Consider the following 230,686-nt stretch of genomic DNA (forward strand, 5'->3'; position numbering starts at 1 on the left):
CTTTATCGTGCCCGGTACCCAGACAGCCCCCATGTTGTTCCCAGAGCGTAAAGCGCTGCTTTTCGGTAAGATGTTCCCCCATTGCTTCCATAAACCTGTTATCGCACTCGTTTCCGCTGTATGTTTGCACAATGCTTTTAAATATAGGCAATATATCCTCGGAAATACCGTTTTTTCGCTTTTTCATAATGCTTAACATCGTTTTCAATTGATTAAGCCTCCAAATCTATCTTTTCTTCCTTTAGTTTTATAGGTACATATCTTTGTAGCTGTTCATAGCCGAGGCCTTTTTTTATTTCATCGTCATTATAGGTCATGTTCCCCATGATGTCCCGTTCTTCGTCAAGCATAAAATTCGTTTTTTTCAACCAATTTAAGATTTTGCTTTCAACTTTCATAATGCTGTCATCATCACCGTCAATGCATACGGCAGAAGCATACAAACCGCCTTTTAACTCAGTGACTTCTTACGGAGCGGTATCAAGTTCGTTGACACACTCATGTACACTATATAGCCATCTGAATTTTCCGTCGTTTCTTCTGCACAAAAAATCGGCGCAATCAAAAATAGCATTTTTTTCAAATTTTTATGCTTACCAATCCAAAACATTAAACAGTCTTCATTAAACAATTCATCAAAATTTTGATACTGTGATGTCAGTGCCAAAAATTTCGGTATTCTCATAATCATTACATCCGGGATTTTCTTATTGAGTTTTTCGGTTATTTCCATCAAACGATTCACATTCGCCGGCTTGCCGTTGTAATCAACATTTACAAGATGTCCTTAAATCTCTTGAGCCTTTTCGTAAAGCAGCTTCACATCCGCATCCTTCGCAAAATCGGATTTTTTGATTTGCTTTATAAATTCCAACACAATAGACTTCAACTCGTGCAGAAGCGATACCTCTTCGTCAATGACATCAACTTTGTTCCCCATAACCTCCAGTACTACCTCAGAATCCGGTGCGTCAAATATACGCCGGATATCTTTTATGCTTATGTTCAGTTTTCGCAACGTCAATATCTGCTCCAACCGTTTTACGGCAGCCTCATCATACATTCTATAGGCATAATCTTCACTTCGGGTGCTGGATATCAGCCCCATATCTTCATAATACTTCAATGCACGTGCAGAAATATCATATTTTATTGACATTTCACGTATTTTTATAAGTTCGCTCATATTTTGCCTCCGTAACCATTTTCTATAACCATTATAAAGTACGACGCAACGATGGAGTCAACAGAAAATGAAAGTTATGTAAATCTTCTAAGCTTTCAATTAAACAAAAATCGCATGAGGAAATGTGAAAATTCAGAATAAGGGTAAAATATGGGTAAAAAATAAAGACAGACGTTTTCTAATAAAATCTGAAAACGTCTATCTTACCTGAATTAACAGTGGAAAAAAGATTTATAAACAGAACGGATTTTCTTGAGTTCAAGCACTTGAAATTTTTAGAGTTAATCATTCATGATTATATTACAGAATTTTTCTATTTGGTTTTTTCTGTTTTCAATATCACCTTTATACTCGATAGAACAGAGTCCCAAACTATTCTTTGGTACTATTTCTAAGTGTCCATAAAAGTGTTCTATGCTTTCTATTATTCTATTACACTCCTTTATACTCGGTCCCGTTCTCAATGCAATACTATATCCCTTTTTCCCATGACCAATTATTGCATGTGGCTCGTGTGTATTACACCAAGGGGTGCATCTGTCTATAAATGATTTAAATTGTCCCGGGATATCGGCCCAATAAGAAGGTGCTACTGAAATAATAATATCAGCCCAACAAAATTCTTTGACGACATTTAGAGCATCATCATTTTGTATGCATTCTGCTGTTTTATGACATACCCGGCATCCTTTACAAAACTTTATTTCATAGTCATCAATACAAATGTTTCTAATATCAAATTTTGCTTCCAATAATGAGTTGACTACGTTTATTATTTCGGCTGTGGCACCATTTTTTACAGGGCTACAGTTTATCAATAAAACATTCATCAATAGACCTCCTCAAATTGCTGTTTGCCTATATGGTATTGTAAATTTATAATACCATATTTAGATATAAAAAGCAGCCTTCAACCGCTTGCAAATAGCATATTCCAGAAAAAAATATGTAAAGCACAGTTTACCTATTCTTATTTTGTGTACCTTTTGGTGGTGATTATTTTGAGTGAATCTGTAAATGATGCTCTATCTAATAAAGACAAAATACTTTCAGAATATTCAAATACTGGAACCCGACTAAGAAATCAAGGGATAGACATGTCCGGGGTTTATTTTGGAATCAACGATAAGTTAAGAACAGGAGAAGATAAATCAAAGAGACAATCAAAATTCGAAGTTATCAATACATCATCCCCAAATTATCAAGAAGAATCTGAGGATGAAGATGTTGATACTACCCCGGAAGGTCATTTTCTTTGGAAACCAGAGAATGATTTTATTAAGGTCTATCCCGAAGCTTTGAACAAGATCTCGTTTCGACTTACGGGTGCTGAAACACTATCATTGATACGACTTATCCCTTTTATTGATTATCAAAGTGGAATGCTCAAGAAAGATAAGAAGCCACTCATAACCAAAGATATTGTTGAACTCATGAAGTTTTCAAAGGTCACGGTTATTAATAATGCGAATAAATCAGCTCCGCATATGAAAATATTTTATAGGCAAGCCCGTTTTATTGCTTATCAGAAATTTATAGATAGACGTCCAAATTTAAAATAATTTGCATATTATTGCAGGAATATAATTCCTTTTATAGAATTAGCTTGATAAAAGGAGGAATAATTTATGGAAAAAGATTTGAAATTAGCCTTGATATCAGAAGTTAGAGAAGATTTAAGAACTATAGAGCAAATACAAATAACCTTGGTATTGTCTTATTATGGATTTTTTACTTTAATTGTTTCTGTTATGCTTTCAAATAACATAAATGTATTTAAGGCAAGCTTAATAAATACAATCGTATTTACTTTATTGTTTGTTCTAGGCATTGTTTTGCAAATGATTCAAATAAGTTATAAATATTGGCAATCACATTATCTTAAACTTTTAAAAACTTGGATTAGTGAATTTAAGATAGATGATTCTGAATTACCAGTTTGGTTAGCAAGTGAATATAAAAAGATGACTCCTTGGAGCATAAATTTAATTTTGAGAATTTCAACTATATCACTTACGGTTATATCTTTTATAGTATTAATATTTTATATATCCAGATTAGTTATTAAAATATAGTTTTTTACTTAAGGCACCTATAAAGGTGCTTTTTTCTTGCCCGAAAGAAGGTGGTGTTATTATGGTAGCAAAACAATCTCGCAAAATTATAAAATCACCTGCAAAAACAGAGGAGATTTCTATAGATATCTTTGAACCCAGTCCGCTCGAAACGGAACTTTTGCCTGTTAATCCCCTGCTTCAATCACCGGTTATAACAGTAAATGATGAAACTGAGCAAAAAGTCCAAATAATAACTGAAATTGAATCTCTTGCCCAAATAAATAAGCAGCAACTAGCAGTCAAGCGGCAGCAAATTGAACTTGAGGTTGAGAAAATAATAGATTCTGTACTTTCGGAAGAGACTTTGAAACGTGTATCCAAGAGTATTAACACACCTATGGACATGAAGTTTATGGCCGAAGCTGCTGAACGATTAACCGGCACTCTCAAGAACCTGATGAACAGGAACTCCATGGATGAATTCGGCACAAAGAAAAAACAGAAGATTAACTTCATTTTCAAGAGCTCTGGTACAATTACAGGACAGAGTATAAACCACATTTGTACACATGAGTAAAGGCAGGGTGAATCTCAAAGAACTTCAGGAGGCTCTTGGACATGACGAATCAACGACCACATTAGATATATATGGGACTATGTTAAGTGATACAAAAACGACTGCGATCAAAATTGATGATGTATTTAAAGGTCTAGATGATGAAATGGAAAAAATCAAGGTGAAATCAGTAGAAAGAGAAAAATCAAAAGTCATACAAATCAATAAATTTAGAAAAATTAAATAAGCCGAAAGGCTTATTTTTTTGCGATAAATAAATAATCTTCGTAAAACTTTCGTAATTTTTATAAAAAATAAGCGGCTTTCAATTTCTGAAAGCCGCTTATTTACTATGGTCGGAATGACGTGACTTGAACACGCGACCTCTTGCACCCCAAGCAAGCACTCTAGCCAAACTGAGCTACATCCCGATAACGCGAAATTAATTATAGCATACTAAATTTAGAATGTAAATACTAAAAAATATTAATTTATATCCTAATAAAAAAAACCGGAATGCATATTTGCAATCCGGTTTTTTTTATTCTTCTTTTGGTTGTAATTCACTTATATGATACGTAATACACTTGGAAGCTTTTGGTACTTTGCTAACCTTTGGCGTTGTACTCATTACAGCAGCAGTTGCTGTGGCTTTAGCACGCCCTGCTTTTTTGGCCTTTGCTTGTAAAAGCTTACCCAAATTTGTACTACAATGTTTGTTACTGCAACTTCCATTAATAATCATTGACCCACACTTGCAGAATTCTACCATAATATTCATCCCTTCAAGTCTTGTATGAAATACTAGTATACCACAAGAAAGGCCACAATTGTCACTGGAAATAAATGTATTCTAATGTTGTTCAACTTCTTATTAACTAATTTTAATGTAATTTTGAAATTTGCATTACTCTTTCGCTTTGTTTTAACGTTAGTAGTTGTCCTGTTTTTATTTATGCGAACCCTAGTAACCGGATGAATTCTCAAAACTTTTTGTATCATTTTAAGACCGCCTTATCCTGAATACTCCAGTTAATATATCGGCATTTTATAGCAAAAAAAATAGCCTTTAGTTAAAACCAAGGCTAAAGTTTGAGTAGTACCTTAATTAAAATACACAAGGTTAATAATGTTTACCCTTCTTAGCAACTAATCTATATACTATATATCCAGCAATAACAAGAATTGCTAATGGTATTAATTGTTTTAGTATGAATCCGACTATACTAACCGCCGTTATCAGCAAAAATATTGCTACTATTATGGTTATAATCCTTTTAGTTTTATCATCCATATACTTTATCCCTCCGTCTTTATTATAGGTAAATTATACACCTATATATATACTTTTGTCTATAAAAATTTAATTATTTTGATTCAATTATTAATTTTTTTAATATTTGAATCAATTTCATTAATTTCGATAACCTTTTGCAATCAAATTTATTGATTGTATTACAAAGTCAACTTCATCATTTGTATTAAAACAGCCTACACTTAATCTGACAATTCCGGAATTTACTGTCTTAAAATGTGAATGTGCCAACGGAGCACAGTGGAGACCTGCTCTGCATTCAATTTTATACTGCTTGTCAAGCAGATAACTGACTTCTGAAGAATCCACTCCCTCAAAGTTAAATGCCACTATCCCACTGTTTTCTTCAGCACTTTCTGGACTGAATATCTTTATATTATTAATACGACTTATGCCATTAAAAAGTCTGACAGTTAGTTCATCCTTTTTTTTACGAATTTTATCAATACCATTTTTTTGAATAAACTCCACTCCTGCCCCAAGCCCTGCTATACCCGGTGTGTTTAAAGTTCCGCTTTCAAGTTTGTCGGGCATTATTTCAGGCTGATACAGCAGTTCTGAACTACTGCCTGTACCGCCTCTCATTAACGGCCTCATCCTTATTTTAGGTGACACATATAAGCCGCCAGTTCCCTGAGGACCCAGAAGACCTTTATGTCCGGGAAATGCAATCATATCCGCATGAATCCGGTTTATGTCAAACTCTATACTTCCCAATCCCTGCGATGCATCCAGCAAATAATTTATGCCATTATTCCGTGCTATTTTTCCAATCTCTTCAACGGGCATGATTATACCGTTAACGTTTGATGAAAGCGTACACACAATCAATTTTGTTCTCTTATTTATACTTTTTCTTATATCCTGCGGATCAACACGTCCAAGACTGTCAGCACCAACAATAGTCAGCTTAACTCCACCGTATTTTTCAAGGGTTTTTAAGGGTCGTATCACCGAATTATGCTCCATACAAGTTGTAATAACATGGTCCCCCGATGAAAGGCTTCCGCAAATTGCTATGTTTAAAGCCTCTGTTGCATTTTTGGTAAAACTAATGTTCAGACTATCCTCTATTTTCAGCAGCTTTGCTATACGTTCACGAGTAGTATTCACAGTTGTAGCACTGGCAATAGACATTGTATGACTCCCTCTGCCCGGATTGGCACAATAAGTTCTCAGACATTTATCCATTTCGCTATATACAGCATCAGGTTTTGGAAAGGAAGTAGCAGCATTATCCATATAAATCATAATATACCTCAACTATTTTGATGGTTTATTATAATGTATGAAACTATTATTTCTTTAGTTCCTCCGTAAGAAGCTCTCCCAATATTTTAACTCCCTTAGTAATTTTCTCCTCTGTAAGACCCGAAAAGTTGAGTCTCATTGTATTTTCGTGTCCCCCTCCCGGATAAAAAGCACTCCCCTGTACAAATGCCACTCCTCTTTTCATTGCATTAACCAGAAGCTCTCTGCTCGATATCATTTGAGGTAAAGTCACCCACAAAAACATTCCCCCCTGGGGGTCTGTGTAGGATATTCCCTCCGGAAAATATCTCTTTATAGAATCTAGCATTGTATCTTTTCTCTTTTTATAAATTAATATATTATCTTTTATATGAGCTTTAATATCGTATTTTTCTATATAACGTGCAATAAGCATTTGCGTAAAGAAGTTAGTATGCAGGTCTGTCCCCTGTTTTAGAAGAATATATTTTTTTAATATTTCTTTCGATGCACTCACCCACCCAACCCTGAAGCCGGGACAAACTGTTTTTGAGAAAGTACTCAGGTATATTACTCTTCCCTCAGTATCAAAGCTTTTTAAAGGAGGAAAGTTATTTCCGTCAAAGCAAAGTTCACTATAGGGATTGTCTTCAACTATAATCAGGTCATAATTACTGGCAACATCCATAAGAGCTTTACGACGCTCCAGACTCATTCGCCTTCCCGTTGGGTTTTGGTAGTCAGGTATAGTGTACAAAATTTTTATGTTTTTGTTTTTGTTCAGCTTCTTCTTTAAATCCTCAATAATTAAACCTTCTTCATCCATTTCAATTTCCATATATTCGGGGTAGCATGGATTAAATGCATTTATGGCAGATAAATAAGTAGGACTTTCACAGAGAACAACATCTCCCTCATCCAGAAAAACCTTAGCAGTAAGATCTAAACCCTGCTGTGAGCCTGATGTTATCAGAATATCGCAAGGCTCCACAGTAATTCCCTTTTCGCCCATCAGCTCTGCAATAATTTTATGCAGTTCGTCATATCCTTCTGATACTGCATATTGCATTGTTTTTGCCCCATTTTCTGATAATACCTCATTACATAGTATTTTCATTTCTTCAACAGGAAATGTCTCCTCCGCCGGGAGACCACCCCCAAAGGATATAATATCCTCCGAATCCGTTAATTTCAGAAGCTCTCTTACTTCAGATGATTTAAGTGTAAGAGCTCTCCTTGCAAATGTATCTTTTAGCATGAAATTCCCTCCTTCATAGCAAGAATTTTATATAAATGGATTAATCTCTGCTTTAAATTCATATTTCTTTTTTAAACTGGCTGTGGAGTACTGCTTTATGCAGTTCTTTAAAATAGAAACACCCTCTTTTATGTACTTTTCACTGGGATAGGAAAAATTAAGCCTTATATAGTTGCCATTAATACTATAACCCGGATAAAATATATCCCCCAGCATTACCACAACCCCTTTGTCGGCTAAGCCTTTGACAAACTCATTCATGCGTATATAATCAGGAAGCCTGAGCCAAATAAAATATCCTCCATTCGGGACGGTTATTTCCATACCGTCCAAGTTACCTTTGTTTAGTTCATTTAGCATCAAATCCCTTTTGTTTTTATATATTTTTCTTAAATAATCTAAATGAGGCCCCATATGTCCACCATTTAAAAATTCATTAATTGTAAGCTGCGAAAGTGTACTTGTCTGTATATCAGTAATCTGTTTAAACTGAATAAACCGACTTATAATATTCTCACTTGCCACAACAAAACCTACTCTTAGACTGAATGAAATTGTTTTTGAAAATGAGCTAAGGTAAACTACATAGTCGTTATTGTCCAAGCTTTTCAGAGATGGTAACGGATTGCCACTGTAATATAGCTCACCATATGGATCATCCTCAAGAATTGGCAAATTATAATAATATGCTAGTTTCAGAAGCCCTTTTCTTCTTTCTAAGCTCATGGATACTCCCGTTGGGTTATGAAAATTGGGCTGAGTATATAGAAATTTCGGTCTGTACTTTATAAGACAGGATTCCAGAATATCCAGCCGTATTCCCTCATCATCCATTGGTATTCCTATAATCTTTGCATCATAACTTTCAAACGCTTGTATGGCACCTATATAAGTAGGTTCCTCCACCAGAACTACGTCTCCCGAATCTATAATCGTACGTGCAAAGAACTCTATAGATTGCTGTGAGCCTGATGTAACCATTATTTGTTTTGTTCCTGCATTAATACCATTTCCCTGAATATATGCCTTAATTGCGGTTTTCAGCTCAGTGCTTCCATCAACGGGAGTGGGCATAAACAGCTTTTCTCTATATTTTTCTATTATCTGAAGGTTCAAATTTTTCATGAGATTAATATCACAAGCGTCTTCTGAAGAAATACCTGATGCAAAAGATATAATTCTTTCTTTTTCAAATACTGATAATATATTATTTATTGTTTGCTCCCCTGCTCTTGCAGCTCTTTTGCTTTCAAACTGTCCCCACCTCACTGGCGGTATGTACATTTTCTCTTGAGTAACATCCTTTGTCAGTGACGCCAGAACTACTGTTCCACTACCTATTCGTGATTCGACCAGACCGTCAGCTTTAAGCTCCATATACGCTTTAACAACTGTACTTCTGTTTACACCAAGTTTCATGCTCAGTGTCCTTTCAGCAGGTAATATAAAATTTGAAGGCAGCTTGCCAACTACAATTTGATGCTCTATCTGTTTTTTTATCTGCAAGTATATAGGAGTTTTTGATTCTCTGTTTATTGTAATATCCATTTTTCCTTCTCCCTTTAAACTAACAATATGTTTTATGTAAATAACTGGTAATAAGTAATTTTAAAATTGGTACCATCCAATTTTATTATAAGGCATAATTTATTATAGAAAAACATCCAATTTGCACATTTTACACCAAGCCAATTTATACATGTAAAGAAAAAGCTGTACCCTTGAAATCGTCTCTCTTCAAAGGTACAGCCCAATAATTTCTTTATACTAATTAATTTTTGCCTTCCTCAAGCTGGTAATTACCGGTATTGCAATGAATCCTCCTATCAAGGCTGTTACAAGCTGCGGCCAACTGAACATACCCAAAAGTTTTTGAGCAAACTTAGGAAATTCAAATATACCAAGGAATAAATTAATAGAACCGTACAAAAATCCAAACTTCAAAATAGAAGCTAGAATAACACCTGCATATTTGTTTTTGTTATATAGAAAGTAAAATACTATTACCAATATAAGGTTTGCTACCGATATTACGGGAGCATACAAAAGTAGTGCGGCTGCCAGTGGAGCATGGTTGTTTATAAGTGATGTAAAGGGAGATAACACGGCAATTGCTATCCCACCTCCAATCCCTGCTGTCATTGCAGCTACTAATATACACATATTGACCAATGGGCCAACTATAAAATTATTATATGCCGGAAGGCTTCTTCCGGCCATCTGCACCGCCACTACAACAGCAAGAAGAACCGCAGTTCTTGTAATCATACCAATTTTATTATTTTTCATATATGTCCCCCTCTTGTAAATTATATAATGATATAGAATGAATAATACATTGAATTATTGTATAAATATACCACAAAATTCTGCTTATTAACATCATTTTAGCAATGTGCTTAACTAAATTCCCATTTCCTATGGACTTTTTAATTGAAAAGTAGCATAATAAATCTAGAATTTTCACATAAATTGATTGATACTTTCTTATAAAATATCAAATTTTGCTTAATAATTATAGAGAAGGGAGTAATACGAAAATGAATATTTCTATTACCAAAACTACAAATCCTAAACAAAAACCCGATATGAACAATTTAGGATTTGGGACATATTTTACTGACCATATGTTCATTATGGATTATACTGAAGGAAAAGGCTGGCATGACCCGAGAATAGTGCCATACGCTCCTTTAGAAATGGACCCGGCATCAATGGTTCTTCATTATGGTCAAGCTATATTTGAAGGCTTAAAAGCATATAAAGCTAAAAACGGCCATATTCTTCTTTTCAGACCTGATAAAAATATGGCAAGAGTAAACAGTTCTAACGAACGACTTGTAATACCCAGCATCGACGAGGGCTTTGGTGTACAAGCTATTAAAGAACTGGTTAACGTTGATTCAGACTGGATTCCTGACGCTCCGGGTACATCTTTGTACATACGTCCGTTTATAATTGCAACAGATCCGTATCTGGGTGTAAGACCATCTGATACTTACAAGTTTATAATCATTCTTTCACCGGTTGGAGCTTATTACAAGGAAGGAATGAATCCTGTAAAAATATATGTTGAAAGCAACTACGTACGTGCGGTAAAAGGCGGATTGGGCTTTGCAAAAACAGTTGCAAACTATGCATCAAGTCTTAAAGCACAGGTTGAAGCTAAACATTCAGGATATACTCAGGTTCTCTGGCTGGATGGTATTGAAAAGAAATATATTGAAGAAGTAGGAACAATGAATGTATTCTTTAAGATAGACGGAGAAGTTATAACTCCATCCCTTGAAGGCTCAATTCTTCCGGGTATAACTCGTATGTCAACTATTGAAATGCTGAGAAAATCAGGTATAAAAGTTACTGAACGCAGAATAACAATTCAGGAACTATATGATGCACACGCAGCAGGAAAATTGGATGAGGCATTCGGTACCGGTACCGCAGCAGTTATTTCACCTATAGGTGAATTTAACTGGGATGGAAACGTTATTTCTGTAAACGGTGGAAAAATTGGACCTGTAGCCCAAAATGTATATGATACAATCACTGGAATTCAAAGTGGTGAACTTGAAGATACTTTTGGCTGGACACAGATAGTTAAATAATAATTATATTATAAAAGCTCTTGTTTTCGATCATGATTACAAGGGCTTTTTAATTTGAAGTTATAATGTAAATGGTACAGGTATATATTAGAGAAGGATATTCTAATAAGTGCGGTATCAATCTGAAATGAATTATTTTATATTTTCATCATTTATTGCTTTTGCATTAACTTTTTATTTGTGTAATAAAAGTAAAATTTTTCAATATATTAAAAAAAGTTTTTTACCTCTTTGTGCTGCATTATTCATTATAGCTCTGATAGTTTTTCCTAAGACGGCTGTTTCTTCAGCTTCAAAGGGTATCCACCTGTGGTTGGAAGTGGTTTTTCCTTCTCTTTTCCCATTTTTTGTCGCTTCTCAATTACTAAACCGCTCAGGTTTTATTGGGTTTGCAGGTATTATAATGGAGCCGGTAATGCGGCCTATTTTCAATATACCCGGGTGTGGCTCTTTTGCTCTTGCTATGGGTATTGTAAGTGGCTATCCAATAGGTGCCTCCATCACAAGCGATTTGAAGCGGCAGGAACTTATAACTAAAACTGAGGCCGAGAGACTTCTGACTTTTACAAATAATTCAGGTCCCCTTTTTATTATGGGAGCTGTAGCCGTGGGAATGTTTAATATGCCCGCAGCCGGTTACCTTCTATATATTAGCCATGTTGCCGCTTGTCTTACAGTAGGGTTTATTTTCAGATATTATAAGAGTTCTGAGAAAAGTACCCAAAAACCTTATTTAAAGATGTCCCAAAAAATCAGATTTGAGCTCAAAAAGTTAAAGAATTCTGATATAAGCCCATACACTCTTTTTGGTGAATGTGTAAAAAGCTCTATATCCACTATCTTCGCCATTGGAGGATTTATTATATTTTTTTCTGTTTTAATAAATATTCTGATTTCAAGCGGATTTAGCGGATGGGTCTGCAGTACAGCCCCAACTTTTCTTAGCAAATTGGGTATAGGACCGCAACTATTGGAAGGAATTTTTTGCGGTTTCTTTGAAATAACTACCGGCGCAAACCTTATCAACTTAGCAAATGCAGACTTGGTTATAAAACTATGTACGGTAAGCCTTATAATAGGTTGGGCAGGCCTGTCGGTACATGCTCAGGTTTTAAGCGTAATAAACGGCTCCGATATAAGTGCAAAGCCTTATATTCTTGGCAAAGCCCTTCAAGGAGTTATTTCATGTGTATATACTTTTATAGGTTATAATTTATTCAGCAGCCTCATTCATAAAACATCTTCTGTATTTGCAAATTCAGAAAAGCTATTTCCAGATAACTGGAAAAGCATATTACAATCTTCTTTTAATTCTGTCTTAATAATATCAGTAATAATGCTGCTGATTTCTGTTATTTATATATGTACAACTGCTTTTATGTCAAGGAAAAACTTATTTTAATTCTTCCCTGTTGGTTCTGATAACCTCGGCAGCTTCTGACAGTATATCCTCGACTTTATTTAGAACACCGTCGGCATACTCTCTGGCACCCAACCTGACTTCTCTTGCATTTTTCTGTGCAGCTGCAATGATTTCGTTGGACTGTTCATAAGCTTTTTTGGTTATTTCATGCTCGTCAACAAGAGATGCAATTTTATTTTCAGCATCCTTCATTATATTGTTGGCTTCCCTCTGTGCTTCCAGCAAAATCCTCTGGCGTTCTTCCTTAACCCATTTTGCCTGCTTTATATCGTCTGGCAGCTTGAGCCTCATCTCTTTAATTATTTCAAGTATTTCTTCCCTATCCAGAAGACATTTTCCTGAGAACGGTACACTTGGACTTTTCTCAACAAGTTCCTCCAATGTTTCCAGTATAGTTAAAATTTCCATATCATAAACCTCCCCGGGTTATTTGAGTTTAAATTTATCAATAATGTCTTTTTCTATGCATTCAGGTACCAGGCCATTTATATTTCCCCCATGTCTCGCAAGCTCTTTTACCATACTTGAGCTTAAAAAAGAATAGTTTATACTTGACATCATAAAAAGTGTTTCAATGTCAGGCGCCTGATTTTTATTCAACAATGCCATCTGCAGCTCATACTCAAAATCCGATACAGCCCGCAAGCCTTTAATTATTACATTTGCGTTTTTTTCCTTTACAAAGTCAACCAGCAGTCCTGAAAAGCATTCAATTTGAACATTGGTATTATCCTTAACTACCTTTTTTAATAAGTTAACTCGTTCATCAATAGAAAAGAGAGGATTTTTGCTATGATTAATTAATACTGCAACAATAAGTCTGTCACAAATTTTTGATGCTCTCTCAATTATATCTAAATGTCCGTTTGTAACAGGATCAAAACTTCCGGGATATATAAATGTGTTCATTCTTTTATCATCCTTGAAATTTATTTTCTTTTGTAAAAAGTTAATTTGGTTTTTCCATAAACCTGCTGTCTGGAAACACACAGTGTACCTATTTCCTGAGGCAGCTGATCCTCTATATCTGTTTCGACAGATATTAAAACCTTTTCATCCAACACTCCAGAATTTTCAAGATTTTGTAAAATACCCGGTACAATTTCCTTTTTATATGGAGGGTCTAAAAAAATTATATCAAACTTTTTACTCAGTTGGGAGAGTTTTTTCAGTATTATTTGTGCTTCACCTAAAAAAATCTCTGATTTATCCATTAATTTTGTATGCTCCAGATTTCTGGTTATAATTTCTGTACTTTGCTCACTCTGATCGCAAAATACAGCACTTTCAGCACCTCTGCTCAACGCCTCAATACCAAGGCTTCCGCTACCCGCAAACAAATCCAGTATGTTTGAGCCGGGTATATACGATGCTATTATATTAAATAAATTCTCTTTTACCCTGTCTGTAGTGGGCCTTGTGTTCATTCCTTCCAAAGTACTCAACTTTAAACCTTTGGCACTTCCTGAAATTACTCTCAGCATACTAATCACACCTGACTTCTTTTATGATAATGTAACCTTGTCCCCAAAATAAGCGGCAAGGTGTTTCTTTAATTCGTTATGTTTCATAAGCCCCGGGTCAGCCTGAATAATCTCCATTGCACTCTCCTGAGCCTGCTTTAATATTTCCATGTCCTTGTACAAATTTGCTATTTTTAGTTCGGGTAGCCCGTGCTGTCTGGTACCAAAAAATTCACCGGGACCCCTTATTTCCAAGTCCTTCTCTGATATTACAAAACCGTCGTTGGAGTGAGTCATAATTTTCATTCTTTCTTTTGCAACCTTTGAGTTTGACTGGTTAAACAAAATACAGAAGGATTGTTCATCTCCTCTGCCTACTCTCCCCCTCAACTGATGCAACTGCGCCAGACCAAATCTTTCAGCATTTTCTATTATCATGACTGTTGCATTAGGTACATTTACACCAACCTCTATTATAGTTGTAGATACAAGTATACTTATTTCACCGGAAACAAAGCTCTTCATTATTGCTTCTTTTTCAGAAGACTTCATTTTTCCATGAATAATTCCTACGTTTAAATCACGAAATACACTTTTGCTTATATCTTCTGCCGTAACTACTGCTGATTTTGCCTCTATCTCCTCAGATTCTTCTACAAGCGGGCAAACAATATATACCTGTCTGCCTTCATTTACTTTTTCCCTCACAAAGTTATTAATTCTCTCCCTCATAGCTTCATTTACAGAGTATGTTTTAATCGGTTTTCTGCCTGGCGGAAGCTCATCAATTATTGATATATCCAAATCACCGTATAAAATCAGCGCCAGAGTTCTGGGAATCGGAGTTGCAGTCATAACCAAAACATCAGGATTCTGACCTTTTTCCGTCAATATTGTTCTTTGGCGAACTCCAAATCTGTGCTGTTCATCAGTAATAACAAGCCCCAGCTGTTTAAATTCTACATAATCCTCTATAAGTGCATGAGTTCCAATAACTACATCAGTTTTTCCTTCTTTTAATTCTTCTACTATCAACTGCTTCTGCTTTTTTGTCAGACTGCTGGAGAGTAATTCAACTGAAACACCAAAGCAGTCAAACAAGCTTTTTATGGATTTGAAATGCTGTTCAGCCAATATTTCCGTTGGTACCATTAAAGCTCCCTGGTAACCACATTTAACAGCTTTAAACAATGCCAGAACTGCAATCATTGTCTTTCCTGAGCCAACATCCCCCTGCACAAGTCGGTTCATTACACGAGAACTTTCCATGTCCTTTTCAACTTCCACAAAAACCTTTTTCTGTGCATTTGTGAGCTCAAAGGGAAAAGATTTAATAAAATCTTCCATTTGGTCTATGTGAGTATATTTTATACCCACTCTTGTATCTGTTGCAAGGCTCTTGTATGATAAAAGCCCCAGCTGCAGCATAAACAGTTCTTCAAAAACCAGTCTGAACCTTGCACTTTCAATATCCCGGACAGAAGCCGGAAAATGTATTTGCTTTATAGAATAGGTTCTGTCAGGGAGCTTGAACTTATCTCTGACAGATAAAGGTATCATGTCTTCAAGCTCAATATCATTTATTATCTTTATTGCCTCATACACAACCGACCTGATAATATTCTGTCCCAAATCTTTGGTAGAAGAATAAACAGGAAGTATTTTAAGGCTTTTCTTCATGTCTTTAGAACTTGCTTTTTCAAAAACCGGATTTACTATTTGCAGTTTATTTAATTTTCTTTCTGCTTTTCCGAAAAATATATAGTTATCTCCAAGTTTTAAAGAATTTTTAACATATGGCTGATTAAACCAAATTGCCGTAATCTTTCCGGTACTGTCCTCAATTGAAACTCTTGATACCGTCATACCTCTTTTTGGTCTTGTTATGCTTACATTTGACACTATAGTTCCTTCAAAGGAACACGGAACACCATTCTGAAGATCAGCTATATTCTTTATGCTGCTTCTGTCTTCATATTCTCTTGGGTAATAAGTTAAGACATCAAATAAGTTATGGATTTCAAGTTTTTTAAATAGTGATTCCCGTGACTCGCCAACACCCTTTATATATCTGATTGATTTTTGCTTCAAATCGTTAATAGTTATTTTTTTCATACAACCTCTTTTGTAAGTACACTAGCAATATTTCTTTAAGTTTCCGGCTATGTAAAGTAAATTGTACCATATTTTTCGACATTGAAAAAGGGTACATGGTCCTGTATCCTTTAGTCATCTATAATTGATATGATTTTAATTTAAAAAGACTTGCAGTATATGGCTTTTGTGTGTTAAAATAGTTATTGCTTGATGCCGAATTTTGAGAAATTAAATTCTCCAATAATTAAAGGAGGTGTAATATATGGCAAAGTGTGAAGTATGCAGTAAAGCAACTACTTTTGGAAACAATCGAAGCCATGCATTAAATGCTACTAGCCGTACATGGAAACCTAATGTAAGAAAAATAAAGATAATTGATAATGGCACACCAAAGTCAATTAACATATGCACAAGGTGTCTTCGTTCAAACAAAGTTACCCGAGCTATATAATTTGATTACGTTAAATTTCTAAAAATAAAAAAGCGTTACGAGACGCTTTTTTATTTTTCCATTTTTTACTTCTTCTTATGTAAAATCAGCCTATTTTAAATACCTTCTTTAATATGTTTCCAAAAAACTTAGGCATTTTTAAAACTACTATCTTCATAATTACACTCCCCCTGAATAGCTCTTACTATATATCATATTCGGCAAAAAGTACTTTCGTGATAGTAAATGCAAATTCTTAACCTAAAAAGTTGTCTAAATTTTATTTATAGTGAATAGATATATACGGATAAGCTATTTTTTCAAAGGGAGTGGTCAGATGTTATCTTTAGTCCATACTAGTAAAAGAAATAAGCTTTTAGCTATAATATCATTTTTTATATTTCTTATTGGCATTATTATATTTGTTCGTAGTTTTTTTTATGGAAACTCTTATTATACTATAACAGTTAACAGCCAAATATCTTTTTCTTACCCCATAGATTTCTCAATAAAAAATGTATATGCCAGCGACCCTGCTTCTGCTCCATACGTTCAGGCAAGCAATAGTAAATATAAGAGTTTTATTGATTATAAGTCACCTGAAGATAAATTTCATTTTAGCTATCCTTCAAATTTCAAGTTGAATCAACAGGCTTTCCCGGGAAGTGAAATACTATATCATGTAGATTTTCAAAACAAAAGTGACAATACCTTTACAGGGTTTGTTCAAGTTTGGAACCTGCCCTATGACCTCAGTAAATTTCTCGAGGAATCAAAAGAAAACTCCCTTGCCGATTTTATTAATTTCAATTCCAAAGAGATTGAAGTCAATAAAATGAAGGGGTATTTTTGGGAGTACACCGTAAAAAGTTCTAATGAAAACTATAAAACACTTGAAGTATTTCTCTCAAAGGATTCCAGACTATATAGAATAAGTTTTTATATACCCGAAAGAAAATACACCAAAGAAGACTATGACATGTTTTGGAAAATGGTAATTTCTCTTAAAGTTAATTAACCGATTTTTTGAGAAATCATAATACAATTTCTTCCATTTTCCTTTGCCTTGTATAGTGCATTGTCTGCATCTCTGATTAATCCTACCTGATTGGAAGATGTTTCAGGGTAGCACGCTATTCCAAAACTTGCAGTAACAGAGGCTGATATAAGATTGTCTTTAATTACATTGCCTGCAATTTTTGTACGTAAAAACTCAACTTTTTCATGAGCCTGCTGTATTGATGTCCTAGGTAATATAAGTACAAATTCTTCTCCCCCGAACCTCGCAATGGTATCAGTCCCCCGCAGGTTATTTTTTACTGTTTGTGCTACTTCTTTCAGTACTACATCACCAAAGAGGTGTCCATATGTATCATTAAATATCTTGAAAAAGTCAATATCAAGAATTACAAGAGATAAATTATATCCTTTTTCTTCTGCCATCTTAAATTCAGCTTCAAATTTTTCATGGAAGTATACACGGTTGTAAACCCCTGTCAAACCATCAACTGTGGCCATTTCCTGTAGGTTTGCATAAAGCTCGGCATTTTCAATTGCCATACTTACCTGTTTTCCCAAGGTAGTAAGCAGCCTTAAATTTTCGGTATTGAAGGTATTGTTATTTCGGTGTTCAATGAGAGTGAGTCCGAATTTTCTGGATTTCAAGCTCAAAGGCACACACATAAAGGACCCTATTTGTCTTGTCTGAATAAAATCATATTTATCAGGATCAACCATGTTTTCTATCAATGGCTTTTCATTTTGTAATATATCAAGGAGAAGTTCACAATTAACATTGTCAGCTAAAATTGCAAGCTCTTCTTTGTTGGTAATATTTGTGAATTGCACCTTGAGTCTGTTTTTCTTCTGGTCAAACAATAATATAGAAGAAAAGTTTACGCCCATTACACCTATTATTACATCATTTACAAAATTAAGTAACTCGTTTATGTCTAGTATTGAGCCTATGGCCTCACTCACTTGTTGAAGAGTATAAAACTCTGCAATACTGGATGTAAGCCTCTTATTTGTATCTTCAAGCTTAAAGTTGGTTTCCTTGAGCGTTTCATACTGGTTCTTTATTTCATCCTTGGCCGAAGCAAGCTGCTCGTACTTCTCACCCAATTCATCAATTAACCTATCATTTTCCTGTTCATTTTTTAAGTTTTCAGAATAAATTTTAGCACTTATACTAAATATACAAAGTAGTAAAATATATATACAGAAAATCCTGAAAAGACTAAAAACTACTTTTGAAGCATCAAAGGGTTCTTGTATTCCATATAATACAAATATATTTGCTATCTTGATTACTGCACTGAACCCCAATAACAGATAAGTTAGCTTTTTACCCTTACGAATACTTATAAAAAATAAAGGCAAGACAAGAGAAAGGTACTCTATCCCATCAGAAAATGGCAATAAAAACACAGACGTCAAAAAAACTTCCATCGACCTAAAAACGTCAAATGCTTTGTCTGAATATAAATTTATATTATTTACAAATAAAATTTTAACAATATTCAAAACCACAATCGACACTATAAATACAGTGAGATAATTTTTTTTACTAAAATAAACATTAGCATTAGTATAAAGTTCCTGCTTGAAAAACAATGCAGAAAACAGTAATACAATAAATACCCAATAAAGGTTAATCATAACCTTTTCATATTTTTGTATTTTATTCATATATTTCCTTTCTAATTACAATTGCATATTCTCCCAAAAAATTTCTATATTGTCTCCCGGAGAAATTGTATCAGTAAAATTTGCCTGACTTCCATTTAGTTTTAATATAATGTTTCCTTTAGGTACTGATAAATCAAAATTAATATAGTTGAAAATATCTACAAAAATATACTGCTTGTTTTCTTTCAATTCAATTCTTTCACCGTTTACATAAATAACATACCCCTTTTCGGGTACATGAACACTGTTGTTTTCCAAATAATTCTGTTCAAATTTATTTACCAGTACATCATCAGTCTCATAAATCTCTTGTTCCTCCTCAAACCCCTGTTCAGGAACAGTTACCTCAACCGATTCCTCAAAAAGCTCTGAATCAGTTATACTGTCATTGTCCTTTAGTATGTATTCAGTACTGACGATTTCACCATTTACCTTCAACAAACTGTTTCCAAGACCGAGTTCAAATTTTAATATGAAATCCTTTAGTGTAACTATTTCCTCTATTTGAACCTTATCACCATTTTTTATAGTTGCATCCATACCGCATGTCTGGCCGTTAATTGAACAGTAAGGTACAAGCGCTATCCTGTCTTCGTTCAAATAGACAGTAAGTCCTCTCGTATGTTTTACATAATCAATTACACTTTTTTTAGCGTCCATACCATTGTATGAAGGTTTTATGTATATGGAATCATTATTATTAATTCTGGTATCAAGACTTGCCGGCTCATTGTTAACAAAAATTTCAGCCGCCATTCCATGTTCACCCTTAATATTCTTATCTTTACCGTTAAGTGTGAACTTCAACGACTTTCCTGTTCTGCCAATTAGCTTATCAGGATTATATCCTACCAATATTAAAGCATCCGCTACACTCAGCTTCTTGGAATTGAACAGCTTTACTTTATTTTCATTTACAGTGACAGACATAAAGTCCTGACCTCTTTGCATGTGAGCCATCATAGCTATGCCAAAAGGTGTAATGGATTCGGGCCCCGTTAGCTTTTTAATTTTAGTCTTTATGTTTTGTATTACATCCCTCCCTCTTACTGCAACTCTGTTATCAGGAAGCCCCAGTCCTTCAGCGATTCTGTTTGTAAGTCCCGGTATCTGGCTTCCGCCTCCTATCAAAAAAACGGCATTGGGAGCCTTTTGATTAAACTCCAGAATTTTATCGCATATGCTTCCTGCTAAAAAATCAATAGTAGGTTCTATTATTTCAATAGCCTTTTGATGTATAATCTCATACTTATTTCCTAGTATATCTGTATATTTTATAATTTCTGTACCAGATGAAATAGATATTTTAATTTTCTCCGCTGTATTGAAATCAACCAAAAACTCCTGAGCAATTTTTTCGGTTATCTCGTCTCCGGCAATAGGAACCATGCCATACGCCACCACAGAGCCGTCTCTGGTTAGTGCAATATCCGAGGTTCCGGCACCTATATCAACCAGAACAAGATTCAAAAGTCTTAAATCCTTTGGAATAGTTACATTTATCGCAGCTATAGGCTCAAGAGTCAGACTTATTACCTCCAATCCAACCTTTGACATAACGGTGTACAAGCTGTCTACTACAACGTGAGGCAGGAAGGTAGCCAGTACTTCCACCCCTATTTTCTTTCCCTTGTGTCCTACAAGCGAAGAAATAACATACCCATTGAGAAAGTAGTTTACCACACTATATCCCACACAATAAAAGGTCATTTTTTCTTCGTTTGATATTTCATTATCAAGCTTAAATTGCGCATTCTGAATAGCATCAACTTCCAGACTCCCTACAATCTCCGATGTAATTTCACGTCCCTGTTCTATATCGTATTCCAGTTTTGTCTGACTTGTTTTTAAAACCCTTCCTGCGGCTGCAATGGCTACTTTTGTCAATGTAACCCCTAGTATTTTCTCCAGCCTTTCTTTTACTTGCGTTATTACTTCCGCAACCTTCTCAATATCATGTATTTGTCCATCCAGCATTGCACGACTCTTATGTTCACATATCTCAGCCGCAACAACCCTGAAGCATTCCTTCTCATAAAGCCCTACTATACCTATAACCGTCCTTGTTCCAATGTCAAGAGCAAAAATCAAATCTTCTTCATTAAATGCTTCTGCTTTAGTTTTTGTTATCTTCTGTTTACCAGGCATACCTTACCCCCATGTATAAAAACAGTCGTGACCCCTATTTCTTAGTATAATAACTGCACAAATGATTTATCTCACACTTTTCACATTCAGGTTTTCTTGCGTTACACACAGCTCTTCCATGGAAAACTAATTTATGGCAAAAATCTGCCCATTTATCTTCAGGAATTATTTTCTGCAAATCGTATTCAATCTTTTCGGGGTCTTCATTCTTTGTTAAGCCCGTTCTGTTTGAAAGCCTTTTTGCATGTGTGTCAACAACTACTCCCTGCTTTCCATGTATCTCATATAAGTAAAGATTCGCTGTCTTTCGTCCTACACCGGGCAATTCAAGTAATTCCTCCATATTATCCGGAATTATTCCACTATATTTATCAGTAATAATCTTACAACACCCGATTATATTTTTTGCCTTATTTCTATAGAATCCCGTTGATTTAATATCTTCCTCAAGTTCTCTTATATTTGCATTTGCAAATGCCTCAACCGAAGGATACTTTTTATATAAATTCTTTGCAACTATATTTACTCTGGCATCAGTACACTGGGCTGCAAGCTGAGTAGAAATCAAAAGCTGAAGCGGATTCTCATACATTAAAGAACACTCCGCATCAGGATAAAGCTTATCAAGAACCTCTATCATTTGCAGAACCTTTTCCTTTTTAGTCATCGAATTATATACCTTCTTTGTATTATGTTATCTGTTTTTGTTATCTATAGCTATTTTATATAAATCTAAGTACTTAATACAAGGCTTCTTCCAAGAAAAATCACTTTTCAGCGCCCTTACAACCAGTTGCTCCCACTCTTTACTCTTTTTGCTATAAGTATGTATTGCTCTATTTAATGTATCTTGAAATTCAGTTTCATCAAATTCAGTAAAAGAGAACCCATTTCCGTTTTTTCTGTCCTTATCATAATCTATTACAGTTTCAGCAAGGCCTCCTGTAGCCCTTACTACCGGAATTGTACCATATCTGAAACTTATAATCTGTCCTAAGCCGCAGGGTTCAAAACGAGAAGGCATTAAGAACATATCTGCAGAGGCATAAATCTTTTTAGCAAGTTTTTGATTGAATTCCAAAAAAACTGCTACATTATCGGGGTACTTACTTTGAAGTTCCTTAAATGATTTATGATAAAACTCATCCCCGATTCCAAGAACAACCAACTGTATATCATTTTCTTTTATAAATCTGTCAATACAGCCAAAAATGAGTTCCAGCCCCTTCTGGTGTGTCAATCTCGTAACAATCGCCAGTAGAGGAGCATCACTGTTCCCTAAACCAAACTCTTTCTGGAATTGTCTTTTATTTTCCTTCTTATTCTCCGGGCATTTAGAGTCAAATACCTTATATAAATCTTCATTCTTACCGGGATCAAACTCTTCATAAGATATTCCATTTACAATGCCAAAAAGGTCTTTCTCTCTGTTATTGAGTATTCCTTCCATTTTTTCACCGTAGGCAGTTGACAGAATTTCCTGTGCATATTGCTTGCTTACGGTATTTATTTTATCTGAATACACAAGCCCGCACTTCATAAAACTGAACATCCCATAAAATTCAGCCTTGTCATATGTAAAGAAATCTTCCTCCACGTTCATATATTCGCATATATCTTCGCCGAAATTTCCCTGATACTCAAGATTGTGAATAGTATAAACCGTAGAAATATCCTTATAAAAATCCTGTTTTGCATATTTTTCTTTCAGCATCAGGCATAAAGGGCCTGTATGCCAGTCATTGCAATGAATAATGTCGGGTTTAAAATCGATATGGGGCAACATTTCAAGAGCTGCCTTGCACAGCATTATAAATCTCTGTGCATCATCCTGATAACAATAAATACCGTCTCTATAATAATAATGATAGTTTTCTATGAAATAGACCTTAACTTCCTGTGAGGCTGAAACAGGTATACTGCTCTCTTTTATTACACATGTTTCCTTTCTGTCCCCCATTTCAACAGGAAAGTCGGCAACATAAGCTAATTCTGTATCTATACTTTTATATCGGGGCATAAGTACTCTTACATCCTGTCCCAACAGGGTTAGTTCCTTTGGCAGAGAACCAGCAACATCAGCCAACCCCCCTGTTTTTGCGAAAGGGTCAACTTCTGCTGATACAAAAAGTACCTTTAACTTTTTATTAGATAAATTCACCACATTACCTCCAAAATATTAGTTGTTAATTAGCTCTTTAATCATGTTTATAAAAAGCTCAGATATTCTGGGATCAAACTGAATCCCCTTACATCTTTCAATTTCGTTAATTGCTAATTCCATAGTCATACCCCTTCGGTATGTTCTGTCACTGGTCATAGCATCAAAGGCGTCGGCAATACATAATATTCTTCCTAATAGACTGATTTCCTCACCCTTTAGCCCATTAGGATACCCTCCACCGTTATATTTTTCGTGATGTTCAAGAATTGCTTTTAAACCGTTTCTTAAGAATTCTACATTTTTAAGTATATTGTATGATATGAGAGGATGTTTTTTTATTTCTTCATATTCACAATCAGTTAATTTGTCAGGTTTATTAAGAATTGAAGCAGATACTCCTATTTTTCCTATATCGTGCAAAATAGCCGCATATCTTAAATCCTGTATAGTATCTTCATCCAGCCTCATACGGGCAGCAATCTCACATGAAATTTCCATCACTCGCTGGCAATGTCCGCTTGTATAGGCATCCTTTGCCTCGATTGCATTTACCAAAGACATAACCGTTTGTATATATCCTGTATTCAAACTATCCGAGTATCTTTGAAGCTCTTCGTTTTTTTGGCGAAGTTCATCCTTGGTTCTGTTGAGATTGTCAATATTATAATTCAAATCGTCGTTAACAGCCGCTGTCTCCTCATAGAGGGCTTCTATTTCCTGCTTCTGTATATAAACATCATTTATTAACTGAGACTTGTACATGGCGACAGCAGCATAATTGGCAAGACTTTGGAGAAATGTAAGGTTTACTCTTTTAAAAGAATATTTATTTCGCGTTTCAAGAAAGATGACACCTAACTGCTCATCTGATATGTTAAGTGGTATGACAAGCTTGTCTCCCAATGTACCTCTTCTTTTAATCTCAATTCCGCATTTAACTACAACAGAATTTGTATTAAAGCATTGTGTAACAACAGAATCTTCGTCAAAATATTTACCTACTTCTTCAAAGACTATTTCACCCAATTCATATTTACAATATATATCTTGAGAATTTACATCTTTGAAGCAAATAAGGCATCTGTCGCATCCTGTAAACTTTTTAAATACATCGTATACATATTTGATTATATTTTCAATCTCAATTGTGGAGTTAAATTTTTCGGACGTAATACTTAAAGCTTCCAACTGATTCTGTTTTTCCGCAAGAAGTTTTAAAGTCTTAAAATAGCTCTTTCCCGCTATTGTGTTGAGAAGATACTCATTTTTCCGGAGAATTCCGAATTTTTTAATATTCTTTCGATTTTTTCTATCTATAATAATATATTCACATATATCGAACGCTAAAAAAACAATACACAAGCCACAAGTTATAGCCAACAGTTTCTCAGAATTGATATAAATTCCGAAAATAAAGCATGGTAAGGCTATAACGCATATAATTATTTTAACTAGATGTAAATAGTATTTGCTTAAGTTCATATATGCCTCCAGCATTTTATAATTCCAGAAAAATCCTAAGATTATATACTAATTGTAAATTTTTTTTTACTTATTAGCAATACAATTTATTTATTCCCTTAATTTTTTTTACTTTTCAAAAAAGAAAGCTGCCCAATGAGCAATAAATTTGCTCACAAGGCAGCTCTCTTTTTTATATAATTTACTTTGTTTCCCCTAATCTCGCCTGAACAGTTTTTGTATTTCCATCTCTGAAGATATCAATCTTTACAATATCTCCGGGTTTCATCTTATTCTTAACTTCCTCAAGCTCATCATAGGACTTAACTGTTTTATTATTAAATTTAGTTATTACGTCGCCAGGCATTATACCTGCTTTAGCAGCGGCACCGAAAAGTTCAACATCTGCTACGTATACACCTGCAGGCATTTTATTAGCCTTTGCAATACTTTCTGTATACTGTTGATTTACTGAAATCCCCAGATAAGGTTTTGCAATATAGGTTTTTGTCATCAGTTCATCTGCTATTCTTTTTGCCTCATTTACAGGGATTGCAAAACCAAGTCCTTCAAATCCCGTTGCAACCATCTTAACTGTATTTACTCCAATAAGCTGTCCCTTAATATTCACCAATGCCCCGCCGCTGTTTCCGGGGTTTATAGCAGCATCTGTCTGAACAAGTCTAATTCTCTTGCCTCCATCTAACTGGACAGTTCTGTTTAATCCGCTAATAACACCGTATGTCAAAGAACCCATATATTCAAGTCCACCCGGATTACCTATGGCAATTGCCGGTTCTCCAACTTTGATACTATCTGAATTACCGAATTCTATAACAGGTAAATTTGTCTCACTTATTTTCAAAACAGCAAGATCTGTTTTAGAATCGTAACCTTTAACTGTCGCTGAATATGGCTTATCTATTTTGTTTGGCAGGAACACTTGAATTTTTGCGTCACTTCTGATACTTCTGGTTTTATCATTTAATGCCCCTTCAATAACGTGATGGTTTGTAAGTATATATCCATCGGAGCTTATGATTATCCCAGAACCTTCTCCGCCTTCAGACTGAACACCGAATAATTCATTGGTATTCTGATATGATGTTTTTATACCAACAACTGAAGGCCCAACTTTTTCAGCTACACTTGTAACTGCTGATTCTCCGTTCTGAACAATTTCAACTCTTTTTAATTCTCCGGTATTATTTGATTGTGCATTTTCGGTTTTAAGACCCGGGAAATTATTTCCTAGGTATTCTTTTATATGTGGCTGTACTAACGGAGCAACAAAAAGCATTAACAATGCAACAAGTGATGCACCCGAAAGACAGCTCACAGCTGATACAACTACATATTTCCATGTGTTTGACTTTTTAGTATTTGATTTTTTATAGCTCTCCTTGTAATAATTGTTATAAGCTGAACTCGCTACTCCTTGTATTTCCCCATTGCTATCCCCTGCACCGGAATCAGCCGTAATTGCTTCTTGTGGTAAGGTTTGTGCTTCTTGTGCGTTTAAACTGTAATCAGAAACAACGGTATCTTGATTTGTATTTTCTTCGGATGTATTATTAACAGGTTCCTTATTTTCAATTACAGGATTTATTATGTCATATTGACTACTGTTATTTGTGTTATCCTCCTGAGTTTCATTTACAGACCCTTGTGATTCTGAATTGCTGTTTACTTCATAAGTGCCGTTATCATTCTTCGGCTGTTCACTAACTGAACCACTTTCATTTATCTTATCGTCTCTATCGTCAATCATTATGAAGTCTCCCTTCCTTTTTCTATAGTTTTATTTTAAAGATGTATTTTTAAAAAAGTATGAACAAAGTGTTAATCTTCAACATAACTTTTGTAGTAATCAAGTGTAAACGTAAACTTTGTTCCTTTTCCTACCTCACTTTCCACCCATATGTCCTGTTTGTGCTCAGTTACTATATTTTTTACGATTGCTAAACCAAGACCGGTACCTGTTTTATCCTTTCCTCTTGATTTATCGGATTTATAGAATCTGTCCCATATTCTTTTCTTATCATCGCCATCTATTCCAATTCCGTTATCCTTAACTGAAACGTATATCTTGTCTTTATTCTTTGCAGTTTCAACTATTATCTTACCATTTTCATTCGAAAATTTTACGGCATTGTGTAATAGATTTATAATAACCCGTTCAATGGAATCTTTGTCGGCTGATACCATCATGTTGTCAATCTCAAAATTAGCTTCTATTTCCAGATTTTTGGAGGTAATGAGAGTTTCCAACTTGATTACGCAGATTCTTATTAATTCGTTTATGTCAAAAGGCTTCATTGTTAATGTTAACTCACCGGATTCCATTTTTGCCAAATCCAGAAGATCATTAACCAATCTGTTAAGCCTGTTGGTTTCATCCCGAACAATCGTTAAGTAGCCTTTTTGCCTTTCGGGAGGTATAGTACCGTCAAGGATACCTTCGATAAAACCTCTTATGGAAGTCATTGGCGTGCGCAGTTCATGGGAAACATTGGCAATGAACCCTCTTCTAAGTTCTTCCAGTCTTTGCAAATCTTCAACCATATGATTAAAACTGTCTGCAAGCTGTCCAATTTCATCTTGCGAACTGACTACAATCCTCTTTTGGAAATCTCCTCCAGCAATTATTTTTGCGGCATTATTAATCTGCTTTAGAGGGCGAGTAAATCTTATTGAAAATATATAAACAAGGATAATGGCAAGAAGAATGGCAACTCCACCCGAAATAAGAAACAGGCTGAATACTGAAGTTCTTACTTTTTGAATTGCAGGTACGGGAGTATGCAGGTAAACAGCCGCTATAGTCTCCTGTTTTCCGTTAATGGGAATCACCTCAAATGGAAGCTGAATAGTAAGCCATGAACTACCGTATTTGTTAAAAGCGTCATCACTAAAATATCCGAAAAAGTTACCTCGTTCAGTGTTATATTTTTCTCCATTATTCATAACCTTTAAATATTGTCTTTTATCCGGCAGCTTAGGATATCCCGTATCGTCCACATACTTCTTGAGTACATCATTTATCTGGTCATCGCTGGTTACGGTGATTAATACATGACCTGTATTATCAACAATCCAAATCATAGAATTACTTGAAACACTGTACATTTCCAATGTTTGCCTGAAAATTCCCTGTACCAGTTCCTTATACAGCTGATTATTTCTATTGGGCATATAATAATTGTCGAAGAAAACCTTAATATTTCTGGCACTCTCCAGAAGAGTTTCCGTCTCCTGTTTTGTAACAAAACCATTCAAAAAGTAGTACAAAAATCCACCTGTAACTACATAGCTTAAAACAAGCAGCCCTATAAAAACGGCTACGAGCTTCTGAAATATTGTCTTTTTTAACCTGACCATTATTTCACCTCAAACTTATAGCCAACACCCCATACGGTTTTTAGCTGCCATGGCTGACCGTCCAAATCTATTTTTTCACGAACTCTCTTTACGTGTACGTCAACAGTTCTGGAATCTCCATAAAAGTCAAAGCCCCATACATGTTCCAGTAGCTGCTCTCTTGTAAAAACCTTATTTGGATTTGAGGCCAGAAAAAACAAGAGCTCCAATTCTTTTGGAGGAAGTTCTATCAGATTCCCCTTTAGGCGGATTGTATAATTACTCTTATTAATAATAAGATTTGGGAATGCAACTTCCAGTGTATCAACTTCTTTATGCTCATATCTTCGCAATACTGCCTTAACCCTAGCAACAAGCTCTTTAGGCTCAAAGGGTTTAACCATGTAATCATCTGCCCCCAGCTCCAGTCCAAGAACCTTGTCAAAGGTTTCACCCTTTGCAGTCAACATAATGATAGGTATAGAACTTACCTTCCTTATCTCCCTGCAAACCTGCCAACCGTCAATTCCCGGAAGCATAATATCCAGAACTACCAGGCTGGGAGTCTGTATCTTAAAGGTATCAACAGCATTAAGCCCGTTATAAGCATAGAGGACTTCATAACCTTCTTTTTCAAGGTATAACCCTATCAACTCACATATATTTCTATCATCATCAACTATTAATACTTTGCTTTTACTACTCATAAGTACTCCTTGTCTTTGTACGTTAATTTTATTCCATAAAATTAATATAATTATATCAATTCCCTATGAAAAAAGTGAAGATTTTTAAATTGTTAACAAAAAATTAAAATCAGTATTGCTTTCTTTTTTACAAAACAAAAGGACAAGCTACCCCAGTTACTGATAACTTGCCTTTTATAAAGCTTGTCATTATTTAATATACCCAGTTAATACGTTTATTAACATTAGGTGTAAACAACTTTTTTCTACTTTATATATTTTTTCTTTACCTGTTCAGGTAATTCATCAAACTGTACCTCCTGCCAGTAGGTAACACCACGAAATGGTGCGACATACAATTCCAAATAAGCATCTTTTCTCAATTGCTTACTACTGGTGAAGGTAAGAGATTTTTTATCACCCTTCTTGTTGAAAGCATCTAATGTATATTCATAGCGTTTTTGACTGTTCAATTTTGTGTCATCGTTGACTATCATAGTGTAATAGCTGGCTTTCCCTTCCGGGTTTTCCGGGGTAAGCCGGTTCGGATTAAAAAAGAAAATAGAAAATGCAACTAAAATAATAATAATCAGACCGATAGTTAATAGTTTTGTCGTAGTTTTCACAAAGTACTCCTTTCTAAATTCAAGCTTCTACATCAGACTTACGCATCCGATGTATAGCTACGATACTAATAGCTGCAATATAACTTAAATTCGTTAACATAAATATGAGACGCTCTCCCGCTGAAAGACCTGTTTGACTTAGTACACCCATCCCAATGGTCAGCAAGGAATGGGGAAAAAGGAAACCCAAATGTACGACATACATGCCAAGACCAAGGAAAGCAGCACATAACCCAATACCAATAGGAGCGGCAAAACTGCGGATACGCATGGACAAAGCTAATTGCAGAGCACTGATTGTGAGGGCGGCAATCCATCCTCGAAACAACCATCCGAACAGTTCTTTCGGAAGCTCATCTGTTATACCTACCAACTTCCCCCCTAAAAAATACAATATAAAAATTAATATCTGAACAAATATCATCAACCCACCCACTACTATCAACTTAGCCAGAAAGATACCTGTCTTTGATACGGGTGCAGTCATAATCATATTCCAGTTTTTATTATGATGTTCCATTCTCCACATGTACGCACAGCAAATAGCAATAAGAATGGGGAAAAAGAATTCCCCGTAAAATAAACCTACTTGAGACCATAGGCTATACCACTTTTTTGTTAATACACCTTGGTTCATATAAAAATTGGCACTACCAATCAACACACTTACAACAGGAAGAATCATCAGTATCATCCATATATAAGAATGTCGCAATTTCATCCATTCAGCACAAACACATCTTCTTAGCATAATAACTCCTCCTTATACTTCTTGTCTTGCTACATGTATGCTACCAGCCAGATAAAAAGCTATTCCGGCCACTATCAGAGTCAGCATCACAGGCAATAATGAACCCATATCTCTTACAACAAAATGCATTTTTTCACTAGTATAGCTTTGTGTAACAGGACTTAACCCTGTGTAGTAAGACCATACAAAAATCCTTCTTATTCCTGATGGCAGTAAATCTGCCGTCATCCCAATGAACCCACCAAGCATACCCAGGGACAGAGCAAAGGCCTGATTTTTTACTGCCATAGATATCCATTGCTGCAATGCTATAATTACCATATTAGTTAACAAAGTCCCCATAATGAATCGAAACAAAAGAAACATCGGGACAGGTTGTTCAATACCATTAATAATACCAAATCCTGTAATAGCAAGCACTTGGAGTAGACATGCCCACAACATTACAGCAGATGCAGAAATATATTTCGCCATATAAAGCTTGCTGCGCCTTACTGAAACACTCAATAGTAATTTCCAGGTATTCCCTTTATGCTCCATATCGCAAATACGAGATACACATATAGCCGATAAAATTGGTAAGAACAAGCTATTCATAGAGGATAACGTTGCAACAAGCAACTCCCATCCGGCACTATCAGGATTACGAGAAAAGGACATACTAGCCGTCATAAAAGCCCAGCCGATTTCAACGAGTAAAAATAATGTTACCATTAAAAACAAACGTTTATGACGTAATTTATACAATTCAAGGCTAAAGACTTTCATTACAAGCTACTCTCCTTTCCTGTGATATCCAGAAAAATACTCTCCAGATTCTTGTTGTTTTCTTCAATACGTAACACATCAATATTAGCTTCGACTAAACTTCTATTTGCCTGTATTACCTGTTCGTCCGTCAGGTTTTCGAATACCAAGGAATCATCATGTTCCTCACAAGCCAATCCCTTGGAAAGAAGCAACTTCTGTGACAACTTATTGTTCTTTGTTTTTAACACAATAGTTGGACGGCTTTTATTTTTCAGTTCATCCATACTACCTTGAAACACCATCCTTCCATCGTTGATAATACCTACCGAAGTTGCCATCTGCTCAATTTCTGAAAGCAGATGACTGGAAATCAACACTGTCATATCATAGCGTTGTGGTAAAGATTTAATTAACTCTCTGATTTCACCAATTCCCGCAGGGTCAAGACCATTTGTAGGCTCATCCAGAATTAAAAGCTTTGGGAAAGATAAGATTGCCATTGCAATGCCTAAACGCTGCTTCATACCTAGCGAATACTGTCCGACTTTTTTATTTTTTTGATTTTCTAAACGAACAATTTTCAGAGCTTCAGTTACATTCTTATCCGGTACATCACGAAGCTTTTGAATAACACGCATGTTTTCAAGTCCTGTGAGATGACCATAATAGGATGGTGATTCTATCAGAGAGCCTGTTTGACTCAAAATAAGACGGCGATTTGCTTCAAAATCCTTTTGAAAGACTGTTACTTTGCCATCAGTAGGCCGAGATAGTCCTAAAATCATTTTTAATGTAGTTGATTTTCCTGCCCCGTTAGGACCAAGGAAACCATAAATATCCCCTTCACATACTGATAAATTAACATCTTTCACACGATAGGTATTACCATATCGTTTAGAGAGATTATAAGTAGCCACAATTTGATCCATATTTTTCGCTCCAATCTGTTTAGTAATGTTCCTTATGTGAGAAAGTATAACAAGGTGACCTTTCTTCAAACTAACATCAACCTTACGTCAACCTTAAATTTTAAATCAGGGTTGATATTAAAGGTGAAATACAAATGAAAGTAATATACAATTACTGTGGAGGGATTTTAAATGGATGATATAAAAAATAAAAAGCTTCTCATTATAGATGATGAATTTGAATTAAGGAATATGATAAACGGGTTTTTACGCAAAGAAGGATTCACCTCCATTTTTCAAGCCTCCAATTGTGCAGAGGCATTGGAAGTAATCAAATCTGTAAAGCCCGATATAGCTATTTTAGATGTGATGTTGCCTGATGGGGACGGTTTCTCCCTGTTGTCCGCCTTGCGTCAATTCTCAAATATGCCTGTACTTTTTTTATCAGCAAGAGGTGAGGATGAAGATCGTTTATTAGGGCTTGGTCTTGGCGCGGATGATTACATTGTAAAACCGTTTTTACCAAGGGAATTAATTCTTCGTCTGACAGCAATTCTGAGACGAGTTTATTCAACACCAAAACAGGAACAACGTCCTGTCTTCCAATTAAAAGAGCGCATTATTGATCTTGAAGGTGGTATTGTTCGCAATGGCAGTACTGAATACCCTTTGACAGCAAAAGAACATGCACTGCTATTTAAGCTTTATGAAAACAGGAATCGCATCGTAACCAGTGATGCCCTTTGTCAAGCTGCATGGGGGGATGATTATTATGGTTACGAGAATACACTTATGGTACATATCCGCCGTATTCGTGAAAAAATTGAAGATAATCCCTCCAGTCCGGAATATTTGCTGACTATCAGAGGGTTAGGCTACAAATTGATGGTGAAGGAGGTGTAAAATGGAAAGCACATTTAGAATCTTGAAGCGGTTTATTAGTGCAACCGTGATAATTTCCATCTTTCTGCTGATTTTCAACTTTATACTGTTAGGTGTCTGGGTATTCAAGGGTATGAATGCCGGTCATTCTCCTAATGATGTTGTTCAAAATGTGGCAAAAAGCTTGCGTATCTCGCCCAATGCTTCTTATTCCTTAGACTTCTCCACATCAGAATTATTGAGGCAGCATCATGCGTGGGCAATGCTGGTTGACGGAACAGGACACATAGCATGGAATTACATGCTGCCACATGAACTTACCAAAACCTATTCTTTAGCTGACGTAGCCAAATTTACCCGTAACTACTTGATGGATTATCCCGTTTTCGTGTGGGAACATGCTGAAGGCTTGGTAGTTGTGGGGTATCCAAAAGGAAGCTTGGCAAAATATCAGCATATACTTCCAACAAGTTGGGTTTCTTCTTCACCATTGAGGATAGCTTCTTTACTCATTGGTAATATTGCACTTGCAGTACTTTTATCACTTTTCATCGGCTCCAAGCTGATTCGCTCCATCCGTCCGCTAACTCAAGGAATACAAGGACTTGCTGAGGACATAGAAGTATATGTAGAGCCAAAAGGAGTCTTAGCCAATCTTGCACAAAGCGTGAACAGTGCTTCAGCTTTATTAAGACAAAGAAATGCCAGTTTGAAAAGCAGAGATGAAGCTCGTTCAAACTGGATTGCAGGTATTTCACACGACATACGAACCCCACTTTCCATAGTGCTTGGCTACTCAAGTAATCTGGAGGAAAGTAGTGATATCCCCGTCCAAAAAAGACAACAAGCAGGTATTATACGTCAACAGGCAGAGAAATTGGGTTCTCTTGTAAGTGACTTAAACCTTGTTTCTATGCTGGAATATGAAATGCAGCCCCTTGACAAAAAACCTATCCGCCTATCAGCATTAGTCAGACAAGCAGCCTCTGATTTCTTAAATAACGGATTAGATGAACATTTTATACTGGATGTAGAGATTAATGATGAAAATGCTCAAGTAAGTGGCGATGAACGGCTGCTGATGCGTTCCATTACTAACCTTATTCTAAATAGCATTAACCATAATCCGGATGGTTGCCATATACTCCTGCAAACATTCTATAATGAAGGAAGTAAGACCTGCAGCTTTGTCGTAATTGATGACGGTAAAGGGGTTTCCCAAAATGAGCTTCCTGATTTATTAGAGTTACCCTTTTCATCCAAGAGAAAACGTCCACGCCATAATGGACATGGCCTAGGGTTGCCAATGGTTGCAAGAATAGCAAAAGCACATAAGGGACATTTACTTTTATCAAGCGATATTGGAAAAGGGCTGAGAGCAGAAATTGTATTGCCATCCATAAAGGTAGAGTAAGTGATTAAACTTGTTGAGAATATATACCACGATATAATTACATAAGATTTACTACAGCCCCTTTAGTACAAGTTGAAGTTAATATCAGGTATTTGGGGTATTATCAAAAATAAATGCTATTTTAAAAAGTATATATTTAAAGATTAAAAACCCAATCATGCAACCTATAAAATTTAACGTTGCAATATCAACATTGACAAGCCCTACCGGAAAAATCGCCCTGATTAGTTGGACAGTTAATATGCAGGCGATATAACATTTAAAAATCAATGATTTATTAAAATATCTGTTAATTCCAAATGGTATTAAAGCACCTAGCGGAATAAATAACAAAATATAAAAAAACCAGAAAACATATGGAGAGTTTTTTGTAAACATAAGAGGTAATGTTTTTAAAGGTATCAATTTAATAGAATTAGTGTATCCAAAAGACCGAATAGTCCTTGCAGCATCCCCTTCATTTGTAGCGGGATTAAGTAAGCAAATAGCAATTAAGGCTATACTTAGAAATAAAAGTATCACCATTATTTTTCTAAAAGTGTTATTGATATATTCCTCTCTCAAATTATTCATTGTGTACACTCCCTTTTGTCTAAAAACTTTTTTATTAAAATGTTGATTACTTGAAAACTTAATATCAAAAAAAGTCAAGTGGTCAGTGGTAATTATACCTGAATTTTGAGATTATCTATTGATTCATACAAAAAACTCCTTCACTTTATTAGATTAAACATTACGTTTACCCTATAAAGCGAAGAAGTCAGTTGGTTTAGAATCACTTCTAACATAGTATACCTTACTTAGCTTACCTTCAATTCCAATCTCAGCTTATCGGCAATCATTGCAATAAATTCTGAATTGGTAGGTTTTCCCTTGCCTATGTTTACAGTATAGCCAAACAGTGCGTCGATAGCCTCTACCTGACCTCTGCTCCACGCAACTTCAATTGCATGGCGTATTGCCCTTTCAACTCTGCTTGGAGTTGTATTGTATTCCTTTGCAATACTTGGATACAGCAATTTGGTGATGGAATTTATTACGTCAAGATCCTTAACAACCATCATTATTGCATCTCTCAAATACTGATAGCCCTTAATATGTGCAGGCACTCCTATCTCATGCATGACATTTGTTACTTCAACTTCAAGGCTTCTTGAAGTATTATTGATATGAGCCGGCTTCTTTTCATTGATAAATGAATCACTCTTGTGTTGCGATATGGAAGAATTCATTGATGTGGAAGTGCTAGCTGAAGGCAAGTATGTATTATCCTTTAGTTGTCTGATTCGGCTTACCAGAACATCCATGTCAAATGGCTTCACTATGTAGTACTCCGCACCTAATGATAAAGCGCGTTGGGTAATCTTATCCTGTCCCACGGCAGAAAGAACAATAAATAATGGCTTTTTCTCAAGATTTGATGACGCTATTTTTTCCAAAACGCCCAAACCATCTAAATGAGGCATAATTATGTCTAGAATTGCTATATCAGGAGTATTTTGAAGGATTAAATCAACTGCTTCGAATCCATCTCTTGCAAGACCAACAACCTCTATGTCCTCCTGGTTGGATAAGTACTCGCATAAGATGTCTCCAAACTCTCGGTTATCATCTGCGATTAGGACTTCTATTTTTTTACTACTCAAACTGAAAACCCCCCATGTTTTTAATTTTTCCATTATATGTCATGAATCTATTATATTTTGAACTCGACATTATTTCAAGTTTTTTACACTAATTGCCTATGAATTATTTTTTCTGAAATAATAAAATACGCTGTATAAGTATATAGTAGCACATTTTCTAGCATTTTGAAATTTTTCTTTAAAATAAAAAACATTATATTATTGCCCAAAAAGAGAAATAAGTATAATGTTTTCTTTTATATTTATGTTACTTGCTGACATTTTATCTGTAGTTTATCCTGCTTCTTGCTTTACAGGGGCTTCGTTAATATTTTTTAACATCCATTCTACAAATATTCCGTAGCCTCTTGTAGGGTCATTAACCAAAACATGCGTGACAGCTCCAATTAATTTGCCATCTTGTATTATCGGACTGCCCGACATACCCTGCACAATTCCCCCCGTAGAATTTAATAGCTTCTTGTCAGTTACTCTTATGACCATTCCTTTTGGCCCGCTGAAAGACTGCCTAGAAACCTTTTCAATCATTATGTTGAACTCTTCAATTTTGTTTCCTTCTATATTTGACAAAATTGTTGCAGGTCCAACTTTTACTTGACCTCGCAAGCCTATTGGATATAATCGGTTTTTGTCAATATGAAAGGCCGAGAACATCTGCCCATATATTCCGCATTCTGCATTGGCAAATATATTTCCCATTGGAGGCTTGTTTTCCATAAATATTCCTTTCAGTTCTCCCGGGGTTCCTTGCTCACCTTTTCTTACCGAAATAATATTTGATTCCATTACTTCACCGCTGTTAACAGGCATCAAGGTTCCGGTGTCAGCATCCGTTATTCCATGCCCCAGAGCGCCAAATCCATGAGTTTCGGGATCATAAAATGTCATAGTTCCTATACCTGCCGTGCTGTCTCTTACCCATAATCCAATATGGTACTTTTTGTCATTTACACCCTCAATCGGACTAATGGTAGTACTTGCAAATTCATTTCCACGTTTGAATTTAATTGTCAGTTTGTCTCCTTTACAGTTATCAATCTGCTCAACGAGATCTTTAATTCCTGATAATTTTTTGTTATTTACTTCATAAATTACATCTCCTGTTTTTATACCTCCATCTTTTGCAGGCGCAGCTTTAGAACCGTCAGGCTTATCAACCTCACTAAGACCGATTACTAAAATACCGTCCATTTTAATTTTAACCCCTATAGTATTTCCGCATGCAGCAAGCTTTTTACTAGGAATTATGTCTACTTGCATAGTCTTTAATGGTATAACTCCAAATGCTTTGAAATTAAGCTTCACCGAGCCTCTCTTTTGTGTTTTAAAAGAAAGTGGTGATATTAATTCCAGATAATTCCCCTGAGCTTTTATATCAGTATTATTAAGTTTTAAAACTGCTCTGTTATCAGCCTTGATATTTACAAAATAGAAGCTTTTAAAATTGTAAATATACTCCTCTCCTTCCAGAAGAATAAGCTTTTCTGGAATTACGGAAAACGCTTGCAAGTAACTGAGTGTAATTACACAAAAACAAACAAATAATAATACAAACAGCTTTTTCTTATTTGATTTGATATAGTGCATTTATTTTCACTCTCCCGATATTTAAAATATCTTTACGGCTGCTTGCGGATAATAAAATCACGCCTATTAAAGCGTGATCTCAAAATCATAATCATAAGTTAACCTTTATGCATTTTTATTATTCAAGTAAAAAAAAACATGACAGGTAATTAAATATCATATCTGTCATGTTTAGCGACTTTTCGATTTTTGGAAACCATTTCTATATTTATTTTGCCTTAAAATTTTCAGCAGAGTGAAGTAATTCCTCCGCATGCTTGTAAGCAATGGAAGTTATGTCAGAACCTCCTATTATTCTCGCTATTTCCTGAATACGGCCTTTTTCATCCAAAATTCTTACTGTAGTGTATGTATTTTCACCGTTAGAATTTTTTTCAATATAGAGATGATTATCAGCCATACAAGCCAACTGGGACAAGTGAGTCACACAGATAACCTGATGGGTTCTCGATATGTAGGACAGCTTTTCTCCAACCTTTTGAGCTGCTTTCCCGCTGATTCCGGTATCAATTTCATCAAATATAAGTGTTGGGATTGCATCTACATTGGCAAGAATGGTTTTTATGGCTAACATTATCCTTGACATTTCACCGCCTGAAGCTATTCTGCTAAGAGGTTTCAAAGGTTCTCCCGCATTACTTGAAATGAGAAATTCCACATTGTCCAAACCATTTTTAGTAAAATTATTTTTTGTTTCCTCTATTACAATATTTACTTTGAAACGTGCATTTTTCATTTCAAGATTTTCAAGTTCGGCAGTTATGTTACTCTCGAGAATAAGAGCTGCCTTTTCCCTTTGAGAATGCAGCTTAGTAGCTGTTTCCCGCAACTTTTGAGTTATGGATACCAGCTGATTTTTTAAGTCTTCAGCAAGGCTTTCGCTCTGAAGTAATTCGTCGTATTCAATCTGGGATTTTTTGAGAAAATCCAAAGCTTCCTTAATACCTGCTCCATACTTTCTCTTGACTCTCGTAATAATATCAAGTCTTTCTTCTATTACGGACAGTTCATCAGGGTCAAAATCCCCTTCATCCCTTCTTGCCCTCAACTCCTCACAAATATCCTCCAGCTGGTAAACCACTGATTCCAGTTTTTCGGACAAAGGAATAAGCCCTTCATCATACTTCTGAACGGCTGCAAGCTCTAAAAGTGCCTTGTTAATATTATATGAAGCTGATTTACCGCTGTTTCCGCCTTCACTGAGGAATTCATAAGAGCTATGTATGGCATTCATTATCTTCTCGGAATTAGCGAGTAATTGTCTTCTTTTTAATAGCTCTTCGTCCTCGCCTTCCTTTAGTTTGGCATTTTTTATTTCGTCAATCTGAAATTTCAGCATATCCATTCTGCGTTCAATTTCACCTTTATCTCCAACAATGCCTTTAAGTTTTGATTTTACCGTTTTATATTCCTCAAAGAGACAGTGATATTCAGACTTAACTTTTTGAATGGTTTCTCCGCCAAAAGCATCCAACAAATCAATATGAGATTCTGTTTTAAGCAAGGACTGATTGTCATGTTGACCATGAATATCCAAAAGAAGCTGTCCTACCTGTTTGAGCACGGAAACATTAACCAATCTTCCGTTTATACGACATGTATTCTTTCCGCTCAAGCTTATTTCCCTTGAAAGGATTAAGCTGCCATCCTCATGTTCAATACCCAGTTCATTCAAAATGTCATTTATATAAGTACTGTCATATTCGAACACAGCTTCAATAAATGCCTTTTCTTTACCGTTTCTAATTATGTCCCTGTTTACACGTTCTCCGAGGACAGCATTTATTGAATCAATTAGAATGGACTTTCCCGCCCCGGTTTCACCTGTGAGGACATTTAACCCCGGTGCAATTTCAAGACTTATCTTATCAATAAGTGCAATATTCTGGATATCGAGCTGTAACAGCATACAAAACACCTGCCTGTTTAAAAAATAATTTATGATTTTATCATTTTATTAAATTTATTAACTATGTCCTCTGCAATTTTTTCAGCCCTGCAAACCATTATCAATGTATCATCTCCTGCTATTGTACCCAGTATTTCAGTCCATTTCAGAGAGTCTATAGCAGAGCCGGCAGCCTGAGCCATACCTGAGAGAGTCTTAACAACAACGATATTATTTGCATAATCACTGGAGACGTATGCTTCTGTAAGTATAGTAATCAATCTGTTTGAAACCTGATTTTCAGATTGAGCAAACGCAGAATACTTATATTTACCTTCTGCAGTCATAACCTTAATCAGCCTTAGCTCCTTAATATCACGGGAAACTGTGGCCTGAGTCACATCCATTCCTTGTTGCTTAAGCTTTTCTGCAAGTTCTTCCTGTGTTTCAATATCATTATTATCGATAATATCCAAAATTTTAGCATGTCTGTTATATTTCATATTTTACTCCTCTTTTCTCTCGTAAATTTTACTTCTGAGTACTGTAAAAAAGTTCTTGGAATTTACTCTGATTATTTTTACCGTACTCTCAGTTTTCTCTATTTCCAGGTAATCTCCGCCTGTTATTTCAAGATTTTTCTGCCCGTCCACAGTTACTATAGCTTTATGCTCAAAACCCTGTGATACACATATTTTTATTTTTCTCATATCCGATGTAATTAATGCCCTTGATGACAAAATATGCGGACAAATTGGAGTAATGATAATCAGATCCGATGTAGGCTCAACTATAGGCCCTCCTGCTGATAAAGAATACGCTGTGGAACCTGTTGGAGTAGCCACAACAATGCCGTCCCCCGGATACATCTCAACAAGGTTATTATCAATATAAGTACTGAGATGAAGTATTCTGGGAATACCCCCTCTCGAAATCACAATATCATTAATCGCCACGTCCTCGGCAACTAAATTCCCATCCTTGTATAATTTGGATGATAACATTATTCTATCTTCTAAACTGTACCTGTCATTTAATATATTTTCTACCGCTTTATCTATTTCACCTTTTTCCACATCAGTTAAAAACCCAAGAGAGCCAAGGTTAATACCCAACATGGGGAGTCCATACAAATATGCGGTTCTGGCTGTTCTCAGAAAAGTGCCGTCTCCACCGAGGCATATGATCATATCGCAATTATCACAAATTTCAACTACATGGTTATCAATATCATCCATCTCAAAAGTACCGTCATAAGTGGGTAAAATTGCTTGTCCACCATGTTTCTGAATACTTGCAACCAATTGTTTTGTATACTCTAAACCTTTATCTTTTTGTCTGTTGGTTATAATTCCGATTTTTTTCATAGTCAGCCTCCATGAGCCGTGCAATAACATAGTTGTTTATCTTTTTTAATCACTTTAACAGATTATTCAGCTTTTTACCAGTGTGTTGTGTGCTTCAGAAACAACACCTTCTACAAGTTCAATAATATCTTTTGAACCCTGATTTTCATTTTTCGTTGTATACAATAAATACTCTATATTGCCTTCCGGGCCTTTAATTGGTGAATACGATAACTCTTTTATAAATAAATTGCTGGCAAGAACAAAATTAATTATATTGAATATAACTTCCTTATGGACAGCGCTGTCCCTGACAACACCATGCTTACCAACCTTCTCACGCCCTGCCTCAAACTGCGGTTTTATAAGACATACCAGCTCAGCCTCGTCCTTTAAAAGTGCCAGAACTGCCGGTAACACCTTTGTAAGGGATATAAATGAAACATCTATTGATGCGAAATCAGATAAAAACCCGACATCTTCCGGCTTAACATATCTGACATTTGTACGTTCCATACATATTACTCTGGGGTCGTTTCTTAACTCCCAAGCCAGTTGACCATACCCAACGTCTACAGCAACTACCTTTGTTGCACCGTTTTTAAGCATACAATCCGTAAATCCTCCCGTAGATGCACCTATATCAAGACAGGTTTTATCTGCAAGATTTATATTAAAAGCACTCACGGCTTTAGCAAGCTTTAATCCTCCCCTGCTAACATAAGGATTGACATTTTCCTTTATTTCAATCTCACATTCAACAGGGACTTTTGTACCCGGCTTGTCCTCCCTGATTCCATTAATCCACACAAGTCCTGCCATAATAGCACTCTTGCATTTTTCACGGCTCTCAAACAAGCCTTTATTTACAAGTAGCACGTCAAGTCTTTCCTTTTCCAAAATATACCCTCCAAAGATTTATTATAACATGGTATTTTTTAACATTTCTATTATATCATTTGTTACAGCGTCTGTATCTAGTCTGAGTTTTTTCATTAGTTCATCTCTTGAGCCCTGAGATATAAACTGCTCCGGTAAACCTTTTATAAGTAAACGTGTTTTATAATTAAAAGTGTTAAGGGTATCAAGTACTCTTGTTCCGAACCCGCCCATTACACAATTGTCTTCCATGGTAACAAGGTATTTATATTTATCTGCACATGTCTTAATCAATTCTACATCCAAAGGCTTAATAAATCTGGCGTTAACAACTCCTGCATTAATACCGTGTTCTTTTAACTTTTGTGATACATGTAAAGCTGTTTCAACCATACTGCCAACAGCCAGTATACACACCTGTTGCCCTTCTTCCAGTACTGCTCCTTTGCCGGGCAATAGAGGAATTTCCTGTTTAATTAAGTCCTTTCCTCTGCCTCTGGGATATCTGATAGCTATAGGCCCGTTATGTTTATTTATGGCATAATCAACCATTGCTCTAAGCTCGTAATAGTCTGCAGGAGCCATTATAGTAAAATCAGGTATATGATTTAAAAAAGATAAATCAAATTCACCCTGATGAGTTTCTCCATCCTCGCCTACAATCCCTGCTCTGTCAACCCCTATAACCACATGCAGCTTTTGAAGTGCTATGTCATGTATCAACTGGTCATATGCTCTTTGCAAAAAAGATGAATAAACTGCAACTACGGGTACCATACCGTTAATGGCCATACCGGCAGCCGATGTAATTGCATGCTGTTCGGCTATCCCCACATCAAAAAACCTTTGAGGGTACGTTTCGCTGAATTTGAATAATCCCGTTCCCTTTGCCATAGCTGCTGATATTGCAACCACTCTGTCATTCATTCCGGCAGCTTTTAAAACTGCTTCTCCGAAAACTTCGGAATAGTCCGGCAGTTTCTTTCCATAGGTTTGTCCTGTTTCCACCTCAAAAGGTGCTATTCCATGAAACCTGTCCGGACTTTGTTCTGCATAAGAATAGCCCTTTCCCTTCTGAGTACATACATGAATCAGCACAGGCCCTTTAATTTTTTTAGCAGCCTGCAGCGATTTATTTAGCTCGTCCAAACTATGCCCGTCAACAGGTCCGTAATATTTATAACCTAACTGTTCAAAAAATACTCCCGGCGTAATGAGATATTTAACAGTACTTTTTAGTTTTCGTACTGCTTTTCTGGCTTTCTTACCTATATTTGGCAGTTTATCAAGAAAATTATCTATATCCTCTTTAGTCTTTGTGTAAACAGGGTCAGTACGAAGTTTACTTAGGTACCTTGACATTCCGCCAACATTTTGTGCTATGGACATCTCATTGTCATTAAGAATCACAATAAAGTTGCTGTTTAGTCTTCCAGCGTCATTTAAGGCTTCATAAGCCATTCCGCCTGTCATAGCCCCATCGCCTATGACAGCCATTACACTATAGTCTTCCTTCTTTATATCCCTCGCACGGGCAATACCCAGTGCTGCAGAGATTGACGTACTGCTGTGTCCCGTGTTAAAGCAATCATGTACACTTTCACAGGTTTTTGGAAATCCGGCTAACCCACCGAGTTTTCGTAATGTATCAAAATCTTCCTTTCGGCCTGTCAATACTTTGTGTACATATGTCTGATGTCCTACATCCCAAACAATCTTATCCTTATTTGTATTAAAGTTATTATGAATCGCAAGTGTCAATTCAACAACACCCAGATTGGAGGCTAAATGACCCCCTGTTTTTGAGACTTTATATATAAGAAATGTTCTTATTTCTTCTGCAAGAACCTTTAACTGCTCAATCTCCAATTTTTCTATATCTTCAGGAGAGTTTATACTATCCAAATACCCCACTTGTATTACTCCTTTATTTTACCTTGTTAATTCATTTTTTTTTATTATTCCATTTCTTTTTCTTTCTAAAATTTAACTTTCCGAAAAGAAATTTTATAACAACCGCTACTTTATATATAATGTAATTACTATTTTGCAATGCTATGGATTTTCCCAGTGCTTTTCCTCCAACAGTGAGAGATGCAACCATTGCAGTAATTGAAAGCCCAAAAATTGAATTTTGCGCTCCCGTACCGCCTCCCGAAAACTTGTATACTATAAAGGCAGCCGCCGTACCGCTTATTACACTGCAAATATCTCCGACAACATCGTTGCAGAAATTTGATACCTTGTCGGCATTTCTTATGAGCATAACTGCCTGTTTAGCACCATAAAGCTTTCTTGACGCCATGGAATGAAATGGTGCTTCATCCGCAGCTGTCGCCGCTGTACCTATTAAGTCAAATAATATACTTATGATTATTATAACAAAAACAATGAGAAATGAAACAACTGTGGTAGCATTACCTAATGTTTCATTCGAAAAAAAAGACATAAAAATAGAAATGAAAAAAGTTATTACCGTAATTAAAAGTGTCCAAACTCTTGTTTCTTTTTTAGAGCTAATTGCGTTAGCCCTGAATTTAACCTTCTTTTCATCGGCTGGATATTTATAATTATCTTCCACACCAATCCTCCAGATTTATTAGAAAAACAGGTGGCAGTTTATTGAGTAAATTTTGCGGCTTAGGTCAGGCAGGATTTCCCTGACATGTACTGGAATGTCGCCAAACCAGAGGTTTCCCTTTAAACACATCACCGTACGTCTCCGTTTACGGGGCCTGATTACCACTTAGTCCACACTTTAATCCTCAATAAACCACTTTGTAAGAACAGTCTAGGGGTTTTCCCCAGCAGTCAAAATGATTCCTAGCCTCTTTTGCAAAAAAGGTTTCAAACAGCAATAATGCTTATATATCGGCCAATACATGAAGCATCTGATCCGTTATCCACCGGATTTCACTCAAGGCAGGCTACACTGTTCACAGCCATCATATAGACACCGCATAACAGGTTTAATCCCTTTTCGTAGTTGAGGTGGCAAGCAAAAGCTTGACTTTTCTTCCACAAGTAAGGGTCTCCACGGAAAAGGGGTCAACGCCCGCATGCCATTGCGGATCGCCCCTAAGCCTTAACTCCCAGCATCAACCCACCACTGGGCGTAGCAAGCCGACACAAGGAACTTCATCGATGTGCCCTTAAACGGATTTTTAGGCCCGTCTTCAGAATCATCAGTACTGACTAGAATACTGCGCCACCCTGTTTTTTTGTCAATAGTAATTTTTTAATAACATAAATGCCATTGAGACAACATTATAACATAAAAACTTTGATAAACAAAGAGATTATTATTCCCCAAAATTCATCTTAGCGGTCCCTTACAACCAGTGATAATGCAAGTTCTTTTAAAAACTGCGCATTATTGCCGAATGCTTCAAGACAGGAAATACCTTCTTGAGTTACTGTTTCAAGAAGCTTTTTTGACTCTTCAAGTCCATACATGGTTACATAAGTTGATTTATTGCATGAAGAATCGTTCCCGGGGTTCTTTCCCATGTTTTCTACGGTTCCTTCTATGTCAAGAATATCATCCTTTATTTGAAAGGCTAACCCTAAATTTGCTGCATACCCTGACAGAAGCTCAAATTCCTTTTTATCGGCACCGCATATTACTGCCGCAGCTTCCACCGGCGCTTTTATCAACGCACCTGTTTTTAGTCTGTGCATTGTTTTTAGCCTATCACTTTCAATGGTTTTTCCTTCAGATTGAAGATCAATTACCTGACCTCCTACCATTCCCAATGACCCTGCATACTTGGCAACTATTCCGGCAGCCCGCATTTTATCAATACTCTTTGATTCAACTGCATCATTAATCATTATCTCATAAGCCATATTCAATAGTCCGTCTCCGGCCAGTATTGCCATAGCTTCACCAAACACTTTATGGTTTGTGGGTTTTCCCCTTCTATAATCATCATTATCCATAGCCGGCAAATCATCATGTATAAGTGAGTATGTATGAATCATTTCGATTGCACAGCCGAAATTAATTACCTCATCAAAAGGTTTATCTAACATTTCTGCTACAGCGAGTGCCAGTAAAGGCCTCAATCTCTTGCCTCCGGCTAAAAGGCTGTAGGACATTGCTTTCTTTATATCCAGACAGTATTCGTTTACTTCCGGAATAATATTTTGAAGCCTCTCTTCAATCATATTCACATATATATTGTTTTTTTCCTTAAAATTCATATTTCCTCCGAATTACAAGTTAAAATCTTTTTCTTCCAAATTACCCTCTTCATTCTGAATCAACATTGTAATTTTCTTTTCTGCTTCATCCAGCTTCGCCGCACAGTACCTTGAAAGTTCTATCCCCTGCTGAAAGCTGTTGATGGACTCTTCCAGTGTGGCTTCACCCTTTTCAAGCTTCACAACAATTTGTTCAAGCTCTGCAATAGCTTCTTCGAAGCTCTTTTCAATTTTAACGCTTTTACTCATATATCTTTCCCTCTCTTACCGATGTAACGTCACATTCTGCCAATCCGTCATTTATCAATATTTCCAACTTATCTCCGGCATTAACCTGCTTTACACTATTTACAACATGTCCTTGGGAATTTTTTACAACACCATAGCCACGTTCCATTATCTTCAAAGGACTCAAAGCATCCAGCTTTCCTGCTAGGATTCCAAACTGTGACTTCTTGTCTTTTATAATAGCTTGATTTTCCCTTACAAGGTTTTTTACTAGATTGTCTATTGCCTGCCTTTGCTGGTTTACTCTGTCATAGGGCTGTGTAAAAGAAGGTCTTGAATTTATTTTTTGCAGTTGATTCTGCAATGCAGTCACTTTTTTCACAAGGGAATTTTTCATTCTCATATTGTAGCTTTCCAGTTTATATAAAAGCACCTCAATATCAGGAACTGCAAGTTCGGCGGCAGCGGACGGGGTGGGTGCCCGCATATCCGAAACAAAATCACTTATTGTAAAGTCTGTTTCATGTCCAACAGCAGAGATAACGGGGATATTGGATGCATATATACTTCTGGCAACAATTTCTTCATTGAAGGCCCACAGCTCCTCCAGTGAGCCGCCGCCTCTGGCCACAATTATTACGTCAACCTTATTATGCTCATTTAGTCGCTTAATTGCCTCAGATATCTGTCCTGCTGCCTGAGGTCCCTGAACGGCTACAGGATACAAAACCAACTTCATTTTGCTGTTTCTTCTATAAGTAACATTAATAATATCTCTTATAACGGCACCTGTTGAAGATGTTACAATACCTATACTTCCCGGCAGCAATGGAATACTTTTCTTTTTTTCAAGGTCAAATAATCCCTCCTGCTGAAGCTTCTCCTTTAATTGTTCAAAGGCAACGTGCAGAGCACCCACTCCATCGGGCTGCATATTACTTGCATATAGCTGATACTGCCCGTCCCTTTCAAAAACGGAGATATAGCCGGACACTATCACCTTCATACCATTTTCGGGAGCAAATCTCAGCGCAATGGCCTGTGACTTGAACATAACGCATTTTAGAAGGCTGTTTTCGTCCTTAATGGTAAAATACATATGCCCGGTATAATGGTGCTTAAAGTTGGATATTTCACCCCTAATTGACACATCCGATAATATTAGGTCCCTTGATACCAACTGCTTTATATAATTATTTATGTCAGAAACCGAATAAACTCTATTCATTATTCATAAAACTCCTATATTTCAAAAAAGGATAATGTCAAATTTATCACATTACCCTTTAAAGCTTCTATTATTCAGAATCAGTTTCACCAGTTATTGTCTCTAAAGGTATATCACTCTTTGATACCTTGGCCAAAAGACCGTTAACAAACGCTCCTGCATCTTCATTGCTATATTTTTTAGCTAATTCTACAGCCTCATTTACAGAAACACTAAATGGTATATCGTCCCTATACAATATCTCGTAAATTCCTATTCTTAAAATTGACAAATCTATTTTAGATAAACGATTTATTTTCCAACCGGTGGCTTTTTTTTCTATTATACCATCTAAAACCGGCGTTTTATCGAATACCCCATCAACGATTCCTTTAATATATTCCCTATCGTTTTCAGTTAAACTTTCGTCTTCCAGGGCCATGTTAATTTGTTCGTCTCTGTCAGTTTTCTGTATTTCCAATTGATACAACAGTTTCATCGCAGATTCCCTGGATGCACGGCGTCCCATTGATATTCCTCCTTAAATTATGTTATTTCTGTCTATCTGTATGTACCAGGCGGCAGTATCCTGTCCAGAAGATTCTTAATATAGTCTTTGTCCTGGTACAATTTTTTCCCGACATAAAATCCAAAAACTACACACAAAACTATAAACAATGCTTTTAACAATCCAAGAATCAATACAATAACTGCAATCGAAAAACCGATTGCGGCCCCCAGTATTTCACCCTTGTGCTGATTGTAAAACTCGGTTAATACCTGTTTATCCATGGTAACACCTCCAATTGCTACTCAACTCTCGCAGATTTGTAACCAGTGAAAATGCTCTCCACCAAAACTCTGACACTATCTACCTGCACTCCCGTGCAATCTTCAACTGCAGATTTTACTTTCTGCTGCATATCTTCAGACAACAGAGGAATGTTTATGTCAGGAAGAACAATTGCTTTCACAGTAATACTGACACCTTCGCCTACTTTTGTAACAAATGCCTTGGAATCACGAATCCCGTTGAGCTTTCTCGATGTAGCCAATGCAATGTTCTCGATTGAGTTTAAAGTAATTCTGATATCGCCGTTTTTATTGTATTTGGTTATAGCTTTTTTATCTCCTTCCGGCTTAAAACCGGAAAGAAGGAATGTCAAACTCAAACAGAAAAATATTGAAGAAACAATGAACATTATAATGGATGGATTCCGATATCCCAACACATCGTTATATAAGTATGTATAAGCCTCCGACAATATGTCAGACTTGATTGTAACAAGCATTGCGAACATGGATGCAATTGTCAGGAAAAATGCATATACAGCTAATAGTACACGTAAAATTATGTTCATATAAACTTCACCTCTATTCTTTTATTATAAGCAAACAATACCCATAAATTCGGTAATTAATTTCATTATATTTCAATTATGTATAAAAATCAAACGTATATGAGAATGTTTGGATAATAATCATTCTCATATACTTTATTTAATTATTTCCAATAACACAGATATTGATACCCTTACTTGACTTCAGTATCCTTCTTTGCTTCTTTTTCAAAGTTAACTCCCTGAATATGAATGTTAACCTCAACGACATTGAGTCCTGTCATTTCCTGTACCGTATTTTTTACCTTATCCTGTATGTCCCATGCAACTTCAGGTATTCTTGAACCAAATTCTACTATTATATATAAATCTATAGCTGCTTCTTTTTCTCCGACCTCGACTTTTACTCCTTTAGAGAGGTTCTTCCTACCGAGAATCTCAGCTATTCCTCCCGCGATACCTCCGCTCATGCCCGCTACCCCGGGAACATCAGTCGCAGCAATTCCCGCAATAATGGCAACAACTTCCTCAGATATTTTTACAGAACCATAGTCATCAATTATATTATTTTCTTCCATAATATACCTCCATTATATCAGTCAGGCAATATTACCATTTTATCTGGATAACAGCTTGTAAAATTATATCACTTCAATCCTTATTTATCAATCTATACTAGTATTTTAAATATCATTGGTTTCTAATCATATGGAATAATGTTGCTGCTTGTCCAAAAAACTATTAAAAGCAAAAAGGCTATCTTTTTCAAGATAACCCCTTTTTGAGCTGCTTTATTTATAAAATTATAAGAAATCAGAACATATTCTTGATTATAATCTTATCAAAGGGAACATTTCCCTGTCTGGCAACAATGTCAAGTATTTTAGCCTGATCAGCTTTAGATATCGCAGGAGCCTTTACAACAACATCCACACTCCCGTCGTCAGAGAATAATGCGACTACATCATTAAAACCTTTTTCTTTGATAAGAGTTTCAATGTTTGCCTCTTTCTGAGAGGTTTCAACTATTTTCATCATTTTTGCATAAGCTTTGGATTTTGCATCCTTGCTAGCCATGTCGTCTCCATAAACACCTTTCATTGTTTCAATGTCCTTGTCTCTGGTAACATCCCTATCCATTTTTGCCTGAGCAAAAAAGTTGTTTGCTTCCTTTGATGCGGTAGCTGTTTTCTCTTCATTCCCGGCAGTGGCAGTGTTAACATTTCCCTTAGCAGATGCATCCTTATTATCTACATACACTGCATCGCCAAATTGAGCGGAGTCATCTTCGCTGTATTGTGCGCTTTTGTTGTAGGTGTACTGCAAATAGCCTGCTACTAACAGCATAAGTACAAGGGATAGTACAATTATTTGTTTTCTTTTTAAAAAATTCATTACATAGACCCTCCTAACAATCTTTTAGTTTATTGTTTCTCCTTGGCTTTTCACCTAAAGGATTTTTGCTCGTCTCACACATTATGTATATTCATATATATTAAAGTTTATTTCTATTTTTTAAAATTAGTTTTTATTTCTCTCAAATACCTGTATCTTGTGGGAAGCTACTTCAAAAAGTGCCTCCGTAGCATTTGCCAGACTACTTCTGACTTCAGCATCTCCGGCTCCGTCTGCAACTATTACAACTCCTTTTACTTTTGGGAGCATTTCCTTTGTGATGTACGGTTTTTTTACTCCGTCGCTTTCCTCAAAAATAATATTATTCTCTTTGTCAGACTGTTTAACTGACCGTGTCCCCCCTTCCTTATCTTTCTCCTGTGTGTCACTTGTACTGTTTTTCGTGTTATAGGCCGGTACAGATTCATTACCGGAATAAAAGGTAACCATAACACTAACCTTACCTGCTCCTTTTATTTGGGACAGTATAGATTCCAGACTTTTTTCCAGTTTATCTTTTGTTTCACCTTCCTTCTGACTCAATGTTTCCACAGCCTCTGTACCGTTTTTGGGCTGGGGAGTGACCTTCTCACTTTTCTTTGCTGTTTCTTGAAAAAATACACTGCCTGCAATAAGTAGGATTATTCCTATAATTGCAATTATTACAGTATTCTGAATTACTTTTTTACTCCCGTCGGCAGTTATTTTGTTTTTCAGCTCCGTTATAAGCTTACTAAATTTATACATTTATATTCCCTCCTACATCATTTATTCCGAAAATATATTGGTTATCCAAAAATAATTAATTTACTGTAACAATAATACTGTCTTTTTTTATTTCAAAGGATTTATTTATGGTCTGTTTTAATTGTTCTGTTATTTTTTTACTCTCATCATCCGTAACTGCTTCCTGTTTTTTGTTGTTTTTTCCCTTTACAAAGGGTAATGAAATATCAATTTTTTTAACAGGCATTACGGAATTAATTTTTACACTGTCCGACTGCTTTTTTCCCCGTTTTATCTGAAGATTTACTCTGGTTATTTCCCCGAATTTATTTGAAGAGTAGTCTTCATTGATTTCAATGTCAGCTTTTGCCTGAGAAACTCCATTAACCTTTAGAGCTTGCTCCTGTATACTGTTAATAACTTTGTCCTTGTAAACCTGGGATACCTGCTTCATCTGCTTGTCCTTTAACAGTTTGCTACTGGCTTCGAGCTCATTTTTATCAAGGTACATGCTATCTGATAACACATTCTGTCCAATATCAAAATTCTTATTTTTAAGAGTTAAAAAAGGGTTTATAACAGCAATCAGCAAAATAAATCCTGCTATAAGACTTATTATTTTCTTTATTTTTCCTGAAGGCATTATTATTTCAAATAAAACCAGAATGATTGTGATTGTTACAATATTGATAATCCAGCTTCTTAAAAATTCAAGCATTTGAAATCCCTCCCCTACCTTATTGCCGCAGACATATTAGTAGTACTTATTACAATTGTTATTGCTATTAGGAACATAACTGCTACAGCGGCGGTTACTCCTAATATATATGTCAATGAGCCTGACATATCGTTAAGGCAATTTGTAATCTTCTTATCTGCTATAGGCTCTACAAATGCACAGGCAAGCTTGTACAATATAACCACGGCAAGGATTTTCAAAAGCGGAGCAAGGCATATTACTAAGATACCAATCATGGCAATAAGCCCTGATGCGTTTTTTATTACAAGTGTACAACCAACAACGGTATCGGCTGCATCTGCCAGATATTTTCCTACTACCGGTATAAATGTTCCAAGTGCAAACTTTGCCGTCTTGCTTGTAACTCCGTCTACAACCGCACCCATGGACCCCTGTATTGATACAATTGCTATAAATATAGTAAGGATAAGTCCCAGCCCCCAAGTACAGATTTGCTTCATAAAACCGGCAAGTTTGGTTAATTGAATTTTATCTGAAATATTATTTACTATGTTAAGCATTGTAATTAGGAAAATCATGGGAATAAAAAAATTCTTAATTGCCGTGGCAGCTATTTCAATCAGCATAACCAGTACAGGCTGGAAAACACCTGCCGAAGATATACTTCCTGATGTAGCCAGCAATGTAATTAACAGTGGTATTATTGAATGCATAAACGACACCATACCATCAATAATATCCATACACATTTTCATTGCTGTACTGAAGCTGACCATCAATACTGAAACCAATACAATGTAGCAAACGAAAAATGCCATTTCACCTACGCTTTCACTAAGAAATGAATTTTGCAGGTTTTTCAGTATAGCGCAAATGATACAAAGTATTATTATCTTAATTAATATGTCTGCATTTAAAAAGACTTCTTTTAGTAGATACCTGATTACTCTGTTAATAACCCCTGTGAAACTGAATTTCAAGTCACCTCTTGCGGCATCGGAAGCAATTTTTCCGGGGTCAAAATCCGGAAAGAGATCTTGTGACTCTTCCCCGTAATACTTTCTTACATTGTCGCTTATATCAGAGTTATCCTTAAGTTGATCGCTAAGAATTTTTTCATTTTCATTACTGCTGTCAGTATTTTGCTGTAATGACTCTGCATGTACGCAAAGTGTGGAGAAAATAGTTATAAGCAGTAATATTGCAAATACAAGTTTTTTTAATTTCATTGGTAAAATTCCTCCAAGGCTAAAAGCAGCCGTTAACGTGATGTATTTCAGATACCTGCTAAGGCATCAGTTTTACTACCAGGTCCAGGAGTGATGTTATTATTGGTACTGCCAGAATTACTATGGTAACCTTACCGGCAAGCTCTATTTTTGATGCAATTGATGATTCTCCTGCATCTTTGCAAACCTCTGCTCCAAACTCCGCTATGTATGCAATTCCTACTATTTTAAGCAAAATAGCAATGTATGTTGAGTCTATATCAGCCTTCTGGCTGAAGGTTTTTATAAAATCTATGACTGCGGATAGCTTTACTGCTACAAGCATAAATATGAGAATCCCGGTAATAATGCTCACCTGCAAAGCAAGCTCCGGCTTCTGTACCTTTATCACTGATGAAAGTGCTACCGCAACTATACCAATACAAACAATCTGAAGTATGTCCATATCATATGTACCCTCGTATCCATAATGCTTTTGTTAAAATTGAAACATGGTTTTTACCGCCTCAAAAAGACCCGCAATCTGTTTCGACACCATCAAAAGTACAACTACTATTCCTGCAAGGGTTGTCATCATAGCCTGTTCTTCCCTTCCACACCTGGTTAAAACCTGATTCAGTACCGAAACTAATATGCCTATTGCTGCAATTTTAAATATGAGATCTACTTCCATAAAACTTCACTCCTTTGTATCTAAAATAATACGACTACTATTGCCAGTCCACTTAATACTCCAAGGCTTTTGTACATTTTTTCGTTTTTTTGTCTCATTTGTTCTGCTTTCATTTCCTGCAGTTTCAGTTGGGATGAGACAAGATTTATATTGTTAATCTGGCCTTCCAAATCTGAACTGCCAAGCATTTTACCAAAGGTAATCAAAATTGCCTTATCTTCCTTACTTAAACCCAGCTTTGCAGATGTGTTCTCCACAGCCTTTTCCCAAGCCATATCTGCAGTTATTCCGGGCAAGGACAGGTTTTCAGCCGCTTCCTTAAAAAGTAGTGAGGCATCAGTTTTAGAGCTTGTATATATTCTTTCAAAGGACTGTGCCAATAAATTTGACAGATAGCTTATCTCATTTTCAAACATTTGCATCAATACCTGAAGTTCTCTGAGTACTTTAGGTCTTTTTGAGCAGTCCGCTGCCAGAGAAAAGCCCATAAGGCTGGTTGCACATATGAGAAGTGCCGAGCCAATAATTTTTATTATCATTTTTATAAGCCCCCTTCTATGCTGATACCCTGTAAATCGGTGTCATCCCTTCATCTACAACCTCTTCAAGTGTACCGGGCCCGTTTCTGGAACTCAGCACTATATACCTTTCAAAAGCTGCGGATTTAATCAAAGAAAGGAGCTCCTCCCTCATTTTTAGCTCTGTTATGTTATAACCGTGTGCCGACGCTATTATTTTAATGCCTGAATTCAGTACTTTTAAAACGGCATCTCTGTCACCGTGGGTCCCTATCTCATCAGTAATTATTATACCGGGCGACATACTTCTCAAAAGCATTTCCATCCCCAATACCTTTGGACAACCATCCATAACATCCGTTCTATATCCTACATCATTCTGTGGCACACCTTTGCAGCATGCAGCGATTTCAGACCTTTCATCAACTATTCCTACCTTCATACCGTTAAAGTCATATTCCTGTTCACCGCTGCTGAGCATTCTGGACAAATCCCTGAGTATGGTAGTTTTTCCGCATTGAGGCGGCCCGACGATAAGTGTGTTATAAATATCAGAGCTGTTTTTTATTATGTATTTAATTATATTTTTTGCGCAGCCTCTTACCTCTTTTGCAATACGAATGTTAAGACCGTTAAAATCCTTTATGTTTCTGATTTTACCTTCCTGCAGTACAACCTTTCCGCTTAGGCCTATTCTATGTCCTCCCCGCAAAGTGATATAACCCGATTTTATTTCATCCTGATATGCGTAAATGGAATTCTCACTCATGAGTTCAAGAGTTTTGATTATCTCTCTTTGCTCAACTAAATAAGCCTCACTCAAAGAACGTGTTAAACGCCCGTTTCCGGTGACAAACCAATCATTTTTTTTATAAAACACCATTAGGGGTTTTCCTGCCCGCAACCGTATTTCTTCCAAATTGTTTAACTCATTAATATTAATTTTTTGAATAACTTCCCTGATACCGGGAATGAGGAAAGGAAATATTTCAAATTGTACGTTAGTCATGTGTTAATCACTCCTTGCTTTTCTTTAGTTAACACCCTCGTGTTAAGTAACTGCCTTAAATCTCATATAAGAAATTTATTTATTTATATATATTAGGCTTTGTCCAACATTATGACAAAAATAAATAAAGGTATAAAAAACACCCGACGATACCATTTTGGTTCATCGGGTGTCAAATTTACTTATATAATTCTCTTATTATCTCAAAGAAACTTTTTTATTCATAATACGGCCGGTAATATAGAAGAGGACAAATATCATAATTACATCAAATGTATATCCTCCCAAACCAATAACCATATTTGAAGGATTTGTGTTGTTAAAGTTATCTATTAAATATCCAACCATATTATGAGCAGTTAAAGAAATATCTACACTACCTGAAATGTTTACGAAAAGTGAAAAAGGAATAATTATGGTCAGTATAGTCTCTACTATCCTGAGTACTATATTTGTAACAAAAAACAATAGAATCGAAGCTCCTGCCGCCCCTATATTATGGAATTTAGGACTATTTGCCAGGGTTATGGAAAAGTAAATCTGACTCATAAGATACAGTATAGCTAAACAAATCATAGGTATAAATGCATACATATATTTGCCCATGCCATATCTTTCTATTTCATCCAAAGCCGACGCCCACATTTTCCCGTCTACTCCTAATCCATATAAGGCTACAAAGATAGCTCCCATACTGATTATAACACTCAGTAACATCCAACCAAATGATACGATTGCCTTTGAAACAAGATGAAGGTGAGGCTTTAAAGGCAGTGTAAAACTTAAATAACCCTCGTTTGAGTATAGGTTTTTGTAAAATCTCATACATATTACTACCAGTGTAACAACAAATACTGAAATTCCAACTAATAGCAGAAGCACTGATGATGTTGCCTTGAACCAACCTAACTCAAGTTTTCCTGAAAGCAGTGACAAACCTGCCATAACTGCTGTTATCAAATAAAAGAAAGGTATTAGCCTTGATGTATCTTTAATCTCGTACTTAAATAATTTTCCTAACATTTGAACACCTCCTCAAATAGCTCTTCAACAGATTTACCATTTTTCTCTCGAATATTGTCAACAGTATCATCTATCAGAATTCTGCTTTCTCCCACCATAATTACCCTATCAAATATTCTTTCAACATCGTTTATAAGGTGAGTTGAGAGAAGTACTACTGCATCCTCGGAATAATTGTTCAGTATAATATCCAGCATTGCTTTACGTGAAGCGGGGTCAAGTCCTCCCAAAGGTTCGTCCAGTAAATATACCTTTGCTTTTCTTGACATTACAAGAATGAGCTGAACTTTTTCCTGCATTCCTTTTGACATACTTTTTATCTTTTGATTTGGATCAAGCTTGAATTGAGAAAGCATTTTAGATGCCTTTTCACGGTCAAAGTCAGAGTAAAAATCTTCAAAGAAGTCCAAAGCGTCCTTAGCTTTTAAGTTTTCACCAAGATAGGTTTTTTCAGGTAAGTATGAAACAATAGATTTTGTGTACTCATCAGGAGATCTTCCATCAATCATTACCTTTCCTTCATAATCTTGAATAATACCTGCAATTATCTTGATTAATGATGTTTTGCCGCATCCGTTTGGTCCCAGCAGACCCACTATTGTCCCACTTTCTAATGTCAAAGATACATTATTCAGAACCTTTCTTGAGCCGTAGCTCTTATGCAATGCCTTTATTTCTATCATATTACTCATTTTTAAGACCTCCCTTTTCAAATTCAACCAATCTGTTAGATACTACATATATTATTTCTTCTTTCGTATAACCAAGTTTCTTCATCAGGTTGTAATAATTCCCGGTATATTCTTCAGCCATCTCATCTCGCGCTTTCTTAATTTTATCCTGGTCCTGAGAAACATATCGTCCCGAGGTTCTTTCTGCATACAGCAAGCCCTCTCTTTCCAGTTCGGATAAAGCCTTCTGCATGGTGTTGGGATTTACTGAAAACTCCACAGCCAGCTCTCTGACAGATTGAAGTCTCTGCCCTGCTTCCCATATTCCTGAAACAATCTTGAGCTTAACATTATTCATTATTTGAATGTATATGGGAACATTAGCTGAAAAATCATTAGCCATCAGACCACCTCCCTCTTGCAACTATTTTTCATTGTCTTCACTTGCCTTTCCCCATGTAATTTTGTAACTTCCGTAGTGTTTTTTACCTGAAACTTTAATTTTGTAGTCTCCTGACTCATGAATTTTTACTGTGAAAGAGGATGTAGGTATATCCTTACCCTCATAAATACTGTGACCCTTTTCATCAGTAATGGACATGTCCAGCTTTCCTTTTTTTGAAACAATATCCACATTTACATTCATGGGATTGCCTTCCTTTACTTTAATAGAAGTAGCTTTATATCCGTTAAATTTTTCATAACTCATAGACATCATGCTAAAAGTATTTTTTTCAACAGATTTTAAAGTACTAAAGCTTCCGTAGGTGCATCCGGATAATAAAAATATGGTTGAAACAATTATAAGTAAGATGTACTTCTTATTTATCATGGTGTACTCCCCTTTAAGTTGTATTATTGTATTAAGTGATTAATACAATAATACAACTATAGCAAATTTGTGTCAATACTTTATATAAAAAAATCCATGCCCTGAGATTATTCTCATGACATGGATTTCAGTATATTTATGTGGACATTATCCATTTATAATGATATCACTATGTATGCGGCAACAGTCCGTAAGTTTTATATTTTAAATGTTACTAATTTTAAAAAAGCTGCCAACATATTATGTTGACAGCTTCAAATAAAATACTATTAATTATTCTTCATCATGATCATGTCCGCAACCGCAGCCACAGTCATCCTCACAGTCGCAATCCCATTCCAATTCAATCTTCTCGTGGCAATGGGGACACTCAATAGAGTCGGTATCTTCGTCAATCATTTCAAGATCAACATCGATTTTTTCGCCACAGTTAGGGCACTCTATTTCTTCAACCTCAATCTCGTCCTCATCATAAATAAGCTTTTCAATCTCTGCGAGATCCTCATCTATGCTGTCTACTTGTTCACCAAGATCATCCTGAATTTCCTCAATATCTTCTATTGCAAGTGTGATATCATCCAGAACATCGATTATAGCGTTTAACAGCTTTCCTTCGTTGGTTGAATCATTAATTTTCATACCCTCTGCCAAACCTTTAATGAATGCTACACGTTCGCTTATATAGCTCATATTTACCTCCTCATTACCACTTTGGTATTTTATTATTTAACTCTTTCCATATATTCATTTGTTCTAGTGTCAATTCTTATTATATCTCCAGTGTTAACAAAAAGAGGCACTTTTATAACATAACCGGTTTCAACCGTAGCAGGTTTTGTTGCACCGGTAGCAGTATCTCCCTTAAACCCGGGGTCTGTCTCTGTTACCTCAAGCTCTACGAATGTAGGAGGCTCGATACCGAAAACGTTTCCTTTATGTGAAAGAATCTTTACAATGTCATTTTCCTTAACAAGATTGAGAGTATTTCCTATAGTTTCCTTGTTTATAGGAAGCTGTTCAAAGGATTCAACATCCATAAAGTAATATAAATCACCATCATTATATAAATACTGCATATCTTTTCTTTCGATATGAGCTTTTGGCATTTTATCTGTAGGATTGAAAGTTCTTTCAACTGTTGCACCTGTTATTATATTCTTTAACTTTGTTCTTACGAACGCAGCTCCTTTTCCCGGCTTAACATGTTGGAATTCTATTACTTGAAATATATTATTATCCAATTCGAATGTTACGCCATTTTTAAAATCACCAGCTACTATCATACCTTACCTCCATAATATAAAAATGCATAAAAATTTATTTTATCTTTAATACTACCCTAGTTTATATTAAATTAATTTTCTCTATTAGGCAAGAAAAATTTTCATTTTAATAATAAAAGTCAATAAATGCACCGAAAAAGTCTGTTTTTGGCTTATATTATAATCATGTCCTTTTTAGATTGGGTTAGAACAAGAGGGTTGTTATCCCTGATTATAATAGTATCCTCTATTCTTACTCCTCCAAGCCCCTCAACATAAATACCCGGTTCTACTGTAACTGCCATATTGTTTTTCAGTACTTTATCTCCGCTTGGTGACAGGCGTGGATTCTCGTGTATCTCAAGACCTAAGCCGTGACCAAGTCCATGTCCGAACTTACCTTCAAATCCTTTGTCATATATTATATCCCTTGCTATTTTATCAACTTCCCTTCCGGTTTTTCCAGAAACAGCACCTCTCTCTGAAGTTAACTGGGCTTCTAATACTATATTATAGATATCTATCATTTTTTTATCCGGCTGTCCAAGAAATACTGTTCTTGTTATATCTGAGCAATAATGGTTGTATAATGCGCCAAAATCCATTGTAATTGTATCACCGATTTCGAGCTTCTTTTCAGATGCTACTCCATGAGGCATGGATGATCTCAGCCCAGAAGCAACAATTGTTTCAAAGGAAGCACCGGATGCCCCTAATTTTTTCATTTGATATTCCAGTTCGGCAGCAACATCAAGCTCTGTAATTCCTGGCTTTATAATACCCAGAACATAACTGAATGCACCATCAGCAATTTCTACGGCTTTGGTTATTGTTTCTATTTCATAAGAGTCCTTTATACTCCTTAACCCTTCAATAACAGAGCCAATTCCCTCCAGTTCAGTACCCTGAAACTTGCCTTTAAATGATTTGTATTCCGCGTAAGTCAAGCTTTCATCTTCAAAGCCAAGTTTTTTAATTCCTTCGGCGTTTAGTATTTCAAGGATAGTATCTTTTATGTCAGTCTTATGTTGAATTACTTCAAACATAGGAGCCTGCTTTGCCGATTGTTCAACATATCTGAAGTCTGTCAGCAGATATGCTTTTTTATCAGTAATAACAAGGTTTGCGGAAGTGCCTGAAAAACCTGAAAGATACATATAATTTTCTCTTTTTGTAATTAATGCACCATCTTGTCCAAGGTTTTTCAGTTCCTTTCTGAAAGTGTCCAACCTATTTGATAGTATTTGCTTGTCAACCATTTAAACTACCTCCATAAATCCCTATTTTTGTCTATATATATTAACCTATTAACCTTTAAAAGTTTGCTGCAGCATGAAGTGCCAGTATGTAACTCATTTTGCCGAATCCGCATATCTGTCCTACACAAACGGGTGCTATCATTGATGTATGCCTGAATTCTTCTCTGCTATGTATATTTGAAAGGTGTATCTCTATTGTAGGTATTTCTATTGCCTTTATTGCATCTCTTATAGCTATACTGTAGTGAGTATATGCTCCCGCATTAATTATTACAACATCATAGACACCACGTGCTGCATGCAGTTTGTCTATGATTTCTCCTTCGTGGTTTGATTGTACAAAATCTGACTCCAAACCAAGCTCCTGAGATACGATATTAACCTCTTGGGCAATATCCAGCAGTGTTTCGCTTCCGTATACGGCTTTTTCCCTGATGCCTAGCATATTCAGATTAGGCCCGTTTAAAACAAGTATTTTTTTCATTTTAACCTCCATTTTTTATCTAATGAGCTGTTGCAAAACAGAAGTTTTTCTGTTTTAACAAAGGTAACTGCCGTATAAAAGTATATCAATGATTGCTTCCAAGCTCCCATTGATATACAATTTATACTCCAAAGTACAGGTTAGAAAATATAATTATTTTTGCGATACTCACTTATTAGAACAAATTTTGATTCTCCAGGATGCCATAATAAATTTCTTTCATTTCAGCGGCATCCTCTGCCATCATTCCTCTTGATTCACAAATAATTACAGGCTCCATTTTCCTGTTAACCAGTACAGGCGCAAGATGTTTGAATTCAGGTCCAAACTCCTTATCAGAAAAATTCCAGTGCTTTTTTTCTCCACCTTTGGAGAACTCTATCCTGCTGAAATGACAATGAATGTTTTTTGTTCTTTCCTTGCCTATTGAGTTTTCTATAAAATCTATGACTGTTTCAAAGTCTTCTTGAGAATTCAGTATTCCAAGGCCTCTGGCATGAACATGACCAAAATCTATAGTAGGAATAAGCCTTTCATCGATTTTGCACATTTCCATTATTTCTTCAAGTGTGCCCAACTGGTTATGCTTACCCAACACCTCCGGACATATACTGATATCACCAAAACCAGCGGCATCAGACATTTGCAGAGTTTCTTTAAGAATCTGAATTGCCAATTCAAGTGACTTTTCCCGTCCCAGTTTACTGGTAGAACCCGTATGAACAACTATTCTCTTGGCACCCATCCACTTTGCAACCTGTAAGGTTTCCATAATGTATCTCTTGGAATTTTCTCTTTTGTCCTCTTCTTCACTTGACATGTTTATATAATACGGAGCATGGATACTGACAAAGATATTGTTGTTTTGTGCCTGTTGACCTATTTCTCTGGCAGTTGCCTCTCCAACCTTTACTCCTTTTGTACAGGAATACTCATAAGCATTCAGTCCCTTTGAAGCAAGCCATGCAGGCATTTGCGACGATGATTTGAATCCCTGTTCATAAAAGCTGTCTGAATTTCCGGATGGCCCGAATCTTATCATATCCTTTTCTCCTAATAACATTTATTTGCTTTCAATGAATACTTTCATAGCCTTGTAACTCATATAAACATCTATTTTACTTGATATTTCCATTGGAGAGTGCATAGAAAGTATCGGTACTCCGCAATCAAGTACATCAACACCAAGGTTTGCAACATGCTGAGCTATAGTTCCACCGCCACCTAAGTCAACTTTACCCATTTCTGATAAATGCCAAATAATGCCTTCTTTATTAAACAGGTTTCTGATTTCCGCTACAAATTCAGAATTGGCATCGCTTGCATCGTATTTGCCTCGTGAACCTGTATATTTTTGAAGTACAATACCATTTCCCATAAATGATGAATTTGTTTTTTCATTTACACTTGCATACGTTGGGTCAACAGCTGCATTAACATCAGCTGAAAGCATTTTTGAGTTTTCCAGACATAGGTTTGTTAAAATATCTGAATAGTTATCTACTGTTAAATATAGCAGTTTTGACACAAAATTCCTGAGAAGACTGGACTGAGCACCGGTATTCCCCATGCTTCCGATTTCTTCTTTGTCAGTAAGAATACACAACGCAGTTTTTTCAGGCTTCACAATATCAAGTATTGCTTTTACACATGTAAATGCACAAACCCTGTCATCCTGACCATAAGCACCTATCATACTCCTGTCCAGTCCAATATCCCTTGCCTTGTATGCGGGTACTGCCTCCAGTTCTGCCGATATAAAATCCTCTTCTATTATTCCGTATTTTTCGTTTAAAAGCTTTAATATATTCAGCTTAATTTTATCTTTTACCTTCTCATCCTTTAAAGGCATTGAGCCAAATAATATATTGAGACTTTCTCCTTCAATAACCTCAGTGGCTTTTTTCTGCATCTGCTCCTGAGCCAAATGAGGAAGTAAATCTGTTATGGTAAATACAGGGTCTTTGTCATCCTCACCAATACTGATATTCAACTTTGAACCATCTGGCTTAATAACCACACCATGTAATGCTAAAGGAATAGTTACCCATTGATATTTTTTTATTCCTCCATAGTAATGCGTTTTAAGCAGTACTATACCGGTGTCCTCATAAACAGGGTTAGGTTTTAAATCAAGGCGTGGAGAGTCTATATGTGCTCCAAGCATATTTATACCATGTGTCAGCGGTTCTTGGCCAATTACTGCAAAAACAGCAGATTTCTCCTTGTTTATGTAGTAAACCTTGTCCCCTTGTTTCAGCTTTGTACCTTTTTTCATAAGTTCATTCAGATTTTCATACCCTGCCTTAACTAACTGACTTTCTACAACTGAACAAAATTCACGCTCTGTTTTTCCTTCATCCAGGTACGTCTTATATTCATCACATAATTCAAAAGCTTGTTGAACTTCTTTTTCACTATGCTCCCAAGCATTTTTTTGATTGTAGGTAAGCTTTTCTTTTAATAATTCACCTTTTGTCTTTTCTTGATTCATTTTCTAACCTCTCTCTTTTTTGACTTTTAGTTTAAAATGTAGATAATATTAATTAGCATTACTTTATTATCGTATGATATTTATAGGATGGTTAATTTTAGTTTTATTATACTTTTCAAAGGAGAAAGTTACAATGCATGACAACCATATTCATTCAAAATTTTCTACAGATTCGCACATGGACGCAGAAGAAGCCTGTAAAAAAGCCGTTGAAACAGGACTTAAAGGATTGGTTTTCACCGACCATGTTGATTATGACTTTCCTGATTTTGATGAGAGTTTTTTAATTGATTATAATGAGTATTTTTCCTTTTTTAGTAAACTTAAAGATAAGTGGGCATCTAAGCTTGAAGTGCTTATAGGTGTTGAAATGGGTTTTCAGCCCCATGTAGTTGATAAAATCAATAATATAGTAAATCAATTTGACTTTGATTTTGTTATTAACTCAGTGCATATAATTGAGCACAAGGACCCTTATAACGGGACTTTCTTTGTGGGAAAAACACAACAGCAGGCTTATGAAAGATATTTGCAAGAAATCCTTTGTTCAGTAAATGCCTATGATAATTATGATATTATAGGCCATATAGGTTACGTTGCACGGTATGGCAACTTCCAAGACAAACCTCTCAGATACAAGGATTACAGTGATATTATCGACGAGATTTTAAAAGCAGTTATAGAAAAAGGAAAAGGTATTGAGCTTAATACTTCCGGGTTAAGAAGTGACCTTGGATGTACAATACCCGGTTATGATGTTGTAAAACGCTACTTTGAGCTGGGTGGAGAAGTTATTACCGTAGGGTCGGATTCCCACTTTGCAGAACATCTGGGGCACAGTTTTTGCGAGGCCTTTGAACATTTAAAGAGTATTGGATTTAAGCATGTGGTTCATTTTGAAAAAAGAAAACCTGTTTTTGAAAAAATATAAATTGAGGTTGTTGCAAAACAGAAAGTTTTTTGTTTTGCAACAACCCATGTTTGATTTATTTGTGTATCAGGTCTATGGAACCCAGCACAACATGTGCCACTCCAAAGCCTATAACGCCCGCTCCAATTGCAACTGCTGTATCACGCTTCTTCATGCCATGTCTTTTCATGTCATAACCTCGCATTGCCAGCCCTGTTGCGGTAACAGCCGTTCCTAATACCGTTGGAATCAATCCTTCACGCAAAATAAATCCCTCCTCCTGCTTTTAAAACAAATACTTATTTAATGTCTGCATTAAAATAAAATATATGTTGGTAAATTAGAAGTATCAAAGAAATCCATGGTTCTTTGCCCATTTTTCTTTACTTTGGTACATTTTTTCAATTTCAGCAGGAATTTTGCCTTCAACGGTTTTTATAATATGTTTGAAAAATACAAGATCATTGTATGTTACCAAGGGATAATCATCTGTCTTGAATACACCCTGTGGCGTAACCCTATACCATAAATCACCGTTTGGACGTATCCACTTGCTGCTGGTAAGCTTTATGGAATTGAGCATTTCTAAAGCAATTTTATGGCTTTCCTTATCACCTGTCAGATTATAGTAAAGAAACATTACCTCAGTTTCTGCAATAAAATGATTCAATGAAGCAGGATTAATCTTGTTTTTGCCGCTTATATCCATGTAATCCGGTACAAATATTGCCTTTCCAACCTTATACTGTCTTGTTTTATAATAATTTTTGTAAAAATTTATATACTTAGTCAACTTTTCAAGTACATACTTATCTGGATAGTCGTTATATATGTATAACAACGACGTCATGGTATCTGAATTAAACCTTGTATCATAGAAATTGTAACCTATGTTGTAATCTGACTTGAGCCATTCTGACATTGGCTGAGTGGGGATATAGCCTTTGCTTCCTATGGAATCTGCAAATACATATATTGTATACACCCCAACAGTTTTGAATAGACTTCCTTTATCCAGAACCCATTTACATGCCCTTACCTGAAGGCCTGCGGGATTTTTAAAATAAGTTCTTATACTGGAGGATCGAGGTACGTAATTATACATGTTTTCCCTGTATACTCCGTCACTAAAAAATAATGTATCTGATTCGAAGTCCATTTTAATCATCGTATTAAAAGCGGTTTTATGATTCCAATCCACCATAGGATTAAGAGATAAAATCCAGTATCCCCTGATTTCCCTTCTAGCAATTGAGTTTAATGTAATTTGTGAGTTGAATCCATCTTTTGATTTTGTCAGAACATTGTCTGCCTTGTACTTATATATTTCGCATACTGTTGCGCCAAGTCCTTTTGCAGAAATGGTTTCACCGAACTTAACATAACGTTTTGTTCCTTCCAGATAGGTAACTTTATTTGATAGGGTCACTTTACTTGAAGCCTTTTCTTTTTTTAAAACATATTTTCCCTTTTGGTTTGGGAAGGTCAGTATATTCAGATTTGATTGCTGTGTAAATGTCTTAATATCGTATTTGAGCTTTATGTTATCTTGACTAGAATAGTAGTTAACAAAAAACATCCAGTTATTGTTATCTCTCAGACTATTCAAAGTAAGGTTAACATATCCTGTTTCTTTACCGTTTTTATACTGTATCAATTTATAAATCTTAGATGTCATATATTTATGTTTAGTGATATATGGATTTTGGACTATATATTTCACATCTGAACGGGTATTGTACAGACATACTTTGAATTCAGGATTTTTATCATTGTCGGCATCAATATCAACCGATTGAATAATCGTGTCTTTATTAACGCTGTCGGCACTATAGATATTTTCTGCATGAAAAAATATTGTAATAATTACTACTGCAAGAAGTAAAAGCTGCAACTTCATTTTTTTCATAAAATTCCTCCATTTACAATTAATACACATATATTACCAGTATATTTATGTAAATACAATTAATATTTGTATGTTATGCAAAAAATCTCCTACCACAGCTTGAAAACAAACTCTGATAGAAGATTTTTTAGTAAAATTATGTGAATTATTATTCTATTGTGCCGCCGCCTACAACTACATCCCCGTCGTAGAAAACTACTGACTGTCCCGGAGTAATAGCTCTTTGAGGTATATCAAATACAACGCTTATACGGTTTTCATCTATTACATTTATCGTTGCAGGTGCTTCTTTTGCAGAATACCTGATTTTTGCGTTAACTCTCATTCCATCTATCGGCTTTGGGATTGAAATAAAATTCAGGTCAGAAGCCGTCAATGTTTCGGAAAACACCTCACTGTCGTCTCCAAGAACAACGGTATTATTTTCAGGGTTAACGGCTACTACAAACATTGGTTTTCCAAAGGCGATGCCCAATCCTTTTCTTTGCCCGACGGTATAATGAACTATACCTTTGTGATTACCCAGCACATTCCCCTTAGTATCTAAAAATTTTCCGGGAACTATCTTTTTGTCACAGTTCTCGCTTAAAAATTTGCCATAATCGTTATCATGTATAAAACAAATTTCCTGACTATCAGGTTTTGTTGCTACGGAAAGTCCTATTTCTTTTGCAATTTCTCTTATTTCATCCTTCGTATAGTCACCCACCGGCATAAGTGTGTGGCTTAATTGCTGCTGCGTCAGATTATACAGTGCATACGTCTGATCTTTTCTGTCGGTAACTGATTTCTTCAGAATAAATCTGCCTGTTTTAGCATCCTGCATTACTTTTGCGTAATGTCCGGTAGCAATATAGTCTATTCCCATGGAAAGAGCCTTGTCCAGCATAGCCTGCCACTTAACATGTCTGTTACAGGCAATACACGGGTTTGGAGTTCTTCCCTTGAAGTATTCTTCTTTAAAGTATTCTATAACTGTTTTATTAAATATATCCTTGAAGTTTAAAACATAGTAGGGTATACCTAACTTGTTTGCAACCCTTCTGGCATCATCAACAGCTGAAAGTGAGCAGCAGCCGCCTTCCGACTTCTGTCGTTCTTCATCCATGTCCTGCCATATTTGCAATGTAACTCCTATTACCTCATAACCCTGTTTCAATAAAATGGCGGCAGCTACAGAACTGTCGACGCCGCCGCTCATACCAAGCATTACTTTTTTTGGACCCATTATATATCTCCTGCACAAATTCTATTCTTCGTCTTCAAAGTCTTCCTCACGTCCATGGCTGTGGTGACAAGCCGAACATTCACCTGTACAGTCCTGAGCTTCATTTGGGTCAACTAAGCCGTTTCTTTTTCTATAGTCATACAAGGCAGCTGCAATAGCTTCTTCTGCCAGATTTGAACAGTGCATCTTTGCCGGCGGCAGTCCATCCAGAGCTTCTGCAACAGCCTTATTAGTTATTTTCATCGCTTCTTCAACTGTTTTACCCTTAACCAGTTCGGTCGCCATACTGCTTGTTGCGACTGCAGCTCCGCAACCGAAGGTCTTAAACTTTGCATCTACAACTATATTATCTTCTATTTTAAGATACATTTTCATTATATCTCCGCACTTCGGATTTCCTACCTGACCAACGCCATTTGCATCTTCTATTTCCCCAACATTTCTGGGATTTGAAAAATGATCCATAACCTTTTCACTATACATTTTTATATACCTCTTTTCTCTATATAATAATATAAAATTACTTTTTATCTTTTACAGCTTCCCAAAGAGGTGACATATCTCTTAGCCTGCTAACAATCTGAGGTATAACCTCCAGTATATAATCAACATCTTCCTGAGTATTTTCATCTCCAAATGAAAGTCTTAGTGAGCCATGTGCAATTTCATGTGGTAACCCTATAGCTAACAGGACATGAGAAGGATCAAGAGAACCTGATGAGCAGGCTGATCCGCTGGAGCCATACACTCCCTTCATATCAAGCATAAGAAGAAGTGATTCTCCTTCTATAAACTCAAATGATATATTTACATTACCGGGCAATCTGTTGTGTCTGTGTCCGTTTAACCTGATATATGGAACTTTTGCAAACAGACCTTCTATGGTTTTTTCTCTGAGCTCAATTAGTTTCTTGTTGTATTCATCAAGGTTTTCCGTTGCAAGCTCAATTGCTCTTCCTAAACCAATTATACCCGGGACATTTTCCGTACTGGCTCTTTTTCCACGTTCCTGCTGTCCACCGTGGATAAATGAAGCTATTTTAACGCCCTTCTTTATATACAACGCTCCTATACCTTTGGGTCCGTAGAATTTATGACTTGATAAGGATAGAAGGTCTACATTCAAATCTTTAACATCTATATTTATATTTCCAACCGCCTGTACGGCATCAGTATGGAATAATACTCCCTTTTCCTTTGCAATAGCACCGATTTCTTTTATAGGCTGAATAGTGCCTATCTCGTTATTTGCAAACATTATGCTGATAAGTATTGTATTTTCCTTGATTGCATTTCTTATCTGTTCAGGTGATACAAGTCCGTCACTGTCTACCGGAACATATGTTACCTCAAAGCCTTCACCCTCTAAGTATTTGCATGAACTCATTATTGCCGGATGCTCAATAGCTGATGTGATAATATGGTTTCCCTTTTTCTTATATGCAGCAGCTATTCCTTTGAGTGCCCAGTTATCTGCTTCACTTCCTGAGCCGGTGAAATAAACCTCTTTTGGTTCTGCTCCTATTGCCTTTGCAACCTTTTCTCTGGACTCTTCTACAGCTTTCTTACTGTCACGGCCCAAACTATATATAGATGAAGCATTTCCGAAATGCTCACTGAAATACGGTTTCATTGCCTCAAATACTTCAGGTTTGACATATGTGGTTGCAGCATGATCTAAGTATACTGTTCTATCCTCCATCACTAACACTCCCTTTTATATATGTGAAAATTGTATTTATTTAAATTATACCCCTGCAAGAAGCATCAAAAACAGCTTATATGTAGTAAATATAATCATCATTGGTTTTATTCGCCAACTCTGAAACAAGATCAGCCAGAGTTATCGAGTCAACTACCTCGTTAATTTTATCCCGTATCTTGGCCCAGACATCAGCCGTAACACACTCATCAGCCCTATCACAACTGCCTGGCAAGTCAGGGTCAATGCACTCTACCGGACATAAAGTTCCTTCAAGTGACCTCAAAATATCTCCAACAGTTATTTTATCAGCCGGTCTTGACAGAAGATATCCGCCTTGAGCCCCTCTAATGCTTTTAACGAGCCCTGACTTTTTCAAAGATGAAAACAACTGTTCCAGATAGTTTTCTGAAAGTTTTTGTCTTTCAGCTACGCTTTTCAGAGAAACCTGTCCTTCACTTTCATGGGCAGCAAGATCAACAATAGCCCTGAGTCCATACCTTCCTTTTGTTGATACTTTCACTTTAACCTCCACGCCCCTTATAAAAATTAATTTAGGTAATCAGCTTTATAAAATAATGTCTTTAAAAAAGCTAATCACCTCAATTCCAATTAAATTACTATGATTTAATCAGATGTTAACACATTAACAAAGTTAATGCAAGCATCTATTACTTTATTTTTGTCTAAAAAAACGAGCTATAACACCGTGTCTTTAACATATAATCAATTTCGTCAATACTTTTGCCGTTTGAGCATACAATAAAAACTCCGTAACCTGTACTGCTTGTACCATCATTAGAACTGACGTTATCTTCGGTAATTGCAGAGAAATCAAAGCTTTTTCCCTGATAAACAACTGCATCCACAGGCTTTTTGTAGGAATACAAATCAACAACCGTATAGCCTCTTTTATTCAACCCTTCTGCAATATCCAACAGATTTGAAGAAACCGCAACAATCATAAATCCACCTCAATTATCCAATAGTCTGTATCAAGGATATTATTTGCTGTGGATTTATTATTATTCTAAGTTCTATTTATTTTTTTCAACATCCGGCTCTGTTTCCTGACGTTCTGTAGTAGCTGTGATTTTTTTGCTTTCCCTTGCCAGCCTTGGTTTGGAAAACACAAAAAATATAGCTATTATCGCATACAATGCCACACTTGGCACAATCAAAACGTGGAATATCGATATATTTAACAGCAAAAGTACGAATCCTGCAAGTAATATCCATGCCAGAGTTCTCTTTAAAGTACTAGTTTCCATTTTTACCTCCATTTTTCAAGCCATTCTTTTATTCTGGCTTCATACCCATTTTGAGTAGGATTATAGTATATTGTTCCTTTCATTTCCTCCGGGAAAAATTCCTGCTTGACTATGTTATTTTTATAGTCATGTGCATATTTATAACCAATACCGTAACCCAGTTGTTCCATTCCCTTTGCCGCGGCATTTCTTAAATGCATTGGAACACTTCCGGTATTCTTTGATTCTACGTCGGACAATGCCTTGTTTATTGCCATATATGCCGAATTGGATTTTGGACTGCATGCTACAGTAACGGCGGCATGGGCAAGTATTATCCTGGACTCAGGCATACCTATCATTTTAACTGCCTGAGCAGCAGCTACTGCCACCTGTAACGCGGTGGGATTAGCCATTCCTACATCCTCAGAGGCACAGATAATTATTCTTCTGGCAAGGAATTCCACATCTTCACCGGCATATATAGCCCTTGCCAAATAAAACACTGCCGCATCTGGGTTACTGCCCCTCATTGACTTTATGAAAGCACTGATATTATCATAATGCTCTTCACCGTTTTTATCAAAGCGTATAGCCTTTTTTTGAACACACTGTTCTATCGTATCAATTCCAATATCTATTTTACCGTCTTCCCCCAGTTCAGAGGTAAGAACTGCAAGCTCAAGGGAGTTTAATGCAGTTCTGGCATCACCGGAACTAACCTCGCAAAGGTAATCCATTGCTTCATCTGTTATGTTAATTTCGTAGTTCCCCAGTCCTCTGTCCTTGTCCTCAAGAGCATTTTTCAACAACTCTTTTATATCTTCACCCTCAAGAGGTTTCAGCATAAATACTGTGGATCTTGATATTAAAGCCTTATTTACTTCAAAAAACGGATTTTCAGTAGTAGCACCAATAAGCACAATTGAGCCATCCTCAACAAAAGGCAGCAGTGCATCCTGCTGAGCTTTATTGAACCTATGAATCTCATCTACAAACAATACTGTCCTTCCATTAGGATTTAACAGTGTGTTTTGTGTATCAGCGGCTATTCTTTTTATGTCCGCTACCCCTGAGGTAACTGCATTCAGCTTTTCGAAGCTGGATTGGGTCGTATTTGCTATTATTCTCGCCAGAGAGGTTTTTCCTGTTCCCGGCGGGCCGTACAAAATGATGGAGGTTATTCTGTCAGCCTTTATCATCCTGTACAGCATCTTGTCCTTGCCGATTATATGTTTTTGTCCCGCAAATTCATCAATTGTCCTTGGCGACATCCTGTACGCCAAAGGTTGTATTCTATCTCTCATTTTACACCTTTTATTTAGTAATTGTAAATGACTTCCATATATCATTAACCTCCTTGACTGCCTTATCAGTTGCAGTCAAATCAGGTATGAAATTCATAAAGAAATATGAATAGTTTCCTTTTTCAAAAACATGGATTTGCGCATTCCCGTACATATCCTGTTCTTCATCCTCAACACGGTATATATAGTTTCTTACTTTTACCCCCTTGTCTGAAGCAGTACTTTTAGAGGTAAGTTTAAAACCGTTTGAAGACATAACGGAACTCAAATAAAACTTTTCTTTGTCCGCCACATTTTTGTTCTCATTAGTATTTGGTGTAGCTTCAATCATTATAAACGCATTTGAATTGGGATTGCTGAATGTTATTGTGTTAAGCATAGTGGAATCTTTCCAGTATCCGGGTATATTTAAATTCCATTTATAGTTTTTATTTACATAATTAAATAGTTTGTCATTACGGGATATCCTGTCTTCGTCCTTTGAGGCTTTAAAATTACTTATTTCGTCAACCAGTTTATCCCCTTTTTCAGTAAAGAATGATATTTTATCAACCGTATTCAGATAATCATTTTTCCCTTCGGAATACTCTTTTTCAGGAAGCTTTACAGAGATTTCATAAATAAATGAACCTTTCTGTAAATAGTATTCATCAATAACGTAACTCTTTCCACCCTGTTTTATCTTGAACTTAAGATTTTTTGCTGTTTCTCCTGCCAAGGTTTTCTCTCCGGCACTGATAAAGGTATATGCCTTTGGACTGAAGTTTTTGTCATAACCTTTTTTGATATTTTCTGTATATTGCTCAAGAGTATTTTCTCCCAAAACGTTTACAGCAATTTGAACATAGTGTTTTGAATCAAGTCCCAAAAATGTTGTTAACTGATTACTGGAGATTTTCAGGTTGTTCCAGTTTGCAGGAATATCCATAGACCACGAAAGGTACTTATTACGGGATGAGAATGAAATATAGTTATAATAACTCACCTTGCCGTTAACTACTTTTGAAAGATCCTGTATCCCCTTTTCATTCCCTTTATATAAAAGACCAAAGGAGTTTATAATATCAGAGTAATACTTGTCGTTCACAAGATGCTTGGAAGATACACTCCCGTCATAGCAACCGATTGTTAAGGAATAAAAAAACTGTCCTTTATCGTAAATTCTGGTTCTTGTGGGTTCATCGTATTCTGATGTGCCTGAACAATCAAAATAAGGGTCTTTGGCTTTTAAATTCAAATTGGATTCATCTGAATTATTTTCCTGCTTGATTGTATTTGAATACTGTGATAATGTCCTCCCATTTTTAGGCTCTACCTTAACTATAAAATACAACCCTCTGCCCTCGTTTGTCAACTGAACAGAGTCGGACCTGAAACTGCTGGATATAAGTCTGGAGCCGGAAGGCACATTAAGACTCCAGCCATAAAAGCTGTTGCCTATTTTAGGTGTACTTATACCTCCTGTGAGAAATGATAAATCACTTAACGAGCCGTCATCTTCAAGAACGATTTTTACCGTACCTCTTTCAATATCACTTGTAACAGTCACAGGAAAATTTGATGCTAAAAAATCCACAGGTATCATTGTACTGTTGTTTTTTTGCTGCGGAGCAACCGACATGGTCTTACGCTCATTGTTTGATGTGTATAAAATTTGACCTATGGATATCTCAGCTGTATTTCCCCCGTAAATAACTCTTTCACTTCCTTCAGAAGTTTTAGTTAATTCGGCTCCTATTGTATCGGCAAACCACTCCATAGGCACTAAAAAAGTACCGTCTATAATATACGGTGCTTCAGCTATAACAGAATAATTTCCGTCTACACTAACCTGAGTAGTACCTGTACGGAGTTCAATTACTGTCTTGTCTTCAGCTGCATATGTACCTGAAATGCTTGCCAGTAAAATTGCCAATATAATGAGTATACTTATGCTTTTCTTGTTTTTCATATTTGCACGCCCTTATTATTTAGTATTATTTCTCTCCAAAAATAACAGTTATATTTATTTCCCTATTGTCTCGCTGTAATTTAAATTCAGCAATGTCGCCGGGCAGATATTTTTTTAACTCTTCATTGTAGTCTGTAGTTGAGTTAACTTTAACACCGTTAATGGAAATAAGTTTGTCGTCAACTTTAATATTATATTTCTGGGCAGGAGCATTTTTTTCAATAGATTTTACAGTTACACCTGATGAGGTATCCGGTAAACCGTATATAGATGTTATACTGTCGGTAAATGCCAAGCCAAGATAAGGTCGTCTGATCTTCCCAAATTTTTCAAACTGGTCTATGGCATATCTGACCGTATTTACAGGTATTGAAAAGCCCATACCCTGTACGCCTATCCCTGCATAAACCCATGAATTTATTCCTACGACTTCGCCTTTCATGTTGACCAAGGGTCCGCCGCTGTTTCCCGAATTAATAGCAGCGTCTGTCTGTAAAAACCTGTACTGCCTGTTTTCAGACCTGTTCATTCCGCTGATTATTCCCCTGGTAGCTGAATTTCTCAGGCCAAAGGATAATGGAGTTCCTATTGCTACAACCTCATCTCCCACAGCCACTTTAGATATATCTCCGAATGTTACAGGTTGGAGACCGCCTTTATCAATTTTGATTTCTGCTAAGTCAAGATCCTCATCAATAGCTTTAAGCCTTGCCTTATATGCTTTACTGTTTGATAGTACTACAACAATGCTCTCCATATCTTTTACAACATGAGCATTCGTTATTATGTAACCGTTACTGCGATATATAACGCCTGTTCCGAATATAATATTGTCAGTTGTTTCATCATATTCGTAACTGCTTTCCTTCAACTTACCTATAATCCCTACTACTGAAGGACTTACTTTTGATACTACATTTGAAATCCTGTCCGAAGAGTTTATATCAACAGAGTTGTTCCCCTGCGTAATTGATACCCCATCCAGATGTGATGACAATTCATCCACGGATATATATTGCTTACCCTCTATTGTCTTTATTCCGCTTGCGACTTCCTGACCGTTTATCCTAAGTGTAGTTCCGGCTGCAAAGGTATTTGCAGTGCATAAAATGAAGGTCAAAACCAGAATTGCACATTTTACCAAATTATTCTTTTTCATCTTTACCTCCGTATAAATTTTCTTTTGTAAACTATGCCCAATAATGCTATAAATGCTATTTGAGTAATATTTTATCATTATAATTACTCCAATACAATTAGACGAAACTGTAACCTTTTTTATTAAACCTGTAAATTTTTCTGCAGTTCAGCCCTTTCAAGGGGAACATATGCAAGCTTATTATTAACACGCTTGCTTTCCATAAGGGAAATGGATACCACTTTGACATTAAGCTGCTCTATTTCCATTTTTTCGATAAATCCAATGTTCTCCATTTTTACTTCCCTCGCCAGAGTTATATGAGGATTATAGCTTCTTTCTTCTTTTTGATATCCAGTCTGAAACAAGGTATTTTCCATATTATTGTAAAGTTCTTGAAGGTGTAAGCTCTTTTCTAATCCTGTCCATATTATACTTCTATTGCCTTTTTTAAAACTTCCCAGTTTGTCCAGTCTAAGCTCAAAATCCGGATTGTAGGCTACATCTTTTAATACCTGTTTTAGCTTTTCAACCTGTTGGACATTCTGTTCACCTATAAATCTTAGTGTAAGATGAAAATTTTCTTTAAAGGTAAAATTTCCGGAAATACAATGGGATTTGACTTCTTGCTGAATCTCAGATAAATAATCCTTTATCCCATCGTCAAGCTCAATAGCAAAAAATACTCTCATAGCAACTCACTCCATTTATATGTTTAAGGTAAATTTTACCACAAATATTTCCTGTTTTATATTATTAATTTTAGCATATATGATTTGTCTTATTCATTATCTATAACTTAAAAATGCATCTGAAACATATAGATTCAGATGCACTAAATTAATATCGTATTCAAGTTATCTTGTTTTGACTGATTGTCTTTACCTTATCTACAAAAATATCTGTCAATTCATGGGCAAACTCCTGAGTATACCCTTCCCCAATTACCTTACAAACAGGCTTTTCTGCATCCGGCAATACCAGAACCCAGCCCTTATCACCGACTACTTTAACTCCCTCAATTGTTTCAACACTATTTGAATTTTCCTCTATAATAGCCCTAATAACCTTTCCCTTGGCTGACCAAGAGCATTTTACCTCTTTTTTTATGATATGAAAATCGGGTATTGAATCAACTATCTTTGCAAGGCTTGTTCCGCTAATGGCCATATAGTCTATTATCCTGATAAAAGCTTCAATAGGGTCAAAATTCATAGCAAAGAAATCCAACATGTTTTCGTCAAATTCATCATCAAGTATCCTGTTCATCAGCTCTTTTGCCGAGGTCTTTGTTCTTATTACCCTTTCTTTATTATCTCCTGCCATTTTTTCAATTACAGTACTGGCATTTAATGGGACTATAACCTTGTTGCCTGCTTTTGATTTTAAATGAATGTACGAAATTAGTGCCATATACAAGTCATCAGCTATTATTCTGCCCTTGGTATCTATAAGGAATATCTTGTCGTATGAGTTTGCAAAATAAACTCCCACATCAAAGCCTCCTCGTCTGACAACTTGCGAAATTGTTTTTAAGTCGGAAAAAAGGCTCTTTTGTTTATCGTGGGCTTCTTTTGTATTTACAAACTCATACCTGCACTTAAGCTCGTTTAATACTGCCGTAACTATATTCTTCAAATCACCGGAAGGTGCTATTAAAGCAATTTTCAAATCATGGATTTCCGATATAGTATGGTTTAGTATACTTCTGATATAGAATACTTTATGGTCCGGCACATTTATAACTGCTTTTATTTCTTCTGCCTGACACCTGGCAAAGTCTTCTCTTATATAGCAATTTTCAATTTTTCTCTCTTCATTTCTTGAAATATTTCTTCCTTTATTATCTAATATATCAATTATGATTTTGCCTTTTTTATTTCCTTCTGAAATATGAATTCCACCTGATAAATTGTAGTAGCGAATAGCAGACCTTGTAACAGGCAGCAAGGACGTTCCTAAATCGTAGGCTTCGGTGCCTGTTGAAAGAACCCCTGAAACGCAGGCATTTTTCACCATCTTTAAAGCATCTACTTCCTCGCAGCTTATGGCCAGTCCTGAGCCTTTTTTACATACAGCGCCGTAGGCCGCAGCCATTCTTGATGCAAATTCCGGTGTTATATCAACATTGACTTCACCGGAAATTCCTCTGCTTCCAAAAAGGTTTTTGGAATATCTGGAGCCCCAAACAATATTTGTACACACTTCGGTACCCATGTCAATGTGCTTTTCAGGCCAGATTTTTATACCCGGCTTAATTAAAGAGTTTTCACCAAGAATACAATTCTCACCCACAACCGTTCCTTCAAATGCCGCTGTTTTTTCTCTGCATTTAACACCACTGCAAAGCACACTTCCTCTCAGCTCAACATTATTCTTCAAAATACAGCTATTCCACAAGACGCTCCTTTTGGTGGTACTGCCTTCACCAATATGGCATTCCTCTCCTATGACAGAATAGCGCCCCAGTATACTGCCATCTTTTACAACAGAATTTTTACCTATAAGCACGGGAGGCTTGATTACGGCCTCTTTAGATATTACTGCTCCTTCCGAGGCCCAAACTCCCTGCCGTATTTCCCGGGCATTAATATTTATGTTAACCTTTTTATCCAGAATATCGGTGTGCACTCCCACATAGGCATCTAAATCGCCGATATCACACCAGTAATCTTGAGTTACAAAACCATACATTGGCTCTTCTTTTTTTAAAAGTATTGGGAATAAATCCTTACTGAAATCAAAAACTACTCCCTTTTCAAAATATTTAAGTACCTCAGGGGACAAGACATAAATACCAGTGTTTACTGTATCGCTGAAAACTTCTCCCCAGCTTGGTTTTTCAAGGAATCTTCTGATTTTCCCGTCCGGAGCTGTTACAACAACTCCGTATTCTGTCGGACACTCAACCTTCTTTAAAACCAGTGTTGCAACAGACCTGTTCTTTTTATGAAACTCAAGAGCCTCTTGCAAATTTATATCTGTCAGAGCATCTCCACTTATAACGATAAATGTTTCGTCTAAAAAATCTTCGGCATTTTTGACACTTCCGGCAGTGCCAAGGGGGACATCTTCCGTAAAATATTTAAGGCTGACACCGTACTCTCTTCCATCGCCAAAATAATCTTTTATTTTTTCCGGCATATACTGCAAGGTTACCGCAATATCCTTGATCCCATATTTTTTCAAAAGCTCAATAATATGCTCCATTACAGGCTTGTTGGCAATTGGCACCATAGGTTTTGGCCTATTACAGGTCAGCGGTCTTAGACGTGATCCCTCTCCACCTGCCATAATCACAGCTTTCATCAGATCCATCCTTTCAAAATGTTTTTGTATAACCTTTTGGTATGTCCAATTAAACTGCAAAATTTGAATGAGAGCCTATGGAACTGTTTTATTTATTTGTTCCAAGTATGATAATGAAATTATTTTTACCTTATGTATAGAAACTATTCGATTTAGCTTTACGGAATATTTGGAAATGGTATTTTGGTTTAAAATTTACAAAAGACTGTGCAATGTTATTTGCACAGTCTTTTGTGGCTTTTTTATTTTTTTAATCAAGCTTCAGAACACTCATGAAAGCTTCCTGCGGAACTTCAACAGAGCCTACCTGACGCATACGTTTCTTTCCTTCTTTCTGCTTTTCAAGAAGTTTTCTCTTTCTGGTTATGTCACCACCGTAACATTTTGCCAGAACGTCTTTTCTGAATGCCTTAACGGTTTCACGAGCTACTATCTTTCCTCCGATACATGCCTGAATAGGTATTTCAAACATCTGCCTAGGTATTGATTCCTTTAGCTTTTCCGCCATTCTCCTGCCTCTTGTCACAGATTTCTCACGGTGAACTATAAAAGACAATGCATCGACAACTTCACTATTTAACATTATATCAAGCTTAACAAGGTCGGATTCTCTGTAGCCGATAAGTTCATAGTCAAAGGATGCATAACCTTTGGTTCTTGATTTCAAGGCATCAAAGAAGTCATATATTATCTCATTCAGAGGCATTTCATAGGTAAGCATAGCCCTGCCCTCATCAATATAGGACATGTCCTTGTATAACCCTCTTCTCTCCTGAGACAGTTCCATAATGTTACCTACGTATTCTGTTGGTACCATTATTGTTGCCTTTACTACCGGCTCTTCCATCATGTCAATTTCAGTAACAGGCGGAAGGTTGGTGGGGTTATCAATTTCAATGACATCACCGTTTGTGGTTGTAACCTTGTATATAACACTTGGAGCAGTTGTAACCAAGTCAAAATTGTATTCTCGTTCAAGCCTCTCCTGAATTATTTCCATATGAAGAAGTCCCAAGAATCCGCATCTGAAACCGAAGCCAAGGGCCACCGATGATTCAGGCTCAAAGGTAAGAGCAGCATCATTAAGCTGCAGCTTTTCCAAAGCATCACGAAGATCACCATACTTTGAGCCGTCAGCAGGGTAAATTCCGCAGAAAACCATAGAATTTACTTTTTTATAGCCCGGCAGCGGTTCTTTCGCAGGATTGTCCGAAAGAGTTATGGTATCACCAACACGTGTATCCCTTACATTCTTAATACTTGCCGCTATATATCCTACGTCGCCCGCCTTCAATTCATCGGCAGGAGATAGTCCTCCGGGTTTTAGATATCCCAACTCTGTGACAACGAATTCTTTTTTAGTGTACATCATTGTGATGGTATCACCAGTTCTCACAGTACCTTCCTTGACCCTCATATAAACTATAACACCCTTATAACTGTCATAGAACGAGTCAAATATCAAAGCTCGAAGTGGAGCATTTTCATCTGAATCAGGGCACGGAATCATATCAACTATCTTCTCAAGAACCTCTTCGATATTTAGACCGTTCTTGGCTGATACCATTGGTGCCTGCGAAGCATCAAGACCTATAACGTCTTCTATTTCCTTCTTTACAACATCAGGTTGAGCACTTGGAAGGTCTATTTTATTAATAACCGGCATTATCTCCAGATTATGCTCCAATGCCAGATAAACATTTGCCAAGGTCTGCGCTTCTATGCCCTGTGCTGCATCAACAACCAGAATGGCACCTTCGCATGCTGCAAGGCTTCTTGACACTTCATAATTAAAGTCAACATGTCCGGGAGTATCTATCAAATTATAAATGTATTCATGACCGTCAGGGGCTTTATATACCATTCTGACCGCCTGTGCCTTTATGGTTATCCCACGTTCTCTCTCAAGCTCCATATTGTCCAGAACCTGTTCCTGCATTTCTCTGGATGTCAGAACCCCGGTTTTCTCCAATAATCTGTCTGCCAGGGTTGACTTACCATGATCTATATGTGCTATTATGCAAAAATTTCTTATATATTTCTGTCGTTCACTAGGCATTTATTACCTCCAAAGCTTTGATTCCACATAACACAATTATGCGCATTTAATTATACCATATACTTTTAAAGGTGCAATATAGTGATTTGGGCTGACATTTGAAATCTACCCGATTTTTTGAACTAATTTTACCAAGGAAACAAAATTAAAGGGAGAAGCCGCTGTTTTTATTTTGGCGGTTCTCCCTTTAAAGGGTTATTATGTTAAACATTTAGGGGTGGCAAGCTAAATTTTATTCCCAGAGAAATATACTCTTCAATTATTTCTTCAAAAATATTTGTTGTTTCTTCATGGTCGTGGAATAAAATAATATTTTTTTCATTAAATAAATTTTGTCGCATTCTTAAAATTACTTTTTCTGAACAATCAATACCATACATGCACCGTTCATCATAAATTGCCCATTCTGCCGTGTCGAAAGTCCAGTAGCAATCTGTGTCATCAGCGGAATGCTCTTGCATATTGTTAATGAAAGCAAAATTTGACGGTTGCTTATAACCTATATTTCTGAGTAAATTCTGAACCTGACTTTTTGTTTCATCATTTCCCTTGTCTCCATATGGAAACCGAAAGAGCTTTACCGGTCTTGCAACTCCTGCACTATAATATAATTTATCAATAATATTATCTGTCTTTTCTATTTCCTTCTCGGACTGTTCAAAATCAATATCTGAAAAATGAGGATGGCTGTATGAGTGATTTCCAATAATAAAACCATTCTTTATTGCATAAATAACTTCATCAGAGTACTTCTCCAGTCCTTTGCCTATACAGAATAAGACAGCCGGTATTTTTTTTGAAGAAAGATAGTCCATTTTTGCCCTGAAATCCTTTGTAGGACAGTCGTCAATTGTCAAATATGCAGACTTATTCATAGTCTGACTCCTTTAAATTAGTTATTATGTAATTACAAATGTCGTCACACATATCATGAAGCCGGCTGTTTTGACAACACATACTGGGTCTTGCTTCTTGACAAATTCATTGCTTTTCTAACCTGCTCAATTGCAAGTGAGTACTCCTTTTCTTTTGCAAGGGTTTCAGCAAGTTTCAGATAAAATTCCATCATCAGGTTGTCTGTATACTTCTTCTCAATAAAGTCTCTTTCAAGGGCCATCTCCATAGCTTCACGAAAGCCGTCCTCATCAACTTCTGCTTTTTTAACATAAAATTCATGTTTGCCGCCTTCTCTTTCACGAGAAGCTGACCCATCTCTTTGATTAGGAATTCTGTAAAGAAAAGGGATTTCAGGAGAATATACAAACTTTGTACCTGTTGCAGAATATCTCATCCATGTGTGAGAGTCCTCGGAGACTCTCACTTTCGGGAATAAATTAGCATATGCGATTTCTGTTTTAACAGCCGTTCCCGATGTACAATTTGTATAACCCTTTCTTGTCCCTATTTGTATCCATGAGTTATAGCCCTGCACAGGATTAATTTCATGTCCTTCCAGTATTTCAACAATAGATGGAGTGAGCTCCTTCCGAGGAACAAAATTATCATACTCATCAATCACAAGAAAACTTGAATATACAACTCCTGCATTGGGGTCACTCATAAATATATTTCGGACTGTTTCAAGTCTTTTTTCATGTGAAAGGTCATCTGCATCATTAAACAATATAAAAGGATAGCCTTGGTCATATGCCCATTTTATACCCGTATTCCTTGCAAACCCGGCACCTTCATTTTTTTCCTTAAATATCACTTTTACTTTTTCCGGATTATCATCGGCAATAGATTTAAGATATCTCTTTACTGCTTCTGATGGGGAATTATCATCAACTATAACCGCTTTCCAGTTACTGTCTGTTTGTCTGTATATACTTTGCATAGTTCTTCTTAAGTCATTTTTAGTTTGATTATAATTTTCTCCGTAATGAGGAATTATAAAAACAGCACTATTCCCATAATTATTCATACTAGCACCTCTTATATTGCATATTCTATTTGTTTATATTTTTCAAGCATTTCTTCACAGGATGTAGCATAGCTTTGATGTATATTTATAAAATCATTTTGTTTAACTAATCTGTCACTGGCACGTTCTGAATGTATATCTCCATTCAAACGAATGTACTTTTCCAGCAAATCAGGGTTGAATGATAATATGCTCCTGACCAGCACCGAATTTCTCATGGGATATTCACCAACAGGAGCAAGCGTGTGAATCTTTGTTGCGTTTTTTAGTACAAAAAAGAACGGGCAATCAACTATATTGGGTTGCTTTGGAGGGTTAGCGGTTTCAAGACTGTATTTTTGGCATAATTCTTCAAATTCACTGATTCTATTTAATCTCTCATCAATTATTTCTTCCAGCATGTCCAACTGTTTTTGGGCAAAATAGCATTGATAAGCACTTAACCTATAGTTACTGCTTGGCAGGCTTAAATCTCTGTCTTCCTCTGAAATGTATAAGCCCCAATTTGAAATGCTTTCAATTTTTCGGCCAAGCTCCTCTGAATTTGTAGTAATTATGCCTCCCTCACCGCAATTAACGATTTTAGAAGTCTGTAGGCTAAAAGTACCAATGTCACCTATTGTTCCTGCTTTCTTTCCATTAATAGAACACACAAAAACCTGGGCGCAGTCTTCAACAAGATAAATTCCTTTTTCCTCACAAAATTTCTTGATTTCAAAAATTTCACGGTTTATATATCCGGCAAAGTGAACCAGAACCACAGCTCCAATCTCTTCGGTATACTTTGCTTTTACAGTTTCCAATGTAAGTCCGAAATACTGTTCACTTACATCTGCATAAACAGGTAATAATCCGCAGTTTGCTACCGCCGTTGCAGTTGCGATAAATGATATGTCCGGAACAATAACGCCTGTCCCTCTTTTTAAACCTAGCGCTTTTAAAGCTACTTCTATTGCAGCTGTGCCGTTTGAGACAATGCTAACATGTCTGCATTTGAAATAATCTCTCAAATTATTTCTGAAGGACTTCTTAACGTCCTCTTCTGAAGTAAAATCCGGTAAGTATTTTTTTACATTAAATGTCACTTTTCTTCCTCCTCGTATGTAGAATTTATTAGAATATTAATAATAGATGTATCATGCTTGATTAATTAAAGATAAATCAAATACAGGTCTATAGTCTGTTGTAAACTGGGCATTACACTTTGCTTTATACATTTCGTCACATTTTCTGCACATTTGATCATCAGGCGCATTTTCTCCGCCATATACTCGTTTTCTAATCTGTTTCGCTTTTTCATTGGCGAGAATATCGGCAAATTCTCCATCCTTTATATTACCGTAAACATTTTTCTGGTAATAATCATTAAAGCATATGAATAAGTCCCCATTTACCCCGATATGAATCCAATTTAGAACCATGGAACAACCGTATAGGGGCTCCGTGATATTTATGCCCCTTGCGTAGCAATTGTCAAGAATTCCGGCCCTGTCACCGGTTCCCCATGCAATAATACTTTTGCCTGTTAAAGGTTCATATTTGGCTTTTAAACCGGGAAGATTCCTTTTAAGCTCTTCTTCTGTCCCTTGAATAGACAGTTCCACGTTAAAACCGCTTTCTATTGCCATGTCAATATTTCGGATTGTCTGTTCATATGTAGAAGAACCCGTCAAACGTTTGAATTCAGACTCATCTAAACTTGGAATATTGAAATATACAATTGAAAGTACATTAGTATCCTTCAAAAGTTTAATTTTCTTCTTATCAAGAACACTTCCATTGCTATGCAAAATAAGTTTTAAACCACTTTGTGCAATTTTTTGCACCCTGCTTACAAAATATTTGTCCATTGCAGGCTCATTATATGAATTGAGGGTAACGTATTCTACAGTCTTTAGCCGTACTGCTTTATCAATTATTTCATTAAACAGCTCCATGCTCATATAAGTACTTTTTTTAGGATCGATGCTTCTTGGACAATATCTGCACGACCAGTTACATTGTGTTCCCGCTTCAATTTCAATACTGGTTATATATGTCTCATCCCATACAGTAGCCGGATTCACCAGAAAGCCTGCATCAAAAGCCTTTTGTATCTTTCCGCCCTTATACTGTAGGTTAAGTGATGTTAATTCTTGTGGGTATCTGCAAGTCTTTAAAATGTCAAGGGTTTCATTCTCAACAAAGGCTTCTGTTTGTAGCAGACTATTCTTTATAATAGTTTTTTTTGATGCGGCGTCAGGCGTTATAACTATAAACGGTGAAGTTTGTAACATATTTGGTATCATTTTTTTACCTCCATTTTGACATTTACTTTTTCTGTATATTATACCATTCTTTTCCATTTTTGCAACAGACTTTTACTATTTTATAAACACGACTAAATTTATTTGAGTATCTGAGTACTTAAACAGATACCTCTTCCTTGAGTCTTGATACATCGAATCTATTGACTTTTCCTTTATAATAATGAAAGCAATTTATACTTGCCCGTATAGTCTCATCTGCCAGACAGGTTATGTAAACGGCTGCCAGATTTAAGCCAACTACATTAATCAGAACATAGGAACCTGAGGAAACTATAACCGACCCGATTATCTGGGTATACAGCATCCATTTGGTATCACCATATGCTCTTATACCGCTTCCCACTATAACATTAATAGATTTTGGAAGGAGAATTACGCCTGCAAAGATAAGGTAAGGAATACTTTCATCTATAATCTTCTCGTCATTTGTAAATACACCAAGTATCTGTCTGGAAAATAATATAAATACAATCAACGAAAATATTACGAGAATAGCGCCCATCACAATGGAGGCATTAAGAATTTTTTTAGCACCCTTCGCATCATCTTGTCCAATTCTGTTTCCCTGAAGAGTCAGGGCCGCTTTGGAAATCCCGAAAAAAATCGTATAAACAAAACCTTCAATACAAAGAAATGTAAGGGTATAAATAGTTGTAGCCATATAACCTGTTTTATTCAGAAATTTAACCATTATGAGATTTGAGATATCCCACAAGAGAAATTCCAAGCCTGTCGGTAAACCCAGCCTGATTGTGGCTTTGTACGGTGAAAATCTGAAACTGATTATCTTACCGTTTCTAAACCCGAAGGTTTTCCGTTTAATAATAAAACAATATGTTACTAACATTAATGATGACAGCACATTAGCGGTAGCAGCGGCAATTGCAGCACCTTTTACACCTAGTGAAGGAAAGCCCATGTTACCCAGTATTAATACCCATGCAAGAAAAACATTCAGAAATACTTTTGTCAGTCCCGAATACATTATCGGTTTAGTGTCGCCAATTCCTTGCAGCATAGCCTGAAGTGACAAATCAATTCCAAGAAACAGAAAATATATCGAGCAAATTCTTACGTAACTGATACAATATCCTACAATGTTTTTATCAACACTTAACAGTTTAAAAATGTAAGCAGAAAAAGCAAACCAAAGAACAAAAATACAAAATGATATGATAGAGCTATAAAATATTGAGCTTTTTACAGTATCCAAAATTTCTTTTTCCTGGCTGACACCATGCATTTGAGATACTATTATTGTAATCCCAATACTTAATGCGGCAAGGCAATCAAGTGTTGTATTGAAGGGTATCTGACAAGCCCCCATAACCGATATATACAGGCTGTCAATGTTACCCAGGAATGCTTTATCCGTTAATGACTGAAGCTCAAATACAAGTCCCTGAACAATTATAGGGAACGCCATAACAATAATGGATGTATAGGTTTGTTTATTATTTTGAAAATACTTTATCATTTTACATACCTTTCAACTTTATCCTTTAGTACATAACATTAGCACATATGTATGTTATTTTCAATATTTATCATTTATTTTATTATATTACATTTTTGTTAATTATTTACATTTTAGGTTGTTATACTATTAACATCCACTTATATTGTCAATGCAAATAAAGATGATGTTTTTGCTCCAAATAACTCAAAAGGGTTGTTACACAAAATTTAATTTATGCAACAACCCTAATGAAAAGCTATAATACGTTAGTAAAAGTTATTACTTAATAGAGGTAATCTCAAAGTACTGCTGATCCTTCACCTCACTTACGGACAGGGTTACTGTTGTGTCAGGAGATTTTCCTGCTGATGTAGCCCAATTGAATGTTATTTTAAAATTACCATTGCCATTATCCTTAACATTGTATGTTGTAACCCATGGGCTGGATACTCCAGTTACCCAATTCAATTCTTCAAAGCCCTTTTTGTTGGCTTCCCTTAATTTTGCTGACATAAGGCCATACTGAACTACTCCTTTACGTTCCTTTACAGCTTTTGCATACAAATCAGCACATTCTTCTGCACTGTCAGCTTTAATAAACTCAGTGCTCTGTGTGTCAAACTGACTTGGAGTTACAGTTGATTTTGTGAAAAGGCGCAATGCTTCTCCATCAAAACTTACATCCTCTTTTAGAACCTCTGAAAAGTATGTTACAGGTACGTACATAACATTTCCGATTACTTTTGCAGGGGTAAGCTTAATTTTTTTAGAACCTGTAGTGTAATAGGTGTCAACATTGTTCTTAATAAATCCTCCTGCTATGCTTGCTCCATTTTTGGAATCCCAACCAACCTTGTAGCCAAGAATATCAGCAGTTGTTTTTAGTGGTACCATTAACACATAGTCCTTTTCATAGGTTTTGAACTGAGTTTTGGCACTTATTCCGTTTAGTCTTATTTTCTCGAGAGGCTTTGCATTTATCATCTGGTTGTAGACGTCATCCTTGAGTAACCCTTTCAGCTCTTTGGCTGTCAGACTAAATCTTGCTATACCGCCTGCATATGGTCTTAATTCATATACTCCGAAGTATATAACAAGTTTGTTTCCGTCAATGTAAAATTTGTAATTGCTATTTGCTTTATCTACAGTAGTCTTTGCATCCTCAAAATACATGTTTTTTTCTTTATCAATTGACTTTTTAATGCTATCAAGAATAACTTTCTTATAGTTTGATTTAGAATTAAACAAAGAACTAAAGGAATATAATTCCCCTGATTTGGTATTAACAGTATAAGAATCCAGTGAAGTCATACCATGTGCACCGCCGGCATAAAAATATGTATTTGTAACAAAAGATAGAATATCTCCGCTTTTGTTATAATCATATGATGAATCTATTGATGCGAAAGGGGGATCTTGTATTTTTTGGGGCATCCCTTTAATGTATTCTTCCAAATACGACTGTTCTTTCCTTACAGTTCCGATAGCATCAAGGTTTGAATTTTTAAGTAAATCATTGATTTTTTCTGCTGAAGTAAAGCCGCTTAAAACAGGATATATTATTTTAATAGAGCTGCCATCATTTTTTTCTATTTTTGCAGTCTCAACTTTTACAGTATCAGTTTTTGAAGTCTCAATTTTAGCAGACTTATCTGAGTCAGCAGCGACAGATGAAATACCTGTAGCAGTTGGAAGTAAAGTTAGTGTAATCGCAACAATCATAACAAATAATAATGCTTTTTTCATAGTGTTAAACCCTTTCTGTTTTTTAAATTGATTTCTAAATGTAGCTTAACACATCCCCTCCAACGTAATGGTAACAATATGGTAACAATAAGGTTACACTATCGTCAGTAATGAAAAAAGCTCTTACTTTTAAAACATTGCCCTTCAGATACTTCAAATTGAGGTCAAAATAATTACCTAAAATAGTTATCCGATATATGTCAGAGTCCACAGGGGATATCTGTACAATTTCCATTTTTGGTTTTCCATAGTAAATATAACTTTTACTATAGTCAACTGCTAAAAGTCCAAATACAAGAATCAGCACAAATACTACTGATACAAGTGCAATTTTAAATCGGTACAGTCTCCTTTGCTTGAATCTTGTTTTTCTTGGCATATAAAACCCCGCATTTTTTGATATTTCGGGTTCCAATCTGATTTTTAAATTAAACCCTTATGTAGTATTTTTAACAATACGAGGTTATTTTAACCCTATTTCTTTTTGAATATAACATCATTTATAGCCTGTGCCAAATATGATGTACTGCGGACACATTCGTCAATTACATTACCGTCCCCCCCTATTTCTACTATAACCGAGCCGTTCATTAAATGCTGGTTGTATCTGTTTTTACTCACATAGATTGGCTTTGCAATTCCCGGACATATTTCGTTGAGTCTTGCTTGAACTTTAATTGCAAGTTTCAGGTTTTCCTTCCACCGCGGATTGCTTAGCTTGGAATCTGTACCAATAACAAACATTATTTCTGCTACACTTTTTCCGTTAATATTCTTAGCTACCCTTAGCTTTCCTTCTCCTGCGGCATCACGGTGAAGGTCTATGGCCATTTTAAGAGATGAATACTTATCAACATAGCCTGTAAGTGTATTAAGAGACTTTACATAGGAGCTGTTGTAGTCCGCATCATGTATGGTTGTATTATGCAGAACATCTATATTATATTTTTTGAGATTATTTATCAAAGCGTCTCCAACTCTGACAACATTGTATTTATTGTTGGTGGTTCTTGAAGGAATATTGCTTTTGCCTATTTGGTCAGCACTCTGTAAAAAGCACTCCGTTGTGTGAGTATGATAAATAAATATCTTAGGCCCTTTTTGATCAGGGGCAAGCTTTAAAGGCTCACTCAGCAACTTCTTTATATCTATTGTTAAGTTTGTTTCGTTTGTAATGTTGATTTTACCACTGGAAACAATAGGATTATTTTTTTGATCAGTTTGCCCAACATCCCCCTCAAAGGTTATGCTGCTTGAAGCCTCTTTTAACTGTACTGAAGGAGCAGACGAAGAACTCTGAGCTGCACTTGACTTCTGCTGTATGGGTTTTGTCTGCGCATTTTGGATTTTGTTAACCTCCTGTTGTATTCTTTCAGAAGCAAGGGGCTGATAATTTTTATCATAGAACATTTTAAAATACGGATAGTTTGTATTTAAAATCGTTATGGGATTGTTCAGGTCAATTCCAAAAAGCTTAAAAACATACTCTTTTATGTTATCTGACGATTCTGCTGTTGTGGAAGCTTTTGTGTTAACATGTTTAAAATCAAATGGTATATTTACCTTTCCGTTTGCAAATCTAAAGGCTAACCCACCCAGTACAATACCACCAACAGCACAAAAGATTATAGGCAGTTTGGTCAGATTTCCTTTATTCCCTTCCAGATAGGTATTATCGTAAATAGTATCTCTCATAGCATCGACCTCCATATCTAACGGCATAATTCATATAAATTCGGGTTATAAAAACTATATTCATATAAAATGAAAATATTACTGGCTTGTACATATTTTCAAAATTTGTAACGTAATCATGGGAAATATTGTAATATAATTTAGTACTATTTATATGAATTAAGTTCTAAAAATAGTCAATTCTAAATATACCTTATAGAATATAATTGAAATGGGGGAAGATAATTTTGAATTTTTGCACAATTAGATGCTGCATTTGTGAAAGCGTATTATTAAACCTTCCGGAAGAAGAAATAAGCAGACTAAACGGGCTTACTTTCAGATGTGAAAGTTGCGGGCAAAAGCTTCTACTTGACGGAACAAATGTGTCAAAAGATATGAGTGCCGACGCAACTTATAATTTGCATAAATACGACTTGAATATCTAACCAACCGGGAGTGCCATTACCTGATAAAGTAATGGCACTCCTGTTTATTTAATCTGTCTTTTCTTTATTTTCCATATAAACCAGCCCTTCATGTTAAGAATATATTAAGAATTTTATCAACAGTTCTGTAAGAATGTCCTGTTATCATTGAGTTAATGTAAATTACAGCTATGTTTTACATGTCCTAAAAACCAATAAAAGGATGTGATATAATGTTTGCGTTGAACAAATTCAACTTATAAAACAGCTTTAGCAGCATACTTTGGGAGGTAGTTTTTGTGAATATACTTGTTTGTGATGATGATAAGGAAATTGTTGATGCTATCGAGATATATCTTAAAAATGAAGACTATTGTGTTTATAAGGCATATAACGGTGCCGAAGCTCTTTTAGTCTTTGATAATTATGAAATACATCTGGTTATTATTGATATAATGATGCCTGTAATGGATGGAATCCGTGCCACTATGAAAATACGTGAAAAATACAATATTCCTGTCTTAATGCTAAGTGCAAAATCAGAAGACACAGACAAAATCATCGGTTTGAATATGGGTGCAGATGATTATGTGACCAAACCCTTCAACCCACTTGAACTTGTTGCCCGAGTAAAATCACTACTTAGAAGGTATGTATCTTTGGGCAGCTTTGTTGCACAATCAGGTGTATTCAAAACAGGAGGACTTATTATCGATGATGACGCCAAGGAAGTAAAAATTGACGACAAACCGGTAAAATTAACTCCTGTAGAATATAAAATTCTGAAATTTTTATGCGAAAATGCCGGAAAAGTGTTCTCTATTGACCAAATATATGAGCAGGTGTGGAACGAACCTTCTTTTTCACCTGAAAATACCGTTGCTGTCCACATAAGAAGAATTCGCGAAAAAATTGAAATCAATCCGAAAGATCCAAAATATTTAAAGGTGGTGTGGGGAATTGGATACAAAATTGAAAAAATATAGATATTCTGTATTGCTGAAGACATTGGCTGTGATTCTATGTGTTGCCGGAATGCTCACAGCAGCATACGGACTGGAAAAAGCCCCTTATTTTGATATGGGAATCCAGAATAAGGATTTTAAGAAAAGTTTATACCTGAGAGACATTCTAAAGGAAACTTACAATCAGGCTTTTGATATTTCCATGAACTATATAAATGAGGAAAACATAAAATCAGGAGCCTGTTTGGATAAAAATGCTGTAAATGACAGAAAAAATAGACTTCAGAGTGAAAAACAAACAGAAGTTACCCTAATAAATGATTATTACAATTCATTAATGGCGAATTACACAAACGTAAAAACTGATATTAACGACGCCCTTAACTCACAAAGTGAAAAAAACCCTGAACTGCAAAAATTGCTGGATGAGAGAAAAAGTGAAATTGAGAAAATAGAAAATAAGTACAAAACAAAAATATACTATATTGAAGCTGATTATATAAAAGAACAGTTGGCTCAGTATCATGCTAAAATGGACACCCTGATTAAAACTAAAGGCATCTATTACTCTGTTGTAAAAAACGGCAATGTTACGTTAACCAACAATTATAATAATAACCCTGAAAATTTCTTTAAATCACTTCCTGTAAGTTTCCAATTAAAGCAGGGTTCTAATAATGAGAATGATAATTTATTTTATACCGCAAGTATTCCCTCTGATACTATTATCTTTTTAGGGTTATCTCAGGAACGATATAACGCTGAACTCTTAACTTATAATGAGAATGTCAAGGAAGGACTTTCAGGTATAAAACTTGTAGTTATCGGTTTGGCAGTATTTCTGCTTGCCCTTTGCTACATTATTTATACTGCCGGAAGAAGCAGACGTAAAGACGGACTCTTACTCTTGCCCATAGATGATATATATCTTGATGTGGCTTTAGCAGTTTTAGCCGGAATTATAATACTTTGCATTTCATCGGTTTATGAATATGGAAGGTACATAATCTTCCCAACCAGCTTCTATTACAATGTAAGTATTATTACTGTTCTGCTAGGTGTGGCAATATCCGTTGGAACACTTGCCGGAATCGTTTTAGTTACTATGTTTGTAAGAAGGTTTAAGAGGCACGAGGTTATAAAGAGCACTCTTATGTACAAAGCATTTATATGGATAAAGAATAACTTATTCAAGAAAATAGTGAAAAATCTTCTCTCTGTATATGACAATAGTCCTGCAGCATTAAGATTAATCCTCATTTTTGGAATATATGCTCTTGCTACATTGGTTAGCGTAGCATTACTATTCACCGAGTCAGTTGGCACTCTCTTTGGACTTACTCTTTTGGTTGGTATCAATGTTACGGCGGTCTATTTTGTGTTGGATGCCTTTAAAAGTTTAAAGGATATAACCGCAGGTGCAAAAAGAATCCGTTCCGGGGAACAGTCAACGTATATTCCCCCTCAAAAAATCCCTGAGTTAAAGGAACTCTCCGAAACCATTGACAGTATTGCAGACGGCTTGAAACATGCGGTAAACAATCAGGTAAAGGCAGAGAAAATGAAAGCCGAATTAATTACTAACGTCTCTCATGACCTTAAAACTCCTTTAACCTCTATAATAACTTATGTTGATTTGCTAAAAAGTGAAGGGCTTTCTTCTGAAAACTCTCAAAAATATATAGATATTATTGATAAAAAGTCTCAAAGGCTAAAAACATTAACAGAAGATTTATTTGAGGCTGCTAAGGCATCCAGTGGGAGTATAACTGTTAATGCGGAAGAAATAAATATAGTTTCCCTAATAAATCAAGGCCTTGGGGAGTTGTCAGATAAAATACAGAGTTCCGGACTGAATTTCAAGACTAATTTTTCATCAGACAAATTGCTCGTCACAGCTGACGGTAAGCTCCTTTGGAGAGTTATAGAAAACTTGCTTTCAAATGTTTTCAAGTATGCAATGCCAAACTCCAGAGTTTATATTGAAACAACAGATATAAATGACAACATAGTTGTTTCTGTAAAAAACATTTCTGCCTATGAATTAAATATTCCCGCCGATGAGCTTTTGGAACGCTTCAAGCGAGGAGACTCCTCCCGTAACAGCGAGGGGTCCGGCCTTGGTCTTTCAATAGCCAGAAGCCTTACGGAAATACAAGGTGGAAGTTTTTCCATAAGTATTGACGGAGACCTTTTTAAAGCAACAATTGTAATACCTAAAGCGAAATAAATCAAAAATACGAAAAACACAAGAATAGCAAGAAACCCCTCCTGCTATTCTTGTGTTTTTTAATTGTGTTTGCTACTAAACCTACGCTTGTTTTTTCTCCTGTTGAGGCATCTGATAACTTTCCTGCAAATCAGTCTCACCTCTCATATTTTTAAACGCAACTGACATCATAAGCTTTATTCTATTTAGCTGGTTAACTTCACTGGCGCCCGGGTCATAATCAACTGCAACAATATTTGATTCAGGATACCTTCTTCTGAGTTCCTTTATCATACCTTTCCCCGTAACGTGGTTAGGAAGGCAGGCAAATGGCTGCATACAAATGATATTTCCTGCTCCACTCTTAATCAGTTCAATCATCTCTGCGGTCAGGAACCACCCCTCCCCGGTCTGGTTACCCAGAGAGAGAATCTCCGAAGCACTGTTTGCAAGATGATATATTGAGTGCGGTGCATCAAATCTTTTGCTTTTGTGGAGGTATTTCTTTAAATGGCGTCTATACAACTCTATTACGCTTATTACAGCGTTGTTTATAAGTTTACTTTTTAAAGTACCTGCCAGATGCTTACGCTTGAAATTAGGGCTATATGCACAGTAAAGGAAAAAGTCGATGAGGTCAGGCATTACCGCTTCTGCTCCCTCTTTTTCCACAATATCAACTACATTATTGTTTGCATCAGGGTGGAATTTTACCAATATCTCTCCAACCAGTCCAACCCTTGGTTTTACCTCATCAGTGATTTCAAGCTCGTCAAAATCTTTGATTATAGCCTTTATATTCCGCTTAAAACTACCTTTTTTATCTTCATAAATAGACTTCATGCAGATATCTACCCATTTTCTATAAAGTTCGTTTGCGGAACCCGGTACCAGCTCGTAAGGTCGAACCCTATACAGTACCCTCATAAGCAAATCTCCATAAACAAGACCTTTTAAAGCAAGATCCAGAAGCTTCATCGTAATCTTAAATCCCGGCTGATCTTCCATCCCAAGTGCATTTAAAGATATAACGGGTATTTGTTTCATTCCAGCTTCTGCAAGAGCCTTTTTAAGGAAGCCGATATAATTTGTAGCTCGACAGCCCCCTCCTGTCTGAGTAATTAAAACAGAAGTATTGTCAAGATCGTACTGTCCCGATTTAAGCGCATGTATAATCTGTCCCACAACAATAATAGACGGGTAACACGCATCATTATTTACATATTTCAAACCATCCTCTATAGCATTGTTATCAAGCTCCTGAAGAACAACGATATTATAACCTGCTTTTTTAAAAGCAGCCTCCACAAACTGAAAATGTACAGGTGACATTTGCGGTGCAAGGATAGTATGTGTCTTTCTCATTTCTTCGGTAAATACTTTTCTTTCAAAACTACCTGATTTATTATGGTGCTTGACAGTTTTCTTATCTCTTTCTTCAATTGCAGCAACTAATGATCTTATTCTGATTTTAGCTGCTCCCAGATTGTTGCCCTCATCTATTTTCAATGCAGTATATATTTGGTCATTTGAGTGCAATATCTCCTGAACTTGGTCAGTTGTAACGGCATCAAGTCCGCATCCAAAGGAATTCAACTGAATCATTTCAAGTTCCGGGTGTTCCTTTACTACTGTTGCCGCTCCATACAAACGTGAATGGTATTTCCACTGGTCAACAACTCTAAGGGGCCTTTCTGTCTTTCCCAGATGAGCCACAGAGTCCTCTGTAAGTACTGCAAATCCAAAGGAAGTAATTATCTGGGGTATTCCATGGTGTATTTCAGGGTCCACATGATACGGCCTTCCGGCAAGTACTATACCCTTTTTACCTGTCTCCATTAAATATTTAAGAGTTTCTTCACCTTTTTTCCTGACATCTTCTCTTGCCTGTTCTTCTTCTGTCCATGCCTTTTCTACGGCCTGCTCAATTTCTGCCTTTGAGATACCAAACTCTTTGCCCAGCACTTGGAAAAGACGTACTTTAAGTTTTTCCTTGTCATCATAGGGCAAGAATGGATTAAAGAATTTAACTCCGCTTGTGTGAAGTATATCCATATTATTTTTAATTACTTCAGGATATGAAGTAACAATCGGACAGTTATAATGATTGTCGGCCCCCTCATCCTCAACCTTCTCATAAGGTAAAGAAGGGTAAAATATATAGTTAACCTTTTGATTTATAAGGCTCATAATATGCCCGTGTACTAGTTTAGCCGGATAGCAAACAGATTCTGAAGGCATAGTCTCTATACCCAGTTCATATATTTTCTTTGATGAACGAGGTGACAAAACCACCTTAAATTTTAATTCGTCAAAGAAAGTGAACCAGAAAGGATAGTTCTCATACATGTTAAGAACACGTGGTATGCCTACTGTCCCCCTTCTGCGCTCAACATCACTGTTTTGCCTGTATCCGAAAATTCTTTTATATTTGTAATCATACAAATTCGGAACATCCTGTGTTGTACTTTCAATGCCCGCACCTCTTTCGCATCTGTTTCCGGATACAAATCTGCTTCCGTCACTGAATTGATTGATAGTAAGAAGACAGTTATTGCTGCATAGCTTACATCTTTGAAGCTCAGTATCAAAGACAAAGTTTCCTATATTTTCCCTTGATAAAATGGTTGATGTTCCCCCGGTATACCGTTCTTTTGCTATAAGAGCAGCACCGAAAGCGCCCATTAATCCGGCTATATTAGGCCTTACAGCCTCTCTCTCTGATATAAGCTCAAAGCTTCTTAGTACAGCATCATTTAAGAAGGTTCCTCCCTGAACGATTATTTTTTTACCCATTTCCTTAGGGTCTCTTATTTTGATAACCTTCAAGAGTGCATTTTTGATTACCGAATAGGATAAACCTGCTGATATATCTCCAACCTGAGCCCCTTCTTTTTGAGCCTGCTTAACTCTTGAATTCATAAATACAGTACACCTTGAACCAAGGTCAACAGGCTTTTCAGCCAATAATGCCTGTTCGGCAAAATCTTCCACTGCAAAATTCAGGGACTTGGCAAAAGTCTCAATAAAAGACCCACACCCCGAGGAACATGCCTCGTTAAGCATAATGCTGTCAATAACACCATCTTTTATTTTAAGGCATTTCATATCCTGACCGCCAATATCAAGAATAAAATCTACTCCCGGCAGAAAGAAATCCGCAGCCTTGTAGTGTGCGATTGTCTCAATTTCTCCGATGTCTACCCCTAGCCCAGACTTTATCAACCCTTCCCCGTAACCTGTTACGGTGGAGTTAACAATTTTAGCGTCTGCAGGCAATTTGGAATAGATATCATTTAATATCTTAATAGATGAACTCAAAGGGCTTCCATTATTGCTGCCATAGAAGGAATAAAGAAGTTCGCCCTCATTGTTAATTAAAACAGCCTTTGTTGTTGTGGAGCCGGCATCAATCCCTAGGAAACAATCCCCCTTGTATTTTTCAAGGAGTTTAACGGAAGCTGACTGCCGCCTATGTCTGTTTCTGAATTCATCCAATTCTTCTTGCGAACTGAATAGTGGTTTTAAACGCTCAACCTCATGTACTGATATAGTATTTAAAACCGGTAACTTGTTTTTTATCTCCTTAAAGGATGTTATTTTACATTCTTTGGAAGATAGAGCTGCACCCACTGCCACAAATAGCTGAGAGTTTTCAGGAAAAATAACTTGTTCCGGTCTCAAATTAAGTGTAATCTCAAACCTTTTTCTAAGCTCAGAGAGAAAATAAAGGGGACCTCCCAGAAACGCAATATTTCCGCTTATTGGTTTTCCGCATGCAAGCCCGCTTATTGTCTGTGTTACTACAGACTGGAATATTGAAGCGGCTATGTCTTCCTTTGCAGCACCTTCGTTAAGGAGCGGTTGTATGTCTGTCTTGGCAAAAACACCGCACCTTGCCGCAATTGGATATATGACTCTGCTTTTTTTGGCAAATTCATTAAGCCCTGCTGCGTCCGTCTGCAGCAAGGAAGCCATCTGGTCAATGAAAGCACCTGTACCACCTGCACAGGTACCATTCATCCTCTGTTCCAGACCTCCGCGGAAATATGTGATTTTAGCATCTTCTCCACCTAATTCTATAGCTACATCTGTTTGAGGAATGATGGTTTGAATTGCTTCTGAACCTGCAATTACCTCTTGAATAAATTCAAGCCCCAACCACTGTGAAACCAGCAATCCACCGGACCCGGTTATCATCATAGTACATTCTTCCTGATAAAAATAATTGCACATTTCATTCATTAATTCAAATATAGTTTTACGTATATCTGAATAATGTCTTTGATATTTTGAATATACTATTCTATTATCTTTATCCAGCACAGCCATTTTTACAGTGGTTGAACCGACATCTAACCCCACATGATATTTTTTCTTCATAATTAACGACCTAATCTCTCCAAATTAGAATTTTAAATTGATTATTCTTTTGATATATTTATATGCAACTCTTCAATCTGTTTTTCATCAACAACATCCGGTGCATTTGACATAAGACAGGATGCATTCTGTACCTTAGGAAAAGCTATTACGTCCCTGATACTGTTTTTCTTTGCCATAAGCATTACAAGCCTGTCAAGACCAAATGCCATTCCGCCGTGAGGTGGAGTACCGTACTTAAATGCCTCTAAAAGGAAACCAAACTTCCTGTTAGCATCCTCTTCTGAAAAACCAAGCATTTTGAACATCTTTGCCTGCAACTCCTGTATATGAATTCTGATACTTCCTCCTCCAAGCTCAACACCGTTTAAAACCATGTCATAAGCCTTCGCACGTACTCTCCCCGGGTCAGTATCCAAGTATTCAAGGTCTTCATCCATAGGACTTGTAAACGGATGGTGTTTCGCAGCCCATCTCTGTTCATCCTCATCATATTCGAATAATGGGAATTCAGTAACCCATAGGAATTTGAATTCATCAGGATTGAGAATATCCAGCTTTCTTGCAATTTCAAGTCTCAACTGTCCCAATGCATCAAAAACCACATTGTTCTTATCAGCTACAAAACATATCAAATCTCCGGGCTCAGCTTGAGCTCTATCGAGTATAGACTTCATTTCGTCCTCTGACATAAATTTGGCAAATGAAGATTTTATCTCGTTTTCCGGACTAATGGAAATCCATGCCATTCCTTTTGCCTTGTAAGTCTTAACCACTTCTACCAATGCATCTATTTCTTTTCTGCTGAATTTAGCACAGCCCTTTGCATTTATTGCTCTAACACTTCCACCCATGGCAACTGCATCTGTAAATACCTTAAAACCGCAATTTGCAACCATGTCTGACATATTTATAAGTTCCATGCCAAAACGGATATCCGGCTTATCTGAACCAAACCTCTCCATAGCTTCAGCATAAGGCATTCTTAAAAAGGGAGTTTCAACATCTATATTCAAAGCTTCCTTAAACGCCTTTTTTACAAATCCTTCATTAACCTCCAGAACATCATCAACATTTACAAATGACATCTCAATATCTATCTGAGTGAACTCAGGCTGTCTGTCAGCTCTCAAATCTTCATCTCTGAAACATTTAGCAATCTGGAAATATCTGTCATAACCTGACACCATCAATATCTGTTTATACAGCTGTGGTGACTGAGGCAATGCAAAGAACTTTCCGGGATGAACTCTGCTAGGCACGAGATAATCTCTTGCACCCTCCGGTGTACTCTTTATTAATATAGGAGTTTCAATTTCCAAAAATGCGTTTTCATCATAATAGTCTCTTGCCACTTTTGCAACTCTGTGTCTAAGTATGAGATTCCTTTGCATATCAGGTCTTCTCAAGTCCAAAAATCTGTACTTAAGACGTGTTTGCTCGTTAACTTCTGAATTTTCCTCTATATACATAGGTGGTGTTTCAGAAGTGCTGAGTACTCTCAGTTCACTTGCAATTATCTCAATCTCTCCCGTGGCCATTTTTTTGTTTACCGCCTCAGGTGAACGAGCCGCTACAGTACCCACGGTTGCTATTACGAACTCACTTCTGATTGTCTTAGCCTTGTCAAACATTTCACCGTCTTTATCAGTAAAAACAAGCTGTACAATTCCTGTTCTGTCTCTTAAATCAATAAAAACCAAGCTTCCCAGATTTCTTTGTTTTTGAACCCAGCCCATAACCGTTACTTTCTCACCGATATTTGAACTGCTCAGTTCTGTACACTTATGACTTCTCTTTAAGCCATGTATTGATTCTCCCATGTTTATATCCTCCCATCAGATTCTTCTGATTATATGTTATCCTGTGCTTTTAATTTTTCAATTATCTGTTCAACAGACAAATCAGCCTGTTCACCTGTTGCCATGTCTTTTAATTTAAATATACCCGATTTAACCTCATCTTCACCAACAACTATTACATAAGGTATACCCAGTTTATCGGCATACGAAAACTTCTTTCCTATTTTTCCTTCGTTAAAGTATATTTCAGCAGACACGCCTTCATCCCTTATTTTTGTTGCTATTTCCAAAGCATTTCCCATTGTTCCGTTCATTGGTATTACAAGTATCTCTGAAGGCGTAGCTCTTTTCATTTCTCCAAGAATTCCTGCCTCCCTCAACTGATAAAACAGTCTGGAAAGACCTATGGAAATACCTACCCCCGGTAATTTCTTTGTTGTATACTTTTGAGCAAGATTATCATACCTTCCTCCTGAACATACACTGCCGATAGACGGATACCGGTTTAGAACAGTTTCGTATATCGTGCCTGTATAATAGTCCAATCCCCTTGCAATAGTAAGGTCTATAGTATAATTTGCTGAAGGAACCTTGAAGGAATCTATGTAGTTAACCACTAATTCCAGTTCATCTATACCTTCATTAAACATTTCATTCTGGAAATTCATTTCCCTGAGATGTTTTATTATATCCCTGCAACTGCCCTTGGTTCCTACAAAGTCCAAAACTCTTTGTGAATTTTCCTTAGAAAGTCCTATGGCTTCAAGCTCCTTTAGTACAGCTTCATTGCCTATTTTTTCAAGCTTATCTATGGTTCTCAGTACTTCAGTTTTGTCCGATACCTGAAGACCCTCAAAAAACCCGTTAAGTACTTTCCTGTTATTTATTCTGATAGTAAAATCATCAAATCCAAGTGCTTTAAAAGTTGAATAAATAACACTTAATATTTCAGCATCATTAATTACGCTGAGGTTTTCATTTCCTATAATATCTATATCGCATTGATAAAACTCTCTGAATCTGCCCTTTTGTGGCTTCTCACCCCTGAAAACCTTGCCTATATGATACCTCTTGAAGGGAAATGTCAAATCACCGAAATGCTGTGACACGTATCTGGCAAGGGGAACCGTAAGGTCAAACCTCAGGGATAAATCGTTATCTCCCTTATTAAACCTGTATACCTGCTTCTCTGTTTCACCGCCGCTTTTTGCCAGCAAAACTTCCGACTTCTCAATCATCGGTGTATCAAGAGGTATAAAACCGTACTTTTCATATGTTTTTTTAATAGTATCCAGCATATTGTTAAAAACAATCTGATCAGCCGGTAACAATTCCATAAAGCCCGGCAATATTGAAGGCGTAATTACTTCTTTTGCCATTTAAACAACTCCTATCATAAAAGTATAATACACTACAAATTATTAACACATTAACTAAATATTAAAAGAAATACGTAATTTCTAATGAAAGCATACCCACGAACAGTAAAAAACCTCCCGTATCCCAACAAGGGACGAGAGGAACTTCCCGTGGTGCCACCCTAATGATTCAAATATAGAACCCACTTAGCTCCTTAACGCGGAAAACGGACGAGTGAATCTCGTCAGCCCGGAGCTATGCTCTGAAGGGTGTCTTTCAATAGTCTTACTATAAGCTGCTCTCAGTCTAAGACAACCATTCCCTTAATAGCAGTACTAATTACTCTTCCCTTTTAAGGCTACTTCCCTATTTACATACATATATTTTAGAATTTACATCTAAGCTTGTCAATATTTATTATTTTCTTCCATAAGAATATTGGCTTTCCGCTCCAGCATTTCGTCTATTCTACCGATGTATTCCTCAACACTTTTTACATTAAATGACCTTTCCAATCTGTTCATAGGGAAAACCACCTTTGTAACCGCTCCTGCTCCACAGGCCAGTATTGTCTGACGTTCTTCCATTATTTGTATATTGTATAAGCATTCCATACCAATTTTACTATATCCTACATTTTCCAGATTGCCAAGAATATTTTTCTGCCTGTAAAGATAATACGGGTTAAGACTCATTTCTTTTGAGCATTCACGAGCCATATCAACCATTAAGGCAGAATCAACATACTGAGTCTTTAGACTGTATTTTTCTATTTCCTTTGTTAGCTGTGAAGCTCTTTTTATGGCCATTGTATGAACTGTCAAACTGTCCGGGTTCAACTCTTTTATTTTTCTTAGGGTTTCACCAAACATTTCAACGTCCTCTCCGGGAAGTCCACAGATTAAATCCATATTTATATTGTCAAAACCCATATCCCTTGAAGCCTTAAAAGCATTAACAACATCTTCCGGGGTATGAAATCTTCCTATTCTTTCAAGGGTTTTTTCATTCATTGTCTGAGGGTTTATGCTGATTCGTGAAACACGACTGTTTTTAATAACCTTTAGCTTCTCAATAGTTATGGTATCCGGACGTCCGGCCTCAAGGGTGTATTCTCTAAGGTAAGTCATATCAATACACTCTTCAATCCCACTTAGGAGACGACTCAGCTGCCGTTCATTCAACGAGGTGGGTGTTCCCCCTCCAATATATATACTTTCAACGACAAGGCCTTTTTCTCTCATAAGCTGCGCTGTATGCCTTATTTCTTTTAATAAAGTATCTACATAAACGCCCACCATCTTCTTATATTGCGATATGGTACTTGAGCTAAAGGAGCAATATAAGCAACGAGTAGGACAAAAAGGAATACCAACGTACAGTGATATGCTATTTTCCCTTGACTCTGTAAACAATTCTCTTTGATTATCTGCTACTTCATACAGAAGCCTTGACTTATTCTCCGTTACAAAGTAATCCTTTTGTAAAGCACAAATAATATCCTCCTTTGTGAGCTTCATATCAATCAACTCATTTACCAGCTTTACAGGCCTTATACCTGTAAGGATGCCCCAGGGTATAATCTTGCCGGTATATTGGGTCAGCAATAAAAACAGCTTTCTCTTTAGGCTTCTTTTAAACTCTTTTACTTTAAGCTTATCCGAAGATTCCATTACACCTGTGCAGTTAAGGCTTATAATCTCGCTAAATCCTTTGTCCTTCAAGCTGATATTAAAGAAGTCATTTCCGCCCTCATAAGACATAAAACAGAAAAGAAATGCCCCGGAACAATCATCCCAAGGCTCATTGAATTTCTTTATTTCGTTTTGAGCAAAAAATAATTTTACTACATCTTCAAGTTCATAATCAAAATTTTTAGTCTTGTTGTTGTATATTAACATTTCATCCTCTTTTTACCATTGAACCGCATTTTTTATAGGATTGTCTCTTATTTCATCAATAATGGTAGTACTTACACCGTGACCGGGATAAACTATAATTCCGCCGGGCAATACAAAAAGCTTCTCGACAATTGAACTATAAATATCAGAAAAATTGCCGTTTGGCAAATCAACTCTTCCATACCCGTATTTAAATAATGTATCTCCGGAGAATAGCAGATTTTCAACCTGAATACAGATAGAGCCGGCGGTGTGTCCTGGAGTATGAATTACCCTAAATTCCAGTCCTCCGACTTTCATACTGCTTCCGTCCCTAAGAACTTCGTACTTACATTCAAAGGTTGCCGAACTTCCCGTAAAAGCAGAAATATTTAGTCTTGCATCTGACATTGCCTGCTCATCGTCGACATGAATATATACCTTGGCATTTGTTTTAGCCGCTATATCGTCAACATAAGTAATATGGTCAATATGTCCATGAGTAAGTATTATTTTTTTAATACTGGTTTTTAGTTCTTCTTGTGCAGCAAGCACCTTGTCAGAGGGAACTCCTGCATCTATCAGAACAGCTTCATTTCCATTTCCAACTATATAGGATACCGAGTCAAATAAACCTCCATTTATTGGTTTTACAAACATATGCCGAACCTCCGTCATCAAAATTCCTTTTTACTGTCCAATATAAGTGTAACCGGACCGTCATTGCTTATATCTACCAGCATGTCAGTCTGAAAAATTCCTGTTTCGGTAACTACACCGGCTTCTTTACACTTGCATACAAAACCTTCATATAGTTCTTTTGCAATCTCAGGTTTGGCAGCTTTGTCAAAACCGGGTCGTCTGCCTTTCCTGCAATCTCCGAAAAGTGTAAATTGTGATACAACCAGCAATTGTCCCCCTATATCTAACAGAGACTTATTCATCTTACCGTCTTCATCCTCAAAAATACGCAAATTCAGTATTTTTTCTGATAGATATTCTATATCACGGTGGTCATCTTCCTTACCAACTCCAAGAAGAACCATAAGACCCTGACCAATGCTTCCTGCAAGCTTCTCGCTTACAGTAACAGTTGATTTTTTTACTCTTTGAACAACTGCTCTCATTTACCTGAAAACCCCCGATTATTGTTTATTTCTGGTTACATCAAATACGCTGTCTATTTTCCTAAGTCTTTTAATTATTTTTTCCAGTTGCTCGGTGTTTGTTATCTCAAGGGTAAGAGTTATAATCGTAATCTGTTCCTTGGTAGTCCTTGCATTGACTGCCTTTATAGGTATTTTTGCTTCTGTGATACAGTTGGTAACATCCAGCAGGAGAGAAGTCCTGTCATTAGCCATAAGCACTATATCTGCCTTATAGGCAACATCATTGGTAGAACGCCACTTTACATCTATAAGCCTTTCTTCTTCTTCCTGATCAGCAGAAATATTTATACAGTCGCTTCTGTGGACTGAAACACCTCTGCCTCTGGTTATATACCCGATTATCTCATCACCGGGAACAGGGTTACAACATCTTGATAAACGCACAAGGCAATTATCAATTCCCTTTACTATTACACCGCTTTCAAGAGTGTGCTTTTTCTTTCTATCATTTTTTGTCTGGGCAATTGTTTCCAGTATTTCTTCTAACTCTTCAGGTTTAAGTGTCTTTTTAAATTCTTCCTTTAGCCTGGTTATAACCTTGTTTGACGTAATTGCTCCATATCCTACTCCGGCATATAAATCTTCCTGAGATGCAAAATTGTATTTTCTTAATACAATTTCAACCCACTCGTTTCGAAATAGCTGTGTATAGGACAAGCCCTGCTTTTTAAGCTCACGCTCAAGCATTTCCTTGCCCCTGATTATATTCTCTTCACGCTTTTCCTTTTTGAACCACTGATTAATCTTACTTTTCGCCTGACTGCTCTTAACAATTTTAAGCCAATCCCTGCTGGGGCCATGAATTGTTGAGGAAGTAAGAATGTCTATTATATCGCCGTTTTTCAGCTTATAATCAATAGGCTCCATTTTACCGTTTATCTTGGCACCTATCATTTTGTTACCGATAGCACTGTGTATTGCATAAGCAAAGTCCACAGGCGTTGAGCCTACAGGAAGATTTATTACATCACCTTTTGGAGTAAATACAAATACCTCATCCGTAAACAGGTCAATCTTGAGTGTTTCCATAAATTCGCTTTCGTCTCTGGTATCCTTTTGCCATTCCAAAAGCTGCCGGAGCCATGCAAATTTATTGTCGGAATCCTTTGCGTTGTTAATTCCTTCCTTGTATTTCCAATGAGCCGCAATACCAACCTCTGCAACCCTGTGCATATCCCATGTTCTTATCTGAACCTCAAAAGGCTGACCTTCAGGTCCAATCAATGTTGTATGTAATGATTGGTACATATTTGGTTTGGGCATGGCTATATAATCCTTGAACCTGCCCGGCATAGGTTTATATAGTTCATGGACAAGCCCCAGCACCGCATAACAATCTTTTACAGAATTTACAATTATACGGAATGCAAACAAGTCATATATTTGATCCAGTGTCTTGTTCTGCTTTACCATCTTTCTGTAAATACTGTAGAAGTGCTTTGGTCTCCCATCTATTTGTGCATTTTCTATTCTTAGTTCGTTTGTTTTTTCACGTAGAGTATCAATAATTATTGTTATATATGCTTCTCTTTGTTTTCTCTTTGTATTAATTTTTTCAACAAGATCATAGTATCCCTTTGGATCAAGATACCTAAGACAAATATCTTCAAGCTCCCACTTAATTTTGGAAATACCAAGTCTATGTGCAAGGGGTGCGTATATCTCAAGGGTTTCTCTTGCTTTTTCAAGTTGTTTGTCCTGAGTCATGTAATTCAGGGTTCTCATATTATGAAGCCTGTCGGCAAGTTTTATCATAATAACCCTGATATCCTTGGCCATGGCCAAAAACATCTTGCGAAGATTTTCAACCTGCTGCTCTTCCTTTGTAGTGAATGGGATTTTTCCCAACTTGGTAACACCGTCCACCAATTCTGCTACTTCCTGTCCAAACTGAGCTTTCAACTGATCGTAAGTACATGTTGTATCTTCAATGGTATCATGTAAAAGGGCAGCAACAAGTGCCGTACAATCCAATTCAATCTCTGCTAAAATTATAGCAACCTCAACCGGATGAATAATGTATGGCTCTCCTGATATTCTCTGTTGACCCATATGTGCTGCTTTTGAAACAGAGTATGCTTTTTCAAGCATCTCAAAGCTGCAACCAGGGTCGTATTTTCTAACTTTCTCAACAAGTACTGAAAAGCTGTCTATCAATGTGTCCCTCCACCTGTCAAACGACGCCCGAATGAATTACATAATTAGTCTTGTCAAAATTTTACTATTGAATCAACTTTATAGCCTTTAAGCTTATCTCTTCCATTCAGAGACATAAGCTCTATAAAGAATATTACACCTGCAACCTCTCCTCCCAGCTGCTCAACAAGTCTGATGTTAGCTTGGGTAGTTCCGCCCGTTGCAAGAAGATCATCAACTATTAATACTCTCTGTCCCGGCTTAATTGCATCTGAATGCATTTCGAGGACATCTGTTCCGTATTCCAGATCATATTCTTCACGTACGGTTTTGTATGGAAGTTTTCCTTTCTTTCTTACAGGAACAAAGCCTTTATTCATGTGGTATGCCAAGGGGGCACCAAAAATAAATCCTCTTGACTCTGAACCTACGATAATATCAAAATCTCCCATTTTTTCCGCCAGTGTCTTGAATGTATCCATACATTCTCTAAATGCCTCAGAATCCTGAAGAACAGTCGTAATATCGATAAAATCGATGCCTTCCTTAGGAAAATCCATAACATGTCTGAGTTTATCTTTAAAATCCATAGTAAACTCCTCTCATAAGTAAATATTATATCATACATTAATATATTATAAATAAATAAATCTAAGGTTACAAGGACGTATAAATATAGTGGAGGAAATAATTGCTTTTTGCCCCACAATATATTTTCTATAAAACATCAAAAAGGCTCAAACTACAGGGTCATTTCACCTGTGTTTTGAGCCTTTTTTAAGTATCCCCATTGGTATATTTCATTTGGGAATTCTCAACTGATACCTGCTACTTTATTTCAACCGGGAACTGTGTTCTTTTACCGAGGAGATATTCTTTCAGAAGTATATAGTCAAGAGAATCTATAGAGCCGCTGCCATCCAAGTCAGCAGCAGTGATTCCATCAGCGGAAGGGAACTTTGTTATCGAGCCAAGAATAAACTGCTTCATAAGTGAAAAGTCAAGTGCATTTATATCTCCGCTTCCGTCAAGGTCTCCGTATACAATTTTACTTGCTTGAGTATTGAACTTCCAATTATTTATATTGAATAAATACCCGCTTCCTCCGGTAAATTTCAGATATAAGTCATGTACTCCTGTTGCACCGCTAACTGCACAGGATTTTGTTACCCATTTCTGCCAGTCTCCGGTTCCTGCGACGTTACAAGTTCCAACAAGCTTTCCGTCAGCACTGTCAAGACGGATTTCAATACTGCCTCCGCTGTTCGCTGATGCAACACTGGCATCGAATGATGTTGCCCCGGCAGAACCAAAATCAACGCCTCTTACCTTTACCCAGTCACCATTCTCAATATTGCATACATCACGGCCACCGGCGTTGCAAGCTTCAGTATTTATACCGCTTTCCTGCGCCATGGTTTCTGCTTCATTAACAACATAAGGATTTACATACTTCAGTTGGGTAAGACCGTCTTTGGTAATGTTAACCTTCTGCATTGTTCCGTCTGCGTTGTAGGTTATTTTATCTATGCACACATTTCTCTGGTATGTTCTTGCATCACCGCTCGAAGCACCATTAGCTATTGCAAGTGCTCTGTTGTGATAAGCTATATACCAGTTATTCTTATATGAGAATATACATTGATGGTTATTATTGCCCTCATTAGAAGGAGGATTTGCTAATACTGTTCCTTTGTATTGGAATCCTGTCATAGGGTTGTCACTCATCATGTAATCTATAGTGGCAGCTCCTTTTGAAAAATTCGTAGAATAAGAGAAATAATACTTGCCTTTGTACTTATGAAGCAATGAAGCTTCAAAGAAAATCGGAGCCACAATCTGAGAAGCAGAGCCTTTAATACTTATCATATCATCGTTAAGCTTAATTACCCTTGTATTACCCTCGCCGTTTCCGCCAAAGTATACATAAGCCTGTCCGTCATCATCCACAAAGGCGCCCGGGTCAAAGCACCAGAATCCGCTGGGAGCATTTACTCCGGGAGTGCTTCCGGTTATAAGAGCTTTTCCCAATGCATCCTTAAAAGGTCCGGTAGGACTATCGCTTACTGCAACTCCTATTGAACCGCCACCATTTCCGAAATACATATAGTATTTATTATTCTTAGCTACAACTGTGGGAGCCCATGACAATGAAGCCCAGCCTGATGCTTTAAAAACCTCTCCGTGGTCAGTCCAGTTTTTTAAATCATCAGTAGATATACAGGTTATATCATTCATTTTATAACCCGGATTACTTGGATCATATACATCATGTGAACAATAAAGATAAAGTCGTCCATTGGCTTCTATACCGCTCGGGTCAGCAGTATAGCGCTGGTAAAATATCGGATAATCCGCAAAAACGGTATTAATTCCTGAAATTGATACCAGTATACAAACAACAAGAAGAATTGATAATTTCTTAACTCTCTTAGACATAAAATTAAGCCTCCTTAAAAATTTTTAAATTGGTGTTTAAAAATTGAAGCAATAAAATAGACTCCTATATCACCTGTATAATATAAAGATGAGTTAATATATTTACTTTACCGGATTTATTTAACCTAACGTAAATTAGAGAGAAGGTATACAAATGCTTCGAATTCTACTTCTTAACCTCCCTTCTTATATTTCACGAATTAAAATTCGAACCAACGAAGCACTTTCCCTGATTATTAATGATGCCACAACTAATACTACGACCCGAACAAGAATTATTTTTAATAGGCAGGTGTAAAGAATAGGAGCAAGTTGAAAAGATCGATTAGTAAATCTCATTTCAACTCATTATAAAATGTAAACTGTTTCCATCTCAATATAATTTCTTTTGACTTTAGTATAATAATTTTGTGATTATTTAAGGCTGATAAAAAACAGATAGTTTTTCTGTTTTTTATCAGCCCCATAATTTATTATTTACTATATAAGATACTATCTGTAATATTGTAAAACAATTTGAACATTTCGATATCCATTATATTCATTGATATCAATGTTGAAAATCATATCCAGTTTTATAATACTGTTACGTCCTGCATATATGTTTTGTAATTCTTCACTTCCGAACCTTTCAGAAACATATGTATCGAACTCATCAATATTTCCGAAGTAAACGCAGTCAACAAAACTGTTTCCGTTCTGTAATCTAAGCTTTAATACTTTTCTTTCATTTCCGAATACCGTGGCTTTCCTTACTGATATATTTTTTTCAGCAAACAGAGGTTTTGTGTTTCCTTTTCCGTATGGCTCCAAATAACTTAATTCCTCTGCCGTCCTTATGTTAATTGCAGATAACGGTATATGTGCGTCAATATATATTTTAGGAATAAGGTCATCCTCTGTAAGTGTAGTAATACTGTTTACTCTTTCCCTTAAAATATCAACTTTATCAGCGTCCAGGCTGAATCCGGCTGCCATTGGATGGCCCCCGAATTTGGTAAAAAGCTCCTTACACTTTAAAAGTTCCTCAAACATATTATATTCTTCTATTGAGCGACCAGAGCCTTTTACGCAATTCTCACCTCTTGTAAGTATAAATGTTGGAACATTATATTTTTCTCTTACCTTTCCGGCAATGATGCCCGCAATACTTTCATGGATTTCCGGCTTATATACTACCAAAACTCTGTCACCTTTTAAATCACTGTTTTCTATTGTTTCAATTGTATCTTCCACACCTTTTACGGTCATGGATTTTCGCTCATTGTTCAATTCATATAATTCAGCTGCCAAGGCTTCTGCTTCCTGTTGATTGTCAATAAGGAGTAATTTCAACCCCTTCATGGCCCAATCCAACCTGCCAGATGCATTAATACACGGACCTATTATAAAACCGAGATGGTATACACCTATACTTTTTCCTGATATTCCTGTCTTTTGCAGAAGTGCATTAAGTCCGATATTTTTTGTATCTGCTATTGTATTAAGCCCCTTTCTTACAAGTATCCTGTTTTCTTCAGTCAAATCAACTACATCGCAAACAGTTGCAATTGCAACGAACTCGTAAAATTCGGCTTCTTCCTCACGGGGAATACACATTTCCTCGTATAGTACCTGTGTAAATTTAAACGCTACCCCTGCCCCGCATAGTAGTTTAAAGGGATACCGACAATCTGCCTGCTTCATATCTATAATTGCATCAGCTTCGGGAATAATGTCTGGTACATCATGATGGTCTGTAACTATTACTGTCATACCGGATTCTTTTGCAAATTGTATCTGCTCTCTTGCAGCAATACCGTTATCACAGGTAATAATAGTGTCAATGCCGTCATTTAAAGCATTTTCAACCAAGCTGTTATTTATCCCGTATCCATCCAGTATTCTGTGAGGAATGGCATAGTCAACATTTGCACCACACCTGGCCAAGGCTTTATATAATATATAAGTACTTACAACCCCATCAACATCGTAGTCGCCAATAATCCGAATTTTTTTATTGAGCTTTATTTTTTCTTGAACAATTGAAACACCCAAAACCATATCTTTCATTAGTCTGGGATCGTTTAGCCCTTGTAAATCGGCCTTTATATATTTTCTGGCATTATCTAAATCCTTAATGCCCCTGTTTACTATAATCCTGCAAAGAAGTTCGCTGATTCCTAATTCTTTTGACATTTTTTTAAAATCAAACTTAGGATTTTTTAGTATCCACTTTTGCAAATCCACCTGACCCCCATATTTGTATTATTTCATTGAGACTATGAGAAGCTCAATTGCTGTTCTGTCAGTCATTTTTCCCGTCTTTACGGACTCATCCAGTTCAAGGCTGTAATACATGGCCTTTTCCAAAACCCCTATTTCCATATTCCTGCTTAAACCAAGAACTTTAGAGGCAACAAAAGGTGTTAGTCCCATTTGCTTTGCTGCCGCATCCTCCCTCATGCCCTGTTGTTTGAGTAACTTCATTCTGTATACCATTCTTATCTGTCTTACAATCATGTACATTATTTTCTGCATGGGCTCCTTTAAAAAAGCCATGTCATTTAAAAGCATAAGTGCTTTTGAAATATTTCCTTCTGCTACTGCATCTGTAAGGTCAAAAATTCTGCTTTTTATAGTAGTTGTACATACTGACTTTACATCGTCAATGGAAATATTCTGTATTTCGCCTGTAAAATTTACTATTTTGTCAATTTCATTTAACAGCTCTACCATGGAATATTCGCTGTTTTCAACTATATACGAGGCTGCAATGGTATCTATTGTTTTTTTATGGCTTTTAAAAACCTTTACGACCCATTTTACAAGGTCAGCAGGCTTCTGATAATCAAACTCAACAACAAGCCCTTTTTTCTTTATGGTATTAACCAGCTTTATTCTCTTGTCTACTTCCTGCTCCACAAATATGAGACAAGTATAGGGAGGCATATTTTCAATATAGTCTGCAAGTTTATTATTTTCTGATTTCTTATCAGACCCCTCGCCGCCTCCTTTTTTTGACTTAAAATAGCCGGAATTCCTTGAAATTACAAGCTTTTTATCGCAAAAAACAGGCATTGTTTCGCAGTTTTCAATAAGCGTATTCGTATCCTTTTTGCCTTCAAGATATATATAATTTAAATCCTTTGTTTCTTCGTCAACAATCAGGTTACCTATAGCATTCATATAGTACTTTATAAGGTAATCTTCCTGACCATAAAAGAGGTATACATTTTGCAGTTTATTTTCCTTTAATTCTTTTTTTAATATATCAAAACTCATATTCTTCCTCTATTTATTGTATTTTTAAGGTATCATTGTCCTAATGTTAAACCCATTTCCATAGCTGGCAGCAATAACTGCACCGCTTTCGTCCGTCCTAAAAAGTCTCGCTCCCTGCTTCTCAAATGTATCAATAACAAATTGGCTGGGATGGCCGAAATTGTTGCGACCTACCGGTATAATACCATATTTCGGCTTAACCGCCATTATGTAATCCTTACTTGATGAGCCGGGAGACCCGTGATGTCCTACTTTTATTATGTCCGCTTTTAAATCCAGCCCTTGCTGTAACATTCTTTCCTCTGAGGGAAGCCCACTGTCTCCCGTAAACAAAACTTTAGCATTCTTATAAAGTAATTTTAACACTAATGAGCTTTCATTCAAATCCTCTTGGGCAATGCTGTCTATTTTGTATGGGAGGGGGTTTAATACTTCTAATACCGTTTCGTTATCAAGGTTTATTCTATCTCCCTGTTTGCATTTAATTATTAAAATATTTTTATCTTTACATATACTATTTATTTTCCCAAAGCCTTTCCCGTCAGTTTCCGGCACTATAACCGTACCTACAGACAGTTCTCTGAGTACTGCCTCGAGACCTTCCGTATGGTCAGAATGTCCGTGTGAGGCAATAACAATATCGACTTTTTTAGTACCCCTGTCAAGAATATATGGTATCATAACTGACTCCCCTATATCAAACTTGGATTTTGAGTTTGCCTCACGTCCTCCTCCGTCAATGAGTATTTTTGTTCCATGTGCTGTTTTTATAAATGCGCTGTCACCTTGACCCACATCCAGAAATGTTATTTCCAAAGGCTTAGGTATTAGCGCCTTAGCCCCGAATATAATAATTGTCAAAATAACAACTGCTCTTTTCAGGTGTTTTGTGTATTTCTTAACCTTAAAATAATTCCTGCCTTTAAACATATAAATTATGAATAAATAGTAGAACAAAACCATTCCAAGTGTTGGGGTAGGTAATTTTAATAACGAAAACGGTATTTTAGCCGTTACTTCTGTAATAAACAATATGAAGGATAGAAAGGTGTTATTAATGTATCCGATAATAACCGCCAAGTATATATTAAGTAAACCTGTAAAAACCATAATAAAACCTATAATTGTTACAAATTCAACCAACGGTACAACGAGAATATTTGAAATAATAGAGAATGTTGAAAAGTTATTAAAATAATACAAGGTAACGGGTATAACACCCAATTGGGCTGCAACGGTTGCTGCAAGTGTATCTGAAACTACGTTAGGGATATATTTTCCTTCGGTAAAGGACTTAATTCGCGGATAAAACAAAACAAGGGACAAAGTTGCACCAAAAGATAGCTGAAATCCTATATCAAATAGTGTGTAAGGATTAATTATCAGTATAATAAGTGCCGAGGCTGAAATACTGGTATATATTTCGGGTTCACGCATAATAATTCTGCCTGCCAAAATTATTATTCCCATAATAACCGCCCTGACTACCGAGGCAGAAAAACCCGTAACAAATACAAATAATATAAGTATAAAAATAGTAATTATGTTAGCTTTGAAATTGCTCAAACGCAACTTTTTGAAAATAAAAGTAAAGGGCATAATAATAAATGCAATATTCATTCCCGAGGCTACCATGATATGGGTAAGCCCGGCTTTACTGAACGCTTTGAAGGCATTTTCATCCAAGCCGTCCTTATATCCTATGAGCATACCTTCCAGTAGTCCTGCCTGATTTTTATCCAGAGAAGAACTGATTATGTCAACAACTTTATTCTTTATTGCATACCCTGTTTTATATAAATAGCCACCTCCCTTTTTACCTGAGACTTGAATATCGGATGCACCATGTAAATATACTCGTCCGGAAATCCCCACAGATGCCAGATATCTTCTATAATCAAAGCCTCCCGGATTTGTTGCAGGCTTTGGCTTTTCAACAACTCCCGTAAAACTGATTTTTGCTCTATAGCCTTTTATGTTAATATTGTTTACATAAACAAGTATCCTGTTTTTGACCTTGAAGGTCCTATTTTTATAAATTACAGATTCTGTTTGCAAAACAAAATTTGATTTGCCGTCCTCCGAATTCTGTACTTCACTATCAATAAAACCTTTTACTTCTATGGGATTGCCGTAATACTGATTAAAGCTTTTGGTATAGCGATATTCTGCATTATAGAAAAGCATCCCGCCTGCTATAAAAAAAGAAAGCAATATAAAAATTGTAGTTTTAAATTTTCCGAAATTTTTAAGAAAACATATTATAGTTAATAAAATTATGAATGAAGTGATAAGAAAGGAATTCAATCCAATACAGCTTACAAGAAGTATCCCCAAAATAAAGGACACAGCAAAAAGACAGAGCGGTCTTTTGATATTCAAAACAACCTCCATATTAAGTTTATAGAATTAATAATTATGAATTTTCAAGATAAAAATTGAAAGTTAATATAGACCACAAAAACGTCTTATAAAAGACGTTTTCGTGGTCTATGATAAGATTTAAATTACTCTTTTCGCACCAATGTAAGTTCCCCGATATTCAGATAGACACTGAATAAGCACTTTTCCATTAGAAGTTGATGCATGAATAAATTGGTTGTTACCTAAGTAAATACCAACATGGTCTATTTCACCAGCTGATTTTCTGGAAGATGCATCAAAGAACAACAAATCGCCAGCCCTTAAAGCTGTCTTAGAAACCCTTGTTCCGTTTGAATACATGCCTGATGCTGAGCAGTTAAGACTAACGCCAAAATTCTTATACACGTAGCCGACAAAGCCAGAGCAATCAAAGCCACTTGGACTTTTCCCACCATAAACATACCTTACACCAATAAACTTCTTTGCATATGCAATTATTCTGCCAACTTGAGAATCATCATCATCGCTGACAAATGTCGCAGCTTCCGTAGAACGGGAAGTTTTTGCTGAATTCGCTGCTGAAGAAACAAATTTCTTCGAAACGTATCCAACCTTTGAACCCACTTTAATTTTGTGCCATTCATTAAGTGTATCCAGTATTTGTACATCTGTTCCCTCTTTTAAAGAACTGATTACTTTGCTGCTTGTACTGGCACCCACTCTAAAATTGACACCATTAGCATTAATACTTCCTTTTGTGGTTATAACCTTTATGTAGTCATTGCTTACCCATCCGGTCTTTCCATCAAAAGAAATCTTGTACCAACCGCTAGACTTATCAAGCACTGAAACTCTCTTATTGGAAAGTTTAGTGATGACACTTGCTGAAGTATTAGGCTCTTTTCTTACATTGACGCCAGTACCCTCAATCTGAGCCGACTGCGAAGCAGCCATTGCAGCAGAACATACTAACACAAGTGAAAAGGCGAAAATACAAGCGACAAGTACCTTGGTAATCTTACCTGTCATTGGCCCCTCCTATAGTAGCGCTTCCGAAGTTAGCTGACGGGCTCGGGCAATAGGACATCCCTACCATTCCTTAAAACAATAAAAATGGATTAACCCCAAATCTTGGTTCCTCCGTACCTCTTTCGAGGATTCAGCTTATTTAATTCGTTATTATTATATTTAATTTATTACAGTTTGTCAAACTTTTAGTAATAAAACAGCAATTTTTTGGTAATAATTTTGTAATATTAATGTTTTTTACACTTTCTTCCACATAATCAGAGCATGTTCGGTTATTTTGTTTAAATCATATAAGGTGTCAAATTCATATTCGGTATAACCGCATTTTTCCCAAAATTTAAAACCGGATATATTATTTTTGCTTACGGAAAGACAATAAGTATTTACATTAAATGAATTTTTAAAGTAATTCTCGAGAATACTAATTACTTTTTTACCATAGCCCTTTGATTGATACGGTAAATCAATGGCAAATGAATTTATCCAGAGTATATTTTCCTCAACAGACAAGGAGCCTTTGACCAAACCTATGGATTTGCCTATAAACGAATCCTTTTTTTTAAGAAAAATATCCAAAAAGAATACATTATCCTTAGATATAAATTTGAAAAGCTGACTGGAAAATACATCATAGCTTATAAAACCATAAACTCCTGTTGCAAATTTAAAGCCATCCGTATTTTCGTAGATTGAATATATATTTTTAACACTTCTGTAACTAATACTTTTTAAATGTAAATCATCAAACAAGATATCTAGCTTTAGCATATAACCATATCCTTACTGAACAATAGGTGTTGATACAATGAATTATACCAAATAATACGGTATAAAAAACAGCCCATATTAGGAAATATTTGACATATAATGTGATTAGCTTTATTTTTATTATATAAGCTAAGCATTTTACAAAAGACAGAAAGGGGAACCGAAAATGTGTAAGGTATTTAACGAGCAATTGTTTGAATGTTCTTATATTACTCTTAAACTGTTACTGGAAGTGTTTAAAAAAAATTTGATAGATATAACTGATTTTAAGAGTAATAGTGAACTTAAAATCAGTTATATCCAAAATAATTTAAAGCATATAAGTCAAATTGAAAGAAGGTCATTAATCGAATGTGTAATTCATGAATGTATTGAAATTAATCGTAGTTGCTAATTTAAACTATAAAACTGTAAAATTAAGTCATCTAATCTCTTGCTGATTTTAAGAATGTCGTGTTTCGCCCATGGTTCATTATCCAACAAATCATAAAGCTGCTGCTTAAGACACTCGACTTCTTTGTTAAGTGTGTAAATATTTGTTTGCATTATGTAACCCCACTTCTTTTCTTTGGTAAAATATATACTTATTTTACCATTATTTTGTATTAAAGTAAATACATATCCCAAAATTTGTAAGTGATTACTGATTTTTTTCCAAAAACAGTTTACTTTTTAAACATTCAGTAGTATATTAAAATAAAATAGTTTGAAATTCAAATTAAGTGAGGATTAAAAGACCATGAACTCAGAAACAGAAAATAGTTTACTTATTGTAGATGAACTGTTTAGAAAGCTTATTGATAAGTACAATAAACTTGAGAGTAAGAAATTTTTCAGTAAAACACTTGACGATCTTACTGTTATCGAAATCAACACATTAGTTGTTATAGGTCACGGTGAGGAAGATAAGAGGATGTCAGAAATTGCAAATTCTTTAGGTGTTACTTTTGGTACTCCTACTGTTACTGTTGACAGACTTATAAAAAAAGGTTATGTCATCAGAAGACGGGACAATGAAGACCGTAGACAAGTTTTTATTTCTCTTTCTGACACTGGGAAAGATGTTTTTGAATCAATTATTATTATTAGGAATATACTGGCTGAAAAGATATACGGTATCCTTAGTGAGGACGAAAGAAAAGCCCTGATTAATATACTTTCATCACTTGATTCACACTTTGATGATATTTTTAGCTTTAGGAATAAATAGTTTTTTTTGTCGAAATATTTGGAATTTCAAATTATTTTTAATTTAAAACATTCGAAATTACTAAGTAAAATTCAAACGAACATCTATATTCAGAGAAAAGGGAGGTAAAATTTATGCAAGCATTAAGAAAATACAAGAAATTTGCCGTAGTTGTTGCAGTTATTTTAATACCATTGGTTTACAGTTTCTTCTATTTAGATGCTTTTTGGGATCCATACAGCAAACTTGACAAGCTTCCTGTAGCCGTTGTTAATCAGGATAACGGAGCAACTATTGGCGGTGTAAGCAGAAATCTGGGTAAAGAAATTACAGACAATATTAAAAACGATAAAAATCTTAAATGGGTTGTTACATCAGAATCTGATGCAAAAGACGGTGTAGAAAACAGAAGGTATTACGCTATGATTAATATACCTGATGATTTCTCCAAAAATATTTCTTCCGCTGCCGGCAGTAACAAGACTCAAGGTAATTTAACATATACTGTTAATGAAAAAAGAAATTATCTTGCAAGTCAAGTACTAAACAGAATTACACTAGAGTTTAAGGATAAAGTATCCAAGTCCGTTTCTGAAGAAATTGTAGGAACCCTTTTAAATCAAATACATAAACTTCCTGCTGATCTAAAGAAACTTGATAACGGCTTAAATGAAATAAAAGACGGAGCTGAACTACTCTACGATAGCAATAGTAAAATTGTAGACGGTCAGAAAAAATTTAATGCTGGTGTTAATAAGCTGAACGACGGACTTATAGCAGTCAACAATGGTTCTGCTGTTCTGGCACAAGGTTCAAAGCAGCTAAGCGATGGCGCAGAACTGTTCTACAGGAGTTTATCCGGAGGTTCCGATAAAATAACCGGTTTGGTTAACGGCTCAAACAGTTTTATGTCAGGTTTGTCAAATCTGAATTCAGGTTTAAATCAATTGAATTCAAGCATTACCAAGGCTGCTCCACAGATTTCTCAGCTCTCTAAAGGAGGCTCAGACTTAAATAACGGTTTGCAGTCCTATACTTCAGGTGTAGATAAATATATAGAATCTGTAAACAAGGTTTCGCAGGCTCAATCCGTATTGGCAACCTCTATTCAAAAATATGCTGCAAGCCATCCGGAAGCCATGACAGACCCGAATTTCAAAGCTGTAATAGCTACTCTGGAAGCATCAAAGTCTGTTCCTGAACAGCTCAAAGCAGGCGGAGACCAGTTATCCACTTCAGGAAAACAGCTTGCTGCAGGTTCAGAAAAAGTTGCAGGCGGCGTTTCACAGTTGGCTGCACAGTTGGGTTCTGTAACCGGAGGTATAGATAAGCTTTCTGCTGGAGCAAATAAATTGAATAAATCTTATCCAATGATTAATAAAGGTATACGTGATACTGCCGGCAGCATAAAAACTGCCTCCAATAAATCTAAAGTGCTTGCTTCGGGTGCTTCATCCGTCAAAGACGGAGTTGCCAAACTATCTGACGGTGTTTCAGCACTGGAAGGTGGCAGTAAGGAATTATCAAAGAATTCCGTTGTTATCCTTAGCGGTGAAACAAAGCTTCAGGACGGTTTAGCTAAACTTAAGGCTGGAGTAACTGAAGCCGGCAACGGTGTATCCTCTTCTCTTCTCAAGGCCGATAGTCAAATGAACGGGACTGACGGGTTGAAAGAATATGCTGCATCTCCTGTTAAAATTACGGAAAAGAAAGTATACGGTATTCCTGATTACGGTACCGCCTTTACGCCTTATTTTGTATCGTTGTCCCTTTGGGTTGGTGCATTGATGATGTTCTTTGCAATTTATCTGGATGAGGAAGTAAGATTCCGCAGATTCTCTTCAGCTTCTAAAGGCTATATGAGATTTTTTGCATATACTTTCATTGGCATTGCTCAGGCACTGGTTTTGGATATCGTTATTCTTAAAGCCTTACACCTGAATGTTACCAATGTTGGACTTTTTGTACTCACAAGTATAATAATTTCAATGTCATTTACTTCTATAATGAGATTTTTACTTGTACAGTTAAGGGATGTGGGCAAATTTATTGCTATTCTTCTTTTGATATTACAGCTTACTTCCTGTGGAGGAACCTTCCCTATGGAGCTTGTTCCAAGATTCTTCAACGTAATTAATCCGTTTATGCCAATGACATACTCAGTTAACGTATTGCGAGAAGTGATTTCAGGTGTTAATGGCGGATTTCTGACTCAGAGCCTAATTGTTTTGGTTGCTATAATGGCTGGTTTCTTTGCATTAAACATTGTAATATCAAAGCTTAGATTCGGATGTATTTCTTCTGATTCTGATGATTTTGTTAAAATATCCGAAGAAGCTTCAGCTTAAATTGAATTAATTTTAATAGTTTTATAAAATCCCAAAACTGACATGGTATTTCTACTGTGTCAGTTTTTTATTGGAAGCATATCTTTTCTATTTTGCAGCAAAATACTATTAAAGGTATTCACATTATTATATGGCCAAAATATGGCAGACGGAGGTATTGGCAATGAGAAACAGAAAAATAGACGATGACTCTCTTTTAACGGTTTTTGAACGAATTATAAATAGTATTCCAATAAGATTTCAAAGTACCACCAGAGAAGATACTTATGATGACAGTAAGATGTCTGAGGATGATATCGAAAAATTTAGATAAACTGTTGTCTTTAAGACTATGGATGAACCATAGTCTTTTCTCTTTTTTATATAATTATATTCACACATGTCTTGACAAATATGTATTCTATTTTATATTCTTTTGTTATAAGAAAATAATATTCGTTTTAGAGATAATTAGTTTAATTTTATATGAGGTGATTATATGCCATGGAAAATTGAAACCAAGTGCCTTCAGGAAGGCTATAAACCTGAAAACGGTCAACCCCGTGTACTCCCTATTTACCAGAGTACAACCTACAAATATGACTCAACTGAGCATGTTGCCAAGCTTTTTGATTTATCGGTTCCCGGACACATGTATTCCAGAATAAGCAATCCCACCGTTGAATGTGTTGAAAACAAGATTGCTGCACTGGAAGGCGGTATCGGTGCGCTCTGTACCTCATCAGGACAAGCTGCTTCACTGATATCAATTCTGAATATATGTGAAGCAGGAGAGCATTTTGTCTGCTCCGGAACAATTTACGGTGGCACTATAAATCTCTTCGGTGCCAGCTTGAAAAAACACGGTATAAGTGTAACTTTTGTTGATCAAGACAGCTCGGAAGAAGAGATTCAGAAAGCTTTTCAGCCTAATACAAAAGCTCTGTTCGGTGAATCAATTGCAAACCCTAAAATTAGTGTACTTGATATAGAAAAGTTTGCAAAAATAGCCCATAAAAACAATGTTCCCCTTATAATTGACAATACCTTTGCAACACCTATCTTGCTCAGACCAATTGAGTATGGTGCTGATATTGTAGTACATTCCACTACAAAGTACATGGACGGACATGCCGTAAGCATTGGCGGAGTTATAGTTGACTCAGGCAAATTCAACTGGGATAATGGCAAGTTCCCGGGTTTAACAGAACCTGATGACACATATCACGGTATGGTTTATACAAGAGACTGTGGTAAAGCTGCATACATAACTAAAGCAAGAGTACAGCTTATCAGGGATTATGGGTGCTACATGTCCGCAAATAATGCATTTTTATTGAATCTGGGATTAGAAACCCTTCACTTGAGAATAGAACGTCACTGTCGGAACGCAGAAAAAGTTGCAGAATATCTGTCAACCAGCGATAAAATAATGTCTGTAAGTTATCCTACTCTGGCAAAGGATTCTTATCACTCACTTGCACAAAAATATCTTCCAAAGGGTTGCAGCGGAGTTGTTTCCTTCAGAATTAAAGGTGGCAGAGAAGGTGCAGTTAAGTTTATGGATAAGTTAAAGCTTGCCGCTATAGTAGTTCATGTGGCTGATTGCAGAACAGCAGTATTGCACCCTGCAAGTTCCACACACAGGCAATTGAGTGATGAACAACTTGTACAGGCTGGAATCGACCCGGGTCTTATCCGCTTTTCCGTAGGTATCGAAAATATCAAGGACATAATCGAGGACATAAAACAGGCCTTGGAAGATTAAGAATTATATATATTTAGTATGGATAATACTGCTATATTTTAATTGTGGTGTTATCCATATTATTTTGTACCAGCCAATATTTTAATGAGGTGTTATTATGCAATTTACTTTTGACGAACTTGATAAACAAATACTTGAAATAATACAGGCTGACCCTGTAATTTCAAATAAAGACCTTGCAGAAAAGGTTGGACTCTCTCCTTCTGCATGTCTCAGCCGTACAAAGAGATTAAAGGAAATAGGCGTTATAAAAAAGTTTGCAGCAATTATGGATGAAAAAAAGCTTGGATATGAAGTAATAGCATTTACTTTTGTAACCCTTTCACCTCATAACAGGGATATAACTAATGCCTTCATTTCAAAAATCAATGAAACACCCCAGATACTTGAGTGCTATAATATTTCAGGCAGCTGGGATTACCTTATTAAAATTGCTGCCCACAATCTGGCTGATTGCCGGGACTTTCTTATTGATACTTTTCTATCATTTCCCGGCGTAAACAAAATTGAAACCAGTATGGTTCTAAGCACCGACAAGCAGAGTTTCTGCCTGCCTGTGGATTCATCTGAGCAAAAACAGAGCTAGTTTGTTGGTCTGTAAAATGGTATACTAAATATGATTTGGAAAATAAGTTGCAATTATTGCAGCTTTATTTTTTACAAATTGAGTTTGTTTAAAATATGCATGTCAGGAGCTTTAAAAATGCCATTTGATGGAATAGTAACAAAATGTATAGTCAGTGAAATGAATGATTTACTTTCAGGAGGTAGAATAGACAAGGTATTCCAGCCTGAAAACGATGAGATAGTTTTGTTGGTACGTTCAAAAGGTCAGAATTACAGACTTGTTGCAAGTGCAAATGCAAGTAATCCAAGACTGCATCTGACAACCTTGCAAAAGGAAAATCCTTCCACCCCACCTGTTTTTTGTATGCTTATGAGAAAACATGTTGCAGGCGGAAGGCTCTTGGATATAAGCTTTCATGATTATGAGCGTGTAATTACATTGAATATAGAATCTGTCAACGAGCTTGGGGACCTTACTGTAAAAAAGCTTGTTGTAGAAATCATGGGTAAGTACAGTAATATTATCCTGCTAAATAGTGAAAATAAAATTATAGATTCCGTTAAACATGTTGACAGCGATATAAGCAGTGTCAGAGAAGTTATGCCTGCCAGAATTTATATACTCCCCCCTGCTCAGAATAAGGAGCTTCCTGAAAATATAGAAGTTGATAATATTTTCAATGAGGAAAACGTTGAAGGGGCCAAACATGCGGAAGGTATAATTTTAAATACCGTTAAGGGCTTTAGTCCTTATACCTGCCGGGATATATGTTCTGCTGCGGGAGTTCCGTCCAAAACTCCTTTAAATGAGTTAAATGAATCTGATAAAGAAAAAATTAAAACTGCCCTTTCGAATTATATAGACAAAATTAAAAGCAACAATTTTTCACCCTGTATTGTCTATGAAGATAAAAGCTTGTTGAGACCAATTGACTTTTATTGTTTTGAGCCTTCAAAGGAGGTTTTCTACAAAAGCTATGACCTTTTGTCCACAGCTTTGGACCAATACTACCTGCTGCGTGATACAAACGAGCGTCTTGGACAGAAAATGGGTGATGTTCTAAAGGTTGTTAAAAACGGTATTGACAGATGCAAAAAAAAGGCTTCCATGTTTAATGAAAAACTCAGAGAAGTTTCAGACAGAGATAAACTTCAGCTATATGGAGAGTTGATTACTGCAAATATATACTGTATTCCCGAAGGTGCAAAATCTACAAAAGTACTTAATTATTACAGTGAAAATGAAGAATATGTTGATATTCCTCTGAATGAGTATAAATCTGCTCAGGATAACGCACAAAAATATTTCAAGCAATATTCAAAGGCAAAAAGTACTCATTTAAATGTAACCAAACAGCAAGAGGAAACCTTGTCAGAGCTTGAGTACCTTCAAAGCGTTCTGACTATGCTTGAAAATTGCAGTTCAAGACTGGAAGTCGATGAAATAAGACAGGAGTTAATAGACCAGGGCTACATCAGAAGGTCATTGAAGAATGGGAAAAAAAAGCAGGATAAGCCGTCTTCCCCTCTGGAGTTTGTATCAAGTGACGGATTTCAGATTTTAGTGGGTAAAAATAATAAGCAGAATGACTTGCTTACACTAAAAACAGCTGCTTCAAATGATTTATGGCTTCATACAAAAAACATACCCGGTTCTCACGTTATTATCAGAACTGAACGCAACTCCGTACCGGATTCTACATTGTTGGAAGCAGCAACCCTTGCAGCATATCACAGCAGTGCAAAAATGTCTTACAATGTTCCTGTGGACTATACCACTGTAAGAAATGTAAAAAAACCGTCCGGTGCCAAACCGGGAATGGTTATATATGAAAATTTTAAAACTATTAATGTTACACCTGAAGAAGAAACGGTAATAAAAATAATTAATAATAAAAATATTCCTGGTAAGTAGGATTGGGGGACTCATTTAAAATGATATCTAAAAAGATAAGCCATAATCTGGCTAATTCATCAATGATACGTGCGATGTTTGAGGAAGGTGAAAAATTAAGAAAAATTTATGGAGCGGACAAAGTTTATGACTTTTCGTTGGGCAATCCTGATCCGGAGCCTCCTGTAGAAGTTAAATCTGCTCTCAGGGAACTTGCAGGCTCCGACCAGCTAAAAATGCATTCCTATATGAACAATGCAGGATTTCCTGAGGTAAGAGAAACTATTGCTCAGAAAATAAACAGCGAAACTGGACTGAATTTGAATTTTAGCAATGTTGTTATGACTGTTGGTGCAGGAGGTGCTTTAAATGTCGTTCTTAAAACACTTCTTAACCCCGGTGAAGAAGTAATAGTTTTTGCGCCATTTTTTGTAGAGTATACCTCTTATATTGATAATCACGGAGGAAAAACGGTAATAATTAATACGGATTTCAATACCTTCCTTCCTGACCCTGAGATATTAAGAGCAAAAATAACTCCGAATACCAAGGCAGTTATTATTAATACACCAAATAATCCAACAGGTGTTGTATACAGCAGAGATACTTTAAGCAGTATTGCTAAGGTTTTAGAAGATAAGAGCCGGGAGTACGGAAATACTATTTATCTTATATCTGACGAACCATACAGGAAGCTTGCTTATGATGTAGAGGTTCCTAATATTTTAACTATTTATAGAAATGCTATAATGATTGACTGTTTCAGTAAATCATTATCCCTTCCCGGTGAACGCATGGGATATATAGCTACAAATCCTGAAGCAGACGACGTGACTACACTTATGAACGGACTTGTTTACTGCAACAGAGTATTAGGCTTTGTTAATGCCCCTGCCCTGTTCCAGAAGGTTATCGCAAAAACCATCAACTCAACAGTTGACATAAACATTTACAAGGAAAGAAGAGATTTATTGTATAACAGTCTTACCGAATTGGGTTATGAATGTGTTAAGCCTGACGGAGCCTTTTATTTGTTCCCTAAAGCTTTAATTCCTGATGATATTGAGTTTAAAAACCGAGCTGTAAAATACAATCTGCTTATTGTACCGGGTTCAGGGTTCAGAGCACCGGGCTACTTCCGACTTGCCTACTGCGTAAGTCTTGAAACAATTAAAAACTCTCTGCCGGCCTTTGAAGCACTTGCAAAAGAGTTTAAATAATTTTAAACTGTCTTTGTATGAAAACCCCGAAAAAATCTCATATAGTAGTTTTTTCGGGGTTTTCATTTATCCTTTGTCTACAGATAAACCATCTCCGTATGCTGCCTGACTGAATATGTTTTCTGCCTCAACCAAGGGTATTCCCTCAATGGTGATATTCGCAATATCACTTTCACCAATTTTTTTATTACTGCATTCGAACAAATATCGTATTGCCTGAGGTTTGAAACCCATAAGCCGTGCTGCTACAGTATCTGTTGCTACCGGATCGCAGCCTGCAATCACCAGTCCTGTATGTCTGGCAATTCCTTTGGTAGGACCTGTCCCAATCATTGCGGGGCTTGCACTTACTATTGACAAATCAATAGGTATTTGCTCAGCCATTGCCGCTATGAAGCCATGCAACTCATTATGAATACCACAGTTTTTCTTTGGATGTCCATGTTCGTCAGCCGGAGGCCAGCCCAAAGCTATATTTTTAATTGCAGCTGATATTGTTGCCTCTTCATGTTGTTTTAACTGTGTAAAGGAGATAAGTACTGTTACCTCCTCTAAGAGCTTGTTTATATTAGTTGATGTCACAACTGAATGGTTGAGGTTTATCCGTACAAAAGGGCCGTGGTTAAGGTCAATAAATTCTACTCCTTCATCTCTTATTACCTTCCCAAATCCGACATTATTCATTACGTCAGCTGTCTCACCATCTGCAGTACCTGTTGCAACTACAATTCGTTTTGGTTCTCTTAGTTTTACCATACTTATAATTTGTCTTAAACTGTCAGGACCTACAACTACACCTGAGTCAGGACTTTTTTTATTATTTACCCAGTTTGGTGTTATAACTACAACGTCCTTTTTACCAATTGTCGGTATAATCTGAAGGAGTTCAACAGCTTCCCTTATAGCAACTACCTCTATTTCATTTCGAGTAATGGCTACTGATGAGTTCTTCCATCGTCTGTCTTTTCTCATATTACCTCCAAATTTAAACTGTATATTTTATTTACTCTTCATATACAAAATGACCATTGGGGCTATTGTGCCAAATATGGCAATTACGATTGTACTAAAACCTCCCAATCTGTTTTTACCTTTTATCTGGCTAATTCCGAAAGTAAATGTATAATATCCGCTTAAGAGCATAAAAAGCATCAGTAAATATATCATATCTATTTCTCCTATTTTGCAGTTCTATTTCGGTATCTTACCGGTACAGTTTCCGCCACAAGCCCGGTTCTTCTTATATTTGTACGTACACTTACATTTATTTTTGCATCTATAAAATGCGATAACCAATTATATTTTTCCAAATCATTAATTGTTATAAATTTACTTGCAGCATAATAACCAAAACCAAAAATATCGGTTCCCATTTGTTTCTGAACTCTTTTTATTGTTTTACTTACTCCGCCTTCTATAGTATCTTTTAATAGATCACTTAATTCTTTTATTCTATCCGTACTTTCATAATGCATACCGCTTTGTATGCCAACTATATCAGCTTCTATATTAAGATTTACATCAATTATTGGAGTGCTTTTATCAAAACTTACCTTAATATCGGGTTTTCTTCCGGGGCGCAAATCAAATGGTATCGCCATTCCGGGATGCCTTTTGTCCTCAATAGTCAAAATACCATGTCTGAACTCGTTTACTACCATAAGAAAATAGCGGGTCTCTTCTGCATTCAGTGTACCGACTAACTTGTCCCCGTTAAAAATGGCAGTTCCAATCATTTCTTGCTTTAAATTTCCTTTTTTAGGAACATCTCCCGGATAATAATTCTCATGGGTTTTAAGAGGAGGGTTTTTCTCTTTATCTGAATTTTGTAAGTTTTTAAAATTGTTTATTCCCATATAAATAGAATATGCCTGTGAATAAGGTGAAATAGTACTTTTGTAGAAATTTGTAAACCCCATCATAGGAAATAATCCAGAATTTTTAGACTGAGAAAATGAAAGCTCTATGGATTTAAAAATATTATCACCTATCAATGTTTTATTCTCCATGATATACTCTTCAGCTTTTCCCCTGCAAACACCTATATTTGCAATACGTCTGGTTTCTCTGAATCTCGCAAAATCCGACAAATAAAAATTTATCCCTTCTTGAGCCAATTGCTCTGAGAAAATCATTGCCTTACAATGGACAAGGGATATATGTCTTGAAGTTGAAGTATTAAGTAAATTTATCCCTTCCAGTACAGTTGCACATTCAATAGAGACAACTACCGTACCATCTACCAGGCCATGTTCTTTTTCATCACTGTTTCCTCCCCCGCCACCTGAAGAACTCCCGTTCCCGCCTCCTTTGTATGTGGGAAACTGAACAGTCAGTCTTATTTTATTATCTACTCCCTTGTCAATTCCAACCATTATTGCATATGCCTGGTCATCTATATTTTTACTATCTGTTGTACAACCTGTTAAAATATATACAAATGTAATTAACAAAACGATTACTTTACTGACTTTAAACATTTGCTATCCCCCCTTTTACCAAATATTACGGAGATAAATAAAATCAGAACCGGTATTCCATAAACCAGTATCATGCTATATTCACGTAAAACTACAATATTTGTTTTTGCAAGCTGGATAAGACCCTCTGGCAAAAGAGTTACCATAAAGGTTAAGAAAGCAAATTGTAATATCAAAGGTCTGTGATTGCTAATTTTAAATGCTTTGCAAAAACTGCTGATAGCAATATAAAATGCAAGTCCCACAGTTATCAGAGATGCAAGAATCCAAATAAAAAGAAATATTGATTCAATCCTTTGAAAGAACCTGCTAAAATATATTACTCTGGCCAACTGAAAAAGATCCGAAACATTTTCGCTTGACATTGTATAGTCAAAGGCCATAATATTGCATAAACAGTTTGATGTAAAAACAATTCCTGAAATAAAAAGACTTAAAACTCCAACCTTTCTAAATTTTTTTACACCATCAATTGAGTTTATAATGAATGCCAAAATTATTACTTCATCATATGCCGAGCTTCTGAAAAAACCTGATTTTAATGTTTCTGCAATACCATATCCACCGATTGGAAATATCGCTCTTACATTGTAATACGGATATGCAAGAAATAGAATCAGAGCTATTCCAATAAGTACTGGATAAAAAATAACGGATGCAAACCTGACCATACCCTCCAAGCCTATATATGCCAGAACTACAACTACAGCCATAAAAGCAAAAATTATTAAACTCGGGGGCGTATATGGCAGATTGTACGCCTTTATCATTTCCAAGAACTCTCTAAGGCTGGAGCCTGCATAGTACACAAAATATGCTGAAAACACCAAAGTTAATATTTTCCCAAAAAATCTGCCTGTTACAAGTTCGAATATTTCAACCAGATTTTTGCCCGGAAATCTTTTCATAACCAAGGATATCAGAAGAAAAAATATTATACTTGTCAGGCAAGATACAATAGTCATATACCACGCAGCAGTTCCTGTAATCTTTATCATAACACGTATACTTGTATAAAAGGCTTTAGATGCTATAACAAGCGTAGTCAGGTAAACCGCTTCTGCTGTCCCGAATTTTCTTTCGTTAGTCATCCTCTTCATCCCTTTCATAGCTGTATTTTGGCTCTTCCTTCATCCACTGCCTTGATATCTTGTCTTGTCTTTTCTGTTTTAAAGCATTTACATAATCCGGTCTATACATCTGCTGCCATACAGGCTTTCTAAAGAATAAATCGGTACTTTCTTTTGTTTTTGGGGCAATAGGAGCAAAAAACGGCACTCCAAATGATTTTATATTTGTAATCAGTATAATGTAAAAAGCAATTCCAATGCTTATTCCATAAAATCCAAGTAACGCACCTAAAATAATAAAGCAAAATCGAGATACTCTGGCTGACAGCGCCAGACTGTAATTTGGTATTGCAAAGTTACCAAGTCCTGTTACCGAAACAACAATTATTAATACAGGACTTACAATATTTGCCTGAACAGCTGCCTGTCCCAGAATTAACGCACCAATTATACCTAATGTGTTACCGATTATACCAGGAATTCTTATACCGGCCTCCCTTATAAGCTCAAAGGATAATTCCATTAGCACCACCTCAACCAGTGTTGGAAAGGGTACATTTTCTTTTGACTTTGCTATTGCAATAAGAAGCTCGGTAGGTATCATTTCCTGATGGAAACTGGTAATGGCAACATAAATCCCCGGCAGTAATGTAGCAATAAACGCTGCTAAAAATCTGATTAGCCTTATTAATGTGCCATAGGGCCAACGCATATATGAATCCTCGGGACTGTGCATAAGTGATGGAAGTGTTACCGGCACAATTTTTGCAAAGGGTGCTCCTTCAGTAAATATTGCCACCTTTCCCTCCATTATGTGGGACGCAGTTCTGTCCGGTCTTTCTGTACTTAATATGGTTGGTACAATTGAGTAGGGATTGTCTTCTATAAACTGTTCCAGAATACCGTCACCAAGTACCATATCACTTTTGATATTTTTTAATCTTCGTTTTACCTCTTCCACTATTGCAGGATTAGTTATTCCTTTTATTGAAACAATTGCACATAACTGTTTGTTTACATTTCCTACCTTTACAAATTCAGTTGTAAGGTTATTATTCTTTATTAACTTCCTTATAAGTGTTATATTTGTTCTTAAATTTTCATTAAAGGCTTCCTGTGGACCAATAACCACTCCTTCTATTAGGGGTTTTTCCACGCCTCTTTTGTCATAGCCTTTTGTTTCATTGGTTATATAAAAATCGCATCCGTCAACATATAAAAGTGTATTTCCTGAGAGAATTTCGTACATAAAATCATCAGAACTTTCCACCTTTTTTGCCTGATTGGTCTGCAATATGTTAGACAATATAAAATCCAGCTTGCATTTATCATCGGTATCTTCATGGAATTTTACGTCATTTACCATCAATGCCCTTAATATAAAGTTGTTTATGGTTATTCTGTCAACCATCCCGTCAATATAAGCAATAAATGCTTTGTACTTTTTTGCAACCATTAACTCTCTTATAACAATATCCTTATTAACAGGTGAATTAAATTTAAGCTTTATATATTTTATGTTTTCTTCAATGTTTACAGATATTTTCTCATCGTCAGCCTTTTCATACACAGGCTTATTCTCTTTACCTGATTCCGAAACCGGAACAGGCTTCTTTAGTCCCCTGTTTTTTTGGCCTTCTCGTTTCATTGTAGTATTTTTTTGTTCCTCGGACTTAGTATCTTCATTATCTATTTCAGGGATATAGAATTGTTTTTTAGGTTTTTTTTCTTTATAAGTTATATAAGAAAACAGAGTTCTCATAAAACCTTTCTTTTTACTCATATTATTCACCTTAATCTCTTTTTAGTTGTAGTTAGTATAAGAATAATTTAAAAAAGGTATCCGAAGAAATTTTTGCAAATATACTCAAAATATGAGAAAGTATTTATATAATAAGAATAATATAAATTGATACAAATAATATGCAAAGGACATTTTTTATGAATAATCTATTTACACAAAATGAGAAGCTTTTCTATATAGATATAAAAGATGGGGTTATTTTTGAAGGAAAATTTATTGAAAAAAACGGCAATGGAATTTGGATAAGGTTAAATGGAGATGCCCTAAACACCTATGTGTATTCTGACTTAGTGGAAGAAAGAGTCTTTAACGATTACGGCCTTGCCTCTGAGGGTTTGGAAACCATTAAAAAAAATTTAAAAGCAAGACTATTAAAAGATAACGCTTTTATAAAGGATTTGACTGCAAAGCTTAAGAAAAGCGAAGGTAATTTGTATGCCACCATTATTGAGGGGATATTGCATGAAAAAACAAATACCTGAAATAAAAAGAACTGATAGCTGTATTTTTGTTTTATACAACAATCAGTTCATTATATCTTCTGAAATCCAAATAGGTTATCTGGTAAAAAGATTAATATCTATGGCCTCTGCAATTCTTGCATACCCAGCAGGACTGAGGTGCAAATGGTCTCCGCTGTCATATATACTTAGCAGCCTGGTTGGGTTGTTTGGATTTTTTACGGCTCCATCCAAATCTATTACTGCATCAAATTGACCACTTGTTCTTATCCAATTATTCACTGTCTCTCTTGCCTGTTCATGTATGCTGCTATCGTATTGCGAGCCGCCAAAGGGCGTAATTGTAGCTCCATATACAAGAATATTTTGGGAATGTGCCTTAGTTATGAATTCTTTGTAGGCATTTATCAGGTTTGTTGCTACTGATACAGAAGAACTTGCCCCAATATCATTAACCCCTTCAAACACAATGAGGAATCTCACCCCGCTTTGCTCCAGTACATCACGCTGAAATCTGGAAAGTGCGGTTGGCCCAAGGCCTCCCGAAAACACAGCATTGCCGCCTATTCCCTGATTAAGCACCGAAATATTTGACGTAGCAGAATTTTCTCGTAATCGCCGAGATAGGTTGTCCGCCCACCTGTTGTTTGCATTTGTGGTGGACCCCCTGCCGTCAGTAATAGAATCCCCCAAAGCAACTATCCCTTGAAATGAGTTATCGGTAAGCACATCTATTCCTGATATAATATACCAGTGTTCTGTAGGTTGTGCCGAAGGCATGCTCAATTTATTAACACCATTTCCGGTCTGAATATAGGATGTTGTCCTTGAGCCCGGATGGCCTGTTAATGCTGACGGCACACTGCCGAAGTATATGGTAACTGCAATGTTCTCAAGATTATGTAAGCTAAAATTGACAACATCTGAAATAACAGTTTTTCCGGCCGGAATTGTTACAGTTTCCTTCCCTTCAAAAGTCAACGCCTTGTCTGTACCCGACTGAATAGAGCTTCCCCCTGTTGAAAGGGCTAAATGTACAGAATTTATATTAACAGGTGTACTCCCGTATTGATTGGAAAATTTCAATCTCAGTTGATTTCCCCCAATCGATACATGCACTATCTGCCGAAGTGTGTTGTTAGCTAATCCCGGACTTGGAGGCATATTGGCAGGCTCGGTCAATTGCTGTGCCGCTGTCCATGTACCAACCCATTTAGTTGTCGGTTGGGTTGGGTTATAGGGTAATTTACTGACCTTTCCTAGTAAGTATTGCTTCATTATTGAATAATCAATTGCATCCACTTCATTATCTTGGTTTAAGTCCATAATCTTATTATATTTATCACCTTTATTCATTAATTCTTGCTTTAACAATGCAAAATCCAGAGCATCTATATTTCCGTCGTTGTTGCAGTCCCCGTATACCAATGCATTGACTGCCGTTTGTGTGTCTGCTGGTGCAGCTGAAATAGTGTATTTATCAGGTATCAACATAAGTATTAATGTGAAAGATATAATAAACAAAATAATTCTGTTTATTATCTTCAACAATTATCTATCATCTCCTTTTTTAATATAAATTTGCAGCTAAATCTACAAGCCAATTAATTATACCAATTACCAATATTTACAGTCAACCAATCAACTAATATTAAAAAGGAGTCTGTCATCCACATGTCGTGCTGACAAAACTCCTCTTTAGCCGTAATTTAACTATTAACTGCTCATTTTATCAGATAGGCTGCTTACCTTGTTTTCCAACTCATTAAGCTTATTTGCATAATTATTACTATCAATTACTCCAACAACAGTCCCACAGACCATGCACTGAACAAATGACAAATTAAAGTTGCTTCCTGCCAAAGATTTTTCAACAACCTCAAAATTATGATTGTTGCATTTAGGACATGTACTCCAAGCCATATAGCAACCCTCCTGTTATTTTTCTAAATTAATAACAATTAAGCTCCGTTATGCACGGAGCCGTTAAAAAGGATGTACCTTATGAAAAAGGTTTGTAATTATTTTACATCTATAGTATTAATTTAGTATTTTGTAATGGTTAATTTCCTGTTAATTCGCTTTTTCTCTTGAAAAACCATATATAGTATTTTCTGGAAAGATAAAGTGTTAAGTAAAATGTAATCCATGAATAGTACCAAGTCCAATTGGTATATTCAATCAGGTCAGTATAAATTTCACATAATACCTCAAAGATTGTCATTCCGGTGCAGTAGCAAAAAAAGTATAAAAACTGCTTCTTCTTACTATTGTCTTTCGGGTAATGTAAGTTAAAAATAACACAAATTGACGGATATATGAAATATTCAAAACTAAAGCTTGTTCTGTTTGCATAGGAAAATAATCTTGCAGGATACTCTATAAATCTCATTTCCACCACAATTAGTCCTAAAACCCAAGTAACAAACTGTTGAAATAAGAATACAACCTGAGCATGCCTTATTTTCTCTTTTGGAACAAAAGCTATTAACGTAGAAATCATTAATAGCCAAGCAGCAACCATTATTACTATTTCTTTTATCATATATTCTCTCTTATATCTATTTATTTTCAACAAGGATGGCAATCATTTATTTATATTTACCTTTTTATCGGTTTTTATTTGATTTAACTAAAAAAACATGATGCAAATAAATTTGCATCATGTTTTTTCAACTAATATATTAATATGCTATTTTATTCTTTTTCTTCAGGTAGTACCTTTTTATAGAAACCTTCACCGTTATCATCATCGGAATCCTCTTCTTCATCTTCTGTTGCAATCTGCGTAGTGTCTATAACATATTTCTTTATAGTAGGATTAACAAAGAAATTATTCATAAGACCTGTAATACTAGGAGTAATAAGTAAAAATAAAACTATCCCAATTATAGGGTTATAGAAGGCCGCATACGCTATCAAAATATTTAAAATTACAAACAGTATGTTCGGTAATAGCTTTAAAAGCGAAAGTATAAATGCATTCTTATAAAGATTTTTTATACTTAATTGTACTGTTACCAACATAGGGTATAAATATAAATGCATAATACAATACACAATTATTGATAGAAATACAAAGGCTGACGCCGCTGTTGCAAGTATTCCCGGGGTACTAAGATAGAAATTCAAAGCTATACCCAAAATATACATAACAACAATATCAATACCTGTTATTATCATACCTTGTTTAAAGTTCTTAATGAAATTATCCTTAAAATCCCACCATATAAATGCATGTTCTTCTCTGGAATAATTTCTCAAAACATAAGTGAAACCTGCTTGTACGGGGCCAATTGTTACCACTGATAAAAAAATCATAATAGCTGCAAGGAATATCCTAATATAAAAATCGTTTAATCCTGAATTATCTATATGGACTTTTTGTAAATAAGCGCTGGAAACATATAATGCCAACACCAAAGCGGGTATATTGCAAAGAACATATAGAAAGTTGATTCTTATAAGATGCCAGAATTTTCTTTTTAATACCTCAAAAAATGTAAAAAATCGCGGTTTTGGAGGAGCATCTTTATCAACTCCAGGTCCCGGTTTATTGTAATTTGCACTAAATAGACCCACGTATAACTCTCCTTTTTATTTATGTCATCAAATAGTATTGTATCAGTCGTAGCATTTCACTTCAACATATTTCGCGTAAAATAAATAATTTATTTACAATATGTTATGGTAATATAATTTAATAATTTTTTTAAAATATTGTATTGACAACCTTAATAGTAGCTAGTATAATCATACTTGCTGATGCGGAATGCGGCAGCGATAACACAGAAATTTAATAGATGCGGTCGTGGCGGAACTGGCAGACGCGTACGTTTGAGGGGCGTATGGGAGACCGTGTGGGTTCAAGTCCCACCGTCCGCACCAAATAAAGAGAAGATTAATTAATCTTCTCTTTATTGTTTTGTAGAACAGGAAAACCTCTGACTATAAAAGGATTTTTTATATGAATTATAAGAGCTTTGCATTAATTACTAAAATGGATAAAAAATTAAATTCACAGCACCCTACATATGAATCAGTTCCCTTTGGAATGCTTCTTGCCATCGTAGGCGGTTTTTTGGATGCATACACTTATATAGGCAGAGGAGGTGTCTTTGCAAATGCACAAACCGGAAACATTGTTTTTCTTGGTATTTATGCATCAAAAGGAGAATGGCATCAGGCCCTTGCCCACCTTCCACCTATTATAGCCTTTGTACTTGGTGTAATTGTTGCTGAAGCTATAAAGGATAACTCGCCCAGATTATTTTTACTGCATTGGACACCGGCAATTCTCCTTTTTGAAATGACTGTACTTATTTTTATAGGATTTATTACAAATACAGCTCACAATAGTATTGTAACTGTTATAGTTTCATTTGTTTCTTCAGTTCAAATATCCTCCTTCAGAAAACTTGTAGATTCCCCGTACTGCACAACCATGTCTACAGGCAATCTACGTTCAGCTTTCAGAGCAGTATATATTGCTGTTACTCAGAAGGATCGTACTTCAGGCATTCGTGCCCTCCGCTATTTCGTAATTATTCTTGCATTTGTCTCAGGCGCTTTTTTAGGAGGACTGCTTACTTTTAATTTCGGAGTAAGAGCTATTTGGGGTGCAGCGGTTGTTCTGGCTTTAACTGTAGTATTATTTAGGGTCGGTGAACGAAGGCGCTTGAGGAAATCATAATTGTAGAACTGCTTCTTTAGTTGTTTTATCATTACAAACTTTTGCTTTGTTTCTCTATGAATAGTACATATCAATAAACCCCATGAAATATTTAAGTTCAACTTTATTTGGTTTCTTTATTCCTCTTTTTATAAAAAAATGATGTCCCTTGAAAAAGAAGCTTTGAGATAAGCTCAGCCATTTGTTCGGGAGACTCAACCATACCATCATGTAGCCATTTTTTGAAAATTTCCAAAGCCCCAGAAAGAATAAAACACTGCAAATATTCTGATGTTCTCACATCAATACTATGGTCGTCCTTAACCTTTGAGATTATTTTTTGCTGCGAAAGGGACATGAAGTCTCTTTGAAATGCAGAGCCACAATTCTCACTCAACAACACTTTAAACAATTCGGCATCTTTAGCAGCATACTCAAGAACTTGATTCAATACTTGCGAAGGTTCATTCTTAACATGATTGATATATTCCTTAAGATTTGTCATAACTTCCTGTTCCAATTTTTCAAGTAAATCATACTGATCAGCATAGTGTGCATAAAATGTACTTCTATTAATATCTGCGGTATTACAGAGCATTTTGACCGATACTTTTGAGATGTGTTTAGTTTTTAATAATTCAATAATACTTTCTTTTAAAAGCAAGTTTGTATATTTTACCCTGCGGTCTATTTTTTCAATTTTCATGTCTACCTCTCATAAGTTTTTAATTTTTCATTAATTACCAACAATTTTGTCTAATATGTAGCAATTAACACAATGTCAAGAAAATTGCTGGTTGTATTACCATCCTTAGTGAATTATACTACACTAAACGAATTATACTTCACGATTGATGATAAAGCAACACAATGTTGACTAATCTTGAAAGTTATTAATCTGCCAGGAACTAAGTAGCAGCAAATATGAGTTACATATTATCATAAATCGTGTAGAAATCATCAGAAATGACTTTTATTAAGGGAGGTAGTTAAATGAAAACAATCATCAAAAGTCGCTGGGCTATATTTTCAATATGGCTTCTGGCAACAGTGCTACTTACAATATCTCAGCCTGATATTAACAGTATACTACAGCAGAGAGGTCAGTCTCCTCTGCCCGATAACAGTCCGTCGGTTGTGGCAGACTCCATTAAAAAGAAGATGGAATCCTCTGAAGGCACTAACAACCTAATTGTATTTTATTCTCAAAACGGACTATCAAATGAAGAAATGAACCGAATTGATGATACCGTAAAAGATATAACCGCCAGCAGTTCTAAGCTTGGCATTGAGAAAGTTGTTGACCCATTCAGTAATCCTGATGTAAAAAACTCACTGATATCAGCAGATGGTACTACGCTGATGGTAAGCTTCAAACTTAATAAGCTTGATCGAAAGGTCGATGACATTAAGGCTGCTTTTGAAAGTAAACTTAAAAACGTCGGCGTGGAGTATTATCTGACAGGTCAGGATTTTATTGCGAATGATTATGTAAATGCTTCAGTTTCAGGTATCGAAAAGAGCGCAATATTAACAGTTTTTTTTATTCTTATAATCCTGATAATTATGTTCAGATCTGTCGTAACGCCTGTAGTGTCCCTGTTGACTGTAGCCTTTTCATATCTGGTATCCATTGGTATCGCCGCTCAGCTCATTGATAAAGCTAATTTTCCTGTGACAACCTTGACACAAATTCTTTTAGTAATGATACTTTTTGGCATTGGTACAGATTACAACATTCTTCTCTTTAACAGATTTAAGGAAGAATTATCCCATGGCAGTTCCACTGATGAGGCCATCATACAAACATATAAAACGGCTGGTAAGACTATTGCTTTCAGCGTTCTGACCATACTTATCGCTTTCTTTAGCTTGATTTTTTCTGAATCACCTATTTATAAATCAGGTATCGTGGTCGTCATAGGTGCCGCGATTTTATTACTCCAAATCATGACCCTAACGCCGTTTTCAATGAAAGTATTGGGCAAAAGAATTTTCTGGCCATCAAAAAGTGCAGATGGCCATAATGAAAGCAAATTATGGGGCAAGGTCTCTACATTTTCAACGAAGCGCTCACTTTTTTCAATAATGGTTGTTGTTATAATTATAGGAGCAACTGTTTTTTTCTATCAGCAAAAGCTAAGCTTCGATCAAATCGGTGAACTTGGTGATTCACACCCCTCATCAAAAGGATTCGGCATAGTGGCTGAACATTTCGGCAAAGGCGAAGCCATATCTTCAACGCTTGTACTAGAAAGTAATGGTACGCTTGACAACAACGATGCCTTGTCTGTTATTGATAAAATTACAGAAAATATTAAGAATATTGACGGTGTCAAGCAGGTGGCTTCTGTGACACAACCCCGTGGCACGCAAATTGATAATTTTTATATCAGCAATCAGATGACCGCTGTAACGAAAGGTCTCACAACAATGCAAGACGGCCTAAATAAAATGGGTACTGGTTTTGGCGAAGGGCAAGCTAAGCTCGACTCGGCAGATTTTTCAAAGATCGACGAAATGGTTGATGGTACGGCCAAGCTTCACGATGCGATGAGTGCTCTTACAAGTGGGTTAAGTCAGCTACAGGCAGGTTTGGCAGACGGCACTGACGATTCGGCTACAATCAGTAACGGTATTGTAGCTATCGAAAAAAATTTGTCAACTATGAGCAGCGGTCTGAAAACACTCATCGATAATTATAGCGCCATGCAAACAGGCTTTAAGGAAACCGGCAGGTATTATCAGGATGTCACCAATGCGCTTCTGGGTATAAAAGCAACTTTACCGCAGATGCAGTCCATGGTAGCTGCATTGGGAGACAGTTATACAAATTCAAAGAATGATCCCAATTATTCAGGTCTAAAAAATTCTATCGATTCATTGATATCTACGCTAAAGGATATAACTCCCGAAGGGGTCAATGCCCTCAATTCCAGGTATAATGCCATAACCGCCGGTTTTGGCGAAGCAAACAAAAATCTGACAATTATGAGTGCAGGCCTATCGCAGATGGCAGTCGGTCTGAATAAAGTAAATAGCGGTCTCACCAAAGCATCGAAAGGTGTTGGGACAATCGTCACAAACATGAACAGCGTAACCGAAGGTCTTGATAAGATGAAATCAGGCCAGCGGCAGCTCGCATCAGGGCTTAACAATTTTTCTTCATTCGGTACGCAGCTTTCAGATGTGAGTACTGCTTTAAAGGATATATCCGGTGGCTTGGAGAAGAGCAAGGATTTCCTATCACAATACAACAAAGAAAAAACCTTTCATATTCCAGCCGAGGCCTTAACAAGCGGGGATTTCAAACCTGCGCTTGATACGTTTATGTCAAGTGACAGAACTGTTACAAAGATGATTATCGTGTTGAAATATGACCCGTATTCCATGGATGCGATAAATACCATTCAAGAAATCAACACAGCAGTAACGAACGGGGTTAAAGGAACAGTGCTTTCTGATGCCAGGTTTGGTGTAGCCGGACCTAGCTCAACAACAAACGACATGAACGATGTACTAAATCGTGATCTCACCAGAATGATCATCATCGTTTTGACTGGAATATTCCTTGTTCTGCTTTTTATCATCAGATCCTTCTGGACATCAATTTTCATTACCATATCCCTCGTGGGCTCTTATTTTGCGGCCATTTTTGTGTCAAACACTATTTTCATCCAGATAATGCATTATACGGGACTATCGTCATTTGTACCATTTTTCTCATTCATTATCATTGCGGCGCTGGGAGTCGACTATAGTATTTTCTTAATGATGAGGTTCAAGGAATATAAGCACCTGCCACCAAAAGACGCAATCGTCAAGGCATCTAAACAAATAGGCGGAGTGGTTATGTCAGCAGTCATAATACTAGGAGGCACTTTTGCTACACTCATGCCTTCCGGATTGCTACTGTTATCCGAATTAGCTGTCACCGTCATTGCAGGTCTCGCTATACTTTGTTTCATCATGCTTCTAGTATTCCTGCCTGCAATGATCAGTCTTGTGAATAAAATTACAAAACTAGGTTTAGAAAACAATGAAAAAGATTGCTCGTTGTAGCACTGTTTTTCTTGTGCAGAAAAACAGTGCCCCTAAAATATCACCTCCATAGGGGCATAATGGTAGACTGTGTGGGTTCAAGTCCAACAGTCCGCAAAAAAAGACCTGCTAACTCAAGTCAATAATATGATAAAAAAACACTAAAAAGTAATAATGCATCACAAATAGACCGATGGTATAAGCCGTCGGTCTAAATTTATGAAAAGAGATACTAATCTGTATACAAGGCACTTACTCTAGCATAGTAAATTCTTAGAAATTTATTTAAGGCAGCAATCTTAGCCAGCTTTTTTGGCTTACCCTCTGACTATAAAAGGATTTTTTATATGAATTATAAGAGCTTTGCATTAATTACTAAAAACGATAAAAAATTAAATTCACAGCACCCTACATATGAATCAGTTCCCTTTGGAATGCTTCTTGCCATTGTAGGCGGTTTTTTGGATGCATACACTTATATAGGCAGAGGAGGTGTCTTTGCAAATGCACAAACCGGAAACATTGTTTTTCTTGGTATTTATGCATCAAAAGGAGAATGGCATCAGGCCCTTGCCCACCTCCCACCTATTATAGCCTTTGTACTTGGTGTAATTGTTGCTGAAGCTATAAAGGATAACTCGCCCAGACCGTACTTCAGGCATTCGTGCCCTCCGCTATTTTGTAATTATTATTTCATTTGTCTCAGGCGCTTTTTTAGGAGAACTGCTTACTTTTAATTTCGGAGTAAGAGCTATTTGGGGTGCAGCGGTTGTTCTGGCTTTAACTGTAGTATTATTTAGGGTCGGTGAACGAAGGCGCTTGAGGAAATCATAATACTATTAATTTGTACACTCTGATTATTAGAGGGATTTCCACTCCTCTGCTAATATTGCATATACACAATCATCACACCATTGGTTTCCCATCCTATAGCTTTTGATAAAGTGAGCTTCTTTTCTAAATCCTATTTTTTCAAGAAGTTTTACTGATTTTATGTTGTCGGGATCAACAGATGCCGACACTCTATGTTTTTTATGTTCAACAAAAGCACAATTAATTACGGCTTTTACTGCTTCTGCGGCATAACCGTTACCTTGATGCTCAGGAGAAAGTGTATATCCTATTTCAATCTGATAATCGTCATCTATAAAATGAATGCCAATATCTCCAATCAGTTGTCCCTCCTTCAGGCACACAGCCAATTGCAGCCATGTATCACTTGTGTTAGGACATACCAAAATGTTTTTATTTATAAACTCTTCAATTTCTTCAATATTCTTTGGTCTCCATCCTTGGTACTGGCAAACCTCAGGCAGACAACGGTATTTGAAAAAATCATTTTTATCCTTCATACTTAAGGTTCTTATTAACAATCTATCTGTTTCAATATAATTAAACTTGTTCATTATTATTCCTTTACCTTCTTTATATATATTTTCATTATGCATCCATTGTTTTGCTTACCTTGCGAAGTCTTCCTTTTATAGGTGTTTTCTGCAGTTCCTTATAAACCAGCTCACCTTTATTGTTCAGTATTTCTACAAAGGTAGATACATCAAGTATATTTATGATACCTATATCTTCAGCTGTCATACCTTTTATATTGCAGAGTGTTCCTACAATGTCCACAGGCCGCATCTTTGTTTTCTTTCCTGCATTGATATGTAATTTCATAATCTCTTTATTAAGATGCACTCCCTTTGTTTCTTTAATTTCAGGTGCAGTAACTATTTTCTCAGAAAACTCCTGTTTTAAATTATTTACGGTTTCTCTATCGGGCTTTTCTTTTAGTATAATCTCTTTGCCAATGTATTGATTTATATCATTCAGATACTTACTTTCATCTTCTGTTACAAAAGATATAGCTTTGCCATCCCTGCCTATACGCCCGGTTCTTCCTATTCTGTGTACATATGTTTCACCATCTTGTGGAATATCATAATTAATTACCAGTGAAATGTTGTCTATATCTATCCCTCTGGCAGCAACATCTGTAGCTATCAGATATCTGAAATATCCACGCTTGAAGTCATTCATTACCTTTAATCTGTCACGCTGGTCCATTCCCCCATGAATTTTTTCACAGGAATATTTAAACAGTAGAAGTCTATCATATACATCATCTACCTTTTGCTTTGTATTACAAAATATTATACAGCTATCCGGATTTTCTACTATTGTTATATCTCTTAAAAGTTTTATTTTACTTGCCCTTTCTACATCATATCTCTCCTGATGTACCCTGTCTGTCGTTGTATTTTGCTCCTCGATTTCAACACGTATTGGCTCTTTCATGTATTTATTGCATAGGGTCTCTATATCTATCGGCATTGTTGCTGATAATAGCACTGTTACACGTTCTTTTGAAAGACTTGACACTATGGTTTCTATTTGTTCAATAAATCCCATATGGAGCATTTCATCAGCTTCATCTATTACAAGATATTTTATATTTGATGTATCAAAGGTATTTCTTTCGATATGGTCTATAATACGTCCCGGTGTTCCAACTACCACATGGGTTTTTTGCTTGAGTTCCTTTTCCTGATTATAGAAAGGAGATTTGCCGTAAATTGCTGATACTTTAAGCCTTTTGAATCTACCTATATTAAATATATCTTCCTTCACTTGGATAGCAAGTTCTCTTGTTGGTGTAAGCACTAATGCCTGAGGTTTATTTTCATCCCACTCTACCAACTCACAGATGGGAACAGCAAAGGCAGCTGTTTTCCCACTCCCTGTCTGGGATTTTACTATAATGTCCTTTTTCTCTATAACAGCCGGTATAACCTTTTCTTGAACCTTTGTTGGACTTTTAAAATTCAACATGCTTATTGCTTTTAATATTTCATTACTCAATTTATAATCAATAAAAGATGGGTTCATTTTTTCATATCTCCTTTATGGTAATTTCTCTTTTGTCTGTTTTTCTTTATACTTATTTATTTTTCTTACTTAATTCTTTTTTATGCTTGTCCGATATTGCAAAGTCAATTATATCACATCTATAAATGAAACCTAAACACGAAATAACAGCTCTAATATGCAGCAAACCAAAAGAATAAACTCCATCACCCTGCACAAAAAAACTACTGAATCCAAATCAGTAGTTTTTATTTCCCTTGAGGTTTTAATCCAGGCTGTATACTAGTGCGCCCTTCTTGCCATTACTGTCAAAAGTAAAAATTTCAAACTCCCGAGAGTCTGAATTACAAGGCATCATGTTCTTATAGCTTTGTTGTGTAATTGCTATCCCATCCAGTCCAAATAATTTGGAGAACCCATTGGTTTCAGCACAAATAACCTTTTTGATAACTTTAATACTCGTGAAGTTTGGGGTTAGAATAACTTTACCATTTTTATCAAGTACTCCAAACTTTCCTTTTTCCTTTACTATATACAACTGGTTTTCGTAACTATGTTCAATTGAATCGTATTTTAGGTTTGTCAAGTACTTTCCATTTTTGTCTATAATCCCGTACTTACCACCTTTCAATACAGCTGCAGTTCCAAACTCAAAATTCTCATTTCCGTTTTCATCTTTCATTATTTCAAATTGTGCCGTAATAACCAGCTTATTTTTTATATTTATGTAACCTATCTTCCCTTTTATAACAACCGGGGCCAAGCCGTAACAAAACGTCCCTGCTCCATCATACTGTGGTTTAATTATCTCTTTACCGTTTTTATCTATAAAACCATATTTGGTACCTTTTTTTACTTTCATATAACCATCGGCTGATATAGTACCTGCAGCGTCAAATTGTGGCTTAGCCAAAACCGTCATCTTTCTATTTATCAGTCCCAATTTTTTACCTTGGGAAAAGAAAGAGATATCATTTCTTCCAAAGTCATAAATATAGTCATAAATTGGATTAAGCACAACACCGTCTCTAGTAGCAAGCCCGACTTTTTTATTTTTCACAAATGGAGCAAATCCGTCTCTATAGTCATATGCTTCATCAAGCTGAGGCTTTACAACCTCTTTTCCGGTTTCATCAATATACCCCCATTTATTGCTAAAATCCTTTACCTGAGCAATCCCACCCCTAAAACTGACAAGGGTACCGATGCCTTCAGCTTCATAGCCAATCTGCGCATATTTGGGGGCAAGTATCTCTTTGCCTGTCTTATCAATAAGCCCCCATTTCCCTTTTACACATACAGGTACAACACCATTAGCAAAATCAAAAACATCATCATATTTTAATGGAATGACTTCTTTTCCTACTGTGTCAATGAAGCCCCATTTCCCTTGTAGCTCCACCCTTGCAAGTCCTTCAAAAAAGTTTCCGACACCATACATATCATATTTTATGTCAGTAATTTTTTTACCTTTCTCATCTATAAACCCAACTTTATCGTCTTTTATAACCATAATAAACCCATGAAAGTAATCCCATATATCATCATAAATTGCGTCTGCTATAATAACACCATCTTTATTTATTACTCCATATTTATCATCGCTTTGAAATTTTAAAAGCGGCAGGTTATTGCTATTTATATCATAGTCTGAACTTGTAAGTTCCTCTAAATTGTCATACTTAGCCTGTAAAACCGTTATTTTACTATCCAAGGTAGCTGCACCAACATTTGTACATAGCAATACTGATAAAACCGCAGCTAAAAATATAAGATATGTTCTCTTCATAAATTACCTCTTTTCTAAAAATGAATGTAATATACATATATTAGAACATATTGAATTTAATAACAGTTAGATGAAATAAATTCATCGGCAGTATGGTTTATGTAAACTATTGTAATCTGTTTTCATGCATTTTATAAACATTTAACAGTTCATTTTTTATACTTACAGTACTATTTATATCAGTGTATGAAATATATTTAGAAAACTGATTGATATTGAAGTTTTTAATAATAAGCATTACCCGGTAAAATTCATTAATGTCCTCGTTTTTTCTCATAGTATCAATACAAGCTCTTTCATATAGTATTTCCTTTCTATTATACAATCCAACGCCACAGAATTGATTATTTAACTGACTTTGTAAAAATGAAAGCTCGTTCAAATACCAAACACCGTCAATAATAAGAAAATCAACAGTTTCATGAAGCTTCAATATTTTATTTGCCCAAAAAGACTTGCCGAACAGTTGTAAAGATTCAATATACTTATCTTCCACTTCCTGACCACTTAACGTGGGAGCATCATAAAAAGCTTTTATCAACTGCGACAATTTAACAATCTTTACTTTGTACCCCATAGCTGAATATTCATTCTCCAATTCCTTGGAAAACGTAGTTTTTCCTGCGCAGGGTAATCCAATTAAAGCAATAATCATAGCTTTTCACCTCTGTTTTTTACAATTTCGTAACTGCCTATATACAAATAATCCAAGTCACTTTCCAAAAAACTGGCTACGGCTTCTTCAACACTACATACGATCGGCTGACCTTTGATATTAAAAGAAGTGTTTAATAATATAGGTATACCTGTTATTTGTTTGAAACATTTTATCAAGTTATAATATTTCTCATTATCACCTGCAGAAACAGTCTGTATTCTAGATGTACCATCAACATGTACAACAGCTGGTATTTGACTGATAATGCTTGGATTTGCTTTGACTGTTGACAGCATGTATTTATATAAAGAAAGTGCACAATTTTGAACTTGAAAAAACTCAGATACGTCTTCATATAATACTGAAGGTGCAAATGGTCTGAATTCTTCTCTGAATTTGATTTTTTTATTAATTAAATCCTTCATTCCAGAAAGTCTTGGGTCTGCAAGAATACTTCTATTGCCTAATGCACGTGGACCGAATTCCATACGTCCCTGATACCATCCGATAACATTTCCCTTTGATATTTTCTGGGCAGCACATTCACAAACATTTTTTTGATAGTAATAACTAATATCCTTATATTTTGATATTCTAGCTTGTATATCAGCATCTGTATCTGTATCACGCCCAAGATATGCATTCTTTAATTTAACCGTTGGAGTATTGGGACTTTTCAAATAAAAACAGTACAATGCGGCACCAAGTGATGTTCCTGCATCATTGGCTGCCGGATTAATAAATATGTTATCAAAGAGCTGAGATTCCGCTATAGCTGTATTCATTGAGCAATTCAAAGCTACACCTCCAGCAAGACATAAGTTTTTGACAGTTTTATGCTTATTGAGCACATCCTTTAAAATCTCCAACACTATTAAGTTTAAATGCTTTTGAAGTGAGTAAGCCAAATCAGCGTCATCTTGCCCAAGATTATTTTTATACCTGGGACTGCCAAATGTTTTCTGAAATTTTTTCGAGTACAGCATTCTTCTTTTACCAAATTTATAATGATGGTCAAAGAAATGCAGATTAAGGCGAAATTTATTATTTTTCAGACTAAAAAGTTTACTTATCTTGTTATCAGCATCCTGATTTTGTCTCCCATATGATGCCAAGCCCATAACTTTATATTCATCATGCTTAGGTTTGAATCCCAAAAATTTTGTTAAAGCCGTATACATATATCCTATTGAGTGGGGATACTTATAGCTGTATAATTTTATAATTTTTGTTCCTTCTCCCTTGTATATGCCTATTGTTTCATACTCCCCTCTGCCATCTAATGTAACAATGATAGCCGAAGCATATCCTGATGCATAATAGGAGCTGGCAGCATGTGCTAAATGATGATTTACATAATGCACCTTATTTTTAAACTTTTCACCAAAGTAAGAATAAATCTGTCTATATATTTCTTTTCTTCTCTTAATCCACTTGATTATGTACGGAATATATAATATCGACTTAGGAAATTGGGAAAAAGAATTATAAAAAAATAAACGCTTATACAGTTTTGGCTCCACAAATACCGCTATTTCATCTATTTGGTTCATGGTAATGCAACATGTTTTAAAACAATCTTCAATTGCTTCTTTAGGAAATTTTTTTGTATGCTTTTCTCTATTAAACCGCTCTGCTTCAGCAGCGTATATTATTTCTCCATCTTTGACCAAAGATACGGCAGAATCGTGAGTAGTAAAATTTATACCTAATATATACATTATTTGTCACCTTATTCTTTCAAACATTTCCATGTTGATGCTGTCATAATAGCCTTGAGCACACCTGTTGGCAACCATAATATCTGATTTTACGTGTTCAATATTACCCATGGAAGTTACACACGTATTTATTTCTGAAAAAGAAAGGCAAAATGCTAACATGTATTGATATATATCATCCGTTCCATTTTTGTAGCCAATTTCTTTCAATAGCTTTTGAAGTGAATCCTTAGCATTAATTTTGTTGCCGCAAAACGGCGAAAAAGTTATCAATATTTTATCATCTAATAAGCCTTTATTTAAATATGGAAGTAACCATCTTTCCTGAACATTAAATTTAGCAGCCCATCCCTGTATATTAGAATACTGCATTGCAAGCTCAAAAATATTGGCATTTTCTATATAAAGCAAGCTCCTATACCTGTTGCTCATTGTAGTTGTCAAAAAATCATCAAGTCTTTTTATATTTTCTTTTGTTGCCAGATTTTTATCTGAAAATTCGAACTGCAATATAATTTCCGAACTACCTAAGGATTCACAGTTTAACATTATTTCACTATCAATTTGATTAAGCTTATCCATTTCTTTTATTTTAAGCTTAATCAAATGTGTAATTGTATTCTGTACCGGATTTTTTTTCAGCACTTCTTTAACTCCCCATTGGGTATAAAGGCTATGATTTGAATGTATTACATGTATGCCATTTTCTACAGCATAGTTTAAAGCCGCTAGTCCTTGCTCCGAATTGCATTGCGGATTAAGTTTTCCTGCCACGAAAGTTGAAGTACCATAGCCTAATTTTGATAACTTTTGATTATTTTTATTTATCATCTGATTATGTCCTTTGCTTAAAAAATTAGTGCCAGTAGTATAAGAGATTATTTCTCAATTAATGATTTAAAATAATCCAACTCTTTCGGAGCATCAACTTTCCCAAATCTCAATTCGCCTAGTTGTCCACGAAAATGTTTTCTTTTAGGATCAATAAAATCCAAATTTTCTCTTTCCTTCATTAAATAACCTACTAAATCAACTTTTTCTTTCAATGTCGTGTTCGTAAAATTATAAATTTTATTTTGATGTAAACAAACAGAAAGATTACCATAAGGCTGAACTCTTAATTTATGGCACCTTCCGCACGGATATTCTTTTGAAAACATAGACAATAAAGCAATAATAATATTGTATTTTTTAACTAAATAATAATCATAGCTGGGATTATCACCTTCAATTTCGCTACGATCAATAGGTATAATATCTGATATTTCACGATACTTTGAAAGTATTTCTTCAGATGAAACAAACTCTTCAGACCAGTATTTTGCACCCTCTGCGGATAGTTGCCTTGGGTTACACGGAAAAAATTGATTAAACTTAATTGCCAACCTTCCTAAATATCCTTTATGGTTTATACAATTGGCATATTGGAAGAAATCCTCAAATTCCAAAAGCGTTGAACGCATAGTAACTACACTGAGTTTTGTTAGTGTAGGCAATTTTGAAACGCTCGCCTCAATGGTTTTCAATACATTATCTAAGCAATTCATACCTGTTAATGCTTTAAATCTATCTTTTTTTAACGAGTCAATACTTACGATGACTCTGGTTAAACCGTTTTCTATATACTTATTAATATCATTATGTAATGTTTGACCGTTTGTAGTTATTATCTGCTGCGTTATTCCAATTTCTTTTGCTGCTTTCATCAGCTCAGGAAGATCCTGACGTATTGTTGGTTCTCCCCCTGTCCAATGTATTCTTGTTATGCCGTTACATCGTGAAGCTTCTATTAATTCCACAAGATCTTTAAAGCTAACATTTTCTTTATCTTCCCAAAGACCTTCAGGGTTGCAATATACACACCTGAAATTACACCTGGATGTAACACCTATTCTTAAATGCCAATTTTTTTCATTCATTTGCATTTCTCCTAACCCAATAAATTAACAAATGCTTTTAAAAGCCTTTTTTTCTGTGCTAAACCAAATTTACTAAATTATACTATCATAGTTATATAGTGTCAATCACTATGAATAACTGTAAAACGGCTGTTGACACTCCTTTTATTGGCGAAGGATACTTTCTAGGTAGTCTATTTCAACTGAGATTGTTGGGGGATTTACTGTTACGTTAGCTATAGCTTGATTAGTTGTACCGTTTACAGTTCCTTTATAACCAACAGTTATGAATGCATTATTACCCCAAGTAATACCATATAGTATTGTTATAGTTGGTTTGTTTACTTTTATAGTACTCCATGTAATTTCTCTGGAAGCTGAAACCTGATTTACTTGAAAAACTAAAGCTATACCGCATAAAATAATGTATAATAAAGTAAATATATGCACTTTTCTTCTCATTAACATTATTTATCCTATATTGTTTTATTTTGTAATATATAGTAGTATTATAGGCTATTGCTTTAATTTAAACAATATATTTCTATAATGTGAAGTGCTATTTAAAGGACAGGTTCTTGTAAGAGGATGCTGCAGAAATAATTAAATCTTTTTACACAAAAAAAGCAGATACATATCTGTACCCGCCTTCTCTCTAACCTTATTGAATTTTTTTAACGCTTACTCAGGCTTTACCCCGTTATTTATCCATTCAACAAACTGCGCTTCTGTTATAATACTTATGTTTAGCTCTTTTGCTTTTTTATTTTTTGACGAATTAGATAAATTATCGTTATTTATAAGATAGTTGGTTTTTGAAGTAACCGAGCCGGTTACTTTTCCGCCTTTTTCCTCAATAACCCCCTTTAATTCATCCCTGTTTTTAAACATCTCAACAGACCCCGTAATGACAAAGTTTACATTCTCAAAAATCTGTTCTGATTGAGATACCTGAACCTCCTCAAGTTCAAGCTCCTTTAAAACATCATGAACTATAATCCTCTTCTTTTCATCGGCAAAAAAGCTGATGAAGGATTCCGCCATAATATCACCGATTCCGCCTATTTGAATTAGTTCGGTAAAATCAGCATTCTCAATATTATTCCAATCGTATTTAAAATATTTGCATATGAGCTTCGCATTAGACAAACCTACATTGGGAATACCAAGGCTATATAGAAGCCTTATAGCAGTTGTTTTTCTGGCCTTATTTATTGACGCAATCAATTTATTAAAGGATTTTTCCCCCAGGCCCTCCATCTCAATTATTTCATTTTTGTACATTTCTATATGAAATAAGTCAGCCAGTTCTTTTATTAAGCCTTTCGCAATTAATTTTTCCAAAGTGGCTTCTGATAAACCTTCTATATTCATAGCATCCCTGCTTACGAAATGGGTAAAGGACTTAATCTGCTTTGCAAGACACTCATTATTGACACAATATAATGTTTTTACCCCATTCTCCTGCTTTATTTCAGTTTTGCCGCTGCAAACAGGACACTCTTCAGGTATTGGTGCCATACCGCTTCTGGTGAGATTTTCAGAAATCTGGGGTATAATCATATTTGCCTTATATACACCTATGGTATCACCAATTCCCAACTCCAGCCCCTCCATAATACTTAGATTATGTATACTGGCTCTGCTTACAGTGGTTCCTTCCAGCTCAACCGGCTCAAAAATTGCAATAGGATTTATCAACCCGGTTCTTGATGCACTCCACTCAATTTCAAGAAGGGTAGTTTCTTTGATTTCGTCCCTCCACTTAAAAGCAATGGAATCTCTGGGGAATTTAGCCGTAGAGCCCAACGATTCTCCATAGGCAATGTTATCAAATGTAAGCACCAACCCGTCTGACGGCAAATCGTTTGCTTCAATATTCTGTGAAAACCATTGAACGGTTTCTTCTATATCATTACTTGTTACCTCTTTAAACTCCACAATGTCAAAGCCCTGATTTTTCAACCAGTTCATTTGAGAAGCTCTGGAGTTTTCAAGCTCAACATTATCGGCTTTTACCAACGAAAAGGCAAAGAAATATACATTTCTTTCCGAGGTAACCTTGTTATTCAGCTGTCTTACAGACCCGCTGCAAAGGTTTCTGGGATTCTTATATTTTGCATCAACGTCTGATATTTCATTATTTATTTTAATAAAATCAGAATATCGGATAATGGCTTCACCGCGCAAAATCAACGTGTCCTTGTATGCTATGGTAACAGGCAAGTTCCTGAATACCCTTGCATTATTTGTAATAACCTCTCCCACTTCACCGGTGCCTCTTGTAACCGCCTTTACCAAATGCCCGTCCTGATAAGTCAACACAATAGTAAGACCGTCTAGTTTCCATGAAAGAATACCCTTTTGTGTACCTATCCATTCCTTTAACGCACCGACCTCCTTGGTCTTATCCAATGAAAGCATAGGTTTTTCATGACGTTCTTTTGGCAGATTGCTCAGAAGCTCATAGCCTACATGAATAGACGGACTATTGGAAAGAACAACACCTGTTTCTTTTTCAAGTTCCAATAATTCATCATAAAGCTTGTCGTATTCTATATTAGGCATAATTTCAGTATTTTCCTGATAATATGCTTTCGCCGCTTTGTTAAGTATCTCAATCTTATCTTTCATTAGTTGAATTTTATCTGCCATGTTTCCCTCCGCATAGTCATGTATAATTAATATTTATGTTAACATTTAATACCTTTTCCTTGACGGCTTGCCTTTACTCTTTAGAAAAACAGAATATACCGCAAAAATGGATATGCCTACCCAAATCAAGCCCCAGACTATAGCCGGAATATGGGTAAGTCTGGATAAAGAAACAGCATCAGTAACCGGCATACTGCCCATTCTGAAAAGTCCAAACTGATAATTAAGCTGCATTATCACAGTATCTACAAGGGTGTCATATATTGCATATGTAACACTTCCAATACCAATAATCTCAATTACCCATTGGTTAAGAGTGTCATTCTGAATCATATAAAGTACGAGAGCAAAAACAGCAAAAATTACAGAATAAATCATTGTAAATGACGCAATACCGGAGTATCTGAATGTAAATCCAAGAAATATAATTGCTATGACCCCAATAATATATTTTCTGAAACGGGTATTTTTAAGCACCAGTATCAGAATAGCAAAAAGAACACTTCCCAAATAACCCCCGTTGGCGATAAGAAAGGCTGACCACCAGCTTTTGGGAAGTGACATGACATGTCCGCTTTCATTAAAATATATTTTAAGCTCGGTTATCCCGCTGCCGGTGGCAATAGCCATAAATGCATGCCCCAGCTCATGGAGAAAAACAGTAAACAATTTTATGGGCTTAATCAAAAATGTATTCCATAATATCATAAGTAAACCAAATATTATAAAAAATCTTCCTGTCTGCTTCAAAATTACCTCCTAAAGGGAAATATCAATGTTAAACGTCCAAATAAAATTATAACCTGTGAGGCAGCAAAAGGGAAGATATTCATATATATCAGTTAATGTATCTGCCTACATCATCAAGTGTGATTCCCTGATGCAGTGCCATATTTAGCCCGTTTGCTACTACCTTTGAAACACGGCTGATAATATCATCTATTTCCTTAGGAGTAACAATAAGGTGTCCTACAAAGGGATTTAAGGCCGCCTTTATAAGTTCATACTTCTGGTCACGGTCAATATCCTTTAAAGTGTTGTAAAATCCGGAATCCTTTGGTGATTCATTCATAAGGCTGTCAATTACTAAATCCATTGCATCATTTGTCAAAGTAGCCGCATCAACTACCGTCGGCACTCCTATAGCAACCACAGGCATTCCCAAAGTCTGCTCACTCAGCTCCATTCTCTTGTTTCCGACTCCCCCTCCGGGTGCAATACCCGTATCAGCAATCTGAATGGTAGTGCTGACCCTCTCCATATTTCTTGCAGCAAGAGCATCTATTGCAATTAAGGCATCAGGTTTAAGTCTATCAACGACGCCTCTTACAATTTCTCCTGTTTCAATTCCTGTTATCCCCAGCACTCCCGGCGAAATGGCGCAGACAGGACTAACCCCCTCATCAACATGTTCAGGTACATATTGAAGCAAGTGCCTTGTTACCATCAGATTTGAAACGACCTTGGGTCCCAGCGCATCAGGAGTGACGTTCCAGTTTCCCAACCCAATAACAAGAGTAGTAGAGCCTTCTTTCAGCTTCAGCATATCCCTTAATTCTCTTGCCAAAGCATCAATTGTTTTTTTATTTACATCCTCGTTATTATCCTTTAGTTCAGGAATTTCAAGAGTTATATAGTTTCCCATAGGCTTACCGATGGAAGCTTCCCCTGTACGTGAAGTAATACGCACTCTTGTAATCTTTACATCCTCGTCTCCGGCATTTTCAATAACCACTCCCGGAGGTGTTTTTCCTTCCTGAGCCTGCTGTTTTGCTTCACTGCTGTTCATAAATATTTCATGTGCTTCAATTGCAAGGTCTGTATACCTGTTGGACAAATTAATCATAAATATTTTTCCTTTCGTGATAAAACTTTTGAAATTCATTAATATTATTTCAAAATGTCACATTTTTAGTATTAATTTTTAAAAATATTATTGTGTACTAATCAAATTTATCCAGTTTCTACTTGCAATTTAAAACCTTTCATGGTAAAATATCATCTGTTATGGGCAAGAAGCGGTTTGTAAAACCGATTAACATATTTTTGTAATTTTTGCTCACTTATTATGCTAAACCGGCTCGCAGGAGGTGAATACTGTGCCAAACATTAAATCTGCTATAAAGAGAGTTAAGGTAATTGAGACTAAGACTTTGAAGAACACTATCAGAAAGTCAGCACTCAAGACTACTGTTAAAAAATGCAAGGAAGCTATCGCTACTGGTGAAAATAAGACTGACGCTTATAAAGCAGCTACAAAGGCTTTAGATAAAGCCGCAGCAAAGAACTTAATGCATAAAAACACCGCTGCGAGAAAGAAATCCAGATTAGCTAAGGCTTTAAATGCAGCAAAATAATTAAAAAACAAAAACTCAGGTTTAACCCTGAGTTTTTATTTTTGTCTTTTATATTTATACAAATTCTACAAATACCTGATTAGCCAAGTCAAAACCAAGACTTGTTAATTTAACACAATCACCTGATATTTCGATAAGTCCTTTTTTCTCAAGCTTTTCAAGAGAAGCCTTATACTTTGAAAATAAATCCTGATTGAAACGCAAGAAGAATTCCCTTCCAGTTACCCCTTTTGTTAACCGTAATCCCAAAAACATATATTCCGACATTTTATCAGTTAATTCAAGTGGAATATTTTCATATACAGGTTTGTCCCCATGTTTCAGATAATCTATATATCCCTCTATAGAAACCTCGTTTGAAAATCTTACGTCCTTTAAACAGGAATGCGCCCCCGCACCCAAGCCAAGGTAGTCCACACATTTCCAATATGTCAGATTGTGCTTACATTCATACCCGGCTTTTGCAAAATTGGATATCTCATACTGCTTTAATCCCTGTTCACTTAAGTAATCAACAGCATAATGATACATTTCCCTATCAAGCTCATCTTCTACCTGAACAAGACTGCCTTCTTTCTCCATAGTGCCGAATTTAGTACCCTCTTCAATTTTAAGGCTGTAGGCTGAAATATGATTTATACCCCGAGAAATTAAGTAACTAAGGGTTTCTTTCCAGTTCTCAATTGTCTGTCCGGGAATTCCAAAAATAATATCCGCATTAATATTTTCAAAACCTGCATCTCTTGCATTTTTTACGCTTGCAGAAAAATCCTCATGGCTATGACACCTTCCAAGATACTTTAAAAGATTTTTCTGATACGCCTGTAATCCCATGCTTATCCTATTTATACCTGCTTTTTTATAAGCCTTTAGTTTTTCTATGCTTAAAGTACCGGGGTTACTTTCTATACTTATTTCGCAGTTGTCAGAAATATTGAAACATGTCTTACATTTTTCCAAAATTTCAAAAATATACCTTTCACTAACAACCGAAGGTGTTCCACCACCTATGAATATCGTATGGATTAGATAATCTTTCATGTACTCTTTATAAAGCTCAACTTCTTTTTTCATGGCTTTAAAATAATTATCAGCAAAATTAATCTTTCCTGCATAGGAATTAAAATCACAGTAATTACATTTTGAACTGCAAAAGGGCACATGAATATATAAACCTGAATTATTACTACAAAACAAAGCCTTCATCTCCTAAAAGTAAGGTTCTATTAACTTTACTTATGGTATCACATTATGATATTGTATACTAGTTATAAAAATGATTCAAAATACGGAGTATTCAAAATGGAAAACAACATCATAACCAAGGACACTAAATCCTTCTATAAAATGGCTTTCGCACTGGTTCTTCCTATGGCTTTCCAAAACCTAATAAATGTAGGAATAACCTCAATAGACGTTCTTATGCTTGGAAAAGTAAGCGAAGCTGTACTATCTGCCGCTTCTTTGGCAGGTCAGATTCAGTTCATAATGACTCTTATATTTTTTGGGCTGACATCAGGTGCGGCAGTACTTACAGCTCAATACTGGGGTAAAGGCGACACCAAGAGCATTGAAAAAATTATGGGAATCTGTATGAGATTTTCTCTTTTAGTTGCACTTTTTTTTACTGCAATTGTGTTACTATTTCCGGCACAGGTAATGACTATTTTTACCAATGAAGCACCGGTTATTGCCGAAGGTGTTAAATACCTTAAAATTATAGCATTATCATATATTTTTATGTCAATTACTATGATTTATCTTAACATAATGAGAAGCGTGGAACGTGTAATTATTTCAACGATTGTATACCTCGTTTCCCTTATTGTAAACTTAATTATTGCATCATCACTTATTTTCGGACTTTTTGGTTTACCCAAAATGGGCATAGTAGGTGCTGCAATAGCAACCTTGGCTTCACGTGGAGTTGAATTGCTAATCGTTATTATATATCACTCGAAGGTTAATAAGCTGATTAAATTCAAGCCATCCGATTTATTTGTACACGATAAACTATTATTCAGGGATTTTTTGACTTATTCAATCCCTGTTACATTAAATGAGCTTATGTGGGGCGCAGGTGTAGCTACAAATGCAATTGTAATAGGACATCTGGGGAGTTCGGTAGTCTCTGCAAATTCCGTAGCCCAGATTGCCAGACAGCTTGCCACAGTCATAGCCTTCGGGCTGGCAAATGCCACAGCTATAACTGTGGGTAAAGCAATAGGCGAAAATAATTATGAGGGTGCAAAGAATTACGCAAACCGTTTTATAAAGCTAAGTATACTGGCAGGAATAGGAGGAGGAATTCTTATACTCATTGCAAGGCCTTTTCTTATGTCAATACTTAACCTGACTCCTGTAACCAGAGGGCATTTGTCGGTTATGATGTTCGTCATGTCCTATTTCGTGGTGGCACAAGCTTATAATACTACCCTTGTAGTGGGTGTTTTCCGTGGTGGTGGAGATACAAAGTTCGGTTTGTTCCTTGACGTATTGACCATGTGGGGCGGCTCAATCCTATTTGGTGCTTTGGCAGCTTTCATTTTCAAATGGAGTGTACCTGTTGTATACATAATTCTGATGAGTGATGAAATCATTAAAGTTCCACTGGTTTTATGGAGATACAGAAGTCTTAAATGGCTTAGAAATGTGACAAGAGATTAGCCAAAAAGAATAATAAATGCCGAAAAAGCACAGTACGTGACATATATATGTGAAAGATACTGTGCTTTTTTCTATTAAAGCATATTCAGCTTTTCTCTATAGTCTGTGGGATTTATACCCACAATTTTTTTAAATGCCGTGCTAAAATAATATGCATCGCGGTAACCAACCCTATCTGCAATTTCATAAATTTTGAGGTCCGTACTTTTAAGCAGATTTTTTGCACTTTGAATTCTCAGGTTGGTAAGATAATCAATAAAATTCTGCCCTATATAATCATTGAACAGCACACTAAGGTACCCTGAACTAATCCCAAAATCCTTAGAAATACTTGTAAGGGTTATATTTTCACTATAATTCCCATCCACATAATCCTTTACCTTGGAAAGCAGCTTTTGATTTCGGTTGCTTCTTTTTTGATTAATATATTCGTTAACTTTATAAAAAAAGCTGAGGAGCCATTCTTCAAGCTGTACAAGATTATTTATTTCCTTTACATCAAAATGAAGGTTAAAATCCTCGCCCATTATTTCGAAAATGTCATAGCCCAGCTCATTTATTGTTTTGCAGGATAAAAGCACTACATTATAAATAATAGTATTTATTGCATCCAACTCAAGTTTGGAACTCTTAATCTGCGTAATAATATCAACAATATCATTTTTTATTTCAGGAAATGCACCTATTTTAAGGTCATCATACAGCTTTGTATCTCCGAGGATGTGAAGTTGTTTACTGTAAACCTTATTGCCAAAATTAAGGTCGTTAAAAATATAAACAATCTCCCTTCCGTAAACACGATCAAGCAAAGCTGCCGAGCAGGCTTCTCTGTAGGAAATGTGTACATCCGTAAGATTTTTGTATTTATTCCCTATACCAATAGTAATGCAAAATCCCAGTTCCATTCTCCCTAATTTAATTAAATCTTCAAATGCAGAAGTAAATTTGTCAATATCCTCATAAACCACAATTACAAGCTGATCTATTTTATAATTTATAACAGAGTATACAAGCTTGTCTTCACTGGTGTCGGAAGAGTCCTTTTCCAAGTATGTTAGAAACTTGGTTACAAGGTTATAAAAGGACAGATTTACTATATATTTCTGCTCCTCATCCTCCTCTATGATAAGCTCCATAAAATTATTAATATTTATTACTGCAATAAAGTATTCCCGGTTTCTTAATTTTGAAAGCTCAAGATAATTCAAGTCACTTTCTATATCGCCGATATAGCTGTTACTTAATAAATCATTAAAAAGTTTTTCACGCAAGGCTTTTTTGTTTTCTCGCAGTTGCCTTCTCAAGTTTTCAACTTCTACCCGCTCGTTCCTCTCCCTATTAATTTCTTCTGAGAGTTTTTTTACAATATCTAAAAGGTCCTTGGACTTAAAGGGTTTAAGGATATAATCATTGACATTGAGTTTGACAGACTCCTTTGCATACTCAAACTCTGCATATGCAGTAATAATTATGCACTTAATACCCCGATTAAGGCTTTTTATCTCTCTTATAAGCTCAATGCCGTTCATTTCGGGCATTTGTATATCGGTAATGACTATGTCAATATTATTTTTTCTGACAATATCAAGGGCCTCCATACCATTACTCGCTTGTAAGACTTCAACAAAGCCGTGTTCTTTCCAGTTCGTATTATATATTATTTTGTTTCGTATCATTTCTTCATCTTCAACAACTAAAAGCCTGAACATACCCTCACCTACCTATCTGCGGAATATTTACCACTACTTTTGTACCTACAGATACCTTGCTTTGGTATTTTAAGCCATACTCACTTCCAAAATTCAATTTTATGCGTTCATTTACATTTCTAATACCAAAATACATGTTTTGATCCTCAACCTCTTCTTCTCCCGCCATTATTCGGTTAAGCTGCTGAGTTTTTTCTTCCCCTATCCCTTCACCGTTATCTGAGATTTCAAATATAACCTGTTCATCCTTTAAGTAGCCATTTATAACTATAAGTCCTTTTTTATCCAAATTTCTTATGCCATGGTATATTGAATTCTCTACAAGTGGTTGCAGTATTAACTTAACAGTTTTAAAATTGTAAATTTCATCATTTATCTCAAACAAATAGTCAAATTTGTAGGAAAATCTAAATTGCTGTATCATCAGGTAGCTTCTGATATGGTCAATTTCCTCCCTTATAAAAACAACCTCTCTTCCGTGGCTAAGGCTTGTTCTGAAGAATTTACCAAGGGAATCAACAATATCTATTGCATCGTCGTTCCTATTCTGTTCAAGAAGTCCGATAATAGAGTCAAGAGTGTTGTAGACAAAATGCGGTTTAATAAGCTCCTGCATTGCCTTCATTTCCATAACTCTTATTTTCTGCTGGTCGTCTTTGACTTTATCCATAAGCTCTCTTATCTGATTCATCATTTTATTAAAACTGCTTGCCAACTGCCCTATTTCATCTCTGGTCCTTATATCAGCATAAATAGATAAATCATTTTCAGAAGCCTGTTTCATGATGCTCCTAAGCTTTCTCATTGGATTTGTCAGAACATAGGTAAGATATGTGGTAAGCAGTAGAATTATAATGATAATTAAGGTTATAAGCCAGAAAAACACCCCTCTTAATGTACTAATTTCTCTGGTCATTTCAGCTTCCGGAGTAACTCCTATGATTTTCCACCCGGTAATTTCAGATGTCTTATAGGTAATTATATAATTTGTGTTGTTTATGCTTTCTATAAAGTTTCCATCTTTGCTATCCGTAAGCTTAGGGTTTTGAGTGATTGTATTTGAAAACCCGTGCTTTTCAGAGCTCTGTGGCGTAAATACTACTTTACCATCCTTTTCAAAGAGAACAAAACCTGTTTCGCCCAGCTTAATATCGCTGCAGATTTTATTCAAGAAATTAACATCTATGTCAATAGCCATAATTCCCATATCCCCTTTTTCAGTACGGTTCACTGCCTGACCAATGGAAAAAACTTTTTTATTCAGAATATTCAAATGCGGTGACTGTATAGCTACTACATCCTTTTTTTGTAGTACTAATTCACTATATAATGGTTCAGTGGTTATATCTCCCCAGTATCTGCCGTAACAACTTATAGCACTTCCGGAATGGGATATATATCTTATGTCAACTAAATCTGTTTTCATTTGTTTAAGACTATCAAAAGTTTCCCATATTCTTACTGTATATTTTCTGTTTCCTTCAATATCTCCTGCTTCATTTAATTTAGAATACTGCTGAAAGTAATAATTGCTTCTTAACCTCATTATATTTTCAATATCACTGATATAGGTTTCTAAATTTTTATCAACTCTTTCAATTACCTGTTCCGAATAGCTTGCTACATTTTTATGGAGGTTTTGCAAATACATTTGGTCAGAAATAAGTCCAAAAACCAGTATAGGTACAAGACCCAAAGCCAGAAAGCAAATGGTCATTTTTGATCTGATGCTGTAAATACTGAACTTTTTAAACAAACCAAATAAAAAGTTGTCCTTCATAACTATTTTATCTCCCATCTTTGTTTCCCCTCAAGGAGTTTAGCAAAATTACTCTTGTCTCCCAACTCAAGACCTGTATCTATAAAACTTGAAGGAACCTTTTCACCTCTGATTGCCTTATACAAATTTTTTATACTCAACTCGCCCATCTTATTAAAATTCTGACCAACCAAAGCATCTGCCAAGCCCTTTTCAGCGGCTTCCAGTACCGGATAATAGGTATCTACAAGAATAGAAATTCCTCCGTTTTTACACCATGCATGAAAACCCGGAAGTGATTCCGGAGGTGAAACAAATGGCCACCCCCCCGTACTAAAAAAGACGTCAGGAGTATTCCCTGTCCTAATATGATTTTCCAGCATATCTCCCGCAATATTAACATCGTCATTGCAGTACAGAGTATCTGTTATATTAAGCTTAATTCCCCCGTGGCGAACAGTTTCAAGAAAACCATTAAGCCTCTTATTCAGGTTGTTGCTTTCTTTATCTGCAGTCATTAATAAAACATCCAGTACCTGCTTGTCCATTCCCTTTTCCTTAGCTTCTTTTATCAGAGCCTTACCACATGCTACACCTGCTGCATAATTGTCGGTTCCGCAGTAAAAAAGCCTGCTGCTGTCAGGAGAATCTGAATCAAAGGTTGCAACCTGTATACCTGCCTTGACAGCTTTATCAATAACAGGCTTTATTTTAGCAGGGTCAATACAACTGATAACAATTCCGTCAACCCTGCGCCTTATAAGGCTCTCAACTATTGCAATCTGAACATTTGTATCAGACTGCATAGGTCCAAGCCATTCAACTTTTATCCCCAATTCCCTGCCAACACGCTCACCCTGTTCAAGTGCATCAAGAAATACAGGATTATCCAAAGATTTGGGAACCATAGCTATTATAATATCCTTCTTTTGAGTGTTATTCGAGTTTTCTTCATAAGACGTATTTGGCTCAGTTCCTTTATTTTTTTCAGTTGTTGAACCTCCACATCCGGGTAAAGCAATAAGTAAAGCCAATATCAAATAAACGAGTCTGGTTTTATTAAAAAATCTGTCTTTAGCCATTGTTTCAATCAAAACTCCTTGTATATGTCAAAATTTTCCTTCAATTGAATTATACCATCAAGGCTAAATATAAATAATAGGATTTCTGCTACCGTCAGCTTACAACGCAGACGGTACGAAATCCTATTTTAATATTTGTAAAACTACCTCTTTTTATTTTGATTTTGATTTAGAAAGTACATCAAATGCAACTGCTACCAATAATACAAGACCTTTGATTGTCATCTGCATGTCACTGCCTACTCCAAGTATTGACATACCGTTATTCAGAACACCCATAACCAGAGCACCAATAACACCTCCAACAACAGTTCCTATTCCGCCGTAAGCAGATGCTCCACCTATAAAGCAGGCTGCAATAGCATCAAGTTCAAAGTTGATTCCGGCTTGAGGAGAAGCCGCATTTAAACGTGCAGTGAAGGTTATACCAGCAAGCGCAGCCAACACTGCCATATTTACATATGAGAAGAAAAGAACCCTGTTGGTATTTATACCTGACAATTTTGCAGCCTTTTCATTTCCGCCCATTGCATAAAGGTAACGTCCCGGTACAGTCTTCATTGTAAATATTGAATAAGCCAGTATGAGGATACCGATTAATGCAAGAATTATTGGAATTCCCTTATAAACAGCCAACCAGTAAGTGAAAACACCTATTGCAGCTACCACAAGAACTAATTGGATTATAAACAAATAACCCGGTGTAACTTCGAAATCATATCTTTTTCTTTCTGCTCTTTTCTTAACTTCCAGATAAATATATATTATTGAAACAATTACCCCTACAAATAGAGTCAATATGTTGAGTTTTGTACCAAATCCGTTAAATAAATCAGGAATATACCCGGCACTGATATTAGTAAAGCTTTCCGGGAAAGGTGAAAGAGTCAATCCTTTAAGCATAGTTATTGTAAGTCCCCTGAAAATAAGCATTCCAGCCAAGGTAACTATAAATGCCGGAATTCTTATATAGGCAATCCAGAAACCCTGCCAAACTCCGATAATAAAACCAATTAAAAGGCACAATAAAACGGCAAGTCCAACATTCATTTTCATATTTATTACAAAAATACCCATGATACCGCCAATGAAAGCACAGACGGAACCTACAGAAAGGTCTATGTTACCGCCGGTTAAAATACATAGGGTCATACCAACTGCAAGAATAAGAACATAGCTATTTTGAAGTATCAAGTTTGATACGTTCATGGGTAACAGAAGAACACCTTTTGTTGCTATCTGAAAAAATGCCATTATTACAACCAAGGCAACCAGCATGGCATACTGCCTTATATTCTTTTTGAAAATATTTTTAATTGTTTCCATTACACTACCTCCCTGTTACTCTGCATAATGCATTTCATAATGCTTTCCTGTGATGCTTGACTCTTGTCAAGTTCTCCTACAATCCTTCCTTCATTCATGACATATACTCTATCGCTCATGCCAAGTATTTCAGGAAGCTCTGATGATATGATTATGACTGACTTTCCTTCGTCTACCAGTTTATTTATTATGGTGTATATTTCGTATTTGGCTCCAACGTCGATACCTCTTGTAGGTTCGTCCAGAATCAGCACATCCGGCTCAGTATATATCCATTTGCTTAATACAACTTTTTGTTGATTCCCTCCGGATAAATTGCCTGTCTTCTGTAATATGCTGGGAGACTTAATGTTCATTTTTTTACGAAATTCCTCAGCAACACGGATTTCCTGATTTTCATCCACAAGCATATTTTTCTTGAGTTTTTGAATACCTGAGAGAGAAATATTATTTTTAATATCCTGAATAAGGATAAGACCTGCTGACTTTCTGTCTTCCGTTACATAAGCCAGTCCATTATCAATTGCTTGTTTTATATTGTGAAGCTCTATCTTTTTTCCGTCCTTAACAATCTCTCCGCTGATATTTTTACCGTAAGATTTTCCAAATACACTCATTGCCAGTTCGGTTCTTCCTGATCCCATTAATCCGGCAATACCCACTATTTCACCTTTTTTTACATTTAGGTTTACGTTCTTTATAACCTTTTTGCCTTCAATAGCCGGATCATAAACATTCCAGTTCTTAATTTCGAAATTTATTTTGCCGATTTTAGGTGCTCTTTTAGGGAACCTGTCAACCAGCTGACGTCCAACCATTCCTTTTATTATTCTGTCTTCAGTTAAATCCTCATCCTTTTGGATAGTCTCGATAGTAGCACCATCACGGAGAACAGTGATAGTATCAGCTACCTCCAAAACCTCATTTAGCTTATGTGAAATTATAATGGAACTGATTCCTTCTGCTTTTAACTCAAGTATAAGTTTTAGAAGATTTTCCGAGTCATCTTCGTTCAATGCGGCAGTGGGCTCATCCAATATAAGCAGTTTAACATCCTTAGCAAGGGCTTTTGCAATTTCAACCAACTGTTGTTTACCTACACCAATTTCAGATATAAGTGTATGCGGATCTTCTTTTAGACGAACTTTTTTCAGAAGTTCGGTTGCCTGAATATGTGTCTTGTTCCAGTTAATAAAACCGTATTTTGCCCTTTCATTACGTAAGAATATATTTTCACCTATTGAAAGGTAAGGTTCCAAAGCCAACTCCTGATGGATAATAACAATTCCCATCTTTTCACTATCTTTTATATTACTAAAAATACATTCCTGTCCGTCAAAAATTATATCTCCTGCGTAAGTGCCATGAGGATAAATTCCACTAAGTACATTCATCAATGTGGATTTTCCCGCTCCATTCTCTCCAACAAGTGCGTGGACTTCCCCTTTTCGCACTTTAAAATTAACGTTGTCAAGGGCTCTTACTCCGGGAAAAAGCTTTGTAATATTTCTCATTTCAAGTATAAACTCTGCCATTTCCTCATCTCCCTTACTTTGTATTCGGCTTGCATATATGAAAGCTTATCAAGCCTTGACATATGCAAACCGAACACATTCATGTCCGGTTTGCATAATGTAATTAGTTTGCTTAATTAAATTATCTGCATATTTTTATTAATTATTACTTCAGGTCAGCTTCCTTGTAGTAACCGCTGTCTACAAGAATTTTCTTGTAGTTTTCTTTATCAGCGTATACAGGATCACAGAGGAAGGAAGGAACAATTTTGCTTCCGTTGTTGTAATCCGTTTTATTGTTTACAGAAGCTTCTTTTCCTTGTAATACACTATCTACCATTTCAACAACCTTTGTTGCAAGAGTTCTTGTATCCTTGAATATTGACATTGACTGCTGTCCGTTAATCATTGCCATAACGTTTGGCTTGTCACAGTCCTGTCCGGTAATAATTGGATATGGCTTGTCACTGCTACCGTAACCTGCATTTTTAAGAGATGCAACAATACCGATTGCAAGGCTGTCATTTGGTGACAGAACTGCATCAAGTTTCTTACCACCTGCATAGTTAGCAGTAATCAGATTATCCATTCTTGCCTGTGCTTTTGCAGAATCCCATCCTTGGATTGCGATTTTTGCAAAATCCTTCTGACCGCTTGTTACAACAAGCTTACCGCTATCTATATATGGTTTCAGAATACTATATGCACCGTCGAAGAAGTAATTTGCATTATTATCATCAGGTGATCCGCCGAAAAGTTCAATATTGAATGGTCCTTTTCCATCTTTAAGGCCCAATTTTGTTTCAATATATTGACCTTGGATTACACCAACCTTGAAATTATCAAATGTTGCATAATAGTCTACGTTTGGAGTCTTCATTATAAGTCTGTCATAGGCTATTACTTTTACTCCACTATCTGCTGCTTTTTTCAAAACGTCAGAAAGTGCTGAACCGTCAATAGAAGCAATAACAACAACTTTGCTGCCCTTAACAATCATGTTTTCGATCTGTTGAATCTGAGTGTTTACATCATTGTTAGCATACTGAAGATCAACCTTGTAGCCTTTTGCTTCAAGTTCCTTCTTCATGTTGGCACCATCCTGGTTCCAACGCTGCAATGACTGAGTAGGCATTGCTACACCGATTAATTGTCCGCCGGTAGCTGTATCTGTAGCTTTTGCAGAATCTGTTGATGCTGCTGATGATGAAGATGCGGAAGTATCAGTTGAAGGTGAAGCTCCACATGCTGCAAGCATACCTACTGAAAGAACAACTACTAAAATCAAAGCGATTACCTTTTTCATGTCTTTATTCCTCCTGAAAATATTTTACCCTCCCGACGTATATTAGAAGTAAGCTCCGGGAACAATAAGTATGTCGGTCAAGTTTTATACTGTTATATTAATCTTTCGAGGAATCTAAATAAATGTGATTTTTTTTATAATCCTTTAATTTTTTTAGAATTTTTTTAGTAATTATAGACAAAGATAGTCATAAAATTATTATGTTTACTATAAACTTTGTACAAAAATATTCATTTCCAAAGTAAGTATTAATCAAAAAAGCACAAAAAAATACCCCAAAGCCATTCTTTTAATCGAAGGTTTGAGGTATTCTTTTACGCTTTTTCCACAAATATTTCAAGCATTTTTTCAGCAGATAGTTTTATATCCTTTTGTGCAATTATAGCAGATACAACGGCAATCCCATCTATTCCGGTATTTTTAAGTTGAGCTACATTCTGTTCATTTATTCCGCCTATCCCTACTACAGGAATAGAAACTTCCTTTACAATTTTAATGAGAGTCTCTTTTGACACCGATTTAGCATCAGTTTTAGTGCTTGTTGAGAACAAGGCACCCACTCCGATATAGTCAGCTCCTTCTCTTTGAGCCTCTATAGCCTTCTCGGCACACCCTGCCGATACGCCAAGTATTTTGTCTTTACCTATGATTTTCCGGACAATAGTAGCGGGCAAATCGCTCTGCCCTACATGAACTCCGTCAGCATCTATAGCCAAAGCAATATCAACTCTGTCATTTATAATAAGAGGTACTTTATATTTGTCCGTTATTGCTTTAATATTAAGGGCCGTTTGGTAAAACTCCCGTGAAGAAGCTGTCTTTTCACGTAACTGAACCAAAGTACAACCGCCCATTATTGCCTGCTCTACTGCTTCTTCCAGTGTCTTGGTACTCATCAGCTCACGGTCGGTTACAAGGTAAAGGGTATAATCAACTTTAGTTTTCATTTATTCTTGCCTTCTCTCCAAAAATATTTTCATCCATCTTACTAATGGAATCAATTATTGCAATATGATAGCTTCCCGTACCTTTATGTCCTGCGGCTTCATAGGCGAGCTCTCCTGCTATCCCCATTACTGCCACTCCTGCCACAGCAGCCTTGAAATAATCTCTTTCTGCACCGCAGAAGGAGCCAACCAGGGCAGTAGTCATACAGCCGGTCCCCGTAACATCTGACAACATTTTATGTCCATTTGAGATGGTCACAAGGTTTTTTCCGTCAGAAATTACATCAACGGCTCCGGTTAAGGCTACAATACAACCAAGCTTTACAGCCGCCTTTTTTGCAACGGCTGTGGAGTCATTGGATTCAATATCAGCTTCTGATGCATCAACACCTTTTGTTGTGGCATTAAGTCCTGCAATGTAAGCTATCTCAGATAAATTTCCTCGCAAAACATTTATTTTCACTTCGTCCAGAATAGTTTTTGTGACTTCATTTCTCAACTTTGAGGCCCCTGCACCAACTGGATCAAATATTACGGGAATACCCTTCTCATTTGCTTTTTTACCTGATAAAATCATCGATTCCACAGTTCTTTTGTTTAATGTCCCTATATTTATTACTAGTGCGGAAGAAATTGACGTAATATCCCCAGCCTCATTAATATCATCTGCCATAATGGGAGAAGCCCCTATTGCCAGAATTATATTTGCACAATCATTTACAGTTACATAATTTGTAATATTGTGAATAAGTGGCTTTTTATTTCTGACTTCTGTAATTAAGCTTGTTATTTGTTTTGTATACCCACTCATAGTTAGTCTCCTTTACTATTTCTCGGTTACGAACTCAACCTTTTCACCGGCTAAAATCTTATTTGTAGTTCTCATAGCACACATTTTTCCGCACATAGAGCAGGTATGCTTGTCAGTAGGAGGTGTGCTTTCAAAATATGCTCTTGCCTTATCTTCGTCAATAGCATATGAGAACATATCTTCCCAGTCAATTCGGCGTCTGGCATCGCTCATTTTGTTATCAATTTCACGTGCATTGGGTATCCCCTTAGCAATATCAGCAGCATGAGCAGCTATTTTTGAAGCAACTATTCCTTCTTTTACATCGGAAAGGTCAGGCAATCTTAAATGCTCTGCTGGAGTTACATAACACAAGAAATCTGCACCGTTAGCAGCCGCAATTGCTCCGCCAATTGCCGAAGTAATATGGTCATAACCCGGTGCTATGTCAGTTACCAAAGGCCCCAGTACATAGAAAGGTGCTCCATGACAGAGTCTCTTTTGAATAGTCATATTTGCAGCTATTTCATTTATCGCCATATGTCCCGGCCCCTCAACCATTACCTGAACATCTTTTTCCCATGCACGCTTGGTCAGGTTGCCCAATTCTATAAGTTCACTTAACTGTCCGGCATCTGAGCTGTCATTGATACTGCCGGGCCTCAATGCATCTCCTAAACTTATTGTGACATCATATGCTTTGAGAATTTCAAGAAACTCATCATAATATTCATAAAAAGGATTTTCATTTCCGGTCATCTCCATCCATGCAAAAAGAAGTGAGCCTCCTCTTGAAACAATATTTGTAAGTCTTTTTGAACGTTTGAAGCACTCAACGGCACGTTTATTTATTCCTGCATGAATTGTCATAAAATCCACGCCTTCCATAGCGTGAGCCTCAACTACTTTAAAAAAGTCCGAAGCCTTAATATCCATCAAGTCCTTTTCAAGGTAGCCTATGGCATCATACATGGGAACTGTTCCTATCATTGCAGGAGAGCGCTTAATAAGCTCTTTGCGGAAGGTATTTGTCTTTCCGTAATTACTTAGGTCCATTATGGCTTCAACGCCAAATTTGATTGACATATCAACCTTTTCCATTTCTTTTGTGTAGTCAGGACAATCTCCTGATATACCAAGATTTACATTGATTTTTGTCCTGAGTCCCTGGCCTATTCCCTCCGGACTGAGGGATTTGTGGTTTATATTAGCCGGAATAGCTATTTTACCCTCTCCCACAAGTTCCCTAAGCTTGTTTTCGTCCATTGACTCTTTCTGTGCAACAATCCTCATTTCTTTTGTAATAATACCTTTTTTTGCTGCTTCCATCTGTGTTTTGTAATTCATAGTGACCTCCAATTATTTAATCCGTTTTTATAAACTCCATATAAATGATGTGTGGGACCATGCCCCTTTCCGATTTCCAGGGAATGTTCAATTGCCATTGTGACGTATTCTTTTGCTTTTTCGACTGCTGTTGGAAAAGGCAGTCCCAAGGCAAGGTTTGAGGCTATGGCAGAGGAAAATGTACACCCTGTTCCATGGGTATTTTTTGTCTGAATTCTTTTAGTTGAATATATGTAAAATTCTTTTCCGTCATAAAGTATATCCTCCGCATCTCCCTTCAAATGTCCGCCTTTTATAAGGACACTTCCTGCACCCATGCGGTATATGCTGACAGCTGCCTTTTTCATATCCTCTGAGGTAGTTATCTCCATTCCTGTTATTGCCTCCGCCTCAGGTATGTTAGGAGTAAGCATACCCGCCAGTGGTATCAATCTTTTTATAAAAAACTCCAAAGCATCTTCTTTCATCAGGGCATGCCCGCCTTTTGCAATCATTACAGGGTCGATAACTACGTTTTCAGGCTTATAATTATCCAATTTTTCAGCAACAGCTTCCATACACTCTCTGCCTGACAGCATACCTACTTTTACAGCATCGGGTGTTATGTCTTCAAAAACTGCATCCATCTGTTTTTTAATCATATCAGGTGTTATGTCCTGAATATCAATAACCCGGCACGTATTCTCTGCTACCACCGACACAATAACACTCATTCCATAAACACCATGAGCAGCAAAGGTCTTTAAGTCTGCCTGAACTCCTGCTCCTCCGCTGCAATCAGAACCTGCAACTGTTAGTACTTTTTTCATTAATTGCTACACCTCCTTAATCTGAAAGGGGTATTTGTACCACTTGACCTTTGGAATGGTAAAAACATACAAAAAGATGCCCTCAAACAGGAAAGCACCTTTAACCTATACAATAATTAATCGTATTTGCTTCCCTACACCGGTATTAACCGACAGGTTCCAAGGGTCAGGTTTTACCTTCTCAACCAAAAATTGGTCCCCCCACAAGTCACTGCTATAAACTTTTCCAATAAAAAAACGCTCACCTTTGTAAGGTAAGCGGCATTTATCAAAATCTCTTCTAAAATTTCTGATAATATTTTGCTTCCCTACACCGGTGTTAACCGACAGGTTCCAAGGGTCAGGTTTTACCTTCTCAACCAAAATGGTTCCCCCGCAACTGTTACTATTAAATTTTATCATAATATAATAAATGGGTAAAGATTTAATTTTCCGTTTCAAATTGTAAGAAGTCCCCTGCCAGTTCCAATCCCGTATTATTACCCTTATCTGAAAAAATAATATTACCCTTTTTATCTTGCAAAATAACGTCTACCTGAGATGTTATACTTTCGGTTATATCTATATCCATCATACCGTTTTTCGGAGCCTTTAAAACTCCTCCCCTTGCTACTGAAGCTTTTATTGAAAGTATATTCTTTGAATCTTCCACAACAATTTCAAGAATGTTATTTACATAAGATAGCTTCTTAATTTTAGCTCCGGTATAAGTGGCAAACCTAAAAAAATCATCTCCAAACTTTAAAAATGAAATCAAACCGTCAAAACTTGAGGTCAACCATGGTATGGATGCAATAGAAAACATAAGACAAGTATTTTCCGATTTAAAATGATTGCATTGAAGCCAAATCCAAGACTTTGGAAAAGAAGTTCCCCAGTCCTTTTCAAGATACCCGTAACCTCCGGTAAAATCCGTATCCTTGCCATTGATACATAAAAATCCTTCAATCTCGCAATGTATGTTTACAATTCCGTGATAACATTCCATAAAGGGTATAAAAGAAAAAGGCCCCATAATACCCGGATTAAATATAGTTTTGGGAAACGGAACCACCTCTGTATAACCTATTTTACCTCTTAAATTGAAGCCCTCATCCTTTATATTAATAGAGAAACCATTTCTGTCGAAGTGATTGTCTTTTATGGAAATATGAAAGTCTTTTACAGAATATGAAAAGTCACTGATTGAAAACCTTTTGTAAAGTGTTTTCCCTGAAACCCCATCAATTATCTGTATAAAAGCATGCTTGTCGCTTTTGGTTTTTGACACACCGGGAATAACCGCATAAATATTTTTAGCATTTTTATCAATTATTTTAAAATACCAGCCCTCAAAATAGCCTCTACGTCTATATCTTCCCTGATATATTTCGGGGTTAAAAATTCTGTTGATTAAATACATAAAGAAACACTCCGTTAGTTGTATATAACGAAGTGTTCCCATTTTTTGAATTCTTAAGCTAGTATTATTTCTTTATAAAGGCTGCAATGTCATTTATAATGTATTGTGGAACATTTCCTTTAACATAATATTCAGCAGGAGTGGATTGTCCTTCTCCCTCCATATACATATGATTCAGTTTGGGATAAAGCTTGAATTCTGCATTTGATTTACCTTCAAAAGCTTTTTTCCATCCTTCATAGTCCGTTTTCGTACTGACTTGATAATCTCTTTCACCTTGCAGTACAAGTACCGGTTTTTCAATTTGTCCGGCCATTCCAATAACATCATAGTTTTTCATATCATAGAAGTAATATGGAGTTCCGAGGCTATAGCCCTTAGGGGGATTTTCCGGATTAAAGCTCTTGTCCTGTATGAGAGCAGCCTGTGCCTTTGCAGCCTCGGCCTGCTCCTCAGTTGCCATACCAAGTCCTGCAAGATATTTATATTGCTCCGGCAGAAGCTCATATAAAGGTCTGGAACATCCGCTCATTATTATTCCGGCCTTGAATGTACCTGTTTTATCTGTGCCAAGTATCCTGGGCAAATCATATCCGCCCTCACTATGACCCAATACGGTAATATTTGAAGCATCTATACCATCTATTGTTTTGAGATAATTTGCTGCAGCAAAAGCGTCCTCTTCAAATTCTTCAGTCATGGTCAGTTTCGGTAATGACTGTATTCTAACTCCATATTCCAAAGTTCTTTTCTCGTATCTCAAAACTGCTACTCCCTGACTTGCAAGACCCACTGCCAAATCTCGGAAAGGCTTTAAGGGGCCCAAGGTTTCATCCCTGTCATTAGGGCCTGAACCGTGTACCAATATAATTGCCGGAAACGGGCCTTTCCCCTTTGGCATTGTCAGAGTACCGGGAAGCTTCCATTCTCCTTCTCCGATTGCAACCTCTTTTTCAGTATATTTGCAGAATTATCATATGAAGGTTTTGAGTATGTAAATTGTGATGAATCAGCTGCCTGATTAAATTCATCTATTTTTCCGTTATAGTCAAATCTCATAATAAAATTGTATTTGGCCGTCTGAATTGTAAATGGTATAAAAACATTCTGGTGTACGGTATTTTTAGCTAAAGTCATTGTTTTAACATCAGGCTCAATAACTGAAAACGCAGGAGCCAATGCAGAATTTATAAATTCCGTAGTCGCATATTTTGAAAAACTTTTGCTGAGTAAAAATGAAGCATCTGCGGTTTTTCCGGCTTTAACCATACCTATGAACTTCATGGAAATAAGTTTAATATAGTCATCGCATGTAAGCTTTAGTCCAAGCTGGGAATTTAAAACACTTAATGGTAAAATTGTTCTTCCCTCTTCAACCTTAACTTTTTCTTTTAAAACCTTCGCCTTTCCGTTTAATATAATATCACAACGGTTGACAAAAAGTTTTAATTCATTACTTCCCAGCTTAACTGTAGTAATTTGTTTTTTACCGTCCCAGGAAACTTGTCCTCCCATTGCTTCACAAGCAAGCTTGACAGGGACATATATATCCCCTGACACTGACTGTTTGTTTTCTGAAGCGGCATAAGCTGCTGTTCCGCCCAGAATGAGAATTATCAGCATTAAGCTGATTAATCTTGTAACTTTTTTCATTATTTTCCCTCCATTTATTGTAAATTCAAGCTTAATTATACTCTGACCTATAATATAAACTATATTAATTTAAATAAATTTAAAGGCACAGTAGGTAAATAATTTTGTTTATTTTTCCACTATGCCTTCTATAAATATAGTTATATAATTTATTCCCTGCACTTTTTACATAATCCATAGAACTGTACTCTGTGGTCTTTTACCAGAAAACCGTTCTTTCTGAGAATTTCTTCCTCCAGATTATCCAGTAAGTCCTCCTCAACTTCCGAAACACCACCGCAGGAACTGCAAATAAGATGATGATGTCTGTGATCCTCATTGGGTTTGACCAACTCATATCTGCTAAAACCGTCATCAAAATCAAGTTTATGAACAAGATTAAGCTTATCCAGCAAAACCATAGTTCTGTACACTGTTGCAAGTCCAATTTCAGGATGCTTGGCTTTAACCATATTGAACAGCTCCTCAGTACTTACATGTTGTCCGGAACACTGAACCAATGTATCAAGGATTGCCGCTCTTTGCCCTGTAAATTTATATCCGCATTCCTTTAATTTTTCTTTTAAAAAGCTGCTATCGCCAGTATTCAAAAGATAGTCCTCCTTCAACTATTTCGCAGGTTTTCCACAATGAACATCCTTTACAATTTTCACATTCCCGCTTTTCTATAAATATTTTACCACATCTTGGGCGCTTTGTATTTTCTTTTTTCCCTTAATTATATTCAAGGTTTATTTTGTTTGTCCTTTACATCATAACCCTGACAATTCTTCCCCGATGACTGGCGAACGGAAACAGAAGGCATCTGTCTGCCTTTAAAGCCAAAAAGCCTACATCCGTAAGGCATTCTGGCTTCATAAGTTATAAAGTAATGCTTGCATTTCAGGCAATTGACTTTTTCCTGTTCCATAAAACCTCCAGTTTACATTTTTTCTAATCTAGCAACCTCCTTGGTGGATATGAGCTGTGCTCCCGTTTCCAAAAGGTCATTCATAATTATCTGATGAAATTTTACCGGGGCTTCAAGTCGGATTTTTCTTATTTCCTCCAAAGCCGCGGCTATCTTTTCTTTAGGAACAGGTTTGTCAGTTCTGACACTTACCAAAGGCAACGCACCGTTAATTACACCTACAGTTGATGTAATGCTTCTTTTTGGGCATTGGATTTCGTTTACAGCGTATTCCTCACCTTTTTTGCATGAAGCATTTTCTACTTGTGTTACTTTGTTATTTTCATCATAGGAAACATTCATTCTGCAACCATTTGGACAAACTATGCAAACTATTTCACGGCTTTTATTCATCTATGTATACCTCCAGACCTCTTATATCCTTGAGTTCATGGGATTTTAGCTCAATTCTTACCATTTCGGCAGGATTCAAAGCCATAAAGAATTTTTTCTTTAATTGTTTTTCCCCGTCTTTAAAAACTATTGTTTTTCTTTTTGAAGGAATAGTAACCCTCATTGAGAAAGTAATATCCTTATCTGCCGAAATTGTCTGTGGGAGAACATATCTGATACCCTTGCCGGCTTTAACCGTAATCTCTGCCTCTCCGGTCTTAATGCTCTTTATATAGGAAACTGCACTTTTAGCCGCAAGTTCGCCTTCAGCAGAAACATAGTCAACCAAATCATGTACCTGTAAAACATTGCCGCATGCAAATATTCCGGGTATACTGGTTTGAAGGTTTTCGTCCACGGACGCACCTCCTGTAACATTATCCAGAATAATTCCTGCATTTAGTGCAACCTCATTTTCGGGTATCAATCCAACTGATAAAATTAATGTATCACAGTCAAATTTTATAGATGTCCCACGTACAGGGTCTTCCTTTTCATTTACTTTTGCTACAGTTACGCTTTTAACCCGCTCATGGCCCTCTATATTTGTTACAGTATGACTTAACAAAAGCGGTATGCCAAAATCTTCAAGGCACTGGGTTATATTTCTTTGCAGACCGCTGGAATAAGGAAGTTTTTCTACAACGGCCAAAACCTCAGCACCTTCTAGGGTTAACCTTCTTGCCATTATAAGTCCTATATCCCCTGAGCCAAGTATCACTATTTTTTTTCCTACCATTATATTTCTGATATTAACCAGATTTTGAGCTACCCCTGCTGTAAAAACACCTGCCGGACGGGTTCCCGGTATGCATATTGCACCCCTTGTCCTCTCCCTGCACCCCATTGCAAGTATTATAGCCCCTGCCTTGTAGGTTCTTATTCCCTCAGGGCTTATGGTTGTAACTTCTCTGTTGCTGCTGATATCCTGAACCATGGTGTTTGTGGCTATTTCTATTTGAAGTCTTTCAGCCTCGTCTATATATTTTCTGGCATACTCAGGGCCGGTCAGGGCTTCATTGAACTTTACAATTCCAAATCCATCATGAATACATTGGTTTAATATACCTCCGGCAACAGGCTCTCTTTCAACCACAAGAATATCTTCTATCCCATTCTCTTTAGCCTCTATAGCCGCAGCCAGTCCTGCCGGGCCTGCACCAACTATAACTAAATCTTTATTTATTATCATACGCCTCACCTATACTTTTTTACTTTACCTGTCCGGTAAACAGTTTTGAATTTTTACCCCGCAAAGTTATTTCTTCAGGATTTAACCCTTTTTCATTTTTCAATATATCTACAATTCTGGTCAGGCAGTAACCACCCTGACATCTTCCCATCATTGCTCTGGCTCTGTATTTAATTCCTGCAAGAGTTGTAACCCCAAGTGGATTATTTACTGCGTCCAATATTTCTTTTTTTGTGATTCCCTCGCATCTGCAAACTATCTCTCCATACTCGGGACATTCTTTTATTAACGTCTCCTTTTGCTCCTCAGGTAATTCTCTGAACTGAACAATGCCTTTTCTTTCAGCCGTAAAGTCCTTTTTAGATATCAGATCTTCTTTGTTTGCAATAATATCCCTAACCATACGGCTGATTGGCGCTGATGATGTAAGTCCCGGTGATTCAATTCCTATAAGGTTTATAAGGTTTGGTACCACCTTTGATTCCTCTATAACGAAATCCCCGAAACCTCCTGTTTTAGGCCCTACAATTTTTGACCTGATACCGGTATAGCTTCTTATAATATGTTTCATGCTCAGAGGCGGAAGAAGTTCCTTTGCCTCTTTAAAAAGCTTGTCCATTACGGTCTTTGTAGCACTGTAGTCATTTTTTGTTTTAATATACTCTGCACTCGGGCCGATAAGTATGTTTCCTTCCATTGTAGGTGTCAGGTGAACCCCAAGTCCTCCGATTCCGGGCCTTGGAACAGGGTAAACAGGCATATTCAAATACTGGCTTGTACGTTTGTCCAATATGAAGTACTCTCCACGGCAGGGATAAATCTTGTAGCCTGTTTCTCCTGCCATTGAAGCTATCCTGTCTGAATAGAGTCCTGCACTGTTAATGACGTATCTGCTATAGTAATACGTTTCTCCTGCCTTTATACGAAAGAGATTATTTCTTTTTGAAATTCCCTTTACCTCGGTTTCCAGAAAGAACTTAGCTCCGTTTTGCGCTGCATTTTCGGCAAGAGCTACCGTATACAGAAATGGGTTTGTTATTGCCGTATTTGGAGATAGCATCGCTCCAACCCCTCCCACGTGAGGTTCCAGCTTCTTAACAACGTCTTCACCTACAAATTCAAGACCTTTCACACCATTTTTTTTACCGTTTTCTATTAACTTGTCTATCCCCGCAAAATCGCTTTCATCAAAAGCAACTATTAGCTTTCCTGTTTTTTTATATGGAACATCCAGCTCTCTGCACAGACTTTCAAAGCCCTCATTTCCTTCCACACAAAACTTTGCCATAAGACTGCCGGGCTTATTGTTAAAGCCTGCATGTACTACAGCACTGTTTCTTCCGCTGGTTCCGGCTGCCACATCGCTTTCCTTTTCAAAAACCGCAATTTTAAGTTGATATCTGGAAAGCTCTCTTGCTATTGCGCAGCCTACTGCACCTGCACCAACTATTACAATATCAAATTGATTTTGAGTATTTATTTCCATTTATTACCTCCAAGAGACATCAATACCTAATTTCTTACAAAAATATATTTGAATTATAGCACAATTCCATTCTTAAAAAAATGCTTAGAACTTATGTGATGATTATTTCCGAAAAAAATGTACATTCTCAGATTTTTTACATATACTTAATATAAGCAAGGAATTTGGAGCTATAATACAAGCTTGCCATTTTTTCATGACACCTCCTTGTACACGAACATAAATATGTCAGTTTCAAGGATAACTGACTTTGGCTATTTTCGAGCAATATGGTATAATTCTTTTGATTATTAAAAGAAAGAGTGATGAGTTTTGTATTCCCGTAAGGAAAAATATTATGATGGCCGGGGAATTTTAAGAAATCCCGGAGACAGTTTCTTTGATAAAGAAGGAATACTGAGGGATCCGGGTGAAGATTATTTCGATTATTTCAGTATATTAAGAAAAGCTGATGAAAACTTTTATGATAGTCAGGGGCTATTAAGAAATTATGATGAAAGTTTTTATGATGGTGCAGGTAACATGTGTGAAAGATAATAAAGGATGTCTCTTAATCGAGGCATCCTTTTTATATTTAAAATAATTTTTTCTTGTAAAGTGTGTATCCCGTAACCATGCACATTACCACAGCAATGATTACTATAAACCAGAATGAGTGTCCTCCTCTTAAAGGCAAATCAACATTCATACCAAAGAAGCTTGAAATCATTGTAGGTATTGCCATAACAATAGTTACTGATGTTAAAAACTTCATTACTATATTGAGGTTGTTGGATATAACGGAAGCAAAAGCATCCATGGTTCCCGACAGAATACTGCTGTATATATTGGCCATCTCAATAGCCTGCTTGTTTTCTATGATAACATCCTCAAGAAGTTCTTGGTCTTCAGGGTAATTCTTTATATATTCAAACTTCATTAATTTTTCAAGAACTACTTCATTTGATTTCAATGCTGTTGAAAAGTATACAAGACTCTTTTCAAGTTTAAGCATTTGAATTACTTCCTTGTTTTTCATAGATTTGTAAACTTCCTGCTCCACTCTGCTGCTTGTTTTGTCTATATGCTTGAGGTACTGTAAGTACCTTGTTGCATTCCTGTAGAGTATCTGCAGCACAAACCTTGTCTTAAATTGAGTTAAAAAAGATTTAACTCTGTTATTTGCAAAATCATTAAGTATTGTGTCTTCTTTCAGACACACTGTAATAATCATGTGCTTTATAAGTATAATTGCAAGAGGTATGGTTGTGTATACATTCAACTTAGCCTCTTTTTCTACAATAGGCACGTCAACAATTATAAGGGTTTGGCCGTTATCGCTCTCAATACGCGCCCTTTCCTCTTCATCAAGTGCAGCCTTAAGAAAGTCCATTTCCACACCCAATGTATTGTGCACCTTTACAATTTCTTCTTCAGTAGGATTAATGAGATTCACCCATACTCCATCCTCAAATGTTTCTGTACGCACTATTTCATTGTTTACTGTCTTATAAATTTCAATCATAGATATCCCTCTTCTCTATATAGTCTTACATTAAGGGATTATTTGCATACATTACTTTGTTGATAAAGTAAACGGCACAGCAAACAAGCCCTTACAAATTATTGAATTACGTATGTGATATTTACTATCAGGGTCGCAATCCATACCGTTCACCTCCTAAAGAAATTAAAAAAGAAATTAAAAGCAATAAAAAAACCCATCGCAAAACGAGTGACGGATTTATGTCATAAAAATAACCTTCACTCGTTGAGTTTTAGCACTATACAGCTTTGGACCACTTCTCTCCAGCTACATTAAGTAAAACCTTATTTCGGTAGTACCTGTTGACCCATTGGCATCTCTCGATGTTTCCGGGCAGCAGCATATATCTGTATAGGAACCTCACCTAACGAATATTTAATTAACAAAGTAATTATATACCTCTATTGTTCTTTTTTCAATATCTATAGATAATTAAATTTTTTAGAATTTTTTCTGGAGTTTCTAAAGCTGTTTAAGCAGGTTTGCCATTTCTATTGCCGTTACGGCTGCATCATATCCTTTGTTCCCTGCTTTGGTGCCTGCACGTTCAATGGCCTGCTCAATGGTATCGGTAGTAAGTACTCCGAAAATAACCGGAACCCCTGTGTCAAGTGATATTTTGGCTATACCTTTTGACACCTCACCCGCCACATAGTCAAAGTGCGGTGTAGAGCCCCTGATAACTGCTCCTGCACAAATTACTGCTGAATACTTGCCTGAATTAGCCATTTTTTGAGCCGCTATTGGTATTTCAAAGGCGCCGGGAACCCAGGATACAGTGATATCCGATTCGTCAGCCCCATGCCTTACCAATCCGTCTATAGCCCCGGACAAAAGCTTGCTGCTAATAAACTCATTAAATCGCCCTACAACAATCCCAAACTTTAAACCCCTTGCAATAAGATTACCTTCATTTGTTTTAATGGACATTTCTATTTTCCTCCTGATGCACTGTTGTATTTTCCTGACTTGCATTATTGTTCAAGCCTTCAAATAAATGGCCCATTTTTTCTTTTTTAGTTCTAAGATAAAATTCATTTTTTTCATTTTCTTTTATTTGTATAGGCTCCCGTCCAACTACCTCCAGACCATAACCATTTAGCCCAACCAGTTTTTTGGGGTTGTTAGTCAGCAGCTTTATTTTCTTTATTCCTAAATCGTACAAGATTTGAGCACCTATGCCGTAATCTCTCAAATCTGCCGGAAAGCCCAGTTTTATATTTGCTTCAACAGTATCCATCCCTTGGTCCTGAAGCTCGTATGCACGTATTTTATTTATAAGACCGATGCCCCGTCCCTCCTGACGCATATAAAGCAAAACTCCTTTTCCTTCACGGTTGATTCTGCTCAATGCCGCTTCAAGCTGTTCTCCGCAGTCGCACCGTTTGGAATGAAAAGCATCCCCTGTGAGACATTCGGAATGTACTCTGACCAGAATGGGGTCTGTTGAGTCTGCTACATTCCCCTTTACAAGTGCTACATGGTGTTCACCATTTGTAGTGTTCTCATATCCGATTATTTTAAATTCTCCATAAGCCGTGGGCATTTTTGCTTCGGCAGCTCTTTTAATCAACTTTTCATTTTTTCTTCGATACTCAATAAGCCCTGCTACCGTTATTACCTTTAACCCATGCTTCCGAGAAAATTCCAATAATTGTGGAACTCTTGCCATTCTTCCATCATCATTCATTATTTCACATATTACTCCCGCCGGATAAAGTCCCGCCATTCGGGTCAGGTCAACTGCAGCTTCGGTATGTCCGGCGCGCTTGAGAACTCCTCCCTCCCTTGCTATAAGCGGAAATATATGCCCCGGTTTTTTGAAATCTCCCTGACGAGCATTCATATTTGTAAGCTCAATTATTGTATGTGCTCTTTCAAAAGCCGAAATACCAGTTGTTGAATCCTTGTGGTCCACAGTTATGGTAAATGCTGTACCGAGACGTTCCTCATTGTGGTTTACCATAGGAAAAAGTTCCAGTTCCCTTGCTCTGTCCGCTGTAAGCGGAACACATATCATGCCTTTTCCATAGGTAGCCATGAAATTTATACTTTCAGGGGTAGTCTTTTCGGCTGCCATAAGGAGGTCTCCTTCATTTTCCCTGTCTTCATCATCCACCACTATAATTATCTTGCCTTGGCGGATATCTTCTATTGCCTCTTCTATTGAACTAAAATTCATGAAACTCACTTCCTTTTTTATTTTATATTACATAAATCCGTGTTCCCTGAGAAATTCAGCCGATAAATTACTTCTGGAAGGTTCTGACTCCAAGGGTTCACCTTTTAACATCTTTTCTACGTACTTGCCTATAATGTCACATTCTATATTTACTCTGTCACCAATACTTTTGGAGCCAAGTATGGTGAATCCCCGGGTCAGCGGTATGAGGGAAACCGTAAAAGTACTTGAAGTCAGCTCCGCTATAGTAAGACTTGTACCGTCCAGAGACACCGAACCCTTTTGAACAATATATTTCATAATCTGTTCAGGTGCAGTAATTGTAATAAGAACTGCATTATCCTCTTTTTTTAACTCGGTAATAATCCCCGTTCCGTCAATATGACCGCTGACTATATGGCCTCCCAGTCTGTCAGCAAGTCTTAAAGCCCTCTCCAGGTTCACCTTTTTACCGGGTTTCAGCTTTTCAAGTCCTGTTTTCCTCATAGTTTCCGGCATTACATCTGCCGTAAACCAGTTTCCTCCCAATTCAGTAACCGTAAGGCATATACCGTTTACAGCTATGCTGTCCCCTTTAACAGTGCCTTCAATTACAGTTGTACATTCTATGGAAAGCTTAATTGAGCTGCTGCCGTATACAATGTTTTTTACACTTCCCATTTCTTCAACAATCCCCGTGAACACATATGTCACCTCCTAAATCGCTATTCGTCTGCAATATATCCCTCTATAAGTACATCCCTGTCAAACCCCTCAACTCTGATATCCGACAGAGCTATGGCATCCTTCATTTCTTCTATTCCCTCGCCTCCTACAGGCGTTACAGCCGAACTTCCGCCTATTATCTTGGGTGAAACAAAAGTCATTACCTTATTCACTATACCTGCCTCAAGTGCCGAAAAGTTAAGGTTACCCCCTCCCTCCAAAAGAACACTGTCAATTTCAAGCTTATACAATTCCCTCATAAGCTCCCCGAGATTCACCTTACCACTTTTCTCAATGGTTTTTATAATCCTTACCCCACGTGATAAAAGCTGAGTTTCCTTGTCTTTATTGATTCTATCTGTAGTTGCGAGTATAAGTCCTGCATTTGAATCACCGTTAATTACCCTGCTATCCATCGGAATCCTTCCTCTACTGTCAACTACGATACGGACAGGGTCAATGCCATCTCCGGAGGATGGTCTTGCTGTCAATGATGGATTATCCTTTATTATTGTGTTTACCCCTACCATAATTGAAGATACTCTGTTACGTATTTTATGGACATACTCTCTTGAGGGTTCACTGCTTATCCATCTGGAGTCTCCTGTAACCGATGCAATTTTACCGTCTAAAGTCATTGCCGTTTTCATAATTACAAAGGGAAGTTGTTTTGTTATATAGTGTATGAATATTTCATTCAGCCTTCTTGCCTCTTCCTCAAGGACTCCCACTATTACATTAATATTGGCATCTTTTAGTATCTGTATGCCCTTTCCTGATACCTTTGGGTTTGGGTCCACCATCGCTACAACTACTTCCTTGATTCCAGACTCCGCAATGGCTTTTGCACACGGAGGCGTCCTTCCGTAGTGTGAGCACGGCTCAAGATTTACATAAATAGTCGCACCCGAAATATCAGAGGTAGCATTCTGAAAAGCACAAACTTCGGCGTGGGCACCCCCCAACGCTTCATGGAAACCTTCAGAGATTATTTCGCCATCCTTTACTATAACAGCTCCAACCAATGGATTCGGATTTGTTCTCCCCCACCCTCCTTTTGAAATTTCAAATGCCCTTTTCATATAAAACTCATGTATATTCATCTTGTTCTCCTTGCTTTTATTTCCCTTAAAATGCAAAAATCCCCAGAGGCAGACAACCCCCGGGGACAAAATAGCAAAATTAAATACACTATCTTTCATCCAGACTGTACTGTCGGCTCCGGAGTTTGACCGGATCTGCTTTCGCTCGCGGGCTTATAGCTTGTGCTATCTACCGCCGGTAAGGATTTTCACCTATCCCTGAAGTGTCATTATCATTATTAATATATTTTATTAAAGTAAACTATAGCAGTATTGGATGCTTTAGTCAAGGTATAATTTTATTCCCAGAACACAGAAAATAAAAATGAGTTATTGAGTTTATACTACACAATTTTACCTCTTTACAAGAACATTTGTTCGGATTTATAATGAATGTACGAACAAATGTTCTGACTGGAGTGACTTTATGGATAAAGTAATTTTACACTGTGACCTGAATAATTTTTATGCTTCCGTTGAATGTCTATACAATCCACAATACAGGGATTATCCTTTAGCAGTGTGCGGAAGTCAGGATTTACGTCATGGAATCGTCCTGGCCAAAAACTATATTGCAAAAAGTTTTGGGATAAAAACAGGTGAGGCTATCTGGCAAGCAAAACAAAAGTGTCCAAACCTCGTTATTGTTAATCCTAATTACGCTTTATACCTGAGGTTTTCAAAGGAAGCCCGAGAAATTTATTCCCGATATTCCAACCTTGTTGAGAGTTTTGGCATAGATGAGTGCTGGATTGACGTTTCTGAAAGCACCAAGCTTTTCGGGGAAGGAGAAAAGATTGCAAATGAAATACGTGAACTTATTAAAACAGAGCTTGGTGTTACTGCTTCAGTAGGAGTGAGTTTTAATAAAATATTTGCAAAGCTCGGGTCCGATTTAAAAAAGCCGGATCATACTACTGTTATCAGTCAAAATAATTTTAAGGAAATGGTTTGGAATTTAAATGTTGGTGAATTGCTTTATGTGGGCAGGTCAACCCGCAGGAAACTTAATCAGGTGGGCATAATGACTATCGGAGACCTTGCAGGGACGCCTCTCTCTTTCATTAAAAGGTATCTTGGAAAATGGGGCGAAACTCTCTGGAATTTTGCTAATGGCATGGACTATTCCGAAGTAACTGCAACAGAGTACCACGAAACTATAAAAGGCATAGGAAACAGTATGACAACCGCAAGAGATCTTGTAAACACCGAGGATGTCATGCTTACTTTTACCGTATTGGCTGAAAGTGTTGGTGAAAGGCTTAGAAAACATAATTTGAAGGGTTCTACAATACAGATTTCCATTCGTGATAATGAGCTTGCATCAATTGAGCGACAAGCAAAACTCCCGGTTCCCAGTTATATATCCGGTGAAATTTCACGTAAAGCTATGGATATTTTTAATGCAAATTGGGGTTGGCATAAACCTATACGTTCTCTTGGTATACGTTCAACGGATTTGGTTACGGCGGATACTCATACCCAGCTTTCTTTTTTTGAGGATTATAATAAACGTCCACAATTGGAAACTCTGGAATTCAGTATTGATGCCATTCGTAAAAGGTTTGGACATTATTCTGTTCAAAGGGCGATTTTGCTTAAAGATAGTGCTCTTAATGCCAACCCCGTTGAAGACAATATTATTCATCCTGTTTCATTTTTTAGGTAAGGTGATATTATGAAGAAAGTTTTTGTACAATTAGACGCAACTTTTTCTCCCAGTGGTGAGCTGATACCTGTTTCTTTTGTTTGGGAGGACGGCTCAAAATATATAATAGACAAGGTATACGACTATAAAAAAGCGGCAAGCTTAAAGGTAGGAGGTCAAGGTATCCGCTACCGTTGTAGAGTTATGGGAAAAGAAGTATTTATTTTTTTTGAGGAAGGACGTTGGTTTGTGGAAGGCAAGTAACTCTTACAACCTCGTCATCCACGGAAAATAACTAATTCCCTCATTGACCTTATCACCATCACCAACCCATTTACCTTTTATAATACCTATTTTTTTGTTTGGGAAGATGGAGTAAAATATATAGTAAATAAGGTAGGCCAATAAGTAACTTTTAAGGAGCAACATTTTATGTGTGGAAGATATGCTATTTTTACAGAGGAAGAAAATCAGGATTTAAGAAATATAGTTAATGATATTAATGAAAGACTTAAGGGAAAAGCTGCAACAATGAAAACAGGTGAGATTTTTCCCACTGATACCGTTCCTGTTATAACTGATATTTCTTCTAATGGCAAAAAATCAACTGATTTATTTAAGTGGGGGTTTCCCAATTTCAAGCAGTCCGGCGGGGTTATTATAAATGCCAGAAGTGAAACCGTTCATGAAAAACCCACCTTTAGAAACCTTCTGCAATCAGGACGATGCATTATTCCTGCAAGCGGCTTTTATGAATGGAGAAAAGCTGACGGTAAAAAAGAAAAGTATTTTATTCGCTCAGCATCAGGTAATGTAATATACATGGCCGGACTGTACAATAGGTTCATTGATAACATTGGAGATGTTAATAACAGATTTGTTATCCTTACTACCGATGCAAACGAGCAAATGTCATATGTACACGGCAGGATGCCCGTAATTTTAAGGCCGGAGGATTCTTCTGTATGGCTTGACTGCAAGAGTAACTATTTAATGGTTTCAAAGCTTTTTAAACCTTATGGTGAAAGTATTTTGTTAGATAAAATTGGATAATGTATATAGCAAATAATGTGGCAAAGAAATCTTTACCACATTATTTTACTCATCAACAATGTTTACGACAATATTTAGTGGGAAATTACTAATTGTTGATTATATTTGAACTGTAAAGAGTTTATAATCGGAAATGTTTCCGTATGCATCTTTTGCCCATGCATAATATGTTCCATTCGTATTTGTTGTCCATGTTACTGTTGAGTTTACACTATTAGCAATATTATTCCATGAAGTAGGTATTGTTGCGTCAGAAGTAACCATCCAATATGAAACGCCCGAATAATTATCCGTGAATGATAATGTTACACAAACTGGCACAGTTGTTGTTTCTATATTTAAAACATTTACAGTAGGTGCTGTTTCATCGATTGCAGTCCAAGCATATACTCCGGTATAAAATGCTGATGCTGCTAACGCAACAGAATTCTCCGGGTAATAATAAACGCCCATGACTCTATAGAACGCGGAATCACCTATAAATTGTATATTCTTTGGAATGATGATTCTATTCGTGGTTGAGCCAAGACATGAACTAAATGCATAACTTTCAATTGTGGTTACTGTATATGGAATTGATATAAATTGCAATTTCACACAATTATAAAATGAATATTTGGAGATTGTTGTTACAGAATAAGGTATTGTTATTGAAGTCAAACTCGAACAATTATAAAATGCATAGGAATCTATATTTATTATAGAATTTGATAATGGTATAGACGTTATTTTTGTACATCCATAGAATGCTGAGTCACCAATTGATTTAACAGCATTAGTCATTTGTACAGAGGTTAATCCTGTACAGTTCTTAAATGCCGAAGCTCCAATGGACGTTATCGCCCCTTCAATACTTATTGATGTCAACCCTGTACACCCAGTAAACAGGTAATCTGAGATTTTTTCTGTACCGTTTATTGTAATATTCCCATTTATTCCATAAAACGGTGAAGCGCTGCCTGAGTTTACGGATAGTGAACCATTTATTGTTATATATCTTAAATTACTGCAATTGTTAAATGCGTAGCTATTTAACAAAGTAGATACTCCATTAAATTCAATGGACTGGAGATTTATACACCCGCTAAATGAATATGTATCTATTGAAGTTACAGAAACCGGTATTGTTATTGTTGTCAACCCAGTACAATTAGTGAATGTATAAGAACCTATCAAGGTATTGGAACTTGGTAATGTTATCGACGTTATTCCTGTGCATCCATAAAAAGCATAATTATTTATAATGGTAACCGTACTTGGAATTGATATTGAGGTTATCCCCGAACAATTATAAAATGCATAAGAACTTATATCTATTATAGAATTTGATAATTGTATTGACGTTATTTTTGTACATCCATAGAATGCTGAGTCACCAATCGATGTGACAGCATTAGTCATTTGTACAGAGGTTAATCCTGTACAGTTCTTAAATGCTGAAGCTCCAATGGATACTATCGCCCCTTCAATACTTATCGATGTCAACCCTGTACACCCAGTAAACAGGTAATCTGAGATTTTTTCTGTACCGTTTATTGTAATATTCCCATTTATTCCATAAAACGGTGAAGCACTGCCTGAGTTTACGGATAGTGAACCATTTATTGTTATATATCTTAAATTACTGCAATTGTTAAATGCGTAGCTATTTAACAAAGTAGATACTCCATTAAATTCAATGGACTGGAGATTTATACACCCGCTAAATGAATATGTATCTATTGAAGTTACAGAAACCGGTATTGTTATTGTTGTCAACCCAGTACAATTAGTGAATGCATAAGAACCTATCAAGGTAATGGAACTTGGTAATGTTATCGACGTTATTCCTGTGCATCCATAAAAAGCATAATTATTTATAATGGTAACCGTACTTGGAATTGATATTGAGGTTATCCCCGAACAATTATAAAACGCATAGGAACCTATATTTATTATAGAATTTGATAATGGTATAGACGTTATTTTTGTACATCCATAGAATGCTGAGTCACCAATCGCTGTGACAGCATTAGTCATTTGTACGGAGGTTAATCCTGTACAGTTCTTAAATGACGAAGCTCCAATGGATGCTATCGACCCTTCAATACTTATCGATGTCAACCCTGTACACCCAGTAAACAGGTAATCAGAAATGCTTCCTGTACCGTTTATTGTAATATTTCCACTTATTCCATAAAACGGTACAGCACTACCTGAGTTTACGAACAACGAACCGTTTATTGTTAAATATCGAAGATTGCTGCAATTTTTAAATGCATAGCTATTTAACAAAGCAGATACTCCATTAAATTCAATGGATTGAAGATTTAAGCACCCGCTGAATGAATATGTACCTATTGAAGTTACAGAAACAGGTATTGTTAGTGTTGTCAAACAGGTACAATTAGTGAATGCATAGGAACCTATCAAGGTAATGGAACTTGGTAATGTTATCGACGTTATTCCTGCACATCCATAAAAGGCATAGTCTCCAATTGACGTTACTGAATCACAAATTGTAATTTTGCTTAGCATTGTACATCCATAAAAAGCATAAGACCCTATTTTTGTTATAGAACCTCCAATGTATACTGATTCCAAATTGGTACAATCCTTAAATAGGTAGTTTGGTATTTGATCAGTACCGTTTATTGTAATATTTCCACTAAATCCAGAGAACGGTGCATAGGTAACATCTGTACCAGTTACTGAAATTTTCCCATTAATTGTAATAGAATTTAAACTGTTACAATTTTTAAAAATATAACTACTCAACACTGTAGAAGTTCCATTAAATTCAACTGATTGAAGACTTGTACATCCGTTGAACACATATGTACTTATTGATGTTACAGAACTAGGTATTGTTACTGTTGTCAAACCCGTACAATTAGCAAATGCGTAGGAACTTATTGATGTAATGGAATTTGGTAACGTAATTGACGTAATACCTGTACATCCATAGAAAACATAATTATTTATAATTGTAATAGTACTTGGGATTACTATTTTCGAAGTTATACCTGAGCATCCATAGAAAGCATAGGACCCTAAACTTGCAACTGAATCCGGAAGCGATATTGAGGTTATTCTAGAGCAATTATAAAAGGCTTTATTACCTATTGTAGTAACTGTAGACGGAAGATTTATATATGAGAGATTTGTACATCCATAAAATGCGGAAGCACCAATTGTTGCGACTGCGGATATTTCTACGGAAGTTAAACCCGTGCACCCATAGAATGCAGAAGACCCTATTGCTGATATAGAACCTTCAATGCTGACTGATGTCAAGCTAGTACAATCCTTAAATAGGTAATTTGGTATTTTGCCGGTACCATTTATTGTAAGATACCCAATAAAACCTGAGAACGGGGTATATGTAGCATCCGTACCAGTTACGGAAAGAGTACCGTTTATTGTAATAGTGTTTAATTTATTGCAGCCTTTAAAAATATAGCTATTTAACGCTGTGGAAGTTCCGTTAAATTCAACCGACTGAAGACTTGTACATCCGTTAAACACATACGAACCTATTGAGGTTACGGAACTGGGTATTGTTATTGTTGTCAGGCCCGTACAATTAGTAAATGCATACGAACCTATTGAGGTTACCAAACTGGGTATTGTTATTGTTGTCAGGCTCGTGCAATTAGTAAATGCATACGAACCTATTGAGGTAATTGAGTCGGGCAAAGTTACAGACCGTATTTGTGAGCATCCGTAGAAAATATAGCTATTTATGACTTTAATAGTACTTGGAATCACTATTTTGGAAGTTATTCCTGAGCATCCATAAAAAGCATAGGACCCTAAACTTGTAACTGAATTAGGAATCGATATTGAGGTTATTCTAGAGCAATTATAAAAGGCATTATTACCTATTGTATTAACTGTAGACGGAAGATTTATATATGAGAGATTTGTGCATCCATAAAATGCAGAAGACCCTATTGATGTAACAGTACTGGGTATATCTACCGAAGTTATTCCAGTACATTGATAGAATGCACTAGAACCTATACTAGTTACAGTGTTACCTAAAGATACATAGTTTAATGCAGATAATTTATAGAATGCACTGCTATTTATTGTCTTTACGGTACTCGGTATTACTATGCCAGATACATTAGCCTTTGCTGTAGAGTTGGATATTACTGGATATGATGAACTAGCTCCGCCAACACTAATAACAGTATATCCTGCAACAGTAGTTGGAACAGTAACAGTTCCTCTAAGAGTGGAAGTTGTACAATAAACATTTGTGGCGTAACCATTTGAAAGTGTATATACCCAGGTCCCATCAGTACCTCCAGTCTGAATTGTAGTAGATGCTGCATTTGCAGTGTCTGGGCAGATACTTGAACCTATCAGCAATAACATTACAATTATTGCTGATATCCACCATTTTGAAATCACCTTCTTAAATATAGCCTTCATAGATTTCCTTCCATTTTATTGTATTTTTTGTATTTATTTACATTATAATATATTTTCTTTATTTTTGTAATAAATAGTTTAGAAGGAAAAGTATAATGAAAAACCTTGAAAGTGCTTTTGAAAAATATTAATCCCTACATACTAAGTTTTAAATTCATCCAACCTGCAAAAGTTTTTTAAATAAATGATTTTATCAATGGCAACTCTGGCTTTCCACCAATTTTCACTTATGGCGAATTCCTTTGAAAATCTCTCATTGTTTTCAAACCAGCTCCATGTAATATTCCAAACGCCATACTGAGGCCTTGTATCAATTAGGTAATCAAGCTCTTTTGCTATAATATCCTTATTATCCTCATAAAAGATACTTTCAGGAGAATTTATATAATCTGAAGGTCTTCTGGTATAATAAAGCCATTTAGAGGTATCTCTTTCTATAGAATTATATACAAGCTTTTTTATTTTTTCTGTAAGGGATTTATGGTCAAATTGTAACGCCAGCCCTGTTTTTTCCAAAGTGTCAAGTAACACACAGTAACCCCCTATTCCCATTTCTCCATAATTGTCCGCTGTGCTGAGCTTGCCGATTATAAAGTCAGAAATCCTTAGAGCCTTATTGGATATTTCAGAGTCTTTATCTGCATTCAATAATATGAAACCTGCAATTTCAGCGGATAGTCCAATGCCTTCGAAAGCATTGGCTTCCATGCTGTATGTCCACCAAGGTGCATGGGCGTGGTCGTCATTGGACGGGATATTAAAATACCACCCGTTTTCAGAAAAATAAGCATCACTTCCCAGAAACTTAAATATTCCCTGTATTATCGGATGCTGCTTATCATTAAATCCAATTTCTTTTAAAATATTTATTGCCTTTAAGGTTGTATACGGTGATGAATTTGGATTCCAGCTGTCTGCTTCAAGAGCATGACCAAATCCGCCATCGTCATTTTGATAAAACTCCAGAGCAGAAAGCACTGCCTCCTTACTGCCGTTTTCAAAGTAATACTGCCAAATTGCCAATTCAATAGTTCTTGCATTACGATATATCCATGACTTAATCTCTGTGTAGTCTTTTAATGTAAGTTTTTTCATAATATCACCTCTCGAATATTTTATAACAAAGTATTATATGAACAGGCACCACCATACACCGTACTTATCTATCAGTTCTACACCACATGGACTGAAAAACAGTTCACCAAAAGGAGTAATAATTTCACTACCATCTTGCAAGATTTCATATGCTTTACGTACCCGATTATCTTCACCTGCTCCAAATTGAATACAAAACTGCATGGTATTGCCAGTAAGCCTTTTGTTTCCTCCGGCACGAGTAGTGTCATTAGCTTCACCAACTGCAATGGCTTGTCCGCAAACGTCAAGTTCTCTATGGATAACTATACCATTTTCGTCTACGTCCTGATAACCTATATTTGCATCAAACGCCTTCTTGTATAACTCGAAAGCCTCATCACTTCCCTTGACATAAATTTGAAGTATTGCTCTAAACATATATAACCCTCCCCAGTGTATTTTACACTTTTTACCTGATACTCAAGTACTTAATATTAAGTTTTTATATAATATCATTTTCAGTTTTTGTTGTATTGTAAAAATCCGACATCATCTGTTTTTATATGCAAATATTCGTGCATCTGCAGTAGATAAGGTGTGATATTTTTTGAAATCATTAAGTAAATGCGATTGGTCTGTATACCCATATTTGCAGACACTATCGTGAATATTTAAATTTGTATTATATAAAATATCCTGCCAAAGGTATTGGTAACGAACAAGACCTGAAAGCTTTTTTGGGGAAACCCCTATATTCTCTAAAAACAACCTTTCAAGCTGTCTTTGACTTACTGCCGTGAAACCGGCAAGTTCCGAAATATTGGCTGTACCTTTAGATTTTAAAATTTTATATACAGAATTCATTATATTATTGTTCTGTTTGTCATGGTTTATCTTCTTAATTAGGTATTGTTGAACCCTATCCGCTCTATCATGAAATAATTGATTTCTAATCAGTATATCATACAAGTCTCGCTTAAAGTTTTTAAAGTAGTCCTCAACTTCAACGAATGAATTAAGAACATGTTTCATGGATTTATCAGAAAATAATGGTACAGCCCAACAATAAAATCTAATGGCAAAGCAAGACATTGAGGATGAAACATTTTTTGTCTTATCTATAAATGTAGTATCACTTAGCCCTGCAAAAAAACCATCCAACTCATTTTTATCAGTATTAATGTTGAATATTATATCCATGCATGTATCAGGTATTACAAGCTTGTCTTTTATTTTGATTGACGTAATATCTGAGTAAGGCTTCCGGGTACCCCAAAAACAACATATGTAGGGTTTTAGTGCTTCACATGGCTGAATTTCAGTATAATATTCGTCATATAAAAACGGCTGTGCAGTAATTGGTCGATAAATATTATTTAATTTAAACATTTACTAATCCTTATATGTCTATTTATAGGTAGGTAAGATTACGCGGCAAATTTCTCCAAGATGTTAATCATATTATTACTTGTACAATGCCAAAAGTCAATATGGGCAAAAAACCAAGGGTTTCAGCTATTAGCTGAAACCCTTGGTTTTATATCAGAGGTTTACAATAGTACTTTTATTTGTAAGGTAAGGTTTTTACGATACCTAACAAATACTGCTTCATAATTGCAAAATCGATTGAATCTACAGTGTTATCATCATTGAGATCCAATACTTTAGTATATGTACGTTCAGAATTCAACAAATACATTTTAAACGCCAAGACATCCAATGAATCAACACTTCCGTCATTGTTATAATCCCCATATTTTATTTCAGGAGCACTAGTACCGAAAAAGTTAACTTTTTGCATTTCAGCCCACATAGCTTTTGCTGTTGCTACGCTTCCGGCTGTAGTAGGATGTATACCGTCAGATAGTGTATACTCTGATAAATGTCCGTCCCAGGTTGGTCTTATATCAAAGAAATATGTTTCCGGCTTTACTGCTGCGTTAGCTACTGTAGATTGCATTATAGGTCTTAACGCATCCAATTTTCCCTTTAACCCATTGAGATCTCCGTTTGGATTAGGATAGAATAAATAAAATACTTTAACAACGCCGTCACCTTTCATTTGTTTCAATAGATTAGTAACTGCATCTGTTGCATTCTTAATAAAAGGTGTGCTTTCATTATATGGTGCAGGAGTCCAACCTTGCAGACAATCGTTCCCGCCACCATCCATTATTACATACTTAACTTTACCGGAACTAATACCATTTGCGTACTGAGAAGGAATTCCATTATTTGCTAGTGTTGCTCCAGATACCGGATTGTTTCTAAATCTATCATTTGCACCTAAAACACCAGCATTTCTAGCTTCATTTTCCAAGGCTCTGACAATTTCACCGGACAAGGCAAAATAAGAATCGCCAATAATCATAACATCGCTTCCATTGATTTGAGGGGTTGCAGCAAAAATAGTTGCTGGTGCAAAACTTGTCAGAATAATAGCCATGATGATAGAAAATAAGAGTTTTTTCATGATTTTTACCTCCAAAAAATTTTTTTATAGATGAATTCACTTTTATTCTAAAATTTTTATTGTGAGGTTTTTATAATTTATATAAATACATTCTGGGAATTCATTTTATTACATTATATTACAAATTAATGATTATATAAAGAAAATATTGTAAGAATATACAAATTGATTCTACGGCAATAACTGATCGCATTTTAGGAAATAATTTACTTTTTATGTAAATTTAAGTTATAATTAATTGAAGTAAAATTTACAGACTTGAAAGTCCTATGTAATTCTATGGCAAGTTATGGTAAAAACAAAAAATTATATACCGTTCACCTGAAATATGCAGTTAAACAGAAAGGTGGTGGTCTTTATGAACAATGATTATTTAATTCTTTCAGAGTAAAGCGGTATATGCTATATTATTAAATCAGTTATTCGCCTATAGTTTTACATTTTCAGGACAGGTCTAACATCTTTCATGGCATTAATTGCTAATCTCAAAAATTTCAGGAGGGTAATACATGATTAATAATACTAGATTAAAAAGCAGGTTAAAAGCAACTATTGTTACATTAATTATGATAGTATCAATTATGATACCACAACTTACCTTTGCCCAAGGTACATACGATAGCGTTTATGGACCGGAACCAACACCGGCTGGAGGATTCTTCTGGTGGAAGTATTCAAATGACGTGAATGTAAAGACTTACAACACCTTCGATGCTACAGAGTCTGTAGAAGCTAATGTGACTGCTGATGCCAAAGGTGAATTTTCATGGGCTGGTCAAAAATTTTCTATTGGCGTTTCTGGCACAGTTAAATGTATATTTACTCGAAGCCGCTACGATTCATGGAGAGAATATGATAGACGATGGATAGAATTGAGAGACAGTACTTACACTGGTCATGACTATCTCCAGCATTGTAAAGTTTGGCAGAACCATGTTTACAACGGCTGGGTTTTAGGAAACTATTCAAAAGTCTAATTGCTATATAGTTTATGCAGTTAACAAAACGAGACTATAAATAATTTTGTGTATAAAGCCTTTTAGACTCAATGATGGATAAGTATTTCCAAAGTATTAGCTCTCAAAAATTTAATATTTTTTCAATTATTGCCAGATTGTTCTATTATATAGATTATATCTGGCAATAATTTTTAATAGTTATTTCTGTGCTTATACTTGTATTTTGCGTATCGGTACCCGTACTAATTCTCAAGTATGATTGAATTAATACCATTGATAAAAGCTAATGCACTTGCTTTAATAACATCTGTATCCATAGCACGAGCAGAATAAATTTTTTGATTATTATAGCCAATTCTTATGCTTACTCTTCCAAGTGCTTCCTTTCCTCTGGACATGCTATTAATTTTATACTCTTTTAGGTCTATATCCAATCCAACTATGTTTTTAATTGCAGAGTATAAAGCATCAATTGGTCCGTCTCCAACAGAACTATTTATAATAATTTCTTTTCCTTTCTTCATTTTTACTGTTGCAGTTGGAAAAATATCGTTACTGACTACCTGAAAAGATATTAACTCATATAAGTCAATTCCTTCGAATTGATTTCCTGCGTTATTGGCTAATGCTTTTTCATTACTGTATTTTTCAATTAAGTAGTAAATATCATGGTCATAGACTTCCTTCTTTACGTCAGCTAATTCAAGGAATTTATTGAAAAGATACTCAAAGCTTTCATCATCTTTAAATTTGCAGCCAATTTTTTCTGCTGCACTTTTGAATGCATGATGACCTGACCTTGCTGTCAAAATAATTTCCATATTTTCCACACCCACATCTTCCGGGGAAATAACTTCATAAACATCCCTTGACTTTAACAATCCGTCTTGATGAATACCCGAAGAATGTGCGAAAGCATTATCACCAGTAATGGCCTTGTTTACCTGTATATCAAGACCTGTTAAATTACTAACCAATCGAGAAGCTTTACATATTTCCTTTGTAACAATATTTGTATATGCATTGTAGTATTCAGCACGAAGTTTCAGCCCCATCACAACTTCCTCAAGTGCAGCGTTACCGGCTCTTTCACCAAGACCATTTATAGTACACTCTATCTTGTCTGCTCCATTTTTTATTGCAATTAGTGTATTCGCTGTTGCTAATCCTGTATCATTATGACAGTGAACACTTAGTATTACCTTATCATTCATATTCTTTAGACGATAGTTTATCTTTTTTACTAATTCTCCAAATTCCTCAGGTACTGCATACCCGACTGTATCAGGAATATTAATCATGGTCGCCCCAGCCTTTACAACCGCTTCAATCGTTTTCCAAAGATATTCAAAATCAGACCTTGAAGCATCTTCTGTTGAATACTGGACATCAGGCAAAAGTGTCTTTGCATACTTTACCGCACTAACTCCCATTTCTAAAACCTCGTCCTTTGACCTGTTGAACTTTTTCTCAACATGTACGGAAGAAGTACCGAGTACAATGTGAATTAATGGATTTTTAGCATACTTTATACTTTGATAGACTGCATCAATATCATTCTTTACTGCCCTGGCAAGTGCTGTTATAGTGCGGTCTTTACCAATACTCGCGACAATTTCCTTTACTGCGTTAAAATCCCCCTGTGAAGAGGCTGGAAAACCCGCTTCAATAATGTCTACATTTAAAGCTTTAAGTTGATGGGCCAACTCGAGTTTTTCATACAAATTCAGCTTTGCCCCCGGTACCTGTTCACCATCCCTTAATGTTGTATCAAGTACAAGTATTTTTCTACTCATAAAAAATCCTCCATTCTCAATCTCATATTATATATTTGAATCAGTTTAATGGCTAAACCCGGAATTTAACCATTAAAAAAACCCCATCTCTGTTATAGAGACGAGGTTTACTCGCGGTACCACTCTAATTAATTAATTAATAACTCACTTTTCAATGGCAAATACCATCTATCCTTATAACGGTGGAACTCCGGCTCACCCTACATTATCGGGCTGCAGTTCATGGATGAGTTCAAACCCTAAAAAACTATCGGTTCACACCAACTACCGACTCTCTGAAAGTTTTTAAGACTTCTACTATTTCCAATCATTACTTTTAATATTTACTTTATAATACCTATAAAAAATTTTTTAGTCAATACCTTTTCAAAATTTATATTGTACTATGTTATAAATACCTTTCTAATATCAGTATTTATTATTGCTGAATCGTACAAAATAAAAAAGGCTCCATAGACTAAAAATCTACGAAACCCTCTTGGTGCCGAAGACCGGAATCGAACCGGTACGATATCACTATCGCTGGATTTTGAGTCCAGTGCGTCTGCCAGTTTCACCACTTCGGCATACATAACATCTGCTGCTTGTATATAGTAACACAGAAAATCAGATAACGCAATACTAAAATTACAAAAAACCAATAAATTTTAACATGCTATTTAATACCGCATATTTTCTTTACGAGGTAGTCTAAATCCTCATTTTTCTTAAACTTATATGTCCCCGAAATAATCTTTCTTGAAGCCTTGTAAGAATTAATAACATTGGTAAAATCTTTTTCACTTGTTATAATTCCTTTATCAAAAAGTTGTTTCATAACATCTTCTGAAATATGACCGTCTTCAATTTTGACTACAATATTTCGTTCTTTAGCATCAGTACTTGTTTTGTTTTTATTTTCGGTGGATGTTTTATCTGCAACCTCTTTTGAAGGCTGAGAAACTGTACTCACTCCCGGTGATTTTTCACTTGTGGTATCTGCGGCTGTACTGTCTGCTGCAGAATTATTTTCATTTAGCAATTTAACCGGTTCAATTAAACCATAGCCCTTGGCACGACTGATTATCTCATTTTTGGTTAAATCCTTTTGTGTCCCCCCGGAATAAATCATCCCTGTTATTGCGGTTATAATCATTCCGATACCGATACCCAACAAAATACTTTTCTCGTGGACTTTTCTCATCTGTATACTCCTATGCGAATATCACTTCTATATTGTAAAATTGCACTATTTACTGCCGCTTAAACCACGTATAAGTCCGATTTCACCTTTTCCCATTTTCATTTTCTCTGCAATTTCGTCATTACTAAAGCCCTGTTCAATTAGTTGCAGTACTTGTTTTCTTCTGCTGTTAAGTACTAATTTTGAAGGCTTTTCAATGTCTTCCCTTGTATCAATTATTTCATCGTTTGCCTCGTTTTGCTGCTTTATACCGCTTTGCATATTCCTATAGCTCTGGATATTTGTAAGCTTCTGAATATCCTGATTAATTTGCTGATTAATTTTATCTACTTCAGTTGACAGCTCCGGAGTTGAAATAATCGGTTCCTCTATCTGTATCTGTTGTTGAATTTGATTAACAGGTTTTTCTTCAACTTTATCTTGGTCATCCATATCTTTAACTTTTTTAAAAAATTCCTGATTTTTTTCAGAAATAACTGTTACAACGTAATCAGACATTCTGTTAAGTTCATGTATCATTTCTTCTGAATCCTGAATTAGCCCAAACATCTCATCTTTTTTGCGATCAAATTCTTTAAAAAAGTCTTTACCGTTAGCCCTATCCATTAAAATAAGGAAAAGAGATACTGCTACCAAAATAACTCCCAAGAATATTATAGTAACGTAAAATGCTCCCATATCCACCTCTAGAACTTATCCTTTGTTTTATCAGACCCGAATGTCTATTGTGGGTCTGTCATCATCTTTATTCTGCCGTTTCTTTTTCTTTTCATTCTGCCTTGAACTATCTCTTTCCTGCTTTTCTTTAACACGATCATTTTGTACATTTTCTCTATTAACAACCTGTTTCAGCTTATTGTCTATTTTTGTCTGACCGGCTGTTTGTTGCTGCTGATGAATTGCCTGATTTTTATTAACATCATCGTTATAGATCTTTGATACTTCAGATGTCTTTGGAACTACCATCTGAAAATCTATAGGTTTTATTGACAAAAAAACCGCCCCCTATGCCGGATTTATTTAACTAATCCTTAGAAATACTTGTAATAAGCATATGGAAAGAGCATTAGCCAGCCTCTTATTACTTGTCAATAGCTCCAACACGTACATCTGCTCCGTCTCTGTACAAGGTACAGTATTGAAGAGGTTCTTTTACATACATCATACATGTTCCTATTGAAACCTTTACTCCGGGATAAATAAAACTTAGTGCACGTATCTTGCCATTGCCTTCCTGTTGCAACTTTTCATCCAAAATAGAAATTTCCTGTTTTACTTCCTGAATCTTTGTTGATAAATATACTTTTGTCCGGACACTCTTTGTTAAAATTTCCTGCTTATCCGGAGTCAATACACCCGCACTTTCCATTTTGCGTAATATTGTTATTGCCTGATCAGCCTTTTTTATGTCACTTTCCATTGAAACTATTTCTTCTCTTGCATTTTTATATCTTTCTCTTACAGAAGGATCTACACCTACTTCAACATCTGTAATTGTAGCCATATGTGATCCAATAACCTTTGCAACTACAATGTTGCCGACCTTACAGGTGCCTCCCACCAGAAGTCCCTTGTTTCCGGTAAGCTCAAGCTTGTTTCCGCATTTTACGTTACTGTGCATTATGGCTTCCGCCTGAATATTGTTACTTGCTTCTATGCTGCTGTATTCTATGTATCTGGCAACTATATCACCGCCGGCAATGAGTGTTCCTTTACCCATACCCTGCATTCCTCGCCGTAATATAATATTCCCGCCTGCTTTTATTGTTGCACCTTCAACAACCCCAAATACTTCAACATTTCCACCAGCTTCTACTGAGAAACCTGATAAAACATTTCCCTTTATAATAACGCTTCCTACAAAACTTACATTTCCTGTTGAATTATCTACATCAGCAGGAACTTCATGGTTTGTATAAACGCTTACTTTCGTAGCATCCAGATATTCAACCTCTCCCGCTGTTGTTGCAACAAGACTTTGTCCATCCTCAGATATTGCAACATTTTTGCCTCTTGGGAGCACCGCAGGTTTACCGTTTACAGCAGAAACAACTCTCCCTTTAACGGTTTTTCCTTCTACTCCTTTTACAGGAGGAACCAATGAGCAAAGTACCTGCCCCTCCTTTACTGACTGAATGAGATTTAACTCTCTGTAATTTATCCTGCCATCCTCCATTAGGGTTGGAGTTTTATTAACATCAGTATTAAAATGATATGTAACCATTCCATTTTTGCCGTTTTGTGGTGCTATTCCTTCGGCTACACAAAAGGCTTCATTATACAATGGGCTTTCAACAAGATATGATATTATATCTTCCTTGATTCCAAAAACTACTCTTTGACTGTCAAGAGCACCGATAATATCTTCTTTTTTAATTGCTATATTATCTCCGGTGTTGTAAAGTGTTATAAAAGCTTTTAGCTCGTCTGGTGAAACTGTAACCAAAATTTTCAAGTCTTTTTGTTCTACCATATTTTCTCCTTTACGATTCAAGCATTATCCTATGCCTAAACAGCTTTCCCTTCATTCTAAGAAGTGCTTTTGTATGCAACTGAGAAATTCTCGATTCAGTTACACTCATTATAGCACTTATTTCCTTTAAAGTCAGTTCTTCAAAATAATAGAATGTAATTACTGCTTTTTCTTTCTCAGGTAATTTATCTATAGAATCTGCAAGAAGTTGCTTCATTTCATTAAATTCCAGAGAAGCTTCCGGTTTGTCCTCTGTACTTTCACTGAATATTTCCAGCCCTCTCTCGTAGTTCTGTTCCATGAACTCGTCAAGAGACATCATTGAGGACACATTTACATCATTTAATAATTTATAAAAATCGTCCATACCTAATCCCATTTTTTCGGCAACTTCTTTATCGGTTGCAGTATGGCCTTTTTCATTTTCTATTTCAGCATATACTTTTTCGAGTTCCTTGTTTTTTTGCCTAAGTGATCTGGGAACCCAATCCATATCACGTATGCTATCTATAATTGAACCTCTTATTCTTAAAGAGGCATATGTTTCAAATTTAACACCCTTAGCGAGATCATATTTTTCTATTGCATCAATAAGTCCAAATGCTCCGTATCCAACTAAATCATCAAATTCCACATTGGAACCAAAATATATACTTAACCTTCCTGCAACATACTTTATCAGGTATGCATATTGAATTATTAGCTTTTCTTTTGCAGCAGCCTCTTTATTTTCAATATACTGTTTCCACAGCTGATTAGTACTTTCGCTAAACATGTTAGTCCTCCAATTAGTATCTTACTATAAATATCACTAAAGTTACTCTTTCATTCTAGTCCTCACTGCCTGTGATAAATCTAGTGGAGTAAAGCCATCGTCTAGATTGCTATCTGCAACTAAATCCAGGTTTTTACCTAAATGTTGCTCTTTGCCCAATTTTTCTGCCTTTTCTCTTTCTATTCTTAATCTCTCCTGATTTTCCTTTTCCTTCTTTTCCCTTTCAGCTTGAGCCTTCAACTTGTTTTGTTCTTCTACAATGCCAGTAATAGTTGCTTTTAATAGTGTCCCTATGAAATAAAATATTACCATTGCAATCATCATATATATACAAGTCTGATTTACACTTCTGTTATTGCTAATACCGATTAATCCCGTTATAATAGCTGCAAGTAATGCAAATAGAAACGGTATTTTCATGATTGTCTCCATTCTTACACCTCAGTTGTAAAACAAAATAGTAGCTTATATTTGTTTTATTCCAAAACCGATTGTTTTTATCATTAGTCTCCCATCATCGGAATACAGTTCTATGGTGCGTCCGTAGTTTCCTCCCGTATCCTCCGATATGATGGGAATATTTAATAATTTGAGTTTTTCCTTTGATGCAACCACATTTCTGTATCCTATTCTCATTAAGTCCGAACTTTGATTGAATACGAACATTTGGGCTCCACCTGCTAATTTTGCTACTATTCTGTCCTTCCTTGCTCCAAGTTTTATCATATCATCTACTAATTTTACTATAGCCGTATCAGCAAATTTGGCAATATTACTGTTGTTCTTTGCCTGTTCGCTGCTTGGCAGCATAACGTGTGCTAATCCGGCTACTTTTGCTGTAGAATCATACAGAGCAACCCCCACACATGAACCAAGACCCAGTGTGGTTATCATACAAGGATGACGCGATGAATTAAGGTCAGCCATACCGACCTTTATAATTTCAATATCCATTATTCTATAACTCCCAATGCTCTTAATAGTACCTCGTATGATTCAACATCAGGTATCAGTAGAAAGTCTCCAAAAACCCTTGTAATACCCTCACTAAACTCAGTCTCTATATATAATACCGAATCGCCGACCTTTCCAAACTCAATTGCCGGTACGCTCAGTATAGCACCTGCCATGTCTATAGCCAGTTCCGGTACAGAAGGCAATATTTTTAAGTTTGTTAAGCCAGCCAATGCTGAAAGATATGATGCCGTTAGTATGTTACCGATTTCCTTTAGTGCAGATAACTCCAATTCATTAAAATCCAGATTAGTTTCATCATTGGAACCCAGTAATATATTTACCAGTTTTCTTGCAGCATTAATGTCCAAAATAAACATCATATTACCCGTTAAATCTCCGGTTACATTAAGCAAGATTCCAACAACAAGCATTTCTTCACCGCCAAGAATCTGACTAACCCTGTCAAATCCCATTATTTTAACTTCGGGTACAGCCATATCCACTTTTTTGTCTATCATTTTGGCCAAAGAAGTTACTGCATTTCCTGCGCCTATATTTCCAATCTCTCTAAGCACATCCATCTGAATATTGTTTAATTCATCAAAACTAATTGACATCACTCATACTCCTATTTTTATATTTAAACAATTATATTTTAACAAGCTTATCGAAATTCAGAAGTGTTACAATTTCTCCGTCAACTTTACCAATTCCGAATATATAGTCCGCAATAGTACTATTCATCAAACTCGCAGCACTCTCAATGGAGTCACCGCCCAACTGTATTGTTTGAAGCACCTGATCAACTATAACCCCTATGGAAACTTCTTCAAGCTTCAAAATTATTATACGTGTTTCTTCCGTCTCTTCTGCTACCGGAAGATTGAATTTCAATCTTAAATCCATTACAGGAATTATATCTCCCCTTAGATTTATAACACCCTTAATATACGGTGGTGTTTTAGGTACTCTCGTTATTGTTTTCATTCTGTCTATAGTAGTAATTTTTAAAGAGTCAATACCAAAACGCTCATCTCCGAGACTAAATACAATAAACTGTTTTGTTTCAAATTCTTGAAGTTGTAAATCAGCCATATTTATCTCCATTTCCGCCACAGACTAAGGTACCTGCATAGAGTATCTTTATGTCCGCGCCACTTTATTATTTTATTAGCGAATTCCTGTCCAAAATTCTCATATACAAATTATAGTATTATTATCAAGTAATGGAATTTACATCAACTATTAATGCCACATTTCCGTCTCCAAGTATTGTAGCTCCTGCTAAATACTTAATTCCGGTCAAGAGTTTACCCAAGGACTTAATAACTATTTCCTGTTGTCCTATAACGCTGTCAACAACAAGTCCTGTAAGCTTTTCACCTTTTCTGACAATTACAATCTTTAACTGCTTCTGGTTAGCCTGCTCATTGCGATTCGGAACCTCTAAAGAATCAGCAAGTCTTGTGATAGGCACTACCATATTACGAAGCAATATAACTTCCTGTCCCTGAACAGTTTTAACATCCTCAGCAGACCAATTGTATATCTGATAAATTGCACCTAACGGTATAGCATATTTCTCTCCGCCTACATTTACCAATAATGCCTGATATATTGCAAGAGTCAGCGGCAATTTAATAATAAATTTACTGCCTCTACCGCTTTGTGTTTCAACTTCTACTGTACCGCCAAGCTGCTCAATCTTGGTTTTAACTACGTCAAGACCCACACCTCTTCCCGACAATCCAGTAATCTTGTCAGCAGTGCTGAAACTTGGTCTGAATAGAAGCTCTATAGCATCCTGCTGAGTCATGGAATTAGCAGCTTCTTTAGTGATTATACCGTTTTCTACAGCTTTATTTTTTATCTTATCAATATTTATGCCGGCACCATCATCTTCAACCTCAATTAATACGTTATTTCCTGACTGATATGCTATAAGGTTGATTCTTCCTATTTCAGACTTACCAAGTTCTTTTCTTTTCTCGGCAGATTCCAGACCGTGGTCGCAGGAATTTCTGAGCAAGTGGATTAGAGGATCTCCGATTTCATCAATAACAGTTCTATCAAGTTCTGTCTCCTCACCCGACATTTTCAATTCTATTTCTTTTCCCAAATCCTTTGCAATATCTCTTATCATTCTAGGGAAACGATTAAATACAGTCTCAACAGGAACCATTCTTACCTTCATTACAGCGTCATTGAGATTAGTTGTTATTCTTTCGAGGTATTCAAGAGTTTCATGGTATTCCTGAGGTTTTTGGGTTATATCAGTTCCTTCAAGTCTTGTCTTTGTTATTATAAGTTCTCCAACCAGATTCATTAAAACATCAAGTCTGTCTATATCAACTCTGACTGTTCTCTGTGTTTTTTTAGGAGCGTTATTGGCATTTGGTTTTGCAGCTTCCTGACTATCAGCCGCATGTTTTTGAGCATCTGGTACAGTTTCACTGGCTTTTGTCTCAGAAACAGGTTTATTTGCGTCTTCAACTGTAGAGGAAGTTTCAGAATCAAACTTATCAAGAGTTGTAATAATTACTTCATCAACCTCTGCTATGGAATTCAATTCCTTTGCAAAGAGCTGTTCATTTTCCTTCGATACCACAATCACTGTGAATTCATTATCAAATTTCTCATCTTCAATATCCTGTACTGAAGGCTGTGACTTAATAATTTCACCATATCTCTCCAACGTCTGGAACAATATGAATGCTCTGGCTGATTTCAGCAAGCAACCGCTATTAAGTACCAGAGTAATCTTTAATGCATTGATGCCCATATCCTTTGCTTTATTGACTGCATTTTTCTCAAACTCATCCAGTTGCAATTGGGCAGTTATATATTTACCTTCATTTACAGGCTGTTCTGTCTTCTCTGCTGCTGTTCTTGTTTTCTCTGGAGTTTTTACAGTACCCTTATTTGCAAGTATCTCGTTAAGAGCGTCAATTACATTTTTATATTCCTTATCACCCTCGCCGCCGGTATTAACTACACTATTTACATAGTTCTCAAGGGCATCCAGACACTTGAATAATACATCGACAAGGTCTGAAGTAACCTTGATTTCATCGTTTCTGATAGCATGAAGAACATTTTCCATATCATGGGTTAACTTTGTCATTTTTGTATAGCCCATGGTTCCTGCCATTCCTTTAAGTGTATGTGCTACCCTGAAAATCTCGTTTAAGACATCTTTATCCTCAGGATCCTTTTCTATCTGCAAAAGACATTCATTCAAACTCTGAACGTGTTCTTTTGCTTCCTCTATGAATATTTGTAAATACTGACTCATATCCATTTTAACGCACCCCCAAATATTGGATTATTTCACTTGGAATTTTATCAAGTGATACTATTTTGTCTACTGCTCCGGTTTGTACTGCCATTTTAGGCATTCCATAAACTACGCTTGTTTCTTCGTCTTGGGCTATTATAAAACTTTTATTTACTTCCTTTAATTTTTTAATTCCTATACTCCCATCAGCACCCATACCTGTCAGAATAACACCGATTATATTTTCTAGCCCGGTTTCCGACAAAGAAGTCATCATAACGTCTACTGATGGTCTATGTCCTCCAACAGGAGGAGATTTGTCCAAATTAATAATTATATCACCATTCGCAGCTGTTTGAATCTTCATGTGTGAGTCCCCAGGTGCTATATATGCATAACCCTCAAGTACTTTTTCTCTATGGGTTGCTTCTTTAACTATCAAGTCACTCTTACTATCCAATCTTTCTGCAAGAGACTTGGTAAAACCGGGAGGCATGTGCTGAACAACCAGAACTGCTATAGACATATCTCTCGGCAAATAAGGTATAACCGTTTGCAATGCCTTTGGTCCGCCTGTAGAACAGCCTATTGCTATAATATTCTTTACAGGCCTTGTGCTTTTTGAGTTCACTCTTTTATCATTATCTATCGTCTTTTTCTGAATAGATTTTAGCTTAATATTTTTAGCTATAATAATTTTTTCTATTATTTCATTTCGTTTATAATCATTTTTAATTTCAAATATATTTTTTGGCTTTACAACAAAATCAACTGCACCTTCATCCAGTGCTCTTATGGTCATTTCAGTACCATACTCTGTTTCACTTCCAAACATTATTACGGGTTTTGGAATTCTCTGCATAATTTGTCTTAAACAGTTAATTCCGTCCATAACGGGCATGTCTACATCCAAAGTTACCACATCAGGATGCAAATGATGTATTTTTTCTAGTGCATCCTTACCATCGACAGCAGTACCAACAACAGAAATAGAATTATCTGAGTTAAGCATGTCTGATAACACTTTTCTCATAAATGCAGAATCATCTACAATCAATACCTTTATTGGATTGTTCTTTTTCAAATTTAAACTCATTGGTTACCTCAGCCTTTTATTAGAAGTTTTATTGCTGACCTACTACTATCCTATTATCTTCTTAATGTCTTTGTAGCCAATTTTTTTATTTTTTCCCCGTTAAAATTATAAAACATACCAAAATAATCCTACCTAATTATAGTATACTCTCTTATCAATGAGTAAACAACCCAACAAAACGGTTCAGAAAACCTTTAATGCCAGATTGTGTATTTTTTTGCTGATTTATGTCGTTTTTTATAAGTGCATCAGCAAGTTCTATAAACAACTTGCTGGTATAATTTTTAGGATAGCTTAACAAATATGGTTTCTGAAGCTTTACTGATTTTATTAACATCTGGTCAAAGGGCAAATAGCCCAAAGATTGAAGCTTCATACCTAAAAATTTTTCTGAAACCATTGCAAAGTTATTATATACATTCCTGGCCTCTTGCTCACTTTCAGCTCTGTTTATCAATACATTTATAGCGCAGTCCTTTTTAATATTTGATACAGTCTTTACTAATGCATAAGCATCAGTAATTGACGTGGGCTCCGGTGTTACAACGAGAACAACTTCGTCCGCAGACATTACAAAATTCATAACAGTATCAGATAAACCCGCACCTGTATCTATTAATATATAATCAGCAATATGATCAAGTAATGACATATTTGCCATAAAAATTTCCAAAGAACTTTTGTCAAGATTAATTAGTTCCAGTACTCCTGACCCTCCGGAGATAAATTTTATATTTCCCGGCCCGTCGCACAGTATATCCAATAAACCCTTTCCATTTTTAATACAATCCAACATGGTGTATTTAGGTACTATTCCAAATATGACGTCTATATTAGATAACCCTAAATCAGCATCAATAATTACTACTCTATAACCTCTTTGACTAAGAGCTATTGCAAGGTTAACAGTGACGTTTGTTTTGCCAACTCCACCTTTTCCGCTGGTGACAGTAATAACCTTCGCACGCTTATGTTCTGCTAAGTTTTGAGGCTGCTGCGGGTTTTCCGTCTTATTAAGATTGTTAACTATCTGCCTTAACTTATCAGCTTGATCTATCATATTATGTTATACTCCCCAGTAGGTTTTTTGATATCTTATCTGTGTTTACCACTTCTATATCATCGGGTACATTTTGTCCGTTAGTTATATACGCCAGTGGTTTATCCGAATAGCATTTTGTATTTAGTATACTACCATAAACCGGCGTTTCATCAAGCTTTGTAAAGATAAGTCTGTAATTTGGTATAAATCCATAATTTTTTATAATATCTCTGCAGTTTTTTGAGCTTACCGTTGCACTAAGTACAAGGAATACTTCATCTGCATTGCAGACTTCTATTATTTTTTGTAATTCCTCAAACTTTTGCTTATCCCGGTAGCTGCAGCCCGCAGTATCTATAAGTATTACATCCTTGTCACTGTAATTCTCTATCTGACTGCTAATTTCCTCTACAGAGTATGCAATTGATATCGGTATCCCAAGTATTTCCGCATAAGTCTTCAGTTGGTCAACGGCAGCTATTCTGTAAGTATCAGCAGTTATAAAACCCACATTTTTATTGTTAGTCAACATAAAAGAAGCAGCAAGTTTGGCAAGAGTAGTTGTCTTTCCTACGCCGGTAGGGCCTACAAACAATATTACTGTGGGCTTGCCGTCCTGTCTGAAGTTGATAGGCTCTGCCTTTCCCAATATTGAAGATATAACAGATAACATAGCGACTGACGCATCATTAATATTTCTTGCATCACTCTTCTCAGCGACTTTTTCTATAATCTTCTGAGCAATATCCTGGTCTACTTCGTTTTTAAGCAGGTTATTGTATAATAACTGAAAAACCTGCGACAATTGTGCAGTTTCATCACTTTTAGCAACATCAGCACTTTTGTTTTCCGGTTTTATAATGTCTAATATACGATCCAATAAAGTCTCTATTTTAGTTACTTTATTCTCTAGCTGAGTTATTTTTTCCTCTTTTTGTGACAGCATATTTTTAGGAATTACATCGTTTACCAAGGAATTATCAGGTCTGGCTAACTCCTTTCTGGATGATTTTGCCGAATCATCATCTATTGCAGCCATTACCTCCATCATAGGACTGGTAAAGTACTTTTTAAAGCCTTTTTGCCTTACTTTTTTTGTGCTCAATATAATGGCATCATTTCCCAGATCCATTTTTACTTTAAGCAAAGCTTCCTGTGTATTTTTACCCATATAGCGCTTTATTTTCATATGTTAACCTCCGGCTTTGTTTGCAATAGATTACTCTTATTAATCTCCGTTAAACACTGACTGTTCCTACTGATTGTATTTCTACCCCAGAATCAACTTCATTATAAGATAAAACCACCAAACCTGGAATTACATTTTCTGTCATACGTTTAAAATATAGTCTTACAACAGGCGAAGCCAGTATAATGGGTTGACTTCCAAGTTGTATTAATCTTTGAACATTTTTTGAAACACTGTTTATTATTGTGTTTGATACAGCAGGGTCCAAAGCGAGATATGCTCCGAATTCAGTTTTTTGAATAGAATCCAGAATCATTTGCTCTACCTTAGGGTCCAGAGTAATTACATTTGTATTTCCATTAAGGAATTTCTGCGATATTGACCGTCCAAGAGCCTGACGCACATATTCTGTCAGCATATCAGCATCATGAGTGGCAGGAGCATAATCTGCCAAAGTCTCCATAATAGTAACCATATCCCTTATTGTTACATTCTCTTTCAACAGGTTTGCAAGTACCTTTTGAATCTCACCGATGCTCATAATCTTAGGAACAAGTTCATCAACAATAGCCGGATAAGATTGCTTGATATTATCCACCAATGCCTGTACTTCCTGTCTTCCAAGCAATTCAAATGAATGTTTCTTTATAACTTCGGTAAGATGTGTTGCTATAATTGATGGTGGATCGACAACCGTATATCCAAGCATTTCAGCTTTGTCTCTCTGATTTTCCTGAATCCATATGGCAGGCAATCCAAATGCCGGCTCTATGGTTTTTATTCCCTCAAGCTCCTCATCAACATCCCCTGAATTCATTGCAAGGAAATAGTCAAACAACAATTCTCCCCTTGCCACCTGAGTACCTTTTATCTTAATAATATACTCATTTGGCCCTATCTGAATGTTATCTCTTAATCTGATTACAGGTACAATCATACCAAGTTCAAGTGCCAGTTGTCTTCTGATTAGAACAACTCTATCCAGCAAATCTCCCCCCTGATTTACATCTGCCAGAGGAATAATACCATAACCAAACTCAAGTTCTATAGGGTCGACTTGAAGAAGAGTGACAACATTCTCAGGTTTTCTGATTTCCTCAACTTCACTTTCCTGAATTTGCACTTCTTCATCCTTATCAGCTTCTTGTTGAAGTTGTTTAATTTTATAAGCTACTAAAAGTAAGACTGCAGAAAGGATAAGAAAAGGTACTGGGGTTAAAAACGGTGCCATACCTATACTGAGGAGAGCTGCTATAATAAGAACTTTTGGATTATAGAATAACTGCTTTACTACATCTTTGTTAAGATCAGAATCTGCACCTGCACGTGTAACAATGAAACTTGTAGCCGTTGACAGCATAAGTGCAGGCAACTGGCTTACCAGACCATCACCAATAGTCAGAATTGTGTATGCTTCTAAGGCTTCACCAATACCCTTACCAAGCATAACAACTCCTATGATGATACCGCCTGTGATGTTTATCAATGTAATAATAATACCTGCAATGGCATCATTTTTTACAAATTTACTTGCACCATCCATGGAACCGTAAAAGTCTGCTTCTCTTTGTATCTTTCTTCTGCGTTCTTTTGCTTCTGAATCATTTATAAGACCTGTATTCAAATCGGCATCAATAGCCATCTGTTTACCGGGCATGGCATCTAACGTAAATCTTGCTGCAACTTCTGCAACTCTTTCAGAACCCTTTGTAATTACAAGGAAGTTAACTATCATAATTATAAAGAATATAACAAAACCAACGACTAGATTATTTCCTCCCACAAATTTTCCAAAGCCTCTTATAACATGGCCCGCTTCACCTTTTGACAATATAAGCTTTGTGGCTGTAACATTAAGTGACAGACGAAATATGGTTGTAACGACTATCAATGTTGGAAACACTGATAGGTCCAGTGCCGTTTTGAGATATATTGTATTTAGCATTATAATAGCCGCAAGTATTATATTTACTGCAAGCAAAAAGTCCAACACACCTGTGGGTATTGGCAAAATAAGATTTAAAATTGCAAGTACAACGATTAATGGTACAAAAAAATTGTTAAGCTTTGCCACTTTTTGTCCCCCTTTTCATAAGTAAAACTTCGCCGCTATCCTGCCTTACCGCCGTTTTTTAAATTATATACAAACGCAAGTATCTCCGCAACAGCTTGGTATAAATCAGGCGGAATAGCCTGTCCGATGTCTACTGTACTGTACAAGGTTCTTGCCAATGGCTTGTTTTCAACAATTTGTACCTTGTTATCAGCGGCTATTTGCTTTATTCTAAGTGCTATATAATCCTGACCCTTTGCTACTACAAAAGGTGCAGCCGACTTTTCCGAATCATACTTTAATGCCACGGCAAAGTGAGTAGGATTGGTTATAATTACATCAGCCTTTGGAATATCCTGCATCATTCGCTTCAGCGACATCTGACGCTGCTTCTGCTTGATTTTGGACTTAATCTCAGGATTTCCTTCCATCTGTTTATATTCTTCTTTAACTTCCTGTTTAGTCATTTTTAAGTTCTTTTCGTAGTCATATCGTTGATACAGATAGTCGGCAAATCCGAGTAACACCATCGCCATACATATTCTTAAAGCCACGGTAAATGCTGCATCCGCTATAAATATCAGAACACTCATCAAATCAGTATCAATCAGGGTTAATACCTGTTCGGTTTTTGATTTGAGATAGGAGTATGCTACCCACCCCACAATTATTATCTTAATAATTGACTTTAATAGCTCTACTACAGACCTTAAAGAAAAAATTCTTTTAAAGCCGCTTAATGGATTTATTCTGTCTCCCTTGATTTTCAAGGTTTCCATAGTAAACAGAATTCCTACCTGTGCATAATTTACAATCAAAGCTGTTAGAAAAGCCACCAAAAGTAGAGGAAGCACAGTTTTTGCCAAGACCATTAAAACATCAATAAATAGATTTGCAAGTATATTAAAATCTATTGCATCCTTAATCGTGAGATATTCATTAAATGTCTTTTTCAAATACTGCGAAAGCTGTGCATAAATTGTACCGCCAAATATCCTCATTGCAACTACAGTTACAATAAGGATTAGTGATGCTGTTACTTCCCTGCTCTGAAATACTTGGCCCTTTTTTCTTGCATCACTTTTCTTCTTTGGAGTTGCTTTCTCAGTTTTATCCGCTGCACCACCGGATGCAAAAAGCTGATAATTTAATTCCAACCTACAATCTGCTTCAAATATATTGCTTGTTATGGGGTTTTTCATTCCATCCTCCAATTTAGCGACAAATAATAATTATGTTTTCAAGGAATTCCCCATATCCTGAAGGAACTTGAATATCTGTGTATTCATGTCATCAGTAATAACTGTCACTATATATACAAAAGCAGGTATTGTTATCATAACAATAAGTATACCTAAAAATATTTTCAAAGGCATACCAAGTATAAATACATTCATTTGAGGTATGGTCTTTGATATAATTCCTAAAACTACATCGGTAATAAAAATTGCGGCTACTACGGGAGCGGCTATTTTGAAGCCCATACTGAAGACGCCCGATATTAAACCTATTACATCGTCCGTAAACTTGGGCCCTATCACTCCGCTTCCTAAGGGAACAAGCTGAAAGCTTTCAAATAATGCCTTAATCAGCATGTGATGCCCGTTAGTCACCAAAAAAATTATCATTGCCAATATAAAATAAAGATTTGCAGTAACAGGAATCTGTATATTTGACATTGGGTCAAAAACATTTACCATTCCGAACCCAATCTGCATGTCAATAATCTGTCCTGCCAGATATATACATGTAAAAACTGCATAAGCTACAAATCCTATTATTATACCTACCAAAAATTCTTTTAATATATATAAAGCAAAAATTAAAAAATTATCAGTATTAATTATGTGATCTACCTTTATAACACTAGAAGCTAAAATAGCAGTTATAAAGGCAAATCCGACTTTAAAGTAAACAGGTATGTTCCTTCTTCCAAAAATGGGAGCTGTTACAAACAGTCCTGTCATCCTTACAAATATAAGCAGAAATAATTCTACATTGTTAAGCAACATACCAAAAGGTATCTGCAATGACCTCAACTCCCAAATTACTTTATAAACTGATTAATGTTTATAAATATATTCTGTGTATATTCTATCAATACTCTCAACATCCATGAGCCGAAAAGTGCTATGGCAGCCACAACCGATAAAATTTTCGGAACAAAGGTCAAAGTCTGCTCCTGTATCTGTGTAGTTGCCTGAAAGATACTTATTACCAAGCCGACAACCATACTGATTACCAGAATAGGTGCGGATACATACAATATTACTTTTAAAGCTTCTTGTGCGATATTTATAATGCTGCTTTCGTCCATTGAGAATCCACCCCTCTATACCCTAACGTAAAACTATTACTAATATTCAAGCCAAATTTATTCTCCCGGCTCATCACCGGGCAAAACTAGTAATAATTGATTGTGTAAGCATGGACCATCCGTCCACCAGAACAAAAAGTAATATCTTAAAAGGCAGTGAAATCATTATTGGAGGAAGCATCATCATACCCATTGACATCAATGCACTTGATACAACCATATCAATTATCAAAAAAGGAAGAAATATCAAAAATCCAAACTTAAATGCTACAGTAAGTTCACTTATTAAAAAGGCCGGAGCAACCATGGTAAGTGACAACTTAGAAGCATCCTGAACCTTTACAGGTTCCTTCTGCCCCCCAAGAGTCATAAATAACTCCAAATCCTTTTCTCTTTTATTGCTGAAAATCTGTTTAACCATCCAGGTTTTAATACTTTGAGAACTTTTATCTATGGCTTGCTGCTGTGTAATTTTTCCGTTTGTATAGGGCTGAAATGCATTTTCGTTGATATCAGATAATACAGGACTCATAACAAACAGAGTAATAAAGAGAGCTAAACCTATTAAAACCTGATTAGGCGGCATCTGCTGCGTTCCAAGAGCATTTCGCAAAAAGGACAGAATAATTATTATTCTGGTAAAGCCTGTCATCATAATTAGTATTGAAGGTGCAATTGACAGAACCGTTAATGCTATCAGAAGCTGTATACTTGAAGAAACCTCTTTAGGATTAGTTGATGCACCTATATTTACTCCGTCTTTAGTAACTGATACTGTTGGTTCAGCGAGAGCTTGTCCGCCCATTAAGCAAAAAATAACAACCAGAATTCCTGTAAATACTATTAACCTTTTAATTTTCCTTTTTTTATCCATTTTCACTCCGATGATTATTCATACTATTAGACAGGTTTTTTAGCTTTTCTAAATTATTCCTGAATACCACATTATTCTCACTCTCATTTTCCTGTTGTGAGGATTCAGGAACTTTTTCTTTATTTTTTGCACCAAAAGTTAGCCCGTTAGTGTATTTTTTCAGTATTGATGTAAAATCAACAACTTCTGAAATTGGATTTTTTATTTCTTGCTCCTGATAATCTTTTATACTTACTTGTGATAATAATTCGATATTCTTATTTGAAGCAGCTACAATAAAAAATTCTTTATCGACTTTAATAAGATGAATCCTGTTACTGGTGCCAAGGTTAAGCGTCTCAATAATCTGCATGTAATTTCCTTTAAGCATTTTCTTGGACTTATAGGCCAGATACCTTGTAGTCAGAAGTAATAGAACCATAACTACTATAAAAGCAAGTATAACAGTAAATACCTTCCCCATAATTCATTAAGCCCCTCTGTAATTTTTGATATAAAATACTTACATGCTTTTCCAAGCCCGACTAACCCATCCATTACAAAATATCCTGCTGTTATCAGTAAAAGTTGTATGGCAATAGAAACAAATTCCCTCAACATACAGCTTTCTCAGCACTCAGCAGGATATCACAATTTAAAGCCTGTTTTTTATTAACCAATAACTTTCTTTACTGCTTCAACAACACGATCTGCTTGGAATGGCTTAACTATAAAATCCCTTGCGCCTGCTTGAATTGACTCAATAACCATAGCCTGCTGTCCCATAGCTGAGCACATGATAATCTTGGCATCACTATGAATTTTTTTGATTTCTCTAACTGCTGTTACACCATCCATTTCAGGCATAGTGATATCCATTATTACCAAATCAGGAGTAAGTTCCTTATATTTTTCGATTGCCTTTAACCCATTGTCAACATCTGCAGCTATTTCATAACCGTTCTTTGATAAAATATCTTTAATCATCATCCTCATAAATGCTGCATCGTCAACAATTAAAATACTCTTCCCCATAACTTATCTCTCCTTAACAATTTGTTGATTTTATAACTATAATCGTTTTGATGGATGAATTATATCTGTAATCCTTACACCAAAGCTTTCATCAATAACAACAACTTCTCCCTTGGCAATGGCTTTACCGTTGACTAATATGTCTACGGGTTCACCTGCCAGTTTATCAAGCTCAATTACTGAACCGGATCCAAACTCAAGTATATCTTTTATTAATTTTTGAGTTCTTCCCAGTTCAACTGTTACTTGCAGAGGCAAGTCCATAATAAGGCTTATGTTCTTTTTCTCTGTTGCTGAAAGCCCATCATCAAAAGCCTGAAATTGCACAGGCTGAACACTTACAGGACTCCTTTGCCTTTGAGGCTCCTGATAACCTCCATCAAAGCCAAAGTTAGGCATAGCCTGTTGCTGCATCACCGGCTGTTGCATTTGCGGTTGCATTACGGGCTGTACAGGTGGCTCTATGTATGAATTTTGATTACTGAACGATGGTACCTGTTGTGGCGGTTCAGGAGTTCTCGGAGGTTCAGGTATTGCTGAATCCCGTTTATCTTCTGTTGAATTTAATAATGATGACACAAGCTCCTTGGCAAACTTAATTGGAAGCAGCTGCATTATTTCACTATCAATCAAATTTCCAACAACCATTTTAAAGGCTATTTTAACTAAATATTCATCCGGCCTAAACTCACCATATGGATCACTGCTGTCAAAACTTACAGTATATGCCTTTGGCGGTGATATGTCAATCCTCTTGGAAAACATGGACGACATAGATGTCGCTGAGGACCCAATCATTTGGTTCATGGCTTCACTGATTGCACTTAAATGAAGATCGGTCAGATCACCTTCTATTTTGACACCTTCTCCTCCCATCATTAAATCAGTAATGATTTTGACATCATCCTGCTTTAAGATTAAAAGATTAGAGCCAATCAATCCGTCTGTGTATTCCACTTTTACAGCAACGTACTGAGAAGAATAGCTCTTGGATAACTCTTCCCAAGTAGATAGCGTTACATTAGGAGTAGTTATTGTTACCTTCTGGGATAATAAAGTAAATAGTGTAGTTGCAGAAGTACCCATGCTTATATTCCCTATTTCTCCCAGTGCATCAATTTCCTGTGATGTCAGTGTCTCAGTGTTACTGTTGCTGCCTGTTGCTTCGTCTGGTTCTTCTGAAGAGGAAGTACCATTCAATAGTGCATCTATTTCTGCTTGTGTGAGCATATCTCCCATTAATCTTCCTCCCTTCTAAGAACTTCAGTAATTTTAACTGCCACTTTATTCTTTTTAACACCCGGTTTAGCATTAAACTTAGGCAAATCACCTACCAATATTTCAAGGTCTCCATTAACATTTGTATCAAGAGGCAAAACATCCCCGCTCTGCAAATCAAGAAACTCACTTATGCTTATAGATGTTTTTCCCAGCACTGCCCTCACAGGAACATATGTATGCTCAATCTTGAACTCAATATCGGATTTATTGTGTTCAATCTTTTCGTTCTCAACGTTGGTAAACCAAAGTTTTGTACTGAGTTTAGGCATTATAGGTTCAACCGTCATATGAGGAATACAAATATTAATCATACCCTTTACTTCCCCAACTACAACATTCAATGTAATCAAAGCAACCATTTCATTTGGATGGATTATCTGTGCAAACTGTGCATTGGTCTCAATTTTTTCGAGTCTTGGTTTTATTGCAATAATACTTTCCCAAGGCTCCCTCATCAAATTGAGTATCTGAATGATAATCCTCTCTATAATAGCTAATTCTATCTCTGTAAATGAACGGACTCTCTCCATTGATGCACCTCTGCCCCCAAGAATCCTATCAATAAGGGCATATGCAATGCTCGGGTCCATTTCGAATATTACTGAGCCATTTAATGGAGTAAAATCAACAATCCCAAGAATTATCGGGTTTGCCAGAGAGTTACTGAATTCACTATATTGAAGGGCATCCACCGATAAAACATCTACCTGTACCAATGATCTTAAATATCCAGATAAAAACGACTGAACCAGTCGTGCATAGTTTTCATTGATAAATTGCAATGTCCTTTTGTGATCATTTGCAAACTTAGGCGGTTTCTTAAAATCATGAATTTTAACTTTCTTTTCGGTTTTAGTTGATTGAATCTGCTGTACATCTATATCCCCTGTTGTTAAAGCCTTTAACAGCTCATCAATCTCATTTTGAGAAAGTATATCTCCCATAAGTCCACCCCCCTATTGATATAACATGTAATCGAATACCAATGCGTGAACTAGAGGATTTGGCTTCTTTTCATTTTTTGTCAGTATTTCATTTATCTTTTTTGTGAGATAATCAGAAGCTTTTTTACTGGCATCCACTTGGCTCACATCTTCTAAGGTTTGCCCCTTAAAGTATGTTCCTATGGCATCATTAATCTCACCTGAATAGAAATCAATCTTAGCTGCTACTTCTTCTTCCTTCATGCCATCGACTTTTTTAAAATACTTAAGACTGGCAGTAACTGAAACTACTGCAACTTGCTTGTCATTGGTCTTTTTTAGGTTGAAGTTTTTATTTTCAAAAAGTTTTTTAACAGCAAGCTCACTATCAGTTGGTGCCGTGTTTGTTACAGCAACAGCCTCTTTCTCTCCTCCTGAACCATGATTTCCAAAAACGAAGAACCCAATTGCAAGGAAAGCAAGTGTAATCGATAAAAAAGCCACAATCACCAATAAAATAAAATAGCTGCTTTTTCCCTCCAAATCTATATCCCCCTTCAAGCTTATGTATCCAGCAAATAATTACATTAGCACAAAAAATGTCAACACATTATTTATCTCTCTATATCTATTATCTGGGACTTCAGTGCTAACTCTCATTAGCGTATTTTAAAATACCAGCTTTGAATTGCATTACCTTTTCAACAACTTCGTCAATGCTCTCACAAACTACATATTTTTTACTGTTGGTAAGTGTTATAACAGTATCTGGTGTACTCTCAAAACACTCTATTAAATCGCTGTTCAAGACAAAGGTCGTCTTGTTTAACCTAGTCAATCTTATCATAATATTTTTACTCCAAAAACACAATAGATAAATCTCAACAAATTTACAAAACAGGACCAAAATCGATATTTTACTACTATAGACTAGGCTTTAAGCCTTAGTCTATAGTAGTTATTATTAACTAACAAATTACCTCTTCAGGTTTACAAGTTCCTGCAACATTTCATCGGATGTTGTTATAATTCTGCTGTTTGCCTGAAAACCTCTCTGTGTAACAATCATATCCGTAAACTCTCTAGAAAGGTCTACATTTGACATTTCTAGAGTACCGGGACTCAAGGTTCCTACTCCCTGTGAACCTGCCGGTACACCTTTATTAAAGTCACCGGAGTTTGTTGTAGGCATAAACAGGTTTCCTCCCACCTTTTGTAAACCGGCAGGATTATCAAAACCTGCAAGTGCTATAAGTCCCAGAGGCTGTTGCTGACCATTACTGTATACTCCTGTTATCATACCATCTGAACCAATGTTAAAGGTAACAAGATTACCTGTTGTATAACCGTTAATATTGGATGGTTTTACAGAGCTGTCACCTGAAAACTGGGTAAGCTTCTTGAAATCAAGTGTAACATCAAATGGGTTTGCACCAGCAGTTGGTGTCATTGTTACTTTGATACTGTTGACAGTGTCGGAAGTCAGCTTACCTTCTCCATCGAATTTCAGTGTACCTGTAGTTGGAATAGGGACTGTTCCATCCCCTGCTTTAGCAGCCAGCGTATATGTCCATGTTGTCGTAGGAGGCGTTCCAGTAGGAGCAGCCTTTGTAAAGGTCAGTGTCATTTCGTGTGCATTTCCTAAAGAATCAAATACCGTGTATGGCATAATAAACTGTTCATCTGAAGCTGGTGGTGTTGCAGGTGGTGTTGCTACCGCTTTCTGAGCTGAATTCAGATTTCCTGAAAATTCTGCATAAGTAGTAGCCTTTGCAGCTATTATCTTTTTGTTTCCGTTTGTTGCATCTGAGTACAGATTTATCGGGCCAATCGGCGCTTCTGTATCAAACTTTACCGTACCATCACCTTGCTGTTCATATTTAGTCCAACCATACACATTCATACCGTCACCTGATACCAGATTACCCAACTTGTCCAGACCAAAGTTTCCTGCTCTGGTAAATTTGAAGGTATCAGCAGCCGAGCCTTTAACTATAAAGAAGCCGTTTCCTGAAATAGACAAATCAGTGGGGTTATCTGTTCTTTGGGGACTTCCGCCTGTCATTTGGTTGTCGATTGAACCGACCGCAATACCCAAACCAATCTGCATAGGATTTGTACCGCCTCTTGCAGTGGCAGCATCTGGTGCTCCCGCACCTCTCAAGGTCTGGTTGAATATTTCCTGAAAGGTTACCCTTCCTGCTTTAAAACCTAGTGTGTTTACATTTGCAACGTTATTACCTATAACGTCCATTTTTGCCTGGTGTGCCTTTAGTCCTGATACACCAGAAAACATAGATCTCATCATAATTTTTTGACCCCCTCATTTTAAGGTTATCTTATTGTTCCGTCCGTCGTTCGGGAACATTCTTTCAGCCTCCCGTTAGGGTCCAGCCGAATTTCACTTGCTATGCAAAAATTGCACCATCAATGTTTGTAAATGCATTTTCTTTTAATTCACTATTATTCACTGCCGTCACAACCGTTTTACTGTTTACGTTAACAACAAAAGCCATGTCATCAAGTATTACCAGCGAGTCCTTAATTCCTTTTTGCTGAGCTTTTGAAACCGCATTACTGATCTTGTCCTTTTGAGTCTGGGTAAGATCAATATTTCTTGCTTGCATTCTCATTTCAGCATGTTTTGAAAATTTAACTCCGGAACCCTTGTCAATTGCCTGCTGAAGAAAATTATCAAAATTAACTCCTGCAGAATTAGTGTTGACATTTCTGGGATTCCCCGTTTGAACCTTCCCGGTTGTTAATGGCGGTTTAATTATCCGGTTTGAATAATTATTATTGATTACCATAACTCACCTTCTCTCACTTAACAACTCCCAATCATATGCCTACGGCTTCTGTATGTTTGATACACTGTATACCGATATGTACATGTTATCAAGAACTGCAGTTATCTTACCTGTGTTTTCATCTATACTGTAGCTCTTCAAGGTTGCTGTAACAGGTACCTTTGCTCCTGTGGTGCTGTCCTTTATGGTTAACTTAACCTGTTTATCGGCTTCTGTTGTTCCTTTTACCCTTTGTTCAAGATAGTCCTTTATATAATTCGGATCTGCAGAAGTCGAGCCCGTTACTTCAGCAACTTCAACGTTTACACCATCCATAACTGCGTAGTCCTCGTTAGCACCTCTCTGAATCTGTTTTACATTTCCTGAGAGATAAATAACATTACCATTGGATGAGTCGTATACAGCACCTTTTACTTTATAACCTAATAGAGTTGAATAGTCGGCCAGATTTCCATAAGAATTGTAAAGTGCGTCATCAACCTGTGTAATCCTGTCTACATCAACATCCTTGTTATTAACAACAACAAAGGTTTTTCCATCCTTCATTTTAACACTTGTAACTGTACCCTGTACCGAATTTACTTCAAGGGTTTTGTCATCTGTAGTTGTTGCCGTAATAACTTTACCTATTAACGTAAATGCCTGTGATTTAGTCATAGACCCGTTCATATTCTGCATTTGTTCTAATGAGCTGAATTGAGCCATTTGAGCTATAAACTCCTTGTCGTCTACAGGCTGCAATGGGTCCTGATATCTTAGCTGTGTTACCAATAGATTTAGAAAATCATTTTTTCCAAGTTCACCGCCTGTTTTTCTGGCAGCAGCAGCCTGCTTATTCTTGGTATTTTCGATTATCTGATCAATTGTATACGGATTATTTATTCCGCTTGTTTGAGCCATAACATTAACTCCTTTCTATGCAGTAAAATTAATTGTATTCAGGTCATCAGTATACTGCGCCAACCTCTCGGGAAGATTCTCCAAAAGACTTACTCCGGCAACTGACCCTGTAACACCTTCTGCACGGTTCATTCCATTTTGTGAACTGTTATTTTTGCCTTGAGACAAACTCTGATTACGGTTTTCACTTCTGTTATCCTGTCCAACCTGAACACTCACACCGTCTATTGCTATGCCCTGTTTTTGCAGTGAATCTTTCAGCAACTGCATATTTGTTTCAATAATTTCTTTTACCTGCTGACTTTCAGCGATAAATTTTGCAGCTACTATACCCTGTTCAGTAACAACCTTTAATTCAAGCTTTCCTAAGTGATCCGGCTTGAGCTGAATAACCATTTCTGTTTTATCCTGTCCCAGAATGACTTTAGCCTGTTCCATAACCTGATTTACAACATCTGCGGTTTTAATCGGTTGGCGAACTGAAAACACAGACTTTTCAGTATTTATTTGGCTGTTATTTAGGACGGCCTTAACATCTCCTACTGTCTGAAAATTCTGAGCCAGATTCTGCTCATCTGTTGTTGCTGCTTGAGCTGATGTATTCAAACCTTGCATACCCAACTGTGGCTTTGTTGACTCTGTACTTTCATGACTATTCTCCTTAGGCATCTCTTTTGCTTTAGTATCGGTACTAACTTTTTCAGTATCAGCCTTTTTACCATCATCTTCAAGAGATACTTCCGCTACAGCATCAGTATTGATATTCTGAGAAACGGCAGATACTGTCGGTTGCGCTTGAGACTTCATTACAGCTATTATTTTTGCTGCTTCATCACTGATTAGCCCCAGATTATTCTTTCCGTTTTCAATAAGTGTATCCAGCTTGTCTTTAATCTTTGAAGCTACCATTGACAAATCAATAGCTGCCTTTCCTGCTTGATTAATACCTTCATCGGCCTGAGTGTTATTACTCTTTTCATTAACGCCTTCAGATTTAGGTTTTATCTGACTGGTAACTTCTGTTGCCAACTTTAACAGAATGTCCTTTTGCTTGTCATTGAGTTGAAGCAAATCAGATACCTTTTGCATAAAAACAGTCAATTTTTCAACATTCTTGAGATCCTTCAACGAGAAACCAAGTTGTTTCGCCAGATCAGCCAACTGCCCGGGTGCAATCCCTAACATTTGTGCAAGAGCCATTAACTGCTCATCAAACTTGTCAGATGCTTGAGCTTTATCTGTATTTACATCTGCTGACTCTTTGTTGGAACCGGTTTGCACTACTGACTTTGTTGCCGCCGTCTTTCTGCTCATCTGAGCTTCTGCAAAGGACTTAAACTTTGTTTTACTGTCATTGTCCTGTTTGGGACTGTTGTTTACCACAGTATCATTACGTTTTGAATAATTGTTTACAGTGGTATCAAGTACCGACTTAAATGATGTGCTTGGTGAACTCTGCGACGTTTTGGATTTCACATTCAAAATGTCATTACCGCTGTCCTGATTCAAATTAAGTTTTAGTAAGCTACTACTTGTCATTATCATATTCTCACCTCCTTGCTTTTATTATATTTATGTAATGGGGTAGGGATTCTCCCTTCCCCCTATTACCTGAATTATTTTTTCTGAATAGTTCCTGAAACACCTACATTGTATTCCTTAGCCAATTGTTCAGATACCTTTGCTGCAAACTCAGGTTTCATTTCAGCCAGTATTGCACCTGCGGTATCCTTTTTAAGATTTTTCATTGTATCGATTAACAGTGCCATTTTACTGCTGCCCATCTGTTCCATTATTCCTGCAACTGCAGATGCGTCCATTTTCTCGTATATTGCGCAATATTTTTTAACATCGGCACTTGCCTTTTCTTCCTTCATAATGCTTTCATATAGTTCTTGAGCTTTTTGTGGATTAATTTTCTTAAAATAATTCTTATATTCGGTTGTGTCTCCGGCAGCTATAACTTGGGACAATTTGTCATAATCCTTTTGAAGACTGTCCTTTTGGGATTGCAATTTATTTTTTTCATTTTCAAGGGCGTCCTTCTGTTGTTGAAGTAAAGTGCTATTGCTGTCCTTGGCAGTTACCTGATTTTTAGAATTATCTAACTGTTTTGTTAAGTCTTCTGCCCGCTTTTCCAATTCTTCTTTTTGTGTCTTAATCTCGTTATATTTCTTTCTTACCTGCTCTTCAGTCATATTTTTCTCGTCATCAGGCTCAGGTTTCTCCGGCAGAGACCACTTTAATACAGGTATTCCTCGTATGCTGTCTCCCATACTGTCTGCGACACCGTTTACATTAAATTTGACAGCAAGAAATAATGCGCCCCCAATTATTAAAACAACAAGCAGCAAAGCTGTTATTATTGATACTATATAAAAAAGGGCGCTGGTCTTCTTTTTTTCCTGTGATTTTGACGCTTCTGTCTTTTTAAAAAGTGTTTCAACTTTTTCATCTTGTTCTGTAATATTAATATTTTCCGGCATTTTCTTCTCCTGAACCATCCTTGAACTTAAAACTGTTAAGCTCATCTATTAATAGTTGTTCTGCTTTACTCTGTTCTTTCAAGAACTCGTTATATTTCTTTTCTCTTAATTTATCAAGTATCTTTCGTTCCTGCACTGCTTTTACCAGACTCTCTCTTCTTATATCGACCTGATTCTGAGCAATATTTACATTTTCTTTCTGTTCTGTTATTTTTTGTTTTAAGAAAGACAAATAGTTATTATAGCTTCTTATTTGACTAATGGAAATTCCTTGGTCTACCTTTGAATTAAGTTCACTGATTGAAGATTCTCTGGTTGTTTTCAAACCTGTCAAAAATTCTTTTTGCTTCTCTAACTCTCTTGAAGCTAAGGCCAGGTTATTTTTAGCATTGTCCTCCATCTGCACTTTAAGATTCCGCACAGATTCAAGTCTAAATCCGAACTTTTGCAATCAATCCCAGCCTCCTTTACTATTTCAGTAAACTAAGTACTTGTGAATGTATATCCTCAAAGGAAACCTTTTCATCTGTCTCCTGTTGAAGAAATGAAGTTATGTCATCAATATTCTCTATTGCATAGTCTATCTTATCATTACTTCCTTTTACGTATGCACCTATATTAATTAAATCCTCTGCATCTCTATGCACAGCCATTATTTTCTTTATTTCATTGGCAGATTTTTTATGATCTTTATCAATAATATCACCCATAACCCTGCTGACACTTGCGAGAACATCAATGGCAGGATAATGATTTTTGTTTGCCATTGCTCTTGAAAGGACAATGTGTCCGTCCAGAATTCCTCTGGCAGTATCTGTTACAGGTTCCGTAAGGTCATCACCGTCTACCAGTACTGTATACAATCCTGTTATAGACCCTTTATCTGAAGTCCCTGCCCTCTCTAGTAACTTAGGAAATACAGAAAAAACCGAAGGTGTATATCCTCGTGACACAGGAGGTTCCCCTATGGAAAGTCCTACTTCTCTTTGCGCCATTGCATATCTTGTCAATGAATCCATTAAAAGCAGTACGTCCTTGCCGCAATCCCTGAAGTATTCGGCTATGGCTGTGGCAACCATGGCTCCTTTAAGCCTTATTAACGCAGGCTGGTCAGAAGTAGCTACTACAACTACCGACCTTGCCAAACCTTCATCTGTTAAATCCTTTTCCAAGAACTCCCTTACTTCTCTTCCCCGTTCTCCAATTAAAGCAATAACATTTATATCAGCTTTTGTATTTCTTGCAACCATACCCATCAAGGTACTCTTACCAACACCACTTCCGGCAAAAATACCAACTCTCTGTCCTTTACCTATTGTCAAAAGTCCATCAATAGCTCTTACTCCCAAAGGTAAAGGCTCTGAAATCCTTTTTCTTGTTAAAGGGTTAGGAGGCTTATTGTCGGTTTTATAAAAATGTTTGGATTGCAAGCTTCCCTTATCGTCTATGGGATTGCCCAAACCATCCAAAACTCGCCCTATCAATTCAGGCCCCACTGCAACCTTTAATATGTCGCCATTTGCTGAAACAGTGCTACCCGGCCCCATGCCCAACATTTCACCCAGAGGCATCAGCAAAACCTTCTCATCCTTAAACCCTACTACCTCTGCCTTGAGTTTATTGCCACCGGAAATATGTATATTACAAAGGTTCCCGATACTAACCTGAGGGCCATCCGACTCTATAGTAAGTCCCACAACCTTCGAAACCTTACCGATATAATCTATGTATTCTTTTGACTTTAATGCTTCTCTGTATTTTATTAGGTTAACGCCTGACATTTGACCTCCTGTAAAGAAAGCTGCAACGCACCTTAATTTGTTGATTCATTTAATATGTCCATAAAGTCATTTTCAATTTTTTCTATTTTAGTTGCTGCACTTGCATCAATGCTGCCGAAAGAAGTCTCTATTATACAGCCACCTTCTTTTAATGAAAGATCCTTTTTGATTTCTATTTCCTCAGACCTTTCAAGCATTGATTCTAACTCATTCTTATTGTCATTAACAAAATCAAAATCCTGCTCACTTAATTTGAGAATTGCCTTCCTGTCCTTTGAACACTTCTCAAAAGCATCCTTAACCAAGAGCAATATATTCTGCTTACATTCTAATTCTTTACTGATTACTTTTTTAGCAATATCTAAAATAGTATTTACCGAATCCTCTTCCAGAGAATCCAGAATCTGCTTGTAATCAATCCCTGCTTGCATCTTAATATCCTGAGCTTCCTTAATAAGCGCTTCATATTCCTGTTTGGCCTGAGCTAATCCCTGTTCATAGCCCTCTGTCCTTGCTTCGTCAGAAACCTGTTGTTTAAGATTTTCTACATCAGCAGACGCATTTTTTAAAATATCCTTAGCTTCAAGCAAGGCTTCCCTTATTATCATATCCGCTTCTGCTTTGGCCTTATATATAATATCTTCACCCATAGAACTATTTTCGACTTGTTGCTGATCTTCTTCATCGCTTTGCTCAAAATCCAGTTTAAGTCCTATATTTCTTACGGGAGGCTGATAGGTTACAGGAAACTTAACTTGAAACGGAACTCCGACATTTACCTGATTGTTTTTGTATATTTTATTAGACAATTATTTCGTCGCCTCCCCCTCTTGAAATAACTATCTCACCTGCATCCTCCAGCTTACGAATAATATTAACAATCTTCTGCTGTGCTTCTTCAACATCTTTGAGCCTTACAGGTCCCATAAATTCCAAATCTTCTCTGATCATTTCGCTCAGACGCTTGGACATATTAGCAAATATGAGCTTTTGTACATCATCTGTTGCACCCTTAAGAGCAACTGCAAGCTGGTTGTTATCAACTTCTCTGAGGAATCTCTGAATTGATCTTCCGTCAAGAGTAAGGATATCTTCAAATACGAACATACGTCTCTTAATTTCTTCTGCAAGATCGGTATCTTCGATTTCCAATGTTTCCATAATGAATTTTTCTGTTCCTCTGTCAACAGAGTTAAGTATATCAACAATAGATTGAACGCCACCGGCAGCAGTATAATCCTCTGTAACCAAAGAAGAAAGCTTCTTTTCAAGTATTCGTTCAACTTCCTTTATTATATCAGGAGATGTTCTGTCCATAGTGGCTACTCTACGTGCAACATCTGCTTGCTTGTCCTGCGGAAGGGCTGATAGCACTACAGATGCCTGATGAGGCTTTAAATATGCCAGTATCAACGCTATTGTCTGAGGATGCTCCCCCTGAATAAAGTTAAGCAACTGTGACGGGTCAGTTTTTCGCACAAAATCAAAAGGCCTAACCTGTAAAGATACTGTAAGTTTATTTATTATGTCAACTGCCTTTTGAGAGCCTAAAGCCTTCTCAAGTATATCTTTTGCATATCCGATACCACCTTCGGCAATATACTCCTGTGCAAGACATATCTGATAGAACTCATCAAGCACTCTTTCCTTTTCGTCGGGAGTTACAGCCCTAATGTTGGCAATTTCCAAGGTTAACTGTTCTATCTCATCTTCTTTTAAATGCTTGAATATCTCAGCTGACTTCTCAGGGCCGAGGGAAATGAGCAGCATTGCAGCTTTTTCCCTCCCACTGTATTCTGTCTTTGCACTTGCTTTAGCCAAGCTTTTCACCCCACATATACATTTTTCTATTCATAATCATCTGTTAACCAATTACGTAACAACTGTGCAACAGCATCCGGTTTTTGCTTAACAAACTTATCAATCTGCTTTTTAACCTCAGATCTCTCTTCTGTATCAATTTCCGGAACAGGATCAGGTCTCATATCACTATATGCAAATTTGGAAGATGTAAGTGCAGTATCGTCATCAATTGCAAATGCAGGCTCCAGTTTCTGCTTTGATTTTTTTGGTAAAGCGATTATTACAAAAGCTATAGCCATCAATGCTAATAATGCAAGTAAACCATAACTGGAAATAAGACTCTTTAATGTATCTGCCGTAGATGGTTTTTCTACTACAGGAGGCTGAATCTTTAATTTAGATACTGCGATGTTTTCTACCGGAATACCTGTTGCCCTGCTTGTCAGATTCTTTACCTGAGTAATCATTTCATCATTTAGCTTTGAATCGTCAGCAACTCTGTTACCATATAATAAAGTAATGGCAGCAGAAGATTTCTCTGGAATAAGTTCTCCCAAAGACTTTTCACTTTGTTTATTTGTTTCATTGTATTGGAAATTCTCAGTCACATCTGATTTGTTATAAGATTTAGAACTATCGGAACCCGCCGGATAGGATGGCGTTGTGCCGGGATTTGAATTTACACCGGGAGTTCCTCCGGTATCCCCGTTTTTTAAATTTTCCTTTGTCTCTTGTCTGCTAGTGATGGCACCTGAGTCTGCACCATTAGGATTTGTATATTCCTTTGAGGACTGAGTCAAAGTATCAAAATCGAGAACTGGATTTACAACTACTTTGGCTGTATCAAAACTGTCTAATTGACCAACCAATACTTCTTTTACATTTTTTTCAAGGTCATTTTTGTACTTCTTTTTCATGTCGTATTGAGTGGATGTTTTTTCTATCCCGTCGCCACTGTCCGTATTAAGTACATTCCCTTTATTATCCACGACAGTTACGTTTTTAGGGTCCAACCCCTCAACACTGCTTGCAACTATTTTTACTATACTTTCAGCCTGCTTAGCACTTATTTCATCTTTCGGAGTAATAACCACCGACGCCTTTGCATCCTTACTGTTGTTATCATCAATCAAAAGAGTCTTTTCAGGTCTGACAATAGTTACATCAGCATTTTCAATGTTTTGAAAATGCATCAACTGTCTGGCAATATCTGATTCGTCAAGTTGCTGCCAGATGTGCTTTTTATCACTTTCAGTTGTGTTTATTTTTATATTGCTAAGCGCATCGGCAAAAGTTAAACCATTTTTAGAGTAACCAGTAGCCAATTCAAAATGAGCTTCGTCACTATCCTTTTCGTTTACAATAATACCCGATTTATCCTCAGTAAGCTTGTATGAAATTCCTTTTTCTTTTAATATTTTCTGCATTGCAGCAACTTCTTCAGTACTGGCATTGTTAATAACGGTAGTATAAGTCGGCCTTGTAATTAAAAATAGTCCTATACTTACAGAGACTACAACAATGCCTGTTATAATAAAAATACGCGTTTTTTGAGATTTATCTAATCCCTTCCAGAAGTCAAGAAGCGGTTTGAGCAATCGAGTTAAAAATTCTGGCAAAGCTACCACCTCATCAAATAATTTATTTCATCATTAGTTTTCTTTATAGAACCCTAAAAATAAATTTACATAATTCTACATAATTAACATAAATTCCTGACTATATCTGCATTCTCATTATTTCTGAATATGCATCTAAAATCTTGTTTCTTATTTGCATGGTAAATTGTAGAGCAACACTAGCTTTTTCTCCAGCAATTAAAACTTCGGGAATATTATCCGTTTTGCCTAAAGCAAAATCTTCTTGTAATTTATTAGATTGATTTTCCAGATCCGTAACCTTTGTAAGTGCTGATTTTAAATAATCTCCAAAACTTACTTCAGGTGTATTTTTATCATCATTAATTCCTTTAAGACTAAAATTATCAGGTATTAATCGTTGTACTTCCCCTATCTTGTCTACCGCCATGCCTTAACCCCCCTGATTAAAAACTACAATTATTTACCAATTTCCAAAGCTTTCAGTGCCATGGATTTGGTAGCATTTACTGATGTAACATTAGCTTCATATGACCTTGTTGCTGATATCATGTTAACCATTTCAGTAACAATATCTACATTTGGCATATTTACATATCCCTCTGCGTCAGCATCAGGATGCCCCGGATCGTATACCTTTTTAAAATCAGTAGGATCTTCCACTATACTACTGACCCTGACTCCGTTACCTCCATTGAGTTTGCTTGATGCATTCTCTAAAGCCTGAGAAAATGAATTTGAATCTGAACGTTCTTCAAATACTACTTCTCTTCTTCTATAGGGTGTACCGTCCGCGGTTCTTGTAGTATTTGCATTCGCAATATTCTGAGAAATGGTATCCATTCGTACTCTTTGAGCAGTAAGTCCTGAAGCACTTATATCCAATGCACTAAAAATACCCATAATCAGCGTCTCCCCTCTGAAATTACATTTTTAATCCTGCTATAATTGCTGTTAATCATTTGGATCAGCGAATTATACTGAATGGTGTTTTTAGCCAGATAAGCCATTTCACTGTCTATATCCACATTATTTCCATCAATACGCATACTGGTATCTGAATTATCCTGAGTAATTTCAGGCTTTATCTTATCAGTATTCTTTGATTTTATAGGTATATGCCTTTCATCAGTTGTATTCCCCTCAAGCCTTTTGCTGTCAAGAGAATCATTCAGGTACTCTTCAAAAGTGACATCCTTTCTTTTATAATTTGGAGTGTCTACATTAGCCAAATTTTGGGATATAACCTCATTTCTGGCCCATGAGGCATTTAGAGACTTTTCAAGTAAATTGTTTTTTTCATATAATTTTTCTATCATGATAACCCCGCCCCCAACTTATAGCATATAACCATATAACTCTTTTATTAGCTAAATTCTAGCATATAAAGATTAAAAATACAATAAATAAAGCTTATTATTGTACCATATTAGGACTAATTCCCCAGAATATAATAACCTTAAAGTTCTACTTTTTTGACAAAATTAACAGAATTTTTTGCAATTTCCATATTTCTCTTTTTCTTATCTCTTATGGAAACAATCATCTCATCTATTCCACTAAATATTCCAAAATTAACATTCATTGGTTGAAAATTTCTTATACTTCCATCGGATATATAATTGCTCAATGCTCCAATTGCGGTATTTGGCGGAAATACAATCCTTTCGCCTCCTCTGCACTGAGCAGCTGCATTTATTCCTGCTACAAAACCTGATGAAGTTGATTCTATATACCCTTCAACTCCGGTTATCTGCCCTGCAAAATACATGTTTTCATTGTTCTTTAGCCTGTATGTGTTGTCAAGGAGCTTAGGAGAATTGATATAGGTGTTTCTATGCATTACACCATATCTGACGAACTCTGCATTTTCAAGTCCGGGTATCAGACTAAAAACCCTTTTCTGCTCAGGCCATTTTAAGTGAGTCTGAAAACCAACAATATTGTACAGAGTTGCATTTTTATTATCTTGTCTTAGCTGTACTACTGCGTAGGACTTTACGTTCGTTCTTTCGTCAACGAGACCTACAGGTTTCAAAGGCCCGAACCTCATGGTGTCTTTTCCCCTGTAAGCCATGCTTTCTATAGGCATACAGCCTTCAAAAACCATATTCTTTTCAAAATCTTTTACTTCAGCAGCTTCAGCATTGATCAAAGCATCATAAAATACTTCGTATTCTTCTCTGTTCATAGGGCAATTTATGTAATCTTCTGAACCCTTTCCATACCTTGCAGCCCTGAAAGCCTTGTTCATGTTTATTGAATCGAAGGTAACTATTGGGGCTGCAGCGTCAAAAAAGTGAAGATATTCTTCGCCTGTAATCCCTTTTATATAATTAAACATCGGTTCTGATGTAAGAGGCCCTGTTGCAATAATAGTTATATTTTCATCTGGTACTGTATCCATTTCTTTATTGACTATCTCAATATTACTATTTTCTTTAATTTCTTTGGTTATATATTGTGAAAATCCTTCTCTGTCTACAGCAAGTGCTCCTCCTGCCGGAACTCTGGTTTCATCGGCTGCTCTCATTATCAGTGAGTCCATGGTTCTGAGTTCCTCTTTCAGCAGTCCCACTGCATTTTCAAGTTGAGCTGAACGTAGGGAGTTACTGCACACCAACTCTGCAAAATCATTAGAATGGTGAGCAGGGCTACTTTTTTCAGGCTTCATCTCATAAAGAGTTACATTAATACCCCTTTTAGCCAGCTGATACGCCGCCTCACATCCTGCAAGTCCTGCTCCTATTACATTTACTTTCTTACCCATCTAAAGTCTCCTTCAACTTATGTCAATAAATAAAATTAACCGAAAGCAGACTTTTTTTACCTTCGGTTAAAATTACAATTATAAGTATAAATAATTTTTTATAAATATACAATGTGAAAATTGTTCTATTTTTTAAATTTACTTGGCAGTATCTTTTGAGGTTTCAGTATTACTGGAACACTTGTCATTGCTGCATTTAAGAACCTTCTTTTTACCGGAGGATTTTTGAAGCATAAATGCTCCGCACACAGGACACGTTTCCTTATTAGGACTAGGCATATCCCAGCTCATAAATGAACATTCCGGATTTCTTTCACAACCAATATACTTTTTACCTTTTTTAGTCTTTTTAATGAGTACCTTTCCCTTACAAAGCGGACACTCCACCCCAGCTTCTTCTACAATAGGTTTAGTATTTCTGCATTCAGGAAATCCCGGACAAGCAAGAAATTTTCCAAATCTACCATGTTTTACCACCATAAACCTTCCGCACTTATCACATTGTACATCTGACACTTCCACAGGTAACTCAACATCGCCTATTGATTCTTCGGCCTCTTTAAGCACTCCTGCAAATGAAGAATAAAAATCCCTCATTACGGCCTTCCATTCTTTGTTACCGTCCTCAACATCATCCAGTTCGCTTTCCATCTGTGCAGTAAATTTTGTATCAACAATGTTTTCAAAATGGTTCTTCATTATGTCATTTACAATTTTTCCAAGCTCAGTCGGTACCAGCAACTTCTTTTCCTTCAAAACATAACCACGTGATAAAATAGTTGTAATTGTAGGGGCGTAAGTACTTGGTCTTCCTATCCCTTTTTCTTCCAAGGCCCTTACAAGGGTTGCCTCGGTGTATCTGGCAGGAGGTTGCGTAAAATGCTGCTTTGGCGTATTCTTTTTCAATTCAAGAATATCTCCTTCATTCAGCTGTGGCAGAGTGTTTTCCTTTTCATTCTGCTCTCCGTCTTCCTCCTTGCCTTCAACATCATTACCTTCAATGTACAACACCATAAAGCCCGGAAATTTTACTTTGGAGCCATTGGCTTTGAACATATATTTCCCTGCGGTAATATCAGCTGCTACAGTGTCGTATATGGCAGATGACATCTGACTTGATATAAATCTGTCCCATATAAGCTTGTAGAGCTTGTATTGTTCAGCACTTAGAAATTCCTTCAGTCCCTCAGGTGCCATATCCATATATGTCGGACGGATACCTTCATGAGCATCCTGAGATGCTGATTTATTTTTATATACCCTTGGATTTTCAGGTATATAATCCTGTCCGTACTTTGTCTTTATATATTCTCTGGCCTCGTTCTGTGCTTCAGTTGATATCCTTGTTGAGTCTGTTCTCATATAGGTTATAAGACCCACAGAGCCATGGCCCTTTATTTCAATACCTTCGTATAGCTGCTGAGCAACCATCATAGTTCTCTTTGTTGTAAAGCCCAGTTTTCTAGAAGCTTCCTGCTGCAATGTACTGGTAATAAAAGGTGCTGCAGCTGCTCTTTTCTTTTCCTGTTCTTTAACTTTTTGTACAATATATTGGCTTTTATTTATTTCAGCTAAAATAGAATTAACCTGTTCCTCATTTGTTAACTCCATTTTTTCCTTGCCTATGCCATAGAATCTTGCTTCAAAATTCGGACTCGCTTTCGGTTTTGAAAGTTTTGCCGTTATTGACCAATATTCCTGCGACTCAAAATTTTCTATTTCATCTTCCCTGTCGCAAATCATTTTTGTAGCTACAGATTGTACTCTACCTGCGCTCAAACCTTTTTTAACTTTCTTCCAAAGCAGAGGACTTATCTTATATCCCACTATTCTGTCCAGTACTCTTCTTGCCTGCTGTGCATCAACAAGGCCCATATCTATTGTTCTTGGCTGTTTTACTGCATTCTTTACAGCGTTTTGAGTTATTTCGTTAAAAGAAACTCTACACTTCTGCTTTTCATCAATATTTAAAATTTTGGCCAAGTGCCAGGATATCGCCTCACCTTCACGGTCAGGGTCAGTTGCGAGAAACACTTTTTTTGCTGCCTTGGCTTCTTTTTTCAGCTTTGATATAACATCGCCCTTGCCTCTTATAGTAATATACTTGGGATCAAAATCATTATCAATATCAACACCCATCTGACTTTTAGGTAAGTCCCTAACATGCCCGACAGAAGCCTCTACCTTATATCCCTTACCTAAAAATTTGCTTATAGATTTAACTTTTCCGGGAGACTCCACAATAACCAGGTTATCAGCCAT

222 protein-coding genes, 3 tRNA genes, 5 riboswitches and 1 other annotated feature (1 of these 231 only partly in view) are annotated in these 230,686 nt (G+C 36.2%); of the genes, 35 read left to right on the forward strand and 190 right to left on the reverse strand.

What is annotated here, in order from left to right; all coding sequences use genetic code 11:
• The 5 genes from P0092_RS12725 to P0092_RS12745 all read right to left on the reverse strand — a co-directional run.
• Window positions 1-208 carry the 5' end (the start) of a hypothetical protein gene (locus P0092_RS12725; protein ID WP_004617801.1) on the reverse strand. Its footprint begins 350 nt before the window's first position, so only the first 208 of its 558 coding nucleotides appear in the window; its start codon is at window positions 206-208; its stop codon lies off the left edge, out of view.
• A gap of 4 nt (window positions 209-212) precedes the next feature.
• A complete protein-coding gene (locus tag P0092_RS12730) occupies window positions 213-368 on the reverse strand; it encodes a hypothetical protein (protein WP_276186910.1) in 156 nt (51 codons plus the stop codon).
• 83 nt (window positions 369-451) lie between these two features.
• Window positions 452-745, reverse strand: a complete 294-nt coding sequence (locus P0092_RS12735) for a hypothetical protein (RefSeq protein ID WP_276186912.1) — start codon at window positions 743-745, stop codon at window positions 452-454.
• A 42-nt stretch (window positions 746-787) separates the two neighbouring features.
• Window positions 788-1,186, reverse strand: a complete 399-nt coding sequence (locus tag P0092_RS12740; protein WP_004617793.1) for a MerR family transcriptional regulator — start codon at window positions 1,184-1,186, stop codon at window positions 788-790.
• A gap of 281 nt (window positions 1,187-1,467) precedes the next feature.
• On the reverse strand, window positions 1,468-2,016 hold the full coding sequence (locus P0092_RS12745) for a flavodoxin family protein (protein WP_004617792.1): 549 nt from the start codon (window positions 2,014-2,016) through the stop codon (window positions 1,468-1,470).
• Between the two features lie 171 nt (window positions 2,017-2,187).
• On the opposite strand from P0092_RS12745, the gene P0092_RS12750 reads away from it, so the two are divergent.
• The 4 genes from P0092_RS12750 (at window position 2,188) to P0092_RS12765 (ending at window position 4,046) form a co-directional block, all read left to right on the forward strand.
• The gene (locus P0092_RS12750) at window positions 2,188-2,748 is read left to right on the forward strand and encodes a hypothetical protein (protein WP_004617787.1); all 561 of its coding nucleotides are present in this window, start codon (window positions 2,188-2,190) and stop codon (window positions 2,746-2,748) included.
• Window positions 2,749-2,814: 66 nt separating this feature from the next.
• A complete protein-coding gene (locus tag P0092_RS12755; RefSeq protein ID WP_004617785.1) occupies window positions 2,815-3,261 on the forward strand; it encodes a hypothetical protein in 447 nt (148 codons plus the stop codon).
• A 61-nt stretch (window positions 3,262-3,322) separates the two neighbouring features.
• Window positions 3,323-3,820, forward strand: a complete 498-nt coding sequence (locus P0092_RS12760; protein ID WP_004617784.1) for a hypothetical protein — start codon at window positions 3,323-3,325, stop codon at window positions 3,818-3,820.
• A complete protein-coding gene (locus P0092_RS12765) occupies window positions 3,813-4,046 on the forward strand; it encodes a hypothetical protein (protein ID WP_040758411.1) in 234 nt (77 codons plus the stop codon). Before P0092_RS12760 ends, P0092_RS12765 begins: the two co-directional genes overlap by 8 nt.
• Window positions 4,047-4,152: 106 nt before the next feature.
• On the opposite strand, the gene P0092_RS12770 is transcribed toward P0092_RS12765, so the two are convergent.
• The 7 genes from P0092_RS12770 to P0092_RS12800 all read right to left on the reverse strand — a co-directional run bounded on the left by P0092_RS12770 (window position 4,153) and on the right by P0092_RS12800 (window position 9,891).
• Window positions 4,153-4,230, reverse strand: a tRNA-Pro gene (locus tag P0092_RS12770).
• A 110-nt stretch (window positions 4,231-4,340) separates the two neighbouring features.
• On the reverse strand, window positions 4,341-4,571 hold the full coding sequence (locus tag P0092_RS12775) for a hypothetical protein (protein WP_004617779.1): 231 nt from the start codon (window positions 4,569-4,571) through the stop codon (window positions 4,341-4,343).
• Between the two features lie 351 nt (window positions 4,572-4,922).
• Entirely contained in the window at window positions 4,923-5,093 is a 171-nt protein-coding gene (locus P0092_RS12780; RefSeq protein WP_004617776.1) for a hypothetical protein, read from the reverse strand.
• Between the two features lie 120 nt (window positions 5,094-5,213).
• Entirely contained in the window at window positions 5,214-6,365 is a 1,152-nt protein-coding gene (locus tag P0092_RS12785) for an aminotransferase class V-fold PLP-dependent enzyme (RefSeq protein ID WP_004617774.1), read from the reverse strand.
• 46 nt (window positions 6,366-6,411) lie between these two features.
• A complete protein-coding gene (locus tag P0092_RS12790; RefSeq protein ID WP_004617772.1) occupies window positions 6,412-7,602 on the reverse strand; it encodes an aminotransferase-like domain-containing protein in 1,191 nt (396 codons plus the stop codon).
• A 27-nt stretch (window positions 7,603-7,629) separates the two neighbouring features.
• Complete coding sequence (gene pdxR, locus P0092_RS12795) at window positions 7,630-9,150, reverse strand: MocR-like pyridoxine biosynthesis transcription factor PdxR (protein WP_004617770.1); 1,521 nt, start codon at window positions 9,148-9,150, stop codon at window positions 7,630-7,632.
• Between the two features lie 219 nt (window positions 9,151-9,369).
• Window positions 9,370-9,891: an ECF transporter S component gene (locus tag P0092_RS12800; protein WP_004617768.1), complete on the reverse strand. Its 522-nt coding sequence runs from the start codon at window positions 9,889-9,891 to the stop codon at window positions 9,370-9,372.
• Window positions 9,892-10,142: 251 nt separating this feature from the next.
• On the opposite strand from P0092_RS12800, the gene P0092_RS12805 reads away from it, so the two are divergent.
• Both P0092_RS12805 and ylbJ read left to right on the forward strand, forming a co-directional pair.
• Window positions 10,143-11,207: a branched-chain amino acid aminotransferase gene (locus P0092_RS12805; RefSeq protein WP_004617766.1), complete on the forward strand. Its 1,065-nt coding sequence runs from the start codon at window positions 10,143-10,145 to the stop codon at window positions 11,205-11,207.
• 127 nt (window positions 11,208-11,334) lie between these two features.
• On the forward strand, window positions 11,335-12,609 hold the full coding sequence (gene ylbJ, locus P0092_RS12810; RefSeq protein ID WP_242831729.1) for a sporulation integral membrane protein YlbJ: 1,275 nt from the start codon (window positions 11,335-11,337) through the stop codon (window positions 12,607-12,609).
• On the opposite strand, the gene P0092_RS12815 is transcribed toward ylbJ, so the two are convergent.
• From P0092_RS12815 to recG, 4 genes are read right to left on the reverse strand one after another with little or no spacing between them, the layout of a single operon-like run.
• Window positions 12,601-13,038 (reverse strand): ATPase, encoded by a 438-nt coding sequence (locus tag P0092_RS12815; RefSeq protein ID WP_004617762.1) that lies wholly within the window; start codon window positions 13,036-13,038, stop codon window positions 12,601-12,603. The genes ylbJ and P0092_RS12815 overlap by 9 nt on opposite strands.
• A gap of 18 nt (window positions 13,039-13,056) precedes the next feature.
• Window positions 13,057-13,539: a pantetheine-phosphate adenylyltransferase gene (gene coaD, locus P0092_RS12820; protein ID WP_004617760.1), complete on the reverse strand. Its 483-nt coding sequence runs from the start codon at window positions 13,537-13,539 to the stop codon at window positions 13,057-13,059.
• Window positions 13,540-13,559: 20 nt separating this feature from the next.
• Window positions 13,560-14,114 (reverse strand): 16S rRNA (guanine(966)-N(2))-methyltransferase RsmD, encoded by a 555-nt coding sequence (gene rsmD, locus P0092_RS12825; protein WP_004617758.1) that lies wholly within the window; start codon window positions 14,112-14,114, stop codon window positions 13,560-13,562.
• A gap of 21 nt (window positions 14,115-14,135) precedes the next feature.
• The gene (gene recG, locus P0092_RS12830) at window positions 14,136-16,208 is read right to left on the reverse strand and encodes an ATP-dependent DNA helicase RecG (protein WP_004617756.1); all 2,073 of its coding nucleotides are present in this window, start codon (window positions 16,206-16,208) and stop codon (window positions 14,136-14,138) included.
• A gap of 244 nt (window positions 16,209-16,452) precedes the next feature.
• Between recG and rpmB the strand changes: the two genes are divergently transcribed.
• Window positions 16,453-16,641 carry a 50S ribosomal protein L28 gene (gene rpmB, locus P0092_RS12835; RefSeq protein WP_004617754.1) on the forward strand — a complete coding sequence of 63 codons (189 nt, stop codon included), beginning with the start codon at window positions 16,453-16,455 and terminating at the stop codon, window positions 16,639-16,641.
• A 316-nt stretch (window positions 16,642-16,957) separates the two neighbouring features.
• Window positions 16,958-17,638: a PsbP-related protein gene (locus P0092_RS12840; RefSeq protein ID WP_004617751.1), complete on the forward strand. Its 681-nt coding sequence runs from the start codon at window positions 16,958-16,960 to the stop codon at window positions 17,636-17,638.
• On the opposite strand, the gene P0092_RS12845 is transcribed toward P0092_RS12840, so the two are convergent.
• The 12 genes from P0092_RS12845 to P0092_RS12900 form a co-directional block, all read right to left on the reverse strand.
• Window positions 17,635-19,311, reverse strand: a complete 1,677-nt coding sequence (locus tag P0092_RS12845; protein WP_004617749.1) for a sensor domain-containing diguanylate cyclase — start codon at window positions 19,309-19,311, stop codon at window positions 17,635-17,637. The two genes, P0092_RS12840 and P0092_RS12845, sit on opposite strands and share 4 nt — an antisense overlap.
• A 15-nt stretch (window positions 19,312-19,326) precedes the next feature.
• Complete coding sequence (locus P0092_RS12850; RefSeq protein WP_004617747.1) at window positions 19,327-21,459, reverse strand: cell division protein FtsA; 2,133 nt, start codon at window positions 21,457-21,459, stop codon at window positions 19,327-19,329.
• Between the two features lie 34 nt (window positions 21,460-21,493).
• The gene (gene nth, locus P0092_RS12855) at window positions 21,494-22,126 is read right to left on the reverse strand and encodes an endonuclease III (RefSeq protein WP_004617745.1); all 633 of its coding nucleotides are present in this window, start codon (window positions 22,124-22,126) and stop codon (window positions 21,494-21,496) included.
• Between the two features lie 27 nt (window positions 22,127-22,153).
• Window positions 22,154-23,620 (reverse strand): glycogen synthase, encoded by a 1,467-nt coding sequence (locus P0092_RS12860; protein WP_004617743.1) that lies wholly within the window; start codon window positions 23,618-23,620, stop codon window positions 22,154-22,156.
• 18 nt (window positions 23,621-23,638) lie between these two features.
• Window positions 23,639-25,105, reverse strand: coding sequence for an HD domain-containing phosphohydrolase (locus tag P0092_RS12865; RefSeq protein WP_004617741.1), 1,467 nt, complete (start codon window positions 25,103-25,105; stop codon window positions 23,639-23,641).
• Between the two features lie 181 nt (window positions 25,106-25,286).
• Window positions 25,287-26,855 carry a S1C family serine protease gene (locus P0092_RS12870; protein ID WP_004617740.1) on the reverse strand — a complete coding sequence of 523 codons (1,569 nt, stop codon included), beginning with the start codon at window positions 26,853-26,855 and terminating at the stop codon, window positions 25,287-25,289.
• A gap of 71 nt (window positions 26,856-26,926) precedes the next feature.
• Entirely contained in the window at window positions 26,927-28,465 is a 1,539-nt protein-coding gene (locus tag P0092_RS12875; protein ID WP_004617738.1) for a sensor histidine kinase, read from the reverse strand.
• The gene (locus P0092_RS12880) at window positions 28,465-29,151 is read right to left on the reverse strand and encodes a response regulator transcription factor (RefSeq protein ID WP_004617737.1); all 687 of its coding nucleotides are present in this window, start codon (window positions 29,149-29,151) and stop codon (window positions 28,465-28,467) included. The genes P0092_RS12875 and P0092_RS12880 overlap by 1 nt, the downstream gene beginning before the upstream one ends.
• Before the next feature lie 245 nt (window positions 29,152-29,396).
• On the reverse strand, window positions 29,397-29,756 hold the full coding sequence (locus tag P0092_RS12885) for a YxeA family protein (RefSeq protein WP_004617735.1): 360 nt from the start codon (window positions 29,754-29,756) through the stop codon (window positions 29,397-29,399).
• A gap of 19 nt (window positions 29,757-29,775) precedes the next feature.
• Window positions 29,776-30,507: an ABC transporter permease gene (locus tag P0092_RS12890; RefSeq protein WP_004617733.1), complete on the reverse strand. Its 732-nt coding sequence runs from the start codon at window positions 30,505-30,507 to the stop codon at window positions 29,776-29,778.
• A gap of 12 nt (window positions 30,508-30,519) precedes the next feature.
• Window positions 30,520-31,275, reverse strand: a complete 756-nt coding sequence (locus tag P0092_RS12895) for an ABC transporter permease (RefSeq protein ID WP_004617732.1) — start codon at window positions 31,273-31,275, stop codon at window positions 30,520-30,522.
• Complete coding sequence (locus P0092_RS12900; RefSeq protein WP_004617730.1) at window positions 31,275-32,186, reverse strand: ABC transporter ATP-binding protein; 912 nt, start codon at window positions 32,184-32,186, stop codon at window positions 31,275-31,277. The genes P0092_RS12895 and P0092_RS12900 overlap by 1 nt, the downstream gene beginning before the upstream one ends.
• A gap of 171 nt (window positions 32,187-32,357) precedes the next feature.
• Here P0092_RS12900 and P0092_RS12905 point away from each other — a divergent pair, with 171 nt between their 5' ends.
• Complete coding sequence (locus P0092_RS12905; protein WP_004617728.1) at window positions 32,358-33,068, forward strand: response regulator transcription factor; 711 nt, start codon at window positions 32,358-32,360, stop codon at window positions 33,066-33,068.
• A 1-nt stretch (window position 33,069) separates the two neighbouring features.
• Window positions 33,070-34,461: a sensor histidine kinase gene (locus P0092_RS12910; RefSeq protein WP_004617726.1), complete on the forward strand. Its 1,392-nt coding sequence runs from the start codon at window positions 33,070-33,072 to the stop codon at window positions 34,459-34,461.
• A gap of 84 nt (window positions 34,462-34,545) precedes the next feature.
• Here the strand turns inward: P0092_RS12910 and P0092_RS12915 are convergent, their stop codons facing one another.
• From P0092_RS12915 to P0092_RS13080, 34 genes are all read right to left on the reverse strand, one after another.
• Entirely contained in the window at window positions 34,546-35,034 is a 489-nt protein-coding gene (locus P0092_RS12915) for a VanZ family protein (RefSeq protein WP_004617724.1), read from the reverse strand.
• 227 nt (window positions 35,035-35,261) lie between these two features.
• Entirely contained in the window at window positions 35,262-36,107 is an 846-nt protein-coding gene (gene spo0A, locus P0092_RS12920) for a sporulation transcription factor Spo0A (protein WP_004617722.1), read from the reverse strand.
• Between the two features lie 273 nt (window positions 36,108-36,380).
• Window positions 36,381-37,694, reverse strand: coding sequence for a SpoIVB peptidase (gene spoIVB / locus P0092_RS12925; RefSeq protein WP_004617721.1), 1,314 nt, complete (start codon window positions 37,692-37,694; stop codon window positions 36,381-36,383).
• Window positions 37,695-37,902: 208 nt separating this feature from the next.
• Window positions 37,903-39,603 carry a DNA repair protein RecN gene (gene recN, locus P0092_RS12930; protein ID WP_004617718.1) on the reverse strand — a complete coding sequence of 567 codons (1,701 nt, stop codon included), beginning with the start codon at window positions 39,601-39,603 and terminating at the stop codon, window positions 37,903-37,905.
• Window positions 39,604-39,632: 29 nt separating this feature from the next.
• On the reverse strand, window positions 39,633-40,085 hold the full coding sequence (locus P0092_RS12935) for an arginine repressor (protein ID WP_004617715.1): 453 nt from the start codon (window positions 40,083-40,085) through the stop codon (window positions 39,633-39,635).
• Window positions 40,086-40,088: 3 nt separating this feature from the next.
• On the reverse strand, window positions 40,089-40,949 hold the full coding sequence (locus P0092_RS12940) for an NAD(+)/NADH kinase (RefSeq protein ID WP_004617714.1): 861 nt from the start codon (window positions 40,947-40,949) through the stop codon (window positions 40,089-40,091).
• A gap of 66 nt (window positions 40,950-41,015) precedes the next feature.
• Window positions 41,016-41,828, reverse strand: coding sequence for a TlyA family RNA methyltransferase (locus P0092_RS12945; RefSeq protein WP_004617712.1), 813 nt, complete (start codon window positions 41,826-41,828; stop codon window positions 41,016-41,018).
• 21 nt (window positions 41,829-41,849) lie between these two features.
• Window positions 41,850-43,721, reverse strand: coding sequence for a 1-deoxy-D-xylulose-5-phosphate synthase (gene dxs / locus P0092_RS12950; RefSeq protein WP_004617709.1), 1,872 nt, complete (start codon window positions 43,719-43,721; stop codon window positions 41,850-41,852).
• 31 nt (window positions 43,722-43,752) lie between these two features.
• Window positions 43,753-44,388 (reverse strand): hypothetical protein, encoded by a 636-nt coding sequence (locus tag P0092_RS12955; RefSeq protein ID WP_004617707.1) that lies wholly within the window; start codon window positions 44,386-44,388, stop codon window positions 43,753-43,755.
• A gap of 740 nt (window positions 44,389-45,128) precedes the next feature.
• Entirely contained in the window at window positions 45,129-46,013 is an 885-nt protein-coding gene (locus P0092_RS12960) for a polyprenyl synthetase family protein (RefSeq protein WP_004617705.1), read from the reverse strand.
• 12 nt (window positions 46,014-46,025) lie between these two features.
• Entirely contained in the window at window positions 46,026-46,262 is a 237-nt protein-coding gene (gene xseB, locus P0092_RS12965) for an exodeoxyribonuclease VII small subunit (RefSeq protein WP_004617703.1), read from the reverse strand.
• The gene (xseA, locus tag P0092_RS12970) at window positions 46,255-47,469 is read right to left on the reverse strand and encodes an exodeoxyribonuclease VII large subunit (RefSeq protein WP_004617701.1); all 1,215 of its coding nucleotides are present in this window, start codon (window positions 47,467-47,469) and stop codon (window positions 46,255-46,257) included. Before xseA ends, xseB begins: the two co-directional genes overlap by 8 nt.
• A 70-nt stretch (window positions 47,470-47,539) precedes the next feature.
• Window positions 47,540-47,977, reverse strand: a complete 438-nt coding sequence (nusB, locus tag P0092_RS12975) for a transcription antitermination factor NusB (protein WP_004617699.1) — start codon at window positions 47,975-47,977, stop codon at window positions 47,540-47,542.
• Window positions 47,978-48,009: 32 nt separating this feature from the next.
• On the reverse strand, window positions 48,010-48,240 hold the full coding sequence (locus P0092_RS12980; protein WP_004617697.1) for a DUF2273 domain-containing protein: 231 nt from the start codon (window positions 48,238-48,240) through the stop codon (window positions 48,010-48,012).
• Window positions 48,241-48,257: 17 nt separating this feature from the next.
• Entirely contained in the window at window positions 48,258-48,809 is a 552-nt protein-coding gene (gene amaP, locus P0092_RS12985; RefSeq protein ID WP_004617695.1) for an alkaline shock response membrane anchor protein AmaP, read from the reverse strand.
• Window positions 48,810-48,982: 173 nt separating this feature from the next.
• A complete protein-coding gene (locus P0092_RS12990) occupies window positions 48,983-49,366 on the reverse strand; it encodes an Asp23/Gls24 family envelope stress response protein (RefSeq protein WP_004617694.1) in 384 nt (127 codons plus the stop codon).
• A gap of 235 nt (window positions 49,367-49,601) precedes the next feature.
• Window positions 49,602-50,183 carry a SpoIIIAH-like family protein gene (locus tag P0092_RS12995; protein ID WP_004617693.1) on the reverse strand — a complete coding sequence of 194 codons (582 nt, stop codon included), beginning with the start codon at window positions 50,181-50,183 and terminating at the stop codon, window positions 49,602-49,604.
• Window positions 50,184-50,309: 126 nt separating this feature from the next.
• Entirely contained in the window at window positions 50,310-50,930 is a 621-nt protein-coding gene (locus P0092_RS13000) for a hypothetical protein (RefSeq protein ID WP_004617692.1), read from the reverse strand.
• Window positions 50,931-50,985: 55 nt separating this feature from the next.
• Window positions 50,986-51,627, reverse strand: coding sequence for a stage III sporulation protein AF (locus tag P0092_RS13005; protein WP_004617691.1), 642 nt, complete (start codon window positions 51,625-51,627; stop codon window positions 50,986-50,988).
• A gap of 14 nt (window positions 51,628-51,641) precedes the next feature.
• The gene (gene spoIIIAE, locus P0092_RS13010; RefSeq protein WP_004617690.1) at window positions 51,642-52,838 is read right to left on the reverse strand and encodes a stage III sporulation protein AE; all 1,197 of its coding nucleotides are present in this window, start codon (window positions 52,836-52,838) and stop codon (window positions 51,642-51,644) included.
• Window positions 52,839-52,896: 58 nt separating this feature from the next.
• Window positions 52,897-53,283 carry a stage III sporulation protein AD gene (gene spoIIIAD, locus P0092_RS13015; protein WP_004617689.1) on the reverse strand — a complete coding sequence of 129 codons (387 nt, stop codon included), beginning with the start codon at window positions 53,281-53,283 and terminating at the stop codon, window positions 52,897-52,899.
• A 33-nt stretch (window positions 53,284-53,316) separates the two neighbouring features.
• Window positions 53,317-53,511, reverse strand: coding sequence for a stage III sporulation protein AC (gene spoIIIAC / locus P0092_RS13020; RefSeq protein ID WP_004617688.1), 195 nt, complete (start codon window positions 53,509-53,511; stop codon window positions 53,317-53,319).
• A gap of 20 nt (window positions 53,512-53,531) precedes the next feature.
• Window positions 53,532-54,050 carry a stage III sporulation protein SpoIIIAB gene (gene spoIIIAB, locus P0092_RS13025; RefSeq protein ID WP_004617687.1) on the reverse strand — a complete coding sequence of 173 codons (519 nt, stop codon included), beginning with the start codon at window positions 54,048-54,050 and terminating at the stop codon, window positions 53,532-53,534.
• Window positions 54,051-54,066: 16 nt separating this feature from the next.
• Window positions 54,067-55,038, reverse strand: coding sequence for a stage III sporulation protein AA (spoIIIAA, locus tag P0092_RS13030; RefSeq protein ID WP_004617686.1), 972 nt, complete (start codon window positions 55,036-55,038; stop codon window positions 54,067-54,069).
• Window positions 55,039-55,236: 198 nt separating this feature from the next.
• Window positions 55,237-56,061 (reverse strand): hypothetical protein, encoded by an 825-nt coding sequence (locus tag P0092_RS13035; protein WP_004617684.1) that lies wholly within the window; start codon window positions 56,059-56,061, stop codon window positions 55,237-55,239.
• Window positions 56,055-56,753, reverse strand: coding sequence for an ABC transporter ATP-binding protein (locus P0092_RS13040; protein ID WP_004617682.1), 699 nt, complete (start codon window positions 56,751-56,753; stop codon window positions 56,055-56,057). Before P0092_RS13040 ends, P0092_RS13035 begins: the two co-directional genes overlap by 7 nt.
• Complete coding sequence (locus P0092_RS13045) at window positions 56,746-57,135, reverse strand: GntR family transcriptional regulator (protein ID WP_004617681.1); 390 nt, start codon at window positions 57,133-57,135, stop codon at window positions 56,746-56,748. Before P0092_RS13045 ends, P0092_RS13040 begins: the two co-directional genes overlap by 8 nt.
• A gap of 21 nt (window positions 57,136-57,156) precedes the next feature.
• Window positions 57,157-57,564: an emp24/gp25L/p24 family protein gene (locus tag P0092_RS13050; RefSeq protein ID WP_004617679.1), complete on the reverse strand. Its 408-nt coding sequence runs from the start codon at window positions 57,562-57,564 to the stop codon at window positions 57,157-57,159.
• A gap of 273 nt (window positions 57,565-57,837) precedes the next feature.
• Window positions 57,838-58,254, reverse strand: coding sequence for a CD1247 N-terminal domain-containing protein (locus tag P0092_RS13055; protein WP_004617678.1), 417 nt, complete (start codon window positions 58,252-58,254; stop codon window positions 57,838-57,840).
• Window positions 58,255-58,286: 32 nt separating this feature from the next.
• Window positions 58,287-58,847 carry an elongation factor P gene (efp, locus tag P0092_RS13060; protein WP_004617675.1) on the reverse strand — a complete coding sequence of 187 codons (561 nt, stop codon included), beginning with the start codon at window positions 58,845-58,847 and terminating at the stop codon, window positions 58,287-58,289.
• 152 nt (window positions 58,848-58,999) lie between these two features.
• A complete protein-coding gene (locus P0092_RS13065; RefSeq protein WP_004617673.1) occupies window positions 59,000-60,085 on the reverse strand; it encodes an aminopeptidase P family protein in 1,086 nt (361 codons plus the stop codon).
• 55 nt (window positions 60,086-60,140) lie between these two features.
• Entirely contained in the window at window positions 60,141-60,569 is a 429-nt protein-coding gene (gene aroQ / locus P0092_RS13070; protein WP_004617671.1) for a type II 3-dehydroquinate dehydratase, read from the reverse strand.
• Window positions 60,570-60,744: 175 nt separating this feature from the next.
• On the reverse strand, window positions 60,745-61,611 hold the full coding sequence (locus tag P0092_RS13075) for a TIM barrel protein (protein ID WP_004617668.1): 867 nt from the start codon (window positions 61,609-61,611) through the stop codon (window positions 60,745-60,747).
• A 21-nt stretch (window positions 61,612-61,632) separates the two neighbouring features.
• The gene (locus tag P0092_RS13080) at window positions 61,633-63,063 is read right to left on the reverse strand and encodes an aminopeptidase (RefSeq protein WP_004617666.1); all 1,431 of its coding nucleotides are present in this window, start codon (window positions 63,061-63,063) and stop codon (window positions 61,633-61,635) included.
• A gap of 133 nt (window positions 63,064-63,196) precedes the next feature.
• Here P0092_RS13080 and P0092_RS13085 point away from each other — a divergent pair, with 133 nt between their 5' ends.
• The gene (locus P0092_RS13085; RefSeq protein WP_004617664.1) at window positions 63,197-63,994 is read left to right on the forward strand and encodes a histidinol-phosphatase HisJ family protein; all 798 of its coding nucleotides are present in this window, start codon (window positions 63,197-63,199) and stop codon (window positions 63,992-63,994) included.
• A gap of 55 nt (window positions 63,995-64,049) precedes the next feature.
• Here the strand turns inward: P0092_RS13085 and P0092_RS13090 are convergent, their stop codons facing one another.
• The 22 genes from P0092_RS13090 to spoIIP all read right to left on the reverse strand — a co-directional run bounded on the left by P0092_RS13090 (window position 64,050) and on the right by spoIIP (window position 88,959).
• On the reverse strand, window positions 64,050-64,238 hold the full coding sequence (locus P0092_RS13090) for a hypothetical protein (protein WP_004617662.1): 189 nt from the start codon (window positions 64,236-64,238) through the stop codon (window positions 64,050-64,052).
• A gap of 84 nt (window positions 64,239-64,322) precedes the next feature.
• Window positions 64,323-65,882, reverse strand: coding sequence for a hypothetical protein (locus tag P0092_RS13095; protein WP_004617661.1), 1,560 nt, complete (start codon window positions 65,880-65,882; stop codon window positions 64,323-64,325).
• Between the two features lie 148 nt (window positions 65,883-66,030).
• Window positions 66,031-67,110 carry a tRNA 2-thiouridine(34) synthase MnmA gene (gene mnmA, locus P0092_RS13100; RefSeq protein WP_004617660.1) on the reverse strand — a complete coding sequence of 360 codons (1,080 nt, stop codon included), beginning with the start codon at window positions 67,108-67,110 and terminating at the stop codon, window positions 66,031-66,033.
• Between the two features lie 21 nt (window positions 67,111-67,131).
• The gene (gene nifU, locus P0092_RS13105) at window positions 67,132-67,593 is read right to left on the reverse strand and encodes a Fe-S cluster assembly scaffold protein NifU (protein WP_004617659.1); all 462 of its coding nucleotides are present in this window, start codon (window positions 67,591-67,593) and stop codon (window positions 67,132-67,134) included.
• Window positions 67,594-67,630: 37 nt separating this feature from the next.
• Window positions 67,631-68,812 (reverse strand): cysteine desulfurase NifS, encoded by a 1,182-nt coding sequence (gene nifS, locus P0092_RS13110; protein WP_004617657.1) that lies wholly within the window; start codon window positions 68,810-68,812, stop codon window positions 67,631-67,633.
• A gap of 76 nt (window positions 68,813-68,888) precedes the next feature.
• Window positions 68,889-69,335: an RrF2 family transcriptional regulator gene (locus P0092_RS13115; protein ID WP_004617655.1), complete on the reverse strand. Its 447-nt coding sequence runs from the start codon at window positions 69,333-69,335 to the stop codon at window positions 68,889-68,891.
• A 163-nt stretch (window positions 69,336-69,498) separates the two neighbouring features.
• On the reverse strand, window positions 69,499-69,777 hold the full coding sequence (locus P0092_RS13120) for a YkuS family protein (RefSeq protein WP_004617653.1): 279 nt from the start codon (window positions 69,775-69,777) through the stop codon (window positions 69,499-69,501).
• Window positions 69,778-69,849: 72 nt separating this feature from the next.
• Complete coding sequence (locus P0092_RS13125) at window positions 69,850-70,083, reverse strand: hypothetical protein (RefSeq protein ID WP_004617651.1); 234 nt, start codon at window positions 70,081-70,083, stop codon at window positions 69,850-69,852.
• Window positions 70,084-70,085: 2 nt separating this feature from the next.
• Entirely contained in the window at window positions 70,086-71,369 is a 1,284-nt protein-coding gene (locus tag P0092_RS13130; RefSeq protein WP_004617649.1) for a replication-associated recombination protein A, read from the reverse strand.
• 10 nt (window positions 71,370-71,379) lie between these two features.
• On the reverse strand, window positions 71,380-73,320 hold the full coding sequence (locus tag P0092_RS13135) for a copper amine oxidase N-terminal domain-containing protein (protein WP_004617647.1): 1,941 nt from the start codon (window positions 73,318-73,320) through the stop codon (window positions 71,380-71,382).
• A gap of 25 nt (window positions 73,321-73,345) precedes the next feature.
• Entirely contained in the window at window positions 73,346-74,479 is a 1,134-nt protein-coding gene (locus tag P0092_RS13140) for a S1C family serine protease (protein ID WP_004617645.1), read from the reverse strand.
• Window positions 74,480-74,601: 122 nt separating this feature from the next.
• Window positions 74,602-75,150: an RNA 2',3'-cyclic phosphodiesterase gene (gene thpR / locus P0092_RS13145; RefSeq protein WP_004617643.1), complete on the reverse strand. Its 549-nt coding sequence runs from the start codon at window positions 75,148-75,150 to the stop codon at window positions 74,602-74,604.
• A gap of 160 nt (window positions 75,151-75,310) precedes the next feature.
• Window positions 75,311-77,767: a mannose-1-phosphate guanyltransferase gene (locus tag P0092_RS13150; protein ID WP_004617641.1), complete on the reverse strand. Its 2,457-nt coding sequence runs from the start codon at window positions 77,765-77,767 to the stop codon at window positions 75,311-75,313.
• Between the two features lie 250 nt (window positions 77,768-78,017).
• Window positions 78,018-79,826 (reverse strand): translation elongation factor 4, encoded by a 1,809-nt coding sequence (gene lepA / locus P0092_RS13155; RefSeq protein WP_004617639.1) that lies wholly within the window; start codon window positions 79,824-79,826, stop codon window positions 78,018-78,020.
• Window positions 79,827-80,029: 203 nt separating this feature from the next.
• Complete coding sequence (locus P0092_RS13160) at window positions 80,030-80,701, reverse strand: polysaccharide deacetylase family protein (protein WP_004617637.1); 672 nt, start codon at window positions 80,699-80,701, stop codon at window positions 80,030-80,032.
• A 53-nt stretch (window positions 80,702-80,754) separates the two neighbouring features.
• Window positions 80,755-81,750, reverse strand: coding sequence for a glycosyltransferase family A protein (locus P0092_RS13165; protein WP_004617635.1), 996 nt, complete (start codon window positions 81,748-81,750; stop codon window positions 80,755-80,757).
• Between the two features lie 11 nt (window positions 81,751-81,761).
• A complete protein-coding gene (locus tag P0092_RS13170) occupies window positions 81,762-82,835 on the reverse strand; it encodes a DegT/DnrJ/EryC1/StrS family aminotransferase (RefSeq protein WP_004617633.1) in 1,074 nt (357 codons plus the stop codon).
• A gap of 51 nt (window positions 82,836-82,886) precedes the next feature.
• Entirely contained in the window at window positions 82,887-84,038 is a 1,152-nt protein-coding gene (locus P0092_RS13175) for a radical SAM/SPASM domain-containing protein (protein WP_004617631.1), read from the reverse strand.
• A 118-nt stretch (window positions 84,039-84,156) separates the two neighbouring features.
• Window positions 84,157-85,536 carry an MATE family efflux transporter gene (locus P0092_RS13180; protein ID WP_004617629.1) on the reverse strand — a complete coding sequence of 460 codons (1,380 nt, stop codon included), beginning with the start codon at window positions 85,534-85,536 and terminating at the stop codon, window positions 84,157-84,159.
• A 261-nt stretch (window positions 85,537-85,797) separates the two neighbouring features.
• Window positions 85,798-87,264 (reverse strand): stalk domain-containing protein, encoded by a 1,467-nt coding sequence (locus P0092_RS13185; RefSeq protein WP_004617627.1) that lies wholly within the window; start codon window positions 87,262-87,264, stop codon window positions 85,798-85,800.
• A gap of 34 nt (window positions 87,265-87,298) precedes the next feature.
• On the reverse strand, window positions 87,299-87,643 hold the full coding sequence (locus tag P0092_RS13190; RefSeq protein ID WP_004617626.1) for a hypothetical protein: 345 nt from the start codon (window positions 87,641-87,643) through the stop codon (window positions 87,299-87,301).
• A 95-nt stretch (window positions 87,644-87,738) separates the two neighbouring features.
• Entirely contained in the window at window positions 87,739-88,959 is a 1,221-nt protein-coding gene (gene spoIIP / locus P0092_RS13195; protein WP_004617624.1) for a stage II sporulation protein P, read from the reverse strand.
• Between the two features lie 227 nt (window positions 88,960-89,186).
• Here spoIIP and P0092_RS13200 point away from each other — a divergent pair, with 227 nt between their 5' ends.
• The 3 genes from P0092_RS13200 (at window position 89,187) to P0092_RS13210 (ending at window position 92,561) form a co-directional block, all read left to right on the forward strand.
• Window positions 89,187-89,387, forward strand: a complete 201-nt coding sequence (locus tag P0092_RS13200) for a hypothetical protein (protein WP_004617622.1) — start codon at window positions 89,187-89,189, stop codon at window positions 89,385-89,387.
• A gap of 278 nt (window positions 89,388-89,665) precedes the next feature.
• Complete coding sequence (locus P0092_RS13205; protein WP_004617620.1) at window positions 89,666-90,352, forward strand: response regulator transcription factor; 687 nt, start codon at window positions 89,666-89,668, stop codon at window positions 90,350-90,352.
• Window positions 90,327-92,561 (forward strand): sensor histidine kinase, encoded by a 2,235-nt coding sequence (locus P0092_RS13210; protein ID WP_004617618.1) that lies wholly within the window; start codon window positions 90,327-90,329, stop codon window positions 92,559-92,561. The genes P0092_RS13205 and P0092_RS13210 overlap by 26 nt, the downstream gene beginning before the upstream one ends.
• 81 nt (window positions 92,562-92,642) lie before the next feature.
• Here P0092_RS13210 and P0092_RS13215 read toward each other — a convergent pair whose 3' ends face one another.
• The 14 genes from P0092_RS13215 to P0092_RS13280 form a co-directional block, all read right to left on the reverse strand.
• Window positions 92,643-96,923 carry a 2-hydroxyacyl-CoA dehydratase gene (locus P0092_RS13215; protein ID WP_004617617.1) on the reverse strand — a complete coding sequence of 1,427 codons (4,281 nt, stop codon included), beginning with the start codon at window positions 96,921-96,923 and terminating at the stop codon, window positions 92,643-92,645.
• Window positions 96,924-96,964: 41 nt separating this feature from the next.
• A complete protein-coding gene (aspS, locus tag P0092_RS13220) occupies window positions 96,965-98,746 on the reverse strand; it encodes an aspartate--tRNA ligase (RefSeq protein ID WP_004617615.1) in 1,782 nt (593 codons plus the stop codon).
• Window positions 98,747-98,775: 29 nt separating this feature from the next.
• The gene (gene hisS / locus P0092_RS13225) at window positions 98,776-100,104 is read right to left on the reverse strand and encodes a histidine--tRNA ligase (RefSeq protein WP_004617613.1); all 1,329 of its coding nucleotides are present in this window, start codon (window positions 100,102-100,104) and stop codon (window positions 98,776-98,778) included.
• Window positions 100,105-100,491: 387 nt separating this feature from the next.
• Window positions 100,492-101,985 carry a coproporphyrinogen dehydrogenase HemZ gene (gene hemZ, locus P0092_RS13230; RefSeq protein WP_004617611.1) on the reverse strand — a complete coding sequence of 498 codons (1,494 nt, stop codon included), beginning with the start codon at window positions 101,983-101,985 and terminating at the stop codon, window positions 100,492-100,494.
• Window positions 101,986-101,997: 12 nt separating this feature from the next.
• Complete coding sequence (locus tag P0092_RS13235; protein WP_004617609.1) at window positions 101,998-102,624, reverse strand: MBL fold metallo-hydrolase; 627 nt, start codon at window positions 102,622-102,624, stop codon at window positions 101,998-102,000.
• A 17-nt stretch (window positions 102,625-102,641) separates the two neighbouring features.
• Window positions 102,642-103,091, reverse strand: coding sequence for a D-aminoacyl-tRNA deacylase (gene dtd / locus P0092_RS13240; protein ID WP_004617607.1), 450 nt, complete (start codon window positions 103,089-103,091; stop codon window positions 102,642-102,644).
• An 18-nt stretch (window positions 103,092-103,109) separates the two neighbouring features.
• Window positions 103,110-105,290, reverse strand: a complete 2,181-nt coding sequence (locus P0092_RS13245; RefSeq protein ID WP_004617605.1) for a RelA/SpoT family protein — start codon at window positions 105,288-105,290, stop codon at window positions 103,110-103,112.
• A gap of 53 nt (window positions 105,291-105,343) precedes the next feature.
• Window positions 105,344-105,859 (reverse strand): adenine phosphoribosyltransferase, encoded by a 516-nt coding sequence (locus P0092_RS13250; RefSeq protein WP_004617603.1) that lies wholly within the window; start codon window positions 105,857-105,859, stop codon window positions 105,344-105,346.
• 238 nt (window positions 105,860-106,097) lie between these two features.
• A complete protein-coding gene (locus P0092_RS13255) occupies window positions 106,098-107,708 on the reverse strand; it encodes a carbohydrate-binding protein (protein WP_004617602.1) in 1,611 nt (536 codons plus the stop codon).
• 492 nt (window positions 107,709-108,200) lie between these two features.
• Window positions 108,201-109,931, reverse strand: coding sequence for a single-stranded-DNA-specific exonuclease RecJ (gene recJ, locus P0092_RS13260; protein WP_004617598.1), 1,731 nt, complete (start codon window positions 109,929-109,931; stop codon window positions 108,201-108,203).
• A 24-nt stretch (window positions 109,932-109,955) separates the two neighbouring features.
• Complete coding sequence (holA, locus tag P0092_RS13265) at window positions 109,956-110,972, reverse strand: DNA polymerase III subunit delta (protein ID WP_004617596.1); 1,017 nt, start codon at window positions 110,970-110,972, stop codon at window positions 109,956-109,958.
• A gap of 24 nt (window positions 110,973-110,996) precedes the next feature.
• Window positions 110,997-113,354, reverse strand: a complete 2,358-nt coding sequence (locus P0092_RS13270) for a DNA internalization-related competence protein ComEC/Rec2 (RefSeq protein WP_004617594.1) — start codon at window positions 113,352-113,354, stop codon at window positions 110,997-110,999.
• A 120-nt stretch (window positions 113,355-113,474) separates the two neighbouring features.
• Entirely contained in the window at window positions 113,475-114,365 is an 891-nt protein-coding gene (locus P0092_RS13275; RefSeq protein WP_004617592.1) for a C40 family peptidase, read from the reverse strand.
• A 4-nt stretch (window positions 114,366-114,369) separates the two neighbouring features.
• Window positions 114,370-114,511, reverse strand: a riboswitch (cyclic di-AMP (ydaO/yuaA leader).
• Between the two features lie 91 nt (window positions 114,512-114,602).
• Complete coding sequence (locus tag P0092_RS13280; protein WP_004617590.1) at window positions 114,603-115,133, reverse strand: GNAT family N-acetyltransferase; 531 nt, start codon at window positions 115,131-115,133, stop codon at window positions 114,603-114,605.
• A 166-nt stretch (window positions 115,134-115,299) separates the two neighbouring features.
• Here P0092_RS13280 and P0092_RS13285 point away from each other — a divergent pair, with 166 nt between their 5' ends.
• Complete coding sequence (locus P0092_RS13285; RefSeq protein ID WP_004617589.1) at window positions 115,300-115,527, forward strand: hypothetical protein; 228 nt, start codon at window positions 115,300-115,302, stop codon at window positions 115,525-115,527.
• On the opposite strand, the gene P0092_RS13290 is transcribed toward P0092_RS13285, so the two are convergent.
• A complete protein-coding gene (locus P0092_RS13290; RefSeq protein WP_040758399.1) occupies window positions 115,524-115,679 on the reverse strand; it encodes an aspartyl-phosphate phosphatase Spo0E family protein in 156 nt (51 codons plus the stop codon). The two genes, P0092_RS13285 and P0092_RS13290, sit on opposite strands and share 4 nt — an antisense overlap.
• 193 nt (window positions 115,680-115,872) lie before the next feature.
• Here P0092_RS13290 and P0092_RS13295 point away from each other — a divergent pair, with 193 nt between their 5' ends.
• The 7 genes from P0092_RS13295 to P0092_RS13325 all read left to right on the forward strand — a co-directional run bounded on the left by P0092_RS13295 (window position 115,873) and on the right by P0092_RS13325 (window position 124,098).
• Window positions 115,873-116,343: a MarR family winged helix-turn-helix transcriptional regulator gene (locus P0092_RS13295; protein WP_004617588.1), complete on the forward strand. Its 471-nt coding sequence runs from the start codon at window positions 115,873-115,875 to the stop codon at window positions 116,341-116,343.
• A gap of 113 nt (window positions 116,344-116,456) precedes the next feature.
• Window positions 116,457-118,670, forward strand: coding sequence for a YhgE/Pip domain-containing protein (locus tag P0092_RS13300; RefSeq protein ID WP_004617586.1), 2,214 nt, complete (start codon window positions 116,457-116,459; stop codon window positions 118,668-118,670).
• Window positions 118,671-118,800: 130 nt separating this feature from the next.
• Complete coding sequence (locus P0092_RS13305) at window positions 118,801-118,983, forward strand: hypothetical protein (protein WP_276186925.1); 183 nt, start codon at window positions 118,801-118,803, stop codon at window positions 118,981-118,983.
• Window positions 118,984-119,148: 165 nt separating this feature from the next.
• Window positions 119,149-120,417, forward strand: a complete 1,269-nt coding sequence (locus tag P0092_RS13310; RefSeq protein ID WP_004617582.1) for an O-acetylhomoserine aminocarboxypropyltransferase/cysteine synthase family protein — start codon at window positions 119,149-119,151, stop codon at window positions 120,415-120,417.
• A 97-nt stretch (window positions 120,418-120,514) separates the two neighbouring features.
• Window positions 120,515-121,003, forward strand: a complete 489-nt coding sequence (locus P0092_RS13315; protein ID WP_004617580.1) for an Lrp/AsnC family transcriptional regulator — start codon at window positions 120,515-120,517, stop codon at window positions 121,001-121,003.
• Between the two features lie 117 nt (window positions 121,004-121,120).
• Complete coding sequence (locus P0092_RS13320) at window positions 121,121-122,899, forward strand: Rqc2 family fibronectin-binding protein (RefSeq protein WP_004617578.1); 1,779 nt, start codon at window positions 121,121-121,123, stop codon at window positions 122,897-122,899.
• Window positions 122,900-122,919: 20 nt separating this feature from the next.
• Window positions 122,920-124,098 (forward strand): pyridoxal phosphate-dependent aminotransferase, encoded by a 1,179-nt coding sequence (locus P0092_RS13325; protein WP_004617576.1) that lies wholly within the window; start codon window positions 122,920-122,922, stop codon window positions 124,096-124,098.
• 66 nt (window positions 124,099-124,164) lie between these two features.
• On the opposite strand, the gene P0092_RS13330 is transcribed toward P0092_RS13325, so the two are convergent.
• Genes P0092_RS13330 through P0092_RS13350 form a run of 5 tightly spaced genes read right to left on the reverse strand, consistent with a single transcriptional unit; the run spans window position 124,165 to window position 129,431 of the window.
• A complete protein-coding gene (locus tag P0092_RS13330) occupies window positions 124,165-125,070 on the reverse strand; it encodes a DUF362 domain-containing protein (protein WP_004617573.1) in 906 nt (301 codons plus the stop codon).
• Between the two features lie 27 nt (window positions 125,071-125,097).
• Window positions 125,098-125,265 carry a YczI family protein gene (locus P0092_RS13335; protein ID WP_004617571.1) on the reverse strand — a complete coding sequence of 56 codons (168 nt, stop codon included), beginning with the start codon at window positions 125,263-125,265 and terminating at the stop codon, window positions 125,098-125,100.
• A gap of 11 nt (window positions 125,266-125,276) precedes the next feature.
• The gene (locus P0092_RS13340; protein WP_004617569.1) at window positions 125,277-126,578 is read right to left on the reverse strand and encodes a Ger(x)C family spore germination protein; all 1,302 of its coding nucleotides are present in this window, start codon (window positions 126,576-126,578) and stop codon (window positions 125,277-125,279) included.
• Complete coding sequence (locus P0092_RS13345) at window positions 126,557-127,669, reverse strand: GerAB/ArcD/ProY family transporter (RefSeq protein ID WP_004617567.1); 1,113 nt, start codon at window positions 127,667-127,669, stop codon at window positions 126,557-126,559. Before P0092_RS13345 ends, P0092_RS13340 begins: the two co-directional genes overlap by 22 nt.
• Window positions 127,662-129,431, reverse strand: coding sequence for a spore germination protein (locus P0092_RS13350; RefSeq protein ID WP_004617565.1), 1,770 nt, complete (start codon window positions 129,429-129,431; stop codon window positions 127,662-127,664). Before P0092_RS13350 ends, P0092_RS13345 begins: the two co-directional genes overlap by 8 nt.
• Window positions 129,432-129,589: 158 nt before the next feature.
• Here P0092_RS13350 and P0092_RS13355 point away from each other — a divergent pair, with 158 nt between their 5' ends.
• A complete protein-coding gene (locus P0092_RS13355) occupies window positions 129,590-129,934 on the forward strand; it encodes a hypothetical protein (RefSeq protein WP_004617563.1) in 345 nt (114 codons plus the stop codon).
• A 75-nt stretch (window positions 129,935-130,009) separates the two neighbouring features.
• Here P0092_RS13355 and P0092_RS13360 read toward each other — a convergent pair whose 3' ends face one another.
• The 4 genes from P0092_RS13360 to P0092_RS13375 all read right to left on the reverse strand — a co-directional run bounded on the left by P0092_RS13360 (window position 130,010) and on the right by P0092_RS13375 (window position 133,495).
• The gene (locus tag P0092_RS13360) at window positions 130,010-131,464 is read right to left on the reverse strand and encodes a GDSL-type esterase/lipase family protein (protein WP_004617561.1); all 1,455 of its coding nucleotides are present in this window, start codon (window positions 131,462-131,464) and stop codon (window positions 130,010-130,012) included.
• Window positions 131,465-131,629: 165 nt separating this feature from the next.
• Complete coding sequence (locus P0092_RS13365) at window positions 131,630-131,836, reverse strand: hypothetical protein (RefSeq protein WP_004617559.1); 207 nt, start codon at window positions 131,834-131,836, stop codon at window positions 131,630-131,632.
• A gap of 139 nt (window positions 131,837-131,975) precedes the next feature.
• Complete coding sequence (locus P0092_RS13370) at window positions 131,976-132,458, reverse strand: CBO0543 family protein (protein ID WP_004617557.1); 483 nt, start codon at window positions 132,456-132,458, stop codon at window positions 131,976-131,978.
• Between the two features lie 152 nt (window positions 132,459-132,610).
• Entirely contained in the window at window positions 132,611-133,495 is an 885-nt protein-coding gene (locus tag P0092_RS13375; protein ID WP_004617556.1) for a YesL family protein, read from the reverse strand.
• Window positions 133,496-133,718: 223 nt separating this feature from the next.
• Between P0092_RS13375 and P0092_RS13380 the strand changes: the two genes are divergently transcribed.
• Both P0092_RS13380 and P0092_RS13385 read left to right on the forward strand, forming a co-directional pair.
• Window positions 133,719-133,801: transfer RNA gene (locus P0092_RS13380), tRNA-Leu, on the forward strand.
• Window positions 133,802-133,880: 79 nt separating this feature from the next.
• Window positions 133,881-134,606, forward strand: a complete 726-nt coding sequence (locus P0092_RS13385) for a YoaK family protein (protein WP_004617554.1) — start codon at window positions 133,881-133,883, stop codon at window positions 134,604-134,606.
• A gap of 103 nt (window positions 134,607-134,709) precedes the next feature.
• Here P0092_RS13385 and P0092_RS13390 read toward each other — a convergent pair whose 3' ends face one another.
• Window positions 134,710-135,291 carry a TetR/AcrR family transcriptional regulator gene (locus tag P0092_RS13390; protein WP_004617553.1) on the reverse strand — a complete coding sequence of 194 codons (582 nt, stop codon included), beginning with the start codon at window positions 135,289-135,291 and terminating at the stop codon, window positions 134,710-134,712.
• Window positions 135,292-135,578: 287 nt separating this feature from the next.
• Here P0092_RS13390 and P0092_RS13395 point away from each other — a divergent pair, with 287 nt between their 5' ends.
• The 3 genes from P0092_RS13395 (at window position 135,579) to P0092_RS22155 (ending at window position 139,460) form a co-directional block, all read left to right on the forward strand.
• Window positions 135,579-138,647 carry an MMPL family transporter gene (locus tag P0092_RS13395; RefSeq protein ID WP_004617551.1) on the forward strand — a complete coding sequence of 1,023 codons (3,069 nt, stop codon included), beginning with the start codon at window positions 135,579-135,581 and terminating at the stop codon, window positions 138,645-138,647.
• A gap of 326 nt (window positions 138,648-138,973) precedes the next feature.
• A complete protein-coding gene (locus P0092_RS13400; RefSeq protein ID WP_004617549.1) occupies window positions 138,974-139,363 on the forward strand; it encodes a YoaK family protein in 390 nt (129 codons plus the stop codon).
• A complete protein-coding gene (locus P0092_RS22155; RefSeq protein ID WP_479692165.1) occupies window positions 139,350-139,460 on the forward strand; it encodes a hypothetical protein in 111 nt (36 codons plus the stop codon). The genes P0092_RS13400 and P0092_RS22155 overlap by 14 nt, the downstream gene beginning before the upstream one ends.
• 26 nt (window positions 139,461-139,486) lie before the next feature.
• On the opposite strand, the gene P0092_RS13405 is transcribed toward P0092_RS22155, so the two are convergent.
• The 11 genes from P0092_RS13405 to gpr all read right to left on the reverse strand — a co-directional run bounded on the left by P0092_RS13405 (window position 139,487) and on the right by gpr (window position 152,058).
• Complete coding sequence (locus tag P0092_RS13405; protein ID WP_004617547.1) at window positions 139,487-140,032, reverse strand: GNAT family N-acetyltransferase; 546 nt, start codon at window positions 140,030-140,032, stop codon at window positions 139,487-139,489.
• 34 nt (window positions 140,033-140,066) lie between these two features.
• On the reverse strand, window positions 140,067-141,512 hold the full coding sequence (locus tag P0092_RS13410; RefSeq protein ID WP_004617546.1) for a DEAD/DEAH box helicase: 1,446 nt from the start codon (window positions 141,510-141,512) through the stop codon (window positions 140,067-140,069).
• 244 nt (window positions 141,513-141,756) lie between these two features.
• Window positions 141,757-143,280, reverse strand: a complete 1,524-nt coding sequence (locus tag P0092_RS13415) for a WG repeat-containing protein (RefSeq protein WP_004617544.1) — start codon at window positions 143,278-143,280, stop codon at window positions 141,757-141,759.
• Window positions 143,281-143,386: 106 nt separating this feature from the next.
• Entirely contained in the window at window positions 143,387-143,935 is a 549-nt protein-coding gene (locus P0092_RS13420; protein ID WP_004617543.1) for a hypothetical protein, read from the reverse strand.
• Entirely contained in the window at window positions 143,932-145,659 is a 1,728-nt protein-coding gene (locus P0092_RS13425) for a carbamoyltransferase family protein (RefSeq protein WP_004617541.1), read from the reverse strand. The genes P0092_RS13420 and P0092_RS13425 overlap by 4 nt, the downstream gene beginning before the upstream one ends.
• Before the next feature lie 6 nt (window positions 145,660-145,665).
• On the reverse strand, window positions 145,666-146,490 hold the full coding sequence (locus P0092_RS13430) for an aldo-keto reductase family protein (protein WP_004617539.1): 825 nt from the start codon (window positions 146,488-146,490) through the stop codon (window positions 145,666-145,668).
• 47 nt (window positions 146,491-146,537) lie between these two features.
• Window positions 146,538-147,578 (reverse strand): radical SAM protein, encoded by a 1,041-nt coding sequence (locus P0092_RS13435; RefSeq protein WP_004617537.1) that lies wholly within the window; start codon window positions 147,576-147,578, stop codon window positions 146,538-146,540.
• A gap of 144 nt (window positions 147,579-147,722) precedes the next feature.
• Window positions 147,723-148,019 (reverse strand): hypothetical protein, encoded by a 297-nt coding sequence (locus P0092_RS13440; RefSeq protein ID WP_040758393.1) that lies wholly within the window; start codon window positions 148,017-148,019, stop codon window positions 147,723-147,725.
• Between the two features lie 219 nt (window positions 148,020-148,238).
• The gene (gene ligA / locus P0092_RS13445; RefSeq protein ID WP_004617534.1) at window positions 148,239-150,212 is read right to left on the reverse strand and encodes an NAD-dependent DNA ligase LigA; all 1,974 of its coding nucleotides are present in this window, start codon (window positions 150,210-150,212) and stop codon (window positions 148,239-148,241) included.
• A gap of 45 nt (window positions 150,213-150,257) precedes the next feature.
• On the reverse strand, window positions 150,258-150,962 hold the full coding sequence (locus P0092_RS13450; protein WP_004617532.1) for a M50 family metallopeptidase: 705 nt from the start codon (window positions 150,960-150,962) through the stop codon (window positions 150,258-150,260).
• An 88-nt stretch (window positions 150,963-151,050) separates the two neighbouring features.
• Window positions 151,051-152,058: a GPR endopeptidase gene (gene gpr / locus P0092_RS13455; RefSeq protein WP_004617530.1), complete on the reverse strand. Its 1,008-nt coding sequence runs from the start codon at window positions 152,056-152,058 to the stop codon at window positions 151,051-151,053.
• A gap of 253 nt (window positions 152,059-152,311) precedes the next feature.
• On the opposite strand from gpr, the gene rpsT reads away from it, so the two are divergent.
• On the forward strand, window positions 152,312-152,569 hold the full coding sequence (gene rpsT / locus P0092_RS13460) for a 30S ribosomal protein S20 (protein ID WP_004617529.1): 258 nt from the start codon (window positions 152,312-152,314) through the stop codon (window positions 152,567-152,569).
• Between the two features lie 54 nt (window positions 152,570-152,623).
• On the opposite strand, the gene hemW is transcribed toward rpsT, so the two are convergent.
• Complete coding sequence (hemW, locus tag P0092_RS13465; protein ID WP_004617525.1) at window positions 152,624-153,766, reverse strand: radical SAM family heme chaperone HemW; 1,143 nt, start codon at window positions 153,764-153,766, stop codon at window positions 152,624-152,626.
• 105 nt (window positions 153,767-153,871) lie between these two features.
• Here hemW and P0092_RS13470 point away from each other — a divergent pair, with 105 nt between their 5' ends.
• On the forward strand, window positions 153,872-155,236 hold the full coding sequence (locus tag P0092_RS13470; protein WP_276186928.1) for an MATE family efflux transporter: 1,365 nt from the start codon (window positions 153,872-153,874) through the stop codon (window positions 155,234-155,236).
• A gap of 74 nt (window positions 155,237-155,310) precedes the next feature.
• Here the strand turns inward: P0092_RS13470 and P0092_RS13475 are convergent, their stop codons facing one another.
• The 18 genes from P0092_RS13475 to P0092_RS13560 all read right to left on the reverse strand — a co-directional run bounded on the left by P0092_RS13475 (window position 155,311) and on the right by P0092_RS13560 (window position 174,900).
• A complete protein-coding gene (locus P0092_RS13475; RefSeq protein WP_004617522.1) occupies window positions 155,311-156,945 on the reverse strand; it encodes a response regulator in 1,635 nt (544 codons plus the stop codon).
• Between the two features lie 4 nt (window positions 156,946-156,949).
• Window positions 156,950-158,743 (reverse strand): sensor histidine kinase, encoded by a 1,794-nt coding sequence (locus P0092_RS13480; protein WP_004617520.1) that lies wholly within the window; start codon window positions 158,741-158,743, stop codon window positions 156,950-156,952.
• A complete protein-coding gene (locus P0092_RS13485; RefSeq protein ID WP_004617518.1) occupies window positions 158,728-159,786 on the reverse strand; it encodes a substrate-binding domain-containing protein in 1,059 nt (352 codons plus the stop codon). The genes P0092_RS13480 and P0092_RS13485 overlap by 16 nt, the downstream gene beginning before the upstream one ends.
• A gap of 153 nt (window positions 159,787-159,939) precedes the next feature.
• Entirely contained in the window at window positions 159,940-161,112 is a 1,173-nt protein-coding gene (mmsB, locus tag P0092_RS13490) for a multiple monosaccharide ABC transporter permease (RefSeq protein ID WP_004617517.1), read from the reverse strand.
• Complete coding sequence (mmsA, locus tag P0092_RS13495) at window positions 161,112-162,647, reverse strand: multiple monosaccharide ABC transporter ATP-binding protein (RefSeq protein ID WP_004617515.1); 1,536 nt, start codon at window positions 162,645-162,647, stop codon at window positions 161,112-161,114. Before mmsA ends, mmsB begins: the two co-directional genes overlap by 1 nt.
• Before the next feature lie 145 nt (window positions 162,648-162,792).
• Window positions 162,793-163,932, reverse strand: coding sequence for a multiple monosaccharide ABC transporter substrate-binding protein (chvE, locus tag P0092_RS13500; protein ID WP_004617513.1), 1,140 nt, complete (start codon window positions 163,930-163,932; stop codon window positions 162,793-162,795).
• Window positions 163,933-164,246: 314 nt separating this feature from the next.
• Window positions 164,247-164,879 carry a thiamine phosphate synthase gene (gene thiE / locus P0092_RS13505; protein ID WP_004617511.1) on the reverse strand — a complete coding sequence of 211 codons (633 nt, stop codon included), beginning with the start codon at window positions 164,877-164,879 and terminating at the stop codon, window positions 164,247-164,249.
• Window positions 164,869-165,690, reverse strand: coding sequence for a hydroxyethylthiazole kinase (gene thiM, locus P0092_RS13510; RefSeq protein ID WP_004617509.1), 822 nt, complete (start codon window positions 165,688-165,690; stop codon window positions 164,869-164,871). Before thiM ends, thiE begins: the two co-directional genes overlap by 11 nt.
• Before the next feature lie 15 nt (window positions 165,691-165,705).
• A complete protein-coding gene (gene thiC / locus P0092_RS13515) occupies window positions 165,706-167,016 on the reverse strand; it encodes a phosphomethylpyrimidine synthase ThiC (RefSeq protein ID WP_004617507.1) in 1,311 nt (436 codons plus the stop codon).
• Complete coding sequence (gene thiD / locus P0092_RS13520; RefSeq protein WP_004617505.1) at window positions 167,013-167,825, reverse strand: bifunctional hydroxymethylpyrimidine kinase/phosphomethylpyrimidine kinase; 813 nt, start codon at window positions 167,823-167,825, stop codon at window positions 167,013-167,015. Before thiD ends, thiC begins: the two co-directional genes overlap by 4 nt.
• Before the next feature lie 113 nt (window positions 167,826-167,938).
• Window positions 167,939-168,038, reverse strand: a riboswitch (TPP riboswitch).
• A gap of 74 nt (window positions 168,039-168,112) precedes the next feature.
• Window positions 168,113-168,210, reverse strand: a riboswitch (TPP riboswitch).
• Window positions 168,211-168,249: 39 nt separating this feature from the next.
• Window positions 168,250-169,227 carry a tocopherol cyclase family protein gene (locus P0092_RS13525; protein ID WP_004617504.1) on the reverse strand — a complete coding sequence of 326 codons (978 nt, stop codon included), beginning with the start codon at window positions 169,225-169,227 and terminating at the stop codon, window positions 168,250-168,252.
• A 64-nt stretch (window positions 169,228-169,291) separates the two neighbouring features.
• The gene (locus tag P0092_RS13530) at window positions 169,292-170,128 is read right to left on the reverse strand and encodes an alpha/beta hydrolase family protein (RefSeq protein ID WP_242831726.1); all 837 of its coding nucleotides are present in this window, start codon (window positions 170,126-170,128) and stop codon (window positions 169,292-169,294) included.
• A 2-nt stretch (window positions 170,129-170,130) separates the two neighbouring features.
• Window positions 170,131-170,880: a copper amine oxidase N-terminal domain-containing protein gene (locus P0092_RS13535; protein WP_242831725.1), complete on the reverse strand. Its 750-nt coding sequence runs from the start codon at window positions 170,878-170,880 to the stop codon at window positions 170,131-170,133.
• Between the two features lie 149 nt (window positions 170,881-171,029).
• Window positions 171,030-171,470, reverse strand: a complete 441-nt coding sequence (locus tag P0092_RS13540) for a Fur family transcriptional regulator (RefSeq protein ID WP_004617502.1) — start codon at window positions 171,468-171,470, stop codon at window positions 171,030-171,032.
• 134 nt (window positions 171,471-171,604) lie between these two features.
• On the reverse strand, window positions 171,605-171,790 hold the full coding sequence (locus P0092_RS13545; protein ID WP_004617501.1) for a hypothetical protein: 186 nt from the start codon (window positions 171,788-171,790) through the stop codon (window positions 171,605-171,607).
• Between the two features lie 12 nt (window positions 171,791-171,802).
• Complete coding sequence (locus P0092_RS13550; RefSeq protein ID WP_004617500.1) at window positions 171,803-172,183, reverse strand: DUF1667 domain-containing protein; 381 nt, start codon at window positions 172,181-172,183, stop codon at window positions 171,803-171,805.
• Entirely contained in the window at window positions 172,176-173,414 is a 1,239-nt protein-coding gene (locus P0092_RS13555) for an NAD(P)/FAD-dependent oxidoreductase (protein ID WP_004617499.1), read from the reverse strand. Before P0092_RS13555 ends, P0092_RS13550 begins: the two co-directional genes overlap by 8 nt.
• A 19-nt stretch (window positions 173,415-173,433) precedes the next feature.
• Window positions 173,434-174,900 carry an NAD(P)/FAD-dependent oxidoreductase gene (locus tag P0092_RS13560; protein ID WP_004617498.1) on the reverse strand — a complete coding sequence of 489 codons (1,467 nt, stop codon included), beginning with the start codon at window positions 174,898-174,900 and terminating at the stop codon, window positions 173,434-173,436.
• 312 nt (window positions 174,901-175,212) lie between these two features.
• On the opposite strand from P0092_RS13560, the gene P0092_RS13565 reads away from it, so the two are divergent.
• Window positions 175,213-175,437 carry a hypothetical protein gene (locus P0092_RS13565; protein WP_004617497.1) on the forward strand — a complete coding sequence of 75 codons (225 nt, stop codon included), beginning with the start codon at window positions 175,213-175,215 and terminating at the stop codon, window positions 175,435-175,437.
• Window positions 175,438-175,474: 37 nt separating this feature from the next.
• On the opposite strand, the gene P0092_RS13570 is transcribed toward P0092_RS13565, so the two are convergent.
• The 5 genes from P0092_RS13570 to ribD all read right to left on the reverse strand — a co-directional run bounded on the left by P0092_RS13570 (window position 175,475) and on the right by ribD (window position 180,415).
• Complete coding sequence (locus tag P0092_RS13570) at window positions 175,475-176,404, reverse strand: magnesium transporter CorA family protein (protein ID WP_004617496.1); 930 nt, start codon at window positions 176,402-176,404, stop codon at window positions 175,475-175,477.
• Window positions 176,405-176,635: 231 nt separating this feature from the next.
• Window positions 176,636-176,804, reverse strand: a riboswitch (M-box (ykoK) riboswitch).
• An 83-nt stretch (window positions 176,805-176,887) separates the two neighbouring features.
• Entirely contained in the window at window positions 176,888-177,355 is a 468-nt protein-coding gene (gene ribH, locus P0092_RS13575; RefSeq protein ID WP_004617495.1) for a 6,7-dimethyl-8-ribityllumazine synthase, read from the reverse strand.
• Window positions 177,345-178,607 carry a bifunctional 3,4-dihydroxy-2-butanone-4-phosphate synthase/GTP cyclohydrolase II gene (locus P0092_RS13580; RefSeq protein ID WP_004617494.1) on the reverse strand — a complete coding sequence of 421 codons (1,263 nt, stop codon included), beginning with the start codon at window positions 178,605-178,607 and terminating at the stop codon, window positions 177,345-177,347. The genes ribH and P0092_RS13580 overlap by 11 nt, the downstream gene beginning before the upstream one ends.
• Window positions 178,608-178,634: 27 nt before the next feature.
• On the reverse strand, window positions 178,635-179,291 hold the full coding sequence (locus P0092_RS13585) for a riboflavin synthase (RefSeq protein WP_004617493.1): 657 nt from the start codon (window positions 179,289-179,291) through the stop codon (window positions 178,635-178,637).
• Between the two features lie 20 nt (window positions 179,292-179,311).
• Window positions 179,312-180,415: a bifunctional diaminohydroxyphosphoribosylaminopyrimidine deaminase/5-amino-6-(5-phosphoribosylamino)uracil reductase RibD gene (gene ribD, locus P0092_RS13590; protein WP_004617492.1), complete on the reverse strand. Its 1,104-nt coding sequence runs from the start codon at window positions 180,413-180,415 to the stop codon at window positions 179,312-179,314.
• An 83-nt stretch (window positions 180,416-180,498) separates the two neighbouring features.
• A riboswitch (FMN riboswitch) is annotated at window positions 180,499-180,624 on the reverse strand.
• A 197-nt stretch (window positions 180,625-180,821) separates the two neighbouring features.
• On the opposite strand from ribD, the gene P0092_RS13595 reads away from it, so the two are divergent.
• The 3 genes from P0092_RS13595 (at window position 180,822) to P0092_RS13605 (ending at window position 183,095) form a co-directional block, all read left to right on the forward strand.
• On the forward strand, window positions 180,822-182,063 hold the full coding sequence (locus P0092_RS13595) for a DNA polymerase Y family protein (RefSeq protein ID WP_004617491.1): 1,242 nt from the start codon (window positions 180,822-180,824) through the stop codon (window positions 182,061-182,063).
• A gap of 9 nt (window positions 182,064-182,072) precedes the next feature.
• Window positions 182,073-182,306: a hypothetical protein gene (locus tag P0092_RS13600; RefSeq protein WP_004617490.1), complete on the forward strand. Its 234-nt coding sequence runs from the start codon at window positions 182,073-182,075 to the stop codon at window positions 182,304-182,306.
• A 168-nt stretch (window positions 182,307-182,474) separates the two neighbouring features.
• Window positions 182,475-183,095 (forward strand): SOS response-associated peptidase, encoded by a 621-nt coding sequence (locus P0092_RS13605; RefSeq protein ID WP_004617489.1) that lies wholly within the window; start codon window positions 182,475-182,477, stop codon window positions 183,093-183,095.
• Between the two features lie 99 nt (window positions 183,096-183,194).
• On the opposite strand, the gene P0092_RS13610 is transcribed toward P0092_RS13605, so the two are convergent.
• From P0092_RS13610 to P0092_RS13630, 5 genes are all read right to left on the reverse strand, one after another.
• The gene (locus tag P0092_RS13610; RefSeq protein ID WP_276186929.1) at window positions 183,195-187,517 is read right to left on the reverse strand and encodes a leucine-rich repeat domain-containing protein; all 4,323 of its coding nucleotides are present in this window, start codon (window positions 187,515-187,517) and stop codon (window positions 183,195-183,197) included.
• Between the two features lie 141 nt (window positions 187,518-187,658).
• Entirely contained in the window at window positions 187,659-188,612 is a 954-nt protein-coding gene (locus tag P0092_RS13615) for a hypothetical protein (RefSeq protein ID WP_004621942.1), read from the reverse strand.
• 33 nt (window positions 188,613-188,645) lie between these two features.
• Window positions 188,646-189,032 (reverse strand): VOC family protein, encoded by a 387-nt coding sequence (locus P0092_RS13620; protein ID WP_004621943.1) that lies wholly within the window; start codon window positions 189,030-189,032, stop codon window positions 188,646-188,648.
• A 111-nt stretch (window positions 189,033-189,143) separates the two neighbouring features.
• Entirely contained in the window at window positions 189,144-189,983 is an 840-nt protein-coding gene (locus P0092_RS13625) for a helix-turn-helix domain-containing protein (protein ID WP_004621944.1), read from the reverse strand.
• 175 nt (window positions 189,984-190,158) lie between these two features.
• Window positions 190,159-191,067 carry a dockerin type I domain-containing protein gene (locus tag P0092_RS13630; RefSeq protein WP_004621947.1) on the reverse strand — a complete coding sequence of 303 codons (909 nt, stop codon included), beginning with the start codon at window positions 191,065-191,067 and terminating at the stop codon, window positions 190,159-190,161.
• Window positions 191,068-191,648: 581 nt separating this feature from the next.
• Between P0092_RS13630 and P0092_RS13635 the strand changes: the two genes are divergently transcribed.
• Window positions 191,649-192,044 carry a hypothetical protein gene (locus tag P0092_RS13635; RefSeq protein WP_131451652.1) on the forward strand — a complete coding sequence of 132 codons (396 nt, stop codon included), beginning with the start codon at window positions 191,649-191,651 and terminating at the stop codon, window positions 192,042-192,044.
• 224 nt (window positions 192,045-192,268) lie between these two features.
• On the opposite strand, the gene P0092_RS13640 is transcribed toward P0092_RS13635, so the two are convergent.
• The 41 genes from P0092_RS13640 to topA form a co-directional block, all read right to left on the reverse strand.
• Window positions 192,269-193,822 (reverse strand): 2-isopropylmalate synthase, encoded by a 1,554-nt coding sequence (locus tag P0092_RS13640; RefSeq protein ID WP_004621951.1) that lies wholly within the window; start codon window positions 193,820-193,822, stop codon window positions 192,269-192,271.
• 93 nt (window positions 193,823-193,915) lie between these two features.
• Window positions 193,916-194,142, reverse strand: a binding site (T-box leader).
• Window positions 194,143-194,301: 159 nt separating this feature from the next.
• Window positions 194,302-194,388: transfer RNA gene (locus tag P0092_RS13645), tRNA-Leu, on the reverse strand.
• An 89-nt stretch (window positions 194,389-194,477) separates the two neighbouring features.
• Window positions 194,478-195,005, reverse strand: coding sequence for a hypothetical protein (locus P0092_RS13650; protein WP_004621953.1), 528 nt, complete (start codon window positions 195,003-195,005; stop codon window positions 194,478-194,480).
• Window positions 195,006-195,050: 45 nt separating this feature from the next.
• Window positions 195,051-195,683 carry a helix-turn-helix domain-containing protein gene (locus tag P0092_RS13655; RefSeq protein WP_004621955.1) on the reverse strand — a complete coding sequence of 211 codons (633 nt, stop codon included), beginning with the start codon at window positions 195,681-195,683 and terminating at the stop codon, window positions 195,051-195,053.
• Between the two features lie 30 nt (window positions 195,684-195,713).
• The gene (locus P0092_RS13660) at window positions 195,714-195,998 is read right to left on the reverse strand and encodes a hypothetical protein (RefSeq protein WP_004621957.1); all 285 of its coding nucleotides are present in this window, start codon (window positions 195,996-195,998) and stop codon (window positions 195,714-195,716) included.
• Window positions 195,999-196,086: 88 nt separating this feature from the next.
• Window positions 196,087-197,478, reverse strand: a complete 1,392-nt coding sequence (locus tag P0092_RS13665) for a DUF342 domain-containing protein (protein WP_004621959.1) — start codon at window positions 197,476-197,478, stop codon at window positions 196,087-196,089.
• A gap of 10 nt (window positions 197,479-197,488) precedes the next feature.
• On the reverse strand, window positions 197,489-198,253 hold the full coding sequence (locus P0092_RS13670; RefSeq protein ID WP_004621961.1) for a FliA/WhiG family RNA polymerase sigma factor: 765 nt from the start codon (window positions 198,251-198,253) through the stop codon (window positions 197,489-197,491).
• Between the two features lie 42 nt (window positions 198,254-198,295).
• The gene (locus P0092_RS13675) at window positions 198,296-198,685 is read right to left on the reverse strand and encodes a nucleotide exchange factor GrpE (protein WP_004621964.1); all 390 of its coding nucleotides are present in this window, start codon (window positions 198,683-198,685) and stop codon (window positions 198,296-198,298) included.
• 33 nt (window positions 198,686-198,718) lie between these two features.
• Window positions 198,719-199,207, reverse strand: coding sequence for a chemotaxis protein CheD (locus tag P0092_RS13680; protein ID WP_004621966.1), 489 nt, complete (start codon window positions 199,205-199,207; stop codon window positions 198,719-198,721).
• Window positions 199,207-199,827 (reverse strand): chemotaxis protein CheC, encoded by a 621-nt coding sequence (locus P0092_RS13685; RefSeq protein WP_004621968.1) that lies wholly within the window; start codon window positions 199,825-199,827, stop codon window positions 199,207-199,209. Before P0092_RS13685 ends, P0092_RS13680 begins: the two co-directional genes overlap by 1 nt.
• A gap of 31 nt (window positions 199,828-199,858) precedes the next feature.
• Window positions 199,859-200,305 (reverse strand): chemotaxis protein CheW, encoded by a 447-nt coding sequence (locus tag P0092_RS13690; RefSeq protein WP_004621970.1) that lies wholly within the window; start codon window positions 200,303-200,305, stop codon window positions 199,859-199,861.
• 124 nt (window positions 200,306-200,429) lie between these two features.
• Window positions 200,430-202,511, reverse strand: coding sequence for a chemotaxis protein CheA (locus P0092_RS13695; protein WP_004621973.1), 2,082 nt, complete (start codon window positions 202,509-202,511; stop codon window positions 200,430-200,432).
• Window position 202,512: 1 nt separating this feature from the next.
• Window positions 202,513-203,583 (reverse strand): protein-glutamate methylesterase/protein-glutamine glutaminase, encoded by a 1,071-nt coding sequence (locus tag P0092_RS13700; RefSeq protein ID WP_004621974.1) that lies wholly within the window; start codon window positions 203,581-203,583, stop codon window positions 202,513-202,515.
• 154 nt (window positions 203,584-203,737) lie between these two features.
• Window positions 203,738-204,643 (reverse strand): MinD/ParA family protein, encoded by a 906-nt coding sequence (locus P0092_RS13705; protein WP_004621976.1) that lies wholly within the window; start codon window positions 204,641-204,643, stop codon window positions 203,738-203,740.
• A gap of 1 nt (window position 204,644) precedes the next feature.
• The gene (flhF, locus tag P0092_RS13710; RefSeq protein ID WP_276186931.1) at window positions 204,645-205,814 is read right to left on the reverse strand and encodes a flagellar biosynthesis GTPase FlhF; all 1,170 of its coding nucleotides are present in this window, start codon (window positions 205,812-205,814) and stop codon (window positions 204,645-204,647) included.
• Window positions 205,815-205,863: 49 nt separating this feature from the next.
• Window positions 205,864-207,888: a flagellar biosynthesis protein FlhA gene (flhA, locus tag P0092_RS13715; protein ID WP_004621983.1), complete on the reverse strand. Its 2,025-nt coding sequence runs from the start codon at window positions 207,886-207,888 to the stop codon at window positions 205,864-205,866.
• A gap of 35 nt (window positions 207,889-207,923) precedes the next feature.
• Window positions 207,924-209,069 carry a flagellar biosynthesis protein FlhB gene (flhB, locus tag P0092_RS13720; RefSeq protein WP_004621985.1) on the reverse strand — a complete coding sequence of 382 codons (1,146 nt, stop codon included), beginning with the start codon at window positions 209,067-209,069 and terminating at the stop codon, window positions 207,924-207,926.
• A gap of 30 nt (window positions 209,070-209,099) precedes the next feature.
• Window positions 209,100-209,879 carry a flagellar biosynthetic protein FliR gene (gene fliR / locus P0092_RS13725; protein WP_479692161.1) on the reverse strand — a complete coding sequence of 260 codons (780 nt, stop codon included), beginning with the start codon at window positions 209,877-209,879 and terminating at the stop codon, window positions 209,100-209,102.
• Window positions 209,880-209,914: 35 nt separating this feature from the next.
• Window positions 209,915-210,184: a flagellar biosynthesis protein FliQ gene (gene fliQ, locus P0092_RS13730; protein ID WP_004621987.1), complete on the reverse strand. Its 270-nt coding sequence runs from the start codon at window positions 210,182-210,184 to the stop codon at window positions 209,915-209,917.
• A gap of 73 nt (window positions 210,185-210,257) precedes the next feature.
• Entirely contained in the window at window positions 210,258-211,058 is an 801-nt protein-coding gene (gene fliP / locus P0092_RS13735; RefSeq protein ID WP_276186932.1) for a flagellar type III secretion system pore protein FliP, read from the reverse strand.
• Window positions 211,051-211,521 (reverse strand): flagellar biosynthetic protein FliO, encoded by a 471-nt coding sequence (locus P0092_RS13740; RefSeq protein ID WP_276186933.1) that lies wholly within the window; start codon window positions 211,519-211,521, stop codon window positions 211,051-211,053. The genes fliP and P0092_RS13740 overlap by 8 nt, the downstream gene beginning before the upstream one ends.
• Before the next feature lie 188 nt (window positions 211,522-211,709).
• Window positions 211,710-212,072: a response regulator gene (locus tag P0092_RS13745; protein ID WP_004621994.1), complete on the reverse strand. Its 363-nt coding sequence runs from the start codon at window positions 212,070-212,072 to the stop codon at window positions 211,710-211,712.
• A 36-nt stretch (window positions 212,073-212,108) separates the two neighbouring features.
• A complete protein-coding gene (fliY, locus tag P0092_RS13750; protein ID WP_004621995.1) occupies window positions 212,109-213,311 on the reverse strand; it encodes a flagellar motor switch phosphatase FliY in 1,203 nt (400 codons plus the stop codon).
• Complete coding sequence (gene fliM, locus P0092_RS13755; protein WP_004621997.1) at window positions 213,311-214,297, reverse strand: flagellar motor switch protein FliM; 987 nt, start codon at window positions 214,295-214,297, stop codon at window positions 213,311-213,313. The genes fliY and fliM overlap by 1 nt, the downstream gene beginning before the upstream one ends.
• 12 nt (window positions 214,298-214,309) lie before the next feature.
• Window positions 214,310-214,819 (reverse strand): flagellar basal body-associated FliL family protein, encoded by a 510-nt coding sequence (locus P0092_RS13760; protein WP_004621999.1) that lies wholly within the window; start codon window positions 214,817-214,819, stop codon window positions 214,310-214,312.
• A 106-nt stretch (window positions 214,820-214,925) separates the two neighbouring features.
• Window positions 214,926-215,123, reverse strand: a complete 198-nt coding sequence (locus tag P0092_RS13765; protein WP_004622001.1) for a flagellar FlbD family protein — start codon at window positions 215,121-215,123, stop codon at window positions 214,926-214,928.
• 129 nt (window positions 215,124-215,252) lie between these two features.
• Entirely contained in the window at window positions 215,253-216,584 is a 1,332-nt protein-coding gene (locus P0092_RS13770) for a flagellar hook protein FlgE (protein WP_004622003.1), read from the reverse strand.
• Between the two features lie 100 nt (window positions 216,585-216,684).
• Window positions 216,685-217,086, reverse strand: coding sequence for a TIGR02530 family flagellar biosynthesis protein (locus tag P0092_RS13775; RefSeq protein WP_004622004.1), 402 nt, complete (start codon window positions 217,084-217,086; stop codon window positions 216,685-216,687).
• A gap of 39 nt (window positions 217,087-217,125) precedes the next feature.
• Window positions 217,126-217,986, reverse strand: a complete 861-nt coding sequence (locus P0092_RS13780; RefSeq protein WP_004622006.1) for a flagellar hook capping FlgD N-terminal domain-containing protein — start codon at window positions 217,984-217,986, stop codon at window positions 217,126-217,128.
• Window positions 217,987-218,001: 15 nt separating this feature from the next.
• The gene (locus P0092_RS13785; RefSeq protein WP_004622007.1) at window positions 218,002-219,531 is read right to left on the reverse strand and encodes a flagellar hook-length control protein FliK; all 1,530 of its coding nucleotides are present in this window, start codon (window positions 219,529-219,531) and stop codon (window positions 218,002-218,004) included.
• 71 nt (window positions 219,532-219,602) lie between these two features.
• Window positions 219,603-220,472, reverse strand: coding sequence for a MotE family protein (locus P0092_RS13790; RefSeq protein ID WP_004622010.1), 870 nt, complete (start codon window positions 220,470-220,472; stop codon window positions 219,603-219,605).
• Window positions 220,456-220,923 (reverse strand): flagellar export protein FliJ, encoded by a 468-nt coding sequence (fliJ, locus tag P0092_RS13795; RefSeq protein ID WP_004622011.1) that lies wholly within the window; start codon window positions 220,921-220,923, stop codon window positions 220,456-220,458. The genes P0092_RS13790 and fliJ overlap by 17 nt, the downstream gene beginning before the upstream one ends.
• A gap of 19 nt (window positions 220,924-220,942) precedes the next feature.
• Entirely contained in the window at window positions 220,943-222,253 is a 1,311-nt protein-coding gene (gene fliI, locus P0092_RS13800; RefSeq protein WP_004622013.1) for a flagellar protein export ATPase FliI, read from the reverse strand.
• A 32-nt stretch (window positions 222,254-222,285) separates the two neighbouring features.
• Entirely contained in the window at window positions 222,286-223,062 is a 777-nt protein-coding gene (locus P0092_RS13805; protein WP_004622016.1) for a FliH/SctL family protein, read from the reverse strand.
• Window positions 223,055-224,083: a flagellar motor switch protein FliG gene (fliG, locus tag P0092_RS13810; RefSeq protein WP_004622017.1), complete on the reverse strand. Its 1,029-nt coding sequence runs from the start codon at window positions 224,081-224,083 to the stop codon at window positions 223,055-223,057. Before fliG ends, P0092_RS13805 begins: the two co-directional genes overlap by 8 nt.
• Window positions 224,084-224,100: 17 nt before the next feature.
• On the reverse strand, window positions 224,101-225,675 hold the full coding sequence (fliF, locus tag P0092_RS13815; protein ID WP_004622019.1) for a flagellar basal-body MS-ring/collar protein FliF: 1,575 nt from the start codon (window positions 225,673-225,675) through the stop codon (window positions 224,101-224,103).
• Window positions 225,676-225,775: 100 nt separating this feature from the next.
• The gene (gene fliE, locus P0092_RS13820) at window positions 225,776-226,084 is read right to left on the reverse strand and encodes a flagellar hook-basal body complex protein FliE (protein WP_004622021.1); all 309 of its coding nucleotides are present in this window, start codon (window positions 226,082-226,084) and stop codon (window positions 225,776-225,778) included.
• 29 nt (window positions 226,085-226,113) lie between these two features.
• Complete coding sequence (flgC, locus tag P0092_RS13825; protein ID WP_004622023.1) at window positions 226,114-226,557, reverse strand: flagellar basal body rod protein FlgC; 444 nt, start codon at window positions 226,555-226,557, stop codon at window positions 226,114-226,116.
• A gap of 2 nt (window positions 226,558-226,559) precedes the next feature.
• On the reverse strand, window positions 226,560-226,973 hold the full coding sequence (gene flgB, locus P0092_RS13830) for a flagellar basal body rod protein FlgB (protein ID WP_004622025.1): 414 nt from the start codon (window positions 226,971-226,973) through the stop codon (window positions 226,560-226,562).
• 140 nt (window positions 226,974-227,113) lie between these two features.
• Window positions 227,114-228,424 carry a methylenetetrahydrofolate--tRNA-(uracil(54)-C(5))-methyltransferase (FADH(2)-oxidizing) TrmFO gene (gene trmFO / locus P0092_RS13835; protein WP_004622027.1) on the reverse strand — a complete coding sequence of 437 codons (1,311 nt, stop codon included), beginning with the start codon at window positions 228,422-228,424 and terminating at the stop codon, window positions 227,114-227,116.
• A 138-nt stretch (window positions 228,425-228,562) separates the two neighbouring features.
• Window positions 228,563-230,686, reverse strand: coding sequence for a type I DNA topoisomerase (gene topA / locus P0092_RS13840; RefSeq protein WP_004622029.1), 2,124 nt, complete (start codon window positions 230,684-230,686; stop codon window positions 228,563-228,565).

Source organism: Ruminiclostridium papyrosolvens DSM 2782, from assembly GCF_029318685.1.
In the GTDB taxonomy this organism is placed as follows: Bacteria; Bacillota; Clostridia; order Acetivibrionales; family DSM-1351; genus Ruminiclostridium; species Ruminiclostridium papyrosolvens.

Bases quoted from the DNA above. Each gene is read 5' to 3' on its own strand.
- P0092_RS12740 (WP_004617793.1), bottom strand. From the start codon at position 1,186: ATGAGCGAACTTATAAAAATACGTGAAATGTCAATAAAATATGATATT.
- P0092_RS12745 (WP_004617792.1), bottom strand. From the start codon at position 2,016: ATGAATGTTTTATTGATAAACTGTAGCCCTGTAAAAAATGGTGCCACA.
- P0092_RS12755 (WP_004617785.1), top strand. From the start codon at position 2,815: ATGGAAAAAGATTTGAAATTAGCCTTGATATCAGAAGTTAGAGAAGAT.
- P0092_RS12760 (WP_004617784.1), top strand. From the start codon at position 3,323: ATGGTAGCAAAACAATCTCGCAAAATTATAAAATCACCTGCAAAAACA.
- P0092_RS12765 (WP_040758411.1), top strand. From the start codon at position 3,813: ATGAGTAAAGGCAGGGTGAATCTCAAAGAACTTCAGGAGGCTCTTGGA.
- P0092_RS12775 (WP_004617779.1), bottom strand. From the start codon at position 4,571: ATGGTAGAATTCTGCAAGTGTGGGTCAATGATTATTAATGGAAGTTGC.
- P0092_RS12780 (WP_004617776.1), bottom strand. From the start codon at position 5,093: ATGGATGATAAAACTAAAAGGATTATAACCATAATAGTAGCAATATTT.
- P0092_RS12785 (WP_004617774.1), bottom strand. From the start codon at position 6,365: ATGATTTATATGGATAATGCTGCTACTTCCTTTCCAAAACCTGATGCT.
- P0092_RS12790 (WP_004617772.1), bottom strand. From the start codon at position 7,602: ATGCTAAAAGATACATTTGCAAGGAGAGCTCTTACACTTAAATCATCT.
- pdxR (WP_004617770.1), bottom strand. From the start codon at position 9,150: ATGGATATTACAATAAACAGAGAATCAAAAACTCCTATATACTTGCAG.
- P0092_RS12800 (WP_004617768.1), bottom strand. From the start codon at position 9,891: ATGAAAAATAATAAAATTGGTATGATTACAAGAACTGCGGTTCTTCTT.
- P0092_RS12805 (WP_004617766.1), top strand. From the start codon at position 10,143: ATGAATATTTCTATTACCAAAACTACAAATCCTAAACAAAAACCCGAT.
- ylbJ (WP_242831729.1), top strand. From the start codon at position 11,335: ATGAATTATTTTATATTTTCATCATTTATTGCTTTTGCATTAACTTTT.
- P0092_RS12815 (WP_004617762.1), bottom strand. From the start codon at position 13,038: ATGGAAATTTTAACTATACTGGAAACATTGGAGGAACTTGTTGAGAAA.
- coaD (WP_004617760.1), bottom strand. From the start codon at position 13,539: ATGAACACATTTATATATCCCGGAAGTTTTGATCCTGTTACAAACGGA.
- rsmD (WP_004617758.1), bottom strand. From the start codon at position 14,114: ATGCTGAGAGTAATTTCAGGAAGTGCCAAAGGTTTAAAGTTGAGTACT.
- recG (WP_004617756.1), bottom strand. From the start codon at position 16,208: ATGAAAAAAATAACTATTAACGATTTGAAGCAAAAATCAATCAGATAT.
- rpmB (WP_004617754.1), top strand. From the start codon at position 16,453: ATGGCAAAGTGTGAAGTATGCAGTAAAGCAACTACTTTTGGAAACAAT.
- P0092_RS12840 (WP_004617751.1), top strand. From the start codon at position 16,958: ATGTTATCTTTAGTCCATACTAGTAAAAGAAATAAGCTTTTAGCTATA.
- P0092_RS12845 (WP_004617749.1), bottom strand. From the start codon at position 19,311: ATGAATAAAATACAAAAATATGAAAAGGTTATGATTAACCTTTATTGG.
- P0092_RS12850 (WP_004617747.1), bottom strand. From the start codon at position 21,459: ATGCCTGGTAAACAGAAGATAACAAAAACTAAAGCAGAAGCATTTAAT.
- nth (WP_004617745.1), bottom strand. From the start codon at position 22,126: ATGACTAAAAAGGAAAAGGTTCTGCAAATGATAGAGGTTCTTGATAAG.
- P0092_RS12865 (WP_004617741.1), bottom strand. From the start codon at position 25,105: ATGAACTTAAGCAAATACTATTTACATCTAGTTAAAATAATTATATGC.
- P0092_RS12870 (WP_004617740.1), bottom strand. From the start codon at position 26,855: ATGATTGACGATAGAGACGATAAGATAAATGAAAGTGGTTCAGTTAGT.
- P0092_RS12875 (WP_004617738.1), bottom strand. From the start codon at position 28,465: ATGGTCAGGTTAAAAAAGACAATATTTCAGAAGCTCGTAGCCGTTTTT.
- P0092_RS12880 (WP_004617737.1), bottom strand. From the start codon at position 29,151: ATGAGTAGTAAAAGCAAAGTATTAATAGTTGATGATGATAGAAATATA.
- P0092_RS12890 (WP_004617733.1), bottom strand. From the start codon at position 30,507: ATGCTAAGAAGATGTGTTTGTGCTGAATGGATGAAATTGCGACATTCT.
- P0092_RS12895 (WP_004617732.1), bottom strand. From the start codon at position 31,275: ATGAAAGTCTTTAGCCTTGAATTGTATAAATTACGTCATAAACGTTTG.
- P0092_RS12900 (WP_004617730.1), bottom strand. From the start codon at position 32,186: ATGGATCAAATTGTGGCTACTTATAATCTCTCTAAACGATATGGTAAT.
- P0092_RS12905 (WP_004617728.1), top strand. From the start codon at position 32,358: ATGGATGATATAAAAAATAAAAAGCTTCTCATTATAGATGATGAATTT.
- P0092_RS12910 (WP_004617726.1), top strand. From the start codon at position 33,070: ATGGAAAGCACATTTAGAATCTTGAAGCGGTTTATTAGTGCAACCGTG.
- P0092_RS12915 (WP_004617724.1), bottom strand. From the start codon at position 35,034: ATGAATAATTTGAGAGAGGAATATATCAATAACACTTTTAGAAAAATA.
- spoIVB (WP_004617721.1), bottom strand. From the start codon at position 37,694: ATGCACTATATCAAATCAAATAAGAAAAAGCTGTTTGTATTATTATTT.
- recN (WP_004617718.1), bottom strand. From the start codon at position 39,603: ATGCTGTTACAGCTCGATATCCAGAATATTGCACTTATTGATAAGATA.
- P0092_RS12935 (WP_004617715.1), bottom strand. From the start codon at position 40,085: ATGAAATATAACAGACATGCTAAAATTTTGGATATTATCGATAATAAT.
- P0092_RS12940 (WP_004617714.1), bottom strand. From the start codon at position 40,949: ATGAAAAAAATCGGAATTATAACCAACAGACAAAAAGATAAAGGTTTA.
- P0092_RS12960 (WP_004617705.1), bottom strand. From the start codon at position 46,013: ATGAATTTTAAGGAAAAAAACAATATATATGTGAATATGATTGAAGAG.
- xseB (WP_004617703.1), bottom strand. From the start codon at position 46,262: ATGAGTAAAAGCGTTAAAATTGAAAAGAGCTTCGAAGAAGCTATTGCA.
- xseA (WP_004617701.1), bottom strand. From the start codon at position 47,469: ATGAATAGAGTTTATTCGGTTTCTGACATAAATAATTATATAAAGCAG.
- nusB (WP_004617699.1), bottom strand. From the start codon at position 47,977: ATGGGACGCCGTGCATCCAGGGAATCTGCGATGAAACTGTTGTATCAA.
- P0092_RS12980 (WP_004617697.1), bottom strand. From the start codon at position 48,240: ATGGATAAACAGGTATTAACCGAGTTTTACAATCAGCACAAGGGTGAA.
- amaP (WP_004617695.1), bottom strand. From the start codon at position 48,809: ATGAACATAATTTTACGTGTACTATTAGCTGTATATGCATTTTTCCTG.
- P0092_RS12990 (WP_004617694.1), bottom strand. From the start codon at position 49,366: ATGGAAGAAAATAATATAATTGATGACTATGGTTCTGTAAAAATATCT.
- P0092_RS12995 (WP_004617693.1), bottom strand. From the start codon at position 50,183: ATGAATTTTTTAAAAAGAAAACAAATAATTGTACTATCCCTTGTACTT.
- P0092_RS13000 (WP_004617692.1), bottom strand. From the start codon at position 50,930: ATGTATAAATTTAGTAAGCTTATAACGGAGCTGAAAAACAAAATAACT.
- P0092_RS13005 (WP_004617691.1), bottom strand. From the start codon at position 51,627: ATGCTTGAATTTTTAAGAAGCTGGATTATCAATATTGTAACAATCACA.
- spoIIIAE (WP_004617690.1), bottom strand. From the start codon at position 52,838: ATGAAATTAAAAAAACTTGTATTTGCAATATTACTGCTTATAACTATT.
- spoIIIAD (WP_004617689.1), bottom strand. From the start codon at position 53,283: ATGGACATACTTCAGATTGTTTGTATTGGTATAGTTGCGGTAGCACTT.
- spoIIIAC (WP_004617688.1), bottom strand. From the start codon at position 53,511: ATGGAAGTAGATCTCATATTTAAAATTGCAGCAATAGGCATATTAGTT.
- spoIIIAB (WP_004617687.1), bottom strand. From the start codon at position 54,050: ATGATAATAAAAATTATTGGCTCGGCACTTCTCATATGTGCAACCAGC.
- spoIIIAA (WP_004617686.1), bottom strand. From the start codon at position 55,038: ATGACTAACGTACAATTTGAAATATTTCCTTTCCTCATTCCCGGTATC.
- P0092_RS13035 (WP_004617684.1), bottom strand. From the start codon at position 56,061: ATGTTAGGAAAATTATTTAAGTACGAGATTAAAGATACATCAAGGCTA.
- P0092_RS13040 (WP_004617682.1), bottom strand. From the start codon at position 56,753: ATGAGTAATATGATAGAAATAAAGGCATTGCATAAGAGCTACGGCTCA.
- P0092_RS13045 (WP_004617681.1), bottom strand. From the start codon at position 57,135: ATGGCTAATGATTTTTCAGCTAATGTTCCCATATACATTCAAATAATG.
- P0092_RS13050 (WP_004617679.1), bottom strand. From the start codon at position 57,564: ATGATAAATAAGAAGTACATCTTACTTATAATTGTTTCAACCATATTT.
- P0092_RS13055 (WP_004617678.1), bottom strand. From the start codon at position 58,254: ATGAGCTATATAAGCGAACGTGTAGCATTCATTAAAGGTTTGGCAGAG.
- efp (WP_004617675.1), bottom strand. From the start codon at position 58,847: ATGATAGTAGCTGGTGATTTTAAAAATGGCGTAACATTCGAATTGGAT.
- P0092_RS13065 (WP_004617673.1), bottom strand. From the start codon at position 60,085: ATGGTTGACAAGCAAATACTATCAAATAGGTTGGACACTTTCAGAAAG.
- aroQ (WP_004617671.1), bottom strand. From the start codon at position 60,569: ATGAAAAAAATACTTGTTTTAAACGGGCCTAATCTGAATATGCTAGGC.
- P0092_RS13075 (WP_004617668.1), bottom strand. From the start codon at position 61,611: ATGATAAGATTCGGGCCATCCGGAAATTCAGACAGCTTTTATGAACAG.
- P0092_RS13080 (WP_004617666.1), bottom strand. From the start codon at position 63,063: ATGAATCAAGAAAAGACAAAAGGTGAATTATTAAAAGAAAAGCTTACC.
- P0092_RS13085 (WP_004617664.1), top strand. From the start codon at position 63,197: ATGCATGACAACCATATTCATTCAAAATTTTCTACAGATTCGCACATG.
- P0092_RS13095 (WP_004617661.1), bottom strand. From the start codon at position 65,882: ATGAAAAAAATGAAGTTGCAGCTTTTACTTCTTGCAGTAGTAATTATT.
- mnmA (WP_004617660.1), bottom strand. From the start codon at position 67,110: ATGGGTCCAAAAAAAGTAATGCTTGGTATGAGCGGCGGCGTCGACAGT.
- nifU (WP_004617659.1), bottom strand. From the start codon at position 67,593: ATGTATAGTGAAAAGGTTATGGATCATTTTTCAAATCCCAGAAATGTT.
- nifS (WP_004617657.1), bottom strand. From the start codon at position 68,812: ATGGAGGATAGAACAGTATACTTAGATCATGCTGCAACCACATATGTC.
- P0092_RS13120 (WP_004617653.1), bottom strand. From the start codon at position 69,777: ATGATTGTTGCGGTTTCTTCAAATCTGTTGGATATTGCAGAAGGGTTG.
- P0092_RS13125 (WP_004617651.1), bottom strand. From the start codon at position 70,083: ATGGAAACTAGTACTTTAAAGAGAACTCTGGCATGGATATTACTTGCA.
- P0092_RS13130 (WP_004617649.1), bottom strand. From the start codon at position 71,369: ATGAGAGATAGAATACAACCTTTGGCGTACAGGATGTCGCCAAGGACA.
- P0092_RS13135 (WP_004617647.1), bottom strand. From the start codon at position 73,320: ATGAAAAACAAGAAAAGCATAAGTATACTCATTATATTGGCAATTTTA.
- P0092_RS13140 (WP_004617645.1), bottom strand. From the start codon at position 74,479: ATGAAAAAGAATAATTTGGTAAAATGTGCAATTCTGGTTTTGACCTTC.
- thpR (WP_004617643.1), bottom strand. From the start codon at position 75,150: ATGAGAGTATTTTTTGCTATTGAGCTTGACGATGGGATAAAGGATTAT.
- P0092_RS13150 (WP_004617641.1), bottom strand. From the start codon at position 77,767: ATGAAAGCTGTGATTATGGCAGGTGGAGAGGGATCACGTCTAAGACCG.
- lepA (WP_004617639.1), bottom strand. From the start codon at position 79,826: ATGCCTAGTGAACGACAGAAATATATAAGAAATTTTTGCATAATAGCA.
- P0092_RS13160 (WP_004617637.1), bottom strand. From the start codon at position 80,701: ATGAATAAGTCTGCATATTTGACAATTGACGACTGTCCTACAAAGGAT.
- P0092_RS13165 (WP_004617635.1), bottom strand. From the start codon at position 81,750: ATGAATAATTATGGGAATAGTGCTGTTTTTATAATTCCTCATTACGGA.
- P0092_RS13175 (WP_004617631.1), bottom strand. From the start codon at position 84,038: ATGATACCAAATATGTTACAAACTTCACCGTTTATAGTTATAACGCCT.
- P0092_RS13180 (WP_004617629.1), bottom strand. From the start codon at position 85,536: ATGATAAAGTATTTTCAAAATAATAAACAAACCTATACATCCATTATT.
- P0092_RS13185 (WP_004617627.1), bottom strand. From the start codon at position 87,264: ATGAAAAAAGCATTATTATTTGTTATGATTGTTGCGATTACACTAACT.
- P0092_RS13190 (WP_004617626.1), bottom strand. From the start codon at position 87,643: ATGCCAAGAAAAACAAGATTCAAGCAAAGGAGACTGTACCGATTTAAA.
- spoIIP (WP_004617624.1), bottom strand. From the start codon at position 88,959: ATGAGAGATACTATTTACGATAATACCTATCTGGAAGGGAATAAAGGA.
- P0092_RS13215 (WP_004617617.1), bottom strand. From the start codon at position 96,923: ATGAAGAAAAAATATCATGTGGGGTTAGATGTCGGTTCAACCACTGTA.
- aspS (WP_004617615.1), bottom strand. From the start codon at position 98,746: ATGGGAGAATCAATACATGGCTTAAAGAGAAGTCATAAGTGTACAGAA.
- hisS (WP_004617613.1), bottom strand. From the start codon at position 100,104: ATGGCAAAAGAAGTAATTACGCCTTCAATATTGCCGGGCTTTATGGAA.
- hemZ (WP_004617611.1), bottom strand. From the start codon at position 101,985: ATGTTAATATACAACAACAAGACTAAAAATTTTGATTATGAACTTGAA.
- P0092_RS13235 (WP_004617609.1), bottom strand. From the start codon at position 102,624: ATGTTTGTAAAACCAATAAATGGAGGTTTATTTGACTCGGTATCCTAT.
- dtd (WP_004617607.1), bottom strand. From the start codon at position 103,091: ATGAGAGCAGTTGTTCAAAGAGTAAAAAAATCAACTGTTACTGTAAGC.
- P0092_RS13250 (WP_004617603.1), bottom strand. From the start codon at position 105,859: ATGGATTTTAAAGATAAACTCAGACATGTTATGGATTTTCCTAAGGAA.
- P0092_RS13255 (WP_004617602.1), bottom strand. From the start codon at position 107,708: ATGTCTAAGAGAGTTAAGAAATTATCAATTCTTCTTGTTGTTTGTATA.
- holA (WP_004617596.1), bottom strand. From the start codon at position 110,972: ATGAGTTTTGATATATTAAAAAAAGAATTAAAGGAAAATAAACTGCAA.
- P0092_RS13275 (WP_004617592.1), bottom strand. From the start codon at position 114,365: ATGACAGGTAAGATTACCAAGGTACTTGTCGCTTGTATTTTCGCCTTT.
- P0092_RS13280 (WP_004617590.1), bottom strand. From the start codon at position 115,133: ATGCTAAAGCTAGATATCTTGTTTGATGATTTACATTTAAAAAGTATT.
- P0092_RS13285 (WP_004617589.1), top strand. From the start codon at position 115,300: ATGTGTAAGGTATTTAACGAGCAATTGTTTGAATGTTCTTATATTACT.
- P0092_RS13290 (WP_040758399.1), bottom strand. From the start codon at position 115,679: ATGCAAACAAATATTTACACACTTAACAAAGAAGTCGAGTGTCTTAAG.
- P0092_RS13295 (WP_004617588.1), top strand. From the start codon at position 115,873: ATGAACTCAGAAACAGAAAATAGTTTACTTATTGTAGATGAACTGTTT.
- P0092_RS13300 (WP_004617586.1), top strand. From the start codon at position 116,457: ATGCAAGCATTAAGAAAATACAAGAAATTTGCCGTAGTTGTTGCAGTT.
- P0092_RS13305 (WP_276186925.1), top strand. From the start codon at position 118,801: ATGGCCAAAATATGGCAGACGGAGGTATTGGCAATGAGAAACAGAAAA.
- P0092_RS13310 (WP_004617582.1), top strand. From the start codon at position 119,149: ATGCCATGGAAAATTGAAACCAAGTGCCTTCAGGAAGGCTATAAACCT.
- P0092_RS13315 (WP_004617580.1), top strand. From the start codon at position 120,515: ATGCAATTTACTTTTGACGAACTTGATAAACAAATACTTGAAATAATA.
- P0092_RS13320 (WP_004617578.1), top strand. From the start codon at position 121,121: ATGCCATTTGATGGAATAGTAACAAAATGTATAGTCAGTGAAATGAAT.
- P0092_RS13325 (WP_004617576.1), top strand. From the start codon at position 122,920: ATGATATCTAAAAAGATAAGCCATAATCTGGCTAATTCATCAATGATA.
- P0092_RS13330 (WP_004617573.1), bottom strand. From the start codon at position 125,070: ATGAGAAAAGACAGACGATGGAAGAACTCATCAGTAGCCATTACTCGA.
- P0092_RS13335 (WP_004617571.1), bottom strand. From the start codon at position 125,265: ATGATATATTTACTGATGCTTTTTATGCTCTTAAGCGGATATTATACA.
- P0092_RS13340 (WP_004617569.1), bottom strand. From the start codon at position 126,578: ATGTTTAAAGTCAGTAAAGTAATCGTTTTGTTAATTACATTTGTATAT.
- P0092_RS13345 (WP_004617567.1), bottom strand. From the start codon at position 127,669: ATGACTAACGAAAGAAAATTCGGGACAGCAGAAGCGGTTTACCTGACT.
- P0092_RS13350 (WP_004617565.1), bottom strand. From the start codon at position 129,431: ATGAGTAAAAAGAAAGGTTTTATGAGAACTCTGTTTTCTTATATAACT.
- P0092_RS13355 (WP_004617563.1), top strand. From the start codon at position 129,590: ATGAATAATCTATTTACACAAAATGAGAAGCTTTTCTATATAGATATA.
- P0092_RS13365 (WP_004617559.1), bottom strand. From the start codon at position 131,836: ATGGCTTGGAGTACATGTCCTAAATGCAACAATCATAATTTTGAGGTT.
- P0092_RS13370 (WP_004617557.1), bottom strand. From the start codon at position 132,458: ATGATAAAAGAAATAGTAATAATGGTTGCTGCTTGGCTATTAATGATT.
- P0092_RS13385 (WP_004617554.1), top strand. From the start codon at position 133,881: ATGAATTATAAGAGCTTTGCATTAATTACTAAAATGGATAAAAAATTA.
- P0092_RS13390 (WP_004617553.1), bottom strand. From the start codon at position 135,291: ATGAAAATTGAAAAAATAGACCGCAGGGTAAAATATACAAACTTGCTT.
- P0092_RS13395 (WP_004617551.1), top strand. From the start codon at position 135,579: ATGAAAACAATCATCAAAAGTCGCTGGGCTATATTTTCAATATGGCTT.
- P0092_RS13400 (WP_004617549.1), top strand. From the start codon at position 138,974: ATGAATTATAAGAGCTTTGCATTAATTACTAAAAACGATAAAAAATTA.
- P0092_RS13405 (WP_004617547.1), bottom strand. From the start codon at position 140,032: ATGAACAAGTTTAATTATATTGAAACAGATAGATTGTTAATAAGAACC.
- P0092_RS13410 (WP_004617546.1), bottom strand. From the start codon at position 141,512: ATGAACCCATCTTTTATTGATTATAAATTGAGTAATGAAATATTAAAA.
- P0092_RS13415 (WP_004617544.1), bottom strand. From the start codon at position 143,280: ATGAAGAGAACATATCTTATATTTTTAGCTGCGGTTTTATCAGTATTG.
- P0092_RS13420 (WP_004617543.1), bottom strand. From the start codon at position 143,935: ATGATTATTGCTTTAATTGGATTACCCTGCGCAGGAAAAACTACGTTT.
- P0092_RS13425 (WP_004617541.1), bottom strand. From the start codon at position 145,659: ATGTATATATTAGGTATAAATTTTACTACTCACGATTCTGCCGTATCT.
- P0092_RS13430 (WP_004617539.1), bottom strand. From the start codon at position 146,490: ATGATAAATAAAAATAATCAAAAGTTATCAAAATTAGGCTATGGTACT.
- P0092_RS13435 (WP_004617537.1), bottom strand. From the start codon at position 147,578: ATGAATGAAAAAAATTGGCATTTAAGAATAGGTGTTACATCCAGGTGT.
- P0092_RS13440 (WP_040758393.1), bottom strand. From the start codon at position 148,019: ATGAGAAGAAAAGTGCATATATTTACTTTATTATACATTATTTTATGC.
- ligA (WP_004617534.1), bottom strand. From the start codon at position 150,212: ATGGCAGATAAAATTCAACTAATGAAAGATAAGATTGAGATACTTAAC.
- gpr (WP_004617530.1), bottom strand. From the start codon at position 152,058: ATGATTAATTTGTCCAACAGGTATACAGACCTTGCAATTGAAGCACAT.
- P0092_RS13470 (WP_276186928.1), top strand. From the start codon at position 153,872: ATGGAAAACAACATCATAACCAAGGACACTAAATCCTTCTATAAAATG.
- P0092_RS13475 (WP_004617522.1), bottom strand. From the start codon at position 156,945: ATGTTCAGGCTTTTAGTTGTTGAAGATGAAGAAATGATACGAAACAAA.
- P0092_RS13480 (WP_004617520.1), bottom strand. From the start codon at position 158,743: ATGGGAGATAAAATAGTTATGAAGGACAACTTTTTATTTGGTTTGTTT.
- P0092_RS13485 (WP_004617518.1), bottom strand. From the start codon at position 159,786: ATGGCTAAAGACAGATTTTTTAATAAAACCAGACTCGTTTATTTGATA.
- mmsB (WP_004617517.1), bottom strand. From the start codon at position 161,112: ATGGAAACAATTAAAAATATTTTCAAAAAGAATATAAGGCAGTATGCC.
- mmsA (WP_004617515.1), bottom strand. From the start codon at position 162,647: ATGGCAGAGTTTATACTTGAAATGAGAAATATTACAAAGCTTTTTCCC.
- chvE (WP_004617513.1), bottom strand. From the start codon at position 163,932: ATGAAAAAGGTAATCGCTTTGATTTTAGTAGTTGTTCTTTCAGTAGGT.
- thiE (WP_004617511.1), bottom strand. From the start codon at position 164,879: ATGAAAACTAAAGTTGATTATACCCTTTACCTTGTAACCGACCGTGAG.
- thiM (WP_004617509.1), bottom strand. From the start codon at position 165,690: ATGAGTGGGTATACAAAACAAATAACAAGCTTAATTACAGAAGTCAGA.
- thiC (WP_004617507.1), bottom strand. From the start codon at position 167,016: ATGAATTACAAAACACAGATGGAAGCAGCAAAAAAAGGTATTATTACA.
- thiD (WP_004617505.1), bottom strand. From the start codon at position 167,825: ATGAAAAAAGTACTAACAGTTGCAGGTTCTGATTGCAGCGGAGGAGCA.
- P0092_RS13525 (WP_004617504.1), bottom strand. From the start codon at position 169,227: ATGTATTTAATCAACAGAATTTTTAACCCCGAAATATATCAGGGAAGA.
- P0092_RS13530 (WP_242831726.1), bottom strand. From the start codon at position 170,128: ATGCCAAAGGGGAAAGGCCCGTTTCCGGCAATTATATTGGTACACGGT.
- P0092_RS13535 (WP_242831725.1), bottom strand. From the start codon at position 170,880: ATGAAAAAAGTTACAAGATTAATCAGCTTAATGCTGATAATTCTCATT.
- P0092_RS13545 (WP_004617501.1), bottom strand. From the start codon at position 171,790: ATGGAACAGGAAAAAGTCAATTGCCTGAAATGCAAGCATTACTTTATA.
- P0092_RS13550 (WP_004617500.1), bottom strand. From the start codon at position 172,183: ATGAATAAAAGCCGTGAAATAGTTTGCATAGTTTGTCCAAATGGTTGC.
- P0092_RS13555 (WP_004617499.1), bottom strand. From the start codon at position 173,414: ATGATAATAAATAAAGATTTAGTTATAGTTGGTGCAGGCCCGGCAGGA.
- P0092_RS13560 (WP_004617498.1), bottom strand. From the start codon at position 174,900: ATGGAAATAAATACTCAAAATCAATTTGATATTGTAATAGTTGGTGCA.
- P0092_RS13570 (WP_004617496.1), bottom strand. From the start codon at position 176,404: ATGATTGAAATTTATAAGACAGTAAACAATGAAATAGTGCGTACAGAA.
- ribH (WP_004617495.1), bottom strand. From the start codon at position 177,355: ATGTCCATTAAAACAAATGAAGGTAATCTTATTGCAAGGGGTTTAAAG.
- P0092_RS13580 (WP_004617494.1), bottom strand. From the start codon at position 178,607: ATGAATTTTAGTTCAATAGAAGAGGCAATAGAAGATATCCGCCAAGGC.
- ribD (WP_004617492.1), bottom strand. From the start codon at position 180,415: ATGAATATACATGAGTTTTATATGAAAAGGGCATTTGAAATTTCAAAA.
- P0092_RS13595 (WP_004617491.1), top strand. From the start codon at position 180,822: ATGGATAAAGTAATTTTACACTGTGACCTGAATAATTTTTATGCTTCC.
- P0092_RS13600 (WP_004617490.1), top strand. From the start codon at position 182,073: ATGAAGAAAGTTTTTGTACAATTAGACGCAACTTTTTCTCCCAGTGGT.
- P0092_RS13605 (WP_004617489.1), top strand. From the start codon at position 182,475: ATGTGTGGAAGATATGCTATTTTTACAGAGGAAGAAAATCAGGATTTA.
- P0092_RS13610 (WP_276186929.1), bottom strand. From the start codon at position 187,517: ATGAAGGCTATATTTAAGAAGGTGATTTCAAAATGGTGGATATCAGCA.
- P0092_RS13615 (WP_004621942.1), bottom strand. From the start codon at position 188,612: ATGAAAAAACTTACATTAAAAGACTACACAGAGATTAAGTCATGGATA.
- P0092_RS13620 (WP_004621943.1), bottom strand. From the start codon at position 189,032: ATGTTTAGAGCAATACTTCAAATTTATGTCAAGGGAAGTGATGAGGCT.
- P0092_RS13625 (WP_004621944.1), bottom strand. From the start codon at position 189,983: ATGTTTAAATTAAATAATATTTATCGACCAATTACTGCACAGCCGTTT.
- P0092_RS13630 (WP_004621947.1), bottom strand. From the start codon at position 191,067: ATGAAAAAACTCTTATTTTCTATCATCATGGCTATTATTCTGACAAGT.
- P0092_RS13635 (WP_131451652.1), top strand. From the start codon at position 191,649: ATGATACCACAACTTACCTTTGCCCAAGGTACATACGATAGCGTTTAT.
- P0092_RS13640 (WP_004621951.1), bottom strand. From the start codon at position 193,822: ATGAGTAGAAAAATACTTGTACTTGATACAACATTAAGGGATGGTGAA.
- P0092_RS13650 (WP_004621953.1), bottom strand. From the start codon at position 195,005: ATGAGAAAAGTCCACGAGAAAAGTATTTTGTTGGGTATCGGTATCGGA.
- P0092_RS13655 (WP_004621955.1), bottom strand. From the start codon at position 195,683: ATGGGAGCATTTTACGTTACTATAATATTCTTGGGAGTTATTTTGGTA.
- P0092_RS13665 (WP_004621959.1), bottom strand. From the start codon at position 197,478: ATGGTAGAACAAAAAGACTTGAAAATTTTGGTTACAGTTTCACCAGAC.
- P0092_RS13670 (WP_004621961.1), bottom strand. From the start codon at position 198,253: ATGTTTAGCGAAAGTACTAATCAGCTGTGGAAACAGTATATTGAAAAT.
- P0092_RS13675 (WP_004621964.1), bottom strand. From the start codon at position 198,685: ATGGAGACAATCATGAAAATACCGTTTCTATTTGCATTACTTGCAGCT.
- P0092_RS13680 (WP_004621966.1), bottom strand. From the start codon at position 199,207: ATGGATATTGAAATTATAAAGGTCGGTATGGCTGACCTTAATTCATCG.
- P0092_RS13685 (WP_004621968.1), bottom strand. From the start codon at position 199,827: ATGTCAATTAGTTTTGATGAATTAAACAATATTCAGATGGATGTGCTT.
- P0092_RS13690 (WP_004621970.1), bottom strand. From the start codon at position 200,305: ATGGCTGATTTACAACTTCAAGAATTTGAAACAAAACAGTTTATTGTA.
- P0092_RS13695 (WP_004621973.1), bottom strand. From the start codon at position 202,511: ATGGATATGAGTCAGTATTTACAAATATTCATAGAGGAAGCAAAAGAA.
- P0092_RS13700 (WP_004621974.1), bottom strand. From the start codon at position 203,583: ATGAGTTTAAATTTGAAAAAGAACAATCCAATAAAGGTATTGATTGTA.
- P0092_RS13705 (WP_004621976.1), bottom strand. From the start codon at position 204,643: ATGATAGATCAAGCTGATAAGTTAAGGCAGATAGTTAACAATCTTAAT.
- flhF (WP_276186931.1), bottom strand. From the start codon at position 205,814: ATGAAAATAAAGCGCTATATGGGTAAAAATACACAGGAAGCTTTGCTT.
- flhB (WP_004621985.1), bottom strand. From the start codon at position 209,069: ATGAAAAACCCCATAACAAGCAATATATTTGAAGCAGATTGTAGGTTG.
- fliR (WP_479692161.1), bottom strand. From the start codon at position 209,879: ATGTTGCTTAACAATGTAGAATTATTTCTGCTTATATTTGTAAGGATG.
- fliQ (WP_004621987.1), bottom strand. From the start codon at position 210,184: ATGGACGAAAGCAGCATTATAAATATCGCACAAGAAGCTTTAAAAGTA.
- fliP (WP_276186932.1), bottom strand. From the start codon at position 211,058: ATGGATAAAAAAAGGAAAATTAAAAGGTTAATAGTATTTACAGGAATT.
- P0092_RS13740 (WP_276186933.1), bottom strand. From the start codon at position 211,521: ATGGGGAAGGTATTTACTGTTATACTTGCTTTTATAGTAGTTATGGTT.
- P0092_RS13745 (WP_004621994.1), bottom strand. From the start codon at position 212,072: ATGGGGAAGAGTATTTTAATTGTTGACGATGCAGCATTTATGAGGATG.
- fliY (WP_004621995.1), bottom strand. From the start codon at position 213,311: ATGGGAGATATGCTCACACAAGCAGAAATAGATGCACTATTGAATGGT.
- fliM (WP_004621997.1), bottom strand. From the start codon at position 214,297: ATGGGAGATATACTTTCTCAAAATGAGATTGATGAGCTGTTAAAGGCT.
- P0092_RS13765 (WP_004622001.1), bottom strand. From the start codon at position 215,123: ATGATAAGATTGACTAGGTTAAACAAGACGACCTTTGTCTTGAACAGC.
- P0092_RS13770 (WP_004622003.1), bottom strand. From the start codon at position 216,584: ATGATGAGATCTATGTTTTCTGGTGTATCAGGACTAAAGGCACACCAG.
- P0092_RS13775 (WP_004622004.1), bottom strand. From the start codon at position 217,086: ATGGTAATCAATAATAATTATTCAAACCGGATAATTAAACCGCCATTA.
- P0092_RS13780 (WP_004622006.1), bottom strand. From the start codon at position 217,986: ATGGCTCAAACAAGCGGAATAAATAATCCGTATACAATTGATCAGATA.
- P0092_RS13785 (WP_004622007.1), bottom strand. From the start codon at position 219,531: ATGATAATGACAAGTAGTAGCTTACTAAAACTTAATTTGAATCAGGAC.
- P0092_RS13790 (WP_004622010.1), bottom strand. From the start codon at position 220,472: ATGCCGGAAAATATTAATATTACAGAACAAGATGAAAAAGTTGAAACA.
- fliI (WP_004622013.1), bottom strand. From the start codon at position 222,253: ATGTCAGGCGTTAACCTAATAAAATACAGAGAAGCATTAAAGTCAAAA.
- fliE (WP_004622021.1), bottom strand. From the start codon at position 226,084: ATGGCGGTAGACAAGATAGGGGAAGTACAACGATTAATACCTGATAAT.
- flgC (WP_004622023.1), bottom strand. From the start codon at position 226,557: ATGGGTATTTTTAGTGCATTGGATATAAGTGCTTCAGGACTTACTGCT.
- flgB (WP_004622025.1), bottom strand. From the start codon at position 226,973: ATGATAGAAAAATTATATGAAAAAAACAATTTACTTGAAAAGTCTCTA.
- trmFO (WP_004622027.1), bottom strand. From the start codon at position 228,424: ATGGGTAAGAAAGTAAATGTAATAGGAGCAGGACTTGCAGGATGTGAG.
- topA (WP_004622029.1), bottom strand. From the start codon at position 230,686: ATGGCTGATAACCTGGTTATTGTGGAGTCTCCCGGAAAAGTTAAATCT.